The organism is Agrobacterium vitis (assembly GCF_014926405.1).
GTDB lineage: Bacteria > Pseudomonadota > Alphaproteobacteria > Rhizobiales > Rhizobiaceae > Allorhizobium > Allorhizobium vitis_H.
On record NZ_JACXXJ020000005.1, the window covers coordinates 466374 to 697059 of the forward strand.

210 protein-coding genes, 1 tRNA gene and 3 pseudogenes (2 of these 214 only partly in view) are annotated in these 230686 nt (G+C 57.7%); 90 read left to right on the forward strand and 124 right to left on the reverse strand.

What is annotated here, in order from left to right; translation table 11 throughout:
- Positions 1 to 1109 carry the start of a hybrid sensor histidine kinase/response regulator gene (locus IEI95_RS13215; RefSeq protein WP_156537041.1) on the reverse strand. Its footprint begins 2269 nt before the window's first position, so only the first 1109 of its 3378 coding nucleotides appear in the window; it begins with the start codon at positions 1107 to 1109; its stop codon lies beyond the left edge, outside the window.
- A gap of 297 nt (positions 1110 to 1406) precedes the next feature.
- Between IEI95_RS13215 and olsC the strand changes: the two genes are divergently transcribed.
- On the forward strand, positions 1407 to 2237 hold the full coding sequence (olsC, locus tag IEI95_RS13220) for an ornithine lipid ester-linked acyl 2-hydroxylase OlsC (RefSeq protein WP_156537040.1): 831 nt from the start codon (positions 1407 to 1409) through the stop codon (positions 2235 to 2237).
- A 93-nt stretch (positions 2238 to 2330) separates the two neighbouring features.
- Here olsC and IEI95_RS13225 read toward each other — a convergent pair whose 3' ends face one another.
- Together IEI95_RS13225 and IEI95_RS13230 are read right to left on the reverse strand one after the other, a co-directional pair.
- Positions 2331 to 4889: an HWE histidine kinase domain-containing protein gene (locus tag IEI95_RS13225; protein WP_194416551.1), complete on the reverse strand. Its 2559-nt coding sequence runs from the start codon at positions 4887 to 4889 to the stop codon at positions 2331 to 2333.
- Positions 4867 to 5448 carry a biliverdin-producing heme oxygenase gene (locus tag IEI95_RS13230; RefSeq protein WP_156537038.1) on the reverse strand — a complete coding sequence of 194 codons (582 nt, stop codon included), beginning with the start codon at positions 5446 to 5448 and terminating at the stop codon, positions 4867 to 4869. Before IEI95_RS13230 ends, IEI95_RS13225 begins: the two co-directional genes overlap by 23 nt.
- Positions 5449 to 5730: 282 nt before the next feature.
- Here IEI95_RS13230 and urtA point away from each other — a divergent pair, with 282 nt between their 5' ends.
- The 15 genes from urtA to IEI95_RS13305 all read left to right on the forward strand — a co-directional run bounded on the left by urtA (position 5731) and on the right by IEI95_RS13305 (position 19624).
- Positions 5731 to 7020: an urea ABC transporter substrate-binding protein gene (gene urtA, locus IEI95_RS13235; protein WP_156537037.1), complete on the forward strand. Its 1290-nt coding sequence runs from the start codon at positions 5731 to 5733 to the stop codon at positions 7018 to 7020.
- 240 nt (positions 7021 to 7260) lie between these two features.
- Complete coding sequence (urtB, locus tag IEI95_RS13240) at positions 7261 to 8979, forward strand: urea ABC transporter permease subunit UrtB (protein WP_420360050.1); 1719 nt, start codon at positions 7261 to 7263, stop codon at positions 8977 to 8979.
- Positions 8976 to 10127, forward strand: a complete 1152-nt coding sequence (gene urtC, locus IEI95_RS13245; RefSeq protein ID WP_156535386.1) for an urea ABC transporter permease subunit UrtC — start codon at positions 8976 to 8978, stop codon at positions 10125 to 10127. The genes urtB and urtC overlap by 4 nt, the downstream gene beginning before the upstream one ends.
- 4 nt (positions 10128 to 10131) lie before the next feature.
- The gene (urtD, locus tag IEI95_RS13250; RefSeq protein ID WP_060718133.1) at positions 10132 to 10887 is read left to right on the forward strand and encodes an urea ABC transporter ATP-binding protein UrtD; all 756 of its coding nucleotides are present in this window, start codon (positions 10132 to 10134) and stop codon (positions 10885 to 10887) included.
- A gap of 10 nt (positions 10888 to 10897) precedes the next feature.
- Positions 10898 to 11593, forward strand: coding sequence for an urea ABC transporter ATP-binding subunit UrtE (gene urtE, locus IEI95_RS13255; RefSeq protein WP_015916914.1), 696 nt, complete (start codon positions 10898 to 10900; stop codon positions 11591 to 11593).
- Positions 11594 to 11794: 201 nt separating this feature from the next.
- Positions 11795 to 13174: a CE1 family esterase gene (locus IEI95_RS13260; RefSeq protein WP_156535389.1), complete on the forward strand. Its 1380-nt coding sequence runs from the start codon at positions 11795 to 11797 to the stop codon at positions 13172 to 13174.
- Between the two features lie 150 nt (positions 13175 to 13324).
- Positions 13325 to 14323: a CE1 family esterase gene (locus tag IEI95_RS13265; protein WP_174089702.1), complete on the forward strand. Its 999-nt coding sequence runs from the start codon at positions 13325 to 13327 to the stop codon at positions 14321 to 14323.
- Positions 14324 to 14327: 4 nt separating this feature from the next.
- Positions 14328 to 15164 carry an urease accessory protein UreD gene (locus tag IEI95_RS13270; RefSeq protein WP_194416552.1) on the forward strand — a complete coding sequence of 279 codons (837 nt, stop codon included), beginning with the start codon at positions 14328 to 14330 and terminating at the stop codon, positions 15162 to 15164.
- Between the two features lie 23 nt (positions 15165 to 15187).
- A complete protein-coding gene (locus IEI95_RS13275) occupies positions 15188 to 15490 on the forward strand; it encodes an urease subunit gamma (RefSeq protein WP_015916910.1) in 303 nt (100 codons plus the stop codon).
- Positions 15491 to 15494: 4 nt separating this feature from the next.
- Complete coding sequence (locus IEI95_RS13280) at positions 15495 to 15749, forward strand: DUF1272 domain-containing protein (protein WP_194416553.1); 255 nt, start codon at positions 15495 to 15497, stop codon at positions 15747 to 15749.
- Positions 15750 to 15843: 94 nt separating this feature from the next.
- Entirely contained in the window at positions 15844 to 16149 is a 306-nt protein-coding gene (locus tag IEI95_RS13285; protein WP_015916908.1) for an urease subunit beta, read from the forward strand.
- Positions 16146 to 16556 carry a lysozyme inhibitor LprI family protein gene (locus IEI95_RS13290; protein WP_156535395.1) on the forward strand — a complete coding sequence of 137 codons (411 nt, stop codon included), beginning with the start codon at positions 16146 to 16148 and terminating at the stop codon, positions 16554 to 16556. Before IEI95_RS13285 ends, IEI95_RS13290 begins: the two co-directional genes overlap by 4 nt.
- A gap of 15 nt (positions 16557 to 16571) precedes the next feature.
- Entirely contained in the window at positions 16572 to 17216 is a 645-nt protein-coding gene (locus tag IEI95_RS13295) for a Urease operon accessory protein (RefSeq protein ID WP_156535397.1), read from the forward strand.
- 2 nt (positions 17217 to 17218) lie between these two features.
- Entirely contained in the window at positions 17219 to 18931 is a 1713-nt protein-coding gene (gene ureC, locus IEI95_RS13300) for an urease subunit alpha (RefSeq protein WP_194416554.1), read from the forward strand.
- Positions 18932 to 19081: 150 nt separating this feature from the next.
- Positions 19082 to 19624 carry a hypothetical protein gene (locus IEI95_RS13305; protein WP_041697003.1) on the forward strand — a complete coding sequence of 181 codons (543 nt, stop codon included), beginning with the start codon at positions 19082 to 19084 and terminating at the stop codon, positions 19622 to 19624.
- A gap of 113 nt (positions 19625 to 19737) precedes the next feature.
- Here IEI95_RS13305 and IEI95_RS13310 read toward each other — a convergent pair whose 3' ends face one another.
- On the reverse strand, positions 19738 to 21021 hold the full coding sequence (locus IEI95_RS13310; protein ID WP_194416555.1) for a glycosyltransferase family 4 protein: 1284 nt from the start codon (positions 21019 to 21021) through the stop codon (positions 19738 to 19740).
- Positions 21022 to 21616: 595 nt separating this feature from the next.
- Between IEI95_RS13310 and IEI95_RS13315 the strand changes: the two genes are divergently transcribed.
- From IEI95_RS13315 to aidB, 6 genes are all read left to right on the forward strand, one after another.
- Positions 21617 to 22156, forward strand: a complete 540-nt coding sequence (locus IEI95_RS13315) for a peroxiredoxin (RefSeq protein WP_156638016.1) — start codon at positions 21617 to 21619, stop codon at positions 22154 to 22156.
- A 338-nt stretch (positions 22157 to 22494) separates the two neighbouring features.
- Positions 22495 to 23313 carry a GGDEF domain-containing protein gene (locus IEI95_RS13320; RefSeq protein WP_139191449.1) on the forward strand — a complete coding sequence of 273 codons (819 nt, stop codon included), beginning with the start codon at positions 22495 to 22497 and terminating at the stop codon, positions 23311 to 23313.
- Positions 23314 to 23510: 197 nt separating this feature from the next.
- The gene (ureE, locus tag IEI95_RS13325; RefSeq protein WP_174111523.1) at positions 23511 to 23972 is read left to right on the forward strand and encodes an urease accessory protein UreE; all 462 of its coding nucleotides are present in this window, start codon (positions 23511 to 23513) and stop codon (positions 23970 to 23972) included.
- A gap of 6 nt (positions 23973 to 23978) precedes the next feature.
- The gene (locus IEI95_RS13330) at positions 23979 to 24671 is read left to right on the forward strand and encodes an urease accessory protein UreF (RefSeq protein ID WP_156537031.1); all 693 of its coding nucleotides are present in this window, start codon (positions 23979 to 23981) and stop codon (positions 24669 to 24671) included.
- 54 nt (positions 24672 to 24725) lie between these two features.
- Positions 24726 to 25337: an urease accessory protein UreG gene (ureG, locus tag IEI95_RS13335; protein ID WP_070149734.1), complete on the forward strand. Its 612-nt coding sequence runs from the start codon at positions 24726 to 24728 to the stop codon at positions 25335 to 25337.
- Position 25338: 1 nt separating this feature from the next.
- Positions 25339 to 26157 carry an AidB family quorum-quenching N-acyl homoserine lactonase gene (gene aidB / locus IEI95_RS13340; protein WP_156537030.1) on the forward strand — a complete coding sequence of 273 codons (819 nt, stop codon included), beginning with the start codon at positions 25339 to 25341 and terminating at the stop codon, positions 26155 to 26157.
- Between the two features lie 171 nt (positions 26158 to 26328).
- On the opposite strand, the gene IEI95_RS13345 is transcribed toward aidB, so the two are convergent.
- The 10 genes from IEI95_RS13345 to IEI95_RS13390 form a co-directional block, all read right to left on the reverse strand.
- Positions 26329 to 27018 (reverse strand): Crp/Fnr family transcriptional regulator, encoded by a 690-nt coding sequence (locus IEI95_RS13345; RefSeq protein WP_041696996.1) that lies wholly within the window; start codon positions 27016 to 27018, stop codon positions 26329 to 26331.
- Between the two features lie 368 nt (positions 27019 to 27386).
- Entirely contained in the window at positions 27387 to 30692 is a 3306-nt protein-coding gene (locus tag IEI95_RS13350) for an efflux RND transporter permease subunit (RefSeq protein ID WP_156537029.1), read from the reverse strand.
- A 12-nt stretch (positions 30693 to 30704) separates the two neighbouring features.
- Positions 30705 to 31937 (reverse strand): efflux RND transporter periplasmic adaptor subunit, encoded by a 1233-nt coding sequence (locus tag IEI95_RS13355; protein WP_234934223.1) that lies wholly within the window; start codon positions 31935 to 31937, stop codon positions 30705 to 30707.
- A 551-nt stretch (positions 31938 to 32488) separates the two neighbouring features.
- Positions 32489 to 33481, reverse strand: coding sequence for an ABC transporter substrate-binding protein (locus tag IEI95_RS13360; protein ID WP_156537028.1), 993 nt, complete (start codon positions 33479 to 33481; stop codon positions 32489 to 32491).
- 29 nt (positions 33482 to 33510) lie between these two features.
- On the reverse strand, positions 33511 to 34380 hold the full coding sequence (locus IEI95_RS13365) for an ABC transporter permease (RefSeq protein ID WP_156535410.1): 870 nt from the start codon (positions 34378 to 34380) through the stop codon (positions 33511 to 33513).
- The gene (locus IEI95_RS13370) at positions 34377 to 35243 is read right to left on the reverse strand and encodes an ABC transporter permease (protein WP_156535412.1); all 867 of its coding nucleotides are present in this window, start codon (positions 35241 to 35243) and stop codon (positions 34377 to 34379) included. The genes IEI95_RS13365 and IEI95_RS13370 overlap by 4 nt, the downstream gene beginning before the upstream one ends.
- The gene (locus IEI95_RS13375; protein WP_156535414.1) at positions 35233 to 36024 is read right to left on the reverse strand and encodes an ABC transporter ATP-binding protein; all 792 of its coding nucleotides are present in this window, start codon (positions 36022 to 36024) and stop codon (positions 35233 to 35235) included. The genes IEI95_RS13370 and IEI95_RS13375 overlap by 11 nt, the downstream gene beginning before the upstream one ends.
- 20 nt (positions 36025 to 36044) lie before the next feature.
- Positions 36045 to 36590 carry a hypothetical protein gene (locus tag IEI95_RS13380; RefSeq protein ID WP_156535416.1) on the reverse strand — a complete coding sequence of 182 codons (546 nt, stop codon included), beginning with the start codon at positions 36588 to 36590 and terminating at the stop codon, positions 36045 to 36047.
- Position 36591: 1 nt separating this feature from the next.
- Positions 36592 to 38046: a dihydropyrimidinase gene (gene hydA / locus IEI95_RS13385; RefSeq protein ID WP_156535417.1), complete on the reverse strand. Its 1455-nt coding sequence runs from the start codon at positions 38044 to 38046 to the stop codon at positions 36592 to 36594.
- 239 nt (positions 38047 to 38285) lie between these two features.
- Complete coding sequence (locus tag IEI95_RS13390) at positions 38286 to 39539, reverse strand: Zn-dependent hydrolase (RefSeq protein ID WP_156535419.1); 1254 nt, start codon at positions 39537 to 39539, stop codon at positions 38286 to 38288.
- Positions 39540 to 39839: 300 nt separating this feature from the next.
- Between IEI95_RS13390 and IEI95_RS13395 the strand changes: the two genes are divergently transcribed.
- Positions 39840 to 40481 (forward strand): TetR family transcriptional regulator C-terminal domain-containing protein, encoded by a 642-nt coding sequence (locus tag IEI95_RS13395; RefSeq protein WP_156535421.1) that lies wholly within the window; start codon positions 39840 to 39842, stop codon positions 40479 to 40481.
- Between the two features lie 13 nt (positions 40482 to 40494).
- On the opposite strand, the gene IEI95_RS13400 is transcribed toward IEI95_RS13395, so the two are convergent.
- From IEI95_RS13400 to IEI95_RS13415, 4 genes are all read right to left on the reverse strand, one after another.
- Complete coding sequence (locus tag IEI95_RS13400; RefSeq protein WP_194416556.1) at positions 40495 to 41460, reverse strand: DMT family transporter; 966 nt, start codon at positions 41458 to 41460, stop codon at positions 40495 to 40497.
- A 126-nt stretch (positions 41461 to 41586) separates the two neighbouring features.
- The gene (locus tag IEI95_RS13405) at positions 41587 to 44319 is read right to left on the reverse strand and encodes a putative bifunctional diguanylate cyclase/phosphodiesterase (protein WP_156535425.1); all 2733 of its coding nucleotides are present in this window, start codon (positions 44317 to 44319) and stop codon (positions 41587 to 41589) included.
- Positions 44320 to 45273: 954 nt separating this feature from the next.
- A complete protein-coding gene (gene preA, locus IEI95_RS13410) occupies positions 45274 to 46587 on the reverse strand; it encodes an NAD-dependent dihydropyrimidine dehydrogenase subunit PreA (protein ID WP_156535427.1) in 1314 nt (437 codons plus the stop codon).
- Between the two features lie 17 nt (positions 46588 to 46604).
- Positions 46605 to 47966, reverse strand: coding sequence for an NAD(P)-dependent oxidoreductase (locus IEI95_RS13415; protein WP_194416557.1), 1362 nt, complete (start codon positions 47964 to 47966; stop codon positions 46605 to 46607).
- Between the two features lie 286 nt (positions 47967 to 48252).
- Between IEI95_RS13415 and IEI95_RS13420 the strand changes: the two genes are divergently transcribed.
- Positions 48253 to 48657, forward strand: a complete 405-nt coding sequence (locus IEI95_RS13420) for a DUF2325 domain-containing protein (RefSeq protein WP_015916881.1) — start codon at positions 48253 to 48255, stop codon at positions 48655 to 48657.
- A gap of 12 nt (positions 48658 to 48669) precedes the next feature.
- Positions 48670 to 48948: a hypothetical protein gene (locus IEI95_RS13425; protein WP_194416558.1), complete on the forward strand. Its 279-nt coding sequence runs from the start codon at positions 48670 to 48672 to the stop codon at positions 48946 to 48948.
- Here the strand turns inward: IEI95_RS13425 and IEI95_RS13430 are convergent, their stop codons facing one another.
- The 4 genes from IEI95_RS13430 to IEI95_RS13445 all read right to left on the reverse strand — a co-directional run bounded on the left by IEI95_RS13430 (position 48949) and on the right by IEI95_RS13445 (position 51186).
- Complete coding sequence (locus IEI95_RS13430) at positions 48949 to 49314, reverse strand: DUF423 domain-containing protein (protein ID WP_156535434.1); 366 nt, start codon at positions 49312 to 49314, stop codon at positions 48949 to 48951.
- 4 nt (positions 49315 to 49318) lie between these two features.
- A complete protein-coding gene (locus IEI95_RS13435) occupies positions 49319 to 49711 on the reverse strand; it encodes a globin domain-containing protein (protein WP_194416559.1) in 393 nt (130 codons plus the stop codon).
- Between the two features lie 397 nt (positions 49712 to 50108).
- Positions 50109 to 50351, reverse strand: a complete 243-nt coding sequence (locus IEI95_RS13440; RefSeq protein ID WP_071204907.1) for a hypothetical protein — start codon at positions 50349 to 50351, stop codon at positions 50109 to 50111.
- Positions 50352 to 50544: 193 nt separating this feature from the next.
- Positions 50545 to 51186, reverse strand: a complete 642-nt coding sequence (locus IEI95_RS13445; protein WP_071204906.1) for a hypothetical protein — start codon at positions 51184 to 51186, stop codon at positions 50545 to 50547.
- A 337-nt stretch (positions 51187 to 51523) separates the two neighbouring features.
- On the opposite strand from IEI95_RS13445, the gene IEI95_RS13450 reads away from it, so the two are divergent.
- Positions 51524 to 52090 carry a recombinase family protein gene (locus IEI95_RS13450; protein ID WP_015916876.1) on the forward strand — a complete coding sequence of 189 codons (567 nt, stop codon included), beginning with the start codon at positions 51524 to 51526 and terminating at the stop codon, positions 52088 to 52090.
- A gap of 78 nt (positions 52091 to 52168) precedes the next feature.
- Here IEI95_RS13450 and IEI95_RS13455 read toward each other — a convergent pair whose 3' ends face one another.
- On the reverse strand, positions 52169 to 53098 hold the full coding sequence (locus tag IEI95_RS13455; RefSeq protein ID WP_194416560.1) for an alpha/beta hydrolase family protein: 930 nt from the start codon (positions 53096 to 53098) through the stop codon (positions 52169 to 52171).
- 272 nt (positions 53099 to 53370) lie between these two features.
- On the opposite strand from IEI95_RS13455, the gene IEI95_RS13460 reads away from it, so the two are divergent.
- From IEI95_RS13460 to IEI95_RS13475, 4 genes are all read left to right on the forward strand, one after another.
- On the forward strand, positions 53371 to 53742 hold the full coding sequence (locus IEI95_RS13460; RefSeq protein ID WP_071204904.1) for a hypothetical protein: 372 nt from the start codon (positions 53371 to 53373) through the stop codon (positions 53740 to 53742).
- Positions 53743 to 53825: 83 nt separating this feature from the next.
- Positions 53826 to 55235, forward strand: a complete 1410-nt coding sequence (locus IEI95_RS13465) for a circularly permuted type 2 ATP-grasp protein (protein WP_060718098.1) — start codon at positions 53826 to 53828, stop codon at positions 55233 to 55235.
- 5 nt (positions 55236 to 55240) lie between these two features.
- Positions 55241 to 56182 carry an alpha-E domain-containing protein gene (locus IEI95_RS13470; protein ID WP_041698170.1) on the forward strand — a complete coding sequence of 314 codons (942 nt, stop codon included), beginning with the start codon at positions 55241 to 55243 and terminating at the stop codon, positions 56180 to 56182.
- 14 nt (positions 56183 to 56196) lie between these two features.
- Positions 56197 to 57021, forward strand: a complete 825-nt coding sequence (locus tag IEI95_RS13475) for a transglutaminase family protein (protein ID WP_015916872.1) — start codon at positions 56197 to 56199, stop codon at positions 57019 to 57021.
- A gap of 121 nt (positions 57022 to 57142) precedes the next feature.
- Here IEI95_RS13475 and IEI95_RS13480 read toward each other — a convergent pair whose 3' ends face one another.
- The gene (locus IEI95_RS13480) at positions 57143 to 58018 is read right to left on the reverse strand and encodes a LysR family transcriptional regulator (protein ID WP_194416561.1); all 876 of its coding nucleotides are present in this window, start codon (positions 58016 to 58018) and stop codon (positions 57143 to 57145) included.
- A gap of 182 nt (positions 58019 to 58200) precedes the next feature.
- On the opposite strand from IEI95_RS13480, the gene IEI95_RS13485 reads away from it, so the two are divergent.
- Entirely contained in the window at positions 58201 to 59163 is a 963-nt protein-coding gene (locus IEI95_RS13485) for a quinone oxidoreductase family protein (RefSeq protein WP_156535442.1), read from the forward strand.
- Positions 59164 to 59254: 91 nt separating this feature from the next.
- Positions 59255 to 59722, forward strand: coding sequence for a hypothetical protein (locus tag IEI95_RS13490; RefSeq protein WP_156535444.1), 468 nt, complete (start codon positions 59255 to 59257; stop codon positions 59720 to 59722).
- Between the two features lie 155 nt (positions 59723 to 59877).
- On the opposite strand, the gene IEI95_RS13495 is transcribed toward IEI95_RS13490, so the two are convergent.
- Entirely contained in the window at positions 59878 to 60351 is a 474-nt protein-coding gene (locus tag IEI95_RS13495) for a MarR family winged helix-turn-helix transcriptional regulator (protein WP_015916868.1), read from the reverse strand.
- Positions 60352 to 60645: 294 nt separating this feature from the next.
- Here IEI95_RS13495 and IEI95_RS13500 point away from each other — a divergent pair.
- Together IEI95_RS13500 and IEI95_RS13505 are read left to right on the forward strand one after the other, a co-directional pair.
- Positions 60646 to 60722, forward strand: a tRNA-Arg gene (locus IEI95_RS13500).
- Between the two features lie 143 nt (positions 60723 to 60865).
- Entirely contained in the window at positions 60866 to 62188 is a 1323-nt protein-coding gene (locus tag IEI95_RS13505; protein WP_194416562.1) for a tyrosine-type recombinase/integrase, read from the forward strand.
- Here the strand turns inward: IEI95_RS13505 and IEI95_RS13510 are convergent.
- Complete coding sequence (locus IEI95_RS13510) at positions 62152 to 62376, reverse strand: hypothetical protein (protein ID WP_156535449.1); 225 nt, start codon at positions 62374 to 62376, stop codon at positions 62152 to 62154. The genes IEI95_RS13505 and IEI95_RS13510 overlap by 37 nt on opposite strands.
- Before the next feature lie 258 nt (positions 62377 to 62634).
- On the opposite strand from IEI95_RS13510, the pseudogene istA reads away from it, so the two are divergent.
- Positions 62635 to 64201, forward strand: a pseudogene (gene istA / locus IEI95_RS13515) (IS21 family transposase).
- On the forward strand, positions 64134 to 64868 hold the full coding sequence (gene istB, locus IEI95_RS13520; protein WP_156543945.1) for an IS21-like element helper ATPase IstB: 735 nt from the start codon (positions 64134 to 64136) through the stop codon (positions 64866 to 64868). The pseudogene istA and the gene istB overlap by 68 nt, the downstream one beginning before the upstream one ends.
- A gap of 475 nt (positions 64869 to 65343) precedes the next feature.
- Here the strand turns inward: istB and IEI95_RS13525 are convergent.
- The 3 genes and pseudogenes from IEI95_RS13525 to IEI95_RS13535 form a co-directional block, all read right to left on the reverse strand.
- Positions 65344 to 66504: pseudogene (locus IEI95_RS13525) on the reverse strand (IS110 family RNA-guided transposase).
- Between the two features lie 383 nt (positions 66505 to 66887).
- Positions 66888 to 67448, reverse strand: coding sequence for a GNAT family N-acetyltransferase (locus IEI95_RS13530; RefSeq protein WP_041698156.1), 561 nt, complete (start codon positions 67446 to 67448; stop codon positions 66888 to 66890).
- Positions 67449 to 67470: 22 nt separating this feature from the next.
- The gene (locus IEI95_RS13535) at positions 67471 to 69828 is read right to left on the reverse strand and encodes an Orn/Lys/Arg family decarboxylase (RefSeq protein WP_015916838.1); all 2358 of its coding nucleotides are present in this window, start codon (positions 69826 to 69828) and stop codon (positions 67471 to 67473) included.
- Positions 69829 to 70171: 343 nt separating this feature from the next.
- On the opposite strand from IEI95_RS13535, the gene IEI95_RS13540 reads away from it, so the two are divergent.
- Together IEI95_RS13540 and IEI95_RS13545 are read left to right on the forward strand one after the other, a co-directional pair.
- Positions 70172 to 71152 (forward strand): 3'-5' exonuclease, encoded by a 981-nt coding sequence (locus tag IEI95_RS13540; RefSeq protein ID WP_194416563.1) that lies wholly within the window; start codon positions 70172 to 70174, stop codon positions 71150 to 71152.
- Positions 71153 to 71323: 171 nt separating this feature from the next.
- Complete coding sequence (locus IEI95_RS13545; protein ID WP_194416564.1) at positions 71324 to 71470, forward strand: DUF1127 domain-containing protein; 147 nt, start codon at positions 71324 to 71326, stop codon at positions 71468 to 71470.
- 361 nt (positions 71471 to 71831) lie between these two features.
- Here the strand turns inward: IEI95_RS13545 and dinB are convergent, their stop codons facing one another.
- The 3 genes from dinB to IEI95_RS13560 all read right to left on the reverse strand — a co-directional run bounded on the left by dinB (position 71832) and on the right by IEI95_RS13560 (position 74675).
- A complete protein-coding gene (gene dinB / locus IEI95_RS13550) occupies positions 71832 to 72956 on the reverse strand; it encodes a DNA polymerase IV (RefSeq protein WP_420481792.1) in 1125 nt (374 codons plus the stop codon).
- A 697-nt stretch (positions 72957 to 73653) separates the two neighbouring features.
- Positions 73654 to 74055 carry an ester cyclase gene (locus IEI95_RS13555; RefSeq protein WP_156537016.1) on the reverse strand — a complete coding sequence of 134 codons (402 nt, stop codon included), beginning with the start codon at positions 74053 to 74055 and terminating at the stop codon, positions 73654 to 73656.
- Positions 74056 to 74075: 20 nt separating this feature from the next.
- Positions 74076 to 74675 carry a nitroreductase family protein gene (locus tag IEI95_RS13560; protein ID WP_194416566.1) on the reverse strand — a complete coding sequence of 200 codons (600 nt, stop codon included), beginning with the start codon at positions 74673 to 74675 and terminating at the stop codon, positions 74076 to 74078.
- Between the two features lie 123 nt (positions 74676 to 74798).
- Here IEI95_RS13560 and IEI95_RS13565 point away from each other — a divergent pair, with 123 nt between their 5' ends.
- From IEI95_RS13565 to IEI95_RS13575, 3 genes are all read left to right on the forward strand, one after another.
- Positions 74799 to 75155, forward strand: a complete 357-nt coding sequence (locus IEI95_RS13565) for a winged helix-turn-helix transcriptional regulator (protein WP_194417297.1) — start codon at positions 74799 to 74801, stop codon at positions 75153 to 75155.
- Between the two features lie 468 nt (positions 75156 to 75623).
- On the forward strand, positions 75624 to 76799 hold the full coding sequence (locus IEI95_RS13570) for an aminotransferase class V-fold PLP-dependent enzyme (protein ID WP_015916831.1): 1176 nt from the start codon (positions 75624 to 75626) through the stop codon (positions 76797 to 76799).
- 163 nt (positions 76800 to 76962) lie between these two features.
- The gene (locus IEI95_RS13575) at positions 76963 to 79134 is read left to right on the forward strand and encodes a hypothetical protein (RefSeq protein WP_156537014.1); all 2172 of its coding nucleotides are present in this window, start codon (positions 76963 to 76965) and stop codon (positions 79132 to 79134) included.
- Positions 79135 to 79304: 170 nt separating this feature from the next.
- On the opposite strand, the gene IEI95_RS13580 is transcribed toward IEI95_RS13575, so the two are convergent.
- Together IEI95_RS13580 and IEI95_RS13585 are read right to left on the reverse strand one after the other, a co-directional pair.
- Complete coding sequence (locus IEI95_RS13580; RefSeq protein WP_475378254.1) at positions 79305 to 80711, reverse strand: DEAD/DEAH box helicase; 1407 nt, start codon at positions 80709 to 80711, stop codon at positions 79305 to 79307.
- Between the two features lie 356 nt (positions 80712 to 81067).
- The gene (locus tag IEI95_RS13585) at positions 81068 to 81391 is read right to left on the reverse strand and encodes a hypothetical protein (protein ID WP_015916828.1); all 324 of its coding nucleotides are present in this window, start codon (positions 81389 to 81391) and stop codon (positions 81068 to 81070) included.
- Between the two features lie 407 nt (positions 81392 to 81798).
- Here IEI95_RS13585 and IEI95_RS13590 point away from each other — a divergent pair, with 407 nt between their 5' ends.
- Positions 81799 to 85629: a PAS-domain containing protein gene (locus tag IEI95_RS13590; RefSeq protein WP_194416567.1), complete on the forward strand. Its 3831-nt coding sequence runs from the start codon at positions 81799 to 81801 to the stop codon at positions 85627 to 85629.
- Positions 85630 to 85667: 38 nt separating this feature from the next.
- On the opposite strand, the gene mnmC2 is transcribed toward IEI95_RS13590, so the two are convergent.
- Complete coding sequence (gene mnmC2 / locus IEI95_RS13595; RefSeq protein WP_156535682.1) at positions 85668 to 86411, reverse strand: tRNA (5-methylaminomethyl-2-thiouridine)(34)-methyltransferase MnmC2; 744 nt, start codon at positions 86409 to 86411, stop codon at positions 85668 to 85670.
- Here mnmC2 and IEI95_RS13600 point away from each other — a divergent pair.
- From IEI95_RS13600 to puuE, 3 genes are all read left to right on the forward strand, one after another.
- The gene (locus IEI95_RS13600; protein WP_194416568.1) at positions 86410 to 87663 is read left to right on the forward strand and encodes an NAD(P)/FAD-dependent oxidoreductase; all 1254 of its coding nucleotides are present in this window, start codon (positions 86410 to 86412) and stop codon (positions 87661 to 87663) included. The two genes, mnmC2 and IEI95_RS13600, sit on opposite strands and share 2 nt — an antisense overlap.
- A 401-nt stretch (positions 87664 to 88064) precedes the next feature.
- Positions 88065 to 88772, forward strand: coding sequence for a DUF1045 domain-containing protein (locus IEI95_RS13605; protein ID WP_087728883.1), 708 nt, complete (start codon positions 88065 to 88067; stop codon positions 88770 to 88772).
- A gap of 81 nt (positions 88773 to 88853) precedes the next feature.
- Complete coding sequence (gene puuE, locus IEI95_RS13610) at positions 88854 to 89774, forward strand: allantoinase PuuE (RefSeq protein WP_156535681.1); 921 nt, start codon at positions 88854 to 88856, stop codon at positions 89772 to 89774.
- Positions 89775 to 89879: 105 nt separating this feature from the next.
- Here puuE and IEI95_RS13615 read toward each other — a convergent pair whose 3' ends face one another.
- Complete coding sequence (locus IEI95_RS13615; protein ID WP_156535680.1) at positions 89880 to 91760, reverse strand: diguanylate cyclase; 1881 nt, start codon at positions 91758 to 91760, stop codon at positions 89880 to 89882.
- Positions 91761 to 92350: 590 nt separating this feature from the next.
- Between IEI95_RS13615 and IEI95_RS13620 the strand changes: the two genes are divergently transcribed.
- Together IEI95_RS13620 and IEI95_RS13625 are read left to right on the forward strand one after the other, a co-directional pair.
- Positions 92351 to 92518: a CsbD family protein gene (locus tag IEI95_RS13620; protein WP_015916821.1), complete on the forward strand. Its 168-nt coding sequence runs from the start codon at positions 92351 to 92353 to the stop codon at positions 92516 to 92518.
- 183 nt (positions 92519 to 92701) lie between these two features.
- Positions 92702 to 93226 (forward strand): DUF992 domain-containing protein, encoded by a 525-nt coding sequence (locus IEI95_RS13625; protein ID WP_015916820.1) that lies wholly within the window; start codon positions 92702 to 92704, stop codon positions 93224 to 93226.
- Between the two features lie 133 nt (positions 93227 to 93359).
- Here IEI95_RS13625 and IEI95_RS13630 read toward each other — a convergent pair whose 3' ends face one another.
- Positions 93360 to 94406 carry an NAD(P)-dependent alcohol dehydrogenase gene (locus tag IEI95_RS13630; RefSeq protein WP_156535679.1) on the reverse strand — a complete coding sequence of 349 codons (1047 nt, stop codon included), beginning with the start codon at positions 94404 to 94406 and terminating at the stop codon, positions 93360 to 93362.
- A gap of 213 nt (positions 94407 to 94619) precedes the next feature.
- Between IEI95_RS13630 and uraD the strand changes: the two genes are divergently transcribed.
- Positions 94620 to 95129, forward strand: a complete 510-nt coding sequence (gene uraD, locus IEI95_RS13635) for a 2-oxo-4-hydroxy-4-carboxy-5-ureidoimidazoline decarboxylase (protein WP_156535678.1) — start codon at positions 94620 to 94622, stop codon at positions 95127 to 95129.
- 221 nt (positions 95130 to 95350) lie between these two features.
- On the opposite strand, the gene IEI95_RS13640 is transcribed toward uraD, so the two are convergent.
- The gene (locus IEI95_RS13640) at positions 95351 to 95530 is read right to left on the reverse strand and encodes a DUF2735 domain-containing protein (RefSeq protein WP_041698155.1); all 180 of its coding nucleotides are present in this window, start codon (positions 95528 to 95530) and stop codon (positions 95351 to 95353) included.
- 398 nt (positions 95531 to 95928) lie between these two features.
- Here IEI95_RS13640 and IEI95_RS13645 point away from each other — a divergent pair, with 398 nt between their 5' ends.
- The 7 genes from IEI95_RS13645 to IEI95_RS13675 all read left to right on the forward strand — a co-directional run bounded on the left by IEI95_RS13645 (position 95929) and on the right by IEI95_RS13675 (position 106167).
- A complete protein-coding gene (locus tag IEI95_RS13645) occupies positions 95929 to 96963 on the forward strand; it encodes a glutamine synthetase beta-grasp domain-containing protein (RefSeq protein WP_015916816.1) in 1035 nt (344 codons plus the stop codon).
- Between the two features lie 1192 nt (positions 96964 to 98155).
- Positions 98156 to 102160: a non-ribosomal peptide synthetase gene (locus tag IEI95_RS13650; RefSeq protein WP_194416569.1), complete on the forward strand. Its 4005-nt coding sequence runs from the start codon at positions 98156 to 98158 to the stop codon at positions 102158 to 102160.
- Between the two features lie 189 nt (positions 102161 to 102349).
- Entirely contained in the window at positions 102350 to 102859 is a 510-nt protein-coding gene (locus IEI95_RS13655) for an ureidoglycolate lyase (RefSeq protein WP_194416570.1), read from the forward strand.
- Positions 102856 to 103212, forward strand: coding sequence for a hydroxyisourate hydrolase (gene uraH / locus IEI95_RS13660; protein ID WP_070166501.1), 357 nt, complete (start codon positions 102856 to 102858; stop codon positions 103210 to 103212). Before IEI95_RS13655 ends, uraH begins: the two co-directional genes overlap by 4 nt.
- A gap of 3 nt (positions 103213 to 103215) precedes the next feature.
- Positions 103216 to 103962, forward strand: a complete 747-nt coding sequence (locus tag IEI95_RS13665; RefSeq protein ID WP_156535675.1) for a metallophosphoesterase family protein — start codon at positions 103216 to 103218, stop codon at positions 103960 to 103962.
- 99 nt (positions 103963 to 104061) lie between these two features.
- Positions 104062 to 104727, forward strand: a complete 666-nt coding sequence (locus IEI95_RS13670; RefSeq protein WP_060717790.1) for a response regulator — start codon at positions 104062 to 104064, stop codon at positions 104725 to 104727.
- A 33-nt stretch (positions 104728 to 104760) separates the two neighbouring features.
- Positions 104761 to 106167, forward strand: a complete 1407-nt coding sequence (locus IEI95_RS13675; protein WP_234934224.1) for a sensor histidine kinase — start codon at positions 104761 to 104763, stop codon at positions 106165 to 106167.
- A gap of 18 nt (positions 106168 to 106185) precedes the next feature.
- On the opposite strand, the gene IEI95_RS13680 is transcribed toward IEI95_RS13675, so the two are convergent.
- The 3 genes from IEI95_RS13680 to IEI95_RS13690 form a co-directional block, all read right to left on the reverse strand.
- Entirely contained in the window at positions 106186 to 106509 is a 324-nt protein-coding gene (locus IEI95_RS13680) for a type II toxin-antitoxin system PemK/MazF family toxin (RefSeq protein WP_194416572.1), read from the reverse strand.
- On the reverse strand, positions 106506 to 106730 hold the full coding sequence (locus tag IEI95_RS13685) for an antitoxin MazE family protein (protein WP_156537009.1): 225 nt from the start codon (positions 106728 to 106730) through the stop codon (positions 106506 to 106508). Before IEI95_RS13685 ends, IEI95_RS13680 begins: the two co-directional genes overlap by 4 nt.
- 113 nt (positions 106731 to 106843) lie before the next feature.
- Positions 106844 to 107311: an Lrp/AsnC family transcriptional regulator gene (locus IEI95_RS13690; RefSeq protein ID WP_156537008.1), complete on the reverse strand. Its 468-nt coding sequence runs from the start codon at positions 107309 to 107311 to the stop codon at positions 106844 to 106846.
- 126 nt (positions 107312 to 107437) lie between these two features.
- Between IEI95_RS13690 and IEI95_RS13695 the strand changes: the two genes are divergently transcribed.
- Positions 107438 to 108667 carry an argininosuccinate synthase gene (locus IEI95_RS13695; RefSeq protein WP_156537007.1) on the forward strand — a complete coding sequence of 410 codons (1230 nt, stop codon included), beginning with the start codon at positions 107438 to 107440 and terminating at the stop codon, positions 108665 to 108667.
- A 254-nt stretch (positions 108668 to 108921) separates the two neighbouring features.
- On the opposite strand, the gene IEI95_RS13700 is transcribed toward IEI95_RS13695, so the two are convergent.
- The 11 genes from IEI95_RS13700 to IEI95_RS13750 all read right to left on the reverse strand — a co-directional run bounded on the left by IEI95_RS13700 (position 108922) and on the right by IEI95_RS13750 (position 123301).
- The gene (locus tag IEI95_RS13700; protein WP_194416573.1) at positions 108922 to 109809 is read right to left on the reverse strand and encodes an ABC transporter permease; all 888 of its coding nucleotides are present in this window, start codon (positions 109807 to 109809) and stop codon (positions 108922 to 108924) included.
- A gap of 13 nt (positions 109810 to 109822) precedes the next feature.
- A complete protein-coding gene (locus tag IEI95_RS13705; RefSeq protein ID WP_015916803.1) occupies positions 109823 to 110641 on the reverse strand; it encodes an ABC transporter ATP-binding protein in 819 nt (272 codons plus the stop codon).
- A 93-nt stretch (positions 110642 to 110734) separates the two neighbouring features.
- Positions 110735 to 111754, reverse strand: a complete 1020-nt coding sequence (locus tag IEI95_RS13710) for an ABC transporter substrate-binding protein (protein WP_156537005.1) — start codon at positions 111752 to 111754, stop codon at positions 110735 to 110737.
- 128 nt (positions 111755 to 111882) lie between these two features.
- Positions 111883 to 113190 (reverse strand): guanine deaminase, encoded by a 1308-nt coding sequence (gene guaD / locus IEI95_RS13715; RefSeq protein ID WP_156537004.1) that lies wholly within the window; start codon positions 113188 to 113190, stop codon positions 111883 to 111885.
- Positions 113190 to 114422 (reverse strand): urate hydroxylase PuuD, encoded by a 1233-nt coding sequence (gene puuD, locus IEI95_RS13720; protein ID WP_156537003.1) that lies wholly within the window; start codon positions 114420 to 114422, stop codon positions 113190 to 113192. Before puuD ends, guaD begins: the two co-directional genes overlap by 1 nt.
- 104 nt (positions 114423 to 114526) lie before the next feature.
- Positions 114527 to 115462, reverse strand: a complete 936-nt coding sequence (locus IEI95_RS13725; RefSeq protein ID WP_156537002.1) for a LysR substrate-binding domain-containing protein — start codon at positions 115460 to 115462, stop codon at positions 114527 to 114529.
- Between the two features lie 344 nt (positions 115463 to 115806).
- Positions 115807 to 117543, reverse strand: a complete 1737-nt coding sequence (locus IEI95_RS13730) for a tetratricopeptide repeat-containing sulfotransferase family protein (protein ID WP_194416574.1) — start codon at positions 117541 to 117543, stop codon at positions 115807 to 115809.
- 64 nt (positions 117544 to 117607) lie between these two features.
- On the reverse strand, positions 117608 to 118411 hold the full coding sequence (gene xdhC, locus IEI95_RS13735) for a xanthine dehydrogenase accessory protein XdhC (RefSeq protein ID WP_194416575.1): 804 nt from the start codon (positions 118409 to 118411) through the stop codon (positions 117608 to 117610).
- Entirely contained in the window at positions 118408 to 120753 is a 2346-nt protein-coding gene (xdhB, locus tag IEI95_RS13740; protein ID WP_156535664.1) for a xanthine dehydrogenase molybdopterin binding subunit, read from the reverse strand. The genes xdhC and xdhB overlap by 4 nt, the downstream gene beginning before the upstream one ends.
- 273 nt (positions 120754 to 121026) lie before the next feature.
- On the reverse strand, positions 121027 to 122499 hold the full coding sequence (xdhA, locus tag IEI95_RS13745) for a xanthine dehydrogenase small subunit (RefSeq protein ID WP_194416576.1): 1473 nt from the start codon (positions 122497 to 122499) through the stop codon (positions 121027 to 121029).
- Positions 122500 to 122530: 31 nt separating this feature from the next.
- Positions 122531 to 123301, reverse strand: a complete 771-nt coding sequence (locus IEI95_RS13750) for a 3-hydroxybutyrate dehydrogenase (RefSeq protein WP_015916794.1) — start codon at positions 123299 to 123301, stop codon at positions 122531 to 122533.
- Positions 123302 to 123568: 267 nt separating this feature from the next.
- Here IEI95_RS13750 and glpK point away from each other — a divergent pair, with 267 nt between their 5' ends.
- The 3 genes from glpK (at position 123569) to map (ending at position 127553) form a co-directional block, all read left to right on the forward strand.
- Entirely contained in the window at positions 123569 to 125062 is a 1494-nt protein-coding gene (glpK, locus tag IEI95_RS13755; protein ID WP_194416577.1) for a glycerol kinase GlpK, read from the forward strand.
- Positions 125063 to 125372: 310 nt separating this feature from the next.
- Complete coding sequence (locus tag IEI95_RS13760) at positions 125373 to 126398, forward strand: LLM class flavin-dependent oxidoreductase (RefSeq protein ID WP_156535661.1); 1026 nt, start codon at positions 125373 to 125375, stop codon at positions 126396 to 126398.
- Between the two features lie 405 nt (positions 126399 to 126803).
- Positions 126804 to 127553, forward strand: coding sequence for a type I methionyl aminopeptidase (gene map / locus IEI95_RS13765; RefSeq protein ID WP_156535660.1), 750 nt, complete (start codon positions 126804 to 126806; stop codon positions 127551 to 127553).
- 64 nt (positions 127554 to 127617) lie between these two features.
- Here map and IEI95_RS13770 read toward each other — a convergent pair whose 3' ends face one another.
- Positions 127618 to 127848: a hypothetical protein gene (locus IEI95_RS13770; RefSeq protein ID WP_060719926.1), complete on the reverse strand. Its 231-nt coding sequence runs from the start codon at positions 127846 to 127848 to the stop codon at positions 127618 to 127620.
- Positions 127849 to 128046: 198 nt separating this feature from the next.
- Between IEI95_RS13770 and IEI95_RS13775 the strand changes: the two genes are divergently transcribed.
- Together IEI95_RS13775 and sbmA are read left to right on the forward strand one after the other, a co-directional pair.
- Positions 128047 to 129252 carry a YbfB/YjiJ family MFS transporter gene (locus IEI95_RS13775; protein WP_194416578.1) on the forward strand — a complete coding sequence of 402 codons (1206 nt, stop codon included), beginning with the start codon at positions 128047 to 128049 and terminating at the stop codon, positions 129250 to 129252.
- 224 nt (positions 129253 to 129476) lie between these two features.
- Positions 129477 to 130754 carry a peptide antibiotic transporter SbmA gene (sbmA, locus tag IEI95_RS13780; RefSeq protein WP_194416579.1) on the forward strand — a complete coding sequence of 426 codons (1278 nt, stop codon included), beginning with the start codon at positions 129477 to 129479 and terminating at the stop codon, positions 130752 to 130754.
- A 37-nt stretch (positions 130755 to 130791) separates the two neighbouring features.
- On the opposite strand, the gene IEI95_RS13785 is transcribed toward sbmA, so the two are convergent.
- Positions 130792 to 131763, reverse strand: coding sequence for a polysaccharide deacetylase family protein (locus tag IEI95_RS13785; protein ID WP_194417298.1), 972 nt, complete (start codon positions 131761 to 131763; stop codon positions 130792 to 130794).
- A gap of 275 nt (positions 131764 to 132038) precedes the next feature.
- Between IEI95_RS13785 and IEI95_RS13790 the strand changes: the two genes are divergently transcribed.
- From IEI95_RS13790 to der, 3 genes are all read left to right on the forward strand, one after another.
- Positions 132039 to 132617, forward strand: a complete 579-nt coding sequence (locus tag IEI95_RS13790) for an NnrU family protein (RefSeq protein ID WP_180606463.1) — start codon at positions 132039 to 132041, stop codon at positions 132615 to 132617.
- Between the two features lie 244 nt (positions 132618 to 132861).
- Entirely contained in the window at positions 132862 to 133533 is a 672-nt protein-coding gene (locus IEI95_RS13795) for a tetratricopeptide repeat protein (RefSeq protein WP_070149034.1), read from the forward strand.
- Positions 133534 to 133688: 155 nt separating this feature from the next.
- On the forward strand, positions 133689 to 135113 hold the full coding sequence (der, locus tag IEI95_RS13800) for a ribosome biogenesis GTPase Der (protein WP_156535656.1): 1425 nt from the start codon (positions 133689 to 133691) through the stop codon (positions 135111 to 135113).
- A 19-nt stretch (positions 135114 to 135132) separates the two neighbouring features.
- Here der and IEI95_RS13805 read toward each other — a convergent pair whose 3' ends face one another.
- The gene (locus IEI95_RS13805) at positions 135133 to 136200 is read right to left on the reverse strand and encodes a glycosyltransferase family 4 protein (RefSeq protein ID WP_156535655.1); all 1068 of its coding nucleotides are present in this window, start codon (positions 136198 to 136200) and stop codon (positions 135133 to 135135) included.
- A gap of 276 nt (positions 136201 to 136476) precedes the next feature.
- Here IEI95_RS13805 and bglA point away from each other — a divergent pair, with 276 nt between their 5' ends.
- On the forward strand, positions 136477 to 138144 hold the full coding sequence (gene bglA, locus IEI95_RS13810; protein WP_156535693.1) for a beta-galactosidase BglA: 1668 nt from the start codon (positions 136477 to 136479) through the stop codon (positions 138142 to 138144).
- Positions 138145 to 138151: 7 nt separating this feature from the next.
- Here the strand turns inward: bglA and IEI95_RS13815 are convergent, their stop codons facing one another.
- The 10 genes from IEI95_RS13815 to aptA form a co-directional block, all read right to left on the reverse strand.
- Positions 138152 to 138418 carry a Txe/YoeB family addiction module toxin gene (locus tag IEI95_RS13815; RefSeq protein WP_015916781.1) on the reverse strand — a complete coding sequence of 89 codons (267 nt, stop codon included), beginning with the start codon at positions 138416 to 138418 and terminating at the stop codon, positions 138152 to 138154.
- A 3-nt stretch (positions 138419 to 138421) separates the two neighbouring features.
- Entirely contained in the window at positions 138422 to 138685 is a 264-nt protein-coding gene (locus IEI95_RS13820; RefSeq protein ID WP_015916780.1) for a type II toxin-antitoxin system Phd/YefM family antitoxin, read from the reverse strand.
- Between the two features lie 54 nt (positions 138686 to 138739).
- The gene (gene ade / locus IEI95_RS13825) at positions 138740 to 140434 is read right to left on the reverse strand and encodes an adenine deaminase (RefSeq protein ID WP_156535654.1); all 1695 of its coding nucleotides are present in this window, start codon (positions 140432 to 140434) and stop codon (positions 138740 to 138742) included.
- A gap of 19 nt (positions 140435 to 140453) precedes the next feature.
- Positions 140454 to 141116: a chloramphenicol phosphotransferase CPT family protein gene (locus IEI95_RS13830; protein ID WP_194416580.1), complete on the reverse strand. Its 663-nt coding sequence runs from the start codon at positions 141114 to 141116 to the stop codon at positions 140454 to 140456.
- Positions 141113 to 141982 (reverse strand): aldose 1-epimerase family protein, encoded by an 870-nt coding sequence (locus IEI95_RS13835; protein ID WP_194416581.1) that lies wholly within the window; start codon positions 141980 to 141982, stop codon positions 141113 to 141115. The genes IEI95_RS13830 and IEI95_RS13835 overlap by 4 nt, the downstream gene beginning before the upstream one ends.
- Positions 141983 to 142265: 283 nt before the next feature.
- On the reverse strand, positions 142266 to 143372 hold the full coding sequence (locus IEI95_RS13840; protein WP_156535652.1) for a branched-chain amino acid ABC transporter substrate-binding protein: 1107 nt from the start codon (positions 143370 to 143372) through the stop codon (positions 142266 to 142268).
- Positions 143373 to 143601: 229 nt separating this feature from the next.
- Positions 143602 to 143868, reverse strand: coding sequence for a hypothetical protein (locus tag IEI95_RS13845; RefSeq protein WP_156535651.1), 267 nt, complete (start codon positions 143866 to 143868; stop codon positions 143602 to 143604).
- Between the two features lie 41 nt (positions 143869 to 143909).
- A complete protein-coding gene (locus tag IEI95_RS13850; protein WP_041696936.1) occupies positions 143910 to 144176 on the reverse strand; it encodes a hypothetical protein in 267 nt (88 codons plus the stop codon).
- Positions 144166 to 145125 (reverse strand): hypothetical protein, encoded by a 960-nt coding sequence (locus IEI95_RS13855; RefSeq protein ID WP_156535650.1) that lies wholly within the window; start codon positions 145123 to 145125, stop codon positions 144166 to 144168. Before IEI95_RS13855 ends, IEI95_RS13850 begins: the two co-directional genes overlap by 11 nt.
- 300 nt (positions 145126 to 145425) lie before the next feature.
- Positions 145426 to 146751, reverse strand: coding sequence for an omega-aminotransferase AptA (gene aptA / locus IEI95_RS13860; protein ID WP_087729123.1), 1326 nt, complete (start codon positions 146749 to 146751; stop codon positions 145426 to 145428).
- Between the two features lie 329 nt (positions 146752 to 147080).
- Between aptA and IEI95_RS13865 the strand changes: the two genes are divergently transcribed.
- Positions 147081 to 147257 (forward strand): hypothetical protein, encoded by a 177-nt coding sequence (locus IEI95_RS13865; RefSeq protein WP_156535649.1) that lies wholly within the window; start codon positions 147081 to 147083, stop codon positions 147255 to 147257.
- A 364-nt stretch (positions 147258 to 147621) separates the two neighbouring features.
- On the opposite strand, the gene IEI95_RS13870 is transcribed toward IEI95_RS13865, so the two are convergent.
- The 5 genes from IEI95_RS13870 to choX form a co-directional block, all read right to left on the reverse strand.
- The gene (locus IEI95_RS13870; RefSeq protein ID WP_015916773.1) at positions 147622 to 147939 is read right to left on the reverse strand and encodes an ArsR/SmtB family transcription factor; all 318 of its coding nucleotides are present in this window, start codon (positions 147937 to 147939) and stop codon (positions 147622 to 147624) included.
- A gap of 137 nt (positions 147940 to 148076) precedes the next feature.
- Positions 148077 to 148808 carry a HugZ family pyridoxamine 5'-phosphate oxidase gene (locus IEI95_RS13875; protein ID WP_156535648.1) on the reverse strand — a complete coding sequence of 244 codons (732 nt, stop codon included), beginning with the start codon at positions 148806 to 148808 and terminating at the stop codon, positions 148077 to 148079.
- A gap of 191 nt (positions 148809 to 148999) precedes the next feature.
- The gene (gene choV, locus IEI95_RS13880) at positions 149000 to 150043 is read right to left on the reverse strand and encodes a choline ABC transporter ATP-binding protein (RefSeq protein WP_156535647.1); all 1044 of its coding nucleotides are present in this window, start codon (positions 150041 to 150043) and stop codon (positions 149000 to 149002) included.
- Positions 150040 to 150885, reverse strand: a complete 846-nt coding sequence (gene choW, locus IEI95_RS13885) for a choline ABC transporter permease subunit (protein ID WP_060719909.1) — start codon at positions 150883 to 150885, stop codon at positions 150040 to 150042. Before choW ends, choV begins: the two co-directional genes overlap by 4 nt.
- Before the next feature lie 107 nt (positions 150886 to 150992).
- Positions 150993 to 151958, reverse strand: coding sequence for a choline ABC transporter substrate-binding protein (choX, locus tag IEI95_RS13890; protein ID WP_420481800.1), 966 nt, complete (start codon positions 151956 to 151958; stop codon positions 150993 to 150995).
- A gap of 179 nt (positions 151959 to 152137) precedes the next feature.
- On the opposite strand from choX, the gene IEI95_RS13895 reads away from it, so the two are divergent.
- The 3 genes from IEI95_RS13895 to IEI95_RS13905 all read left to right on the forward strand — a co-directional run bounded on the left by IEI95_RS13895 (position 152138) and on the right by IEI95_RS13905 (position 154320).
- Positions 152138 to 152347, forward strand: coding sequence for a hypothetical protein (locus IEI95_RS13895; protein WP_194416583.1), 210 nt, complete (start codon positions 152138 to 152140; stop codon positions 152345 to 152347).
- 93 nt (positions 152348 to 152440) lie between these two features.
- Entirely contained in the window at positions 152441 to 153019 is a 579-nt protein-coding gene (locus IEI95_RS13900) for a thymidine kinase (RefSeq protein WP_194417300.1), read from the forward strand.
- Between the two features lie 191 nt (positions 153020 to 153210).
- Positions 153211 to 154320 (forward strand): DUF2333 family protein, encoded by a 1110-nt coding sequence (locus IEI95_RS13905; RefSeq protein WP_071205174.1) that lies wholly within the window; start codon positions 153211 to 153213, stop codon positions 154318 to 154320.
- A 38-nt stretch (positions 154321 to 154358) separates the two neighbouring features.
- Here the strand turns inward: IEI95_RS13905 and IEI95_RS13910 are convergent, their stop codons facing one another.
- From IEI95_RS13910 to IEI95_RS13920, 3 genes are all read right to left on the reverse strand, one after another.
- Positions 154359 to 154808, reverse strand: coding sequence for a PAS domain-containing protein (locus IEI95_RS13910; protein WP_194416584.1), 450 nt, complete (start codon positions 154806 to 154808; stop codon positions 154359 to 154361).
- A 39-nt stretch (positions 154809 to 154847) separates the two neighbouring features.
- A complete protein-coding gene (locus IEI95_RS13915; RefSeq protein ID WP_194416585.1) occupies positions 154848 to 155525 on the reverse strand; it encodes a helix-turn-helix transcriptional regulator in 678 nt (225 codons plus the stop codon).
- 462 nt (positions 155526 to 155987) lie between these two features.
- Positions 155988 to 156275, reverse strand: coding sequence for a hypothetical protein (locus tag IEI95_RS13920; RefSeq protein ID WP_194416586.1), 288 nt, complete (start codon positions 156273 to 156275; stop codon positions 155988 to 155990).
- 123 nt (positions 156276 to 156398) lie between these two features.
- Between IEI95_RS13920 and IEI95_RS13925 the strand changes: the two genes are divergently transcribed.
- Positions 156399 to 158066, forward strand: a complete 1668-nt coding sequence (locus tag IEI95_RS13925) for a formate--tetrahydrofolate ligase (protein WP_194416587.1) — start codon at positions 156399 to 156401, stop codon at positions 158064 to 158066.
- A 223-nt stretch (positions 158067 to 158289) separates the two neighbouring features.
- The gene (locus IEI95_RS13930; RefSeq protein ID WP_156535640.1) at positions 158290 to 160476 is read left to right on the forward strand and encodes a TonB-dependent hemoglobin/transferrin/lactoferrin family receptor; all 2187 of its coding nucleotides are present in this window, start codon (positions 158290 to 158292) and stop codon (positions 160474 to 160476) included.
- Between the two features lie 15 nt (positions 160477 to 160491).
- On the opposite strand, the gene IEI95_RS13935 is transcribed toward IEI95_RS13930, so the two are convergent.
- Both IEI95_RS13935 and IEI95_RS13940 read right to left on the reverse strand, forming a co-directional pair.
- The gene (locus IEI95_RS13935) at positions 160492 to 161454 is read right to left on the reverse strand and encodes an extensin family protein (protein WP_156535639.1); all 963 of its coding nucleotides are present in this window, start codon (positions 161452 to 161454) and stop codon (positions 160492 to 160494) included.
- 144 nt (positions 161455 to 161598) lie between these two features.
- Positions 161599 to 163050 (reverse strand): protein adenylyltransferase SelO, encoded by a 1452-nt coding sequence (locus IEI95_RS13940; protein ID WP_156535638.1) that lies wholly within the window; start codon positions 163048 to 163050, stop codon positions 161599 to 161601.
- A 207-nt stretch (positions 163051 to 163257) separates the two neighbouring features.
- On the opposite strand from IEI95_RS13940, the gene IEI95_RS13945 reads away from it, so the two are divergent.
- A complete protein-coding gene (locus IEI95_RS13945; protein WP_071205168.1) occupies positions 163258 to 163830 on the forward strand; it encodes a HupE/UreJ family protein in 573 nt (190 codons plus the stop codon).
- Between the two features lie 156 nt (positions 163831 to 163986).
- Complete coding sequence (locus tag IEI95_RS13950) at positions 163987 to 164805, forward strand: DUF2076 domain-containing protein (protein WP_156535637.1); 819 nt, start codon at positions 163987 to 163989, stop codon at positions 164803 to 164805.
- Between the two features lie 610 nt (positions 164806 to 165415).
- Here the strand turns inward: IEI95_RS13950 and IEI95_RS13955 are convergent.
- The 12 genes from IEI95_RS13955 to IEI95_RS14010 all read right to left on the reverse strand — a co-directional run bounded on the left by IEI95_RS13955 (position 165416) and on the right by IEI95_RS14010 (position 177879).
- Complete coding sequence (locus IEI95_RS13955; protein WP_156536992.1) at positions 165416 to 165859, reverse strand: hypothetical protein; 444 nt, start codon at positions 165857 to 165859, stop codon at positions 165416 to 165418.
- 127 nt (positions 165860 to 165986) lie between these two features.
- Positions 165987 to 166451, reverse strand: coding sequence for a preQ(1) synthase (queF, locus tag IEI95_RS13960; RefSeq protein ID WP_156535635.1), 465 nt, complete (start codon positions 166449 to 166451; stop codon positions 165987 to 165989).
- Positions 166448 to 167362 carry a cation diffusion facilitator family transporter gene (locus IEI95_RS13965; RefSeq protein WP_156535634.1) on the reverse strand — a complete coding sequence of 305 codons (915 nt, stop codon included), beginning with the start codon at positions 167360 to 167362 and terminating at the stop codon, positions 166448 to 166450. Before IEI95_RS13965 ends, queF begins: the two co-directional genes overlap by 4 nt.
- A 199-nt stretch (positions 167363 to 167561) precedes the next feature.
- On the reverse strand, positions 167562 to 168068 hold the full coding sequence (locus IEI95_RS13970) for a GNAT family N-acetyltransferase (protein WP_194416588.1): 507 nt from the start codon (positions 168066 to 168068) through the stop codon (positions 167562 to 167564).
- Positions 168065 to 170254: an anthranilate synthase gene (locus tag IEI95_RS13975; protein WP_194416589.1), complete on the reverse strand. Its 2190-nt coding sequence runs from the start codon at positions 170252 to 170254 to the stop codon at positions 168065 to 168067. Before IEI95_RS13975 ends, IEI95_RS13970 begins: the two co-directional genes overlap by 4 nt.
- Positions 170255 to 170475: 221 nt before the next feature.
- Complete coding sequence (locus IEI95_RS13980; RefSeq protein WP_156536990.1) at positions 170476 to 171246, reverse strand: Stf0 family sulfotransferase; 771 nt, start codon at positions 171244 to 171246, stop codon at positions 170476 to 170478.
- 152 nt (positions 171247 to 171398) lie between these two features.
- A complete protein-coding gene (locus IEI95_RS13985) occupies positions 171399 to 171704 on the reverse strand; it encodes a PAAR domain-containing protein (protein WP_156536989.1) in 306 nt (101 codons plus the stop codon).
- 31 nt (positions 171705 to 171735) lie between these two features.
- Positions 171736 to 172278, reverse strand: a complete 543-nt coding sequence (locus IEI95_RS13990) for a cupredoxin domain-containing protein (RefSeq protein ID WP_156536988.1) — start codon at positions 172276 to 172278, stop codon at positions 171736 to 171738.
- 715 nt (positions 172279 to 172993) lie between these two features.
- Complete coding sequence (locus IEI95_RS13995) at positions 172994 to 173818, reverse strand: hypothetical protein (RefSeq protein ID WP_156536987.1); 825 nt, start codon at positions 173816 to 173818, stop codon at positions 172994 to 172996.
- Entirely contained in the window at positions 173818 to 175983 is a 2166-nt protein-coding gene (tssI, locus tag IEI95_RS14000; RefSeq protein WP_156537159.1) for a type VI secretion system tip protein TssI/VgrG, read from the reverse strand. Before tssI ends, IEI95_RS13995 begins: the two co-directional genes overlap by 1 nt.
- A 205-nt stretch (positions 175984 to 176188) precedes the next feature.
- On the reverse strand, positions 176189 to 176629 hold the full coding sequence (locus IEI95_RS14005) for a hypothetical protein (protein WP_156534696.1): 441 nt from the start codon (positions 176627 to 176629) through the stop codon (positions 176189 to 176191).
- 113 nt (positions 176630 to 176742) lie between these two features.
- Positions 176743 to 177879 (reverse strand): saccharopine dehydrogenase family protein, encoded by a 1137-nt coding sequence (locus IEI95_RS14010; protein ID WP_337739764.1) that lies wholly within the window; start codon positions 177877 to 177879, stop codon positions 176743 to 176745.
- A gap of 106 nt (positions 177880 to 177985) precedes the next feature.
- On the opposite strand from IEI95_RS14010, the gene IEI95_RS14015 reads away from it, so the two are divergent.
- A complete protein-coding gene (locus IEI95_RS14015; RefSeq protein ID WP_156534691.1) occupies positions 177986 to 178417 on the forward strand; it encodes an Lrp/AsnC family transcriptional regulator in 432 nt (143 codons plus the stop codon).
- 15 nt (positions 178418 to 178432) lie between these two features.
- On the opposite strand, the gene IEI95_RS14020 is transcribed toward IEI95_RS14015, so the two are convergent.
- The 6 genes from IEI95_RS14020 to IEI95_RS14045 all read right to left on the reverse strand — a co-directional run bounded on the left by IEI95_RS14020 (position 178433) and on the right by IEI95_RS14045 (position 184256).
- The gene (locus tag IEI95_RS14020; protein ID WP_060719886.1) at positions 178433 to 178705 is read right to left on the reverse strand and encodes a Txe/YoeB family addiction module toxin; all 273 of its coding nucleotides are present in this window, start codon (positions 178703 to 178705) and stop codon (positions 178433 to 178435) included.
- A gap of 3 nt (positions 178706 to 178708) precedes the next feature.
- Positions 178709 to 178981, reverse strand: coding sequence for a type II toxin-antitoxin system Phd/YefM family antitoxin (locus IEI95_RS14025; RefSeq protein WP_156534689.1), 273 nt, complete (start codon positions 178979 to 178981; stop codon positions 178709 to 178711).
- Positions 178982 to 179121: 140 nt separating this feature from the next.
- Positions 179122 to 180828 (reverse strand): 2-isopropylmalate synthase, encoded by a 1707-nt coding sequence (leuA, locus tag IEI95_RS14030; protein ID WP_156536985.1) that lies wholly within the window; start codon positions 180826 to 180828, stop codon positions 179122 to 179124.
- Positions 180829 to 181176: 348 nt separating this feature from the next.
- Positions 181177 to 182361 (reverse strand): benzoate/H(+) symporter BenE family transporter, encoded by a 1185-nt coding sequence (locus IEI95_RS14035; protein WP_156536984.1) that lies wholly within the window; start codon positions 182359 to 182361, stop codon positions 181177 to 181179.
- A 173-nt stretch (positions 182362 to 182534) separates the two neighbouring features.
- Positions 182535 to 183116, reverse strand: coding sequence for an ATP-dependent Clp protease proteolytic subunit (locus IEI95_RS14040; RefSeq protein WP_070164160.1), 582 nt, complete (start codon positions 183114 to 183116; stop codon positions 182535 to 182537).
- A gap of 231 nt (positions 183117 to 183347) precedes the next feature.
- Complete coding sequence (locus tag IEI95_RS14045; RefSeq protein WP_194416590.1) at positions 183348 to 184256, reverse strand: metallophosphoesterase family protein; 909 nt, start codon at positions 184254 to 184256, stop codon at positions 183348 to 183350.
- 39 nt (positions 184257 to 184295) lie between these two features.
- Between IEI95_RS14045 and IEI95_RS14050 the strand changes: the two genes are divergently transcribed.
- Positions 184296 to 184799 (forward strand): NUDIX domain-containing protein, encoded by a 504-nt coding sequence (locus IEI95_RS14050; RefSeq protein ID WP_420360047.1) that lies wholly within the window; start codon positions 184296 to 184298, stop codon positions 184797 to 184799.
- Here IEI95_RS14050 and IEI95_RS14055 read toward each other — a convergent pair.
- A complete protein-coding gene (locus IEI95_RS14055; protein WP_156534681.1) occupies positions 184781 to 185749 on the reverse strand; it encodes a glutathione S-transferase family protein in 969 nt (322 codons plus the stop codon). The two genes, IEI95_RS14050 and IEI95_RS14055, sit on opposite strands and share 19 nt — an antisense overlap.
- Positions 185750 to 186053: 304 nt before the next feature.
- Here IEI95_RS14055 and IEI95_RS14060 point away from each other — a divergent pair, with 304 nt between their 5' ends.
- On the forward strand, positions 186054 to 186626 hold the full coding sequence (locus IEI95_RS14060) for a GNAT family N-acetyltransferase (protein ID WP_156534679.1): 573 nt from the start codon (positions 186054 to 186056) through the stop codon (positions 186624 to 186626).
- A gap of 209 nt (positions 186627 to 186835) precedes the next feature.
- On the opposite strand, the gene IEI95_RS14065 is transcribed toward IEI95_RS14060, so the two are convergent.
- The 9 genes from IEI95_RS14065 to IEI95_RS14105 form a co-directional block, all read right to left on the reverse strand.
- The gene (locus tag IEI95_RS14065) at positions 186836 to 187102 is read right to left on the reverse strand and encodes a hypothetical protein (protein ID WP_156534677.1); all 267 of its coding nucleotides are present in this window, start codon (positions 187100 to 187102) and stop codon (positions 186836 to 186838) included.
- A complete protein-coding gene (locus IEI95_RS14070; RefSeq protein WP_156534675.1) occupies positions 187099 to 187950 on the reverse strand; it encodes an MBL fold metallo-hydrolase in 852 nt (283 codons plus the stop codon). The genes IEI95_RS14065 and IEI95_RS14070 overlap by 4 nt, the downstream gene beginning before the upstream one ends.
- 122 nt (positions 187951 to 188072) lie before the next feature.
- The gene (locus tag IEI95_RS14075; protein ID WP_234894687.1) at positions 188073 to 188414 is read right to left on the reverse strand and encodes a hypothetical protein; all 342 of its coding nucleotides are present in this window, start codon (positions 188412 to 188414) and stop codon (positions 188073 to 188075) included.
- A 31-nt stretch (positions 188415 to 188445) separates the two neighbouring features.
- Positions 188446 to 188874: a GNAT family N-acetyltransferase gene (locus IEI95_RS14080; RefSeq protein ID WP_156534671.1), complete on the reverse strand. Its 429-nt coding sequence runs from the start codon at positions 188872 to 188874 to the stop codon at positions 188446 to 188448.
- An 8-nt stretch (positions 188875 to 188882) separates the two neighbouring features.
- Positions 188883 to 189389 carry an HXXEE domain-containing protein gene (locus tag IEI95_RS14085; RefSeq protein WP_156534669.1) on the reverse strand — a complete coding sequence of 169 codons (507 nt, stop codon included), beginning with the start codon at positions 189387 to 189389 and terminating at the stop codon, positions 188883 to 188885.
- Entirely contained in the window at positions 189389 to 191458 is a 2070-nt protein-coding gene (locus tag IEI95_RS14090) for a hypothetical protein (protein WP_156536982.1), read from the reverse strand. Before IEI95_RS14090 ends, IEI95_RS14085 begins: the two co-directional genes overlap by 1 nt.
- Position 191459: 1 nt before the next feature.
- Positions 191460 to 194288: a DUF4159 domain-containing protein gene (locus tag IEI95_RS14095; protein ID WP_194416592.1), complete on the reverse strand. Its 2829-nt coding sequence runs from the start codon at positions 194286 to 194288 to the stop codon at positions 191460 to 191462.
- Complete coding sequence (locus tag IEI95_RS14100; RefSeq protein ID WP_156534663.1) at positions 194288 to 195250, reverse strand: DUF58 domain-containing protein; 963 nt, start codon at positions 195248 to 195250, stop codon at positions 194288 to 194290. The genes IEI95_RS14095 and IEI95_RS14100 overlap by 1 nt, the downstream gene beginning before the upstream one ends.
- A 15-nt stretch (positions 195251 to 195265) precedes the next feature.
- Positions 195266 to 196279 (reverse strand): AAA family ATPase, encoded by a 1014-nt coding sequence (locus tag IEI95_RS14105; protein ID WP_156534661.1) that lies wholly within the window; start codon positions 196277 to 196279, stop codon positions 195266 to 195268.
- A 200-nt stretch (positions 196280 to 196479) separates the two neighbouring features.
- Between IEI95_RS14105 and IEI95_RS14110 the strand changes: the two genes are divergently transcribed.
- From IEI95_RS14110 to IEI95_RS14120, 3 genes are read left to right on the forward strand one after another with little or no spacing between them, the layout of a single operon-like run.
- A complete protein-coding gene (locus IEI95_RS14110) occupies positions 196480 to 197103 on the forward strand; it encodes a DUF1285 domain-containing protein (protein ID WP_156534659.1) in 624 nt (207 codons plus the stop codon).
- On the forward strand, positions 197100 to 197756 hold the full coding sequence (locus IEI95_RS14115; protein ID WP_070164172.1) for a CoA pyrophosphatase: 657 nt from the start codon (positions 197100 to 197102) through the stop codon (positions 197754 to 197756). Before IEI95_RS14110 ends, IEI95_RS14115 begins: the two co-directional genes overlap by 4 nt.
- Positions 197753 to 199015 (forward strand): CCA tRNA nucleotidyltransferase, encoded by a 1263-nt coding sequence (locus tag IEI95_RS14120; RefSeq protein ID WP_156536981.1) that lies wholly within the window; start codon positions 197753 to 197755, stop codon positions 199013 to 199015. The genes IEI95_RS14115 and IEI95_RS14120 overlap by 4 nt, the downstream gene beginning before the upstream one ends.
- Before the next feature lie 6 nt (positions 199016 to 199021).
- Here the strand turns inward: IEI95_RS14120 and IEI95_RS14125 are convergent, their stop codons facing one another.
- The 3 genes from IEI95_RS14125 to hemF form a co-directional block, all read right to left on the reverse strand.
- Complete coding sequence (locus tag IEI95_RS14125) at positions 199022 to 199255, reverse strand: DUF1059 domain-containing protein (RefSeq protein ID WP_156536980.1); 234 nt, start codon at positions 199253 to 199255, stop codon at positions 199022 to 199024.
- A 193-nt stretch (positions 199256 to 199448) separates the two neighbouring features.
- Positions 199449 to 199736, reverse strand: a complete 288-nt coding sequence (locus IEI95_RS14130; RefSeq protein ID WP_049777216.1) for a hypothetical protein — start codon at positions 199734 to 199736, stop codon at positions 199449 to 199451.
- A 197-nt stretch (positions 199737 to 199933) separates the two neighbouring features.
- Positions 199934 to 200848 carry an oxygen-dependent coproporphyrinogen oxidase gene (gene hemF, locus IEI95_RS14135; protein WP_156536979.1) on the reverse strand — a complete coding sequence of 305 codons (915 nt, stop codon included), beginning with the start codon at positions 200846 to 200848 and terminating at the stop codon, positions 199934 to 199936.
- A 172-nt stretch (positions 200849 to 201020) separates the two neighbouring features.
- Here hemF and IEI95_RS14140 point away from each other — a divergent pair, with 172 nt between their 5' ends.
- A complete protein-coding gene (locus IEI95_RS14140) occupies positions 201021 to 201299 on the forward strand; it encodes a hypothetical protein (RefSeq protein WP_015916725.1) in 279 nt (92 codons plus the stop codon).
- Positions 201300 to 201485: 186 nt separating this feature from the next.
- Positions 201486 to 202445, forward strand: a complete 960-nt coding sequence (locus IEI95_RS14145; protein WP_156534649.1) for a flagellin N-terminal helical domain-containing protein — start codon at positions 201486 to 201488, stop codon at positions 202443 to 202445.
- A 36-nt stretch (positions 202446 to 202481) separates the two neighbouring features.
- Here the strand turns inward: IEI95_RS14145 and IEI95_RS14150 are convergent, their stop codons facing one another.
- Together IEI95_RS14150 and IEI95_RS14155 are read right to left on the reverse strand one after the other, a co-directional pair.
- On the reverse strand, positions 202482 to 203924 hold the full coding sequence (locus tag IEI95_RS14150; RefSeq protein ID WP_194416593.1) for a ribonuclease E domain-containing protein: 1443 nt from the start codon (positions 203922 to 203924) through the stop codon (positions 202482 to 202484).
- A 239-nt stretch (positions 203925 to 204163) separates the two neighbouring features.
- The gene (locus tag IEI95_RS14155; RefSeq protein ID WP_156534644.1) at positions 204164 to 204649 is read right to left on the reverse strand and encodes a tRNA (cytidine(34)-2'-O)-methyltransferase; all 486 of its coding nucleotides are present in this window, start codon (positions 204647 to 204649) and stop codon (positions 204164 to 204166) included.
- Between the two features lie 449 nt (positions 204650 to 205098).
- Between IEI95_RS14155 and IEI95_RS14160 the strand changes: the two genes are divergently transcribed.
- A complete protein-coding gene (locus IEI95_RS14160; protein ID WP_156536977.1) occupies positions 205099 to 206958 on the forward strand; it encodes an ABC transporter ATP-binding protein in 1860 nt (619 codons plus the stop codon).
- A gap of 144 nt (positions 206959 to 207102) precedes the next feature.
- Here IEI95_RS14160 and aac(6') read toward each other — a convergent pair.
- A pseudogene (aac(6'), locus tag IEI95_RS14165) lies at positions 207103 to 207557 on the reverse strand (aminoglycoside 6'-N-acetyltransferase).
- A 184-nt stretch (positions 207558 to 207741) separates the two neighbouring features.
- Between aac(6') and IEI95_RS14170 the strand changes: the two are divergent.
- The gene (locus IEI95_RS14170; protein WP_156534638.1) at positions 207742 to 209619 is read left to right on the forward strand and encodes an ABC transporter ATP-binding protein; all 1878 of its coding nucleotides are present in this window, start codon (positions 207742 to 207744) and stop codon (positions 209617 to 209619) included.
- A 393-nt stretch (positions 209620 to 210012) separates the two neighbouring features.
- Here IEI95_RS14170 and IEI95_RS14175 read toward each other — a convergent pair whose 3' ends face one another.
- The 3 genes from IEI95_RS14175 to IEI95_RS14185 form a co-directional block, all read right to left on the reverse strand.
- On the reverse strand, positions 210013 to 210972 hold the full coding sequence (locus tag IEI95_RS14175; protein WP_197435617.1) for an alpha/beta hydrolase: 960 nt from the start codon (positions 210970 to 210972) through the stop codon (positions 210013 to 210015).
- Between the two features lie 155 nt (positions 210973 to 211127).
- Complete coding sequence (locus IEI95_RS14180; protein ID WP_156534635.1) at positions 211128 to 212060, reverse strand: endonuclease/exonuclease/phosphatase family protein; 933 nt, start codon at positions 212058 to 212060, stop codon at positions 211128 to 211130.
- Between the two features lie 288 nt (positions 212061 to 212348).
- Positions 212349 to 212606, reverse strand: a complete 258-nt coding sequence (locus IEI95_RS14185; protein WP_156534633.1) for a hypothetical protein — start codon at positions 212604 to 212606, stop codon at positions 212349 to 212351.
- Between the two features lie 150 nt (positions 212607 to 212756).
- Here IEI95_RS14185 and petA point away from each other — a divergent pair, with 150 nt between their 5' ends.
- The 4 genes from petA (at position 212757) to IEI95_RS14205 (ending at position 216254) form a co-directional block, all read left to right on the forward strand.
- Positions 212757 to 213353: a ubiquinol-cytochrome c reductase iron-sulfur subunit gene (petA, locus tag IEI95_RS14190; protein ID WP_070164203.1), complete on the forward strand. Its 597-nt coding sequence runs from the start codon at positions 212757 to 212759 to the stop codon at positions 213351 to 213353.
- Between the two features lie 13 nt (positions 213354 to 213366).
- The gene (locus tag IEI95_RS14195; RefSeq protein WP_015916716.1) at positions 213367 to 214635 is read left to right on the forward strand and encodes a cytochrome b; all 1269 of its coding nucleotides are present in this window, start codon (positions 213367 to 213369) and stop codon (positions 214633 to 214635) included.
- 25 nt (positions 214636 to 214660) lie between these two features.
- A complete protein-coding gene (locus IEI95_RS14200; RefSeq protein WP_015916715.1) occupies positions 214661 to 215515 on the forward strand; it encodes a cytochrome c1 in 855 nt (284 codons plus the stop codon).
- A 196-nt stretch (positions 215516 to 215711) separates the two neighbouring features.
- The gene (locus IEI95_RS14205) at positions 215712 to 216254 is read left to right on the forward strand and encodes an adenine phosphoribosyltransferase (protein ID WP_041696913.1); all 543 of its coding nucleotides are present in this window, start codon (positions 215712 to 215714) and stop codon (positions 216252 to 216254) included.
- Between the two features lie 17 nt (positions 216255 to 216271).
- Here IEI95_RS14205 and IEI95_RS14210 read toward each other — a convergent pair whose 3' ends face one another.
- The 7 genes from IEI95_RS14210 to ychF form a co-directional block, all read right to left on the reverse strand.
- On the reverse strand, positions 216272 to 216883 hold the full coding sequence (locus IEI95_RS14210) for a LysE family translocator (protein ID WP_156534631.1): 612 nt from the start codon (positions 216881 to 216883) through the stop codon (positions 216272 to 216274).
- 85 nt (positions 216884 to 216968) lie between these two features.
- Positions 216969 to 217760, reverse strand: coding sequence for an AraC family transcriptional regulator (locus IEI95_RS14215; RefSeq protein WP_156534629.1), 792 nt, complete (start codon positions 217758 to 217760; stop codon positions 216969 to 216971).
- A gap of 14 nt (positions 217761 to 217774) precedes the next feature.
- Complete coding sequence (locus IEI95_RS14220) at positions 217775 to 218254, reverse strand: glutathione peroxidase (protein WP_071205130.1); 480 nt, start codon at positions 218252 to 218254, stop codon at positions 217775 to 217777.
- Positions 218241 to 218726 (reverse strand): MaoC family dehydratase, encoded by a 486-nt coding sequence (locus tag IEI95_RS14225; protein ID WP_194416594.1) that lies wholly within the window; start codon positions 218724 to 218726, stop codon positions 218241 to 218243. The genes IEI95_RS14220 and IEI95_RS14225 overlap by 14 nt, the downstream gene beginning before the upstream one ends.
- A complete protein-coding gene (locus tag IEI95_RS14230; protein ID WP_156534626.1) occupies positions 218723 to 219193 on the reverse strand; it encodes a MaoC family dehydratase in 471 nt (156 codons plus the stop codon). Before IEI95_RS14230 ends, IEI95_RS14225 begins: the two co-directional genes overlap by 4 nt.
- Before the next feature lie 48 nt (positions 219194 to 219241).
- Positions 219242 to 220726 carry a hypothetical protein gene (locus IEI95_RS14235; RefSeq protein ID WP_156534624.1) on the reverse strand — a complete coding sequence of 495 codons (1485 nt, stop codon included), beginning with the start codon at positions 220724 to 220726 and terminating at the stop codon, positions 219242 to 219244.
- Between the two features lie 154 nt (positions 220727 to 220880).
- Positions 220881 to 221984 (reverse strand): redox-regulated ATPase YchF, encoded by a 1104-nt coding sequence (gene ychF, locus IEI95_RS14240; RefSeq protein WP_156534622.1) that lies wholly within the window; start codon positions 221982 to 221984, stop codon positions 220881 to 220883.
- 154 nt (positions 221985 to 222138) lie between these two features.
- Between ychF and clpS the strand changes: the two genes are divergently transcribed.
- On the forward strand, positions 222139 to 222450 hold the full coding sequence (clpS, locus tag IEI95_RS14245) for an ATP-dependent Clp protease adapter ClpS (protein WP_015916707.1): 312 nt from the start codon (positions 222139 to 222141) through the stop codon (positions 222448 to 222450).
- Positions 222451 to 222453: 3 nt separating this feature from the next.
- On the opposite strand, the gene IEI95_RS14250 is transcribed toward clpS, so the two are convergent.
- The 5 genes from IEI95_RS14250 to IEI95_RS14270 all read right to left on the reverse strand — a co-directional run bounded on the left by IEI95_RS14250 (position 222454) and on the right by IEI95_RS14270 (position 227906).
- The gene (locus IEI95_RS14250; protein WP_087728801.1) at positions 222454 to 222906 is read right to left on the reverse strand and encodes a GNAT family N-acetyltransferase; all 453 of its coding nucleotides are present in this window, start codon (positions 222904 to 222906) and stop codon (positions 222454 to 222456) included.
- A gap of 1 nt (position 222907) precedes the next feature.
- Positions 222908 to 223621, reverse strand: a complete 714-nt coding sequence (pth, locus tag IEI95_RS14255) for an aminoacyl-tRNA hydrolase (RefSeq protein ID WP_156534618.1) — start codon at positions 223619 to 223621, stop codon at positions 222908 to 222910.
- 76 nt (positions 223622 to 223697) lie between these two features.
- Positions 223698 to 224438, reverse strand: a complete 741-nt coding sequence (locus tag IEI95_RS14260) for a substrate-binding periplasmic protein (RefSeq protein ID WP_234891078.1) — start codon at positions 224436 to 224438, stop codon at positions 223698 to 223700.
- Positions 224439 to 224507: 69 nt separating this feature from the next.
- The gene (locus tag IEI95_RS14265; RefSeq protein WP_156536974.1) at positions 224508 to 226910 is read right to left on the reverse strand and encodes a putative bifunctional diguanylate cyclase/phosphodiesterase; all 2403 of its coding nucleotides are present in this window, start codon (positions 226908 to 226910) and stop codon (positions 224508 to 224510) included.
- Positions 226911 to 227303: 393 nt separating this feature from the next.
- Positions 227304 to 227906 carry a 50S ribosomal protein L25/general stress protein Ctc gene (locus IEI95_RS14270; protein ID WP_015916701.1) on the reverse strand — a complete coding sequence of 201 codons (603 nt, stop codon included), beginning with the start codon at positions 227904 to 227906 and terminating at the stop codon, positions 227304 to 227306.
- A gap of 367 nt (positions 227907 to 228273) precedes the next feature.
- Between IEI95_RS14270 and IEI95_RS14275 the strand changes: the two genes are divergently transcribed.
- Positions 228274 to 229230, forward strand: a complete 957-nt coding sequence (locus tag IEI95_RS14275) for a helix-turn-helix domain-containing protein (protein WP_156534614.1) — start codon at positions 228274 to 228276, stop codon at positions 229228 to 229230.
- A 185-nt stretch (positions 229231 to 229415) separates the two neighbouring features.
- Positions 229416 to 230686 carry the 5' portion of an aldehyde dehydrogenase gene (gene adh / locus IEI95_RS14280; RefSeq protein WP_156534612.1) on the forward strand. It continues 244 nt past the right edge of the window, so only the first 1271 of its 1515 coding nucleotides appear in the window; it begins with the start codon at positions 229416 to 229418; the stop codon falls past the right edge of the window.

Here is a 230686-nt window from a genome sequence, read left to right on the forward strand (position 1 = left end):
TTGAACACCAGCCAGACCACCCGGCCCGGATGGCTGTGGGTGAGGCGGGAAAAGAAATTCGACCAGGCAAGCGAGCCTGCATAGGCGTTCATCACGTTGATCTTCAGCTGTGACACCACCACGAAGGCGACCATCAGCAGCATGGCCAGCGTCTGGTTGGGCAGGATATAGCCAAAGGCGGCTAGGTACATATGGGCGGGATCGGCGGCCTCGCTCAAGGTGACGCCGGTCGATAGCGTCAGCACTGCGAGGAAGGAACCAGCCAGCAGCTTTGGCACGCCCAGCACCACCCAGCCGGCACCGGCCAGAAACACCATGAAACGGTGGTGCAGCTTGCGCCCGCCTTCCGGCGGCAGGAAGCGCAGAAAATCCACCTGTTCGCCAATCTGTGGCATCAACGCCAGGATGACGGCGGAGGCGGCACCAAAATCGGCGAGACGAAACGGCGCTACGCTCTGCGTTCCGGCATTGGATTGGTGAATGCCGGCAAAGGCCCGCCAAAGGTCGAATTTTTCCCAGTCCTGAAAGGCGATGAACACGAAAGGCGCGATATTCAGCACGATCCAGATCGGCTGGGTGATGAGCTGGAATTTCGAGATCAGCTGGATGCCGTAGGTGACCAGCGGAATGACGACAACAGCCGAAATAATGTAGCCGATTGAGGGCGGAATGCCGAAGGCCAGCGCCAAGGCCCCCGTCATGATCGAGGCTTCGATGGCAAACAGCATGAAGGTGAAGCTGGCATAGATCAGCGAGGTCAGCGTCGAGCCGATATAGCCGAAGCCAGCACCACGGGTCAGAAGATCGATATCGACGCCTTCGCGGATCGCATAACGGCTGATCGGCAGGCCAACCAGCAACATCAGGACGGCAGCGACCAGAATGGCGAAAAACGCATTGGTGGTGCCATAGGATAGCGTGATCGTGCCGCCAATCGCCTCCAGCGCCAGAAAGGAAATCGCGCCGATGGCGGTCTGGGAAATCCGGCTGGAGGAAAACCGGCGCGCACTTTTGGCGGTAAAGCGCAGCGCATAATCTTCCAGCGTCTGGTCGGCCACCCAGCGATTATATTGGCGTCGGACGGGAATGATGCGTTGGCGTGCGGCCATGCCGGAAATCGGATGCTTTCTGATGGGAAACAGGATGGATGGATACTGTCACGGCAAGCCGGGGGTTTTGCAAGGGCGCTTGGCGATGTTCGCGCCGCTTCCTGCTGTTTTTCCATTGCGCAGGAAACTGGAATTGTGACAGTGCTTCGAGAAGATGCGGGGTGACAGGGTTGTGGCGGCTGGACGAAATCCGGTTTGCCTCTATTTTTCCATTTTTCGGGCGTTTGGGTTTTTCAACGCCTGCGCCGGTGTGATCGGCACCGCGATACGCAATTGTTGCATCAGAAAGTGATACCGATGGATATGCCAGCCTCTCAGCCTTCGACCGGTGTGGACAATGAACAGACCTTCGGCACATCAGGCATTCAGCCGATGGACCGGCCAAGCCGCATTACCCGGTTTTTCATGGGCATCGTCGCCTGGGCGGAAAAGCTGAATTACAAATATGCCAAGCTTGGCAATCCACCGGTCTATGACAATGCCACTTTTCCCTGGGTGGCGGAGGTGGAAAAGGCCTATCCGGCCATTCGCGCCGAGCTGGACCAGATCCTGCTTCGTCAGAGCGAGCTGCCGAGCTTTCAGGATATTTCCACCGATGTGAAGACGATTTCCACGGACAACCGCTGGAAGACCTTCTTCCTGCTTGGTTTCGGTGTGAAGTCCGGGGCCAATATCAAGGCCTGCCCGCAAACCTGGAAGGCCATGCAGGCCATTCCCGGCCTGACCACGGTGATGTTTTCTATTTTCGAACCCGGCAAGCATCTACCCGCCCATCGCGGTCCCTATAACGGCGTGCTGCGCCTGCATCTGGGGATGATCGTACCGGAACCGCGCGACCAGATCGCCATCCGCGTCAAGGACCAGATCTGCCATTGGGAAGAGGGCAAGGTGCTGATCTTCGACGATGCCTATGAGCACGAAGCCTGGAACCACACCGACAAGACCCGCGTCGTGCTGTTCGTCGATTTCGCCAAACCGCTGAAATTCCCGGCTCGTCTGGTCAATTGGGCGCTGATGAATATGGCGATCTTCACGCCTTTCATCCGCGAGGGGCTCGACAACCACAATGAGTGGGAAAAGAAATTCTACGCCGAGGCGGAAAAGCTGCGCAACAGCACGGCTGGCTGACAGGCATCGTTTCGATACGCACGATAGTCCTGGATATCCGCGAAAGCCTGTCAGGTTCTGATTGAACCAGACAGGCTTTCGCTTCTCTCTATTTTAGCTGGTGGTGGCGTCCGGTTGGCGCAACAGGCTCAGCACCGCATCGGCCAGCGCCTCTCCATCATAAGGCTTGTTGATGATCGTAACGTCGCCGAAGGCTTCCGGAATGATCGACCGCTCGGCATAGCCGGTGGCAAACAGAAAGGGAATGCCCCGCTGGTGCAGCTCCTGGGCCACCGGCACGGAGGTATGATTGCCAAGGTTGATGTCGAGCACGGCCACGGCAGGGGCTGTGACCTTGATTTGCGCCAGGGCTTCCGGCACGGAGCCTGCTGTCATGACAGTGGTAAAGCCGGCATCGCCCAGCATCATTTCGGCATCCATCGCAATCAGCATCTGGTCTTCAACCAGCAGGATCGGCAGGGTTTTGTCGATATTGGCCATGGATCTGGTCTCTGTCTCCGGGGGCGGGGCGTGTGTGGTTTCCGGCTCGTGTCCGGAACCGGACAGGAAACGGGCAGGAAGCAAAAGATACGCATTCAGGCCGTGTGGGTTATAATTCACGGTGCTCTTACCACCGAGATCATAGGGAATGCTACGGTCTATCAAGGCGGAGCCAAAGCCCCGGCGTGTCGGCGCGGTCACCGTTGGCCCGCCGCTTTCCGTCCACAGAATTTCACAATCTCCCTCTTGCGTCCAGCGCCAAGTCAAGTCAAGCGTGCCACCGATGCGCGAAAGTGCTCCGTATTTCGCCGCATTGGTCGCAAGCTCGTGGACAACCAGGGCCGTGACGGCATAGGCGCGACTATCGAGCACGACCATCGGGCCACCAAGCGAGAGTGTGGTGCCCTCAGTGCGGTAAGGACCAAGCTCGGCCTGTAGCAGCTCGCTCAGCTGGCCGCTGCCGCTGCCGCGGATCACCTGGTCATGGGCATGGGACAGGGCGTGGACGCGGCCCTTCAGCGAGGTGACATAATCCCTCAGCTGATGTTCCGGCCGGGTGGGAACACCGATCAGCGACTTGATCACCGCCAGGATATTCTTGACCCGGTGGTTCAATTCCTCATTCAGCACGCGCTGACGGATGTCGGCCTTGTTGCGCTCTTCCTGCATCAATTCGTTATGCCGGAGCACCACCTTGACGGTGACGGCGCGAATGGCTTCCGCGACCTCCCTGTCGCTTTCGCTCCAATGGTCCGATTGCTTTGTGACGGCTTCCTTCCAGATGGCGAAGCTCTTGCGTGGCGTCAGCCGGTCGCCCAGCGGTCCGATCTCATAGGATTTATCGGGATTGCCAGCCCAATTGAGGGTTTGCAGCCGTTCCTTGCGGAAAAACAACAGGTAATCGCGGGGAATTTCCGAGAGCGGCACGACCATGGCGCCGGAGACCGTCTCATAATAGCTTTCGGCTCTGGGCAGAAATTGGGACAAGGCGTGACTGGCCCAGGTCTGTCCATCGGCAATGCCGTTGACGAAGCGTATCAGCGGTTCGATTTCGGCAGGCGGCGGACAGGTGCCAATGGCCGTCCAGGTCCCGTTCATCCAAAGGCCCGCACCATCGCAGGGCACGAGGCTGCTGAATTCCGGCAGGCATTCGCCAAACAGCGCCTCAAGATTTTCGTGGTGGGAGGCAAGGTGCAGAAAGCGGTCCAGCGATTGGCGTGTGCCAGTGGCCAGGTCAAGCTTGTGTTTCTGCTTCAGGGCAAGCAGTGTCAGGGAGAAAAACTCGCCAAACAATTCAGCGGCGACCCGTTGCGCCATGGACAGGGTCTTTGCGCGGTAATGATGACAGGCGATCAGGCCCCACAGCTCGCCATTCAACAGGATCGAGATGGACATCGACGCGCCGACCCCCATATTGCGCAGGTATTCCAGATGAATGGGCGAAACGCTGCGCAAATGTGCAAAGGACAGGTCAAGCGGCTCACCGGAGGCATCCAGTTCCGGCTCGATCGCCACCTTGTGGCCGCTTGCATCGGAAATCACCCGGATGGAATTTTGCATATAGAGCTTGCGGGCCTGCTGTGGAATGTCGGATGCCGGGAAATATTGGCCAAGGAAGCTTTCCAGCTCCATCGACTTGGCCTCGCTCACCACCTTGCCGGAGCCGTCATTGTCGAAGCGGTAGATCATCACCCGGTCATAGCCGAGCACCGCTCGCACCAGCCTGGCGGAGGTGCGGATCAGCTTGTCGATATGGTCGACATCCTTGATCCGCCCGATCATTTCCCGCGCCAACTGCAAGGGATCGCGCTCGCCCTTGGCTGGTTCCAGTTCAATGATCACAGTGGCGCGCTGGCGGTGGACGCTCACGTTGAAAACCTGGCCGCAGCTGAGGCGCAGATTGGGCAACAGGGCGGGGCGTGAGGCTTCAGGTGCCGTCGCCAGAGCATTGCGCATGTCATGGGTGGCGTCGTCACCTAAAAGCACATGCACCTGTTCACCATTCATCGCGCCTTTGACGCCGAGCATCTCTCCGGCATTGGCGGAGTGGCGCAGAACAACGGCCATTTCCGCGTCGCAGGCCAGCAGGCAGCCATGCGGCTGGATACTGCCGGGAATATGGATCGGTTCGCGGTCGCAATTGGTGAGATCAACGGTCTGCGTAGCAGGCATGCATGGGGCTTTCGAAGGCAGCGTAGGCATAAGCAAAGGTTGCATTGGCAAAGGCCACGAGCTTCCCTTCATCGAGATCCCGCAGTTCCTCCATAAGATGTAAAAACGTGGGCCAGCTCGAAAAGTTCCCGGCCTGGGCAAAAAGATGCGCCCCGCCATGGGTGGGACCGTAACCAAGCAGGGCGGCCCGTTTTGCCAGAAGCTTTGCGCCAAGTGCGGAGCCTTCCAGCACATAGAATAGGCCCAGCCAGTCTTCGGTCTTTTGTGGCTGGGGAACCGGTGCCTGCCAGCGCTCGTCCTCCAGCTCAAGTGTCTTCAGATCGGCCCGCAGGCCATTGCCGATCATCACTGGCCGCCAAGTCCCGGGCCAGGTGGTGAAGGATGCCCGCTGGGCCTGTTGGGCAATCATCTCTTCCAATGGCAGCCGAAAACGGGCCATTCCGAGCAAATAAGCGCGGTAGGCGGCAGGAGAGGAAAAATCGCCGATCACTGCATCGAGTTCGGCATGAGCATCGGCGGTCGCTTCCTTCAGAAGCCGTCGCCGGGGTGAAAAAGGCATGAATGACTTTCGAAACAGATTGCCGCCGCTCTATTCTACATCAGCTATATGAGCGGTCTATGAGGATGCTCTCCATGAGATCCTTGTCAGGTAATAAGGTTCAAATTCGACGGAAATCAAGTATCATAAACCCATGGCGGCAATTTTAGACGGCTAATCCCCTATTTTTGTGGGGGACAGCGCTGCCTTAGACTGTGACCTACGTCAATTGACGTATACGATTTTGCAGCGCAGCAGCCGATAGTCCCCTCACTCCAGAATTCAAAAAGAGGGGAACCTGAAATGAACTTCAAGTCCAAACTGGCGAGCGCACTTGTCGGTGCCATGCTGTCCACCACCGCCTTCCACGGTGCGTTTGCCGCCGAAGACATGATCAAGGTCGGCATTCTGCATTCTCTCTCCGGCACGATGGCGATTTCGGAAACGACGTTGAAGGACGCCATGCTGATGCTCATCGACGAGCAGAACAAGAAGGGCGGCGTTCTCGGCAAGAAGCTTGAGCCTGTCGTGGTCGATCCGGCCTCCAACTGGCCGCTATTTGCTGAAAAGGCCCGCGAGCTGATTTCCAAGGACAAGGTTTCGGCGGTGTTCGGTTGCTGGACCTCGGTGTCGCGCAAGTCGGTTCTGCCCGTGTTCAAGGAGCTGGATTCGGTGCTGTTCTACCCCGTGCAGTTCGAGGGTGAAGAAAGCGAGCGCAACGTATTCTATACCGGTGCTGCGCCCAACCAGCAGGCCATTCCCGCCGTCGATTACCTGATGGAAAACGAAGGCGTGCAGCGCTGGGTGCTTGAGGGCACCGACTATGTCTATCCGCGCACGACCAACAAGATTCTCGAAGCCTATCTTCTGTCCAAGGGCGTGAAGAAGGAAGACATCATGGTCAACTACACGCCGTTCGGCTTCTCCGACTGGCAGACCGAAGTCGCCGCCATCAAGAAATTCGGCTCGGCCGGCAAGAAAGCCGCTGTTATCTCGACCGTCAATGGCGATGCCAACGTGCCGTTCTACAAGGAACTCGGCAACCAGGGCGTCAAGGCGGAAGACATTCCGGTCATGGCCTTCTCGGTTGGCGAAGAAGAGCTGGCCGGTATCGACACCAAGCCGCTGGTTGGCCATCTCGCCGCCTGGAACTACTTCGAATCCGTCGATACGCCCATCAATGCCGAATTCATCAAGACCTGGCATGCCTTTACCAAGAACGACAAGCGCGTCACCAACGACCCGATGGAAGCCGCCTATATTGGCTTCAACATGTGGGTGAAGGCCGTCGAAAAGGCAGGCTCTGCCGAACCCGACAAGGTCATCGACGCGCTGGTCGGCGTTTCCGTACCGAACCTCACTGGTGGCTATGCCACGATGATGCCGAGCCATTACATCACCAAGCCGGTGCTGATTGGCGAAGTCCAGGAAAATGGCCAGTTCGACATCGTGTCCCAGACGCCGGAAGTGGTTGGCGATGAATGGTCGGATTTCCTCCCCGACAGCAAGGACCTGATCGCCGATTGGCGCCTGCCGATGAACTGCGGCAATTTCAACGTCAAGTCCGGCAAGTGCGGCGGCAAGGGCTCCTAAGCTTCCCAGCCTGAAACTTGCTGCGGGTGCATAAAGCATCCGCAGCTTTTTCTCCCGGTGTATCTTTTTATCGTTTTGATACGTGGCTTACCCCCCTCTGGCTTGCCAGCCATCTCCCCCTCAAGGGGGGAGATCGGCCCGGAGTTGGCCTTTAACATCTGTCTGAGCCCTGCGCCTGAATTGACGGTTCAAAAGGAAATTGGGCCGATACCTCATCCAATCTCCCCCCTTGAGGGGGAGATGCCCGGCAGGGCAGAGGGGGTAAGCGTCAGATCAAAACAAAAATGGCATGCACAGCGAACGACGCCACCAAATAAAAGGGGCCGAAAATTGCGATCCTGTTTGAACCATCTGTCCTCTGTGCTGGTTGCCGGGCTTTTGCTGATCCTGGCTTTTGGCCTTTGCGTGGCCCGCGCCGAGGAAGACCCCGCTAGCCTGATCAAGGCGCTGGGCACGGCCAATTTCACCGATGCCGAAAAGATCGTCGGCGATCTCGGACGCACTGGCGATCTCAAAGTGGTTCCGGCCCTGGAAGCCCTGAGCGGTGGCGATCTCTATCTGCGCAAGGCCGATGGCAATGTGTTTATCGCCAAGCCCGCGGGCAGCCAGCTGACGTTGGTCGATCCTTTGAGCGGTGCCGAAGTCGGCAAGGAAGCCAAGGGCGGGCTGGTGAAGATCAAGATCAACAATGGTTTGCGCCGCGCCATCCGCGCTGCACAAGGCGGCTTGACCCTGCTTAGCCCTGACCGCACGGTGCGGCTTGCCGCTGCCGATGCGCTGTTGAAGGCGCCCTCAGAAGACAATCTCGAATTGCTCGACACCGCCCTTGCCAAGGAGCAGGATGGCGCGGTGAAAACCCTGCTGGCTCAGGCCCGCGCCGTTTCGGTCATCACCTCCAACCATTCGCTTGAGGAAAAACGTGCCGCCATTGCGCTTATTCGCGCGGTGGGCGGCCAGGATGCGATTTCCATTCTCGGCAATGCCGCGCCAACAGTCGATCCGGCCCTCAAGGGCGATATCGATGCGGCCATCGCCAAGATCCAGAGCGATGTGGCGCTGTGGAATACGGCGCAGAACATCACCTATGGCATCTCGCTCGGCTCGGTGTTGCTGCTGGCGGCCATTGGTCTGGCCATCACCTTTGGCGTCATGGGCATCATCAATATGGCGCATGGCGAAATGGTCATGCTCGGCGCCTATTCCACTTTCATCGTCCAGCAGGCAATCCGGGCGAACGCGCCTGAGCTGTTTGACTGGTCGCTGGCCATTGCCCTGCCGGTCGCCTTCGCCGTCACCGGCATCTTTGGCCTGGTGATCGAGCGCTGCGTCATCCGCTTTCTCTATGGCCGTCCGCTGGAAACCCTGCTCGCCACCTGGGGCATTTCGCTGATGTTGCAGCAGTTGGTGCGCACGCTGTTCGGCCCCACCAATCAGGAAGTCGCCAATCCGTCGTGGATGTCCGGCTCGTTTGGGCTTGGCGGCTTGACCATCACCTGGAACCGGCTGTGGATCCTGGTGTTTTCGCTGTCGGTGTTCTTCGCGCTGCTGATGCTGTTGAAGCGCTCCGCCTTCGGTTTGCAGATGCGCGCCGTCACCCAAAACCGGCGCATGGCGTCTTCGATGGGCATTCGCACACCCTGGGTCGATGCCTTCACATTTGCTTTGGGGTCGGGCATTGCCGGCATGGCGGGTGTGGCGCTGTCCCAGATCGACAATGTTTCGCCCAATCTCGGCCAGACCTACATTATCGACAGTTTCATGGTCGTGGTGTTCGGCGGGGTCGGTAATCTCTGGGGCACGCTGGTGGGAGCGTTTTCGCTTGGCATTCTGAACAAGTTCCTTGAGCCCTATGCCGGTGCGGTATTGGGCAAGATCCTGGTTCTGGTTCTCATCATCCTGTTCATCCAGAAGCGGCCTCGCGGTCTCTTCGCACTCAAGGGAAGGGCGGTGGAAGCATGATCACGGCATTTCTTCTGCGCTCGCTGGACGCCAAGATCCTCGTCGCCATCGCCATTCTCATCGCGCTCGCCATTCTGGTGCCGATCCTCAGCCTTGCCACGTCGCCCGACAGCGCGCTGCATATGCCGACCTATCTGGTGGCGCTGTTTGGTAAATACCTGACCTATGCCATGCTGGCCTTGGCGCTCGATCTGGTCTGGGGCTTTTGCGGCATTCTTTCGCTTGGCCATGGGGCGTTTTTCGCGCTCGGCGGCTATGCGATGGGCATGTATCTGATGCGCCAGATTGGCCCGCGCGGCACCTATGGCGATCCTATCCTGCCCGACTTCATGGTGTTTTTGAACTGGAAGGAACTGCCCTGGTTCTGGCACGGCTTCGACATGTTCTGGTTTGCCGCACTGATGGTGCTGGTGGCGCCCGGCTTGCTCGCCTTCGTATTCGGCTGGTTTGCGTTTCGCTCGCGGGTCAACGGCGTCTATCTGTCGATCATCACCCAGGCGATGACCTATGCGCTGCTACTGGCCTTCTTCCGCAACGATATGGGCTTTGGCGGCAATAACGGCCTGACTGACTTCAAAGACATCCTCGGCTTCAATATCCAGGCCGATGGCACACGTGCGGCGCTGTTTTCGCTCTCGGCACTGTTTCTGGCTGGCTCCTTGTTGCTAGTCTCGGCCATCGTTCGCTCCAAATACGGCAAGGTGCTGGTTGGCATCCGCGATGCGGAAAGCCGCACCCGCTTTCTCGGCTACCGGGTGGAAAACATGAAGCTGTTTGCCTTCGTGGTCTCGGCAATGATGGCGGGCGTGGCGGGTGCGCTCTATGTGCCGCAGGTTGGCATCATCAATCCCGGTGAGTTTTCACCGGCCAATTCCATCGAGGTGGTGATCTGGACCGCTGTTGGCGGGCGCGCCACGCTGATCGGCCCGATCATTGGCGCGGTGCTGGTCAATGGCGGCAAGACGGTGTTTACCGGCCTGTTTCCCAATGCCTGGCTGTTTGCGCTGGGCGGGCTGTTCGTGGCCGTCACGCTGTTTCTGCCCAAGGGCATTGTCGGCACAGTCACCCAAGGCCTTCTCCGGCGCAGGCAGGACAAGGCAGTGACGGAGGCCGAGGCATTGAACCGCAAACCTCAGGCGGCGGAGTGAGACCATGGCTGATAAAACCACCAATTCGCTTCTCTATCTCAACGGGGTCAGTGTCTCCTTTGACGGGTTCCGGGCCTTGAACTCCCTGTCCTTCGTGGTTGAGCCGGGGGAGCTGCGCGCCATTATCGGCCCGAATGGCGCGGGCAAGACGACGATGATGGATATCATCACCGGCAAGACACGGCCTGACAGCGGCGAGGTGTTTTTCGACGGCGGCAAGGTGGATCTCACCAAGCGTGACGAGGCCGAAATCGCCCAGCTCGGCATTGGCCGCAAATTCCAGAAGCCGACGGTGTTTGAAAGCCATACGGTCTGGGACAATCTGGAACTGGCGCTGAACAAGCCGCGCGGGGTATTTTCAACGCTGTTTTACCGGCTGACGCCCAAGGACCGTGAGCGGATCGATACCATTCTCGAAACCGTCCGGCTCACCGCCCGCAAAAACGATCTTGCCGCCAACCTGTCCCACGGCCAGAAGCAATGGCTGGAAATTGGTATGTTGCTGGCGCAGGAGCCGAAACTGCTGCTGGTCGATGAGCCGGTGGCGGGCATGACCGATGCCGAAACCGCCGAGACCGCCATTCTGCTGCGCGAAATTTCCAAGACCCGCTCGGTCGTGGTGGTGGAACACGACATGGGTTTCATCCGCGATCTCGGCGTCAAGGTGACATGCCTGGCCGAAGGCTCGGTGCTGGCCGAAGGTTCGATCGATTTTGTTTCGAACGATCCACGAGTGATCGAGAATTATCTGGGGCGGTGAGGGTAAGAAGATGCTGACAGTTGAAAATCTCAATCTTCACTATGGTGCCGCCCAGGCGCTGCGCGGCGTGAATATCACCGCGCCGATGGGCAAGATTACCTGCGTGCTGGGTCGCAACGGGGTGGGTAAAAGCTCGCTTTTACGCGCCGTGACCGGCCAGCATCCGGTGTCCGGCGGCACGATTGCCTTTGAAGGCACGGTGTTGAACGGCATGGCGCCATTCAATCGGGCGCGGCACGGGGTCGGCTATGTCCCGCAGGGGCGCGAGATCTTTCCGCTGCTGTCGGTCAAGGAAAATCTGGAAACCGGCTTTGCGCCGCTGAAGCGCAAGGATCGGACGATCCCGGACGATATTTTCGCGCTGTTTCCTATTTTGCAGACCATGTTGTCGCGGCGCGGCGGCGACCTGTCGGGTGGCCAGCAGCAGCAGTTGGCGATTGGCCGAGCCATGGTAACCCGCCCGAAAATCCTGGTGCTGGACGAGCCGACCGAGGGCATCCAGCCATCGATCATCAAGGATATCGGTCGGGCGATCCGCTACTTGCGGGATTCAACCGGCATGGCGATCCTGCTGGTCGAGCAATATCTCGACTTCTGCCGGGAGCTTGCCGACCATGTCTACATCATGGATCGCGGCGAAATCGTCCATGAAGGCGGTGCAGAAACGCTGGATACGGTCGAGGCTCGCCGCCACCTTACGGTATAATGTCGCATTCAGGCATGGGATGCTGTGTCCGAGTTTGGAGCGTAATCTCTTGTTTTTAATGTGAAATTACCGGGTATATTCATAGTATATTCACGCTTTGTGTTTGACGCATGTCAGCCTTGATCATTTGTTATCAGGTTTCAGTTGAAGCCTGCGGAACATGTGGTATTTTCCGCCGAGTGCTAATAACAAGGCGACCTCATGACATTCGATGAACTGACTGGCCTGCGGCGGCCGGGTTTTTTCGCGCGCACATCTGCCCAGACTTTGTTGTGCCTGTTCACACTCGGCGTTTCCATGATGGTGCCGGGTGGCCTTGCTTACGCGGCGGGCGGCTGCGGCGTGACCGTCCGGGCCGGGTTACAGGACCTGACATTCACGTCCGGTGGCATTGAGCGTACGGCGGTCGCCTACATTCCTCAAGGCTATACCGGCAAGGCCAAGGTGCCTGTGGTGTTCGATCTGCACGGGTCAAACAGCTTTCCCCGCGATCAGCTGGGTCGCAGCCAATGGTCCGACGTGGCGCGGGAAAACGGCTTCATCGTCATTGCCCCACAGGGCGGTTTGAATGGCAAGGCGGAAGGCACCCATGCCTGGAACGTACCGGGTGTGGTCCCCGTGCCTGGTGTGACCGTACCGAATGCCACAGTTTCGCCAAATGCCACAGTTTCGAATGGGACCGTAACCAACGCGAGCCTGACAAGCCCGACCGCGCCAGGTGCGGCTGTTTCGCCCAGTGCATCTGTTTCGCCAAGCGCATCTTTCTCTACAGTAACCGAAGCCAAAGGGCCGGATGATGCCGCTTATCTCAGCGACACCGTGGCGCTGGTCAAGGCCAAGTTCTGTGTCGATCCCGACCGGATCTACGCGTCCGGCTATTCGGGTGGCGGGCGGATGCTGTCGCAATATATCTGCAACGGCAATACCGATTTCTCGGCTGCCGGTTTCGTCATGAGCCTGCGGGCGGGCACGCCGCGCCAGGGCGTTGGACCCGATCAGGGAAAATGGCTGCCCGATCCGCAAAGCTGCCGTCCGGGCCGTCCGGTGTCGATCATCGCGTTCTGGGGACTGAAGGACAATACCAATCCCTATGCAGGCGGCGGAAGACCCTATTGGCAATATGGCGGCGAAGCGGCACTTAACCGCTGGGCCGAGCTGGATGGCTGCCAGGGCGAACGCAAGATCGTCAAGGGGACGAAAATTTCCTCGGCGGAATTCGAGCGCTGCAAGGGCGGCGCCCGCATCCTGTCCTATACGATTGCCGATCAGACGCATGACTGGCCCGCTCAGACTATCGGCTTCTCATTGGCTGCTGCCAATTCCAAGGCAAAGGCCGTTGATGGCAAGAGCGTCGATGGCAAGAGCCAGGAAGACATGTATGCGGCCAAGCGGATGTGGGCTTTCTTCGACAGTGGCGATGGCCGTCTGATCGCCGACAATATCGCCAAAAATGCCTGTGCCGATGGCGCAAAACCGGCTGCTGGCGCAACGGCCTCTGTAAACCCTGCCTGCTCGGTGACAATGAAGGCCAAGGTCAAGCCGCAGGCGGTGGAAAGCCCGATGTCGGCGGACGCGCTGTAGTGCGCTGATCCAGACAGATGCCTTAGGTTCTGTCTGTCAGGTTCGATCTGACCCTGACAGACACTCGTCTGCGCATCCAGTATGTGCCAGATTTTTTCATTTTGCATAGTATCGGTCTTTTGCTACCGTGGCCCCGCTGCGGAGGACTATATGCAAAATATTGAAAATCAATGCGAAAAGCCCGTTCTGCGAAGAGTTGGTACTCTGTCCGTTGTGGCGATTGCGACACTCGTTTCCCTTCTGACGCTTTCGACCGGCTCCGCATCGGCAGCTGGCTGCGGTCAGCCCAGGGATGTGGGCCGTTATGATATGACACTGACCTCTGGCGGACATGAGAGGGTGTTTTCCTATTTCATTCCCTCCAGCTATAGCGGCCAGGACAAGGTGCCGGTCGTGTTCGATTTCCACGGTTCCGACAGCAATGCCAATGAGCAACTGGACCGGAGCGAATGGGAGCGGGTGGCTGAGCGCGAAGGCTTTATCGCTGTCGCGCCGCAAGGGTCGATGCCCACCAAGCGGGCGGGCTATTTCGCCTGGAACGTGCCGGGCGTCGCCAAAGGCGAGGCCGATGAGGAAGCCTATATCCGCGATGTGATCAAGGCTGTCGAAGACAATTTATGTGTTGATCCGGCGCGCTTCTACGCCACCGGCTATTCCGGCGGCGGACGGATGGTGTCGCAATATCTTTGCGATGGAAACACCGATTTTGCCGCTGCCGGTCTGGTCGTCGGCCTGCGGGCGGGAACGCCGAAGCGTGAAGGCGATGGTTTCGTGCCGGATGCTGCGACCTGCAAACCGGCCAAACCGATGTCGCTGATCGCCTTTGCCGGGCTGGACGACAAGATCAACCCGATTGCCGGGCCGGGCCTGCCCTATTGGGGCTACGGCGCCGATGCCGCACTGCATCGCTGGGCGGAGTTGGATGGGTGCAAATCTCCCACCGTGAAAACCGAGGGCCGGGTCGAGACCACCGAGTATGCTCAATGCTCGGACGGTGCGCGCATTGCCTCCTACCGTTTGGCGGGGGCGGGCCATACATGGCCGGGCAGCACTGCATCACTGAAGATCCAGAAGGTGATCGGCAAGGTCTCCTTTGACCTGAATGCCACTGATATGATGTGGGATTTCTTCTCGAAATCGAAGCGTTGAAGGCATGACCATACAGCCCGCCATACTGATCAAGCCGCAACGCGCCAAAGGAAGCGGGCGGCTGGACACCAAGCTGTTTCAAGGCCGCAGCCGGTTGGAAACCTTCTTCCAGGAGGGCTGTGCGAAGATCCGTATCCCCGAAAGTTTCGATGGCCGGATGGAGGCTGTGCTGATCAATTCCTCCGGCGGGCTGACCGGCGGCGACCAGCTCGATTGGGACTTTACCGTCGGTGATGGCACCCATCTGACTCTGACCACCCAGGCCTGCGAGAAAATCTACAAGGCTGCCGCCGATACGGCGTCGATCAGCAGCCGCATCACGGTCGGCGAGGGGGCGGCGGTCCATTGGCTGCCGCAGGAATCCATCCTGTTTGATCAGGCTTCCCTGACTCGCAGGCTGGAGGTTGATCTGCATGAGACAGCGGAATTTCTCAGTGTCGAGGCCGTTCTGCTGGGTCGCAAGGCGATGGGTGAAGCGATGCGTCAGGGTCTGGTGCGCGACCGCTGGCGCATCCGCCGCTCAGGGCGGCTCATTCATGCCGAAGACCTGGCGCTAACAGGCGCTATTGCCGATCTCACCGCTGAAAAAGCGGTGCTGGGCGGCAGGGTCGCTTTTGCTACATTGCTGTATACGGGACGGCAGGCGGAGGCACATATGGCGGCGCTGCAACGGTTGACGGACCGCCCGTCGGGGCTTGGTGACGTCGGCATAAGCCTGTGGAATGACAAGCTGGTTGCCCGTTTTATCAGCAGCGATGGATTTTCCCTTAGAAAATTATTGGTTCCGGTGATTTCGGCCTTGCGCGACGGCGCGTCTGTGCCGAAAGTCTGGACCTTGTAACCGGCATCATTTTCGGAGCACCCATGAATCTCAGCCCAAGAGAAAAAGACAAGCTTCTGATTTCCATGGCGGCCATGGTCGCCCGGCGCAGGCTGGAGCGCGGCGTCAAGCTGAACTATCCTGAGGCGATTGCGCTGATTTCCGATTTCGTCGTCGAGGGCGCCCGCGATGGCCGTGCCGTGTCCGAGTTGATGGAGGCGGGCGCCCATGTGATCACCCGCGATCAGGTGATGGATGGCATTGCCGAAATGATCCATGACGTGCAGGTCGAAGCGACGTTTCCCGATGGCACCAAGCTGGTGACCGTCCACGAACCGATCCGCTGACGCCATGCTGGAGCTTCGCCCGAACTGTGAATGCTGCGACTGCGATCTGCGGCCTGAAAGCCGCGAGGCGATGATCTGTAGCTTCGAATGCACCTATTGCGCTGCCTGTGCTGAGGGCGTGCTGGCCGGGATCTGCCCCAATTGCGGCGGCGAACTGGTGCGCAGACCCATCCGCCCGGCGGGCAAGCTCGCCAACAATCCGCCATCCACCACGCGGGTTCTGAAGGCGGAAGGCTGCAAGCCCGGCCGAGCGGTTTGATCGGTGATCCATCCGGTCGTTGCGGATGTATTATTTCATGCATGAACAATGTGGTTTTCCGGCCTGCCGGGAACCGATGACGGGAGAGACAGTGATGAAACCGGGTGAAATCATTGCCGCGAGTGGCGAGATCGAGCTGAATGCCGGTCAGCCGACCGTGACGATTGAAGTGTCCAATACCGGCGATCGTCCGGTGCAGGTGGGCAGTCATTATCATTTCTTCGAGACCAATGCGGGACTGTCCTTCGACCGGGATAAGGTGCGCGGCATGCGGCTGGACATTCCGGCGGGGACTGCGGTGCGCTTTGAGCCGGGCCAGACGCGGGAAGTGACGCTGATCCCGCTGGCCGGTAAGCGCGAGGTCTATGGCTTTCGCCAGAAGGTCATGGGGCCGCTATGACGCCTGTTTCGCGGCTGATCATGCTGGCAGGGTTTGGGGTAATGTGGTCTGGCCATGGTGTTCTGGCGCAAGCGCTTGATTGCAAGGACCCGAAAACCCAGAGCGATATGACGGCCTGTGCGATCAAGGATTTCGACGCGGCGGACAAGGCCATGAATGCCCAATGGAAAATCACCCGCAAGGTCTTCGTCGAGCAGGATGCAACGCTGGACGATGACCTCAAGGGGGCTGAAAAGGCCTTGCTGAAAGCCCAGCGTGCCTGGATCGATTACCGTGACGGTCAATGTGAGGCGCAGGGATTTTATGTCCGGGGTGGCACGATGGAGCCCATGGAGGTTGCCGCCTGCAAGGCGGAGATGACGAAAACGCGAACCAAGGAATTGAAATCCTTGGCTGAAACTCGATAAGCGGATTGGACAGGCATGGATCGCAAGATCATGATCATTGGCAATGGTGAGGTTCCTCAGGAGGTTGCGGACGCCATTGATGCTGCCGATATGGTCATCCGCTTCAATGGTGCGCGCAATTTCGGCCTGGCCGGACACCGCACCGATGTGATGGCGGTGTGCAATACCGGACGTCCCGCCAAGGCCATGCTGGCCGATTGCGCCTGGCGCAACAGCCCGCCGGTCGATACCAGCGGCGCGATCTGGTCGGTGCGCGATCCCGCGAAATTCGAGGCGATGAAGCCGGATATTCTGGTCAATTTTCCCGAACTTGACGATCTGTTTGAGGATCAAACCGACAATTTTGCCGAATTTGCCCGCAGCAATGGCAAGGATCACGTCGTTTTGCCCGCCTTGGCCCATGAGGCCGCAGTGGCGGCATTGGACCCCTACGATCCCGGTCTCTATGTCACGCCGAGCAGCGGCCTGGTAGTGATGAGCCATGTTCTTCGCGATCCGGCTTTTGCCGGAGATCGGATTTTCGTTGCAGGCTTTTCGCACCAGGGTTGGGATGGCCATCCTTTCGCTGCGGAACGGCAAGTGATCGACGCACATATCGAGGCCGGGCGGCTGACGCGCCTTGGGCCTTCACCCTTACCTGTCCTGTCCCAAGGAGCCTGACCATGCCTTTCAAAATGTCCCGCGCCGCCTATGCCAGCATGTTCGGCCCCACGACCGGGGATAAAGTGCGGTTGGCCGATACCGAGCTGTTCATTGAGGTGGAAAAGGATTTCACCCATTATGGCGACGAAGTGAAATTCGGTGGTGGCAAAGTGATCCGCGATGGCATGGGGCAAAGCCAGGCGACGCGCGTGGACGGCGCGGTCGATACCGTCATCACCAATGCGCTGATCGTTGATCACTGGGGCATCGTCAAGGCGGATATCGGCTTGAAGGACGGTCGTATCGTTGCCATCGGCAAGGCGGGCAATCCCGATACCCAGCCGGGCGTCAATATCATTGTCGGCCCCGGCACGGAAGCGATTGCCGGGGAAGGCAAGATCGTCACGGCGGGCGGCATGGACAGCCATATCCATTTCATTTGCCCGCAGCAGATCGAGGAAGCGCTGATGAGCGGCTTGACCTGCATGTTGGGCGGCGGCACCGGCCCAGCGCATGGCACGCTTGCCACCACTTGCACACCCGGTCCCTGGCATATTGCCCGGATGATCGAGGCGGCGGATGCTTTCCCGATGAACCTTGCTTTTGCAGGCAAGGGCAATGCCTCGCTGCCGGGTGCGTTGGAAGAAATGGTGCTGGGCGGTGCCTGCGCCCTGAAACTGCATGAGGATTGGGGTACGACCCCCGGTGCCGTCGATTGCTGCCTGTCGGTGGCCGACGACTACGATGTGCAGGTGATGATCCATACCGATACGCTGAACGAAAGCGGTTTCGTCGAGGATTCCATCAGCGCGATCAAGGGCCGCACCATCCATGCCTTCCACACCGAAGGGGCAGGCGGCGGCCATGCGCCTGACATCATCAAGATCTGCGGCCAGCCGAATGTGATCCCGTCTTCCACCAATCCGACGCGGCCCTATACGATCAATACGCTGGCCGAGCATTTGGACATGCTGATGGTCTGCCATCACTTGAGCCCGTCGATCCCGGAAGACATCGCCTTTGCCGAAAGCCGGATCCGCAAGGAAACCATTGCGGCGGAAGACATTCTCCACGATATCGGCGCGTTTTCGATCATTTCGTCGGACAGCCAGGCCATGGGCCGGGTCGGCGAAGTTGCGATCCGCACCTGGCAGACGGCCGACAAGATGAAGCGGCAGCGCGGACGGCTGCCATCGGAAACCGGCGAGAACGACAATATGCGCGTCAAGCGCTACATCGCCAAATACACCATCAACCCGGCCATTGCCCATGGTCTCTCCCATGAAATCGGCTCGATTGAAATCGGCAAGCGCGCCGATCTGGTGATCTGGAACCCGGCCTTTTTCGGCGTCAAACCGGATATGGTGCTGCTTGGAGGCTCGATTGCCGCCGCCCCGATGGGTGATCCCAACGCCTCGATCCCGACGCCGCAGCCGGTGCATTACCGGCATATGTTCGGCGCCTATGGCAAGGCCCGCACCAACTCCTCCGTCACCTTCGTGTCTCAGGCCTCGTTGGACGTAGGTCTGGCGGCGCGGCTCGGCGTTTCCAAGCAATTGCTGGCGGTAAAAAACACCCGCGGCGGCATTTCCAAGGCGTCGATGATCCACAACAGCCTGACACCGCATATCGAGGTCGACCCTGAAACCTATGAAGTGCGCGCTGATGGCGAATTGCTGACCTGCGAACCGGCCACTGTTTTGCCGATGGCACAGCGGTATTTCTTGTTTTGATGGGAGTTATACGATGAGTCATTGAAAATGGTTCATCGTATTCCTTTTGCAAATATCTCAAGCCGTGCAAGCATTTGAGATATTTGCAATCTCTTCAAGGCGAGGATGCATGCGCATGTCAGAGCCTTGGTATTATTGCGATTAGTGGTGATGTCTGAATCTGAAAATCAAGCCTTCTTGCAGGACAGTCTGCAAGTTCTTGTCGGTCTGCCTTTAAGCATTGCCCGCAATGCGGCAGATATGAAAGTTTTCCATTTTGGCTCCATTCGCCCCCATCATTCAACACGGGGAAGACCAGGAACGACGGGATCTCATGCGCTCCATATCCAATGCTCCTGGCGGATTGTCACGGAGAATGGGATCGTGACAGGGTCCTCAGATCGTTTCATGGAGCCTGAGGAGGGTGCTCCTGTAAACGTCGAGGATCCTCAATTTGGTACGTTGCAATTCGTGCGGATTGCGGCCTTGCTGCAAGGTTACGACGAAGCCACTAAGTCCTTTGTAAATGCCACGGATCATCTCATTGTCCAGTCCGTAACATGCGACAGATATTGTGGAGCTGATCTCCAATTGTCAGGTGGTTATCGCCTGCAAATTTTCCCGGATGGTTCGCAGGCCGAGGACTGGCGTTTTATGGAGAATGAAGGACGGCACATCGTTATCGAAGGCGGAAAAGCGAATGTGGTGGGCTGATAGCCCACCTCTACCTTCCCTTAAATCTATTAGAATTGAAGAGGCGGCGACGCTTTAACGTCCACTCCCGTCGCCCTCTTTCAAAGGCAGACAGCATCGCCACTGAAACGGGTTCAGCCTGAAAACGGCTTTTGCATCAGCCCGGAGGAATTGTGGCCCGTCCGGTACTCATTCAAAGCTTCCACATAAAAATCGTCCCAGAATTCATTGGCATCCTTCGCCGAAAACATCGTCTTTGCAGTGCGATAGGCGGCTTGGCGCATGGCTTTGTAAGCATTCTGGTCGGCCATGGCGGCGACGACTTCGTTCAGGCTTTCTTCGGCCAGTCGCTCGATCTCGCGGGCATGGATCTCGGCAAATTCCGGCGTGCTGCGGTCGTCGGCAATGTGTTTCCACTCACCGATATCATTGGTCTCCATGTCGAGCAGGATGCCATTTTGCCGGTGCTTGATGAATTCCGGCAGGGCGCCCTGTTTCGTGGCGATCACCGGCACGTAATTGGCCTCGGATTCAATGGCGCTGAAGCCGAATGTGTCGCAGAATGTGGTCAGCAGCGAGAAATGCGCATTGCGCAGGATTTTCAGCACTTCGCTATTGGGAATGTTCTGGACATGGCGAACATTCGGCAGGCTCAACAATTTGCGGTAACGGTCGAAGTAACCGGGCGCCAACGGGTCAGTCCAGGACATCGGTCCGACTTCCACCGTGGAGACGATATCGACTTCCAGCGGAATGCCGCGCTCCATGGCGAGTTCGGCCATGCGCACGCCAACGCAACCGCCCTTGCGGGCAAAGTGATTTCCGACGAAGACGACGCGGATCGGCCCCTGGTTTTCGTCGTTGAACGTATCCGGTCGCTCTTCGATTTCCATATTTGGATAGCGCATGAACAGCTTCCTGTTCAGCGCCTCATAGGCAGGGTTATTTCTATGGGTCTTTTGAAAGATCCGGCGCGCATGTTCGGAAATCGCGCCGATCCCGAGACAGCGGTCGGAAATCAGACGCCGGGTCATGAAGGCATAAAGTGCTGAGGTCTCAATGCCGAAGCCGCGCGGCATATGGGATTCAAAAGAGATCATGAAGGGCGTCGCGCTCATCGGTATCCGGTTGAACGCATGGATGAGGTCGAACCGGCGCGGCGGAAATGGCGACAGGACCGTGATGCCTTCCAGCTTCGGCGATACGTAGTTCATCGGCACAAAATTGCGATTTTCGATCATGTGCCGGCTGTGGCGCGGTGAATTGAAGCGCCAGGGGTAACGGGTCGGTGCTAGCACCGACAAACGGGTATTTCTGACGGAGGGGTCCCGGTCAATGGCTCTGCCCACCGGACCATTGGTGTCTTCTACGACCGGCAATACATGCCGGGTCATAGGCTGCTTTTTCGCATTCAACATCGTTTCCGTCTCCAACCCTACCCAATACCAAAAAAGATCTTCTGTCGGCGATTGGCATTCGAAAGCCTGTTTCGATGCCGAATTTTGTGCAAATTCTTAACAAATCGTTAAGGTCGAATATTTCCGGATTAAAATACGCAACAAAGTTTTTTGCAATGCTTCAAGATCTGTTTTGTCTGTTTTTTTATGTGATAATCGCCCTCTGCATCAACCATTAAAGGTATAGATCTTAAATTAGGGCAATAATGTGCTATTATGAAGCTTTGTTAAAGTTGTGATCGATTGCATACGTTGCTGTCGAGGCAGCAGTGGCCAAGGCATCGCGGTTGGTCTTCTATACAGCGCGCGCAATAGGCCGGTTTGCCCGGTTTGAGCTTTTGCCGCGTTAAAAGCGAAACTGGTCATCATTATGCAATGCCGAATGGGGTCCGCCATGCACTATGCGCATGTCAGGCATGCTGCGGCGTCCAGCATGCTGTTTTATGCTGCGCCGCACATGGTTATGCGGTAATCGAAAGGCTGATCCCGGTGGCCCGGTAAAAGGCCGCTTTTCATCATTTTTACGCTTCATCATGTCTATCAAAGGAGATCAGCGATGCTTATTGGCAGAAAAGTGCCCAGCGTCACGTTTCGTACCCGCGTTCGCGATGAAGAGGTCGGTGGCCCAAACCCCTTCCGTTGGCAAGATATGACCTCGGATGATTACTTCAAGGGCAAGAAAGTCGTGCTCTTTTCGCTTCCGGGTGCTTTCACTCCCACCTGCTCGACCTTCCAACTGCCGGATTTCGAAAAGCTTTATAGCGAGTTCCAGTCTGCCAGCATTGACGACATCTACTGCATTTCGGTCAATGATGCTTTCGTTATGAATGCCTGGGGCAAGCAGCAGGGCCTGGCCAATGTCAAGCTCATTCCCGATGGCTCCGGCGAGTTCACCCGCAAGATGGGCATGCTGGTGTCCAAGGACAATCTCGGCTTCGGCATGCGCTCCTGGCGCTATGCGGCTATCATCAACGATGGCGTAGTGGAGCAGTGGTTCGAAGAAGAAGGCTATTCCGACAATTGCGATAGCGACCCTTATGGTGTGTCTTCGCCGCAGAATATCCTGGAAAAGCTGAAGGAAAAGCAGGCGGCCTAAGACGACGACTGATTTTCAACAAACCTTCGTAGGCGCGATTAAACACGTCTGCGAGATCAGAAAAACCCGGCTGCGTGCCGGGTTTTTTCGTTTCGGTGATGCGCGGGCCGCTGGTATTTCCGCTACAGCGCCGTCCACCCAACATGGTGCACTAAAGTTCGCTGTATCGCTTTATGCACTCGCGCCCCTGCCTTTGCCCGGATGATCTGTTTTGGCTGTTCGTGTATTGAAATGATGCGATGGCCCATACAATCAATCGTTAAAATTCTAGGTATTGATTTAGGAAACGACACACAAAACAGGCCTATCCCAGAGAAAAGCAGAGAAGGGGGCGGCAATTGATTCGAATATTGAACTGGCTTTCGCTGCGCCGAGGATTTGAAGATCTCTCGCAAAGGGGAAACATTTTCAGCTTTGTCATGCATCTGATGTTTTCGTCCGTTTCCCTGGCACTTGGCTTTCAGATCGTTGCCCTGCCGTTCTGTTGGGTGCTGGGTCTGGTGCCGATGCCGATCATTGATGCGGTCAAGCTCAGCGTGGCGATGAGCTGGTTGTTGGGCAGTTTCGTGGCCACATTCACCGGCGTCTTTGTGGCGCGTGAAATCCGTAGTCTCGCCATCGCCAAGGCAAAATACGAGCATCTGAGCAGGATTGACGGTCTGTCCGGCCTGCTGAACCGGCGTGCCTTTTCGGAAGCGCTGGACCAGACGGAGGGGAACGCTTCGCTGGCCATCGCCGATCTCGATTGGTTCAAGTCGATCAACGATGCTTACGGCCACAGCGCCGGCGATTTCGTCATTCGGGCCGTGGCAGACATTCTGTGCCATTTCGCCAATGATCCGCATGTCACGGCCAGGCTTGGCGGCGAGGAATTCGGTTTGATCATCCAGGGCGACACGATCCAGCAGCGGTTTGAGCGGATCGACATGATCCGCCGCAGCATTTCCGACCTTCGGCTGCATTTCGACGGTCGGTTGATCTCGACATCCATCTCGATCGGCGTTGCGGAAATTTCGCCGGAAAGGCGGCCGGAAGTGGTCTATGCGGCGGCCGACCGCGCGCTTTACCGTGCCAAGGCCAATGGCCGCAACTGTATCGTGCATGAAATGACCCATGGCCCGCAACCGTTGAAACAGGCTATCCAGGCCGTCTCCTAAACTGCCCGATCATTGCTTTGATATTTGCGATAACAACGGCACAGGCCCATTTGCCTGTTGCGCCCGGCCTTTGTTTTGCGCAAACTCGGCGCCTGTCAAGGCTGTCGCTTTATCCAAGGCTGTCGGCCAAATCCGGTTTAGTGAATCGATATAAGCGTTGCGGAGCCATTGGCGATCCGCAGGGTCATGGAGTGCCGATGCTGCGTGTGATCTCTTATCTTCCGGCCTCAGATGCCCTTGATCCGGCGGTGTCGACGGTTGTTCTGGCCCATGACATGCGCCATTTGCGTCGTAAGCTGCTGCATCTAGCCGATGGCGAGATGGTGATGCTGGACCTTAAGGAAGCGGTGCTGTTTGCCGATGGCGACCGTCTGGTGCTTGATAACGGCGACCAGATCGCGGTGAAGGCCGCCGATGAGCGGCTCTACGCGATTGAGCCGCGCGACGGGCAGCATCTGCTGGAACTGGCCTGGCATCTTGGCAACCGTCATCTCCCTGCCCAAATCGAGCTGGACCGCATCCTGATCGGCCGTGATCCGGTGATCCGCGCCATGCTGGAGGGGCTGGGCGCGACGGTCAGCGAGGTGGTGGAGCCGTTTCAGCCGGTGCGTGGCGCTTATCACAGCCATGGGTCACATGCCCATCACGCCCATTCCTGATCGACCATGACCATTGCTCTCGATACGCTCGGCCTGATCCGGCTGATGACATGGCTCTCGCCGGCCTTTCCCGTGGGCGGCTTTGCCTATTCCGGTGGACTGGAAAAGGCGGTCGAGGATGGGTTGATCGATGGTGACGGGACCGCGACCGGGCGGCAAGAGGCGTTGCTGGCCTGGCTGACATCGCTGCTGGACCATGGCGCAATTTGGAACGATGCGGTGCTTCTGGCTGAGGCCTGGCGGGTCTGGAATATGCCGCAGTCCCTAACCGAGGTGTCGGATCTGGCGCTGGCGCTGGCCGGCTCTCGGGAGCGCTATCAGGAAACGACGGCGCTCGGCGCCGCGTTTCGCGATGCGGCTCGCCGCTGGGCGGACCCGCTTTCGGCTCTGTCGCCCAATCCAGTCGCCTATCCGGTGGCGGTTGGGGCGGTTGGCGCCAGTCAGGGGATAGGTTGCGAGGCCGCGCTTGCCGCCTATTTGCATGCGGCCCTGTCGCAGCAGGTCTCGGCGGGTATTCGCCTCAGCCTGATCGGCCAGACCGGTGGCCTCGCCATTCTATCGCGGCTCGAGGCGCTTGTGGCAAGCCTAGCTGCCCGGGCCGTTCAGTCGGGGTTGGACGATCTTGGCAGCGCGACGATTGCCGCAGACATCGTTTCGGCGCGCCATGAAGGTCAAGCTGTGCGACTGTTCCGGTCGTGATATCGCCAGCTGTAGAAGCTTGGCGAAGAACAAGAGAATAACAAGGGGAAAAGCATGAAATCGGCAAATGGTCCGTTGCGGGTCGGAATTGGTGGCCCGGTCGGTTCGGGCAAGACGGCGCTGACGGAAAAGCTGTGCAAGGCGATGCGTGACCGCTATTCGGTGGCCGTCGTCACCAATGATATCTACACCCGTGAGGATGCCGACGCTTTGATCCGCATGCAAGCGCTGTCTTCTGACCGGGTGGTGGGCGTGGAGACCGGCGGCTGTCCGCATACGGCGATCCGGGAGGATGCGTCAATCAATCTCCAGGCGATTGCCGGACTGAACGAGCGCATTCCCGATCTCGACGTGATTTTCATCGAATCCGGTGGCGACAACCTGGCCGCGACCTTTTCGCCCGATCTGGCTGATGTGACGATCTATGTAATCTCGGTCTGTCAGGGCGAGGAAATTCCCCGCAAAGGCGGGCCGGGCATTACCCGCTCGGATCTACTGGTCATCAACAAGAAGGATCTGGCACCCTATGTCGAGGTGGATCTTGATGTGATGGATCGCGATGCGGCGCGTATGCGCGAGGCCCGTCCGCATGTGTTTTCCGACCTGAAGCGTGGCGAGGGCGTGGCCGACATCGTTCGGTTCCTTGAAAGCCATGGGGGCCTTTGACATGACGGATATATGTCGTTTCGGGTGCTATGATGTGACGATCATGGTCGATGGTGTTTTTAGAGCGCCGATTGAACATCTGGATCACGCCAGCAGTGACGTGGTGCGAAATGCGGCGGTCGCGGCGTGGCCGGCACCCACCATTGATATGGACGTCAATTTCTTCGTGCTGTCGGGCGCTGACGGCATTACCCTGGTCGATGCGGGAACAGGCCCTTATTGGGGTCCTGAACTGGGGCTTGGAAGGGCTGCGCTGGAAAGGGCTGGAATAAGCCGCGCTGATGTGCGCCGGGTTCTCCTCACCCATTTGCATGGCGACCATGCGCTGGGCCTTTTTGACGACGCTGGACAATATTTTGCCGACGCGGAAATCGTCGTCCCGCAAGCGGATCTGGCCTTTTTTACCAATGTCGCGCTGAAGGAGACCATCCCCGTCTATCGGCGTGGTGGCTTCGACATCGCTGCCCGCCTGCTGGAAATCTACCCAGATCGTGTGCGCCCTGTCCCGGAAGGGCCCCTGCTTCCTGAAATAGAGATGGTTTCCATGCCCGGCCACACGCCTGGTCACTCCGGCTATCTGATTGGTGAGGGGGCGGAAAAGCTCGTGCTTTGGGGCGATCTTGTGCATGCGCCCAAACTTCAGCTTGATGATCCCGATTTCTGCTTCATCTATGACGCGGATGCCAGACAGGGCGCCGACAGCCGCCGGACCATCTTCACCCATGCAAGCGAAAAAGGCTGGACTGCCTCAGGCGGCCATGTTTCCGGTTTCGTGCGGGTGGAAAAGGCAGATACAGGCTGGGATTTCGTCGCGGCCTGATCTTTGAGGAAGGCGGGAAAAGCGAAAGCGAGAAAAGCGGATATATGCCCCGTTTTCCACTTGTCCCTTTCACCATTTTCGATCTTCAAAACCTGACATTATATCGGAAAGGCGACAGGAACAGATCATTTGGAAAATCTCTCGCGACCCTTTTGAGTGATGCGATGCCTGTCAAATCTGTCGGAGTGTGTTGACATCGTTGATCTGGACCATCCGGCCGCGCACAGTGACGCCGCTGTGCCGCAGGGTGGAAAAGGCGCGTGACAGGGCTTCGGGCGCAAGGCCCAGCTTGCCGGCCAGCAGGCTTTTCTGGAAGGGCAGGCGGATCGATACGGCACCGCCGCTATTGGGGCAATTGTCGATCAGATATTGCGCCACGCGTTGCGGAGCGGTTTGCAGTCGGTCATTGGCGATGCAATCCATGGTGCTGCGCAGATAATTGGACAGGCAGCGGATCACTGAACGGGCGATGTCGTTTTCCTGCTCTGCAAGCTGGCGTACTTTGGCGAGATCAAATCGCGCCACGGTCACATGCTCCGCCGCCTGGGCGTTATAGTGATAGGTATCGCCCATGGCCAACAGGCTTTCGGCAAAGGTATCACCACCGCCGCTGATGCGGATGTCGGCTTCGCGTCCGTCCTTGTTCAGGCGATAGAGGCGGACATAGCCGGTCAGCACGCAATAGAAATAATCGGCAGGGTCGCCCTCGCGAAACAGAATATCGCGCGCCTCGAAGCTCAACACTGTCGCCAGTTCCAGCATCCGGTTTAAAGAGCCCGGGCCGAGCGTGGCCATCAGGGGTGATTTTACCAGAATATTGCGATCGCGACTGTTCAAATTCAAAACCTTGTTCACGGCCAGACCGTCCTTTTCCTTCAGCCCTTGCGCAGCAGCGCCCGCCTGATAGCGGTATGGTTCATAAGGGGAATGGGTGGTCGCAACGGCTCGGTCTTGCGTGGGACATCATAGCTGTTCCCATTGGTGCAAGACGGCGCCCTCTTTCCCACCATCGGCCCCCGCCACTGGTCGATGGGGGTAATCTAATGGGAAAATCGGGCCAATGGTTTGATTTCGATCAATAGCCAATTACAATCACAGGTTTGCGTGATTGCAGCTCCGTTCAACGGATTAAGCAGGGGCTTCGGGTGGAAAACCGAACCCGGCACAAGGCGATACGCTATGGCTGCCGTATCGCCTTGTGGGATCTGTCATTTTCAATGGTTTTCGTATCAATCCCGTCCGAACGGTCCCGCTGAGAGGCGTCTTGGCGGATGGGCAGCACCGGCTTCCAGGCCATCCATGCGGGCTTCGAGCGTGGAGATCTGGGCCGCGGTCTGGTCGTGTAAATCGGTGAGTGTTGCGGTGTCGAGCGGCTCTCGTTCCTGTTCCTTGGCGCCGACCAGCCTGCCGAAGACGACGCCCAGCAGGCGTGACAGATCGTCCATGACAAGGAAGAAGGAGGGGACGACGACAAGGCTCATCACCGTCGAGACGATGATGCCGCCGATCACGGCGATGGCCATGGGGGAGCGGAACGAGCCGCCTTCGCCGACGCCCAGCGCCGAGGGCAGCATGCCCGCCGACATGGCAATCGAGGTCATGATGATCGGTCTGGCGCGTTTGCGGCCCGCCTCGACCATCGCTTCGACACGTTCCATGCCGTGGCGGCGCATTTCGATGGCAAAATCGATCAGCAGGATGGCGTTCTTGGTGACAATCCCCATCAGCATCAGGATACCGATCAGCACGGGCATTGACAGTGCATTATGGGTGATGATCAACGCCACGGCCACGCCGCCGACGGCCAGCGGCAGCGACAAAAGGATGGTGAAGGGCTGGATGATGTCCTTGAACAGCAGGATCAGCACGATCAGCACCAGCAGCAGGCCAAGGATCATCGCATTGACGAAGCTCGCCAGCATTTCCTTCTGGACCTTGGTGTCGCCGGTTTCCTTCAGATAGACGCTGGCGGGAATCTTGGCGGAGGCAACGGCCTGCTTGAAGGCTGCCGTCGCCGTATCGAGCGCCACGCCTTGCGGCAGGTCGGCGCCGATCGAGACCACACGGTCACGGTGATTGCGTTTGATCGAACTGATGCCTTGCGTGTAGTCAATATCGACCACGGTGGAGAGCGGCACCATGGAACCGGCGGCAGACTTGATTTTCAACGCCCTTATGGCGCCAAGGTCGCGACGCTGGCCAAGCGCCGCCTGAACCCGGATCGGGATCAACCGACCGTCCAGCGAGATTTTCGGCAATTGCGCATCGATATCGCCGATGGTTGCGACTCGAAGAGTTTCGGAAACCTGCTGGGCGGTAATGCCCAATCTTGCCATTTCATCGGTTTTCGGACGGATCTGCAATTCCGGGCGCGGCAGCGAGCCATCGGCGCTGACATTGGCCAGCACTGGCACGGTGCGCAGCTTTGCTTCCAGAATGCTGACCGCCTCGGTCAGATCCTCTTCGTTCTTGGAGAGGAAGTAGAATGCCATGTCGCGGGCACCGCGATCGTTCATCTTCTGGACGCGCATATCGGGAATGTCGTGCAGTTTGGCAAAGACCTGTTTTTCGATCTGCCATTGCGGGATCGTGCGACCGTCGACGGTCATTTTCGGCAGGTGAGGGCCGATCAGCGGCAGGCCACCGATCAGTTTGTTGACCACGGTTTTGACCAGCGAATGCTCGATGCGGAAGAGTTGCAGGGTTACGGACGCCCGCCGCAGTTCCAGATCGCCACTGGGCGAGGTGCCGCCCTGGACAAATACCGATTGCACGCCAGCAAGCGGCTTCAGGGTCTCGGTGATCTGCCTGGCCCGGCTTTCGGTTTCATCAAGCGTGGCATTGGGCGGCAGTTCTATTGAAAGCGTGATACGCCCGGCATCTTCGGGCGGCAGGAAGCTGGTCGGAACCTGCATCAGCAGGCCGACCGATACCACCAGAAACACCAGCGCTGCCGCCAGTGTCAGATAGCGGCGATACCATGTGCTGGTGGTCGTCAGGACAAGCCGCGTATAGAGCCGCATGAAGCGGCCTTCCTGCCCTTCGTCCTCGTCATGGCCGTCTTCCGGCCGCATCAGATAGGCGGCCATCATCGGGGTGATCAGCCGGGCGACCAGCAGCGAAAACAGCACGGAAAAGGCCACCGTCAGGCCGAACTGGATGAAATATTGACCGGGAATGCCGCCCATGAAGGACACGGGCACAAACACCGCCACGATTGTGAAGGTGGTGGCGATCACCGCAAGACCGATTTCATCGGCAGCTTCGATGGCGGCCCGATAGGGCGTCTTGCCCATCTTGATATGACGGGCGATGTTTTCGATTTCGACGATGGCGTCGTCCACCAGAATGCCGGTCGCCAGTGTCAGGGCGAGGAAGCTGACGAGATTGAGCGAAAAGCCCATCATCTCGAGGATCCAGAAGGTCGGTATGGCGGAAAGCGGCAGGGCAATGGCCGAAATAAGCGTTGCCCGCCAGTTTTTCAGGAACAGGAACACCACGATGACCGCCAGGATCGCCCCTTCCAGCAGGGTATCGATAGCGGCGGTGTAATTGCCATAGGTGAAATAGACAAAATCGCTGATCAGGTTGATGCCGACATCAGGATTTTTGGCCCGCACCTCATCGAGGCTCTTGGCCACCAGTTCGGCGACGGCCACATCGGAGGCCCCCTTGGAGCGGAACACCGAGAAGGACACCACCGGCTGGTTGTCGAACAGGGCGAAACTTTTTGGCTCCGTATAGCTGTCGATGATCCGGCCAAGATCGGCAAGTTTGACGAAGCGGTCCGAGGAAATGGCAATGGTGGTGCTGGCGAGCGCCTGGACATTACGGGTATCGCCCAGCACGCGGATCGCCTGTTCGGCGCCAGCCACCTGGCCCCGTCCCGAGCCGATATCGACATTGGTGCCGCGCAATTGCTTGTTGACGTCGGCGGCGGTAATACCCAGCGCGTTCAGCCGATCCGGGTCCAGCTCAATACGGATCTCGCGGTCGGCACCGCCAATCCGGTCGATGCGGCCAATGCCTTTCTGGCCCTGGAGGGCGCGTTTGATCGTGTCATCGACGAACCACGACAATTCTTCGAGCGTCATGTTCGGGGCGGAGACGGCAAAGGTCTGGATTGCCTGACCTTCGACATCGACCTTGTTGACAATCGGCTCATCGACGCCAGCGGGCAGATCGTTGCGGATCCGATCCACCGCGTCCTTGACATCCTGAACGGCCTGCTGGGTGGGAATTTCGATGCGGAACACCACCGAAGTGACCGACACGCCGTCATTGACCTTGGAGGAAATCTCGTCGACGCCGTTGATCGAGGCGACCGCATCCTCGATTTCCTTGGTCACCTGCATTTCCAGTTCCGACGGCGACGCCCCACTCTGGGTGACGCTGATCGACACGACAGCCACATCGATATTCGGAAAGCGGGTAATGGGCAGGCTGTTGAAGGACTGGATGCCCAGCACCATCAGCAGGAAGAAGCCCAACAGGGGTGCTATCGGATTGCGGATTGACCAGGCGGAGAAATTCATCGTCTTGCCTCGTCAGTTGGATATTGCGCCGGTCTGGTTCACGGTTTCAAGCACCGGCCTGACCTTGTCGCCATCGCGCACGAAAGCGCCTGCTTTCAGCACCACCAGATCGCCCGGCTTGACGCCAGATGTCACCAGAATAAAGCCGTTTTCGATAATGCCGGTCTCGATTTTCACCTGCCGGACCACGCCATTATCAACGATGCGGGTAAAGCTGCCGGCCTTGCCGCTGTCGATTGCCGATAAGGGCAGGGCAATGCCCGAGGCGGAGGTGATGGTGATCAAGGCGCTGGCATACATGCCCTGACGGGCCGCATCGCTATCATCAAGCAGAACATGCACCTCACCGAGCCTCGTCGTGGGGCTGACGGCGGGAGAGATCAGCCGCACATGGCCGCTGATCGGCGTTGCCTGTCCAGCAATGGCAATTTCGGCCGGTTGGCCTATTCGCATTTTTTGCATATCGCTTTCGGACACTTCGGCCACCAGCTCGATCTTGCTGTCGCGGATAATGGTGAACAGCGGCTGGCCGGAGCCGGCAGCAATGGCGCCGATGCGGGCATTGCGGGCGGTGATCAACCCGCCGAACGGCGCCTTGATATCGGTGCGGGCCAGTTTCAGGTTGAGATCGGCGACCTGGCTGATCACCACTTTCAATTCGGCCTCGGCAATGGCGATGGACTGGCGGGCGCTGTCCACCTTGTTGCGGGCATTGATGGCAGAGGTCTCATATTGCTGGACCTGGGCGGTGGAAATCGTGCCGCCGGAGACCAGCGACTGGCCTCGCGCCAATTGCCGCTCCGCTTCTGCTGCACTGGCCTGCGCATCGATCAACTGGATCTTGTACTGGGCAAGCGAGGCCTCGGCCTTGGCCTGGTTGGCGGCATACTGCGCCTTTTGCAGGATCAGGCTGTCGCCATCCAGCGTTGCCAGAACCTGACCGGCCTTCACCTTGTCGCCGACATCGGCCAGGAGATTGCGAATGGCTATTCCATCCACTTCAGGCTGGACGTAAATTTCCTCCACCGCCTTGATGCTTCCGGTGCCGATCACCTTGTCGGTCAGGCTCTGGGTGCTGGCTTTCGCAACGACGATGGCCGGGAGCTGGGCATCGGTGCTGGCTGCGGGCTCAGGAGATTGCGCTTTCACGGCAGGTATAAAACCGCCCTGGCTAACCGATAGCAGCAGCGTCAGAACGAGGATGATTGGCCTGACGCGCGAAGTTCCAACCCGACTGTCTGTCACTCCTGGTATCCTCCCAATGTCTGATTTATCACGCCGGATCGCGGCCTTGCGGATGAAGGCAGGGTGGGCGCGAGCCTTTTTCCCGGGGCGCGCTGTGACCAGGGACGATACGATTTCAAACATGTCTATTCAAATCCCTGGGGATCTATGGAAAACCCATAATACGCTAATATTGTCGAAATGGTTTTAAATACAATGTCAGGTTTGCCGATCAACGGAAAACCCGGGTTTTTAATAGGGTTACGTTACGACAGGGCCGGTTGCAGCGCAATCCCGCCGCAGACAGAGCCGGTGCAGCGAAGAGGTTGCATTGCAATAATAGTTAAAGGAAAGCGCGTGGCTTCGACCTGATCGCGGATCGGCTTGTGTGGTAAACCCGGTTTTGCCCGCACGCGGTAGTCGGGCCTGTGCCAATATGAAAATCCCATGAAATAAAAGGGTTAGGGCAAGCTCAGCGGGGCCGCTCAGTCAGCCTCTGGGAACCCCGCCGCCAGGGAACGGTATGAGAACCCTGGCGGCGAATACACGATAAAATTGAAAGTTTGATCTGACTATTTCAGCGCTGCATCGGTGATTTCATGGGTATAAGCACCCACGGGTTCTTTGGATATGACAGGATCGGAACCGCCGCCGAGCAGGGTGGCCACGGTGCGCTTGTAATCGGCCTCGTCCAGCGCGCCCTTGGAGCCTTCCGTCAGCTTGGCAACTTCACTCATCATCCGCTTCTGATGCTTTTCGGTCTGGGCTCCGGAGGCGTCGTTGTCCAGCACGATACCAGCGGCCTCGTCCGGGTTCTTTTCAGCCCATTTCCAGCCCTTCATCGAGGCGCGGACGAACTTGACCATCTTTTCCTTGAAGGCCGGATCTTTCAGCTTTGGCTCCAGCACATAAAGGCCGTCTTCCAGCGTGGCAACGCCTTCCTTCTCATAGGGGAAGGTGATCAGTTGATCCGCTTTGATACCGGCATCGATGACCTGCCAGTATTCATTATAGGTCATGGTGGAAATGCAGGCGGCCTGCTTTTGCAACAGCGGATCAACGTTGAAGCCCTGCTTCAGCACTTTCACGCCATCAGCGCTGCCATCGGTTTTGATGCCAAGATGCGCCATCCACGACAGGAACGGATATTCATTGCCGAAGAACCACACGCCCAGCGTCTTGCCCTTGAAATCGGCAGGTGTCTTGACGCCGCTTTCCTTCAGACAGGTCAGCATCATGCCCGAATGCTTGAACGGCTGGGCGATATTGACCAGCGGAACACCTTTTTCGCGGGTGGCCAAGGCGGATGGCAACCAATCGACAATCACATCGGCACCGCCACCAGCCAGCACTTGCGCAGGCGCAATATCCGGGCCGCCGGGCTTGATGTCCACATCGAGGCCTTCTTCTTTGTAATAGCCCTTGTCTTTGGCGACGTAATAGCCAGCGAACTGCGCCTGTGTGACCCATTTCAATTGCAGGGTCAGCTTGTCTGCCGCATGGGCCTGCATAGCCAGCATGGAAATGCCAGCAGCCATAAGCAGTGTGGTGATTTTGCTTTTCATGATCGTTCCCTCTCTTGTTATCTCATGTTTTATCTTACCTGCCCACCACGGACAGACGGATGCCAGAAGGTGACGGCTTTTTCAGCCAGCGCCACCAAACCATAGAAAACCGAACCCGCCAGTGCCGCCACCGCAATTTCGGCCCAGACCATATCCACATTGCTGCGGCCAACCTCGGTGGAAATGCGAAAGCCCATGCCAACAATGGGGGTGCCGAAAAACTCCGCCACAATGGCACCAATCAGCGCCAGCGTTGAATTGATTTTCAAGGCGTTGAAGATAAACGGCCATGCGGCGGGAAGCCGGAGCTTGATCAACGTCTGCCACCAGCTGGCGGCATAGGTGCGCATCAAATCGCGCTCCATCGGGCTTGCCGCAGATAGGCCCTGCACGGTGTTTACCAGCATGGGAAAGAAGGTCATGATCACCACGACCGCCACCTTTGACGGCCAATCAAACCCGAACCACATCACCATGATTGGGGCCACGCCGACCACCGGAAGGGCCGAGACGAAATTGCCAATCGGCAACAGGCCTTGTTTCAGGAAGGGTGAACGATCAATCAACACCGCAACGATAAAGCCAAGGCCACAGCCTGCGACATAGCCTGATAGCACCGATTTCAAAAACGTTTGCTGGAAATCAGCCCAGAGGATGGGCAGCGAATGGATCAGCCGGGTCCAGATCATGCTGGGGGCGGGCAGCAGAATGGAGGGGATGTCAAACCCGCGCACCACGCATTCCCAGATGACCAGCAGCGTGATGCCAAACAGCAGCGGCACTGCGATATTGGCGGCACGCTGGGCTGGCAGGGCGGCGAAATGCTGGCGCACCAGCCATTCATTTATGCCCCATGCCACCAGCCAGAAGATCAGCGCAAACAGCAGATACCCACTCATGCCCGCTCTCCCATGCGTTTCAGAACCGCCGTGTGGGCAAGCCCGACGATGGCCACCAGCAGCGCCGCCAACCCCGCCGCCATAAACAGTGCTGCCCAGATTTGCACTGTCTGGCCATAGTAAGAGCCAGACAGCAGCCGCGCGCCGAGGCCAGCGACGGCCCCGGTTGGCAATTCCCCCACAATGGCTCCCACCAGCGAAATCGCAATGGCCACTTTCAGCGAGGTAAACAGATAGGGCATGGCGGCTGGCATGCGCAGTTTCCAAAATGTCTGGGTGTTGCTGGCGTAATAGGTGCGCATCAGATCAATCAGAATGGCATCCGGGCTACGCAGGCCTTTGACCATGCCGACCACCACCGGAAAGAAGGAGAGATAGGTGGAAATCAGCGCCTTGGGCATCAGGCCGGAAATACCAATGGCGTTCAGCACCACAATGATCATCGGGGCCACGGCAATGATGGGAATGGTCTGGCTGGCAATCACCCATGGCATCAGCGATTTATCCACCGCCCGGTTATGCACAATGGCAATGGCCAGCAAAATGCCAAGGGCTGTGCCCATGCCAAAGCCCATCAGTGTGGCGGAGAGGGTTATCCATGCGTGATAAACAAGGCTGCGCTTGGAGGTGATGGGCTTGTCGATGGTTGTATCCCACAGCTCGGCAATAATCTGGTGCGGAGCGGGAAGGACGGGGCGTTCCTGATTGAAGGTTTGCTCAATCACTTGCGCTGTGGTGATTGTCTCACCCGCCCGCGCCGCCTGATCGCGCACGAAGGGCGCGTTGAGAATGACCACGAAGACATGCCAGATGATCAGGATGGCGAGGATGACGGTGAGGATGGGGAGCAGTCTATTCCTCATAACTATGCCCCGCCCGCAAACCTTCGCGCACCCGATGGGCAATGGCCAAAAACTCCGGGCTTTCACGAATATCCAGCGGTCGCTCCCGTGGCAGGGTCGATTCAATCACATCGGTCACGCGACCGGGCCGGGGGCTCATCACCACGATTTTGGTAGAGAGATAAACGGCCTCCGGAATCGAGTGGGTGACAAAACAAATGGTCTTGTTGGTGCTATCCCAGAGTTTCAGCAATTGCTCGTTCAAATGGTCGCGGACAATTTCATCCAGTGCGCCAAAGGGTTCGTCCATCAACAGCAGGTCGGCATCAAAGGCAAGCGCGCGGGCAATGGAGGCGCGCTGCTGCATGCCGCCGGAGAGCTGCCAGGGGAATTTCTTGCCAAAGCCTGCAAGATTGACCAGTTCCAGCGTCTGCTCAATCCGCTTTTTCTTCTCATCCGGGCTATAGGCCATGATCTCCAGCGGCAGGGCAATATTTTGCTCAATCGTGCGCCACGGATAAAGCGCTGCCGCCTGAAACACATAGCCGTAGGAGCGCTCCTTGCGCGCATTCTCCGGCGTCATGCCATTGACGGTAATGGTGCCGGATGTGTGCTTTTCCAGATCGGCAATGACACGCAAAAACGTGGTCTTGCCACAGCCGGATGGGCCGATGAAGGAAACAAAATCACCCTTTTTCACCTCCAGATCCACGTTGGACAGCGCGTGTACTGGTCCATCATTGGTCTGGAAGGTGAGACAGAGGTCTTTGGCGGAGACGACGGAGTAGGGGGATGTTGTCATGTTTTCACATTCATCTTTTGTTAGTTCACGGGGTCATTACGAAATCCCATTCGCCAAAAGACATACCCGGCAAAGGCACCACTCGGCATGGCCAAAATAATGAAGTTCAACATGGATAAAGTATAATCCATGAAAGATTTTATTGGCTGATTACTGAATGGCCAATAATCTATTGGCCAAATTCCTGTAGGATTTATCGTTGTTATCGGTGGGGGTATGAAAATAGCTAGAAGAATTAATATACTAAAACCGGGAATAATACTTCCATAAATTACAAAGCTCTTTTGTGATGTTGGCCAAAATTTACCTGCCGCGGCCAAGAATAATCCCGTGAAAGGTAATGCACCAAAAAGGGCCAACGGAAATCCGATAATCAAGGCAACTGGAAGTATGTGCATCATGGATGCTATCGAATGCCTGAGAGATGACCATGAAAACTCGGTCTTTCCTGAGACAACGGGACCTGCTGCTTTTGCTAGAATGACTGTGATTTCTAAAAGGATCAACCCTGCCAGAATTGCACAGCAATAAGCCGCGAGAAGGACTATGGCTTGACGATTTTCCAACTTAAACCCCGCTGGCCGGAATGCCCGTACGCTCGACTTTGCGCGGCGACACCAGTTCCTTCCACGTAGACAGCGCCTTGCTCACCGCCGGATAAGGCTCGCGCTTGACAAACTTGCCGTGGCCTTCCTGCGTTTTCACAGTGCTTTCCTCAATCGCCACCACACCACGGGTCAGGGTAAAGCGCGGCAAGCCGGTGACGGTTTTGCCCTCGAACACGTTGTAATCAATGGCCGATTGCTGGTTACTGGCCGAGATGGTTTTGGAGCGCTTCGGGTCCCACACCACAATATCGGCATCGGCCCCCACAAGGATCGCGCCCTTCTTCGGATAGATATTGAGGATTTTGGCGATGTTGGTGGAAGTGACGGCCACGAACTCATTCATGGTCAGGCGGCCCGTGGTGACGCCATAGGTCCACAGCATCGGCAGGCGATCTTCCAACCCGCCGGTGCCATTGGGGATTTTGGTGAAATTGCCAACGCCAAACCGTTTTTGCTCTGTGGTAAAGGCGCAATGGTCGGTGGCAACGCAAGACAGCGAGCCGGATTGCAGGCCCGCCCAGAGACTATCCTGATGCTGCTTGTTGCGGAACGGCGGCGACATCACCCGGCGGGCGGCGTGGTCCCAATCCTTGTCGAAATATTCGCTCTCATCCAGTGTCAGATGCTGAATCAGCGGCTCGCCATAGACGCGCATGCCCTTTTGCCGGGCGCGGCGGATGGCCTCATGCGCCTGTTCGCAAGAGGTATGCACCACATAGAGCGGCACACCTGCCATATCGGCCAGCATGATGGCGCGGTTGGTGGCTTCGCCCTCCACTTCAGCCGGGCGGGAATAGGCGTGCGCTTCCGGCCCGTCATTGCCCTCAGCCAGCAGCTTGGCCGACATGGCCGCGACCACATCGCCATTTTCAGCATGCACCAGCGGCAGCGCGCCCAGTTCGGCGCAGCGCGAGAAGGAGGCGAACATCTCGTCATCATTCACCATCAAGGCCCCCTTATAGGCCATAAAGTGCTTGAAAGTGTTGATGCCCTTGTCTTGCACAATGGTCTGCATCTCGTTGAAAATGCGCTCATCCCAAGAGGTGATGGCCATGTGGAAGGAGTAATCGCAATTGGCGCGGGTGGATTTATTGTCCCAGCGGGTCAGCGCTTCCAGCAGCGATTGGCCGGGATCGGGCAGACAGAAATCCACCACCATGGTGGTGCCACCAGCCAGACCCGCACGGGTACCGCTTTCAAAATCATCGGCGGAATAGGTGCCCATAAACGGCATTTCCAGATGCACATGCGGATCAATACCGCCCGGCATGATGTAACAGCCGGAGGCATCCAGCACGGTATCGGCGGAGAGGTCGGGGCCAATTTCGGTGATGATCCCGCCGTCGATTTTTACATCGGCTTTATAGGTGAGATCGGCGGTGACGATAGTGCCGCCTTTGATGACTGTGCTCATGTGTGTTCACCCGTGTTTGTTTTTGGTTGTCATTCAAGCGTTTATATTTCCGGCTCACCCCCCTCTGGCTTGCCAGCCATCTCCCCCTCATGGGGAGAGATAGATCTGCGGTTTGCCTCGCATCCCTATTTTATGTCGTAGGATTGGGCGTGTCGTCTATCTGATCTCCCCCCTTGAGGGGGAGATGCCCGGCAGGGCAGAGGGGGGTAAGCGGCAGATCAAAACGATCCTGCTGCCCATCACCCCACAACCTCCGCCGTCTCCAACACCGCATGCAACAACACATCACACCCAGCACTCGCCCAGTCCTTGGAAATCTCCTCGGCCTCATTATGCGAAAGCCCGCCGACGCAAGGGCACATAATCATCGTCGATGGCGCAACCCGCGCTGCCCAGCAGGCGTCGTGGCCAGCGCCGGAAATGATGTTCATGTGGCTGTAACCCAGTCGCTCGGCAGCATCGCGCACGCGGCCCACCAGTGTGGGGTCAAAGGTGACGGGGTCAAAATGGCCGACGGCTTCCACCGCGCAGCCAACGCCCAGAGCTTCGCAAATTGTTGCGGCTTCGGCTTCAATCTTCGCCCGCATCCGGTCGAGTTTGTCTTGGGAGGGCGTGCGAATATCCACCGTAAACACCACCTTGCCCGGCAGCACATTGCGCGAATTGGGCGAGAAGAACACTTGGCCAACGCCGCCAACAGCACCCGGCTGTTCGCTCATCGCCACATCCTGCACCATCTTGATGATGCGGCTCATGGCCAGACCAGCGTTGACGCGAAGGTTCATGGGGGTCGAGCCAGTGTGCGCTTCACGGCCCGTCAACGTAAATTCCAGCCACCACAGGCCCTGACAGTGGGTAACAACGCCAATCTGTTTATTTTCAGCTTCGAGAATAGGCCCTTGCTCGATGTGATATTCGAAATAGGCGTGCATTTTGCGCGCACCCACTTCTTCCTCGCCCAGCCAGCCAATGCGTTTCAGCTCATCGCCGTATGTCTTGCCGTCCGGGTCTTTGCGCGAATAGGCGTAATCCAGCGTATGCATGCCCGCAAAAACGCCAGACGCCAACATGGCCGGGGCAAAGCGTGCGCCTTCCTCATTGGCCCAGTTGGTCACAACAATCGGATGCTTGGTTTTAACGCCAAGATCGTTCATGGAGCGCACCACTTCCAGCGCGGCCAGCACACCCAGCACGCCATCATACTTGCCGCCGGTGGGCTGGGTGTCGAGGTGGGAGCCGACATAGACGGGCAGGGCATCCGGGTCGGTGCCGGGGCGGGTGGCGAACATCGTGCCCATCTGGTCCACGCCCATGGTCATGCCTGCCGCTTCGCACCAGCTCTGGAACAGCGCGCGACCTTCGGCGTCTTCGTCGGTCAAGGTCTGGCGGTTGTTGCCGCCTGCCACACCGGGGCCAATCTTGGCCATGTCCATCAGGCTGTCCCACAGCCGGTCAGCATTTACGCGCAGGTTCGCACCGGGGTGAGCCGTCATCTTATCAATCCTAATTTGTGCAGGGATTTCGATGCCCATCGAAAACCGCTGTTCCCATCATTGTTAGCTCTTGTTATTTTTGAGCCTTTGTTTCGGTCTCAACCATTGCCTTTCTGAGGGCAGTGATTGATATTTGACCGATTGGTAAACATTACAACTTCCGGCGTCGCACTCAAGCCGAAAAACGCGAAAAATTCGGTCAAAGCTTTCGCCTATTTTTTTGAGGCGCGTCTGGTTGCTTCCGGGGCAGGGTTGGAAGCAGCAAGGCGCAGGCAGGCATGGGGAAGACAGGGAGAGAGCATGGCGATTGCCAGGGCATCAAGGACGCAGAGGCGGACGCGGATTCAGGAGGAAAAGGAGGAGGTCATCCTGCAGGCGGCGCTGGACGTGTTTTCCATGCGCGGCTTTCGCGGCTCGACCATCGACCAGATCGCCGAGGTGGCGGGCATGTCGAAACCCAACCTGCTCTATTATTTCCGCACCAAGGAGGCGATGCACCGGCTGCTGATGGACCGGCTGCTGGAGACGTGGCTGGAGCCGCTGCGCGCCTTTGATGCCGAGGGCGATCCGCAGGAGGAAATCCGCAGCTATCTCCGCCGCAAGCTGGAAATGGCCCGTGATTTTCCGCGCGAAAGCCGGTTGTTTGCCAATGAAGTGCTCCAGGGTGCACCCATTATCGAGGATGTGCTGAAAGGGCCGTTGAAAGATCTGGTCGATGAGAAGGCCGGGGTCATTCGCAGCTGGATCATGGCGGGCAAGCTTGTCGCCTGCGACCCCTATCACCTGATTTTTTCGATCTGGTCCACCACCCAGCATTATGCCGATTTCGACGTGCAGGTGCGCGCCGTGCTGGGCGCGGGGTCGGCGGAAGACGAGCGGTTCGAGAATGCCGCAAGGTTTCTGGAAGGGCTTTTCCTGCGCGGTCTACAGCCGGGAATTTGAAGGTAGGACGGTATCAGTCTGGCAAAATGGCCATGGCGAGAAGTCCGGCGGCGGTGATTAGCGCCCCGGCAAATACGGCCATCGGTGCCCAGCCATGGCCCATGGCGCCTTCCAGCAGAATGATGAAGCTCGGCGTCAGGTAGCTATAGGCCAGCACTTTGGGGGCGGGCAGGCGTTGCGAGGCATATTGCAGCAGAAGGAAGGTAATCAGCGTCGTCACGACAGCCAGATAGAGCACCAGACCCCAGCCAAGCCAGGAGATCGAGGCATAATCGAGGGCGATCAGCCGGGGCAGGCCCGGCACCAGAATGAAGGCCAGCGTCCCCACCGCCGACCAGAACATGAAGATCAGCGCCGGTTCGTTCTCGTTGAATTTGCGCAGTAGCGGCACGTAAATCGCATGCGCGGTGACGCCGACGAGGTAGATCAGCTCGCCCTTACCGATGTCGAAATGGATCAGCGCCTGCACATCGCCGCGAAAGATCACCCAGATCGCGCCGATGGCGGCAATCACCAGGCTGACCATCACCCGGCCACGGGTTTTCTGGCGCATCAATAGCCAGGCGAAGCCTGCGCTCATCAGCGGCATCATCGTGAAGATCGCCCCGGTCGCCACAGGGGCGGTAAATTGCAGGGCGATGAACATGCTGATCATATAGGTGGCCATCAGCGCGCCGATAATCACGAAGCGCACCGGGCGACGTGGCGCTTTGAGCGGATAGCGCTTAATGCGGAAGCACAGGAAAGCTGTGATGGCGATGGTGACGATATAGCGTAGCGCCTGGACCGCAATCGGATCGATCATGTGGGTCGCCATGCCACCGAAGGAAAAGGAGGTGGCGAGCAACACGGCAAACAGCAGAACGGCCAGATGGGCCTTCAGTTTCTCACGGCCACGGGCATGGCTGTTGTGCCTGTCTTTTGCAGTGTCTCTTGCATTGTCTTTTTCAGGCACAGGGGAAATCGTCGATGCTGTCACGGAATGGTCTTTGTGCAATTATAGGTGGATGGCGGCCACGCATGTCACGCCAAGGCTTTCTATACGATGCAGGGCAAAGCGAGGCGACCCCTTTTTCGTTCAAAAGTAAGGCATTTCAAAAAAGCATCAGAGCGCGATGGCATCTTGTTTGCGGTCGAGAGATCGGCGCTTCAAAAGCGCGAACAGGTCGTCGCCGTTCATGGGGCGTGCCAGGCCATAGCCCTGCAAGGTATGACAGCCGAGATCCCGCAGAATGTCGGCGTGCTGCATGGTTTCCACACCTTCGGCAATGATTTCGATGCCAAGCGATCGGCCGATTTCAACAATCGAGCCGATCAGCCGTCGCTGTTGCTTGCTCTCGATGATCGGCAGGGTCAATTGCCTGTCGATTTTCAGCCGTCGGGGTGAGAGTTTCAAAAGGCTGAGGATCGAGGAATATCCGGTGCCGAAATCGTCGATCTCGATATCGATGCCGAGGATTTTGATCTGGCTGATGGCGGTTGCCGCGGCTTCCGCCTTGTCGTCGAAGGAGATCGATTCCAGCAATTCGAAGGCAAGGCCGCCGGCGGGAAGCGGTGTATCGCGTAGATGGGCGACAAGCCCATCGTCGAACAATCTTTGGGCAGAGATATTAACGGAGACATGCGGCGTATCCAGTCCGTGCTCCTGCCAGCGCCGGGCCTCGGCAAGCGATTGTTCGAGAATGCTGTTGTCGATGGCGGCCACGACATTCAGGCTTTCGGCCACCGACAGGAAGGCAATCGGCGGCAACAGGCCAAGCTGCGGATGTTGCCAGCGCGCGAGCGCCTCGACGCCAGTAATCTGCATGGTGTGCGCGTCAAATTGCGGCTGGAAATAGGGAATGAAATCGTGATCGGCCAGCGAGCGCAGAATGGCGTCGGCGGTGCGCTTGGTGGAAAGGGTCGCTTCCTTCAACGTGTCGGAAAAGAATTCCAGCCGGTTCTTTCCGCGCCGTTTTGCCTCGTAAAGCGCGATATCGGCATTGATCAATGCCTGTTCCAGATGCGGGTGGTTATTGCAGGACTGGGCGATGCCGATGCTGGCGCTAACACGGCATTCCTGGCCCTCCCAATGGATCGGCTGGTTGATGGCGTCGATCAGGGTTTCGCCAAGGATGCGGGCTGCGGCCTGGCTGCTCTCATCGTGCTTGACCACCACGAATTCGTCGCCGCCGATGCGCGCGGCAAAATCGCCCGGCGACATATGGGCGTTGATCTGGCTGGCAGCATGGCGCAGCATGGCATCACCCGCCGCGTGGCCCAGCGTGTCGTTGATCTCCTTGAACCTGTCGAGATCGATATGCAGCAGAGCGACAGATTTGCCGTTACCCCTGAGGTCTTCGATCTCTGCCAGATGCCGGTCGAGGAAGCGTCGGTTTGCAAGTCCGGTCAGGGGATCGTGCAGGGACGTATGTTCCATGATCTGCCGGGCGTTTTCCAGTTCCTGGTTCTGGGCCTCGAGCGCGGTTTTGGCATCGTGCAAGGCTTCATGCAGTTTGACATCCGCGGTGATGTTCCAGTTCACGCCAACGATCTTCTTGCGAAAATCGGCATCGCGATAGATCGAGCCGAAGGAGCGGATATGGCGTATCTGGCCGCTGCGATCCAGAATACGGAACTCGGTCGAGTAATTGGAGCCGGTGCGGATGGCCGAGGCCAGAGCGTGAGTGGCACTTTCCCGATCCTCCGGATGGAGACAGTTGCTCCAATCCTCGCGGATTTCAATCGGACGGGACGGATCACAATCGTAGAGCTGGCGCATGCGATTGTCCCAGGTCAGGGCGAGGCTGCCGATATCCATTTCCCACACACCGATTTGCGAGGCATCGAGCGCGATTTGCAATCGTTGTGACAGAGTGCGCAGTTCCCGTTCCTGCTCGTTGAGTTCGGCAATATTGGCCTGCCGTTCCATCAGCAGATGCGCGACCCACAGGAAAGGCGTGATGATTGCCAGCGCCAGGATGAACATTACCAGCTGGCGGAACCAGATTTCGTTGGCAGGTTGTTGCCAGCCACCCTTGGGCGCTGCCGCCAATATCCAGGTCTGTGCGCCGATACTGACCTCCATGCGCACCGCGCTGGCGCCGATCAGTGCGGGATCGCCGAAAAACGCCGTGCTGACTGCGTTCTGCGTATCGGAACCGGCGTAAAGCGCGACATTCAGATCGAGGTCGTAGAGGCCACTTTCGCGAAACAGCCGCTCCACATCGACGGTGCCACGCAGCAGGCCATGGCTGAAGGGCTTATCCTGAGGGGACGTCTGGTCCGGCAAGTCTGGTGACGTGCTGGCCGGTTCGTTCAGGCTCGATGATGCGATGGGGTAAAAGATAACGAGACTATTGCCTGTTGTCGGCAGGTTCATCGGCTCTGTGATGACATAGATATTGCTGTTCTCGGCCTGGACGGCGGCTTTTTGCTCTTGCGGGTTGGCGGTAAAGTCATGCCCAACCTGGTTGAGAATGAACGGATAGGTCAGTCTTGTCCGCATGTCGTAGGAAAGACTGATCGAGCGCAACCGGACAGGCCTGGAGAAAAATCGCCGGCCAATGGCGGAAAACCGGGCCTGACTCATGTCCGGCTCGGTTTCAAGCACGGCAAGCAGGCCCTGAAGCATCTTGATGTCAGCCTTGATATTGCCTTCCAGCCGGGCGCGGACGGGGCTGAGCTTGTCGGAAATCGCGGCCTTCCTGTCTTCCAGATAGGCTTTGCGATTTTGACTTTCGATTGCAAAAATAGTGACGAAAACCGCAGCGCAAACAATCAAAGCGGGCCAGTAGAAGCTGGCAAGCTTCCTGACACTTCCCACAATGTTACCGGCCCAGGCAGAAATGATCATCATCAAACTCTTCAACGTGCAGATATATCGATGTTTCGGTCCTGCTCTTTAGAGTCTGCCAGGCTCCTATGTCACCTGACGGACTTTCGATCTTGTTGTCTTCGCCTCGGATTTTTCCGAGAATCGATCCAAATTCCCGGTCAAATCCTGTCGCCCTTGGTAGAGCGTAAGATTCAGTATTCATTTCGAAGGTTGAACCTAATCGCTTCACCCATTTTGGATGATCTGGATAGACCTCTCTTCTTATTCAAATATACTTATGCAGGCTTGGTCATTTCATTGCAAAGTAATTCTCTAAAATTTCATTTTTGGTGTAAAAAAATGCATTGCAGAAATTTATCTAATTTCCAATTGATCTCATTGATATTTTTTGGATAAAAGAAAATTGCCGAAGAATTTAAATTTATGACTTTATTGAATTTCCTCTCAAATATTCTGGAGTTTTTGAGAGAAATTCTCCAATGATCCATAGATAAAAATAGGTTTGCATGCGGTATAGTCGACGCATTGTGTTGTCATGTTATCTGGATGAAGCGCGCTCCACGATAGGGGTGCAAGGCGCTGTACGGATATTGTCGTCAAGCACGCGATGAAATAATGACTGCATCAGTTCATGAAAAAATTGAGAATTCCTGAATTTTCTCGCCAAGTTTCGCAGTTTGTTTTTAGTTGTATATTTCTAATATTTAAAAAAAGAATGCAATTCACGCCGATCCCTATCATTTTTGTTCGCAACGCTTGGAATGCCCTCACGGTGAGGATGGGTAATCATCTTCGAGCCTTGGTCTTAAAATTTGCCAAGGGAAAAGTGGTCACCGGTTTTCCCGAAATGACAAACCAAAAAACTGAGAATCTGTCTGGTTCAATCTGAACCCGAAAGACTCTCAGTTGCTGCCAATTTAAGGCTTTGAGATACTCACAAACGGAAATCCAACATCACTGCAATGACGGTTGGGCTTATTCCGCTGCCTGCACCGCCATCGGATTATTGGGATGGGTCGTCCAGTTGGCGTATTTGGCATCGACCGGCTTGCCGGTGCGCTGGTCCAGCGTGCCGGGTTCCAGCCCGACCATGGTGATGCAGTTTTCGACCGGACAGACATTGACGCAGAGATTGCAGCCGACGCATTCGTCCTCCATCACCTCGAACTTGCGTGCGCCATCGACAATGCTGGTGATTGCCTGGTGGGACGTGTCCTCGCAGGCGATATGACAGCGGCCACATTTGATACAGGCATCCTGATCGATCTGCGCCTTGGCGATATAGTTGAGGTTGAGATATTGCCAGTCGGTGACATTGGGAACGGCACGCCCGCAGATGTCATCCAGCGTTGCGTGCCCCTTGGCATCCATCCAGTCGGACAGGCCGGTGATCATTTCCTCAACGATCTTGAAGCCGTAAGTCATGGCGGCGGTGCAGACCTGTACATTGCCCGCGCCGAGTGCCAAAAACTCGGCGGCATCCCGCCAGGTGGTGATGCCGCCGATGCCGGAGATCGGCAGGCCGTAGGTTTCCGGGTCGCGGGCGATTTCCGCCACCATGTTCAGCGCAATCGGCTTAACCGCCGGGCCGCAATAGCCGCCATGGCTGCCCTTGCCGCCAACGCTGGGGTTGGGGGCAAAGCTGTCGAGATCGACCGAGACGATGGAATTGATGGTGTTGATCAGCGACACCGCGTCAGTGCCGCCCGCTTTCGCGGCGCGGGCCGGTTTGCGGATGTCGGTGATATTAGGCGTCAGCTTGGTAATGACGGGCATGCGGCTATATTGCTTGCACCAGCGCACCACCATTTCGATATATTCCGGCACCTGACCGACGGCGGCCCCCATGCCGCGTTCCGACATGCCGTGCGGACAGCCGAAATTCAGCTCGATGCCGTCAGCGCCGGTTTCTTCGACCAGCGGCAGGATCGCCCTCCACTCTTCCTCCTCGCAGGGCACCATGATTGAGGCGATCAGGGCGCGGTCCGGCCAGTTCATCTTGACCATCTTCATTTCCTGAAGATTGACCTGCAAGGGCCGGTCAGTGATCAGCTCGATATTATTGAGACCCAGCAGGCGGCGGTCTGCCCCCCAGATGGCACCGTAGCGGGGGCCATTGACATTGACGACCGGCGGGCCTTCCGAGCCGAGGGTTTTCCACACCACGCCGCCCCAGCCCGCCTTGAAGGCGCGCTCGACATTATAGGCCTTGTCGGTTGGCGGCGCAGAGGCCAGCCAGAAAGGGTTGGGTGATTTGATGCCGACGAAATTATTTCTGATATCAGCCATGGTTCAATCCCTCCGGCTCAGGCGACGGCGCTGACGCCGGAGGCGTCCGCAGCAAGCGTCAGGTTGATGCTTTCAGCCGCGTCGCGGCCCATGGCAACGGCAGAGACCGTCAGGTCCTGGCCGCCGAAGGCGCAGTCACCGCCCGCCCAGACACCGGCAAGCGAGGTGCGCCCTTCTGCATCCACGGCGATCTTGCCGCCTTGCATGGCAAGGCTGTCCTGGCCTTCCGGGTCAAGCTTCTGGCCGATGGCGACGAGGATCTGGTCGGCCTTGATCTCGGTGATGTGGCCGGTGCCTTTCATCAGCCCGTTTTCCAGATGGGTATATTCGAAGCTGATCGAGGCGACATGGCCGCCGTGATGCGCGACCTCTTTCGGCTGGAGCCAATGGCGGATCTGCACGCCCTTGGAGGCGGCAAGATCCTGCTCATAATCCGAGGCATTCATATGTTCCTTGCCCCGGCGGTAGCAGATGGTGACGTTTTCCGCACCCAGCAGCTTGGCCTGCACGCCCGCATCGATGGCGGTCATGCCGCCGCCGATCACGACGACATCGCGTCCGACAGGTACATCGCTCTTGGCGTCTGCCTGGCGCAGATGAGCAATGAACTCCACCGCATCCATGACGCCATTGGTATCGGCACCGGGAATGGTCAGCATGTTGACATTGCCAAGGCCGGTGCCGAGAAACACCGCATCGAACTTGGCCTTGAGGTCGGCGAGGGTAAAGTCGCGGCCCAGCATCTGGCCATGCAGCACGTCGATATTGCCGATGGACAGGATGTAATCCACTTCTGCCTGGGCATAGTCATCGGGGGTCTTGTAGGCGGCGATGCCATATTCGTTCAGCCCGCCTGCCTTGGGGCGGGTGTCGTAGATGGTGACGGAATGGCCATGCATGGCAAGCCGATGCGCGCAGGCCAGACCGGCTGGACCGGCACCGACCACGGCAATGGTCTTTCCGGTTGAGGCAGCGGCTGTGTAGAACTGGTGGCCATTCTCTATGGCCAGATCTGTCGCATAACGCTGCAAGCGACCGATTTCCACCGGGCGCTCTTCGGCGGTGTTGCGCACGCAGGCCTCTTCGCAGAGCTGTTCGGTGGGACAGACGCGGGCGCACATGCCGCCAAGGATGTTCTGATCGAAAATCGTCTTGGCCGAGCCGGTTGGATTACCGGTCGAGATCTGCCGGATGAACAGCGGTATGTCGATTGAGGTCGGACAGGCCGTCATGCAGGGCGCGTCATAACAGAAATAGCAGCGGTCAGACGCGACAAGCGCTTCATGGTCGCCCAGGCGCGGATGCAGATCTGAGAAGTTTTTTACATAATCGGCAGCGTCAAGCCGCCCGGCCTTCAGGCCCGGTTCCAGTTTTCGCATCGCAGTTCCCTCTTTTTTGTTCGAAGCGATTGGAAAAATCGTAACGCAAGATAAAAAATTTATCAAACGGTAAAAATTGGAATATCCCGCATTGCGGAAAATCTTTCAAATAATTGATATTTAACGATTTTATCCAGATTTTGATGCCGAACCTCGACCGTCATGCCCTTCGATAAAACATGAGGAAAATCCTCCACTATATACTTTACTCTTTTACTCATGTTTTGTAGGGTGGTTACACATACAAGGATGGCAAGACGCCGCCGCCACACACAGGAGACGGTCCATGGCAAAACACAATGCGCCGAAAAAGAAGAAGCAGACGGATAAGCGGGCTGTAACGGCTGCCCCGGTTGATGACAAAGGCGGTCAGGCAGATATCAAGAGCTTCCTCTATGTCGGCGGACGCGATTGCCAGGTGGCGCATCTGCGCCAGATCGCCACGAATTTCGGTGCCGAGCTGATCCATCACGATGGCGGATTGCGGGAAGCCGTTTCGCGCATCGACACTGTGCTGCCTTCGGTGGACTGCGTGTTCTGCCCGATCGACTGTATCAGCCATGATGCGTGTCTGCGGGTGAAGAGTGGCTGCAAGAAATTCGGCAAGACCTTCATTCCGCTGCGCAACGGCTCGAAATCCAGCCTGGAACGGGCGCTTCAGACGCTGAACGACCGCTCTGACAGCAATTGAGGAACATATTTCATGCATGACGGCAATGACGGCACCCTGATGATCGAGCTGCACAAGCTTGGCGATCAGGCGGGGGAGGGACTGATCGGCGCTCTCTTTGAGCGGCAGCAGGATGGCCGGGAGCGGCAGGCGGCGATGGCAGAGATCATCCGGCTGCCGGGCCTGCATGAGCGACCCGTTTCGCGCACCCAGCATTTGGCTCAAGGGTTGCGGCGGGACGCGGTTTCAGCCGAGGTCATCGATTTTCCACCGCCGCAATGGCACCGCAACGCGGCACGGCGCAACAGCTGATCAGGTGCGCGGCAAAAATGCGCCGAGCGCCAACAGCGCCCAACCGACCATCATCGCAATACCACCGGTCGGGGCCGCCATGGGAAACAGGCTCTGGCCAGTCCATTGCTTGACCGCGAGATCACCGGCAAATAGCAGCACGCCAAGGCCGATCACCAGGCCGGATAGCGTGGCGGTGCGAATCCTGTCACCGGCCAGATAAAGCCCCAGCAAGGCGGGAGCATGGGTGAGCGCAATCGAGGAGGCGGGGCCAAGCAGATTGCCAGCCCCCGTCACATGCGCCGCCGCTGCCGCCAGCCCGACGCCACAGGCGCCGAACAGGCCGGACAAGATCAGCAGGAGAGGTCTCAATGCGCGCAGGCTCATGCTGCTATTCCTTGTTCTGCATGTGATGGGCAAGCTTTTCGATGGGTGTCCAGATGATCTCGCGCAGCTTCTCATGGGCAATGGTCTCGTCCATGGCGCGGCGAAAACACAATAGCCACTCATCCCGCTCCAACGGTCCGATTTCCGCGACAAAGTGCCGACGCCGCAGCATGGGATGACCACGTTTTTGCATATAAACCGGCGGCCCGCCGAGATAGCCGGTGATGTAATCGTAAAACTTCTCTTCGCTCTCGGTGAGATCAGCCGGATGGATCGCCCGGCACCGCGCCGCCTCTGGTAGCGTGTCCATCAACTGGTAAAACCGCGCCACCAAAGCCTTCACCGTGGCATCACCGCCGATGGCTTCATAGAGTGTGATGGTTTTTTCGTCGCTCACGTCCTGCCCTCGACTATTCCTCACGTCTTTTGCCGGGTTTGGCGGCGGGAGGCAACGGGTGAGGGGAGGATGTGGCGATGAGGCGCAGGGCTTGGCCGTTATCTGCTCGGGTGATAGAAATGGCGGCGTGTGTGCGTGGGTGATCGACGTTTGCAGAAAGCCGCCGCAAATATGGAGCGTCAGCACGGCGTTGGTCATAAAAAGGCATTTTCAGATTGGCATGATCCAATCTTTCTTCCGCATACCGGTGGTGGATGGCAAACGGTCGTTCTGTTACAGGCGGGGTTGTGTGGTTCGGCGGCTATTACCGCCGAACCTTGCTCGGCCGGCACATCTACGAATGAGCGACTGGTTCGTCCGTACGCCTGTGGATCAGGCGCGGGCTGGTCCTCCTCGGCTATCCGACGATTGGGACATTGGTGATTTCCAAGCCGGCCCCATTAGCCGAAACGACATACAAGATATTGTCCTGCGGGTTTTGGATGGTGGTCGGCCTGAAGCCATTGGCCGTGATCGTGACGGATTCGGGAGAGATACCCGTTGCGTCAGGCTCGAGGGCAACGGCTGCCGGTGGCGCGGCAGTTGCAACGGCATTGACGATGACATTGGCGAGACTCTCGTCTCTTTGGACATGGATCATAATGACTCCTGAGGAATGAGTGGCGGAGTGCGGACGCTTGCGTCCGGCGGCTTCCGGAATGCGTTGAAGCAGGGCAGTGAATATTGTGATCAACCGGCGGCCAGCACTCTAGGGTGGGGATGCTGACCGCCGACGCTCAGCCGCAAAGGAGAGCCTTGGTGGGGAAGGCGGCCTTTGCGGAGCGTGTCTGGGATCACACCTGACCGAAGATGCCGTGGATCGGATCGTATTTCAGGGCGATGTCGGTGACGCTGCCGCCGAACTTGGCGACGCTTGGGGTGCCAGCGATTTCGGTGATGATCGTCTGGCTTTCGAACTCGGCCTGCAACCAGACGTAGACATAGGTGAAGGGCGTCATGCGGATCGACTGGGTGGCAAGCACGGTCTGGGCCGATATCGGCTTGCGCTCATGCAGCTTCTTGTTAACCAGGGCGTCCTGAGCGAGACCGAAGGTCAGGGACGAATAGCGGTCGTAGTCCATGTTGTTGATCGCGGCAAAAGTGCCGGTGTTGACAGCAAGCGCGCTGTTGTTTTTCCGGAATGGGCCGAAGATGTTGTTGTTGGTGAATTCGTAATAGCCGCCATCCAGCGCCGGGCCTGGCGATACTTCGCTCAGTTTATTGATAGAAACGCCATGTTCAACGCTGTCGGTCGAAGCATAAATCCAGTAGTTTTCTTCCCATTCGATGGTTGTGACCTGAAAGGGGTCGATATCGACCCAGATCACGTTTGGAGCGCCATTGCCGACCGGCTTGGCAATCGCCACCCGCTGCCCTGCGTCCTTGATCAGGCTCAAAACATCGGTATCGAATTCGAGAGACAGAGAATATTGCATATTTTCTAAATCCTTGGTTGGTGGTCATGTGATGCTCTCGGACGTTTTCTCCGTCTCGAAAGCGTTCCCATTTGCAATCCGATACATAAAAAATACAACCCAGGGATATTTTAACATTATATACAACCAAATAGAGAATTGTTTGCGTTCTACTTGTAATGCTCAATTCTCCGCTGTTGCTTGCCAGAAAAAAAACACCAAAAATGAGCACCTTAAGGTCGTTTTTTGTGTTGAACGCGCCCATTAGTTGTGCTTAAAAGGGAACCGTTATGATACACTTATTGTTGATCTGAACTTTGAGACTTTAAAAATCATCTTTTATGAGTGTTTTTGCCTGATGCGTATTGGTTATGCTCGCGTCTCCACCAGTGATCAAAATCTTGATCTTCAACTCCAGGCGTTGGCGCAGGTGGGATGTGAGAGGATTTTTTCGGATCAGGGGCTCTCCGGCGCCACGCGGCAAAGGCCGGGTTTGATGGAGGCGCTTGCTGCGCTCAAGTCAGGCGATACGCTGGTGATCTGGCGCCTTGACCGATTGGGGCGCTCTTTGTCGCATCTGATCGAGATGGTCACGGAACTTGGAGAGCGGAAAATTGGCCTCTATTCCGTCAACGAATGTATCGATACGGCTTCAGCTGGCGGCGTTCTGATTTTCCACATCATGGGCGCCCTCGCACAGTTCGAGCGCAGTTTGATTTCCGAGCGGACGCGGGCGGGCATGTCGGCGGCGCGGCAGCGCGGCAGCGCCATAGGGCGGCCCGTCAAGCTGACGACGCAGGATGTGGAGGTGGCGCGTGGTGCCATTCACGGTGGATCTGTCACCGTCCAGGGAGCGGCGCGCGACATGGGCATCAGCCGCGCCACGCTCTATCGCGCACTTAGACGCAAGAGCGCCTTTCAGTGAAGGCGGATGTTGCGGGATGAGCCCGCGGCACAATTTCCTCTTACACCGCTTCCGGTCTATAGACTTGCGCAACAGGCGTCACGCCGCGACCTGGTGGAAGAACTGCATGCTGGCGTCCACCGCATGCGGGATTTCGCTGGTGTGATTGCCTTCCACCTCTTGCGACGAGATGATGGCGTTGGCGGCCCGGGCACGCTTTATCAACAGGGCGGCATTGTCCTCGAAGCTGGTTTCGGTTTCGGCATGCAGCAGTTTCACCGGGCATTTGAAGCTATGGGCATAGCAGACGGCACTGCGCACCTCGAATTCATGCGGGCGGCTGTCGTCAAAGCGAATGTCTTCTGGATAGCGATTGAAAAAACGGAAGGCATTCGGATTGCCTGATATCGGCACGCTGGCGCGGAAGCGATGGGTGCTCATTGCGGCCAGCATGGCCAGCGTGCCGCCAATGCTGTGACCGGCCAGAAATACCCGCTCGCGGTCTACACCGGGCAGATGCGCCAGCCGGTCGGCTGCCGCCAGCACGTCATCCACTTCATCGTAGAAACCGGAGAAAATCCCCATCTGGCCGTTTTCACCGCGCATGGAGGGCATCATCACCACATAGCCAGCGTCCGCATAGCCTTTCAGTGGCTCCCACTGGCCAGCTCCCATGGCATTGCCGCCATGCAGGAACAACACGGCAGGCTTCAGCTTGCGCTCGCGCTTATAGGTGGACACCCAGGCGGCCAGGGTCAGTTCACCGCCACGCCCTGAGCGGTAGAAAATCCGGTTGGCGCCCGCAGGTGCGGTCAAGGGCTCATATTTGTCGGGGGCGGGGCCTTTTTGCAGCAGCCGGGTGCGAAAGCGCTCGCGCATTTTCATATAGTCATGATGCAGTAGGCGCGGCTCAGCGGGAACGTCAAAAGCATGTGCGAAAGACGGTGCGGCCAGTGTGGCTGCAATGCCGCCAAGCAGTCCGCGCCGCGTCAGTATTGCTTGTTTGCCTGACGCGTCGTCATATCCCATGCCGAATTCCTTCATACCATTTATGCCCCTGCCGTTTTCATCCATGCAATGCGCACCTGTCTTTTATATGCCGGACCCGTTACGCAAGTCTTCAAATTCCGCAGCGGCTATGACCTTCACAACCGTTTCTGAATACATCCTGTCTGCGACATGCGCGGGATAGCGTATCGATGTTTCCAGAACACGATTGGTCGTGATTCGAATATTCCTGACGCTAGCGCATAAACGGTCAAACCGGAATCGGTTCAACACGACAATTATGTGCATCTACAATGGCAAATCAGCAGTCCGGCTCTCTGGCTTGGTGGCGATGGCTTATCGTGTCTGTATACAGCTTTTTCGCCAAGACAACTTTTGTTGACCTGAAGATAGAGCAGCCGTTAGCCCGGAAAAGGGGCGGCATCACGACTTTCATCAGGCCTGATTTGAGGCGAGGGCAGCGCGCCGGTCCTTCTATCGTTTTCTCTGTTGCCGGTGGTTTCAACATTCAGACATGGTTGTGGGGAAACCTGAAGAGACTGCTTATAAATCTCGCAGTTGCATCGAATTTATGCGTGCTGTTGCCAGCGCCTGAAGCGAGGTTGGTCACGGCGCTGGCGAACGCCCAGTTTTTTGGCTGTTTTCGCAGGATTTTGGCGGATTGAAATATTTCATTCAAATTGAGCACGCTTCTTGCATTGTAAAAGGCACTGTATTCATATGGCTAAAACAAACGGGGATAGCGCCATTGGCATTTGATGAAATGATTACGGCGGACGGCAGCCCGCGCGGACCGTACCAGAAATATTTCGACTGGTATTCGAGCCAGGACCCCAAGCATCTGATCGCAAAATCGCGGGATGCGGAAACCATCTTCAGAAAGACCGGCATTACATTCGCCGTTTATGGTCACGAGGATTCCTCGGAAAAATTGATTCCCTTCGATCTCATTCCCCGGATCATTTCCGGCCAGGAATGGCGAAAGCTTGCCCAGGGTATCGAGCAGCGCGTTCTGGCGCTGAATGCCTTTCTGGACGACATTTACCATAAGCAGGAAATCATCAAGGCTGGCCGCATCCCCCGCGAGCTGATCGAGAACAATGTCGCCTTCCTGCCGGAAATGATCGGTTTCCGTCCGCCGGGCGGTGTCTATACCCATATCGTCGGCACCGACATCGTGCGTACCGGCGAGGGCGAATTCTATGTGCTGGAGGACAATGCCCGCACGCCGTCCGGTGTCAGCTATATGCTGGAAAACCGCGAAACCATGATGCAGATGTTTCCCGAACTGTTCCAGCTCAACAAGGTACAGCGGGTCGAGGACTATCCTTATCTGCTGCGCCAGTCGCTGGCTTCGCTGGCACCTCCCGGCTGCAAAGGTAAGCCGCGCGTTGCGGTGCTTACGCCGGGCATCTACAATTCCGCCTATTACGAACATTCCTTCCTGGCCGACATGATGGGCGTGGAACTGGTGGAAGGCTCGGACCTGCGCGTCATCGACGGCAAGGTGAAGATGCGCACCACCCGTGGCTATGAAGCGATCGACGTGCTTTATCGCCGCGTCGATGACGATTTCCTCGATCCGCTGACCTTCCGCCCGGATTCGGCACTGGGCGTGCCTGGTATTATGGATGTTTACCGCGCCGGCAATATCACTATCGCCAATGCGCCGGGCACCGGCATTTCCGACGACAAGGCGATCTATTCCTACATGCCTGAAATCGTCGAGTTCTATACCGGCCGCAAGGCGATCCTTGAAAACGTGCCGACCTGGCGCTGTTCGGAGGCCGACAGTCTCGCCTATGTGCTGGAGCATCTGGAAGAACTGGTGGTCAAGGAAGTGCATGGCTCCGGCGGCTACGGCATGTTGGTCGGCCCCACCGCCAGCAAGAAGGAGCGGGCGCTGTTTGCTGAAAAGCTGAAGACCCGCCCCAGCAACTACATTGCCCAGCCGACCCTGTCGCTTTCGACCGTGCCGATTCTGGTCAACAAGGGCATCGCTCCCCGGCATGTCGATCTTCGTCCCTATGTGCTTGTCTCCGACAAGGTGCAGATCATTCCCGGCGGTTTGACCCGCGTGGCCTTGAAGCAGGGTTCGCTGGTGGTCAATTCCAGCCAGGGCGGCGGCACCAAGGATACATGGGTATTGGAGGACTGATGGTCATGCTGGGAAGAACTGCAAACGGCCTCTTCTGGATGTTCCGGTATATCGAGCGGGCTGAAAACATTGCGCGTCTGGTGGATGCGGGGCTGCGCGTCTCGCTGACCCGGTCCGGTGCCACCGACGACGACTGGACTGGCGTGCTGCAAAGTGCCGATGTTCTGGATATTTTCCTGGAAGCGCATCCGAAAGTAACGGCGGCTGATGCCATCGACTTTCTGCTGCGCGACACGGCCAATCCGTCCAGCGTGATGTCGTGCATCGACAGCGCCCGCAACAATGCCCGCATGGTGCGCACCGCGCTGACCCGGGAAACCTGGGAAGCCACCAACGAATGCTGGATCGAGCTGAAACAGCTTCTGGCGCGCAAGCTGAAATCCGCCGACCTGCCGGAAACCATCGATACGGTGAAGCGGCGGGCCGGGCTGATCCGCGGTGCGTTCCACGGTTCCATGCTGCGCAATGAGATCTATAATTTTGCCCGGATCGGTACATTCATCGAGCGGGCGGACAATACCAGCCGCATTCTCGATGTGAAATATTACGTGCTGCTGCCATCGATAAACCAGGTCGGTTCATCGCTGGACAATATCCAGTGGGAATCGATCCTACGCTCGGTGTCTGCGCATCGGTCTTATCGCTGGGTCTATGACGGCGATTATCTTGCCGCCAATATTGCCGATTTCCTGATCCTCAATGGACAGATGCCACGGTCTCTGGCCTATTGCTATGAGAAGATCGTCAGTAATCTTGCCTATATCGGCAAGGAATATGGCGAGCGGCTGCCCGCCCATGAAACAGCCGATAGCATTCGTGCGTCGTTGCGCTCCAGTAACATCACCCGGATCATGGATCAGGGCCTGCACGAGTTTCTCGATAATTTCATTTCCCGCAACAACCGGTTGGGGCATGAGATTAACGAGGGCTACCGATTCTACAGTTGAGCGGGGCACAAGCGATGCGTCTGAAAATCAATCATGTGACGGAATATAGCTATGACGAGCCGGTGCAGTTCTCGCTCCAGCGGCTCAGGCTGACCCCGATCGAAAACCCTGGCCTGCACGTGCTGTCCTGGACGATCGTGGTGGATGGTGCCAATGTCGAGGCCGGGTTCAACGACCAGTTTGGCAATCACACTCATCTGGTGTCCTTTGAAGGGGAAGCCAAGTCCGTGCGAATTGTCGCCTCGGGCGAGGTGAAAACCGAGGATCGCGCTGGCGTGTTTGGCGTTCATACCGGCTATGTGCCGCTTTGGCTTTATCTGCGCGATACGCCGCGCACCAAGGCCGGAAAGCTGGTGCGCGATCTGGTCAAAAGCCTGGCGGGCGATAATGAACTGGCCAGGATGCACGACCTGATGGCCCGTGTGCATGAACAGGTGCGCTATGAGACGGGGACGACCACCACCGAGACGAACGCCGAACAGGCGCTGGAGGCGGGGATCGGCGTGTGCCAGGATCATGCGCATATCATGATCTCGGCCGCCCGGCTGATGAACATGCCAGCCCGTTATATTTCCGGCTATCTGATGATGGAAGGGATCGAAGAGCAGACGGCAACCCATGCCTGGGCCGAAATACACCTTCCATCGCTCGGCTGGGTCGGCTTCGATGCCGCCAATAATGTCTGCCCGGATGCCCGCTATGTGCGGCTTGCCTCTGGCCTGTCCTACGCTGACGCAGCACCGGTTTCCGGCATGCGCATCGGCCTGGCGGGGGAGGACATGTCCGTAACGGTGAGCGTCGCGGAGACCGGTCAAAGCCAGTCGCAGAGCCAGGGGTGAAGGTAGGAGTTGCCGCCGCTTGCGGTGGGAGGCTCTCTTTTCAGCGCCGTGCGTTTTATAAACGTGCGGCGCTGTAATACTTTAAGTTTGCTTGATAATTACCATTCCGGTTTCGAATGTCTCAAGCCTCTGATGCATGTGGCAATTCGAGATCTTGCGTGGCGGTAAGTATGCCGATCAGGAAATCCAGCACGACCCGCACCCGTGGTGCGTGGCGAATATCGTCATGTACCACCATCCATAATTCGCGCCGTGGCGGCGTGAGCTGGCTGGGGCATTTCCTGAGACGGGTATCATTATATCCGAGATAGTCCGGCAACAGCGCCACGCCGAGGCCGGACGCGGCGGCCTGAACCTGGCTCGCGGCATCACTGCATCGCAGCGCAATGGTTCTCGACCCGATATGCTGCATCAACCAGCTCTGTTGCGGCAAAATATCATCCGCCTGAAGATAGGTGATAAATTCCCAGTCATCCTCCGCGATGTCATAGGTGTGGCTTGCGAAAAAGAAGAATGGGATATCGCGGAGTTTGCGGGCGACAAGTCCGTTCGAGAGTGGGCGCGACAATCGTAGTGCAATATCCGCTTCGCGCCGATTGAGATTTGCAAAATCCTTGTCACTCGACATCGTGATTTTGATGTCGGGATACTGGCGATGCAGGGAAACCAGTTTCGGTGCCAGCAAGAGCGATGCCAGACCGGGTGGCGCGGAAATATGCACAGGTCCCGCCAATGCTGCACCGCCGCCTGCCGCCGCCCGTTCGACGCTGGCCATTGCTTCTTCGACGGGTAGTCCCAGGGTCGCCAGCTCATGACCCTCTGCCGTCAGCCTGACTTCTCTCGCCAGCCGCTCCACCAGCTTTATACCGAGATCCACCTCCAATGCCGCAACCCTCCGGCCAACAGTTGTGTGATCGACGTGAAGCAGGCGTGCTGCCCGTGAGAAGCTACCGGTCTTGGCGAGGGTCAGGAAGCATCGATAATCATCCCAGTTCACTTGTGCGTTTCTCCACATGTACTGTGCGTAAGTATGCACTATCGCACATGAGCCTACCAGAGATACCAATGCACAAAGATGCAAATGCACCTCGCCTTGAGATGTCTGAAAATGGAATACCAAAATCCTTGGCAAGAAGCCTTGGTATGACAGCGAGGGTGCGACACACAGGGAGTGAGCCGATGACTTTGGTCATGGAATTTAAATATCCTGGCGCAGCGGATGTTTTGCAGCCAGTTTCTCGTGACATAGTTGCTCTCAAGCCAGGTGAAATTCGCCTGCGGCAGACGGTGGTCGGCGTCAATTATATCGACATCTATCACCGCAGCGGCGCCTATCCTTTGCCCTTGCCGGCGGTGCCGGGCGTGGAAGCCTTGGGCGTGGTTGAAGAGGTGGCCGATGACGTTGCCGATTTCCAGGTTGGCGACCGGGTGGTCTATGCGGGATTGCCAGCTGGCAGCTATGCGGCCAGCAGGATCATTCCGGCCTCCATCGCCGTAAAGCCGCCTGCGGAGCTTGATGACGAGATTCTCGGCGGATCGTTTCTGCGTGGATTGACCGCGTATATGCTGCTTGAAACCGTTGGGCACGTATTGCCGGGGCAGGTGGTTCTGGTTCATGCTGCGGCAGGCGGGCTTGGCCTGATCCTGACGCAATGGGCGAAGAAGAAGGGCGCAAAAGTCATCGGTACCGTTGGATCGCAGGCAAAGGCCGATCTCGCGACACAACACGGCCTCGACCATGCTATCCTTTACAAACAAAGCGATTTTGTCGATGTGACGTTGGGACTGACGAAGGGCCGGGGCGTTGATCTGGTCATCGATGGTGTGGGTGGCGATACCCTTGCAGGAAGCCTGCGCGCCGTGCGTGTTTTCGGACTGGTGGCATCGATCGGGCAAACCGCAGGCGCCTTGCCGCTCATCGATCCCATGAGCCTTGTCAATCGATCGCTCATTCGGGCAAGCATTGTTTCTCTCCTTGCCGATCGGGATGCATACCGGCGAGCAGCTGAAGCGTGGTTCGAGGTGCTGAAAGCTGGCTTCAGCCTGCCGGAAGGCGCGCGCTATTCCTTGGCGCAAGCGGTGCAGGCCCATGCCGACCTGGAGGAAGGACGAACCTCTGGCTCCGTCAGGCTGATCGTTTAGCTTTTACCGCTGTTGTCGTGCCGGCTCTTGGAAACTAATTCCGGTTCTGTCCGTTGTGCTGTAGAGTTCTTGGCAAATAAGGACAGGCGCGATGTTGTTTGGACAATCGATCTTTCAATCCGTCGTCGAGAGGCTTTCCAACGAAGAGGCGGAAAAGGCCGAACGTGAGCGTGGGGCCAATCACTACCGCGTCTCTGGATTGAATACCGGCTTCGTTCAGGAAAACAGCCACGTGCCACAAGCCGCCGCGGCGTGGGCGCAAGAGCAATATCTCGAGCTGATGCCTGATGAGGAAGCTGTTTCCGAGGCAGAACTGGCCGAGGAAGAGGTGGCTCCCCCTGAAATGCCCGCCTACCTCGCGCGTCTTGCGCCGGAGGAAGTCGCGGAGGATCTGGGTATTGCTGATAATGACGAGGCTTCAAGCTTGAAAGCGAAGCGGAGAGCGTTTGCGCAGCTCAATCACCCGGACCTGGTTCATCCGTTATTTGCGGATGCGGCTCATACACGGATGACCATTGCCAATCAACTGATAGACCAGGCCCTGAAGACAAGATCTTGAAAACTCAAGTGCTTGAAAACCCAAGTGTCAGGGAAAAGCTCTTGTTCGTCGGGCCAGGCAGGCGATAGCCGAAATTTTCATGGAAAAAATGAAGCCGCATTTCAATGCGATAACTCAGGTCCGGATATGACACCGGACCTGAGTCTGATTGACCATTACTCAGAAATCGACTTCAGCAATTCAATTAGCTGATCGCGTTTTTCCGATCCGCCAAGCCGACCAATGAATTTTTCCTCATGCTCGCGCCACTTGGGCAAAAGCTCTTCGAGAAATGCCGAACCCTTGGACGTCAGGTGAAGAAAATAGACGCGGCGGTCCGTATCCGAGCGACGTCGCTCGATAAGGCCCTTGTCTTCCAGTCCGTCGACGATCGCGACGAAATTGGCCCGCTGGATCGCCAGCGTCGAGGCGACGTCGCTTTGTTTCATTCCGGAATTACCGGCAATGATCGACAGAACGGAAAAATCAGCTGGCCGGATATCATGACCGCCGAGAACATCCTGAAAGTCCTGCAAAATGGCCAGTTGTGCGCGCCTAACGCGAAAGCCGAGTGAATAGGCTAGCCCGGAATAATCGACAACCCCTTGTCGAACACCGGCGCCCTCACCAATAAAATGTTGATTGCTCATGCCCCTAGACTACAAACCTCCCGTGACCAATGCCCGATCCCACAATCCGGCATGTTCTGACTCTCAATAACAGTTCATCTTTACCCTTCTTAACATATAGGTACAAGATAATTCTTTAATTGAATGATTTCCCCCTGAAACAATATAGGGGTAAAACAGCTGTATCCACAATCTCTTATTTTAGAGGTGTCTTTTTCGGCAGACAGGCTTCTGTGGATCGAACACAAATTCACCATTGATGCCGCCGTCAGACTAGGCTATGTACCGCTTCGCACCACAAGTGCTCATCTGAACGCACCCGTAGCTCAGCTGGATAGAGTGTTGGATTCCGATTCCAAAGGTCACAGGTTCGAATCCTGTCGGGTGCGCCACAAAATCTCATTTTAAATGATTGTCGTGGAAATTTTAATAAGTGAAATCAATCGCTTATGTGATGAGGCGCCGTTAGTCGTTGTCGATTGATCGGATTTTGCGTAACAAACTGCGTAACAATCTGGGAGGCAATGGGTCTTGAATGGCGCGGAACAAATCAGCCTCTGATCGCATCACGCAGCGCGACGGAATTTTTTATTATGTTCGACGTGTGCCGATTGCTCTGGCTCACCTCGATGAAAGAGGAATTGTCCGGCTCAGTCTGCGCACTGATAGCTGGGTGGCGGCTGTGAATGCAGCGGTCGACGCGGAGCGGAACCTTGAGGCTCTTTGGGCGGCGCTGGCGAAGGGTGAAAGCCAGTCGGCCTGGGATCGATACAAGGCGGCGATCAGTCGAGCACAGCTTGAGGGTTTCGTTTATCGCTCGGCCGCAGAGCTGCACGACGGGCCGCTTGTGGATCTGGTAAAGCAATCAAAGGCGGCCGTCGGTCGCGGATCGGATAAGAGTGCGCGTCGAGCGCTGCTTGGGGCTGAGACGCCGCCGGCCGTAACGCTGTCTGATTTGTTCGCTGCCTATGAGCAGGTGACCGTGCCTGGTCAGGTGCAAAAACGAGAAGATCAGAAGAGGCGGTGGAAGGTTGCGCGGGAACAGGCGTGGCGAGAGTTTATCGATTGCGTCGGAGGGGAGGTCGAATTTGCCGATCTAACTCGCAGTCACTCGCGGAAATACAGGGATTGGCTCGCCGCTCGGGTCGTCGGTGGTCACATCACACCCGAAACCGCCAATAAGCACATGATGCTGGTGAGCAGCATCACTTCGACCATGGCGACGGAATACAGCCTGGATCTGCCATCACTTTTTTCCAAGCTGAAGTTGCAATCAATTCAGCGCCGCCGGCCGTCGTTTACGCGCGAACATGTCGAAAAGGTCCTGCTAGGGGCGGGCGCGCTGTCGGGGCTGAATAAGACGGCTCGTATGGCTGTTTATCTTGCCGTGGAAACAGGCATGGGCGCGGAAGAGCTATGCGCCTTGCGGCAAGAAGATATCCGCCTGGATAGCCTTGTGCCGCACGTGCGTCTTACCCCGCGCACCGGGGCGACTTTGAAGACTGAATTTCGTGAGAGAACAATTCCGCTGGTTGGTGTGTCGTTACTGGCGGCAAAGCAGGTTCCGGCCGGGCTCGAACGGTACTTCGACAAAGCCGCCTCGATGTCGACCGCGATCAACAAATATCTGCGGAGCAAAGGGCTTTTGCCGACTGATAAGCACAGCTTGTATTCGCTGCGCCACAGCTTTCAGGACCGGTTAAATGAGGAGAAAGCGCCTGAGCGGATGCAGGCCGACTTGATGGGCCATGCGTTCAGCCGTGAGACCTATGGAGACGGGCATCCCGTCGCGCAGGTGCGCGATGTCCTCGCAGCCATGGCTTATCGTTTCGACCTGGCCGCAATTGACTTATGCTGATTGGCGATCAATTGCCGCGCGCGGCTGATCGTGTCGCGGCGATTGATCCGCGCGGTGATTTCGTTGTCCAGGCGCTCGAAAAGCGGCGCGTAGATTGCCGCTTCTTCATGTTCGCCCTCGTCTTCGCAGGCGGCAATTGCCTCGGCAACGCCTTGGCGTGCGAGCAACAGATCCTCCATTGTGATCATGGAATAATCCCGCTTTGTGCGCGCTCGTTGATAGCATGTTTGAACTTAGCGCGGCTCATTTTCCAAGCTCGCTAAATTCTTCGGCATCTTGCAAGGCTTGTGATCGTCTCCTGCAACCGCTCGTTTTCGGCTTTGAGCGCGGCAACGCTGTGTTCCGGCGTGCAAAATTGACCCCATTAGCGGGGTAATCGGCGTCCAATTTTGACCCCCTTCGGATTTATCTGACCATCCGTCTTTTGACGGCGGATGGAGAGGGAGTTGAAGCGAGTGGATACGATTGCGCGCGTCCGGCGGGCCTTTCATGTTCAAGGTTGGTCGATGAAGAAGATCGCCCGTGAACTGCATGTTTCCCGCAACACGGTCCGCAAGATATTGCGCAGCGACGAGACCGACTTCTCCTACGAGCGCGAGCGGCAGCCTTTGCCAAAGACGGGGGCCTGGCAGGCGGAGATCGAGCGGTTTCTTGCGACGAACGAAGGCAGGCCATCGCGCGAACGGCTAACGCTGATCCGGATTTACGAGGAGCTTCGAGCGCTCGGATATGACGGCAGCTATGATGCGATCCGCCGTTACGCCAAGGGTTGGGCGAAGAACCGGGGATCAGCGACGGCGCAGGCCTATGTGCCGCTCTACTATGCACCCGGCGAAGCCTACCAGTTCGACTGGAGCCACGAGATCGTGCTGATCAACGGCACGACGACGACCGTGAAGGTTGCTCATGTCCGGCTCTGCCACAGCCGCATGATGTTTGCACGTGCCTATATGCGCGAGAGCCAGGAGATGGTGTTTGACGCCCACGACAAGGCGTTTGCCTTCTTCCGTGGTACCTGCACGCGTGGCATCTACGATAACATGAAGACGGCGGTGGAGGCGGTGTTCGTGGGCAAGGAGCGGCTATACAATCGCCGCTTTCTGCAGATGTGCAGCCACTACCTTGTTCAGCCTGTCGCCTGCACCCCGGCGTCTGGTTGGGAGAAGGGCCAGGTCGAGAACCAGGTTGGCCTGGTGCGCGAACGCTTCTTCACGCCGCGCCTGAGGGTTAAGAGCCTTGAGGAATTGAACGTTTGGCTGCTCGACAAATGCGTCGCCTATGCCAAAGCGCATAACCATCCGGAACAGGCCGACCAGACGATCTGGCAGATGTTCGAAGCCGAACGCAGCAGCCTCGTCCCCTATGTCGGTCCGTTCGACGGCTTTCACTGCGTTCCGGCCTCGGTCTCGAAGACCTGCACGGTCCGTTTCGACAATAACAAATACTCGGTCCTCTCAACGGCTGTCGGCCGCCCGGTCGAAGTCCACGCCTATGCCGACCGGATTGTGGTCAAGCAGGATGGCACGGTCATCGCCGAACATCGGCGCAGCTTCGGCCGCGGCGAGACGGTCTATGATCCCTGGCATTATGTGCCTGTCCTGGCCCGTAAACCCGGCGCTCTTCGCAATGGCGCGCCGTTCCGCGACTGGGTAATGCCGGCGGCGATGGAGAAGGTCCGCAAGCGATTGAAGACAGTCGATGACGGCGATCGGCAAATGGTCACCATTCTCGGATGCGTACCGGGCGACGGTATCACGACCGTTGAGGCCGCCTGCCAGGAGGCGCTTGATCAGGGCGTCTGCTCGGCTGCCGTCATCCTCAACATACTGGCGCGGCGTCGTGATCCTGCTCCGGCTGCGCCCCTGCAAATCCCCGATGCACTGCGGCTGACCCATGAGCCGGTCGCCGATTGCGCTCGCTATGACAGCCTCAGGAGGGCAAGCTGATGGAACGCACACAGGTTCTGGAATTGATGAGCACCTTGAAGCTCTACGGCATGCGCAGCGCCTATGACGAGGTCATGGGCAACGGCATCAAGCGCCAGCATGAGCCGCCGCGTATCGTTGGCGATCTTCTGCAGTCCGAGATCGCCGAGAAGCAGGCCCGCTCCATCCGCTACCAGCTCAGCATCGCCAAGCTGCCGCTCGCCAAGGATATCGACGACTTCGACTTCACCAACACGCCCGTCAATGAAGGCCTTGTCCGCGACCTGGCCACCGGAGCCTTTGTTGCCGATCAGCGCAATGTTGTTCTCGTCGGAGGCACGGGCACCGGCAAGAGCCACCTGGCCATCGCGATCGCCCGCGCGCTCATCCGCAACGGCACACGCGGGCGCTTCTACAATGTCGTCGACTTGGTCAATCGGCTGGAGACGGAGACGCGCAGCGGCAAGCAGGGCCGGACGGCGGACTATCTCAACCGCCTCGACTTCATCATCCTCGACGAACTCGGATACCTGCCATTCGCCCAGGCCGGCGGCCAGCTTCTGTTCCACCTGATCAGCAGGCTCTACGAGCGCACATCCATCATAGTCACCACCAACCTGGCATTCGGCGAATGGCCAACCGTCTTCGGCGACGCCAAGATGACCACCGCGCTCCTCGACAGGCTCACCCATCACTGCGAGATCGTCGAAACCGGCAACGAGTCCTGGCGCTTCAAAAACCGCTCTCAAAGCTAAAGCCGAAGAGCCCCATCACCCGCACCTGTTTCGCCCTCTGCAACCCCGGCCAGCGCCGGGCGATCCAGGTGCTGATCGTCAACACGGGGGTCAACATTGGACGCCGATATGGGGTCAACTTTCCGCGCCGATTGACATTCTGATAAATGGGCCGCAGGTTCAGATCCCTCACATCAGGATTTTTGTCAATTGTTCATTCGAGTGGCATCGAATTTCTCCTTCGTAGGCGGGATCCACGGTCTGAGCCCATAGCAATTACCGGCCCGGTTCTCGGGTCTATACAACGTCACATCCGGTCGCCGCTCTCACGCGGCTGCACCATTATCCCGCTTTCGACGAGCACGGGCTCAGGAGAACGGGACCAAACTCAAGGTCGGCGTTGAAGGCCAAAAGGATCCCCGGTCCGTTCACTTGGATCCGTCAGGGCTGATCAGGCCCTGAGGATTAGAAACTGTGTTTCGCAGCAGTTTGTGTTTCAGGCGGTTTTCATGATCGCACCTTCGATGACGACGCCGGAGCTCACGTACTTCCAGAGGGCCACGAGCAGCTTACGCGCGAGCGCAACGATCATCGGCGTCTTTAAGCGGCCGGCGTTCCGAGCGATGCGCTCTTTGAACCATAATGTTAATGTCGATTTCGGTTGATGCCGCAACCATAGCCAGGCGAGCTCGACCATGGTGGCTCGCAAACGCGGATTTCCCGCCTTAGACACGCCCTGTTCGCGATTGACGTTACCGCTTTGCCAGAGGGGCAAGACCTGCGTAAGATGCAATTTGGCGTCGATTGTCGAAGTGTCTGAACAGGCCCTCCGTGTAGAGTATCGTAGCGAATTCCGGCCCTATTCCTTTGATGCCTAAAAGAGCGGTCGCTTCTTTCGGCGTTTCCGGCGTCTCTTGAACGATCAAGGCATCTCGCTCGGCCTCAACAGCCTTGATTTGTGTGAGCAACAATTCGAGGCGATCGAGTTCTCTGCATATTTCTGCTTTCAAATGTTTTGAGAGCGGTCGACCATCGCCAGTCCGAAGTTCTTCCAGACGTTGGCGGCGATCTCGATTGACAGGTTGGTAATCCCGAATTCCTTGCGTGAAGAGCAGGCCCTTTATGCGATTGACGTGGAAGACACGTTCCGCAATCAGAGTTTTCCGTTCCCGTCCAATCCGTCGATTGTCGTCTTCCTCGGGTGTAAGAAGTTTGACCATCGAGCACGCACGAGGCTCGCCACGTTTCCATGCCATCAAAGCGCGGATCAGCGTTTCGACGTCGATACGGTCAGTCTTCGCCCGGCGATGCCGGCGCGGCATGGCAATTGATGCGGCTTCTACAATGTGGCTCTCGATCCAGGCCTCTTTGCTAAGCATTCGCCCCAGCCAGAAGCCATCCAACCCGGCCTTTTGGATCACTACCAGTGGCAAAGTATGTTCTTTCGCCGAGTGGCTTTCTGACGAAGCGCTGCAAAGCATGCGAACAAGCCGGCAATATCCCCTCCAGTAACGGTGTGGCGGGACATCTTCTCGCTGCCAGGTGACAAAGCTGTCACCAGCAACGTCGATTTACTCAATTCCAACGAGACGAATACTGCGCCAAGATCGACGGGGGTAGCGGTCTGCGCTTGAGTTTGATCTGCTGTTATCGGCATGATTGGCCTCCAGAGAGTTTTCTAGCGACCTCACTCTGCCACGGTGCAGGCCGCTACTCACCCCTGATGGGATCTCAAGGCGGGCGTTGCGAGGAGCACTCTTCGTCAAGGTGCTCTTATCAAGGTGTTTGGAAACCTTGAAACTGCGCACTTGAGCTGCAAACGCTACATCTTAGCTCCTCCGAATAATAGGAAGCCGGGCGGATGATCTGAAAAATTGCCCGACCCCGTAAGCCCAGGATCTACCATTGGTCTTCCAACAGGCTGCATGACGGTGTCGAGCTCCATCAAGCAGGCTATTGCAGTGGTCGCGCTGCTCTTAGGATGCGTACGGAGCCCAGCAGGTCTGCGGTCCTACCACCGCATAAAGCCGCGGTGGGGCGTTAGCGTGTGGATAACGGCGGCGGGGGAGGTGGCGTGGTTGCACCCGTCCCTAGCGAACGTTGCACCATGACGCTGTCCGCCCAGCGGCCATAGCGATAGGCTACGGCTGGCAACAGGCCGACGCGCACGAAATTGAAACGATCGTGCAGGGCAAGCGAAGCCGCATTGTCGGCGTCGATGTAGCCGATGATCTGCCGGAATCCCGCTGCAGCACAGGCGTCGATCAGACCGCGCAGCAACTGGCTTCCGACCCGCTTGCCGATATGGTCGTGATGCACATAGATCGAGTGTTTGACCGTATAGCGATAGGCCGGTCGCTTGCGAAACAGAACCACATAGGCGTAGCCCACGACCGTGCCGTCGATGGTTGCGACAATATGGGGAAAGCGTTTGCTCTTGAGGTTCTTGCGCCGCTCCCGCAGGTCGTCCGGCTCGGGCGTGTCGCTGTCGTCCACGCCCTCATCGAGGCCGCGGCGGATATGCCGGCGATAAATCGCTAGCATCGCTTCCACGTCTGCGTCGCGCGACGGCCGGATGACCATCCGGTTGTCCTGGTCCATCATTTGTTCCGACATGGCCAGACTACTCCGCAACGACGTAGGTATAGAGCCGCACGCGCCCGGCGGCATCCGTTTCGCGATAGACGCCCTGGATTTCCACTTCGAACCCGGGGAAGGTGTTGAAGCAGGATTCGAACATCTTGAGATAGTCGATCATCGGCTGCGCCAGATCGGTGAGGCGCTCACCCGGAACGATGGTGGCGATGCCCGGCGGATAGACCACGAAGGGGGTCGTCGCGATGCGTCCAGTAATCTCGTCGATCGGCAGGTAATCGACGTCGTTGCGCACCAGACTGCGTGCCGCGTCATGCGGCGACATCGCCATTGGTGGCAGGTGCGCAGCAGAAAACTGCTTTGCCTGCAACGCGCTGACGTTGGCATCCCGGAAGAAGCGGTGCAGATCGCCGCAGAGATCGCGCAGGCGCACGCCGGCATAGCGGCCCGGGCGCCGACGGTAGAATTCCGGGATCACTTCTTCCAGTAATGCATTGTCGTCATGCAGCTTCTTGAAGGCCACGAGGCCGCTTATCAGGGTGCCGGCCTTGCTTGCCTCGACCCCAGGCGTCAGCAGGAAGAGCAAGGAGTTGAGGTCGTTTTTCTCGGCAACAATGCGGTTTTCGCGAAGATATTGCGCTACGATCGGGGCAGGAATGCCATGTTCGGCATAGAGACCAGTCTTGCGGTCGAAGCCCGGCGTCAGCACCGTCAACTTGTTGGGATCCGTCATGGCGAACCCCTGTTCCATGCCGCTGAACCCATGCCAGGATGCATCGGGGGTGAGGTGCCAGAAAGCCGGGTTTGTCGCCAGCTGGTCGGTGGCAATGCTCTCCCATGGCACGTCGTGCGAGGCACCGGGGCTTGCAACATCAGGGATCAAGACGCGATCCGGCACGAAGGGCTCGAAGAACCAACGGCGCTCTGCACGCGGCTCCTTGTCCTCGAATTCCCTGCGCACGGCGCGCATCTTTTTTCTGAGCTCGATGCCGAGGCGGATCGTATCGTCCCACAGCACCTCGCCGGAACGACCCTTCATCATCTGCGCGCCCACATCGAGCGAGGCGAACAGGGGATAGAAGGGCGAAGTGGAGGCATGCTGCATGAAGCTCTCATTGAAGCGCCGGTGCTCTACGCGCCGCTTCTGGCCGGTAATATGGCGATCCTTCATGTGGATCTGCGACGCCTGCGAAAAGCTGGCGAGCTGCTTGTGCGTAGACTGGGTGGCGATGATGCCGGGGGAATCCGGGCCGAGATTAGCGAGCCCCATGGCGAACCGCCCCGCATAGAGCGGGTGAAACTTCATGAACCCGGCCCAGGCCTCGTCGAAGAGGATATAGTCACAGAGATGACCGATCGATTTCAGGATCATCTCGGCATTGTGGATCGTGCCGTCGTAGGTGCACTGCTCGACCACGGCAACGCGGAATGGCCGCGGTTTCTGCCAGGCGTCGGGATCCTTCACGAGGGGATTGGCGCGAATGCGGGCGCGCAGCGCGGTCTCGTCCAGCGACGCGTAGTCGATTGGGCCAATGAGACCATGCGCGTTGCGCGTGGTCGGGAGGTAAATGGGAATGCCCCCCGATATCATAAGGGCCCCATGATGCGCAGCCTTGTGATTGTTTCGGTCGAACAGCACGAGGTCGCCATCCGTGACAAGGGCGGAAAGCGCGACCTTGTTGGAGGTAGATGTTCCGTTCAACACGAAATAGGTCTTCTCGGCGCCGAAAATCTTCGCCGCTTCCTTCTGTGCCGCAAGCGCCGGTCCCTCATGGGTCAGGAGGTCACCGAGGTCGAGCACGGAATTGTCAAGGTCGTCGCGGAAGACCGCTTCGCCGAGGTGCTCCATGAACACGCGGCCGATCGGGCTGCGGCTGTAGAACACGCCGCCATTGTGTCCGGGGCAAGTCCAGAGATGGTTACCTTCCTCGGCGTAATCCACGAGGGCGCCGAAGAACGGCGTTTTCAGCGTTTCGGCATATTGCTTCAGACGGCTAATCAGATTCTTCGCGATGAAAGCGGGCGTTTCCTCCGAAAGGAAAACGTAACCATCGATGAAGTCGAGCACCTCAACCGGCACGTCCTCGAAACGCTTTCCACGGATCAGGAGGATGATGGGGAAATCCAGCCCGCGGCGGCGCATCAAGTTTATGAGGTGAGAGGTCTTGCCTTCGAGCCCCTTTTTGCCCCAATCGACCATCATACAGCCGATGGCGGCATCAGTCTGAACAACGATCTCTGCGTCGTCCAGATTGCGGGCACGCACCACTTCAAAACCGGAACGCTCGATCTCCTGAATGATCTGTTTGTAACGAACGCCTTCCAAATCCTCGCTGTCGAACGAGGGTGTGGCGAACAAGAAGTTGAAGCGTCTGAAATAATCCATGCCAGCATCCAAAGTTGATCGAGCGAAAGCTGTCGCCTTATTTTATGACGGGGCTGTGACAACGGCGATGCGCTACCACTGGCGTTCGTTCAAAAGGTCAATGGAGCGCAAAGCCTGAACACGGGAATGCATGAATAGTCTGCCGAGAGGGCTACTGGATCTCACGAAGACCGGAGACTGATCAGGCCGTCGCGGCAGGGAAGGGAGGACTCTGTCGCGATCGGCATGCAGTTGCACGTTAGGCGTTCTTAACTTAACGACCCAAAATGCTCCATTATGATTGAACTGCCGGTCCCACCGTGTTTGAACGGCGGCAACCGGCGACGAAGTGATGGCGATAGAAATGACAGAACAGTTTGACATGTTTTCGGGAGAGGTTTCGCGCGATCGGCTCGTTGTTCGTGCCAAATCAAGACCCGTGAAGCCTGAGCAACCGGTCGCTTCCATGAGTGAAGAGGAGATGGTTCGCCATTTGTCGGAGACGGGCCGCTACCGCATCCTCACAAAACTCGTGCCGCGCACAATCGAGCGGTTCCCTCGTCCGGAATTCCCCCTCAAGGGCATCATTCTTGACACCGAGACCACGGGCTTGAATTGGCGCAAGGATGAGATCATCGAGATCGGGCTGATCGCGTTCACTTTCGATTCCAATGGAAACATCGGTGACGTGACCGGGGTCTATGGCGGGCTTCAGCAGCCAAGCATGTCCATTCCCGCTGACGTCACAAAGCTCACCGGCATCACTGATGCGTTGGTCGCCGGTCAATCGATCGATATGGAGGCCGTCCAGGCCCTGATCGAACCCGCGGATTTGGTGATCGCCCACAATGCCGGTTTCGACCGTCCATTCTGCGAGATGTTGTCTCAGATGTTTGCGGGCAAGGCCTGGGCCTGCTCAAACGCCGAGATTGACTGGGCGTCACGAGGATATGAAGGCACCAAGCTTGGTTATTTGATCGGGCAGGCGGGCTTCTTCCACGAGGGGCACCGCGCCGTCGACGATTGTTTCGCGCTCTTGGAGGTTCTCGCAAGGGACAATGATGGAACGGCCTCCACCGCTTTTGCTGAACTCTATCAAGCAAGCCAGCGATCGCGTGTCCGGATCCTTGCCGAGAATAGCCCCTTTGACATGAAGGACCACCTGAAAGCGAGAGGCTATCGCTGGTCTGACGGAAGCGACGGCCGTCCGAAATCCTGGTGGGTCGAAGTCGATGAGCAGGCGCTAGACGAGGAGCTCTCTTACCTGCGAACCGAAATCTACCGCTATCCCGATGCAGATCCACCGATCACGCGGCTGACGGCCTTCGATCGGTTCCGAGCGTGATGCCATCGTTTTGATCAATTTTCGAGAAGACCAATGCTTTGAGTGCATGGCTGACCTCAGACCTTGTGTCTTATCGACGGGCGGGCAAGGGCCTATATTCCAATTATCGAAACGACGTTGGAACCAAGGCAAGGTTGCTGGCGTCAAGAGACCTCACGAAAGGGGATCATCATGAACGTAGCACGCTCTTTCAACAAATGGCGCAAGTATCGTCAGACCGTTACAGAACTGGGCCGCATGACCACCCGTGAGCTGCAGGATCTGGGCATCAATCGGGCTGACATCCACAGCGTTGCCCGCCAGTCGGTTTCTCGCTAAGCGGCTTTTTCTCAAGCGATCGAATTGATACTACGCCCGCTGATGACGCGGGCGTTTTTGTATGTGGCCCACCACGGAGCCTCAGCTCGATACTTCTGACGCCGCAAAAGGGCCTTGCGCTTCTCGCATAGCTGCACTGCAGCAATGTCTGTTTCGTGTGCGGCGGAAACTGGTATCTTAATTTTCATCGAAGCGATGCACCTCCTCCCGCAGAGCTTCGAATTCAGGCGGCCCACTCCTCCTCCCAGGGCACGTCTGTCGGAACTGCGGCACTCCTCCTCCCAGCCGTTGTTCGGTTCTTTTCGGAAAGCCTGCCGCACCTCCTCCCGCGGCAGGCTTTTTCGTTTTCAGGGCCGTCGCATCAGAGTTCGAGCGCGAGCTGCGGTGTCTTCTCGCTTTCTTCGGTGTTCAGCGATGACAGGGTGATCCCAAGCAGCCGCACCGGATGTTTGAACGGGAATACTGAGGCGAGCAGGGGCTCCGCTATCCCCATGATCATGTCGATGTCCGATACGTATCCTGCCACGGTCTTGCTGCGTGTCGCTTGGCTGAAATCCGAATATTTGATTTTGACGGTGATGGTCTTTCCCTTGATGTCGTGAGCCTCGCAATAGCGCCAGACCTTTTCGGCCAGGGGCCGCAGTTCCGCCCTGGCCGGATCGAGATCATCGATGTCCTCGACAAACGTATCCTCAGCACCAACAGATTTGCGGATGCGATCTGCTCTGACCTGCCGTTCGTCGATGCCCCGCGCGATGCCATAGAAGTAGGACCCTGACTTGCCGAAATGCGTCTGAAGAAACTGAAGCGACTTCGATTTCAGATCGAGCCCGGTTTCGATTCCATGGCGTTGCATGCGCTCGGCCGTGGCAGGTCCAACACCATGGAATTTCTTGACGGGGAGGGCCTCGACAAACCCTGGTCCGTTTTTGGGGGTGATCACAGCCTGGCCATTCGGCTTGTTCAGGTCGCTTGCCATCTTTGCCAGAAACTTGTTGTAGGAAATGCCGGCTGAGGCGTTGAGACCAGTGGCTGCCTTGATCTTCGCCCGGATTTCCAGCGCGATCTCAGTGGCGATCTCCATGCCCTTCAGATTTTCTGTGACATCGAGATAGGCTTCGTCCAATGACAACGGCTCGATCAGCAGCGTGTATTCAGCGAAGATTTCGCGGATCTGGTGGGAGACCTGCCGGTAGACATCGAAGCGGGGTGGTACGAAGATCAAATCCGGGCACTTGCGCTTGGCGGTTACGGAGGGCATCGCCGAGTGCACGCCAAAGGCCCGCGCCTCATAACTTGCAGCCGCCACCACGCCACGGGCAGCGGACCCGCCAACGGCGACGGGCTTGCCGCGCAGCTGCGGATTGTCGCGTTGTTCAACAGAGGCATAAAAGGCGTCCATATCGACATGGATGATCTTGCGCGCAGAGACGCCGGTCGAACGATCTGGGCTCATGGCCGTCTCAGGCCCTTCCGAACTCGTCATGGCGTGATCCCTCGGATGTGTTTTATCGCGCATGAATAAAACTGCCTGACCTCCCGACTGCCGCATAAAAGCATTTGGAACAAATAATGAACATAGCATCGGCAAAGAGAGCTGCAAAGCCCTGAAAGGAGAAGTTCATGAAACGCCCGAGATTGCCGTGAATCCCGTCATGCGGGAAAGCTTGTTGTCGTCGGCCAACACCATAAAAGAAACAAGGAAGAACTCCGCATTTTGTTCTCTACGTGTGGCTTCTGGAAACGCCTCAGGGCGCAAGCATTCCCGGCGGCGTGCGGCTAATATTTACCCCTGTTATTCGATGGATTTCAGTCGTAAGAAGTCCATTTTTTGCGATACAAAGTGAGATATAAACTGCGATACAAAATGAGAATTTTGACTGACAAAAATGGAATTTTTCTGATATAAATCATGTATTTATGATTTTTCATGCCTAATCCTGTCGGATGCGCCATATCATTAAATTTGCAAATTCCCACCGCGCTGTAAAGCTTTGTACCTGCTGTATAATTCCTTGAATCGATTCTGGTCTAAGGAATTATGCAGAAGGGTGCCAGATCACGGTGGCGACAAAGATTTGGAGCTTTTTGGTTTCGATCCCTTGATTCGGACCTTTTCCTCTACCCCCTCGTTCCGACAGGCGCAGGCGCGCAGATAATCCCGCGCGCCGGTATTTCTTGGGTCAGCTTATCTGCGCGACGATCTTCATGAGGTTCAGAATGCCCCAATGCGCGGTAATGAACTCTCCTTCGACCTTCAGCACATCGATAACGTCGAATGTTATGCGCCGTCCGGTTGGTGGAATGCCGTTAAAGGCGCCAGTGTGGATAACGGAATAGACCTTGCGGGTGGTGACGAGGTCGCCTTCGGCGGTCTGAAAATCGATCTCGCAGACCGGTTCGGAGAAGGAGGCGTGGAAGGCACGGTAGAATGCCCGCACGCTGTCGCGATCCGGTGCGAAGCCGGGCGTGGGCGTGTGGTCGATGAAATCAGGATGCATCAGGGCATCGAAGACGGCGTAATTGCCGCCGACTTGAACCTCTTCGATGAGTTTTCTGACGATCGCCTTTTTATGCTCGCTCATGATTTTCGTCTCTATTCAGTTCAAAGGGGAAATGTGCCGTGGAAAGCGGAGGTGTCGACAGGGCGGCGCGGGCTTGGTGTTTCACGTCCACGCAGCGCCTCTGGAAGCTGGTCGGCGCTTGCGCGTCTTCCGATCGCAATGACCACCTGCATGGCATATCCCTCGGGCATATTGACCGCTTCGGCGGTCTTTACCGGGTCAATGCCGCCCATGGCATGAGTGGACCAGCCCTTCAGATGGGCTTGTAGCGCGAGATAGCCCCAGGCTGTTCCCGCATCGAAGGCGTGGCCGGGATTGGGGACCTCCGCATCGCTGCCCGGCGGAACGAGTGTTGTCTTTGTGGTGATGACGATCAGCGCCGCCGCATGTTGCGCCCAGACCCGGTTTCCTTCCCAGAGCGCCGCGATGACTCCATCAAATTGGGATTCTCCGCGAAAGCTGTAAATAAAGCGCCAGGGCTGGGCGTTCAGGCCCGAGGGTGCCCAGCGCGCCGCCTCCAGCACGCCAAGCAGATCCTGTTCGGAAATCGTCTCTTCGGTGAAGGCGCGGGGAGACCAGCGATCCACGAAGAAATCTTCGATTGGGTGATCCGCTGTGCGGGAGACTGTCTTTACATCCATTATTGAACCTGCTCTCTTCTCGTTACCAGTCGCGCCAGGCTATGGCGCGGCGGTAAGCGGCGCAAGAAAGGGAGCGAGAAATTACCTGGTAACCCCGAGGTAACCGGGTAATCGTTTAACGTGATGGAAACTCTGGAAAACAACCTGGAAAATTGCCCCATACGCGATGTGCTTCACCGCGTCTCCGACCGCTGGAGCATGCTGATCGCTCTGCACCTCGAAGGGGGAACGCTGCGGTTTTCAGAGCTGAAGCGATGCATCCCCGATATTTCGCAGCGGATGCTGTCGCAGACGCTTCGGCGACTGGAGCTGGATGGCCTTGTCGAACGCCGGGTCTATCCGGTTGTCCCGCAGCGGGTGGAATATGATCTCACTCCGCTTGGGCGTTCCTTGTTGGTACCGTTTCATCTGATGAAAAATTGGGCCGAGGCCAATCATGCAACGATCCGCAAATCCAGATCGTTGGGGCTTGATCGTTAAAAAGCATCGGCTTTTGGCGAATAGATCGATTAAGCGATGGGTGCCGTTCTCTAGGTTTCATGCGCCGTATGACCTGTTGAATACGCCGCTAAAAGCTTGGGACCATCGCTCATCAAGGGCTGCTCGGTATGGGCGCGGTTGGATCTGAAGCCGATTGCGAAAACGGGTCGATTGCGGTGCGGCGCCTCGCGCTGCCTTGCCGCCTGCTGTTGCAGCTTCTTCTAAGAAATCACATAACATATTGTTCTTGCTTATGTATCACCAAGGCTAGCTCTTGGAAATCATGAAGCTTGCTCCGCGTGCGCCGGCAAAATCCTGACGTCTCCGTCCTTACGGCCCCGAATGACTTTTTTTGGGTTGAAAAAAACAATCAAAAATTACAGTTACAATTTAGGGTAGTTTTAAAATTTACTGACTGCTAATTCTCGCGCGCAGTCCTTAAACCTCCCAGGATTAACGAGGCGAATTATGAATGAAATTGTAAAACTTATTAGCAAGCATAATGATGTGAGAACGGGTGCTATCAACCTGATCGTCAGTGAAAACCGTATGTCTCCGGCCGCGTTGGCGGCCCTGAGTTCCGACCTTGCGTCCCGCTATGCGGCGCCATTTTATGCCGGTACTGATATTTCCCAGGAAATCGTCGCGATCACCGAGCAGAAGGCCAAAAAACTTTTCAACGCCGAGTATGTGAATATTTCCCCGATTTCCGGCAGTGCGAGCCTGATGGCCGTTGTGTTCGCGCTGACCTCACCGGGCGACAAGGTCGGGCGTGTCCCGCCTTTCTTTCCAGGTGGCGGATATCCCTTCAATTACGAAGTGTTTGACCGGGTTTCCTTGCCGCTTCCGTTCGATGACGAAGAGTGGCAGCTCGATCTCGAAGCCACTCTGGAGCTGCTGGAACGGGAAAAGCCGAAGCTGGTCATTCTTGGCGCGTCGATCTTCACCGTTCCCATGCCTGTGCGCGAAGTGGCCGATCTTGTGCATAGCTATGGCGGCATCGTCGCCTATGATGGCTCCCATAGTCTGGGCCTGATCGTTGGCAAGCAGTATCAGGACCCGCTCAACGAGGGCGCCGATATTCTGTTTGGCTCGACCCACAAGACATTCCCCGGTCCGCAGGGCGGCATTATCGTTACCAACAGCAAGGAATTGAACGATCGCATCGACATCGTCTCCAATTTCACGCCGTTGAACGGGCCGACGATGATCTGCAATCCGCATCTGGCGCGCATTGCCTCGCTGGGCATCGTCATCGATGAAGTGCCGTGGGAGCGTTATGCCGAGCAGGTGGTGAAGAATTCGCGCGCCTTCGCCAACACGCTGCAAGCCAAGGGCTATGAGATGCGGGGCCAATCCACCAAGAAATTCTCTGAATTATCCTATTGCCACCAGGTGCTGCCCAAGCTCGATCGGCAGATGGGGCAGGGATATCGCGATAAGCTGAAGCAGCATAACATTCATGTGGATGGCTTCATGCGGGTCGGCACGGCGGAAATCACCCGTCTTGGCTATGTCGAAGCCGATTGCACGCGCATTTCGGAAATCATGGCGGAGATCGTCTCCAGCAATCAGGATGTCATTCCCTCTCTTCGCCATGAAGTCGTCGAGATGAATGCCAACCACCAGCACATTGTCATGTGAGTTTGATTTCCCTTCCGGTTGAACGGAGGGGAAGCCAGTTTTCCCAAAAAGACAAGCAAAACCAAGAGAATGAACAGGCCTGTCCGGTGCGATCCGGACCGGACAGGCCTGCTTTGAACCTCGTATTCCTTTCGAACCCAATATTTCCTAGGGGGTCTTTATCGTGTCTTCGAAAAAAGTTTCGGCGTCAGCCAAAGAAATTGTCATTCCCGAAAATGGCGGTCCGCCGGTTTATGAAACGATCATTATCGGCTCCGGCTTCGGCGGCAGCGTCGCCGCGCTCAGGCTGTGCGAAGCCTTCCAGAAAGCCAATTATTCGGCTACCGCGGGCAAACCCGTACTGCTTTTGGAGCGCGGCAAGGACTGGTGGGGCAATCTGACAGGCCAGCCCACCACCGCGCCGCCGTTTAGCAACTATCGCCAGCCGGATGGCCGCGCTGGCTGGATGACGAATGTCGAGCCGTTCGGCACGCCGCAATCCCCACCGGATACCTATGGCCAGCCCGAGGATTTGGATGATGCAACCGGCAACTTCAATACGATGACCACCTATGCGCAGCGTCCGATTCCGGTCTATCCCGGCCTGGTCGAGATGATCCCTGCTTTTGATAATGGAGGCTCGCCGACCATGACCACCATTGTTGGCGCGGCGCTGGGCGGCACGTCACAGGTCTATAACACCTTCTTCCAGAAGCCGTCACAACTGGCCTTCACCCTGGCCTTCCGCGATCCAGAGCATTTGGATTCCTACAAGGATGTGCTGCTATCCTACGGCGAACTGGCGAAGCATTACGACACCGTTGAGCAGATGATGGGGCCGAAAACCATCGATGCCAAGGAAAACAAGGTGTCTGTGACGGTGCCGGTGAGCAGCGATGCGGACCTGACGGTCACCTATCCGCTCAAGGACAGCCCGCCCTATCTCTCTACCCGCAGCTTCAGGGAGCAGGTCGCGAAGATCGATGAGGTTGTCAAGTCCGGGGCGGTCGAAACGCCGATCCAGTCAATCAAGCTGGAATATACCAAGCTGGCGCTCGACTGGAGCGTGGTGTGCAAGGAAGTCAATGTCGAAATGCTGCCGTCTGCCATCATCGGCGAAATGTGGTATGGCATGAACAGCTATTCGATTTCGACCACGCCATTGGGAGGCACGGAATTGCTGGGCGTCAAGAAGGCGCTGGACCAGAACTACCTGAAACAGGCCAAGGGAACCGGCCTGCTTGACATTCAATGCCTGAGCAATGTCACCAATGTCTACCAGGATCTGAGCTCCAACAGCGTGAACCCGGTCTATGTCGTCACTGTCGAGAAGATCTCGCCAACCGATGTCGCCAATCCGACATCGGTGACCTATCGGGCGAAGAACGTGATCTTCTCGGCTGGCTCCATGCATACGGCATCGATGCTGCTGGAATATTCCAACAATCCCAATCCGCAAGCGCCTGACACCAATGGCCTGCCAGCGCTGAGCAAATATGTCGGCCAGTTCTGGGGCCAGAATGGCGATGTCACCGGCACCCAGGACATGAGCTGCAGGACGCGGCCTTCGGATGGCGGTCCCGGCTCGACCGATGCCTCCTTCTACTTCGTCAAGGACGAAAGCCTGGATGGCATCACCCTTCCGGACGACAAGCTGGAGGCGGCCTTCAATCAGTCGATCGACTACATGAAGAGCAATAATTCGGCGTCTTTCATTCGCCTCATGCTCTATCCGGCCTGGTTTGACGAAGCCGACAATCTGCAAAACACCTATAATATGTCGGTCTGCTACCAGCCGGCGCCTGGCAAGTTCATCCAGAATAGTTCTTCGGGCCGAAAGGTCTATAGTCTCTATTATCCCAATACGCCGAAAGCCGGTACGAAGCCTTCCGAAGATGGCGACACAAATGTCGGCGTACTGGATTCGATCACAGCGCTGGCAACAGTTCTGACCGAATGGGGTGAGATCAATGCCAGCACGGAGGGTGAAAGCCTGATCCTGCGCGATGGTTCGATTTCCTATCGTGGTGCACTGCCGGCACTGGCATCGACCCGGCTGCTTCACGCCGAGAGCGTGCCTGACTGGAAAAGCAACACCGTACCGGAGGAGTTCGTGGTGGCCTATGGCGTCACGGCCCATCCGCTCGGCGGCTGCGTGCTCCGCAAGGCCTGCAACGAATTCGGCCAGGTCTTGGCGGCCGACGAGAACACGCCGGTACCAGGCCTCTATGTGGTTGATGGTTCTCTGATTCCCGGCTCCACCGGTGCCGCTACCCCGGCATGGACCATTGCCGCCGTGGCCGAATATTGCATGACGGAAATCACCAAGAAGATCGTCGGCACCAAGCAGCAGTGAGCCGCTTCGTCAACACTGAAAGCTGACGGGTAAGCAATCCCAATGAGATGATAAGGGCCGTGTGTTTGATGAAACACACGGCCCTTTTGCCATTTTCAGCCGTGTTTCATCTCTTCTGGTCAAAGAAAAAGGCCGGAAAAACCGGCCTTTCGCAAATTCACAGAAGACGTTTAACGCTCGCGGCGCTGGCCGCCTGCACCGGCGCGGGCCGGGCCGTCCTGGCGTGGACGGTCTGGGCGGCGGGCCGGGCGACCGTTGGCTGGCTTGTTGCGGTTGGCTGGGCGGGTCGAACGCTGTTCACCACCATCGCCTTCTTCGCGTGGGCCACGGCCTTGCGGACGGCCATCCTTGCGGGCCGGGTTGCCATGGTTGCGGTTGCCGGCACCGGCGCCTGCACCACCGCCACCTGCGCGGCGGGTTGGACGGGCAGGGCGGCCACGGTCAGCCGGAGCTTCACCGCTGGCAACAGAAATTTCAATCCCCATCAGGCGCTCGATGTCGCGCAGCAGGCGGGCTTCATCAGGACCGCAGAAGGCAATGGCAATGCCGTCGCGGCCAGCACGGGCAGTACGGCCGATGCGATGGACATAGGCGTCCGGCACTTCCGGCAGGTCATAGTTGAACACATGGCTGACAGCCGGAATATCGATGCCGCGGGCGGCAACGTCGGTGGCGATCAGCGTGCGGATAGACCCATCGCGGAAACCCTTCAAGGCGCGCTCGCGCTGGCCCTGGCTCTTGTTGCCGTGAATGGAGGCAACCGAGAAACCGGTGATTTCCAGATGCTTCATCAGCTTTTCAGCGCCATGCTTGGTGCGCAGGAAAACGATGGAACGGCCATCGGGATGATCGGCAAGGGTCTTCTTCAGCAGTTCGGTCTTGTGGTTCTGGCCGTTGACGAAGTGAACATACTGTTCGACCTTGTCGGCGGCCTTGCCCGGAGGCGACACTTCGACGGTGACCGGATTGTTGAGGAAGCTACCGGCCAGATCAGCAATCGCCTTCGGCATGGTGGCCGAAAACAGCAGGGTCTGGCGCTTGGCCGGAACCATCTTAGCAATCTTGCGCAGGTCGTGGATGAAGCCCAGGTCCAGCATCTGGTCGGCTTCGTCCAGCACCAGATGGGTGACGGCGCGCAGCGAAATCGCATTGCGGGAAATCAGGTCCAGCAACCGGCCCGGAGTGGCGACCAGAATGTCGGTGCCACGTTCCAGCTGAAGCTGCTGCTTGTTGATCGATGCGCCACCAACCACCTGGTTGATCTTGATCGGGGTCTTGCGAATGAAGGACCGCAGATTGTCGCCGATCTGGTTGACGAGTTCGCGGGTTGGGGCAAGAATCAGCGTGCGGGTGGTGCGATTGTCGGGACGGCGTTCGTCCTTCATCAGCAACTCGATGATCGGCAGGCCAAAGGCAGCGGTCTTGCCGGTGCCGGTCTGGGCAAGGCCAATCAGGTCGCGACCGGCCATCACCACTGGAATGCCCTGCGCCTGGATGGGGGTAGGGGTTTCGAAGCCAAGCTGGGTCAGCGTGGCGACAACAGTCGGCGAGAGGCCAAGTTCGTTAAAACTGGTCAATTCATAAACCTTTCGGGGCGCCAAGACACTGAGCCACGATCGCCTCATTGCGATTATAGCGGTCTTTGGCGTCAAGAACCCCGCGTGAATTGGGAACTTGTAAGTTGGAAACGACTTTCGGTGCGTTTGACCGCTGATGCGGTCATATATGAAGCACCCATACCTTTTTTGCATGACAGTGCCGAAATAGGCAAAGCCGGAATGCAGTGGCGCGCTCACGCGGCGGCCGGAAGGCTGAAAGCTTGCGCCGCTTTTGCGCGTTTTGCGGCCAAATGTCAAGCGCCCGCCCATCATGGACGGGCGGGCGCTGAATATTTCTACTATATACCCCGTCTGGGTGACGGGCGGCAGATCATTTACCGGGGGCAGACCTGAACGCGGTAGCTGTCGCCCCATTCATCATAGCGCCGCTCGAAATGGCAGGGCGCCGCATAGACCGGACGATAATAGGTCCGATAAACCGGTGGGGGCGGTGGTGGTGGGTCATAGGACCGGTAATAGCGCGGTCCCCCATCCATTCCGTTGACGATGGCGCTGCCGACGATACCACCGACGGCACCGGCTGCGACGCCACCCCAGAACGGGTCATGGGCCTCTGCGGCAGGGGCCGTCGCCATCAGCGAGGCACCTACGAGAGTGGCGACAAGGCCCGCAGACATACTCATGCGAAATACGGACATGGTTTGATCCTTTCAGAACTTTTTCTCCGAAGAGAATGGTATGAAGATGATCCTGAAAACGGGCAGATTAATGATGGAATTGTGGAGCCAAGATTAAATTATCGTCATTTAAAGCGACGGACGTCACAAGAGTAAATGCCATAAGATATTGAATTTAAAAAATATTTTATAAGATTGCCGGTTGGTGTGCCGCGTCTCCGCCACAAAGACTGGGCGTTCGGCCCTGTCTTGCGCACGGTGCTGCCCGTGCTGGTAAAAAGCTTTGTGAAACAGGAGATTGACAGGATTTTTTCAGTCAGGCGCTTTGTTTTGTGTTTTGCCTGGTGATAGGGTTGTTTCCACGGCGGAAAAGGGCACAGAGAGGTTCATCCGTGATGCAGGCGGCTCGGGCAACAAAGGGGATTCCATTGCCGATAGAAGGCGGATTGCTCACCATAGCGTGCGAGAAAATCGCCAGGCTTGATGTGCCCGCTTTCATCAAGGATAGCGAGCTTCGTTTCGTTGCCGTCAATCCCGCCTTTGTCGCATTTTTTGGAGCGGATCTCGATGATCTTCTCGGACAGCGGGCGGGGGAACTGACGGACCGTCCGGAAGATCTGGCCTGGGAGGATGTCGAGCGCCGGGCGCTGGTGTTTGCGGAAGAACATCTGGCTCTGTGTTTCGATCACAGCGGCCGCCAGCATTGCCGGGTGCAGATCGAGCGCTTCATCACCGAAGACGAAATGCCCTATGTCTTCGGGGTGTTTCGCGAGCGGCCTGGCCGGGTCAAGAGCCGGGGCTGGAAGAAAGAGCCGCCGCTGTCAGGCGCCCAGATGCCTTCTGCCATGGCTGAAATCTCAAGAGAGGTCGCTTCTCAAGGTGGGAGCGCTGGTGTTGGTAATGGGGCGCCTGGTGCCTGCCTGCCAGCCGATTATGCGATGCTTCTCGATCTCATTCCGCTTGGTGTGCTGCTTCTCGATCCGCAGCTCGATATTGTCTATTTCAACACCAGTTTCTCCAGAATGTTGGGTGAGACAACGGTTGAGCTGAAGTTCGGCATGAATTTTCAGGCGGTTCTCGACGTTATCGGAGGTGCGGGGTGGGATGGGAGTGGTGAGGATACATCCGGCCAATTCCTTGCCGCGTCGATAGACGAACCAGAGCCATGCCAGATCGCCATGCCGAACGGACGGGTGATTTCGGCCCGGGGCAACCGCCTGGAAAACGGTCAGTTTCTGCTGCTTTATACCGATGTTACCGAGGCGCAGACCTATGAGCGCGAAAGTACTCTTTACCGTGCAGCGTTGGAAAATGTACCGGAGCCGGTTTTTCTGCGCGATGGCGACCGGCGGCTGGTGTTTGCCAATGCCGCTTATGAACAAATGCTGGGTGGCGACCGGACCCGCTTTTATGGCTTGCGCGAAGACGAGATGTTTCCTGCCGAAGGCGAGGCCCTGCGCCAGGAGAATATCGAGGTCCTGGAAACTGGATGCGCGACGGAGCGCGAACAGCTGATCATCATGCCCAATGGCGACACCGTGCCCTTGCTGACCAGCCTGAAGCGGATCGAGACCAAGGATGGCGCGCCTTATATCGTCGGGACTTTGGCGGATGTTTCGCTGCTGAAGATCGGCGAACGACAATTGCGCGAAGCCAAGGCGCATGCCGAAAAGCTCTACGACGATATAGAGGCCATTCTGCGCACCATGCCGGTCGGGGTGATCATCCTCGATGCCGATCAGAGTTTAAGTTTTTCCAACCTCATGGCACGCAATATGGTGTGCTGGCCTGAAGACCAGGCCATGACTGGCACAAGTTTCGCGGATTATCTGCGCCACGCCCATGCCAATGGCTGGCCACTCGAGACTGGCGATGACGCCAGCCCCAATCCTGATAGCCCCAGTCCTGATAGCATCGACCCGGAAAGCCGGATCGCCGCCTATAGTCTTGAATTGCGGACATTGACGGCGGCGCGGCAAACCGAGGTGACGCTTTCGGATCGCCGGCATATCGTGATTACGGCATCGCCGCTGGACGATGGCCAGATCATGCTGACTTTCTCTGACTATACCGAGCAGCGCTTGCGTGAGCGCGAGATAGACGAGGCCCGTGCCCGGCTGCAGGATGTCGGCAAGCTGCTGGAAGAGGCGACCCAGCACATGGCCCAGGGGCTGTGTGTCATCCAGACGGACCGTATCCTTTACCGCAACGATAAATTGGCGGAAATATTGAACGTGTCGCCGCATCTGGTGCGCACAGGTGCGGATTGGCGCCAGCTTTTCGATTACTGCGCCGAACGGGGCGATTTCGGCGACAATCCAAAGGGGTTCCTCGACCGGATGCGATCAAGGATGTCCGCTGACACCTCCGCCAGCGTCGTGGTGCAACGGCGCGATGGTGCCTGGCGCAGTATCGAGGCGATTGTCAGCGCCGAGGACCGCTGGCTGTTCGTGATCAGCGATGCCAGCGAGGCCAAGCAGCGTGAGGCGGAGCTGACAACGCTTGCGGCGCAGGCCGAGGCGGCGGATAAGGCCAAATCGCGGTTTCTGGCCAATATGAGCCATGAGATCCGCACGCCGATGAGCGGCGTGCTGGGTATGACGGAATTGCTGCTGTCTTCCAATCTTGATGCCCGGCAAAAGACCTTTGTCGATGTGATCGTCAAATCCGGGCGCTCGCTGCTGACCATTATCAATGACATCATCGATTTCTCGAAGATCGATGACGGGAGCCTGTCCTTGCGCTCGGCCCCCTTCGATCCGCTGGCGGCGGTGGAGGATGTGGTGACCTTGATGGCCGGGCGCGCCGCGGAAAAGGATGTGGACATCCTGGTGCGCGGTCAGGGCAGGCTGACCCATATGCTGGCGGGCGATGCGGGTCGGTTCCGCCAGATTCTCACCAATCTGTTGGGGGAGGCAATCCGGGCCACCGACAGGGGGCATGTGTTGGTCGATCTCGGTTTGCGCCAGGAAGAGCCGGATCTGGACGTCACGCTCCAAAGCCACGGAGATCCTATTTCTGAAACGAATGCCGAGGTGAGTGACCGCGCCCGTGCATGGCTGGTTCTGCGGATCGAGGATACTGGCCATGGCATGACGCCGGAGCAATGCCTGATGGCCTTTACCAAGTTTTCGCAGATGAATGACGGGGCTTTGCATCACCGGGATGGGGCGGGTCTCGGATTTTCGATTGCCGGTGGGCTTGTCGATCTGTTTGGCGGGACGATCGGGGTGGAAAGCGCGCCCGGTCGAGGTGCCACCGTGACTGTCAATCTGCCCTTTGCAATGGCGGCTGAAAAACTACCGAGCCTTGCTGGCTTTCATCTGCGCGGTGCCCGGGTCCTGGGTTTTGAAAGCAATGATATCAGCTGCGGCATTCTCAATGACCAGCTTTGCCGTTGGGGCTTCGATGGCGTGGCGGTTAACGATCCGGCGCTGGCGCTGGCCGTGCTGGAACAGGCCGAGAGCCAGAAAAGCCCGATTGAGGTGGTTGTGATCGATTGCTGCCGGCGCAGCGGCGGCGGGCTGGATCTGGTGCGCAAGATCCGCGGTGATCGACGGTTCGATCCGCTGTCGATCATCCTGCTGGCGGCGGATGCGCCCTTCAATCTCGATAGAATGGCCGATGGGCTGAATATTCAAGCGCAGCTCACCAAGCCTGTGGGTGAAAACCTGCTGCGCAATGTTGTCATCGATGTGTTGCGCGGCACGCGGCGCGGCGCTATCTCCGGGTTGAGGGCGGAACCGGAGGCTGAGGCGCCTGTGATCTCGGACGGAGAGCAAGTGGCTCTGATGTCGTCGGGTGTGATGCAGCAGGAGCAGATCGATCTGCTGGTGCTGGATGCCGGTGAAGCGGAGCGTCATTTTTTCCATCAGGCCTTGCAGGCGCTGGGGGTTGGCCATGCCTGCGTGGATGGGGAAAGCGAGGCGCTTGCCCTCTGGCGCCAATGGCAGCCTGGCATGATGCTGATCGATCTCGTTGAGGATCGGGCGCGAGTGCTCGATATGGTCAGGCAGATCCGCGCTGAGGAAAGCCAACAGCCACAGACCGCGCCGACCGTGCTGATCGGTCTTGCGGGCGATCTTTCCACCTATGACAAGGCGGCCTGCCATAAAGCCGGTCTTGATGATCTCGTCCTCAAGCCTGTCAGTCCCGACCGTCTGCAGGACTGCATTGCCTATTGGTTAGGGGGCGCCGCAGCGCAGACGCAGCCACAGACCCTGGCAGAGGATCTCGGTGCGAGGCTGACGGCACTGTGACCGTGGGGCCGATCCGGTCGATGACAGCGTATCTGAGATCACGACGGCTTCGTCTTCGTCCCGCATAGCATTTCTCGTTTGCCCGCAAAGCCCGGGCGGCGCTCCACGGTAAAGCCTGCGGCGATAAGGTTGCGGCGTACGAAACCGGCGGCGGCATAGGTGGCGAAGCGGCCACCGGGCGTTGTCAGCTGATAGAGCCGCGTCATCAGCTCCAGCGACCACATGGCGCTGTTGCGGGATGGGGCAAAACCATCGAGATACCAGGCGTCGAAGGTGTCGCTCCAGGCTTGCAGGGAGGCCAGCGCGTCGCCGCAGACCACGATCAACCGGGTCTGGGCGTCGAGATCGAGCTGGACTTGACCTTGCGGATCATCCGGCCACAGCGCCAGCAAGCCTTGCCGCTCTGCATCGATTTGCGGCCAGCGCGTCAGGGCGCGGTCGATATCGGCGCGCGCCATCGGATAAAGCTCAAAGGATATGAAGGTCAGATGCCCGCTGGGAGGGCGCGTTGCCTGCCACTGGCGCCAGGTTTCCATGGCGTTCAGCCCGGTGCCGAAACCCAGCTCGCCGATGCGGAAAGAAGACGCGCCGATCCAGCGCTGCGGCAATTCATTGCCTTCGAGGAAAACATGGCCGCATTCCAGGCGGCCATCGGTCTGGCAGTAAAAATGGTCGCCAAAGGCGGTGGAATAGGGCATATCGCCGTCCTGCCAGCTGAGAGGCTGGGTGTCCGCCATTTCGGCGTCAGGCATCGGATCGGGATTGGAAGTGGAGTGTGTCATGAAGACAGGCGATAGGACGGCTTCGGTCTCCGGTCAACACTTGTCCCTCAAAGGCGCGTCCCATAGCCTCGCGGCAGATCTGCTGGTGGTCGGCGGCGGCATCATGGGCCTGTGGGCGGCGCGTTTTGCGGTTCTGGCCGGGCTGGATGTGGTTCTTGTCGATGGCGGTCGGGTGGCGAATGGTGCCAGTGGCGGGCTGCTGGGCGCGCTCATGCCCTATATGCCGGACAAATGGGATCGCAAGAAGCAGTTTCAGTTCGATGCGCTGCTAGCGCTGGAGACGGAAGCAGCGCAGCTTGAGGCAGAGACCGGCATTGCTGTGGGCTATCGGCGGTCCGGGCGGCTGATGCCCTTGCCCAAGCCACATCTGCGGGTGATTGCCCAGCGGCACGAAAAAGACGCCGAAACCGCCTGGAAAACTGGCGACCGGCAATTTGCCTGGAAGGTTATTGACCACTCCCCGGCTGGCGATGGCTGGCCGGATATGGCTGTCACGCAAGCCGGTCTGGTGCATGACACGCTGGCAGCGCGGGTGTCGCCGCGCGGCTTGACGGCGGCGCTGAAGGCGGCCCTTGTCGCATCGCCGCGCTGCCGGATCATTGAGGGTTCGGCGGTCAGGGCGATCGATCCGGCCCGGCAATGGGCGGAATTGGCGGATGCAAGCCAGATTGCCTTCGGCCATGTGATCGTTGCAGCCGGCGTGGGGAGTTTTCCACTGCTTGACGGGTTTAGCCCGACCGGTGTGCTGCCGCTCGGCATGGCGGTCAAGGGGCAGGCGGCATTGCTGAAGGCCGATGTCGATCCGGCCCTGCCGCTGGTCTATCTGGACGGTATCTATGCCGTGCCGCATGAAGGTGGGCATGTGGCGATTGGCAGCACCAGCGAAAATCGCTGGGATGTACCCTTGACCACCGACGACCAGCTGGAAACCCTGATTGCCAAGGCCCGCCGATTGGTGCCGATGCTGGGGGATGCCCCGGTGGTGGAGCGCTGGGCCGGACTGCGGCCCAAGTCGATAGACCGCGATCCCATGGTGGGGCCACATCCCGATCATCCCAGGTTGATTGCGCTGACCGGCGGCTTCAAGATCAGCTTCGGGCTGGCGCATAGCCTGGCGCAGCAGGCATTACGGCCGATTTTTGGTGGAGAGCTTGATATGCCTGATGGTTTTACGCTTGCCCATCATCTGCTGATCGCCTCCCGTATTGCTGATAAAGCCGTGGAACCGCCGTTGGAAAACCCGGTCGGTTGATAAACCGGCCTTGATGTTCCCTTTAAAAATATTTCAAACGTCGAGCCTTGCGTAATCCGAGGTCGCTTCTCATCACCCTCCTGTGATCTCGCGTAAAAAGTGAACCTGATGCTCGGTCACTTTCGTCATAGTGTCATGCAAATCCCCTATCTGACTGCGCATGCGGGCTGTCGGTCATGGTCGATTCGATTGTTTTGCATGACAGCGCCATGCGTTTGGCAGAATGCAGGCCAGGCGTTGTACCGATTTGAATGCGTTGCATAAATCTACAAATCCATCGGGTTTAAGGATGCGTGTGACAGGATCAGTTTGGTCGAGCATGCCGTAATGCAGTCATTATAAGATTTGCAGCGTTCCTGGCGCGTCTTTGCAGACGCTCGTCGCTGCCGGAGGTCACCCGCATGCGATATTCAATTTGCTATACACCCTCTGCGCGTGACCCGCTGTCGCTTGCAGCCGCCAGCTGGCTGGGACGCAATGTCTATTCCGATGAGCCGGTCGAACATCCGGGGCTGGCAGGGCTTGGCCTGCACGAGATTGCCTTTCATACGGCCTTGCCGCGTCGAAATGGGTTCCATGGCTGCCTGAAAGCGCCATTTGCCCTACATCCTGAGGTCAGTGAAGCCCAGTTGTTGCGTGAGTTGATGCATTTTGCTGGCATTGTTGAGCCTTTCACGCTGCCGGGGCTGGAAGTGGCGAAGCTCGGTGATTTTTGCGGTCTGACTTTGACACATCCGTCCAACCAGTTAGACCGGGTGGCGGCGCTGGTGGTACAGAATTTCGACCGGTTCCGCGCGCCGCTCAGCGATGCCGAAATTGAGCGCATGGCGCCCGAACGTCTCAGCGCGCCGCAATTTGCCAATCTTTACCGCTGGGGCGATCCGCATGTGCTGGACGAATACCGTTTCTACATGCCCTTGACCGGGCCTTTGCCGCTCAGCCACCGCGATCGCCTGCATCAGGCGGCGACTCACTATTTCGCGCCGCTGCTGCAAAACCCTGTCGTGTTTGCCAATCTGGCGCTGTTTATCGAGCGTGAGCCGGGTGCGCCACTGGTGGTGCATTCACTGCATCCGATGGGGCGGGTCTCGGCGCGCAAGATCGCCTGATCTCACGATGCTGTATGCCCTCTCGACAAAAAGGGCAGGGTTGCTTACCGTTTCTTGTCACAAGACGAGAAGGTAGCAGCTATGAAGACTGAAACTTACCCCCGCGATCTCATCGGCTATGGTCGCCGTACCCCCGATCCACGCTGGCCGGGAGAGGCGCGTGTGGCGGTGCAGTTCGTCATCAATTATGAGGAAGGTGGGGAGAGTTGTATTCTCGACGGTGACCCGGCCTCCGAAAATCTGCTGTCGGAAATCGTTGGTGCGGCGGCATGGCCCGGCCAGCGCAACCTGAACATGGAATCCATCTATGAATATGGGTCGCGTGCTGGCTTCTGGCGTCTGCACCGGATGTTTACGGCCCTCAATATACCGGTGACGGTGTATGGCGTCACGCTGGCCATGGCCCGCAACCCGGACGCGGTAGTGGCGATGAAGGAGGCGGGCTGGGAAATCGCCAGCCATGGTTATCGCTGGCTGGAATATAAGGATTTCCCTGAGGAGATTGAACGCCAGCACATTCTGGAAGCGGTGCGCCTGCATACGGAGGTGGCGGGGGAGCGCCCCTATGGCATGTATCAGGGCAAGCCTTCCGACAACACGCTGCGGCTGGTGATGGAGGAGGGCGGTTTTCTCTATTCCTCCGACAATTACTCCGATGACCTGCCTTTCTGGGTGCCGGATCTGAATGGCAAACCGTTTCTGATCATTCCCTATACGCTGGAAACCAATGACATGCGGTTTGCCACGCCGCAGGGCTTCAACTCTGGCGACCAGTTTTTCACCTATCTGAAGGATGCCTTCGATACGCTCTATCAGGAAGGCGCAGAGGGCGCGCCGAAAATGATGTCCGTCGGCCTGCATTGCCGGCTGGTTGGCCGTCCTGGCCGGGCGGCGGCGCTGAAGCGTTTTCTGGATTACGTCCTGTCCCATGACAAGGTCTGGACGCCGACCCGCCTTGATATTGCCAAGCACTGGCACGCCCACCACAAGCCTGAATGGTAGCAGGGACAATAACAGAACAAGTTATGGAGGATGCCCATGCATCCTCGACTTGAATGCCCCACATGCATCAAAGGCCCAAGATATTCAAAATGAGTCGCGACAGCCTCAGGCCGCCGCGGCTGACAAATTCTCATCAAAAGAGACGACTTTATTGCGACCGGAGTTTTTGGCCGTGTAGAGGCATTTATCGGCTTTCACAAACAGAGCTTCATCTGTTTCATCATGCGCAGGTGATTGTTCTGCCACGCCGATGCTGACGGTCACATACCCCCAGGGCAGGTTTTTCTGGTGGATTATCTCCAGGGCGGCGATCCGTTGGCGGATCTCCTCGCCCACTTTGTGTGCCTGGCTCGCGGTTTTTCCCGGCAGCAGGATGACGATTTCCTCTCCACCGTAGCGCGCGGCAAGATCCGTTTCGGGACGGATTGCAGCGGCGATTTCGGTCGAAATTTTCCGCAGGCAATTATCACCCGGCAGATGACCATAGGTATCGTTGAACAGCTTGAATTTATCGACATCAACGACAAGCAGTGACAGTGGAGTGCCCACCATCCGTGCCTCGGCGGAAAGACTTTTCAGCTGCCTGTTGAAGTGACGTTTGTTGGAAAGCTGCGTCAATTCATCCGTGTTGGCAAGCCGATCCAGCTCTTCCTGCAAAAGCCTTTGACTTGTAACGTCCCTGGTTACGGCAACCATGCCGCTGCTGATATCGAAGCTGCGAACCCGGGTTATCACGGTTTCCAGCCAGGCGATCTCACCGGTTTTTTTAATCCTCGGGAACACAAGCCGTTCGATTGATGAACCGGCGGCAATGTTGGCGAGCGCCTCTGACCAGTATTGCCGGGCCTCGGCATCGTATTCGTCCAACACGCTGCGTCCGACAATCGTATCGGCCTCCACGCCGAGAACAGATTTGGCGGCTGCGGAAACATATTCGCGGATACCGTTGTCATCCAGTTTTTCGATCAAGTCGGATGAGGCATTGGCAATCAGGCGAAACTCCGCTTCCCGTGCGGCAATAATCATCTCGTCGCGGCGCTTCAATGCCCATTGCCGTCTCAAGCGGATGCCCAACGCGCATGCGACCATCAATGCGACGATAAAACAGATCCATCGGGGTTTGCTGATGTCTATCCAATACCAAAGAATAGCTTTTTTGGAGACAGCGACAAGTACGGTGATCTGTGTATTGCTGCTTTTATAATAGCCAGAGGTTCTCAATATGCCGTCAAATCGCGATGTATATTGAAAATTTCCAATGTTGCTTGTCGAAATAGCGTTTCGGTACAAAGCTGAATCGGCAATGCTGGTGCCCATGGCCGTCGCATCCAGGGGCGCACGGACCAGAACCCGCCCGGCGCCATCCATCATCGCGAAGGCACCGTTGTCCAGCATGTTGAAACTCCGGAAAAACCGGATGAAGCTTTCGACATCAATGGTCGCCACCATGATGCCGGCAAATTGCCCCCGATCATCGTTCATCCGCTGGGACAGGGTAATGAACCAGTCTTTGACCGACGGACTTTGATAGGGTCCATCGACAAATGGTTGCAACTCCGTGGATGTTTGATGGATCTTGAAATAGCTGCGGCTGGAAAGATCGAGACCCGATGAAAACGGATCGGAGGTCGACTCAATCAGCCGACCATCCGGGCCGATATAGGCCAAACTGCGCAAATAGGGTGACGTCTTGATAAGCTCACGCATCCTGCGAACCAGGTCCAGGCTCTGCAAAACGCTTTTGCTGTTGTTTTCCTGCACTTCGAAGACCAGCCCAGCCAGAGGTTGCTTGGCCACTTCGATCACATCGTCCGTATGCTGGGCAATCGCTCTTGCCGTTTGCGCGAGATAAGAATTCATCCGCGACACCTGGGCCGTCCAGTTTGCAACCTCGGACCAGATCGTCAATGCCAGAAATATTGCAAGTCCACCCGCGATAACCAGATGTTGGGCGGGATTTTTCGATGCGATATGCATGACATTCATGGTCTGGTTTTCTCTTGCAGTAGATCAATATTATATTAAGAGAGCAATTATTAAAAAAATATTTCGTATTCTTTCAAACGTATAAAATGATAAAAATTAGAAATTTACACTTGGAAAAGCATTTGAAAGCAAAAAATGTTAAAACAAGTGCAAGCAATTCCTGCCGGGAGAACCGTCCTGCGCTTATGGCCTCATACATTTTGTAAGCCCCAGAAGACGCTTTTAATCTATTGAAAATAATAGATAATTTTCTCCTTAAACCGCAATTGGGTCCGGAAATTACCCGGTATTCTGCATCTGGCCGCGATCATAGCTTTCAAGTTTTGGATTTGATCCGCAATCCTTCCTTCTTCATTCAAGATATAATCTGTAAGAGATCGCCGCTTTCCCTGTGGTTATGTTCGAACTCAACTTGTACATCGAATAGATGTGTCTGCATCCAACGGTAGGATCTGTACTATTTTACCCGCCTATAGCGAGCCAAACAATTTCAATTTCTTTTAATGACTGGTGAACAATTTTTCCGGCCGCACGTTTCACTGCCGGAACACCAACAACGGTCTTCCTTAATCAAGAGAAGGACGAAAACTATGGACAAGAATCGCATCGAAGGTGCCGCCAAGGAAGCCAAGGGCAGCGTCAAGGAAGCCGTCGGCAAGGTAACGGGCAGCAAGAAGCTCGAAGCCGAAGGCAAGATGGACAAGGCCGCTGGCAAGATTCAGTCCACCGTTGGCAAGGCCAAGGATGCCTTCAAGTAAACGAATTATCATGCTCGAAGTCTCACGGGTTTGAAGATGTGCAGCATCATCGCCCGCTGGCGTTGTACGATAATAACGGTAGCCACGCCGCGTGGCTGCCGGTGAAACACATTCGGTCAAGGTGGATTACCACCTTGCGAAAGGGGACCGGAAACGGTCCGCAACAGCGGAAAGGAACGTTCGATGAGAACAGTTTTTGCTCTGGTCGCGGTGGCGGCGATGGGGGCGGCTTCGGTCGCCAATGCAGCAAATACCCATCACAATAGCACGCGTCACCCTGCCTCCCAGATGACGGCGACCCAGCCGAAGGAGCGTTTGGGCACCTTGTCCTGCGAGGTTGCAGGCGGCATCGGCATGTTGATCGGCTCGAGCCGAACAGTGACCTGCGATTTCCAGCAGCGTTCTGGCAAAGTCGAGCGCTACAGCGGCTCTATCGGCAAGCTGGGCCTGGATGTTGGTATTACCGGCAAGAGCTACATCCGCTGGATCGTCTATAACATCAATCCAACCACCACACGCCAGGGCGCGCTGGCGGGCACCTATGTCGGCGCATCGGCGAGAGCCTCGGTGGGCATCGGCCTTGGCGCCAACGCCTTGGTTGGCGGCAGCAACAAGAATTTTGGCTTGCAGCCGCTCAGCGCGGAGGCCGGAACGGGTCTGAACGTCGCAGCCGGGATTTCACGCCTGCAACTGAAGCCTGCGCGTTGATCTGATATTCATTTTATGTGAGGTTTTGTGCATCCCCCGGTCTTGGCCGGGGGATGTTTTTGTTCGCTGTTAGAGTCTGTCAGGGAAAAGTGGCCAGTTAGGTTCCCGAAAAGACAAACTGCGACAAGGGCGCCTAGGCGGCCAGCGTTGCCATATCGATGACGAAACGATACCGCACGTCGCTTTTCAACACCCGTTCATAGGCCGTGTTGATATCCTTGATATCGATCAGCTCGATATCGGAGGTGATGCCGTGCTTGCCGCAGAAATCCAGCATGTCCTGGGTTTCCTTGATCGACCCGATCATCGAGCCGGCCAGATTGCGGCGGGCGGGGATGAGCGAGAAGGCGTGCACCGGAACTGGCTTTTCCGGTACGCCAAGCAGAACCATGGTGCCATCGACCTTCAGCAGGTTGAGATAGGCATTCCAATCGATATCGGCGCTGACGGTGCAGATGATCAGGTCGAAGGATCCGGCCAGCGTCTCGAAAGTCTTGGCGTCGCTGGTCGCATAGTAATGGCTGGCGCCGAGACGCAGGCCATCCTCTTTCTTCGACAGGGTCTGGCTGAGCACGGTGATCTCCGCGCCCATGGCCGCACCGATCTTGACGCCCATATGGCCGAGACCGCCCATGCCGACGATGGCCACCTTCTTACCCGGACCGGCCTTCCAATGGGCCAGCGGCGAATAGAGCGTGATACCGGCGCAAAGCAATGGGGCAGCCTTGTCGAGTGGCAGATTGTCCGGGATCGACAGGACATAGCCTTCCTTGACGACGATCGTGTCGGAATAGCCGCCCTGGGTGGCGGTCTTGCCGTCGCGGTCTACGCCGTTATAGGTCTGGACAAGGCCGGGCAGATATTGCTCGATATCCACATCGCGTTCCTGGCAATGGACACAGGAATCGACGAAACAGCCAACGCCGACATGATCGCCGACCTTGAATTTCGATACGCTTGCACCAACGGCGGTGACGACACCGGCAATTTCGTGACCGGGCACCATGGGGAATGCGGAATTGCCCCATTCATTGCGGGCCTGGTGGATGTCGGAATGGCAGACACCACAATATTTGATAGAAATCACCACGTCGTCATCATTGGGTTCGCGACGCTCAAAAGTGAAGGGTTCCAGCGGCTTGCTGGCGTCGGTTGCGGCATAACCTCTTGCGATTGGCATGCGGCGCTCCTTTTTTGTCATGGGGAGGAATGGGTACTGTAATTGGGAAGGGCACGGAAAAGCCGTTGGGAACGGCAGCCCGCTCCTTAGATAGGTGTCTGGCGGGTGTGTTCAACATCTACCGTGAATATTCGGCGGGCCTTCCGAAAGTCCGGCTCTTTCCAACCCGTTGCATATTGGCTATCGATTGCAGATCAAAACAGGGGTGAACCGATGCAGCGACAGGATTTCATTGAGCAATTCGGCGGGATATTCGAACATTCACCGTTCATTGCCGAGCGCGCTTTCGATGCCGGTTTTATTGACGAACCTCTGACCGCCCTTGGCGTTCATGATGGAATGAGTGCGATATTTCGCACAGCAACCCAAGCCGAGCGGCTCGATGTGCTGCGGGCGCATCCGGATCTGGCGGGAAAATTGGCTATTACAGGCGAATTGACAGAGGAAAGCCGCAGCGAACAGGCTGGCGCCGGGCTCGATCGCCTGTCCGAGTCTGAACACCAGCGTTTTACAGCGCTCAATAGTGCTTATATGGAAAAATTCGGCTTTCCGTTCATCATTGCCGTGAAGGGCCTGACGAAAGACGACATTCTGACCGCATTTGAGGCCCGGATCGACAATAGCGTCGAAACGGAGTTTTCAACCGCCTGCCTTCAAGTCGAAAAAATCGCCCGCCTTCGGCTCGAAGCAATGCTGCCAGCCGAAAGTGCCGGTCAAGAGTGAGTGCCGGGCAGGAATGAATGGGCCGCGCGTTTAAAGTTTGTCAGGGAAAAGTGGAACCCGGTTTTCCCGAAAAGACAAACGAAAACAAGACAAGCTAGAGTATGTCTGGTTCACTCTGAACCTGACATACTCTGGCGCGCAGCCGAAGCAGGGTCATGCAGCATGATCCTGCTGATTGCGTTGTTGCCAAACGTCACTGCCCAAACGTCACTGCCCAAACGTCACTGTTTGAGCGCGTCTTCCGCCTCGCGGATCGCTGCTTCGTGATACCAGCTGGCGGCTCCGCTTTCGAGGATCACCTGCTTATGGAGATTGCGCTCACGCATTTCACGCAGTCTTTGCGTATTATGTACTGGGAATTCGTAGATTTTTGCCGATTCCCGACCAAGGCCCGTTGTCATCGCTACTGCCCTTCGTTGTTCCTCGAGCTCCTCCGCCCGGATGAATCTCATAGCATTTTTTCAGCTAAAATGCACATAGAAAGTGCAATTTGCCCAAAAATAAATCATTTTTGGCTGCTTTTTCACGCTATCGCTGCTATCCACCGGGCATTGCTGCCTTTTATTTTGCAAATGCGCATTGAGAAGGCGGTGGCATGCAGGCCAATCTGACACAAAACCGTTAAAAACCCGTGGCTTTTAAGGTGTTTTGAATATGGCTCGCGTTTTTTCTGCCTGCCGCAAGGTGGTTTTTGCGGGTTTGGCATGGTTCCTGCTTGTTATTTATCGACTCCCGGACCGCCGGAGAATCACCCCAGGGTGCGCCCGATGCGAGGCGCTGGACTTATGAGAGATCGACAATGACCAAGTACAAGCTCGAGTATATCTGGTTGGACGGCTATACGCCGGTCCCGAACCTGCGCGGCAAGACGCAGATCAAGGAATTCGCTGAATTTCCGACCCTCGAACAGCTCCCCCTCTGGGGCTTCGACGGTAGCTCCACCCAGCAGGCCGAAGGCCATAGCTCGGATTGCGTGCTGAAGCCTGTTGCTGTTTACCCCGACCCGGCCCGTACCAATGGTGCACTGGTGATGTGCGAAGTGATGATGCCCGATGGCGTCACCCCGCATAGCTCCAACAGCCGCGCCACCATTCTGGAAGACGAAGGCACATGGTTCGGCTTTGAGCAGGAATATTTCCTCTATCAGGACGGCCGTCCGCTCGGCTTCCCGGAAAATGGCTATCCTGCGCCGCAGGGTCCTTATTATACCGGCGTCGGCTTCAAGAATGTCGGCGATGTCGCGCGCGAAATCGTCGAAGAGCATCTGGATCTTTGCCTGGCTGCTGGCATCAACCATGAAGGCATCAATGCTGAAGTGGCGAAGGGTCAGTGGGAATTCCAGGTTTTCGGCAAGGGCTCCAAAAAGGCCGCTGACGAAATCTGGCTGGCCCGCTACCTGCTGCTGCGTCTGTGCGAAAAATACGGCGTCGATGTCGAGTTTCATTGCAAGCCGCTTGGCGATACCGACTGGAACGGTTCCGGCATGCATTGCAACTTCTCGACCAAGTTCATGCGCGAAGTGGGCGGCAAGGACTATTTCGAAGCGCTTATGGCGGCTTTCGCCAAGAACTGGAAAGAGCATATCGACGTTTACGGTCCCGACAACCACCTGCGTCTGACCGGCAAGCACGAAACCGCTCCATGGAACAAGTTCTCCTACGGCGTTGCTGACCGTGGTGCATCGATCCGCGTTCCGCACTCCTTCGTCAACAATGGCTATCGTGGCTATCTGGAAGATCGTCGCCCCAACTCGCAGGGCTGCCCTTACCAGATCGCTTCCCAGGTCTTGAAGACGATTGCAGAAGTTCCGGCTGCAAAGTCTGAAGCCGCCTGATCCTCTCTGCTTGCGCCCAGACTTGATCCATCGGATCTGGGCGCAAGCGCTCTTGATATCGTGTACCAGGACACTGTAGGCGCCGATGCGTCCTTGTCTTGAAGATGGTGTGAATATTTCAAACCATTGATGTATTTGATTTTTTCTGAAGGAGAGGATGTGGGAGCATCTTCGGGCCTTCGTATATAGGTGAATATCGGTGTGGTCTTCTGTGACCCTCGATCATTCGGTCAAAGCGCCATTACATGCTGTCATCAGTATTCAACGCTCAAGTGAATACGGTCGGGCGATTTTAAAATGAAGACTGCATCATTCCCCGATCCAGAACAGATTTAAGTCAATCTGTATCCACTTTAGATTATAGTGTTGTCTTGGAATCTCGGATTAACCCTAGAATTTTTAAGGCTTTGGCCTCTGTTGATGCATTAATAATATCAATCCTGTCTATATTGTTCGCGTATCCATTGAATATCATGCTTGGTCTTTATTTTAAAATATCGTAATTTGATATATGCCAATAACGGATGAATTAGTTTTTGTGAAAATTGGCGGAGAAAATTATTTTACTATCTAATATGAGGGGTTTTTATGTATAAAAATTATCTTATGTCAAAAAAATGATATGCTAACGCATTTAATTTCTGCCTATGTTTGTTTATGTATATTTTGTATTATTTATCTCTTTTTGGAGCACTATATCTATTCGTTAGAGTGTCAAAATTGTTTCATCTTCGGTTTGTATACTTAATTGGATAGAAATAGAAATTTAAGCGCGCATTTGTTGAATTTTCTACTTTTGGGCGATTAATTCGGCATTAAGTGCAAAGTCCATCCCCGTTCTGTTTCGTTGATTTTTACGGGTTATTGCAAGTCGGACACTTTACAAACGTGCCGTGTGCTGTTTTCATTGTCTCACGTTTTCAGGCTTGTGTGCCTGATTTGTATATAGTTTGTGAATTTTATAGCAAAATCTGTGTTATTTTTATTCGTGATTGTATCGTTTCGCGACAATTTGGTTTTATTGTTTTGTATTTAAGTATTTCTAATTTGTGTTGAGCAGTTGAATTCATGACATGCTGATGTGCTTTATTTTGAGTGGCAGTTTTTGCGTTTCCTAGCATCGCAATCGTTTGATTGTGCTTGCTTTTTGATTGTTTTCTGGTTTTGGCCGATATTTCAGTGAGGTTTTTCAATGTCTTTTGTAGGCAGACATGAGCAGGTTTTTCCGGTTTCTCTTGCGCAGGCAGGCTTGTGGGTCAAACAAAAGGTAGCTCCCGCCGATCTGAGCTTTGTCCTTGCTGAATCCATCGAAATTCATGGTCCCGTTCATCCAGGACTGTTCTGCCAGGCGTTGCGCCGCTTGTCAGATGATGTTGCTGTCACACGGTCTCGCATCAAGGAAATCGAAGGGCAGCCGCATCAGGTTGTCATGGCGGCCTATTGCGGCGTCTTTGACGTGATCGATTTCAGCGGTGCTGACAATCCTGGCGCAAGCGCCATGGACTGGATGCGCAAGCAGATGTCTAAGCCGCTCGATCTTGCCAATGACAATCTCTGGGGGTCTTCGCTTTTGAAGCTCGGGGCCACAGAATGGGTCTGGTATCATTGGGCACATCATATCATCATGGACGGGTTCTCTGGCGGCTTGCTGGCCCGGCGGCTGGCCGATATTTATTCGGCACTGGCCCAGGGCAACCAGCCGGAGCCCTATGATTGCGGTTCTCCGCAGGAATTGCTGGAGCTTGAGCGCACCTACCGCGATTCGGTGCATTTCCAGCGCGACAAGGCCTATTGGTCGGAGCAGATGAAGGGTCTGCCGGAGCCGGTGACCTTGATGAAGAAGAAAGGCGAGCCATCCGGTGGCCTGCTGCGCCATACGACGGTCATCGATCGCCAGACGGTCAAGGCGCTTGCTGAGATCAGCCGTGGCTTTGGCGCCAGCGTGCCACAGGCCTTGATTGCCCTGGTCGCGGCCTATTACGCCAAGGCGACAGACTGCGAAGAGCTGACCATGGTCACCATGGTGACGGCCCGAATCAGCCAGACGATGCGCCGCATTCCGGGCATGACCGCCAATGCGGTTCCTCTGCGGTTTTCAATCACGCCGGACCTGTCCTGGCGCGAATTGACCGGTCAGGTTTCCCAGCAGATGAGCCGGGCGCTGCGTTATCAGCGCTATCGCTATGAGGATATTCGCCGCGATCTCGGCATGGTCCGCCAGGATGCGCAGATTGCCTGGCTGGGCGTCAATATTGAGCCTTTCGACTACGATCTGCGCTTTGATGGACAGCCAACCACCGTGCACAACCTTTCGAACGGCACGATGACGGATTTCACCATCTTCGCCTATGACCGTGGTGACAATGGCGACCTGCGCATCGATTTTGATGCCAATCCGGCGCTCTATACGCTGGAAGAGCTGGCCGATCACGAGGCGCGGTTCACCCGCATGTTGAGAGAGATCCTCGCGACGCCTGAACAGCCCCTGCGCGATTTCAGCCTGCTGTCGAAGTGGGAGCGGCAGGAAATTCTGACCGACTGGAACGATACGTCCCACAAGCTCCCGGATCAGACGTGGCCCGAATTGTTCCGGGCGCAGGCGGCACGCACGCCGGATGCGGTAGCGCTATCCTTTGGCGGTCGCCAGATGACCTATGGTGAGCTGGATGCCGCCTCCGATCATCTGGCTGGCTATCTGATGGAAAAGGGCGCGGTACCCGGTTCTCTGGTGGCTGTGGCTGTGCCGCGGTCTGAAAACATGGTTGTGGCGCTGCTAGCAGTGCTCAAAAGCGGTGCCGCCTATCTGCCGCTCGATCCGGCTGATCCAGCCTCGCGGGTGGCGATGATCCTGGAGGATGCGCAGCCAGCCTGCGTCATCACCACAGAGGAAGTGGCGGGTAACCTCCCTGATGCCACCGACAATCTGATCTTCCTCGACAAGCCTCTGGAACGGCAGGGACGCGACCTGCCGAAGGGGCCGTCGCTGAGCGACACGGCCTATATCATCTTTACGTCCGGCTCGACCGGTCGGCCCAAGGGTGTGGAAATTCCGCATCGCGGCCTGATGAACTTCCTGTTGTCGATGCAGGATCTGTTGAAACTGGACAGTGAAGACCGTTTGCTGGCCGTGACGACGATCTCCTTCGATATTGCAGCCCTTGAGCTTTATCTGCCGTTGCTGGCAGGCGCGCGCACGGTGATCGCGCTACGCTCGGAAGTGCGCGATCCGGCAGTGCTGCATGGGTTGATCCGCAGTGCGGGTATCACCATCATGCAGGCGACGCCGTCTTTGTGGCGGGCCTTGCTGGCCGATCATCATGACGGCCTGACGGGCTTGCGCAGCCTTGTCGGTGGCGAGGCTCTGCCTGCCGATCTCGCGCATAAAATGGCGCGGCTCGGTCATCCCGTTCTCAATGTCTACGGACCGACGGAAACCACGATTTGGTCCACCAACATGCCGCTTTTGGGCAGCGATCTCGACAGTGCGCCAATTGGCCGGCCAATCTGGAACACCCGCGTCTATGTCCTCGACCGGCATTGCCAGCCAGTACCGCCCGGCTTTATCGGGGAACTGTATATCGGTGGTGCGGGCGTGGCGAAGGGCTACCTGAACCGCCCGGACCTGACGGCGGAAAAATTCATGGCCGATCCGTTTGCAGGCGAAGGCGAGCGGATCTACCGGACCGGCGACCTGGTGCGCTGGCGGCGCGATGGCGTGCTGGATTATCTCGGCCGCAACGACCACCAGATCAAGATCCGCGGCTTCCGGGTGGAGCCGGGCGAAATCGAGGCAGCGCTTGCCGCCCTGCCACAGGTGCGTGAAGCCGTGGTTATTCTGCGCGATGATCCGGGCCGCGAAAAGCGACTGGTTGCTTATGTGGTTCCCAGAGAGGGTGCGGTAGGCGAGGGTGCCTCGCTGGATGCCGCGGATCTTTCGGAGCGGCTGGGCAAGGTTATTCCTGTCCATATGATCCCGGCGGCCTATGTGGTGCTGGACGCTATTCCGTTGAACTCGAATGGCAAGACCGACCGCCACGCGCTGCCGGTGCCGCAATGGACGGTAACGGAAGGCATAGCCCTGCCGGGGACCGATGCTGAAAAGCGGCTTGCCGCCTTGTGGTGTGAGATCCTCGGTCTGGAGCAGATCGGCATTCACGACAGTTTCTTCGTGCTCGGCGGCGATTCGCTGGCCGCAGCCGGAATGATCTCCGCCGTTCGCAGCCGGTTGAAAGGCGAAATTCCGCTTGGTGCCGTGTTCGAAACGCCCACCATTGCCGCCTTGGCCGTGCATCTGGATGAGGCAAGCTCTGGTTCACCGCTGATCGAGCCGGTGCTGGCCATCCGCGCCAAGGGCGAGCGTCCGCCGCTGTTCTGCATCCATCCGGTGCTGGGCCTGGGCTGGAGCTTCTTCTCGCTCGCGCAGCATTTGAGCGAGGATGTCCCGGTTTATGCCCTGCAATCGGACGGGTTGCATGATCTTGCTGCCCTGCCGCGCTCTATCGAGGACATGGCTGCGCTCTACGTGCAGCGAATTCGCAAGATCCAGCCACAGGGGCCATATCATCTGCTGGGCTGGTCGCTGGGCGGGCTGATTGCCCATGAAATGACCCGGCAATTGCAGGCAGAAGGCCAGGCTATCGCGTTCCTGGGCATGATGGATAGCTACCATTTCAAGCCTGCTGCCCAATTGCAGGACGATGCGACGCTGGCGCGGGCAGCTCTTGGGTTCCTCGGCTTTGATGAAAAGGCAGCGGGCGACAAGCCATCACTGGCCGAGCTTGGCGATTTCGTGCTGAAAATGTTTGATACGGACAACCATGTTCTGCTGGAACAGGTTCACCAGTTCGATCCGGATTTCGTTGAACGTGCCAAGGCGACCATCTTGCACAATCTGGAAATTGCCCAGCGCTTCACACCGGGCAAGATCGATGCCGATGTGCATTTCTTCCGTGCCGAACCAAGTGCGGGCAGCGATGCGCTGAACACCATCCTCAACTACGATGCGGAAACCTGGTTGCCGCATGTGGGGGGTAGGGTTTACCTGCGCGACATGACCTGCAACCATCACGACATGCTGAATATCGAACCGGCATCCCATATCAGCGCCGTCGTTCAGGCAGAACTGCTGCGGGAATTCCTGGTCCTGCGTCGGCCTCAGATTGAGGCCAAGATTGAGCGTGTGACGCGGTTCGCCTAGTCCGACAGGTTCTAGCATCGACAATTGAATTATCCCGCCCCACGCAATCGTGGGGCGGGATAAAATATCGAAATCGGGTTTGCTGATCTGCTCCAATGGGTTACTGCTATCGAGATGAGCGGCATATGTCCTTGGCTCTAATGCCAATCACGACGATACCGCTGGCCCACCTCGTTTGCGGATCTTGCCATGACCCAGCCATTCCTTCCCCTTGCCATCCGCCCGTTAACCCCTGAAGCCTTCGCTCCCTTCGGTGATGTCATCGAGGCAGATCCCGCCCGGATGCGGCTGATCAATGGCGGTACGACTGAGCGGTTTCATGCTCTGGCCAGCCCCGATGCGGTGGGTGAGGGCGCGCGCGTGGTCCTCAATATCTTTCGCGGTCAGTCGCGTCGCTTTCCCTATGAGATTGGCATGATGGAACGGCATCCGCTTGGCAGCCAAAGCTTTACGCCACTGTCCGGACGCCCGTTCCTGTTGGCGGTTTCGCTGGACGAGGGGGGTCGCCCGGGTGTGCCGCAGGTATTTCTGGCCGCGCCGCATCAGGGTGTGAACTATCACCGCAATGTCTGGCACCATCCATTGATGGCAATCGGTGAGGTTAGCGATTTTCTGGTTGCGGATCGCGACGGGCCGGGAAACAATCTGGAAGAGTTCTTCTTCGACCAGCCCTACCTGATTCTGGAGCCACGCCCATGACCGGCCTGACCACCCATGTTCTCGACACCGCCTTGGGCCGCCCGGCGTCTGGCCTGCGCATCCAGCTGATGCGGATGAACGGCGAGGAGGCGGAGCTGATCAAGACCGTGTTCACCAATGCCGATGGCCGGGTGGATGGCGGGCCGATCCTGGCTGGCGAGGACTTTCGCATCGGCCAATATGAATTGCTGTTTCATGCCGGTGACTATCTGCTTACCCAGGGGGCGGAACTAACCGATCCGCCGTTTCTGGATGTCATTCCCATTCGCTTCGGCATTGCCGATCCGCAGGCCCATTACCATGTGCCGCTGCTGCTTTCGCCCTACGGCTATTCTACCTATCGCGGGAGCTGACCCATGCGTTTTGCCGCCATCGCCGATATTCACGGCAATTGTCTGGCTCTGGAAGCGGTGCTGGCCGATATTGCCGCCCAGGGGATTGGCTATGACCATGTCGTCAATCTCGGAGATTGTTTTTCCGGGCCGCTGGAGGCGGGGCGCACCGGCGACCTGCTGCTGTTGCTGGATCTCGTCACCGTCAGGGGCAATCACGACCGCTATCTGATCGAGCAGGACAGGGCGGCGATGCATTCTTCTGATGCGGTTGCTTACGACCAGCTCTCGCCCCGGCATTTGCAATGGCTGCAACGCCTGCCAGTCACCACGGTTTGGCGCAAGGAGGTGTTTCTCTGCCATGCCACGCCTGATATTGACGATCTCTACTGGCTGGAAAGCGTCAGCCCCGAAGGCCTGGTGCATCTGAAGGCCCGCGCCGAAATTGAGGCACTGGCCGAGGGCGTCGGGCAGGAACTGATCCTCTGTGCCCACTCGCATCTGCCGCGTGCGGTGCGGCTTACCGATGGACGGCTGATCGTCAATCCCGGCAGCGTCGGCTGCCCGGCCTATGATGATGACGTACCGTTTTATCACCGGGTGGAAGCTGGAACGCCGCTCGCCTCCTATGCCATTCTGGAAAAGGGTGAGACAGGCTGGACGGTGACGTTCCGGCAAGTGCCTTACCGTCATCTCGAAATGGCCCGGCTGGCGGCGGACAGGGGCCGGGACGATTGGGCAAGCGGGCTGGAAAGCGGCTGGCTCGCCTGACGATCAATGCCAAAAATAATCTGTTGCAACACTCTTTCCCCGACCTTTCTGAGCCGCGGCGCTGTATGATGGCTCCGGGAAGAGGATGAATGAACCATCATGCGATTGCTGATCGTTGAAGACAATCATGAATTGGCCGATTGGCTGGCCAAGGCCCTGACCCAGGCCCATTACACCGTGGATGCCGCCCATGATGGTGAGGAGGCCGAGGATTTTTTGAACCTCGCCGATTATGCCGCTGTGATCCTCGATCTGTCCCTGCCGAAGATCGATGGAATGACCCTGCTGAAGCGCATTCGTCGCAGTGGCCGTAAGGTGCCGGTGATTATCCTGACCGCCAATGCCTCGCTGGACGGACGGGTGGCGGGGCTGGATTCCGGTGCCGACGACTATCTCGCCAAGCCTTTCGAAATGGCCGAGCTGGAAGCCCGGCTGCGGGCGCTGATCCGGCGCGGCCATGATCTGGCCAGCCCGGAAATTGCCGTGGCCGATCTGGTGCTGAATAGCGCGACACGGCAGTTTTCCCTGAAGGGCGAGGTCTTGTCGCTGACGCCACGCGAACATTCGGTGCTGGAATATTTGATACTGAAGGCGGGCAGCACCGTGACCAAGGCGGCGCTGTCGCAAAGCGTGTTCGGCTTTGATGCCGAGACCGATCCGAGTGCCATTGAGATTTACGTGCATCGGGTCCGCAAAAAGCTGGAAGGCGGGGCGGTGCAGATCGCCACCCTGCGCGGCCTCGGCTATATGCTGCGGGCCGCCTGAGATGGGCGAGGGCATAAGATGGGCGGGCGCGGCATGAATTTTGGTCGTGTCCGGCCCTTGCTGCGGCTGCGCCACAGCCTGCGGGCCCAGCTTCTGGCCTGGGTGATGGTGACGCTGGTCGGCGTGATCGGCTTCAATCTCTATTTCGGGCTGGTGATGGCCCGCAGCACTGCCAATCTGGTGACGGATAATATGCTGCTCGGCTCTGCGCGGATGATTGCCGAGGCGGTGCGGGTCGACCAGGGCGGCAATGTCGAAGTGGATATTCCACCGGCAGCGTTGGAAATCTTCGATACCGGCTTTGGCGACCGGGTCTATTACCGGGTGACGACCGCCTGGGGCAATCTGCTGTCCGGCTATGCCGACCTGCAAACCCCGGCCCATGAACGCCAGGGCGAAGACATGGTGTTTCGCAATCTCAATGTCCGTGCCTTGATGCTGAACCATCCGGTGGTCGGGTTTGATTCTGGTGCAGGGACGGATGGCGGTGGCGTCACGGTGACGGTGGCGGTGACACGTTATAGCCAGCAGGCGATGCGCACCCATCTGTGGTTCTCGAATTTTAACGGGCAGGTTCTGCTGGTTCTGGTCGCTGGGGTGGTGACGGTGCTGGGGCTCCAGCGCGGTCTTGGCCCCGTCTTGCGGCTGCGCGATGCGGTGCGCGCCCGCCGCCGTGACCAGTTGGAACCTTTTGATGAGACAATCGTCCATACCGAGCTTCGTCCGCTGGTGCGGGCGCTGAATGATTACATGAACCGCGTGCAGCGCCAGATGGCGGCGCAAAAGCGCTTCGTTGCCAATGCCGCGCATCAATTGCGCACGCCGCTAACGCTGATTTCGACGCAAGCCAGCTTTGCCGCCCGCGAGACCGATCCGTCGCGCCGGGAAGAAGCACTGCACGCGCTGATCCGCAGCACACGGCAAGTCACCCGGCTGGCCGAACAGTTGCTGACCCTGACCCGCGCCGAGCCCGGCAGCCGCGCACCCCGCGCTGACCGCGTCGATATGGCCGACATCGCCAGACAAGTGCTGGAAGCCCAGGCCGAAGACGCGCTGCGGCGCGGCATTGATCTCGGCCTGGAGGCGGAAGGGGCGGCCCCCGTCACCGGCGATGGCACCATGCTGCGCGAAATGACCGTCAACCTGGTCGATAACGCCCTGCGCTACACGCCGTCCCCCGGCGTGGTGACAGTAACAGTGGAGACGCTTGCCGACACCGTGCAACTCACCGTCGAAGACAGCGGCCCCGGCATCGCGCCCGCAGAACACGAACAGGTCTTCGAACGCTTCTACCGCATCATCGGCACCCAACCCGAAGGCAGCGGCCTCGGCCTCGCCATCGTCCGCGAAGTGGTGGAAGGCGCAGGCGGCAAGGTCACGCTGGGCAGTGCTGATGAGGGCGGGCTGAAGGTGGTGGTGCGGCTGCCGAGGGCGGGGTGAGGTTCAAGGGGGGGCGGTTCAGCCAAAGCCGAAAAACACAGCCAGCGAACGGGTCACGGACAGCATGGCGTCATCATCCAACCGACCGAAGGCGGGGCCAAGCCGCTCCCGCCTGATCGACATGGCTTTGTCCACCATGATCTGTGACGGTTTTTTCAAGCCATTGGCGGGCGACGGTTGCACGGTCACCCGCAGCAGCGGCGCATCGACGAGCGTGGAGGAGATCAGCAACACGGTTGCGGTGCCGGTTTCAGAGAAAAAATCCGATTGAATGATGAGGGCAGGGCGCGGCGTACCAAAATCGTCGGGCACGGCGACTGTCACCAGATCGCCCCGCTTCACTCGGGATACTCGTTATCGAGATCGACCAGAGCATCATCCATGAAAGCCAGAACATCACCATCAGCCCCATCGACAGCCGCGACCGCCATGGATTGACGATGGCATTCCTCGATAAAACCAGGCCGACGCGTATCCGGCACCCAGATTTGCACAGGTCGCAATCCCGCAGCACGCAAGGCATCGCGCCGTTTTTGCACACGGTGATTGACGGGTGTCGGCATGAGGGGTCCTTTCGTTACATGTAACGTAGGGGATTATGAGTGTTTGTCAAGTTTGTGAATTGGAGCGACTTAAACAAACCAGCCGCGATCATTCGCCATGCGTTCGACTATTCTCATCTTAATGGCAATTCGAAGCTCTGTTTCAGTGTCTCCATCGGCACGTCAGTTTTCACGCTGAGGACGCTTGGTATTCGGGTGAGGTGGTCGGCCTGGAAGCGCCAATAGCTGTGTAGATCGGCGGTGACGATGCGCAGAATGGCGTCGCATTCGCCTGTCGTCAGATAGCATTCGATAACTTCCGGAAATTTCCTGATCGCCTCCGCAAATTGCAGAGTGAGCTGCGCGTCCTGTGTCTTGAACCACACCCGCGCAAACACAGTCAGCCCGGCACCAACCTTTGCCGGGTTCAGCACCGCAACATAGCGGTCGATAATACCCGCCTCTTCCAGCAATCGCACGCGCCGCAGGCAGGGAGAAGGAGACAGCCCGACCTGCTGGGCCAGATCGACATTGGAAATACGTCCGTTTTTTTGAAGTGCCCGCAAAATGCGGCGATCTATATCGTCCAAAGTGTGAGACATTTTCTATCTTCCAGTCGTATGATATTGAAATTATATGCCAATATATTGGATTCTGATAGTCTTTTCGCAACCTCATTGCGCGGGGATTGACCTATTCTTTCAGTTATCAATCTGGAGACTGGAACGATGGCAAGGGAAATCAAAAAACTGGTACTGGCTTATTCCGGCGGCCTGGATACGTCCGTGGTCCTGAAATGGCTACAGGTGACCTATGGCTGCGAGATCATCACCTTTACCGCTGATCTTGGGCAGGGCGAAGAGCTTGAACCGGCGCGTCAGAATGCGCAAAGGCTGGGCATTGAAGATATTCGCATTGTGGATCTTCGAGAAGAATTCGTTCGCGATTTCGTCTTCCCGATGATGCGCGCCAATGCGCTCTATGAAGGCCAGTATCTTCTGGGCAGTTCGATTGCCCGGCCTTTGATCGCCAAACATCTCATCAGCATTGCTCAGGACGTCGGGGCTGATGCCATTGCCCATGGCGCGACCGGCAAGGGCAACGATCAGGTCCGGTTCGAACTGGCCGCCAATGCACTTGATCCGTCAATCAGTGTCATCGCTCCTTGGCGCGTTTGGAGTATCCAGTCACGCACGCAATTGATTGAATACGCGCAGACGCATCAGATTACGATCCCTCACGACAAGCTCGGAGAGGCGCCTTTCTCCACCGATGCGAACCTGCTGCACACCTCCACCGAAGGCAAGGCTTTGGAAGATCCGTCCGTGGTTGCTCCCGCTCATGTCTATCAGCGGACGGTTGATCCTATTCATGCTCCCGATGTGCCTGACATCATCACAATCGGCTTTGAAAAGGGTGATGCCATCTCTCTAAACGGCGAGAATTTATCTCCAGCCGCCTTACTGACGAAATTAAACAGTTTGGGTGGGCGGCATGGAATTGGCAGGCTCGATCTTGTTGAAAATCGCTTCATCGGCATGAAATCCCGTGGGATCTACGAGACGCCAGGTGGCACGATCTTGCTTGCTGCGCATCGCGGCATCGAGTCCATCACGCTTGACCGGGCAGCGGCACATTTGAAGGATGAGATCATGCCCCGGTATGCCGAACTGGTTTACAATGGCTTCTGGTTTGCGCCGGAACGGGAGATGTTGCAGGCCTTGATCGACCGAAGCCAGGATTATGTTGCCGGGGAGGTGACAGTGAGCCTCTACAAAGGTCAGGCGCGCGTCATCGCCCGCACGTCACCCTATTCCCTCTATTCAATGGATCTGGTGACCTTTGAAGAGGGATCGGGCAGCTACGATCACCATGATGCCGAAGGCTTTATCCGGTTGAACGGACTACGCTTGAAAAGTTGGGGTGCGCGCAACAGAAGCGTTATGCGGTCGAAATGAGGTTTGCGCCAATCGCAGGTGTATCCTGTGGTGAAAGATCGCGTCCTCTTCCGTCACCCTTGGGCTTGTCCCAAGGGTCTGCTGCCGCCAGCCCATGGTTGACTCTACAGGATACCCCACTGTGGTTAGATGCCCGGCACAGGGCCGAGCATGACGAAGACGCGCAATGACGCGTTATCAAAATATCAAAAACCGCCCGCAACATCAGTTGCGAGCGGCTTTCCAGGAGGAGTATTTGCTTTCGTAAACTCACCTCAATGCGTGTCGAGGCTCTGCTGCGGGCGCCATTTGGCCAGGCGGTTTTCGATCAGCGTCATCACATATTCGGCGGCGAGTGTGATGATCATGACGAGGACGATGGCGGCGAACATGCCGGCGGCGTCGAAGGTGCCTTTGGCAATCGAGATCAGCTGGCCGATGCCGTAGCGGGCGCCGACGAATTCGCCGACGATGGCACCGATGATAGCAAAGCCGAAGGAGACGTGCAGGCTGGCGAAGATCCAGCTCATCGCCGAGGGCACGATCACCGCCTTGGTTACCTGCCAGTCATTGGCGCCGAGAATGCGGGCATTGGCGATCATGTCCTGGTCGGCTTCGCGCACGCCCTGGAAGGCATTGGCGAACACCACGAAGAACACCATGATGAAGGCCAGCGCCACTTTGGAGGCAAGGCCGAGGCCCATGATCATGATGAAGATTGGCGCCAGAACCACGCGGGGAATGGAGTTGATCGCCTTGATATAGACGGAGAAAATGTCGGACAGCAGCTTGTTGCGGCCAAGGCCGATACCAACCACCACACCGGCGATCGAGCCGGAGAAGAAGCCGATCAGCGCCTCTTCCATGGTAATGCCGAGATTGTACCAGAGCGACCCTTCCGTGGTGCCATTGACGGCCCAGTCATAGATCCGCTCCACCACCGCATAGGGGCTGGCATAGAAGAACGGGTCAATCCAGGTCTGGTCTGATGCCACTTGCCACAGCGTCAACACGCCAACCAGAATGGCGAGCTGCCAGAACAGCACGATCTGCTTGCGGCGTTTGACGGATTTTAGTGCCGCGGCCTCGATTTCCTTGTCCGATGTGCCAGCGCGAAAGGTGGCCGTAGGGGTGGCCGGGCTTTGCATAGTAATATCTGCCATAATTCTATCCTCCTCAGGCGGCTTCGCTGGCGCGGCGGTAGCTGGTTTCGACTTCCTGGCGCATGTCTTCCCAGATCGTCTTGCAATATTCGACGAATTCCGGCTCGTAGCGGATCTCGGAGACAACGCGCGGGCGCGGCAGCGCGATGGGGTAGACGGATTTGACCGTGGCCGGACCGGCGGTCAGCACATAGACCTTGTCGGCCAGCGCCACGGCTTCTTCCAAATCGTGGGTGACGAAAATCACCGAGGCCTTGCGCTCGGCCCAAAGCTTCAGCAATTCTTCATGCATCACGGTGCGGGTCTGCACGTCCAGCGCCGAGAACGGCTCGTCCATCAGCAGGATTTCCGGCTCGTTGATGAAGGTTTGGGCCAGGGCCACGCGCTTCCTCATGCCGCCCGACAGCTGGTGGGGATAGTGATGCAGAAACTTGCCAAGGCCGACGCGGGCCAGCCAGTCTTTCGCCAGCTTTTCTGCTTCGGTTTTGGATTTGCCGCGAAACAGCGGGCCAGCCATGACATTATCGATGACGTTCTTCCACGGAAACAGCGCATCCTTCTGGAAGGCGAAGCCGACGCGCGGGTCGATGCCGTTGACCGGCCCGCCCATCAGCCGCACTTCGCCAGCGCTGGGCTTGGCAAGGCCGGTGACGAGGTTGAGCGTGGTGGATTTGCCGCAGCCGGTCGGGCCGACGACGGCGACGAATTCGCCGCGCTCCACCGCCATATTGAAATCTTTCAGCGCGGTCAGCGTCTTGCCGGTGGGGGAGACGAAACGGCGCGTCACATTGATGAGTTCGATAGCCGGGGTCCGGCTCTGATCTTTGGCCATGGGACATCCTTCCGGCGAGCGTCAGGCCCGCAGAGTGTGATCGTTAAAGGAGAGGGAAGGGCCGCCCGGCCAAGTGACTGGCGACCCTGAAAATCAGAACTTGGCGTTCTTGACGAATTCGGTCGTGTAGGTCTTGGACAGGTCGATCTTCTTGCCCTTGACGTTCTTGGAAAATTCCGAGAGCACGGCCAATACGGTCGGCGGGCCATCTTCCGGCATTACGCCATCGGGGGTGAACATGCCCTTGCCGGCTTCGAGAGCCTTGATATAGCCCTCCTTGTCGCCAACGTAGAAATCCTTCGGCATCTTTTCGGCGATTTCGGCCGCCGAATGGGTGTTGATGAATTTCAGCGTCTTTACGAAGGCGTTGGCAAGCTTCTGCACGTCTTCCTTATGTTCCTTGACCCAGGCGGTTTCCATGTAGAGCGAGGCGGCCGGATAGGTGCCGCCCAGTGCTTCGCGGGTCTTGTCCACGGTGCGCAGATCGACCAGAATCGAGGCTTCGCCGGTCTTCACCATGCGCGAAATCGTCGGCTCCGTTGTCATGCCGCCCTGGATGCTGGCCTGCTGCATGGCGGCAATGAATGTGCCGCCCGCGCCAACCGGAATGGTGACGATCTCGCCTGGCTTCAAGCCTGCCTTGGAGGCCATGTAGAGGGTGAGGAAATTGGTGGAAGAGCCAAGCCCGGTCACACCCAGCGTCTTGCCCTTGAAATCGGCAAAGCTCTTGATTTCGGGGTTCTTGGTCGAGACCAGCTGGACTTCGCCCGGTGCCTGGCTGAATTGTACGACGGATTCAACGAACTTGCCCTTGGCTTGCAGATCGACGCAATGGTCGTAGAAACCGACCACGCCGTGCACGGCACCAGCCAGAAGCTGGTTTTCCGCATCGACGCCAGCCGCTTCGTTCAGAAGCTCGACATCAAGACCTTCTTCCTTGAAATAGCCAAGGCTCTCGGTCAGCTTGGCGGGCAGATAGATCTGCTTTTCAAAACCACCAACCATAATGGTGATCTTTTCGGCAGCCTGCGACAGCGCGGTACTGGCCGTCAGGCTGGCGGCAGCGAGTGCGCACAGGGAAAGGGCGCGGAAAAATTGGCGTGTGGAACGCATGGATATTATCCTCCTCTGGGTCAGTCCCGTGGCGCGCTCCCCGGCGCGTCTCCTCCACGGGATGGTGGAGCGTTTGTAGCAGCGCTAGCTTTCAGTCAGCTTTCAGAGGCGAAAAAATCAACGGATTGTTAAATCCGCGGTTTCGACGCCACGCCCGCCACATAGGTTTCCACCACCACCCGGTCGTCGCCCAGCGTCTGCATCAGGAACAGTTCTTCGGTCAGCGAGGTCACGGCTTCCATTTTCAGCGCCATGGCCGGGGTGGCATGGGCGTTGAGCACCACCAGATCGGCCTCGGTGCCGGGGTCTAGCGTGCCAATCTTGTCGGAGAGCGACAGGGCCTCAGCATTGCCGAGCGTCATATGGTAGAAACTGTCCAGCGGGTTCAGCCGCTCGCCCAGCAATTGCTGGATCTTGTAGGCCTCATCCAGAGTGCGCAGCATGGAATAGCTGGTGCCGCCGCCGATATCGGTGGCAAGGGCAACGCGCACCGGCTTGTTCCGGCGCTGAATGGCTTTCAGCGGAAACAGGCCGGAGCCGAGGAACAGGTTTGACGTTGGGCAATGCACCGCGACAGAGCCTGACTCTGCGAGAGCGTCCGCCTCACGCTCCGAGAGATGGATGGCGTGACCGAACAGGGTTTTACGCCCGAGCAGGCCGTAGCGGGCATAGATATCCGTATAGTCAGTTGACTCAGGGTAAAGGCTGGCGGTGAACTCGATTTCCTCGCGGTTCTCGGAGAGATGCGTTTGGATATGCAGATCCGGGAATTCATGGGCCAGCGCCTGAGTGCGCTCCATCTGCTGCGGTGTCGAGGTGATGGCAAAGCGCGGGGTGATGGCAACAAGGTTGCGTCCGCGACCGTGCCAGCTTTCAATCAGTTCCTTGGTCTCGTCATAGCCGCTCTGTGGCGTGTCCAGCAGGCCCTGTGGCGCATTGCGGTCCATCATCACCTTGCCGGCGATCATCCGTGTGCCGCGACGGGCGCTCTCGGCAAAGAAGGCATCCGCCGAGGTTTTATGCACCGAGCAATAGGCCACCGCCGTCGTCGTGCCCTGGCGCAGGAACTCATCGAAGAAATGCGTGGCGATCCGCGCTGCATGCGCAGTTTCAACGAAGCGGCATTCCTCGGGGAAGGTATAGGTGTTCAGCCATTCCAGCAGGTTGGCGGCGTAGGAGCCGATCACCTGCATTTGCGGAAAATGTACATGGCAGTCGATAAAACCGGGCAGGATCAGATGCGGGCGGTGGTCAATCTCCACGGTCTGCGCGTCGGCCTCTGCCTTGACACTGTCATAGGCGCCGGAGGCGAGGATCAGGCCGTTTTCCACCAGAACGGCGCCATCGCTTTCATAGAGGTAGCTGGCGGTATCGGTGATGTCGCGGGGCTGGCTGCGGAAGGAGAGCAGGCGTCCACGGATCAGGGTCTTTGTCATTACGGGCTTTTGCCTTTCACAGCACTTTCATACCAGGCGACCAGCAGGGCGCGTTCCTGAGGGGTGACCTCCGAAACATTGCCGGGCGGCATGGCGTGGCTTCGTCCGGCCTGGATATAGATCTCCCGGGCATGCGCGGCAATCTCGGCATCGGTTTCGAATTTGACGTTCTTGGGCGCAAATGTCAGCCCGTCCCAGACCGGTTCCGCCGCATGGCACATGGAACAGCGCGCCTGGACGATATCGCGTGCCGTGCCAAAATGCGCGTCGGCCAGGAACTGCTGCTGCATGGGCGACAGTGCGGCATGCTCGCCTGAACCAGGTTTCTGCACGGTGGAAAGCCACATGATGATAATGAAGATCACCGTGGTCAGCATCCAGGTCCAGATCGGGCGGCCTTTGCGGGCGTGGGTGGTATTGAACCAGTGGCGGATGGTGACGCCCATCAGGAAGACCAGCGCGGCAATGATCCAATTATAGGCGGTGGCAAAGGCCAGCGGATAATGGTTGGACAGCATGAAAAACACGACGGGCAATGTCAGGTAATTGTTGTGCAGCGAGCGCTGCTTGGCAATCATGCCGTATTTCGGATCGGGTTTACGCCCCGCAATCAGATCGGCCACCACGACGCGCTGGTTGGGCATGATGATGAAGAACACATTGGCGGTCATGATCGTCGCGGTAAACGCGCCCAGATGCAGAAAGGCGGCACGCCCGGTAAACACCTGCGTATAGCCCCAGGCCATCGCGACCAGCAGGATATAGAGCAGGACCATCAGGCCCCAGGTATTCTTGCCGATCGGGGATTTGCACAACAGGTCGTAACAGATCCAGCCGATGGCAAGCGAAGCCATCGACAGGCCGATGGCCTGCGGCTGGGTGAGGTTGAGCACGCTGCGGTCGATCAAAAACAGATCGGCACCGCCGTAATAGACTACGCAGAGCATGGCAAAGCCGGAGAGCCATGTGGCATAGCTTTCCCATTTGAACCAGGTCAGATGCTGCGGCATCGAGGCGGGTGCCACCAGATATTTCTGCACGTGGTAAAAACCGCCGCCATGCACCTGCCATTCCTCGCCATAGACGCCCTCCGGCATGCCTGGGCGTTTGACGAGACCCAGATCCAGCGCGATGAAATAGAAGGAAGAACCGATCCATGCGATGGCGGTGACGACATGCAGCCAGCGGACCGCAAAAGCCAGCCATTCCCAGGCGATGGCGAATTCATACATGGTTGACCTCTTTGACTCTCCCGACCTGAGACATTGCAAAATACTGGCGGCCAAGGGAAGGGCACATTTTCGCAGATGTGCAAAAATATGTGCATGCGTATGTTTTAGGCAGATTGAGCGGGGCAGGACGTATGGACACCGTTCCGTTCGAAGGGTGGCAGGCTTGCGATCAGCCATTGGTGAAAGGCTTTGACCTTCGGCATGGTCCGGCGCGATGGCGGGTAAACCAGCCAATAGATCTGGTCATCACCTAGCAGCAGGTCGAAGGGCTGGATCAGACGACCGGATGCGAGTTCTTCCTCGACATAGAAGGGGCTGAGAATGGCGACACCATGCCCGGCCAAGGCCGCACCGGCTTGAAGGTCGAGGGCGCCCTGCGCGTCTAGGCCGATGGAGGCTGGCAGAGAGGATGCAATGCCTGCACTGTTAAACCAGTCCGCCCACCAATCCTCGCAACTGCTCACGCGCGGCAGTTTGAGGAGATCTGCGGGCTCGCGGATGCCACCAATGCTGTCGGCCAGCGCCGGACTGAGCATGGGGGTATAATCCAGTTTCAAAATCGGATGACAGATCAATCCGGGCACCGGCTCCTTGCCAATATGGATGCCGACATCGCCACCGTCACGGGCAAAATCCCGCTGCTTGCCATCGCTTCGCAGCAACCGCACGGCAATACCCGGATGCTGGAGTTGAAAGCTGCCGAGATGGCGCGCTAGCCAGTGGGAGGCGAAGGTCGGCGTGGAATGGATTTCCAGAACTTCGCTCGCCTCATGCCGCGCCAGTGCCACGGCCTCGCGCAGCAGCTCGAAGCCTTCCCGCGTTTTCGGCAGGAGCCGTTCTCCGGCCTCGGTCAGGCTGATCTGCCTCGATGCGCGCAAGAACAACAGCGCGCCGAGATTATCCTCCAGCAGTTTGATCTGGTAGCTCACCGCCGTCTGCGTCATGCCCAGTTCTTCGGCGGCGCGGGTAAAGCCATTGTGGCGGGCAACGGCCTCGAACACCCGCAGGGCATTGATGGGAAACTGTTTCGACAATTTCATTGGATAAGCTCTCTTTATGGATGAGCATAGTAATCCGATTGGATTGTTGAGGCAATTGCCGCCAATATCCAGATATCAATCTGGGTGCCGTGGCTGAATTCACGCCGCTGCCCGCCCGGTTTTACACATCAATAGATTTTAGGGAGCGCGGAGCATCATGCCATCTGCGAAAGCATTATCATGCCTTGTTGCGAGGCTTTTTAGCAGGATGATGAGTGGTCTTTTTGGTCGGAAAATCAGTCGTCTAAACCAAAACTTGCCAGAGGATCTGAGGCAGGATGTCGGCCTTGACGATAGGCTGCCTGAACAGGCCGCCGATGCTATCTGGTTGCCCGGCAGCAGGCTCAGGCATTTGCTGCAAGGCGTTCTTCGTTGAGCAATCCTGCCAGCGTCAACCCGGCGATCATCTCGCCTAGACGATGACGATAATGGGCGGTCTTTTTATCAACGCCGCTGTAAAGCCCCTGGCGGACCTGGGCGCTGCTGAGTGTCATCACCGCCCTGTCGGCCTTGTGGAAGTCGAGGCAGTTTGCGTCCCAGGGCAGGCCGCAAAAGGCCAGCAGGCGGCGGGTTTCGCCTTCCTGGTCGAGCGTCAATTGCTCATAGCCAAGCTCCAGCACATCGTCAGGAAATAGCGCTTGCCAATGGGCGCAGAGCCGCCGCTGGGCGGCGATATAGCGGGCGGTCTCGGCCTGATCGTAGCTATATTGCATGCCGTCACTGGGAAAATAGCTGGAATAAAGCGCAAAGCCGCTGGCCAGCGGATCGCGTTTCATGATGACGATCCTGGCGTCAGGAAACATCAGCTTGATAAAGCCGACCCAGAGGAAATTGACCGGCATCTTGTCAACAATCCGGGCATCTTCCGCCTTTTCCCGGACCGGAGTGATATAGCGCCGGGCCGCATCGTTCAGGGCCTTGGGAGTCACACTATCGGGGCCGCGCAGTGTCTGGCGGTCTGGCTCGAAGAAAGCGTCGGTGATCGCGTAGCTTAGCGTTTCCAACTCACCGGCGCCGTAGACATCGGCGTGGCTGGCAAGGATCTGTTCGGTCAGGCTGGTGCCGGAGCGGGGCAGGCCAACCACGAAGACCGGCCGGTCTGGTTGGAGATATCCCGCCTTGGCGATGCTGTCCTGCGTTGAGCGGACGAAATCGGCGGTGAACCGGGCCTCCAACGCATGCATCAGGTCAAGGTCCTGATCAATGGTATAGGCCGTGAATTGGCGTCGTCGTTCACGGTTGGCGTCTTCGAGATAGGTGAAGGCGTCGTCGTATCGGCTGACATCGTTCAGTGCCTTGTAAAGCGCAAAGCCGAGTTTCAGCCGTCGGGCAGGCTCATCTGCCAGCGTTGCATGCAGGGCCTGCATGACGGCGATATCTGGATCGTCTGGCCGGGCGCGGCTCAGCATGCCCAGCAGCAGATAGCTATCGACATGGGTGGGATCGAGGTCCAGTACCTTGCGATAGGCGGCTTTTGCCTGATCCATCCGCCCGACGCCCTGCAACGCCTGTCCCAGGTAAAAATGCGCCGTGAGGTCGCCGGGATGGGTGCTCACCGCTCTCTCCGCCAGCGCCAGTCCCTGCTCGAAATCACCTGCAATCAGGCTGCGGAAACTTTTGTCGTTCAGCGCCGCTAACTGGTTTGGGTCGTGGTTGAGGGTTAGATCATAGACCTCATTGGCCTCCAGATGGCGGCCAGCCTGTTTCAGGCAATGGGCAAGGGCGCTGTAGAGCGTGGCATTCGGGCCGCCTGCTGATAACGCGGCCTGATATTGGGTGATTGCGTCCGGCCAGCGCCCGTTGATCTGGGCCAGATCGGCAAGTCGGCTATGGGCGGATGGGTCGGCGTGGATCAATAGGACCGCTTGTAGAAGCTCTGTTGCCCCGGCATGGTCGTGAAGGCGGATCGAAATCTCGGCCAGATCGCGTGCGGCCTTGCAGGCCATTTGTTGCAGATCCTCGGCCTTGCGGCGGTCTTCTGGTGGCAATTTGGCCAGATCGGCAGGCTTATACTGGCGCGCCATGGCCAGCAGCGGTTCCAGTCTCTGACGCTGGGCCTGTAGCTTTTCCAGGGCGCTCATCGTGTCCGTTCTTTCATGTCCATTTCGGACCATGAATCGCAGATCAGCCCTGTGTGAGGCTGGTTTACAGCAGGCGGTTGACCAGTTCGGCGGCGACCAGCGCGGCGATGACAGGCGGGCGCTTGTCCTTGATAGCGCTTGCCCCGATCGGCAGGATCAGGCGGTCGAGTCTTGCCGGACTGTCGCCCTCGCGTTCCAGCCAATGGGCGAAGGTGGCGCGTTTGGTGGCAGAGCCGATCATGCCGATATAGGCGAGATCATCGCGGGCCAAGGCTTCGCGGGCAATCAGGAAATCCAGCGCATGGTCATGGGTGACGATGACAACGCCGCCGCCGGGGGCAATTTGCGCCACATGGCTTTCCGGCATCGCCGTGCGGTCGAGCGGAATGCCGCTTGGCACCTCGCCATCAATCGCGTCGCGCGCATCGATCAGCCGGGTGCGAAACGGCAGTGGCGCCAAGGCAGCGGCCAGCGCCAACCCGACATGGCCAGCGCCAAAAATGAAGACCTGGGGGAACGCCTGCCACGTCTGTTGCGCCAAGGTCAGCAGCTCTTGCCGCCGCTGCGGTGTCAGGAGAGAGAGCGTTAGTTTCACCCAGCCGCCGCAGCATTGGCCAATCGCCGGGCCAAGTGGCACATCCATCTCCGCCTGATCTTCGCGGGCCTCCAGCATGGCGCGGGCTTTTTCAATCGCCAGATATTCCAGCTGTCCGCCGCCGATTGTGCCAAGCACCTGATGGCGTGCCACCACCATCAGCGCACCAGCCTCGCGGGGTGTTGAGCCTTTGGCTTCAGTAACAGTCACCGCCACACAGTCAGCGTGGCGCGAGAGGAAGGCGGCAAGCACTGCGCCGGAAAGATCAGTCACGCGCGCTGTGCCTCTTTCAACCGCTCCACCGCCATCAATACCCGCTCCGGCGTGGCGGGCGTATCGAGGCGCGGGCAGGAGCGGTAATCGGCCACGCTTGCCACCGCCATGGAGATCGCTTCCAGCACCGAATTGGCCAGCATGAAGGGCGGCTCGCCAACCGCCTTGGAGCGGCCAATGGTGAGTTCGGTATTTTCCGCCCAGTCCGCCAGCTTGACGTTGAAGATTTTCGGCCGGTCGGAGGCGAGTGGGATCTTGTAGGTGGAGGGCGCGTGGGTGCGCAGCCGCCCTTTGCCGTCCCACCACAATTCCTCCGTCGTCAGCCAGCCCATGCCCTGCACGAAACCGCCTTCGATCTGGCCGATATCGATGGCCGGATTGAGCGATTTGCCGACATCGTGGAGAATATCTGTACGGTCGATAAGATATTCGCCGGTCAGCGTATCGATTGAGACCTCGGTGCAGGACGCGCCATAGGCATAATAATAGAACGGCGTGCCGCGCCCGGTCTCGCGGTTCCAGTGGATTTTCGGTGTCTTGTAAAAACCGGCAGCCGAGAGCTGGACGCGGGCAAAATAGGCCTGGCGGATGAAATCGGGGAAAGCAATTTCTTCACCGCCGACCCTGACACGATTGGGCAGAAACACCACGTCGGCCTGCGACACGCCCCATTTTTCCGCGGCAAACGCCACCAGCCGCTCCTTGATCTGGCGCACGGCGTCATAGGCGGCCATGCCGTTCAGGTCGGAGCCGGAGGAGGCGGCGGTGGCCGAGGTATTCGGCACCTTGCCTGTCGTGGTGGCTGTTATCTTCACCCTGTCGATATCAACCTGGAAGCCATCGGCAATCACCTGGGCCACCTTGGTATAAAGGCCCTGGCCCATTTCGGTGCCGCCATGGTTGAGATGGATGGAGCCATCCTGATAGACATGCACCAGCGCGCCTGCCTGGTTAAAGGCGGTCATGGTGAAGGAAATGCCGAACTTGACCGGGGTGAGCGCAATGCCCTTTTTGATCACCGGGCTTGTCTTGTTGAAGTCGAGGATCGCCGCGCGCCGTGCCTGATAATCGCAGGAGGTCTCCAGCTCTTCCACCACGCGGGCGATGATATTGTCTTCCACCTGCTGGTGATAGGGCGTCAGGTCGCGGCCAGAGCCGATCTCGCCATAGAAATTGGCTTTGCGAACCTCCAGCGGGTCCTTGCCCAGGCTATAGGCGATTTCCTCGATCACCCGTTCGGCCCCCAGCATGCCCTGCGGTCCGCCGAAACCGCGATAGGCGGTGTTGGAGACCGTATGGGTTTTCAGCGGCTGCGAGGTCAGCTTCACATGCGGGTAGAAATAACTGCTATCGGCATGAAACAGCGCCCGGTCGGTGACGGGGCCGGAGAGGTCTGACGAATAGCCGCAGCGGGCGGCGAAATTGGCATCGATGGCGTGTATACGGCCATCACCGTTGAAGGCGACGTCGAAATCCATTTTAAAATCATGGCGTTTGCCGGTAACGCTCATGTCTTCGTCGCGGTCCGGACGAAACTTCACAGCCCGGTTGAGCTTCTTGGCGGCCAAGGCCGCGAGCGCCGCAAATTGATTGCCCTGGGTTTCCTTGCCACCGAAGCCGCCGCCCATGCGCCGCACATTGACGGTGATCGCATGCGAGGAAATATCCAGCACATGGCCGACGATATGCTGGATTTCCGACGGATGCTGGGTCGAGGACCAGACGGTGACATCATCGTCTTCGCCGGGAATGGCCAGCGCGATATGGCTTTCCAGGTAGAAATGCTCCTGTCCGCCGATCCGCATCGCGCCTTGCAGCCGGTGCTCGGCCTTGTCCAGCTCAGTTTCCGGCGTGCCACGTTTCAGCACCATGCCTGGGGTGACGAGCGGCGCGCCGTTTTCCAGTGCGGCATCGATATCGGTCCAGAAGGGCAGGTCGCGGTATTCGATTTTGGCCAGCCGTGCTGCCTTGCGGGCTGCGTCGCGGGTCTCAGCGATCACCGCAAAAATGGTCTGGCCGTGAAACTCGACCCTGTCGGTGGCGATCAACGGCTCGTCATGGCGTCCACCGGAGGAGACATCGTTGGTGCCGGGAATGTCGCTTGCCGTCAGCACCGCGACGACGCCGGGATAGGCTTTGACGCCGGACAGATCGATAGAGAGAATGTCGGCATGGGCGCGATCCGCCATACCGAGCGCGCCGTGCAACAGACCGGCGGGTTCGGGAATATCATCGATATATTCAGCACTTCCAGCCACATGCTTATGGGCTGAATCATGGCGCAGCGATTGATGCATCGGCCCCTGGATGGCGGCAGTGGTGGTGAAAAGGGCCTTATCCATGGGGTTGGTTCCTTGCGTCAGCGTTTGAAACCGCTGCTGTTTTCATTCGGTCACGTGGCTTCGCCCCCCTCATCCCCCTGCCGGGACCTTCTCCCCGCCGGGGAGAAGAGACGAGTGGTGATGCCTTGCTCCAAGTGAAATGCCGCACTTGCCGTGTTCGAAAAGGTTGCGATATCAACGAGGCGCTGGCAGCTCGCGTCTTCTCCCCAGCGGGGAGAAGGTGGCGGCAGCCGGATGAGGGGGGCGAAGCCAATTGCCAGATGTTCATACCCATCAAACCCTCTCCACCGCAAAGCGTTCCAGTTCTTGCTTCTCGCCGGATGTTTCCAAAAAGAACCGCGTCAGCAGATTTTTCGCCGTCAATTGCCGGTAATCGGCGCTGGCCCGCCAGTCAGAGAGCGGCTGATAATCGGCATCAAAGGCGGCGCGGGCAGCCTCGATGCTCTCTTGGCTCCAGACTTTCCCCATCATAGCCGCTTCCACGGCCCGCGCCCGTTTCGGCGTTCCGGCCATGCCGCCAAAGGCGATGCGCAAGGTGGTGACGCGGGCTTGGCTGTCTTTTTCGAGATAAAAGGCCCCGCAAAGCGCCGAGATATCCTCATCGCGGCGCTTGGAGATCTTGTAGATGGCAAAGTCGCTTCCGGCCTTGGGGCGGGGCAGAAAAATACGCTCGACAAATTCGCCCGGCTGCCGATTCTGGCGGCCGTATTCAATGAAGAAGTCTTCCAGCAGCAAGGTCCGCGTTCCCGAAGCCGAGCGCAGGGTCACCGTCGCGCCAAGCGCGATCAGCGCCGGAGGCGTATCGCCAATCGGCGAACCATTGGCGATATTGCCGCCAATCGTGCCCATATTGCGCACCTGCTGGCCGCCGATCCGCTCGATCAACCGGCCAAAGGCGGGGATTTCCGCCCGCAGACAGTCGAAGGCGGCGCTGTAGCTGACGCCTGCGCCAAGGGTAATGCCGGTCTCATCGACAGTGATTTCCTGCAAGGCTTCCAGATGGTTGATGAACACCACGGGGCTTAACGTCCGCATCTGCTTCGTCACCCACAGACCGACATCGGTTGCACCTGCAACAATCGTTGCCTTGGGGTGAGCCGCCAGCACATTGACCAGCGCCTCGACGCTGTTGGGGACGATCAGGCTGCGACCATCATCTCCTTCAAGGGTGATGGTATCGGTGCTGGTCATGGCGTCCAGCGTGGCGATGATCTGCTCCCGTTCCCGTGCCAAAGGATCGAACAGCGCTGAGGGCCTTGTCCGGCCCATCTGTTCGGCGGCTTTGACGATGGGCTCATAGCCAGTGCAACGACAGAGATTGCCTTGCAAGGCCCGCTCGATTTCGGCCCGGCTGGGCGCTTCGCTGGTCAGCCATAGGCCGTAGAGCGACATGACGAAGCCGGGGGTGCAGAAACCGCATTGCGAACCATGGTAATCCACCATGGCCTGCTGCACCGGATGCAAGGTGCCATCCTTGGCGGCCAGATGCTCGACCGTCACCACATGGCTGGCGTTGAGCGAACCGATGAAGCGGATGCAGGCATTGACCGCCTCATAGCGCAGCACGCCCTTCACCAGCCGCCCGACCAACACCGTGCAGGCTCCGCAATCGCCTTCCGCGCAGCCTTCTTTTGACCCGGTTAGCCGCTTTGCCAGACGCAGATAATCCAGTAGCGTGCCGGTCGGGTCGGCGCTATCAAGCGTCACGGGCTGGTCGTTGAGCAGAAAGCGGATGCGGTTGGTCATGATGGCCTTTCGAAGCAATGCGTTGGAAAGATTACTGCGCCGTCCAGCCGCCGTCGATGGATAGGCTCGTGCCGGTGATCTGCTTTGCCGCATCGCTGGCAAGATAGAGTGTCATGGCGGCAATGTCCTCGACGGTGACGAATTCCTTGGTGGCCTGCAAATGCAGCATCACATCCTTGACCTCGCTTTCGGCAATGCCGCGCGCCTTGGCGGTATCGGGGATCTGCTTTTCCACCAGTGGCGTCAGCACATAGCCGGGGCAGATGGCGTTGACGGTAATGCCGCTTTGCGCCACTTCCAGCGCTACTGACTTGGTCATGCCGAGAATGCCGTGCTTGGCAGTGACATAGGCGGATTTGAACGGCGAGGCGACCAGGCCATGAGCCGAGGCGATATTGATGATCCGCCCATATTTTTTCGCCTTCATCGCCGGGATGGCGGCGCGCATGGTGTGGAAGGCGCTGGACATGTTGATGGCGATGATCTGGTCCCATTTGTCGATGGGAAATTCCTCGACGGGGGCGACATGCTGAATGCCGGCATTGTTGACGAGAACATCGATGCCACCGAATTCGGCGATGGCGGTTTCCACCAGTTCGGCGATTTCCTTGGGCTTGGTCATGTCGGCAGGGTGGTAGAGCGCCTTGCCGCCGCCCGCTTCCAGCTCCTTGCGGATCGACTCGATTTCACCGAGCGGGCCGAAACCGTTGATCAGCACATTGGCGCCTTCAGCCGCAAAGGCGCGGGCAATGCCAAGCCCGATGCCGCTGGTGGAACCGGTAATAACGACAGTTCTGGTCATGGCGTAACTCCCTGTGCGATGATTTTTCTGGTCTGGCCGTGTAGCGAAGCGGTCGGTTGCGCCGCAGCAAGGTTAAACCTATGCCCAAACCCCTGTCCTATGCAATTGTCCTGTGTCATCACATAGCGATGAAACCCAACAACAGATGGGGATGCGGAAACAGAGGCTTTGGGCCTTCGTTTGTTTTTCATTTTCGGTTTTGACTTGGCTTAAAACTTTCGTATCTTGATATAAGCGAAAGAAAGCGAAAACTCTGGGAGGAGTATCATGGGCGGTTTTGTGCTGGCGATTGACCAGGGAACGACGTCGAGCCGTGCCATCGTGTTTGATGGGGCGATGCGCATCGTTGGAACCGGCCAAAAGGAATTTTCGCAGATCTTCCCGCAATCGGGTTGGGTGGAGCACGACCCGGAAGCGATCTGGGACAGTGTCGTCAGCTCCATCCACGATGCGCTGGCCCGCGCCCGGATCACGGCAGGTGACCTTGCCGCCATTGGTATTACCAACCAGCGGGAAACTGTTGTGGTCTGGGATAAGGATACGGGCAAGCCGATCCACAATGCCATCGTCTGGCAGGATCGCCGCACATCGGCATTTTGCGAAACGCTGAAGCGCGACGGACTGGAGGCAACGTTCACCACCAAGACCGGCCTGCTGCTGGACCCGTATTTCTCCGGCACCAAACTGTCCTGGCTGCTCGACCATGTCGAAGGCGCTCGCGCCCGGGCAGAGCAAGGCGGCCTGTGCTTCGGCACCGTCGATACCTATTTGATCTGGCGGCTGACGGGCGGCAAAAGCTTCGTCACCGACGCCACCAATGCCTCGCGCACACTGATTTTCAACATTGCCGACCATGGCTGGGATGAGGAACTGCTGGCGCTGTTAAACATCCCCGCCGCCATGCTGCCGGACGTGAAGGATTGCGCCGCCGATTTCGGTGTGACCGACAAGGCGGTGTTCGGCGCGGCGGTGCCGATCCTTGGTGTGGCGGGCGACCAGCAGGCGGCCACCATCGGACAGGCCTGCTTTGCTCCGGGCATGGTCAAATCCACCTATGGCACCGGCTGTTTCGCGCTGCTCAATACCGGCGCGGACCGGGTGGTTTCGAAAAGCCGGTTGCTGACCACCATCGCCTACCGGATGGACGGCAAGACCACCTATGCGCTGGAAGGCTCGATTTTCATTGCCGGTGCCGCCGTGCAATGGCTGCGTGATGGATTGAAGGTGATTGGCGATGCGGCGGAAACCGGGCGGCTGGCGGCTGAAGCCGATCCCGGCCAGCCGGTCTATCTGGTGCCAGCCTTCACAGGTCTTGGCGCCCCCTGGTGGGACCCGGATGCACGTGGCGCGCTGTTCGGCCTGACCCGCAATACCGGACCGGCAGAACTGGCCCGCGCCGCGCTGGAAGCCGTCTGCTACCAGACCCGCGACTTGCTGGATGCCATGCACAAGGACTGGCAGAACGGCGAGGACGACATGGTGCTGCGCGTCGATGGCGGCATGGCAGCCTCCGACTGGACGATGCAGCGGCTGGCCGATCTGCTGGACGCGCCGGTGGATCGCCCCTCCGTTATTGAGACGACAGCACTTGGTGCTGCCTTCCTTGCGGCCAGCCGTGTCGGTCTGTGGTCCGGCATGGATGCGTTTGCCCGCGCCTGGGCGCGCGACCATCGGTTTGAGCCGGTCATGGATGCCGAGACCCGCACGGAAAAGCTCAGAGGCTGGCGGGATGCGGTCAGACGGACGCTGACGGCGGGTTGAGAAAATGATTCAGGTTGATTTCGCAATGAATCAAAAACCTATGGAAAGCCATTGATATTTATAGGTATTTATTGAAGCCTTGACCTGCTCCGAGGCTTGTTCTTGCTTCAAACTCCCATTCATTGAACGCTGCGTTCTCATCCCAGGGTTTGCCAAGCGGCTCATTTGCACTTACCTGCCTACTGCATAATTCTTTAAACCGGAATCGGTTTGAAGAGAAAATTATGCAGCAGATATAAGGAGCTACAGCGAACCTTTGTGCGCCATGTATGGCGCACGGCGCTGTAGTGAACAACTGAGGATGCGACTCATGGAACTTGGCCTTTACACCTTCGCGGATGTGGACCCTGCGGCACCCAACAAAGGGCTGGAGGCCAAGCGGCGGGTGGATGATCTGCTGGAGGAAATCCGGCTGGCGGACGAGGTTGGGCTGGATGTCTTCGGTCTTGGCGAACACCACCGGCCCGATTACATGGCCTCTTCGCCTGCGACCATTCTGGCGGCGGCGGCTGTGCAGACCAAAAATATTCGCCTGACCAGCGCGGTATCGGTGCTGAGTTCCGATGATCCGGTGCGGGTGTTCCAGCAATTTGCCACCGTCGATCTGCTGTCCAACGGGCGGGTGGAGATGATGGCCGGGCGCGGCTCCTTCATCGAAAGCTTTCCATTGTTCGGCTATGATCTTGATGATTATGATCTTTTGTTTGCCGAAAAGCTGCAATTGCTGATGGAGATCCGCGACAACGAGATCGTCACCTGGGAAGGCGAGACCCGCAAGCCGATCCAAGGTCGCGGCGTCTATCCGCGCCCCTTGCAGGACCCGCTGCCGTTGTGGATCGCGGTCGGTGGCACGCCGCAATCGGTGGCGAGGGCTGGCTATCTCGGCCTGCCGCTGGCCATCGCCATCATCGGCGGTGAACCGCGCCGCTTTGCGCCGCTGGTCGATCTCTACCGGCAGAGCGGGGCGAAGGCCGGGGTCGATCCGTCCGCCTTGAAAACCTCGATCAATGTGCACGGGTTCATCCATGACACCACGCAATCGGCTGCCGATATCTTCTACGCACCGCAGGCCGAAGTCATGGACCGGATTGGCCGGGAGCGCGGTTGGGGGCCGGGCAATCGTGCCCAGTATGACGCAATGCGCGGGCCGCATGGGGCGCTGTTTGTCGGTGATCCCGAGGCGGTGGCCGAAAAGATCGTCGCCCATCACGCTCTTTTCAAAAACGACCGCTTCCTGCTGCAAATGGCCATCGGCCCGATGCCGCACAAGGATATCATGCGCGGCATCGAGCTTTATGGAACGAAGGTTGCGCCATTGGTGCGCAAGGCGCTGTAATATCGTACAGAAAACTGGAATCCACAGTACACGACTCAAGCGTTTGTTATGCTGGCCCACCCTTACCCCCTGCCGGGAGCTTCTCCCCGCCGGTGTGACGAGATGTGATGCAAGGTTTTGTTCTTTCAACGTTCACTTGAGGTTCAGTGCTATCAGCGTGGCCTCTTCTCCCCTGCGGGGAGAAGGTGGCGGCAGCCGGATGAGGGGGTGGCGAAGCCCCGAAATGTTTGCGTCGTGTCCTGTGAACTGGAATCTGCACAATGCTATAGCTTTTTGTTTTTGCATCGGATTTATCCGAAAACCGGTTCTTAACTTTCGGTCCGATGCTGTGGCCATGGCTTGACGCCGGTCGGCGCGGGGGCGTAAGCAGCGGCAAAATCCGCAAACGCTCATGAAAGTCCAACAATGATCATCTCCAGCGACGAGGAACTCCAGCACTTGAAGGAGATCGGGTATCTCTGCGCGTTGGCCATGAAAACCATGGGTGCGGCGCTGGAGCCGGGCATTACCACCCGCGAGCTGGACCTGATCGGACGCAAGATACTGGAAGACAATGGCGCGCAATCGGCCCCGGAATTCTGCTATCAGTTTCCCGGTGCCACCTGCATCAGTGTCAACGAGGAAGTGGCCCATGGCATTCCGGGTGATCGGGTGATTGCCCGCGGCGATCTGGTCAATATCGACGTTTCCGGCGTTAAGAACGGGTTTTTCGGCGATACCGGCTCATCCTTCATCGTGCCGCCGGGCAAGCCGAAGATCGAAAAATTGCTGCGGGATGGCAAGCGGGCGCTATTTCTCGGTGTCACCCAGGTCAAGACCGGCGCGCCCTTTGCCAGTATCGGCCAGGCCATCGGCGCTTTTGCCGCCAAGAACCGCTACACGCTGATTGCCAACCTTGCCAGCCACGGCATTGGCCGCGAGCTGCATGAGGAACCGCGCGAGCTGTCCACCTGGGCCGACCCGGACGAAACAAGGATCATGGAAGAAGGCCAGGTCTTCACCATCGAGCCTTTCCTGTCGCTTGGCGGTCAATGGGCCGAGGATGGCGATGACCCCTGGACGCTCTACAGCGACCCGAAAGCGCCGACCGTGCAATTCGAGCATACGGTGGTGGCAACTCGCAATGGGCCGCTGATTTTGACGATGGCGGAGTGATAGGACGGCGGAGTGATACCAAAAGTCATTTCAATGACTTTTGGTCGTTCATTCAAATATGGCGTCAGCTCGCAAAGCTGACCGCAACGCCCTTTTTCTTGAAATAGGCCTGCATGATCTTGCGGCCCTGACGATTCGGCTGCGCAAGCTTTGCCGCCTCAAACACCGCTTCCTTGGCGCCTTCGCGGGCCATGGCGGCCTTGAGAGCGGCGATATGCACATCGATCTCCTCGTTATCGTTGTTGATCGAGGTGTAGATATTGTCGATGGCCTGTTGCAGGCTGAGGTCGCTCATAATGCACTCCTTGGAATTTTCTCCCTCCACTAGCGATTTTTGCGATTTCAGCAAGCTTTAGCGATAAGAAACTGTCGGCTTGAAGCACGACCGGGCGTTTTTTAGGATGGTGGGGAACCCGGGAGTCCCTATTTCCTTTGATGGCTCAATCAGTATTTTTGGTTTGTGGGGCCAAAGCGGCGATGCGATAAGCAGCCCATGACGATCACGCCCTCCCGACATGCCCATCTTATCTTCACTGCGCTTGCCGGTGCGCTGGCCATGGCGGCGGCCATGGGCTTTGGCCGGTTTTCCTTCACCCCCATTCTGCCGGGGATGATGACCGATCTTCATCTTCTGCCCGCCGATGCGGGCCTGATCGCGGCGGCAAATTTCCTCGGCTATCTCTTGGGAGCCGTGCTGGCCGGTCAGGGTTGGGCGGCGGGGCGTGAAAGGTTGATTGCGTTGTCTTCGCTTCTGGCAACCAGCCTGCTTTTAGCCGCCATGGCGCTGACACAGCATGTTGGCTTGTTCATGGTGATCCGCTTTCTGTCAGGCGTGGCAAGTGCCTTCGCGATGATCTTCACGAGTTCGATTGTGCTTGCATATATCGGTGCCCATGCCAGCGTCCAGGGTGGCGAATATGCGCAATCCACACATTTTGGCGGGGTGGGCCTGGGGATCGCCGCGTCGTCCCTCATGGTCTACGCATTGCCGCACCTGTTTGGGCCGCATCTGTTTGGCGCCTCCGCCGGGTGGCGGCTGGACTGGCTGGCCGGGGCGGGACTGACCTTTGTTGTCTTCCTTGTCGTCAGCCTGCTTTTGCCACGGGTGCGCAAAACTGAGGTGAGGGCCGAGCAGGAGCCGCCGCTTTCCTGGGGCAGGCCATTTCTTTTGTTGTTTGCCTCCTACGGCCTGTTCGGCTTCGGCTATGTGGTGACGGCCACGTTCATCGTCACCATGGCTCGTATGGCCAATGCGGGGCCGGTGGCGGAATTTCTGGCGTGGTTTCTGGCGGGCATCATGGCGACGGCCTCGCTGTTTGTCTGGCGCCCGGTGCTGGACAGGGTCGGCCTGGCGGGTGCCTACAGCCTTGCCCTGCTTCTGGCAGCCATTGGGGTTTTTGCCTCGGTTGGATTGCCGGGCATGGCTGCCCCGCTGGTGGGCGCAATGCTTCTCGGCTTTACCTTCATGACGATTACCGCCTATGGCCTGCGGCTGGCCAGAACCCTTGCGCCAGCCAGTCCCCGCAAGGCCCTGTCGATCATGACGGCGGCTTTCGGCGTCGGGCAGACAATCGGGCCGCTGGTCGCCGGTTGGCTTGCTGCCATCAGCGGCAGCTTCGCGCTGCCAAGCCTTGTTGCAGGCGCTGTATTGCTGGTCAGCCTCATTCTGGCCGCAAGCCTGTGGAGAAAGACGGTCTGAAGACCTTTGCAGCGATTACAAATCGTTAAGGTGGTATTCCCACCATTGCTGCACTGCGGCTTCTGGCATAGTTTGCCGCGCTACAGCATCGGACCGAAAAGTGGAAACCGGTTTTCGGGTCAATCCGATGCAAAAACAAAAACCTATAGCATCGTACTGATTCCGGTTTTCTGCACGATGCTATAAGGCCGGCCACGACCATATCTTCAGGAAAGCGAGACCCCGTGTTTCACTCATTCTTCCCCAAGCCGAAATTGTTCTTCACTTCGGCTCTCGTCTGGACGCTTGTTGCGATCTTCGGCTGGTATCTATTCGCTGAGGGACTGGGAGGCAGTCTCGGTTTTGTGTCGCCGGAAGGCACGGCGGAACCCTATGACCTGACCTATTTTCTGATGCCGGAAAACCTGTGGTTCTACTTCTATTTTCTGCTGTGTCTCGGCGTGTTCGGCGCGGTCTGGAGCGTGATTGCCAGAGATCACGAATGGAAGCTCTGGTCGATATGGGGTTCCATGCTGATCATCGTTGTTACCTATTTCGGCGTGCAGATTTCCGTGGTTATCAATAATTATCGCCGCCCTTTCGGCGACTTGCTGCAAAATGCGCTCGCGCAAAAGCCGGGCATAACAATATGGGATTTCTACAATCTGCAGATCATTTTCGTGCAGATTGCCTTTCTCAGCATGTTCGTGTCGATCCTGTCGGACTTCTTCACTAGCCATTATATTTTCCGCTGGCGCACGGCGATGAACAATTTCTACATGTCGAAGTGGGAGAAGCTGCGCCATATCGAGGGTGCTTCGCAGCGTGTTCAGGAAGATACCATGCGGTTTTCCTCGACACTCGAAGGCCTTGGCATAAGCCTTGTCAATTCGGTCATGACGTTGGTTGTTTTCCTGCCAATCCTGTTTTCTTTGTCGTCATACGTGGGCGAACTGCCTGTCATAGGCGAAATTCCGCATGCGCTCTTTTGGCTTGCTTTGTTCTGGTCGGCCTTCGGTACCGTTTTGCTAGCCGTCGTTGGCATCAAGCTTCCAGGGCTAAATTTCCGCAATCAGCGCGTCGAAGCCGCCTATCGTAAAGAACTTGTTTATGGTGAAGACCATGAAGATCGCGCTCAGCCTATAACCGTGAAAGAACTGTTCGGAAATGTTCGGAAGAATTATTTCAGAATGTATTTCCATTATCTCTATTTCAACGTTGCTAGATATTTCTATCTTCAGGCGGATGCGTTGTTTTTGACTTTCATATTGGTGCCGACCATCGTCGCCGGCAAGATTACCTACGGCATCTTTCAGCAGATCCTCACAGCCTTTGGTCAGGTTAGCAATTCCTTCCAATATCTCGTGACCTCCTGGACCACGATCATCGAACTGCTCTCCATCCACAAGCGCTTGAAAGCCTTTGAGGCGGCCATCGACGATCAGCCGTTGCCTGACATCGACCAGCGCTATCTGGCGCGGGAAGAAATCGACGGCGAGATTGCGGCTGATAAGCCCTACTGATCAAGGGTGGCTTTCACCTAAAACGAAGACTCGGCACCTAAAACGAAGACCCGGCCGGATTTTTCCGGCCGTTCTGTTTTTCCAATATCGCCACAGCTTGCGAATAGCTGACGCAAGCGACATCCTCGCGGTGGCAGACATCCGTCACCAGTCGCTCCACTGCCCGCCAATAGGCGCCGCCGTTCATCAACACGAAGTGGAAGCCGAACTGCACAGGTTTGCGGTCGCCACTATATTGCGCCTCGAAGGCGGTTTTGAAGGCTTGATAGGTGCGCTCCTCAAATTCGGCGCTTTTCGACGGGTTGTCGAAGCCTGCAGAATGACGCACAAACATGTTGTAATCCATGCCGATGATCGGGCGGTTGCCCGGTCCTTCCGCAATCAGCGGCAGGCCAAAGCGGGTGAGAGTGCCGTCCTGTTCGGGCGCTTGTGGGCCTTTGGTGACGAGACTGGCGTCATAGAGAAAGCCAGCCTGCTTTTCGGCCTCCACCATGCCCTTGCTGGTCGAGAGATACGGTGCGCGAAACCCCTTGATGCCGGTCTTGACAAACTCCTGCCAGCCTTCCGGTTCCTTGTCAGCCACGCCATTCTGTTTCCAGGCCCCGGCCATCACGGTCTTTGCAGTCGAAAATTCGCTCAGCCAGTCCGCCTTGCTCCAGTCCTTGCCGTCGAAATGGCCGCAGGCATGGCTGGAAATGTCGTGACCGGCGAGGTGGGCGGCCCAGATGTGCTGAAGCCTTGCCGCAGCATCGGCCTCGTCAGGGGCAAAACCGACATTGGATTTGCCGGGCTTCTGGCCGGGCGCTTGATAGGCTTTCGAGGCTGGCCCTCGGGCAATCAGCGTCGTGCAGGACAGAAAATAGGTGAAATGCGCATTGGCTCGGCTGGCGATCTCGCCGCTGCGCTCCCACAGCCGGTTATCGGCAGCACCATCGAAGGAAATCAGCAGCAATTGCTTGGGCTTTTGCGGCGCGTCCGCCGCGTTCTGGGCAATGGCGATGCCCGGCATGCAGAGCGCGGCCAGGATGGTTCGAAGCGATGAGGAGAAAAGCGGGCGAAACGGTGCCAAGCGAACAACCTTGTTGTGAACATTTGCCGCTTCCTGGCGGGCAAATGCGGCGAAGCTTTGATCGACCGTGTGGCTCATCGGGTTCGGTTTTCTTCCATCCGGTCGCACGCCTCCGGCATTTTCGGGAGTTTATCGCTATCCCCCCAGATTATGCAGGCTGGTCAAGACGAAGCCGAGCGGCTATCTCTATGCTCTCTCATTCGCGGGGATTTTTTATGCTTATTCTTGTTCTCGGTCTGTTGTTTTTCACATTGGTGCATCTCACCCGGACGATTGCGCCGGGCTTTCGCGATTCCATGGTGGCCCGCCTCAGCCTGAACGGCTGGAAGTCGCTGTTTTCAGTCCTGTCGCTGCTGGGCATTGCCATTATTGCCTATGGCTACAGTATCGCGCCAGTCGTCAATGTCTGGTTTCCACCCGCAGGCATGACCCATCTGACGCTGACCCTGATGGTCATCGCGATGATCTGTCTGGTGGCCAGCCTGCTCCCGGCTGGCCATATCGCGGCAAAAACCAAGCATCCCATGGTTCTCTCTGTGAAAATCTGGGCGCTGGCGCATCTTCTGTCCAACGGAGACCTGCGCTCGATCCTGCTGTTCGGCTGGTTGCTGGCTTGGGGCGTCATCCTGCGGATTTCGCTGAAGCGCCGGGAGCGGGCAGGCCTGCTGGTGCGCGCACCGTTCGTGTCGGCCAAATACGATATCTATGCCGTGGTTATCGGCCTGGTCGCCTATGTCGCTATCCTTCTCAAGCTGCATGAAGTGCTGATTGGCGTGTCGCCATTGCCGATGTAATCGCGCTTTTTGATGGGGAGATGGGTGTTTTGCCCTTCTCCCCCTTACATCGGCGCAAAAATCGGGTAGAAGGCCACATCGTCCATCCCAGAATAGTCACTGGCGGGCTGCAAATGGCAATTTCTGCGCTCCCGGTGCTCACGTACGTCAAGTACGTTCCGCTCCGGTTCTCGAAATCGCCAATTCTGGACCGGACGATGGCAAGCGTAAACGATGATACAGGCCCAGATATCCGGACAATGTAATGGCAAATCAGAACGACAGCTTTATCCGCGAAGTTAATGACGAGCTTCGCTCCGAACAGATGCGCCGTTTCTGGCGGCGTCTGGGGCCAGTGTTCATTGGCATTGCCGTGTTGATCGTGGTTGGCACCGCCGGATACCGGCTTTATGATTATTATACGGATGACCGTGCCTCCAAGTCCGGCGACCGCTTTCTGGCGGCGACCAAGCTGGCGACAGATGGCAAGAATGATCAAGCACTGAGCGATCTGCAAGCCCTGGAAAAAGACGGGTTCGGCGCCTATCCGGTGCTGGCGAAGCTGCGGGCGGCCTCTCTTATGGCTGAAAAGGGCGATGCCAAGGCGGCGATCGATGCCTTTACCGCCATCGGCAAGGATAACAGCGTTCCGCAGGTGATCCGCGATGTCGCCCATATCCGCGCCGCCTGGCTGCTGATCGACAACGGCACCTATGAACAGGTGTCCGCGGAGGTCGAAGCGCTGGCGGTTCCCGGCCAGGGCCTTCGCCATTCCGCCCGTGAGGCGCTTGGTCTAGCCGCCTATAAGGCCGGACAGATGGAACGCGCCCGCGAATGGTTCCAGCAGATTACCGAGGACAGCGAAGCGCCGCGCAACGTGGCCAACCGCGCCCAGATCATGCTGGACAATATCGCTGCCGCCGGCAAGGCGTCCTGACACTTTCAACGGGCTGCTACGCAACGCTGTTGCGCCGCCGCCCGACATGCCATCACGCATCGGATCGAAAACCGCTTCACAGGTTTCGCTCCGATGCGCTACTGTTTTAAAGTCCGCTTGAAGACGGGCTGGATATAACCGGATACCAGATTATCATGAGCTTTACCGTCGCCATCGTCGGACGTCCCAATGTCGGCAAATCCACCTTGTTCAACCGTCTGGTCGGCAAGAAACTGGCGCTTGTCGATGACACGCCGGGCGTAACCCGCGACCGGCGGCCCGGTGAGGCCAAGCTGGTGGACCTGCGCTTCCACATCGTCGATACCGCCGGTCTGGAAGAGGCGGGTGCTGACACGCTGGAAGGCCGGATGCGCGCCCAGACCGAAATCGCTATCGACGAGGCTGATCTGTCGCTGTTCGTGGTCGATGCGAAAATGGGCCTGACCCATGTGGACAAGGCGCTGGCCGATATGCTGCGCAAGCGCGGCAAGCCGGTGGTGCTGGTTGCCAACAAGTCTGAAGCCCGTGGTTCGGATGGCGGTTTTTACGACGCCTTCACGCTTGGGCTTGGCGAACCGGTGCCGATTTCCGCCGAACATGGCCAGGGGATGATCGACCTGCGCGACGCCATTGTCGAGGCTATCGGCGTGGATCGCGCTTTTCCCGAAGACGATGACGACGTGGCCGAGACAGATATTATCCTCAAGCCCACCGTCGAGGGTGAGGATGACGAAGAAGATCTGGCCTATGACGACACCAAGCCTTTGCGCGTTGCCATTGTCGGGCGCCCGAATGCCGGTAAATCAACGCTGATCAATCGCTTCCTGGGCGAGGACCGGCTGCTGACCGGCCCGGAAGCCGGGATTACCCGCGATTCGATTTCGGTCGAATGGGACTGGCGTGGCCGCACCATCAAGATGTTCGACACAGCGGGGATGCGCCGCAAGGCGCGGGTGATCGAGAAGCTGGAGAAGCTGTCGGTGGCCGATACATTGCGCGCCATTCGCTTTGCCGAAACCGTTGTCATCGTTTTCGATGCCACCATTCCCTTTGAAAAGCAGGATATCCAGATCGTCGATCTGGTGCTGCGCGAAGGCCGTGCCGCGGTTCTCGCCTTCAACAAGTGGGATTTGGTGGAAGATCCCCAGGCGGTGCTGGCCGAGTTGCGGGAAAAGACTGAGCGGCTGCTGCCGCAGGCGCGCGGTATCCGTGCCGTTCCGATGGCTGGCCAGACCGGTTACGGTCTTGAAAAGCTGATGCAGTCGATCATCGATACCGATATGGTGTGGAACAAGCGGATCTCGACCGCCAAGCTCAATCGCTGGCTGGACAGTGTCCAGACCCAGCATCCGCCACCGGCGGTTTCCGGTCGCCGGTTGAAGCTGAAATACATGACCCAGGTCAAAGCCCGGCCGCCCGCCTTCATGATTTCCTGTACCAGACCCGATTCAGTGCCGGAAAGCTATATCCGCTATCTTACCAACGGCTTGCGCGCCGATTTCAACATGCCGGGCGTGCCGATCCGCATTCATCTGAAGGCGTCGGAAAACCCGTTCGAGAATAAGCGCAAAAGGCGCTGATTCAACTTTCCCGGACGGATCAATTTTCCAAGGCTTGGTTGATTGCCTTCTTCCGCCGCATCAACATCCGCCAGCGCCCCTGCGTTTTGGCCTCGATGACATTGTCGAGAAACTGGCGGGTGGCGGAGGCCCAGGAATAGGTTTCGGCCAAGGCTCTGGCATGGCTGCGAGAACAGTTCAGTGCTTCAAGGCAGGCGGCTTTCAGGTCGTCGTTGAGAGCACCAGCCTTTGGATCAGAGATGATGTCGATCGGTCCGGTCACAGGAAAGCCCGCAACGGGTACGCCGCAGGCCAGTGCTTCCAAGATCGTATTGCCAAACGTGTCGGTTTTCGACGGAAACACGAAAACATCGGCCTGCGCATAGGCACTCGCCAGCTCGGCGCCGAATTTGACGCCGGTAAACAGCACATCAGGATAGCGTTCCGTCAATTCGGCGCGGGCGGGGCCGTCGCCCACCACCACTTTCGAACCCGGCAGGTCGAGATCGAGAAAGGCCGGCAGGTTTTTCTCCACCGCGACCCGGCCAACCGTCATGAAGATCGGGCGGGGTAGGTCGAAGGGATTTGCCTCAAGCGGCTGCGGGTGGAACAGTTCGGTATCGATGCCTCGGCTCCAGAGCCGTAAATTGCCGATCTTGCGTTCTTCCAGCTCTCGTTTCAGGCTTTCGGTCGCCACCATGCAGGCACCACCGGCGCGGTGAAACCAGCGCACATAGGCATAGAGCAGCGAAAGCGGCAATGGCAGCCGGGCCGCGACATATTCGGGAAACCGGGTGTGATAGCTGGTGGAAAAGGCGAGGCCCTGGCTCAGGCACCAGCGCCGCGCCAATAGGCCCAGCGGCCCTTCGGTGGCGATATGGATCAGGTCCGGGCGGCTTTGCTTGATCGCGGCGGCAATGCGCCACGGACTGGCCAGCGACAGGCGGATTTCCGGGTAGGTCGGCATCGGCAGGCTGCGATAGTCCGCAGGCGTCACCATGGTGACGGTAACGCCCATCCTGGTCAGTTCGGCATTGGTATTTTCAATGGAGCGCACCACGCCATTCACCTGCGGATGCCAGGCATCGGTCACGATTGTCAATCTCATCGCGCGTGCTCCTCGATCCGATGCGGTGCTCAACGCACAGGTAGCGTTATCCCGCTTGAAATGCTCCCCCGGCGAAACGGGAGCCTGCTATCGGGTGCCATTTCGCCGGGGAATCACGCAGAAGCCCCCGCCACTGTCCTTGGGCTTATGGGCCAGCATTGTAACAAAGGAATGAAGGTGGATTGATCGCTGGACTTGACCATTGCCACTGGTCATAGCCGCATCGAACCCTATAGTCTTGAAGATGCCGAATTTTTTGAGCAGAGGATGGGCCAGATGCCGACTAAGACCGATCGAGCCAGCAAAACCGCAGTGAAAGCAGGGGGTGATTGGTGGCGCGGCGCGGTTATCTATCAGGTCTATCCACGCTCGTTTCAGGACACGACAGGCGATGGCATCGGCGACATCAAGGGCATAACCCAGCGCTTGCCCTATATCGCCTCGCTCGGTGTCGATGCCATCTGGCTGTCGCCGTTCTTCACCTCGCCCATGGCTGACATGGGCTATGACGTCTCGGACTATTGCGATGTCGATCCGATGTTCGGCACACTTGCCGATTTCGACGCGATGATGACCAAGGCGCATGATCTCGGCCTGAAAGTGATTATCGACCAGGTAATTTCCCATACGTCCGATCAGCACCCCTGGTTCATTGAGAGCCGCGCCAGCCGCAACAATCCCAAGGCTGACTGGTATGTCTGGGCCAATGCCAAGCCGGATGGCACCGCGCCGAGCAATTGGCTATCGGTGTTCGGCGGCCCGGCCTGGGAATGGGATGGGGTGCGCAAGCAATATTACATGCATAATTTCCTGGGCTCGCAGCCGGATCTGAATTTCCACAATCCGCAGGTGCAGCAGGCGGTGCTGGACGCCACCCATTTCTGGCTGGAGCGCGGCGTGGACGGTTTCCGGCTGGATACCGTGAACTATTATTTTCACGACAAGGAATTGCGCAACAACCCGCCACATGCGCCAGATAGCGGCGATGCCGGACTCGATGCGCCGGATGTCAATCCCTACGGCATGCAGGAGCATCTGCACGACAAGACCCAGCCGGAAAATATCGGTTTCCTGCAAAAACTGCGGGCGCTTCTGGATGAATATCAAGACCGCACCACGGTGGGTGAGGTGGGCGATGGTGCGCGGTCGTTGAAAACCGTGGCCGCCTATACCAGCGGCGGCGACAAGCTGCATATGTGCTACACATTCGATCTGCTGGGGCCGCATTTCACGCCGTCTCATATTCGCGATTGCGTCACCTCTTTCCAGTCCATGGTTAGGGATGGCTGGGTGTGCTGGGCCTTTTCCAACCATGACGTGGTGCGCCATGTGTCGCGCTTTGCCCAGGGGCCGGAGGAAATGCCGCAGGTGGCCAAGCTCGCTATCGGCATTCTCGCCAGCCTGCGCGGCTCGATCTGCCTTTATCAGGGCGAGGAACTCGGCCTGCCGGAGGCGGATATCGCCTTTGAAGACCTGCGCGATCCCTATGGCATCCGCTTCTGGCCGTCTTTCAAGGGCCGCGACGGATGCCGCACGCCGATGGTCTGGGAAAAAGCCAAGGCTCAGGCCGGTTTTACCAGTGGCAAACCATGGCTGCCGGTACAGCCGGACCAGCAGGCTCTGTCGGTGGACGCCCAGGACAAGGACAAAAGCTCGGTGCTTAACCATTACCGCAGCATGCTTGCCTTGCGCAAAGCCCATCCGGCCCTGCGCGATGGATCAATGTCCTTCCTAGATATCAACGAGGATGTGCTGGCTTTCCTGCGCGGGGAGAACAGCGAAAGATTGCTGTTCGTCTTCAACATGCGGCGCGGACCGCAGGAGGTTCGCCTGCCGGAGCATATGACGGTGAAGGAGATCATCGCTTTGCCGGATGCCCGCAGTACGTTCGAAAAGGGCGTTATTACGCTCGATGCGCTGGACGGTTTTTGCGCGCGGGTGTGACAGTTTTTCAATAATGATAGCGGCATTGCGCTACGATCAGCACTTGATCGCTATCCTGACCTTTCACCGCATAAACCAGTCGGTGTTCCTGGCTGATGCGGCGTGACCAGAAGCCTTTGAACTGGCCTTTCAGTGGCTCTGGCTTGCCAATGCCGGAAAAGGGATGGCGTTTGGTGTCCTTTAGCAGGGCATTGATCCGCTGCGCCGTTTTGGGATCGGTTTCCTGCCAGAAGCAGTAATCTTCCCAGCCTTCATCTGTAAAGGCGACCAGCATGGATCAGGCGTCATCCAGATCAGGGAGGTGGCGCGGGGAAAAGCGGCCTGCTTCTATCGCCTGTTTCGCCTTCAGCAGACGGCTGGCATTGGCGGGCGAGGAGAGGAGATGCAGAGTTTCCACCATGCTCTCATATTCTTCCTTGCTCATCAGCACGGCAGAGGGCTTGTCCCGGCGCACGATCTCCACCGCCGATGCATCCTCGTTTACCTTGTCGAGCAGCCCGGCCAGTTCGGCCCGCGCTTTGGAAAAAAACACCGTGTCCATCAGGATCTCCCACTTGTACTGAATATAGTACAAGTCGAAGGTCGGTGCAATCACTCACCCAATCAGCATGAATTTATCGACATCCACCATGCCCTTGTCGGAAATCTTCAAATGCGGGATGACCGGCAACGGCAGGAAGGCGACCTGCAAAAACGGCTCCTGCAAGGTGGTGCCAAGCGCGTAAGCCGCTTTTCGCAGTTCATGGAGAGTGTCGCGAACGCTCTCGAACGGCTCAAGGCTCATCAGGCCCGCGACGGGCAGGGGGATTTCGCCTGTCACCTTGCCGTCTTCCACCACCACGAAGCCGCCCTTGATGTCGGAGAGGCGGTTGGCGGCTATGGTCATATCGTCTTCGGAGACCCCGACCACGCAGATATTGTGGCTGTCATGGCCGACGGTGGAGGCGATGGCACCCTTTTTCAGGCCGAAGCCCTGCACGAAGCCATTGGCGTGGTTGCCGTTCTTGCCATGACGCTCGATGACGGCAACCTTGATGATGTCGCGGTCGAGATCGACGCTGGTTTGGTTGCCGGAGGCGGGCAGGCGGTAGCGGCGGTATTCGGTAATGATCTTGCCCGGCAACACGCCCATGACAGGCACTTCGCCGTCACTGACAGGCACGGCAAAATCGGCTGACTTGACGATCCGGGCCTTGACGCTGTCGAGGCCCACCGGGGCCACCGGCTTGCGGGTGGCAAACAGCGCATCGGTGACGCTGCGACCGGCCGCAAAAACGGTCTCGGCCTTGCAGTTTTCCAGACTGTCCACCACCACCAGATCGGCCCGCCAGCCGGGGGCGACCAGGCCGCGATCCCGCAGGCCAAAGGCGCGGGCCGCTGAGATGGAGGCGGCACGGTAGATAGCCAGCGGCTCCACACCATGGGCAATGGCCGTGCGGATCATATAATCCAGATGGCCTTGCTCAGCGATATCAAGCGGGTTGCGGTCATCGGTGCAGAGCGCCAGAAAGGGCGACAGCCGTTCGGTTATGATTGGCATCAGCGCCAGCAAATCCTTGGAAACCGAGCCTTCGCGCACCAGAATATGCATGCCTTTGCGGATCTTCTCCAGGGCTTCTTCCGCCGTGGTGCATTCATGCTCGGTGCGAATACCCGCCGAGAGATAGCCGTTCAAATCGTTACCGCGCAGCAGCGGCGCATGACCATCGATATGGCCGCCCTGAAAGGCTTCCAGCTTGGCCATGCAGATCGGGTCTTTATGGATCACGCCGGGAAAATTCATGAATTCGGCAAGGCCGATCACCTTCGGGTGGTCGCGGAACGGCAAAAGCCGCTCAATGGGCAGGTCCGCGCCCGAGGTTTCCAGATGGGTCGCGGGCACGCAGGAGGACAGCTGCACACGGATATCCATGATGGTTTCCAGTGCCGATTCCAGGAAGAACTCGATGCCTTCGGTGCCCAGCACATTGGCGATTTCATGGGGATCGCAGATCGCCGTGGTGACGCCGTAAGGCAGCACGCAGCGGTCGAATTCATGCGGTGTGACCAGCGAGCTTTCAATATGCAGATGCGTGTCGATAAAACCCGGCACGACGATCTTGCCGGATATGTCGATTTCCTCGCGGCCCTGGTAGGTTCCGCAGGTGCCGACAATGGTATCGCCGCAGATGGCAATATCGCTTTCCACCAGATCACCGGTGACGAGATCGAAAAACCGGCCGCCTTTCAGCACGATATCAGCGGTTTCGCGGCCGACGCCCTGGTCGATACGGCGTTCCAATGGGCTCATGGATGTGGCTCCTTCGGTCTCAGGTCTGGATGAGCGACAAACGCCGCTCGAAAAAACTGGGGCTTGGGCGATCTTTACCCAGCACCGTCAGAATCTCTCTAGCACAATCTTCCGGTGTCTTGTCTGTGGTATCGACGTCCAGATCATAGGGGCCATGCTCATGCACAGCCATTTGCCAGCGTTGTACGGGTTCTGGCGCTGGATCGTTTGTTGAGCCTTGCAAATAATTTATTGCGCCATTCGACGGTGAGGCGGCGCGGCGGACCATGATCGTCGTCAACGAGCAACGGACACCGATGAACAGCAACGGTAGGCCAGCCAGCCGCCTCGCACAATCATCCAGGATATGCAGAGGTCTCGAATAGCCATCATGATAACCCGTATCGACCACCACATTGATTCCCAGACGGCTATGGGCGGCTATCGTTTCGTGCAGGGCGGCATACAGCTGCTGCACGACTGCTTCTTTTTCCGGGTGCTCGCCGCCGGGCCGCAAGCCGATGCCGGGCCTGTGCCTTTCGCTGATCGTGGCCATCTGTGCATCAACGCCGAGATTGACCCAGAGGCCCGGAAAGCTGTCCAGCACCACCTTTGCAATGCTGGATTTGCCGGACCGCGGGGCGCCGTTCAGGATCAGGATCTGTCCCGCAGGCTCCACCTCTCCGTTTGTGTCCAGCCTCACGCCTCGACGGTCACGGTAAAGCCGTGACGGGTGCTTTCGCCGGGGGCAAGCGTAACCGTATAGGGCCGCTCCACCAGTTCGCTGCTCTTGCCATGCAGGGCGGCCATGCCGTGCCATGGCTCGATGCAGATGAAGGGCGCGCCGGGCTTTTGCCAGAGTGCCAGATTGGGCAGGTTTTCAAAGTGGAAATGCAGGCTGGCCGCATCCTCGGCGCGATAGGTCAACTCCGTTCCCGCACCTTCGGGAAAGATCATCGCGTCTTCCTCGAACTGGCTCTTGTCCAGCACCAGCCGTCCGGCATGAAAAGGCGAGGGGCGAGCTTCCTCGGCCAGCAGGCCACCGCCTAGCCGTAGCAGGGGCGGTTCTGCGCCATTGTCCAGCGTGATCGTATGCGGCGTGCCCTCTGCCCCCGGCAAGGGCCAGAGAAAAGCCGGATGGAAACCGAGGCCATAGGGCATGGGCGTGTCGCCGCGATTGGTGACCGTGGCGGCAACCGTCAGGGCCGCGCCATGTAGCCGGTATTCCAGCACCAGCGAAAAATCGAAAGGATAAGCGGCTTTGGTTTCATCATCGGCGGTCAGTTCGTGGCGACAGACATCGGCTCCGGCCTCCAGCAGCGTAAACTCGCGGCGTCGGGCAATGCCGTGCTGGGCCATGGCATAGGGCTTGCCATCGATCAGCAGCGTATCGTCCTTGGCCTTGCCAACAATCGGAAACAGAATGGGCGAGCGCCCGCCCCAATAGGCCGCATCGCCATGCCAGAGCAGCGATTGGCCGTCTTTTGTGCGAAGGGACTGCATCTCCGCGCCAAGCGAGGAGATCTGCACGGTAAGCTGGTCATTGCCGATCTCGGTCAGTGTGGGCATGGGCATGTCTCTCTTGGGCTGGGTGTGGGCTGGAATAGTCATGCGTGGTGATGTCGGGAAAACTTATGCAATGCAGAAACGTATACGAAGAGATACGGAGAGAAGTTTACCCGCTTTTCATGGCACATAAACGGCAAAAGACGCGGATGGTGACATCCGCGTCTAGAGCATGTCGCGCAAAAGTGTGCAGCGGTTTTGCGGTAACGACATGCGTAAAAACAAAAACTTAAAGCGTGTTGCTTGAGGCTGCTAAGCCGCAACACGCTTTAATGTTACAACTGAATTACTCAGCCGCGACGGTCTTGCCGCCTTCCCATTTGTACATGGAGAAGCTCTGCGAGGTGAGGTCGCCGGTTTCGCCATAGGTCAGCTTGCCAATGGCGGTCGGGATCGGTTCGCCGGATTTGATTGCGGTGGCGACGGCCTCGGCATCCTCGGCACTGCCGACCTTTTCGATACCAGCGGCAATGACCTGCACGGCGGCGTAGGCGTTGAGCGTGAAGGCTTCCGCCGGAATGCCCTTGGCGGTCAGCGCATCGGCGGCAACCTTGGAATCCGGGTTTTTCAGCGCATCGGCAGCATTGGTGAACAGCGTGCCATTGGCAGCGTCACCGCCGACGGTGGTATATTCGCTGTTGGATAGGCCATCGCCCGCCACCACCACGGCTTTCAGCCCGGCATCCTGCATCTGGCGCACCAGCAGTCCTGCTTCTGGATGATAGCCGCCAAAATACAGCACTTCGACATTGGCCGACTTTAACCGGGTGACGAGCGCGCTGAAATCCTTTTCGCCTGCGGTCAGTGAATCGTTGAACACTTCCTTGACACCATCGGCGTTCAGCGCGGCCTTGAAGGCATCCGCCAGACCCTTGCCATACTGGCCCTTGTCATTGAGGATGGCGATTTTCTTGTCCTTGAAATGGGCCAGCACATATTTGGCCGCCACATCGGCCTGCTGGTCGTCACGCCCGCAGGTGCGCAGCACGGTCGGCAATCCGCGCTTGGTCAGGCTTGGGGCGGTCGCGGTCGGGGTCACCATCAGCGCGCCGTTTTCCGCCAGCACGTCGGAGGCCGGAACGGCGACGCCTGACGTCACCGGGCCGACGACGAAACGCACGCCTTCGCCAACCAACTGGTTGGCGGCGGACACGCCTTGCTTCGGCTCGCCCGCATCGTCAGCGGTCTTCAGCACCAGCTTTTCGCCCTTGATGCCACCCTTGGCATTGATATCGGCAATTGCGGTTTCCGTGCCATTCTTGATCTGCGCACCAATGGCCGCCAACGGCCCGGTCAGCGGCGCCATCAGACCGATGGTAATATCGGCATGGGCTGCGGGGGCAGCGGCGAGAAGGGCGGCAAAGGCAGCGCTCGCCAAAAGATGAAGTTTCATTGTCGTCTCCTTGGGTCAGCGTTCCGATCTATGCCGGTTTGCACGCCTTTCGGGTTGTTCTGTTTCGTTCCCCGCATTGACTGTGGATGTAACGGAAAACCCTGAAGACCGGAAGGCCGTCTATCTAAGGCCATCGATCAATATGTCTCGTTGAGCGGGGCCAGATACTGGAAAATTTCATCTATCGGCGACCGTTGGAAGAGGCGCAATCAAGCCAAACTAAAATTCTTCACTTGAAGATCGTGCGGCTGCTTCCGGCTTGGTAGCCAAACACGCTGCCTGTTGCGGCATCGACGAAATAAAGTGTCGGCTGAATGAGAAAATACATCCAGTCTTCGTCGGCAGGAGAATCTTCTGACACCCCACTGATCACCCAGGCATCGCGGTCTTCGATCACTTGTCGCTCAGCCGTCGTCAGGCTCTCCCGCAAGGGCGCGTGATGCCTTTGCGCCAGGAATTGGCGCACCGCCTCTCGTGCTTCTTCCTCAGCGAGCATCTTCGATCAAGCCATAGTATGGTCGGCGCTCGCGCAGGAGATCAACCGAACACCGTGCGTCCACGCTCGGTTTCAACGCCGTATACGATGCCGCCGATGGCATCGACGAGATAGGCGACAGGCACCGGCGGTGGCTGCATCCACTCTTCTTCCCCGGGCGGAACGGCGTCGTAGGCAGAGACCACGAATGTCGAGCGGTTCTCAATTTCGGAAAATGTCACCCGGACCGAGGTCTCGTCCCAAGGCGTGTATTTTCGTTGCGTCAAGAAACGCTCGGCAGCCTCGATCGCTTGCTGCTCAGTGATCATTGTGTGCTGCCCCGTAAAAGGCGTTGTATGTGGCACCCCCCACCGTGATTGGACCGAGCAAAACCCCTTTGGCTTCCTCGCCCATCTTGGCGACGGTGATGCCGTAATTGCCGTTCAGCGGGAACTGGATTGCCGAAAGTTCGCCTGGGCGCGCACCGCCAGTGCGGGCCAGTCCGTAGGCCTCGGCGGCGGCTTCCTCTATATAGCGCAGGATATAGGAGCGCTTGTAAGCGCCCATCTTCATATAAAGACCGGGACGACCGAGCAGGGAAAAGGCTTGTGTCAGCCGCTGATGGATACGCTCGTGATAGACCGTCTGGCGAACGGACCGGATAACCTCTGGAAAAGGTTTCGCTCCCGGAAAGAAGTCGCGGCCGATGGTCGCGACATTGTCCGGCCGGGTGCCGCCCTGTCCGGCGAATTTGCTGCGCGAGAACACCAGTTTTGCCTCGTAGATCCGCATTGGTCCGGCTTTAGGCATGGCTCGAGTGAACTGATTATAGCTTGGCATCGTGCCTTGGACGCTCTTGAACGTTCCTTTCGGCTTGCCCTTGAGCAGCAGCCCAAGCACGACATCGACACCGAGAATGGTGATGGCATCCGCCAGATCCTTCGCTGCCTTATCGAGATCAGCCGTGGTCTTGGCGGAATGTGTGCCAACGGCGAAATCCAAAAGCTTTTCACCGCCTTGCACCGCTGCCGTTCCGATCATCAGCCAGCCAGCGGCTAGAAGGATCACATCGGCAATTTCACCGACGCCGACAAAATGCGATCCCGCCCAGATCAGTACGACCCCCGCCATGATGGCAAGCGACGTGGGGGTGACAAGCGCCAGCAGCCGGTTGCCGATATCGGCAGGGAGGAGGGCGGCTGCCTTGCGCAGGACAATTTCAAGCTTTGCTTGCAGCGACAAGCCGGAGACGGATGCAGCAGATGCGGTGATATCCATGCACAATTCCCCCCATTTTCGAAAGCCTCGGCAGGATATGTCTCTATTCCCGGCGGAGCGCTACAAAATATCGATCATGACGCAATTAGATCATTTTAGGGAGAAGTTCGCAACGAGATTCCATCCAAAATTGCTTGAAAATAAGGGCGTGTGTCGCAAGTTGAAGTGACTGGATGCCTTCTGAAAGCGACATATAGCAAGCGTATGAACTGCTTCAACACTTTGTTCAGAGGCGCGAACTTTTATTAAAAAGGCGGCAGGAAACCCGCCGCCTTTATCGTGCCTAACGCGCAGCCGCCGTCAGATATTGCTCATCAGCACCTTGCGCAGCTTGTCGAACAATTGGTCGATTTCGGCCTTGGAAATGATCAGCGGGGGTGACAGCGCGATGATGTCGCCGGTGGTGCGGATCAGCAATCCGTCTTCGTAGGCCTTGAGGAAGGCGTTGAAGGCGCGTTTGGTGGGTTCGCCGTCGATGGGTTTCAGCTCCACGGCGCCGATCAGGCCGATATTTCTGATATCGATGACATTGGGGCAATCGGCCAGGCTGTGCAGCTGCTCTTCCCAATAGGGGGCAAGCTCGCTGGCGCGGGTCAGCAGGCCTTCGTCCCGGTAGGTATCGAGTGTGCCGAGGGCGGCGGCTGATGCAATCGGGTTGCCGGAATAGGTATAGCCGTGGAAGAACTCGATCATATGTTCCGGGCCGGACATGAAGGCATCGTGGATTTCTGATGTCACGAATACCGCGCCCATCGGGATGACGCCATTGGTCAGGCCCTTGGCGGTGACGATGATGTCAGGCGTCACATCAAAATACTGGGCGGCGAACGGCGCGCCGAGACGGCCATAGCCGGTGATGACTTCATCAAAAATCAGCAGAATGCCGTGCTTGGTGCAGATGTCGCGCAGCTTTTGCAGATAGCCCTTCGGCGGGATCAGCACGCCGGTCGAGCCTGCGACCGGCTCCACGATGACAGCAGCGACCGTGGAGGCGTCATGCAGGGTGACGATGCGCTCCAGTTCAGTGGCCAGATCACCGCCATGCTCCGGCTGTCCCTTGGTGAAGGCGTTCTTTTCCGGCAGATGGGTGTGGGGCATGTGGTCTACGCCGGTCAAAAGCGTGCCGAACATCTTACGGTTGGAGACGATGCCGCCGACCGAAATGCCGCCGAAATTGACGCCGTGATAGCCGCGCTCGCGGCCGATCAGGCGGAAGCGCGAGCCATTGCCTTTGACCCGGTGATAGGCCAGCGCCACTTTAAGCGCGGTCTCGACCGATTCAGAGCCGGAATTGGTGTAAAGCACATGCTCCATGCCGGCAGGGGCGATATCCACCAGGCGGTTGGCCAGCTCGAAGGCCTTCGGATGGCCGAGTTGGAAGGCGGGGGCGTAATCCAGTTCGCCCGCCTGCTGGCGGATCGCCTCGGTGATCAGCGGGCGGCAATGGCCAGCATTGACGCACCATAGACCCGCCGTGCCATCCAGAACCTGACGGCCATCATGGGTGGTATAATACATGTCCTTGGCGCCGACGAACAGGCGCGGCTCCTGCTTGTATTGGCGGTTGGCGGTAAACGGCATCCAGAAGGCGCGCAGGTCGTTTGGAATAGTGGTGCGATTGGACATGATACTCTCCATGGCCCTTTTCGCGGGCCCTGTCAGTGGTTTCGGGGCCATATCCGGTGGTTCAATCGGCTGCGGGTTCGCGTCTTCACATATTGAAGGTCACGCCGCAGTGACATGGACATATGGCGCTGTAACTGGCAAATCAGCCGTCCTCTAGGCCAGCCGCTCCGCATAAATTTACCGCGCGGTCAAAGTAGCAGCCGGCCTTGTGCCGTCAAGCGGCCAGAGGGCGGCTATCCTGAATAATCAGCGAAGTCAGTGTTTATCCTGATGCATAATGTCCTCCTCAAACCGGAATGGGAAAAAGAAGGAAATGGAGTTGAAACGCGATGACGGCGCAGCGTTTTTCTGCATTTGATAAAACGCAAAATACGGAAGCATCGCGGATTGCACGTTCAGCGGGCAAGGTCGGCGCAAGCTCGCCATGGGTATATGCCAGCATGATCAGATGCAGGATCGAAGGGCAGTTCGACAGCATCGATCGACCGGCGGCCACTGCTGCATAACTCTCTCAATCCCACGGGATTTGAAGTGTGCAGAAGTAGGAATAGACGCTTTTTTGAAGAGACCGGGCTCCGAACTGCATTGGTGGTTCGGGGTCTGTCATCTGCTGGCCGGACAGGCCTGCTTGCGTCATCAGACGAGCGCCAGAATATAGGTCGCCAACGGATTTTGAAAATCTGAAATTTTATGAAGCAGATTGCCTGTTCAGCTTGCTGTCAGGAATAGCCATTAATGCAGATGCGCGCTGGCTGATGTCCTGCTGATCTGTTTCCCGCGGTTCAGTCAAGAATAGTCTAGGCGGCCGATGTATTTTTAACATCAAGCCGCCTTTTATTTTAGATTAAGCTGTTATGTCAGCGTTATCATTCAAGCAGCGTTTCTGCTGCTTTCCTGATGGCAGAATATATCCTCGAGCGTGCCGAGCACTTTCATGACGGCATCCGACGTGCTGGAATAATAGATGGTCTGGGCATCGCGGCGGGTCTTGACCAGCTTCTGGGCGCGAAGCTTGGACAGGTGCTGGGACAGCGCTGACTGGCTCAAGCCAACCTGCGAGGCCAAGACGCCAACCGGCACCTCACCTTGAACCAGGCTGCAGAGAATCATCAGTCGCTTAGGATTGGCCATGGCCGTGAGGAGGCCGGCAGCCGCATTCGAGTGATCAGACAAGTCATTGGCTTTCATCTCTCAATCTTCCTTTGAAGCGATTGGCCTGCACACATGGCAGGCCCTGGTTGTTGCATCCCACAAGAAACCCTACGCCTTGAGTCTAGCAATATGAGGAGGATTGTATATGCCTAAATTTAAGGTATCGTTTCATCTTAATTAGTTTGGAGTGAAGGGTGTGTGTCCAAAGACACAATTTCACGCTCAAATTCGCATCGAAACAGCCTTTTACCCCAAAAAAAGTCGATTCCCGACGCATCCAACCCGCAGATTTTGACTTTTCCCTTCGGCTTTTGCCCCTTATGATAAGGGGGATTTTTTATGATTTGCAGAAGTCCATACCCTAAATCTTGTATGGTTTGAGCCTCGGTTTTACCGTCGGCGAACGTAAGCTTTGTTCGAATCAACAAATCCTCTCCATCCAGCAGGAAGGCTTTTCCGAACCCGCCGTTCATGGTGGCACGTTGCGGCATGAGCTGGAAAAACAGAAAATCCGGAAAATCGATATAGAGCTTTGCCTTTGGATGACGGGCCAGAAAGCGGCGGCGCATCGCCTGATGAATGTCGCTATCGGGGTCCACCGGGCTTGCCAGGCATTGAACGGTGAGACGCGGATAGGCGAGGGGATCACCCTTGCCGGGTTCGCCGGCCAGCAGCGATACGCGTGGATCGGCCAGCATCGCCCGGGTATGAGCCGAGAGGCGTGAGACCAGAACGGTTAGCGTTCCATCCGGCATGGTGCCCATCAGCACGCGGCTGACAAAAGGCCCGCCGGTTTGCGGATCGAGCACGCCCAAGGGAACATGGGTGGCGCTGCGCAACAGGGTCCGCGCCTGGCGCCGCGCCTCGTCATCAGTTGGACGGATGGGAGAGGGGCGGTCGATCATCGGGCTGTCTCATGGTTTGCGGCTGGGTGCGTGCTGCTTGTGGGCAGAGCGGAGCTTCAACCATATCCCAGCGTTCCCTAGCGGGAAAGCGTCAAGGGCCGCCGCTCATGGCATCACGGGTTTTAATAAACGCGTGATACCGTAAGCAACGGCCCTTGGTTAAATGGAGTCGTTCTGCGCCTCTTTCTACGTCAGGTCTGGCGGTGCCGGGTCAGGGCCGAGACCACATCCTGCGCGCCGATCGCGCCGATCACCGTGCCGTTCTCCACCACGCCGACCAGGCCGGGCTGGCGGGCCATGGCGTCAAGAATATCGATCAGCGGCGTTTCCGGCGCGGCGGTGGCGGTGACGCCGAGACCCGGCGTGTGACTGGTGCCGGCAGTCATGACATCTCTCGCCGTCAACATGCTGATCGGGTTCATGTTGCGCACGAAATCGGCGACATATTGATCCGCCGGGTTCTGGACGATCTGCTGCGGCGTGCCGCATTGGATGATCCTGCCGCTTTCCATGATGGCGATGCGGTTGCCAATCCGGAATGCCTCGTCCAGATCGTGGCTGACGAACAGGATGGTCTTTTTCAGCCGGTGTTGGAATTCCAGCAATTCATCCTGCAAGCGTGTGCGGATCAGCGGATCGAGCGCCGAGAACGGTTCGTCCATCAACAAGATCGGCGCGCCGGTGGCAAAGGCGCGGGCCAGGCCGACCCGCTGCTGCATGCCGCCGGACAATTCGTCCACCTTGCGGTCGGCCCATTGCGTCAGGTTGACCAGTTCCAGCTGTTCGGCAACGATTTTTCGGCGTTCTTTTTCGCCAACGCCCGCCAATTCCAGCCCGAAGCCGATATTGTCGGCAACGCTGCGCCAAGGCAGCAGGCCGAATTGCTGGAACACCATCGAGACGCTGTGCATGCGCAGGTCGCGCAACGCCTTGCGGCTGGCCTGGTATGGATCGACGAAGCCATTGCGCGACTTGACTGACACCGAGCCGCGCACCACGGGCGCCAAGCCGTTGACGGCCCGCAGCAGTGTCGATTTGCCGGAGCCGGACAGGCCCATCAGCACCAGGATCTCGCCTTCCTTCAAGGTCAGCGAGGCATTGGCCACGCCGAGGATCAGGCCGGTTTCCTTGTTGATCTCGTCGCGTGTCCGGCCCTGATCCAACAGGGCAAGTGCCTTTTGTGGCCGATCGCCGAAGATGATGTCGACATTTCCGAAGATGACTGCATCGCTCATTGGTCATCTCCCGCCGACGGAATGCGGAACATCCGGTCCAGAATGATTGCCAGGATGACGATACAAAGGCCCGCTTCGAAACCTCTGGCAATATTGACGGTATTCAGCGCCCGCACCACCGGAACGCCGAGACCGGCAGCGCCGACCAGCGCGGCAATCACCACCATGGACAGCGACAGCATGATGGTCTGGGTCAGGCCCGCCATGATCTGTGGCAGCGCATAGGGCAGTTCCACCTTGCGCAGGACCTGGGTGGGCGTGGCGCCGAAGGCAACGGCCGCTTCCACCAGGGAGGAAGGGGTGGAGACGATGCCAAGCCGGGTCAGGCGGATGGGTGAGGGGACGGCAAAGATCACCGTGGCGATCAGACCGGGCACCATGCCGAGCCCGAACAGGATCAGCGCCGGGATGAGATAGACGAAGGTCGGGATGGTCTGCATCAGGTCCAGGACCGGGCGCATCAGCGCGTAGATCCATGTCCGGCGCGCAGCCAGGATGCCGAGCGGCACGCCGATCACCATGCAGACCGCGGTGGAGGCCAGAACAAGCGCCAGCGTCTCGGTGGTTTCCTTGAAATAGCCCTGGTTGATGATCAGCGCCAAGCCGAGAAAGGTGAAGATCGCCACGAGAAGGGAGCGGCGCAGGAGCCAGGCGATAATGCTGATGGCAAGTGCTGTCACCAGCGGGTGGGGATATTGCAGTACGAACAGCACGCCATCGATACTGCTTGAAATGAGGTGGGAGAGCCAGTCGAAAAACCAGGCTCCATTGGCCGTCAGCCAGTCGACAACGACTTTGGCGGTGGGGCCGATGGGAATTTTGAAATCAGTCAGCCAATCCACTGAAACGCATCCTTTCGAGCATTTGCAGGAAATGCGTAAAAAAAGAGAATAAGGAATAGCGGTGCCAGGGCGCAATGTTTCGCCCCGGCGCTATCTTTCAGTGGTGCTTAGAGGCCAAGCTTGGTCTTAACAGCCGCCAGTCCGTCCTTGCCATCCTTGGTGGTGACGCCAGCCAGCCAGGGCTCGATCACGGTTGGGTTGGCCTTCAGCCAGGTCTTGGCAGCCTTGTCGGCGTCTTCGCTATCATCGAGGATCTTGCCCATGATGGCATTTTCCATGTCGAGCGAAAACTTCATGTTGGTCAGCAGCTTGCCGACATTTGGACATTCCTTGGCATAACCGCCGCGCGCCACCGTATAGACTGTCGCGCCACCGTAATTGGGGCCGAACACCGTGTCGTCGCCATCGGCGAGATAGGTGATCTGGTGGGCGGTGTTCATCGGATGCGGTGCCCAGGCGAGGAAGATCACCGGCTTGTTTTCCTTGTCGGCACGGGTCACCTGGCTCAACATGCCCTGTTCCGAGCTTTCAACGACGTTAAAGCCCTTGAGGCCGAATTTGTCGCCGTCGATCAGCGACACGATCATGCCATTGCCTTCATTGCCCGGCTCGATCCCGTAGATCTTGCCATCGAGTTCGGCCTTATGGGCAGCGACATCCTTGAAGCTCTTGATGCCAAGCTTGGCGCCAGCGGCGTTGGTGGCCAGCGTGTATTTTGCGCCTTCGAGATTGACGGCGACACTGTCGATCGACTTGTCATCGAGATATTGCTGGATGGCTTCCTTCTGGGCTGGCATCCAATTGCCGAGGAAGACGTCGATATCCTTGTTCTTCATTGAGGAATAGGTCACGGGCACGCCGAGCGTCTTGACGTCGGCCTTGTAACCCAGTGCCTCCAGAACGGTGACGAAGGAGGCATTGGTGGAGGCCAAGTCCGTCCAGCCGACATCCGAGATGCGAACGGTGCCGCAACTGGCGGCTTCTGCCGCAAAGGCAGCCGGGCTGAATGCTGCGACGCATCCGGCCAAGGCCAGAGCGTATTTCGGCAGTGCAAATTTCAGTGTCTTGGCAATCGGCATATTCTGCTCCTTTTTTAGTTCCCGGCATTATGAATACATAAACAGCCGAGGCAAGCCTGCGTGTTCGCGCCGGTCCATAGGGGGTATTTGCGACATTTTGTCATCCCGACCTGAAAATGTGCTGTATCGCCGCAAATCCGGGCTGCTTGGGTGCAGAGCGGGAAGGCATCCGTATGGTTGATTTTTTTTATGACGATGCCTTCCGGGATAGGATTTTGTGGCGCGGTCTTGTCTACACTCTTGTCGAAATCCCGACAGAAATCGTGGGATTTTCGATTTTGCGGGTTAAAACCGCCTCGTTTTTGTGCTGCATGGCGGCGCGAATGCGAACTGTCATTGAAATGGTGGATCGTATGCCGTTTTCGGATAGCTCAAGCCTCTGATGTATTTGAGGTATTCGAAATTTTTGTCCGTCGAGGATGCGTCAGCATCGTCGTGACTTTGTATAAAAGATGAACCGCAGGGAGCTGGTGCCAGTGGCCAAGCTGTATTTCAATTATGCCGCCATGAATGCCGGTAAATCCACCATGCTGTTGCAGGCCTCCTACAATTATCAGGAGCGCGGCATGCGCACGGTGATTTTTGTCGCCGCATTGGATGATCGAGCCGGGCGTGGGCGGGTCGCTTCCCGCATTGGGCTGTCCAGCCCGGCCGAAACCTTCGAGCCGGGAACCGATCTGTTTGCCGTGGTCGAGGCCATGCATGCAAGCGAGCCGATTGCCTGCGTTTTTGTCGACGAGGCCAATTTTTTGAGCGATCACCATGTCTGGCAATTGGCGCGGATTGCCGACCGCCTGCATATTCCGGTCATGGCCTATGGCCTGCGCACGGATTTTCAGGGCCAGCTGTTTCCCGCCTCCCGGTTGCTGCTGGGGATTGCCGATGAATTGCGCGAAATCCGCACGATCTGCCATTGCGGCCGCAAGGCGACGATGAATGCCCGCTTCGATGCGAGCGGCCAGGTGATGCGCGAGGGTGCGCAGATCGAAGTTGGCGGCAACGAGAAATATGTGTCCTTCTGCCGCCTGCATTGGGATGAACTGTTCAATGGATGAAGCGTGCGCTGATATTTGACAGTCGACAAGTCCAACCGGTTGTTTTTCAAAAATATCGCCACCTGAAAACCTTGTGTCGTTAAAAACGCGGTTTGTCGTTGTTATTGTTGATGGGCAGACATATCTGTTGAGCAGTGACCGGACGCCGAGCGTCCGCCGTTGCCATGACCACAGGACGGGAGACAGGGCAGATGCTGAATGCGCTAACGGGGTTTTTCCGAGGGCTCTGGGGAGCGCTTCGGCGCAGCGGTAATCTTCTCTATACGGCGGTGGCCTGGCCCTTCCGCGCCCGCCATAGCGAAGCGGGCAAGCGCGCCTATATTTTTCGCGGTTCCGTCGCGCTGATCGTCTTGGTGCTGATTGCGGCCTATGGGCAGTTTTTGTGGCGCACCCAGGTCTGGTATGGCTTTGATCCGGCCTTTGCCAAGGCCTATGGCTTTGCCGACCGCAAGGTCGCTGCCGGACAGCAGATCGCCGACAAGCCCGGCACCTGCCAGAATTCCGCTATCGTCACCACGGTTGCCGATCTGACGGATTCCAATGTCAACCAGAATGTCTGGGTATCTTCGACGCTGCTCTACAAGCTTGGCCTGTTCGGGATGAGCTGGGATGACACGCCGTTCTTTGACAACAAGGCCTCGTTCCAGCGCGGTATCAATCAGGTGGCGCGCCGGGTTGGCATCGTATTGGCCGACGATCTTGGCCGGGTGAGGGGTACTTCCGGTATCAACACCGATCTGCAGGATGCGCGTGGCAATATCCAGTTCAACGAAGGCACTTGGTATTTCGGCTCCAATCCGTTCGGGTTTAAGACGCCTACGCCAAGCTATTATCGCGCCGCGATCACCAGCTGGCGCGGGTTTAATTCCGATCTCGAGACCTGCAAGGCGGTGTTCGATGCCCGGGCTGACAATCTCGTCAAACTGCTCGATGGACTGGCCAGCGACCTCGGCAACACATCCGACATTTTGCGCCGCCGCTCTGAAGAGCATAATGGCGGCTGGTTCGACACACGGGCCGACGACCGTTTCTGGTTCGCCTATGGTCAGCTCTATGGTCAATATGCCCTGTTTCAGGCGGCAAAGGCCGATTTTATCGACGTAGTGCGCGAACGTAACCTGACAGCGATCTGGGCAGAGCTGGAAAAGCAGTTCGAAGCTGCACTCAAGGTGCAGCCGATGATTGTCTCCAACGGCAGCGAGGACGGCCTGTTCATGCCGAACCATCTGTCAACCATGGGCTTCTACACGTTGCGCGTGCGCGCCAATATGGTGGAATTGCGAGCCGTTCTGCAACGTTGACGGTCAATGGCCCGGCGGGTAGCCCGCCGGGCCTTGTCCTATAATTCGATGAAGCTTGCCGTGGGCTCCAGTTGAAACAATTCATGCAGCATGCCGCGATATTCGCCGGATACTCCCTCGACGGGATAATAGAGACCGACGGTACGAATATATTTCAAGGTACCGCTTGTGGTGATGATCCGGTGGATATTATGGAAAACACCGCGACTGCTGGCGGCGCGATAATAGCTGTCCATAACCTGGTCCACGTCCTGCGGGTGCATGCGGTCGCAAAAATCCTTTATATTCAGTGGACCTTCAGAATGGTCTAGCTCGTAGAGCCTCGACACATGCGGCGTGCCATATAAATGACCCTGATCTATATCCAGTCGCCAGAAGCCGCAGATATTCATGGCGTGGGTTAGATTGACGACATCACATTCCTGCAATCCAATTGAATGAAAATCTTGAAGCGGACAATGCCGCGTTTTGTTCGAGCGCCAAGCCAAGTGAAAAGCCTCCCTTTTGGCTTGGCTGAAGCAAATGAATTATTGAATGAGCTTCAGCCTAATGGCCTTTGCTACCAATTGCGTCCGGTTGACGCAATCCAGCTTTTTCATAGCTGTTGTCATATACGCGTTTATGGTGTGGTCGGAGAGGCTGAGGATCTGGCCAATTTCTACCGAGGTTTTGCCCTGCGCCGTCCAGCGAAGCACTTCCAACTCGCGTGCTGAGAGAACATCGACATTCATCAATTCCGTGCGGCGGAGGCGGTCATAGGTGTCGAAAACCGCCATTGCCAGCATGCCCAGTTCATTAACCTCGCATTGGGCAAGAGGCGAGCGGTCCCCATCGAACCGCATGAAATACAGCCGGGAATCAAGGGAGGGGAAAATGAAGACAACGCCGACGATCAGTTTGAACCGCACCATCAGGTCGCGCATGGCAGGCGGCCATTCCTCCGCCATGTCATTCGGTTCCCTGAATTTCATGTCCCAGGTTCGCGGCAGGATCGAGCCGGCAAATTTCTTGACCACCGGGCAGAATTTAACGAACTGGTGGCGGTCGAATTCATGGCCGAATTCCATCGGCAAGGTGGTTTCCATGACCAGTGGCATGAGGTGCACATCGGTCGCACATGGTGCGATCAGGATACTGCCATGCGACAGGCCAAACGCCCGGGCAACAGTGCGCAGGATCTCCGCACAATGCTCACGGCTTTCCATTGCGGTTATTTCTGTACTGAGCAGTGTCTGGCGCTCGGCGATCAACATGTGGGGCGACTGAATTTGAGGTAAGGGCGGTGTGTTTGGCGACGAAGCGGATATAGGGGGATTTTATATATTAAATCCTAGAGCTTTCGAAAGTTCTTATCGATTAATTTCAAAAAATGTCTTTCAAAGCACTGTGAACTCATTAGCGAAAAAATATATATCATTCGCTTTAATTGAACTGGTTGTGCCGATGCTTGTCTTCGGTTGCATTTCTTCCGCTCTGGCGCTTCCGCGTCCATGCGGTCGGAAATGCATTGAAGTGAGTGTTAAATGAGCGCCAGTCCCCCTAAAAGTCAAGGTAATAACGTGTCTTGCGAAAATAAGCGCCTTCTGTTGGGCTTGCCCCGCTTAATGCCTGCATAACTCCTTATCCGTAAAATCCTACCTTAAAATGGGATGGATCATGCAGGGTTTTCATGATGATTTAGCCTGTTCTTTTGCCCCTGCCGATGAGTTCGTCGGGGTGGGCTGTTTCATGGATTGACCGAGATTTTCCGCAAGCACGAGAATTTTTGTGTCGCGCTCTACCGGGCGCGCTGAATTATGCGGTAATACGATGTGCCATGGAAGATGGACAATCGTATTGCCTTTGCAAATATCCCAAGCAGCTGATGCCTTTGCGATATTTTCAATGCTTTCGCGGTAGGGATGCGTGAGCATCTTGAAGACTTCATATAAAGGGTAAATGCGCGGCCGCTGCATAATTTTCTCCTTAAATCGGAATCGAGTTAAGGAGAAAATTATGCAGCAGATTTAAAGCGCTGTAGCGCGAGCTGCCTGAAGGAAAAGTGCCGGAAACGGTGTAGAGACAGGGTTAAGAGGCTGATGTCGGATATTGAAATTGCACGTGCAGCATCGAAGCTTGCGATCACGCAGATTGGCGAGCGTCTGGGAATCAGCCCCAGTGATTTGCAGCCCTATGGCCATGACAAGGCCAAGATCAGCGCTTCATTCCTGCATTCGCTTGAAGATCGCCAGGATGGCAAGCTCATCCTGGTGACGGCAATCAATCCGACACCAGCAGGCGAAGGCAAGACCACGACCACGGTCGGTCTGGTGGACGGGCTGAACCGTATCGGTGCCAAGGCCATGGTCTGCGTGCGTGAGCCGTCGCTTGGTCCCTGTTTCGGGGTCAAGGGCGGCGCTGCCGGGGGCGGGCGGGCGCAGGTCGTGCCGATGGAAGACATTAACCTGCATTTCACCGGCGATTTCCACGCCATCACCTCCGCGCATAACCTGCTGGCGGCGATGATCGATAACCATATTTACTGGGGCAATGAACAGGATCTCGATACGCGCCGTATCGCCTGGCGCCGGGTGGTGGACATGAACGACCGGGCGTTGCGGGAGATGGTCGGCGCTTTGGGCGGCGTTCGCAACGGCTTTCCGCGCGAAACCGGCTTCGATATCACGGTTGCCTCCGAAGTGATGGCCATCCTCTGTCTGGCCCGCGATCTGGCCGATCTGGAAGAGCGGTTGGGGCAGATCGTCATCGGCTACCGGCGTGACAAGACGCCCGTGCATGCCCGCGATATCAAAGCCCATCAAGCCATGACAGTGCTGCTGAAAGAGGCGATGCAGCCCAATCTGGTGCAGACGCTGGAAAACAATCCGGCGCTGGTGCATGGCGGTCCGTTTGCCAATATCGCCCATGGCTGCAATTCGGTGGTGGCGACCAGGGCCGCCCTGAAGCTTGCCGATTATGTGGTGACGGAAGCGGGCTTTGGCGCCGATCTGGGTGCTGAGAAATTCTTCGATATCAAATGCCGCAAGGCCGGTCTTCGCCCGGCGGCTGCCGTAATCGTTGCCACGGTACGGGCGCTGAAGATGAATGGCGGTGTTGCTAAAACGGAGCTTGGCCACGAGGATGTGGCCGCCCTGGTCCGGGGTGCTGTCAACCTTGGGCGGCATGTGGAAAATGTCCGGGGCTTTGGTGTGCCTGTCATTGTCGCTATCAACCATTTCCTGTCGGATACGCCGGCGGAAATCGCAGCCTTGCAGGACTATGCCGCCAGTATCGGCGTCGAAGCCGTGCTCTGCCGTCATTGGGCCGAGGGTGGTGCGGGCATTGAGGAACTGGCGAGGAAGGTATCGGCCATGGCCGATAGTGGCATTGCCGATTTCCAGCCTCTTTATCCGGACGACATGCCGCTGTTTGCCAAGATCGAGACGGTCGCCAAGCGGATTTACCGCGCGGGGAGTGTGACGGCGGACCGTGCTGTCATCGATCAGCTCGCCCAGTTCGAGGCTATGGGCTATGGCGACCTGCCGGTCTGCATCGCCAAAACCCAGTATTCCTTCTCCACCGACCCGTCGCTGCTCGGCGCTCCCGATGGCCATGAAGTGCATGTGCGTGACGTGCGGCTATCAGCGGGTGCCGGTTTCGTGGTGGCCATCACTGGCGATATCATGACCATGCCCGGCCTGCCGAGAAAGCCGGCAGCCGAAACCATCCGGCTCGATGACAAGGGACTGGTCGAAGGCCTGTTTTAAAGAATAGTGCTGCGTTGCTTTACATCACTAAAGTGCAAAATATAACATGATTTATTTAATCATGTTTTTAATCTTGACATAAAAAATCATGTTTAATAAGTGTCCGAATTAAGGCGCGTCTTTTCTGACGGCGGCTTGTTTCGGGGACGACCAATTGCGTGCGAAGCCGGCTGCACTGCCCTGCGGCCGAGGGGTTTCGTGCGCCGTATTGAAAGTTTGCACCATGTCTTTTCGGGGAATTCGGCCTATTCTGCTTGCCTGCACGGCACTTTGCACATTCACTGCGGCCGTGCCTGTCATCGCGCAGGAAGCGGCAAAAACGGCGGAAAACAGCGGCTCTAATGGTCAGACCGAACTTTCGACCATTACCGTCAAGGGCCAGAAGGTTGTAAAGGGTTCCGTGGAAGACACGCCGGTGGCGACCCATACCTCGGCCGAGCAATTGCAGAAGAAGCAGATCGATGATGTCGATGACCTCGGCAATACGGTCGAGCCGAGTGTGACCTATGTGAAGAATTCCAAGAGCGTCAACATTCGCGGCCTGGAGGCCGACCGGGTACTGACGACCATCGATGGCATTCCGGTGCCCTATTTCTTCGACAGCGTTTATAGCTATGGCGGCGGTGCCGACACCTATGATTTCAATTCGCTGTCGTCGGTGGACGTGCTGCACAGCGCCGATTCCAGCCGCGCCGGGTCCGGTGCGCTCGGGGGCGCGTTGCTCCTGCATACCTATGAGCCGGAGGACCTGATTGGCGATGGCAAGAGCTTTGGCGGTATCGCCAAGCTTGGCTATGATGGCTCGGACCGCTCGCTGACGGCCTCAGGCGCGATTGCCAAGAAATTCGACAATACCTCGGTACTGTTCCAGTCCTCCTACAAATACGGCCATGAGACCGAAACAACAGGCGATGTCGGCGGCACCAGGGGAACCCGGACCGAAGCCGATCCGATGAGCTATAACGACCGCAATTTCCTGTTCAAGATCCGCCAGGAGCTGGAAGGCGGTCATACGATCGGCCTGACGGCGGAGCATTACGACTATAATTCCAAGAAGGATTACAAGTCCAATACCAGCTACGGCACCACCTATCGCGCCGGTGATTACGATTATATCCAGGACAAGGGCCGCGACCGGGTTTCGCTTGACTACGTCTATGACAGCACCTCTGCCGACAGCTGGATCGACAGCGCCTTTGCCACCCTCTATTGGCAGCGCGCAACCCGCGTGGAAGGCACATCCAGCTACCGTCTGACGGCTCCAATCGGCATTTACGACCGGTCCATGGAAAGCGAGCAGCGTGATTACGGGTTCAATGGCTATGCCAATTCCGATTTCAGCACTGGCGCTTTGAACCACAAGCTGACCTTCGGCACCGATCTCCGCTTCAGCCAAAGCAGCTATTATCTCGCCGGTCAGGACACCTGCTCAGTCACCTACGTATCCGGTTGCGCCTATTACCACACCAACCAATCCTATTCGCCTGATGTTAATTCCTACAAGCTCGGCGCTTTTGTCGAGGACAAGATTTCGCTGGGCAACAGCCCCGTTTCGCTGACGCCTGGCCTGCGCGTCGATTGGTACAAGGAAGACCCGCAGGAGACCGACACTTATAAGGGAACCATGCCTGAGGGGCAGGATGGCGCCCACCTTTCGCCCAAGCTGCGTGCCGCCTGGCAGGCGACGCCGGATGCCGAGCTTTACGCCCAGTTCTCCACGGCGTTTAAATCACCCAACGCCTACCAACTCTATGTGGATTATGACAATTCGCCGCTCTACCGCTCAATCGGTAATCCCGATCTGAAGCCGGAAACCAGCTGGGGCTTCGATGTCGGTGCCAATCTTGGCAACGAGGATTTCGGTGGCCGGATCAGCGCCTTTACCACCCGCTACAAGAATTTCATCGATACCTCGGACATCATCCGCACGACGGGCTATGTGCTTGGGACCTATGAATATATCAACCGCGCCAATGTCCGCATCAGCGGCGTCGAGATCGAGGGCCACAAGACCTTCACCAACGGCATCAACCTACATGGCTCGATGTTCTATGCGCGTGGCGTGGATCTGGATACCGACGAGTTGTTGAGCACGGTAGCGCCGCTGAAAGCCATTGTCGGTGTCGGCTATGAACGGCAGACCTGGGGCGCGGATGTCAGTCTGGTGGCCGCCGCTGCCGTCTCCGACGACTCCAGCGCCTCCACCAAGCCAGCTGGATACGGCGTCGTCAATCTGACGGGCTGGTGGGAGCCGGAACAGGCCAAGGGCCTGCGCCTTCAGGCTGGTGTCTACAATCTGTTCGACAAGCAATATTACGACGCGCTTGAAGTGAAGGACGTCGCTAACGCCAATGCGCTTTACTCCGAGGCCGGTCGTTATTTCAAAATCGCCATCTCTCAGAAGTTCTGAGAGAGCCGGTTTCGATCAATTCGGCTCCTGACAGACGCGGTAATCGTTGCGGCGTTTGATGAGATCCAGATGCAAGTGATCCTTATGGGTCTCATCGGCTCCGGGTGCCAGAACGGTGGTGAAATACAGGCAGGCTGAGGAATTGATGGTGCGCTGGAAGGCGCCGGGCAGGGTTGGTTCGCTGTCCGGCACGATCTTCATCGGCACATCGCCTTTTTCAAATTCGAAACCGGCAATATCCAGCGCATTGCCCTTGGCATGTTCGGACATCTTGCCATCGCTGCGGCTATTGCGGTTACGGCAGATATAGGAGGAGGCCTGGTCCACGGCCTTCAGCCGACCTTTGTCGGGAAGCGCCTGATCGGCGGCGGGAATAACCAGAGTGCGCATCCATTCCGAAAGTTCCAGTGCCGCCGCGCAGCGCAGCGTCGCCTTCGGCTTCAGGCTGACACCCGGCAGGATTTCCGTCACCTCCAGCGGCTTGTCGATGCCACAACCATCGCCGTCATCGATCCGGGGCCGTTCGGTAAATTGCGCGCCTGCCGCCTTCAGATCCTTAAGGCACTGCCCATAGGCCTGCGGGTCCTCCGTCATGATCGGCGGTGGTGGAGGCGGTGCCGGAGCTGGGGCCGGTGCCGGTTCTGCCGATGCGGGTGGCGTTTGGGAGGATGGAGCAGGTGAGGCCGGGGTAGGGGCCGGGACAGGGGTTGGCGCGGCGGGCGAGGGCGTCGGCACGGGAACAGTGTCCGGTGCCGGAACCAGGGCGGATTTGTCGCCGGGCTTGCTGACATCATCTTTTGTGTCTGGATCTTTTGTATCTGGGATTTTAACGCCGGAGGAAGCATCTGGCGTATCGGTTGCGGTTTTCGGTTTGCTATCGGGTATGGGGCCCTGCTCGGGAAGGGCGTCTTTTGGAGGGAGAGATGCGCCGCTCAGGCATATCAGGCTTAAGGCCAGCAGCAGCGTTTTGCATCTCATCGAGTCGTCCCCCAAGGTTTGTCGCTGGAGGGAACGTTTGAGCCTGCAATTGGTTTCAGTGTCTTAAGCCCGCTGCTGCATATGGTTGATTGCTACTGGACGAGACCTCGCCTCGAATAGAGGTTTGGGTATAGCGCGGAACTGTCACGTCCCGCAAAATGTTCGCGTCACTCTCTCTTCCGCTTTCGGCGGCACTCTGAGATCCGCGGTGTCTTCCAATTCTTCAAATGGTTGTTCCAGGGCCTGCGTCAGCCGTTCAAAGAACGAATAATCGTCATAGACCGCCGCCGAGATTGCCTCTTCGATGCGGTGGTTGCGGGGGATGAGGGCAGGATTGATGGTTTGCATTTCCGCTTCAATCATCTCTGCCGGGCGCTCTGTGCCAAGCCTTGCGCGCCAACGGATCAGCCAGGCGATCAGCGCGTCGGTTTCCGGGATCAGATCCTGTGCCACGCCGCCTCCGGCAATCCTGCCGAGCTGGCGGAAGGTCAAGGTGAAATCGGCCTCATGGGTCTCCATCAAGCCAAGGAGATCGTTGATCAGCGCCAGATCGGCTTCATCAGTACCGGTCACGCCCAGCTTGGCGCGGAAGGCGGCGAGCCAATAGGTCTGGAACACTTCGCCGAAGCGGGCCAGCGCCGCATTGGCGTCTTCCACGGCCTTGTCTTCGCCGCCGTCAAACAGCGGCAGCAGGCATTCGGCCAGCCGCGCCATGTTCCATTGGCCAATGCCGGGCTGGTTGGCATAGGCATAGCGGCCGCGTTGGTCGATGGAGGAAAACACCTTTTTCGGATTATACTCATCCAGAAAAGCGCAGGGGCCAAAATCGATGGTTTCGCCTGATACGGCGACATTGTCGGTATTCATCACCCCATGGATGAAGCCGATCGATAGCCAGCGGGCAATCAGCGCGGCCTGCCGGTCGGCAATGGCGTTCAGCAGTGCCAGATAGCGGTTGTCTGCATCTTTCAGGATTGGATAGTGCCGGTCGATGACGTGATCGGCCAATGCCTTCAAGCTGTCATTATCCTGCCGTGCGGCAAAGAACTGGAAGGTGCCGACGCGGATATGGCTGGCGGCAACTCGCGTCAACACAGCACCGGGCAGCGCCACTTCGCGTCTGACCGGCTGGCCGGTCGCAACGGCGGCCAGCGCCCGTGTGGTGGGAAGGCCGAGCGCATGCATGGCTTCGGAGACGATATATTCGCGGATCACAGGGCCAAGTGCTGCGCGCCCGTCGCCATTGCGGGAAAAGGGCGTCGGGCCTGCGCCTTTCAGCTGGATATCACGTCGTCTGCCATGACGGTCCAGCACCTCGCCAAGCAGAATGGCGCGGCCATCGCCCAATTGCGGCACGAAATTGCCGAATTGATGCCCGGCATAGGCCATGGCCAATGGGCTGGCACCCTGAGCGATACGGTTGCCGGAAAAGATCTCCGCCAGCGAAGCGTCATCCTTGCCCTGCATGTCCAGGCCCAGGTCCTGCGCAAGCGCATGATTGAACCGGATCAGCTTCGGCTGCGCCACGGGTTGCGGCAGAACAGCGGCGTGAAACGGCTCCGGCAGACGGGCGTAGCTATTGTCAAAGGCAAACATCTGAGTTTCTCCGGGCAACGTTCATTCGTGTATATGTGGCGCAGGGACATGGGAGTGCAAGGCAAGACCCGCGCGACGAAGCCGCATCCCCGGCAAATTGCGCATGGACAATTGAAAATTGCTTACGTTACATTTGCGGCTGACATAAAGAGAAAATCGGCGGGACCGAATCCCGGACGCCAGGTTGACCAAAAAGAGGGACTGTTGATGTTCAAACGCATTTCATTCACCGCTGCCATTTTCGCCAGCGCCGCCGCTCCGGCCTTCGCCCATCTTAATCCTGCCGAACACGGCTCGGTTCTGGCCGGGATTTCCCATCCGCTGACCGGACCCGACCATATCATGGCGATGGTTGCCGTCGGTCTTTGGGCCTCGCAGCAGGGTGGCAAGGCGCTCTATGCCGTGCCCGCCGCTTTTGTCGGCACAATGGCCATCGGCTTTCTTCTGGCGCTGGCAGGGGTCCATCTTCCCTTCGTTGAGCCGGCCATCCTGGCCTCCGTCATGGCTCTCGGTCTGCTGGTGGCAACTGCCGTGCGCATGCCCGCCGCTGGCGCGTCTGCTGTCGTTGCTCTTTTCGCGCTGTTCCATGGCTATGCGCATGGCACCGAACTGGCTGGCGCCGGTGCGTTGGAATTCGGCCTCGGCTTCCTGATCGCTACCGCCGCCCTGCATGCAGTCGGTATTGGCCTTGGCGTCGGCCTCAACCGCTTCGGCCCGCGCATCACCCGTCTGCTCGGCGTGGCCACGGCTCTCGGTGGCGCGGCCCTGATGCTGGGCTGATAAGTCATTCAAGGTAAAACCAGCAACGGCGGGAGAAATCCCGCCGTTTTTCGTCGTAGACCAGAACAGGTTACATATTTGTAATTCACAAGGGCTTGGAACAGCCATGATTGCCACCCTAGATCATGGTCAGTCATGTCATCGGAGATGAGAGCCATGTCACCGGAAGAGCGCCAGTTACTAACCCAATTGTTTGACCGTGTGCGCCAGGCGTCTGCAACGCCGCGCGACCGTGAAGCGGAAAGCCTGATCGAAGGCGAATTGCGCAGCCAGCCCTATGCCACCTATTATCTGGCCCAGGCCGTGATTATTCAGGAAAAAGGCCTGGAGGCCGCGACCGCCAAGATCCGCGATCTCGAAGACCAGATCGCCCATTTGCAGGATGAATTGTCCCGCAGTCAGGCCCAACCGCCCGCTCCGCAACAAAGCGGTGGTTTCCTCGGTGGGATCAGCTCGATTTTTGGAGGTGGCAGCCCCGCGCCTGCTCCATCCCGCAATGCAGGGCCTTGGGGTGCGGCACCAGCGGCGCAGCGTGGCTATGACGATTACAGCCGCAGCGCTCCGCCGCAATCCGGCCCATGGGGAGGCGCACCTACAGGCGGTCAATGGCAGCAACCGGGGCAACAACCAGCAGCAGCGCCAGCAGGCGGCGGTTTCTTGCGCGGCGCCCTGACAACGGCGGCGGGCGTTGCCGGTGGCGTGCTGGTGGCCGATGCGGTGCGCGATATTTTCACCACCCACGGCGGCGGTTTCGGCAATATGCTGGGAGCTGGCGGCATGGCTCAAGCGCCGGTCGAGGAAACCATCATCAACAACAATACCTACAACATCACCGAGAATGGCCGCGACGATACGCCCGCTCAAAGCGATGACAGCGGCGTCCAGCAGGCCAGCCTGGACAATGACAATGACAGCTATGACAATAGCAGCTTTGATGACAGTGATTTCGGTGGCGATGACAGCATGAATGCGTGACCCAAGCGGTCATCAGGAGCCGCGCAGGGTTATGCGCGGCTTATACCAAGAGTCATTGAAAATGACTCTTGGTATTCCTTTTTCGAATAGTTCAAGCCTTTGATGCATTTGAGATATTCGAAACATCTTCAAGGTGAGGATGCGTTAGCATCTTCGAGCCTTGGTATTAACGTGTCGGCTCGAAACCAAACTGAACAGAGCATTTGACCGGAAAGTGAAACCGGGTCCGCTTTTCTCCGGTGAATGCCAGAGAATGTCTGCTTTCACAGAAGCACAGTACACGACGCAAACGTTTTTATGTGCCGCTTACCCCCCTCTGCCTTGCCAGGCATCTCCCCCTCAAGGGGGGAGATCGGCTCGGAATGAGCGTGTCGCTTCACATTTGCCGTTCAAAATGTCGGAAATCACGACGGTATCCGATAAAATGCGGGGCAAAGTCTATCTGATCTCCCTCCGTGAGGGGGAGATGTCCGGCAGGACAGAGGGGGGTAAGCCACGGATGCAAACGACAGCGTCGTGTCCTGCATCATGGACTCGCATTAACGATCTGGCTTTTTGTTTTACCCATTTCCAATTGGCAAAACCGGTTTCCACTTCTCCTGGAAATGCTCTAGCGCCCCATTTGGTTCGACGGCCCAAACGTGTCTATCCGTCGGTGCTCGCTATCAGGATCGTGAGGCCGTGCCGTCACACTATAGTCGCTGCGGTAGGTTTTACCGAGATCCGAGACGATTTTAATTTCACACGACGCTGTGGTTGAACCAATGATAGAAACCCGGATGGTCGCGCCAGCCAACCACGTTCCGGGCATCGTATTCGCCGCCATCATGCGATGGATCGCCGCCCGATAATAGAGAGCGGACAAAGTGAAATCAGCATTGTCAGGAACGACTGTCCCGCGCTCCAGATCAAATTCGATGTGGTGCTTGCCCAGACCATGGATGAAGGCGACATATTGGCCCAAGGCCCAGTAACCATTGAGGTCATTATATCGGCTGGCGAAGGTCCGAAGAATGTCGTGGCCAATAGCCTTGAACTGCTTTCTCCTTGGCATATGCTGCTCACTCTGGCGTCAGATTTCACAAGGGATATCGGAAAAGATCACCGTAGACACGACGATAATTTTTTGGGCAAAGCACGATCTATTCGAGGTGGGAAGAGGCTAAATCTTCCCATTCCACTCACCCCCGTCCACGATAGGTCGGCACACCTTGATCCGGCAACCAGACCCCCTTCGGCACTTCTCCGGTCTGCCAGAACACATCAATGGGAATGCCGCCGCGTGGATACCAATAGGCGCCGATCCGCAGCCATTTCGGGTCGAGCAGTTCCACCAGCCGCTTGGCGATGTAGATCGAGCAATCCTCGTGGAAGGAACCGTGATTGCGGAACGAGGTCATGAACAATTTCAGCGACTTGGATTCCACCAGGAAATCGCCTGGAATATAATCGATGACGATATGGGCGAAATCCGGCTGGCCGGTCATCGGGCAGAGCGAGGTGAATTCCGGCGCGGTGAAGCGCACGACGTAATCGGTTCCGGCATTGGTATTGGGAACCCGTTCCAGCACCGCGATCTCAGGGCTGGTCGGCGCATCCACCTGGCGGCCCAATTGCGACAGGCCGGAAACATCGGTCTTGCTCATGCATGTTCTCCTTCAAATTTGACACGGACGCCATGGGCCTCTTCGCTTTCCGGCTCCACATGGATCGTCACCCGCGCGCCCGGCTGCACGGCTTGCACCGCCGCTTCCAGCCTGTCGCAAATCTCATGGGCCTCGCCCACCGGCATCACGGCTGGCACGACGAGATCGAAACCAACAAAGGTTGCTGCCCCAGCCCGGCGGGTGCGCAGGTAATGCACCCCGAGCGAGCCACTGGCGTGATCGGCAATCGCCTTCTTGATCGCGTCTTCTTCCGCTGGTTCGACTGCTTTGTCCATCAAGCCATCGACCGAATGGCTGATCACTTTCCAGCCCTGATAGATGATGTTGCAGGCCACCAGAATGGCCAGCAGCGGATCGAGAATGGCATAACCGGTGATCACCACCAGAACAAGGCCGATCAGCACGCCCACCGACGTCACCACATCCGACATGATATGCTGCCCATCCGCCGTCAGGGCAGGGGACCGGTTGGCCTTGCCGACCCGGATCAGGATTGTCGCCCAGACCGCATTGACGACACCGGCGGCAAAATTGATCGCCAGGCCAAGCGCCGGGGCATCCAGCATGGCCGGTGCTTCAAGGGCGGCCACCGCCTCCTTCATGATCAGCAGCGCGGCAATGACGATCAGCACGCCCTCTATAACTGCTGAAATATATTCCGCCTTGTGATGCCCATAGGGGTGGTCATGGTCGGCAGGCTTCTGGGCATAGCCGATCACGAAATAGGCGATGAAAGCCGCCACCACATTGACGGTGGATTCCAACCCATCCGACAAAAGCGCCACGGACCCCGTGACCCACCAGGCCAGGAGCTTCAGGCCCAGCACGCCGAAAGATAGCGGAATGCCCCAGAAGGCAAGACGCTTGACGATAGGATTATGCTCGGACATCACGCCCACTCCTGCATTTGCGAACCAGTTGCAAAATTCATGCCCTTAAGACGGCAAAACCGCCCAAGCCTGCAAAGGCTGGACGGTTTATGATGGGTCTCATATCCTTGATATCTGCTAATCTGTCAAACCCGAAGGATGGATAATCCAAAGCGGCGTTAACAAATAGTAGATATTGCTAATTAATGTGCGGTGAAGATCATGCTGTGTTTGCGCGAATGATCGCCATATGGATGACATCGACAAACCGCCCATCGATCCGCACCGCATCGCGGGCAACCCCTTCGCGGACAAAGCCGACGCTTTCGTAAAGACGAATGGCGCGGTCGTTATCGGCGTGAGCATCGAGTTCCACCCGATGGAGACCGATTTCCCATGATGCCGCAAGGGTGGTTTTGATCAGCCGTTTGCCGAGTCCAGCCCCCCTGTAGCCATCGATAATGCCCATGCCCAGCACGCCGCGATGGGCGTGGATTTCTCTGTCGTGGCGACGAATGTCGCACCAACCGACGACGCGCGCACCATCAAGTGCCACGAATTGCGGATTGTTGCCGTGCTTAAGGTCAGCCACGAAATCCCGCAGACGGTCCAATGGCGGCGCTTCCAGCATGCTCAGATAGCGGCGTTCGCGTGCGACGGCGTCGAGAGCCTGATGAAAGCTCTCGACATTGCTCGCTTCTATTGGCTGAATGATTAGCGCACTCACGCCGCCTTCACCTTCGCCCGTTTGGCCAGCTTTTCCACTACATTCTCGATCATCCGCATCCCGGCATCGTTGCCGAGCGTCATGATTGATTCCGGGTGGAACTGCACGGCGGCCACCGGCTCTTTGGCATGCTCGATGCCCATGATCGTTCCATCCTCGCTTTCGGCGGTGATGATGAAATCCTTGGGTAAGCTCGCCGGATCGGCATGGATTGAGTGATAGCGCCCGACCGTGACTTCCTTGTTTAAGCCGGAAAACACGATGCCGGGTTCCAGCACGCGAATGCGCGACGGCTTGCCATGCATCGGCACGTCCAGTTGACGCAGCACGCCGCCATAGGCTTCCGTCAGCGCCTGGAGGCCTAGGCAGACGCCGAAAATCGGCAGGTTGCGGTCACGCGCTTTCTTGATCGTCGCCGTGCAATCGAAATCCGACGGAGAGCCCGGTCCGGGCGACAAGACGACGAGATCGGGGTTCAGGCGATCAAACACCTCTTCCGGCACCGGGCTACGCACCGTGCTGACGGTAGCGCCGGTCTGGCGGAAGTAATTGGCCAGCGTGTGGACGAATGAGTCCTCATGATCGACCAACAGGATTTTCACGCCGTGGCCGACAGCCGCCACGCCGCGCTGGGCCTTGGCATTATGGCCGGTCTTGGCGTCACGGATCGCAGCAATCATCGCCGATGCCTTCAATTCTGTTTCAGCTTCTTCTTCCTGCGGATCGCTGTCATTGAGCAGCGTTGCACCGGCCCGCACTTCGGCAATGCCGTCCTTGATGCGCACGGTGCGCAGCGTCAGCCCGGTATTCATATCGCCATTGAAGCCAACCATACCGACCGCGCCGCCATACCAGGCGCGCGCGCTCTTCTCATGGGCTTCGACAAAGCGCATCGCCCAGAGTTTTGGCGCGCCAGTGACGGTGACCGCCCAGGCATGGGAGAGGAAGCCGTCGAACGCATCCATATCGTCGCGCAACCGGCCCTCGATATGGTCCACGGTGTGGATCAGCCGGGAATACATTTCGATCTGGCGGCGGCCGATCACCTTGACCGAACCCGGTTCGCAGACCCGGCTTTTGTCATTGCGATCAACATCCGAACACATGGTCAGTTCGGATTCGTCCTTCTTGGAATTCAACAGCTTGAGGATCTGTTCGCTATCGGCAATCGGGTCGTCGCCGCGTTTGATCGTGCCAGAAATCGGGCAGGTCTCGATGCGCCGTCCGTTGACGCGCACGAACATTTCCGGCGAAGCGCCGACCAGATATTCCTGATTGCCGAGATTGATGAAGAAGGAATAGGGCGACGGATTGATGTCCTTCAACCGCTTGGAAATATCCGAGGGCTTGCTATCGCAACGCTCCATGAATTTCTGGCCGGGAACCACTTCGAACAGGTCGCCCTTGCGGAAGCTTTCCTTGGCCTTCACCACCAGCTCGGCAAATTCGCCGGGCCGATGATCGCCGCGCGGCGGAATGGTATCGGTGTGGCGGAAAGGCTCCGGGGCAATGGTCTCGGCCTTGCCCGCCGTGGTCACGCCATCCTTTTCGAAATCATAGCGGTCAATCCAGGCCTTGGCGGAATAATGGTCAACCACCAGAATTTCATCGGGCAGGAACAGCACCATGTCGCGCTGATCGTCCGGCCGCTTCAGTTTCAGATCGATGGCATCGAACTGGAAGGCCAGATCATAGCCGAAAGCCCCGAACAGGCCAATGCTGCTATCGGCAGACGAATAGAACAGGTCGGTAATGGCGCGCAGCACGGTAAACACCGTCGGTGCCTTGGAGCGCTCCTCCTCGGTAAATACCCGGTCGGGGGTCTTTACTGTCAGGTCGAGCCGCTGCGCGGTCAGCGCACCCAGCACCAGTTCCGGCACAGTCTTCAGCTTTTCGGCGATCATCGACAGCAGCACTTCGCCCCGGCCATTGTAAGCTTCGATCCACACAGCGCGACCAAAGCTGGAAATACCCAGCGGCGGATCGACAATGGCCGTATCCCAGCGGGTATAGCGGCCCGGATATTCGTAGTTGGAGGAAAACACCGCGCCGCGCCGCTCATCCAGCTTTTCGACATAGCTGGAGACTGCATCGGTATAGGGTGTGGCACGACGCTGGCGCGTTACCGTAATCCCGCCCCGGGTCTGGTAGACATCGCTATTGTCATCGCGAATAATGGTTGCCATGGCGCTTCTTCCTCATCGTAAAGCCCGTCAGAGAGGGGCCATGAACACAAAAAAGCCGCCTCAGGAAATCCGGGCGGCTTTGGGTCAATCGTCTTTAGACATGACTGGTCAAGGCCGCGTTAGCGAACCCACCACCAAGCATTCATGGACAAAACGATCTTCATGGCGGAATTCATAACCCGGTCCGCCACGCCGCGCAAGAGTGATTTTCAGCCCCCCAATCATAGGGGATCACCGTGCAAATGCTCCGTGCGAAACCGTGTCTCCCAGCTTTGGTTGATCCCGTCTGCCAGCTTGGCGGTGCCGGGCACGACGCTGCTTGCAGCCTCACCATTCACTCCCAGTTGCCCCAGCAAATCCTTCAGGCTGCCAATGGGGTCGGCGCAAAGCGCTTCATAGGTGATTGGCAAGGGTTGGATGCCTTGCATGTCGAACCAGCTTTGCCAGGCGCGATCATACTGGATGAATTCGTCGTAGCTGGCGCGGATTTTGGCGGCGTCGTAAATTGGATCGCGTGGCGCAGACAACCGTTCCAACTCCGCACCATCTGGTGCGCGATGCCATAATCCAGTTTGTTGGGCTTTCACATAGGAGACGGCCTGTTGCACCTTATCGAGGCGTGTCAGGTGAATGAACAGCGTGTTTCCGAACGCAGCCTCGATCCGCTGCCGGTCGCTGGCCAGCACCGGGTAAAGAACGGCAAGCTTTTCGACAAACAGATCAAAACTGTGCCGTTGCAGCCGCAGGCCAAACAGCCCCGTGCCATTGCGGCCCTTCTCGACAGCAGCTTCAAAGATCGCCGCCAGAAGGTCGCTTTCCGGCAAAGAGGGGTTGATGTCCAGATTGAGATAGGACAGCCAATCGGTAATCGGTCCGTGATGAAAATAGGATTTCGGCTTACCGGCCACTCCGGTTGCTGCCAGCATATTGCACAACAAGGTGCTGCCGCTGCGTGGCGAGGTGCAGATCACATAGGAATGGAATTTCGCCATCGTCTTTTGAGCCGAGCAATCATGGAAGATGCCCAGCCCTATAGTAACGAGGTATGACAAGGCGGTGACCGTAAGCAATAAAACCGGATATTACAGGCGGTGAAACAACGCTTGTTGAGGGCCTTTAAAGAAACGAATGCTTATGAATCGGCTCAAGCGCCATCATCCAAAAACACGTCGCCTGATCCTTCCGCAGCAGTCCCGCCGCAATCGATCGCATCGCCAATCCGCCCCGCAGGCTGACCATTGATGAAGACCGTTGGCGACCCTGCTGCCAAAGCCCGGCCATGGCTTGGCTCCGGGCAGGACGAACAGGCATGCGCCCCATAAGCATCTCCAACCCGGACGGCCCCGCGGCCGTTGATGAACACATTACCGCTGGCCTCGATGGAGGGTGTCGGCGGGAAATGGCAGGGATGGCCGGAGCCGATATCGCCGAGGCGGGTGATGGCGGGCATTTGAACGTCCTCCTGTTCTATAACTGTAGCGTCAGTCAATCATCTTGCAATCTTGCTTCACCGCCTTACGCTCCCACTCGGCATATGCCGTGGGCTGAAGAATATCGACGCGAATGTCGGCATTGATGTTGTCTTTTTTTGGCATCGGGAGTTTGTCCGTGGGTGGTCTCCGTGTAACGTCAACGAAGATTTCGCCCATTCTGCCGGGAATAGCTGTTTCGTGAATGTCCAATTCGGGGATATCGAAATCGAGCATGTCATCGTATGATGTATATAATAGACGGGTGATGAGGTCTCGCCTAATTATCAGATGGTTCGCCAAAACCGTGCAAAGTGGCTCCCCTTCAGACATTTGCGTTATTTGATAGCGGAACAGCCACTTTTCAGAGGTTGCTTTTATGAAGACGCTTGGTTCGTGAGGCTGAGGCCCACCGATCATCAGAAGCTCCAATGCAGCCTTACAATTCGTTCGATCAACTTGTGCCATTGCGTCGCAAAGTTCATGTTTTCTATCAGCCGACTGGGCCTGCGAGCAAAGAACCATAGTTATTAAAAAAGAGAATATCGCCTTCATATTGCGATGTTACCTCGCCTAGTCGATCTGTGGGCCGCTTCACGACTCAAGGTCGATCATTCAAGCCATGTTATCCAGAAGCACATTTCCGTATTACTCCTCCACCTTGCCGCAACCGATAGTGTCACCCGGCAGGACAAACGTGCTTGCCGTTAGTGAAGGCCAATGCGGATGCCTGTGTTAAGGACATTTATTAATCTCCTAGAAAAGTACCCATCATACCTTGATGACGCGCTCATCTTTTAAATTGGGCCTGTTTCACGCCACAAGTATCCGTAGCTTAAGATCGCGCCAGACTTTCCGGAGCACTGTATCGATCCGTAAAACGCCGCGAGCGATGATGAATCTGTCTCCGCAAGGTCCAAGAATTTCAAAGCACTATCATCTTCGTCCTTGCATATTGAAATTTGTGCGATGCGCAAAGCTCCATAATACAAGTCGCCTTTTAGGGCTCCAGCTACATTGAAGGCTACATGAATCCCAAGTATAGCGCTTATTAATACAGAAAAAAATCTCACCAAAAGTCTGTTGAATTGAAAATTCAATAAAATTATAAAAATTATAAAAATAAATTTTATCGAAAACGGAATGCTAAATCCTTCTATATCTGCAAGTATAACGTCTTTTTCTGCGAGCGAAAATAGAAATGAATTAAATAAAAAAATAATACACAAAATTAAAACTAAAGAATAGTTTATTATTTTTAAAAAATTTTTCATGAAATTTTGAATCCTATTTCAATAGAATTGTTTTTTCTTTTGTCTGGCTCCGCATAATATTTTAACTTGGTGCGACATGTAATAGATGTGGATCCATCTAGGAATACGGCATTATCACATTGTAATTGTCTAAAGTGCTCAATAGCGCTTCGCGTTTCACTACCGTAGGAAACGCCTTCCTCTCTTATCAGGACATGCAAAAGACCAGTAGCAGAACTAGTCCCTATAGCCATGATACCTTGACCTGCTGAATACGAAGAGATCGTCGCACTACTTCGCCGGAGGAGATTATCTTCTTGCTCTGGATAAGGATCCCCGGTCTGTTTGGGCGGCGGAGACGATTCCACGTTTTTGTCATAAACATTTACGTCATTAAAAATCACTGGTCGTGGAAATTTTGTACTCGGGCGGTAATCCTTCACGATTAGTGGACCAAGTCCGCCGAAGGCATTGAATGGTGTAGGCGGATTTCCTTCCCCAAAATGATATTGGCCATCGAAGTTGATGTAAAACCCTAGCTTTGACTCTATTCCATCTACTTTCTTGCCGCCAATGTAGACCAAGCCTCGAGTGTTTATGTCCTTTGGATCGATCGGTAATCCAGCGTAATATGATATGGTGCTTGAAGTGTCATATATAGGGCCATTCCCGACGATATCGGCCGAAGTGATTTCTCTATCACAAAGATCGGTGAACTTTTCAGTAACGGTCTTCTGAATTGGCCGAAATACTGCTTTTGACATTTCTTTTGTAAATACATATGTTCCGTCTGAGTGCCTGAATAAATACTGTTCGCCGGGAACTTGATCGTAGCCTTGCATCAGTTGATCTCAACTCTTTTTGCTTTGATTGTAACTGTTTCCTCTCCATTAATGGAGACGTTTTTCCCGCTAATGGTGATATTACCGTCTGCGGTCATGACGATGAACGATTTTCCTGCAATTATTTTAACCAGTTCATTGCTTAAAATACTTTTTCTGCCAGCGATGTTGTCAACGCTGTCTCCTCCGATTGTTGATCGTTTGTCTCCGGCAACTTGTAAAATGCTGTCCCCGCTGACATTGATGCTAAGATCTTGCCCTATATTGGCGTACTGAAAGCCAATTATGCTTTCACTTTTGTTTCCGCCGACGGCCATGTATGCGCTGGATGAACACTCCACGACATAATTCCCTCCAGTCATGGAGGTTTCGAAGGTCGAATTTAGATAATATCCCATTTCCCGTACACCAAAGTGGCCGGTAAGTTGCCCTGGAAGAAGGGCTTCGGTTGTAAAACCTCCTCCTACCGTCAGATGGTAATTCCCGCCGGCAACTTGTTCGTAGTTATTACGGACGGAAACCATTGCGTTCCGTCCCACGCTCGAGAAATAGTTATTGTCCGTTCTAGATGTGAAGTTGTTGCGAGTTTTCTCCGTCCTATCGCGCTGTGCGTGGATAAAAAGTTCTTCGTTATTGGTCGCGTCATCGAAGGTGATTTCGTTAAATTGATTCCACGCTTTCGATTTATGTGTATTGGTCCGAAACACGCTCTTGGTCTTATTGGCCGGCAAATCATACGGTACCGGATTGTTCGTGTTCGGCACGACGCCTGTCACCAGCGGTCTATCCGGGTCGCCGTCGATATAGGCGATCATGACTTCCATGCCGATGCGGGGGATGACCTGGGAGCCCCAGAGGCCGCCGGCCCAGCTTTGGGAGACGCGGATCCAGCAGGTGTCGGAGCCGTCCTTTTTGGCGCGTCTGTCCCAGGGGAACCAGGCTTTGATCCGGCCGTATTTGTCAGGATGAATTTCTTCCCCCGAGGGGCCTGCGACAATGGCCACCTGCGCGCCTTCGATGCGCGGGCGTTTGGTGGTGCGATGCGGGGTTAAGGGGATACGGGACGGTATGGCCTCGAATTGGTTGATATATTCCGGCTGGTTTTCCGTGGTTTCATAGGAGCGATCCACCACCCAATGGGTGATACGGGTTATCACATGCTCTTCGTATTTGTGTTCCGGGTGGGGTTCTTCATAGGGGTTGAAGCGTCGTCCTGGTTCCAGCACACGCACGGTCGACTGGCCTTTGATCCGCTCGTGATCCGCCTGTGTCGCCTGCGCGCGCAATTTACCGACGCGCTCCATTTCGGTGTAATCGGCGGCGCGGGCGGGATAGTTGTAAAGCTCGCGCTTGGCATTGCCCGACAACTCCACGAGAGAAGGGGTCTGCGAGCGTGGAATGAAGTTCGGCGTTTCAAAATTCCAGTCGGCATCGACCCGTTGGCCGGGAACATAGCTGAAACGCCGCATCCATTCGGTGATGTGGTTGCGGTCGGAAGAGCCTTGGGCGATCCGCACGGTGTCATCGCCTTCCGCGCTGGCCGAGGCCTTTGACCAGGCAATCTGGTGGTCCGTTACTCTCAGGCGATGAATGCCCTTATCATGTTGAAACCAATAGAAGATTCCATCTTCTTCCAACCGGCGAAGCAGGTAGTCGAGGTCATTTTCCTGCCATTGGACAGAATAGCCTTGCGCCGGTGGCTTGTTCTGTAGAAAGCCGATATCCGGCTGCGGCAGGCCATGTTCGGAAAACAGCGTTTCCAGCACCTGGATCGATGTCATATCCAGCCAGATCCGGCAATCGGAGCGGCGCGACAGCAGCCACATCTGCGGACGGATGGTGAGCGTGTAGGAGCGTAACCCGCGTGTGACCGGCGGGCCTTCCTCAAGATCGGTCACCAAGCCATTGAACGGGCGGCGCAGGCCATCCTCGCCCAACTCGCCCTGGCGGATTTCCAGGGAAATATCGACCAGCTTGCCGATAAGCTCTTCCGGTTTGACCGCTTCACGCTTGGCGCGGACATGTAGAGTGATTTCAAACAGACGATTGACGCCCTCATCCACCTTCATCCGCTCCGGCAGCAATTGATCCTCACCCAGCGGAGAGGAGACTTTCAAAACGCGGCTGGCCTGAATGAAATCGGCAGTCAATATATCGTCGAACATCGTAAGGCCCCCGGGATTGCGTCTTAAAATATCAAATGCAATATCGATGGCCCGCCCGAACTGTTTCAAACACGCCATCCTTATGGCGAAATTAGACTAGCTTTCCGAAAGGTCAAGGTTTTGGTTGTGTTGCCGGATATGTTTGTTTTTTCGGTTGCGAATGATCATTAGTGAACGGAAAGGGCGATGAGGCATTGTGCAAAGTCTAACCGGCCAGCGTCTTGCCAGCATCGATCTTGACCACATCTTCGCCGACAAAAACGATGACATAACCTCCGGTCGTTTCCGCGTCGGCTGCCCAGCGGCGCATCGCGCTGGCATAGGGTTCGTTACGCCACACCTGCGGAAAGGCCGGGTCGACCAGGACCGTGACTTGCGGGCCCTGGGTGTAGACCATCATATTTGCCGTGGCCGGTTCCCATTCCGGGCCAAGACTGTCGCTTGTCATCCAGAGACAGAGAAAGTCTCGGCAGAGCTGCGGTCTCTCGGGGTAGATCGTGCAGCCTTTCCCGGCAGTGCAATGGGTGCACCAGATGTTTGCGGGCTTTGCCAAGGCGTCGATATCCGGCAGGCGGCAACAAAGCGTGCAGGTGCCGCAAGTGCGATCAGGCAGAGCTGTCGGGGCTGATGGAATTTCGACGGACATGGAGCGGTTTTTGCAGCTTGGAAACGGAAAACCTGCCGTAGCATAAGGCGACCGCTCACGCCATGCGCCTCACCCTGAAATGGTTGTCCGGGTGAGGCGGGGCGAGTCTTCGCTTATGCCGCTGCGTATTCGTGGCTTTTGCGGGTGATCGGGGCGGCTGCCGATTGATAGAGCTGGCCGAAGCGATTGGCGAGAAAGGCGTCGAGGCTGATTTCCTCCTGGCGCACGAAGCCGGATTGCGGCAACGTGCCCTCTGCCAACAGGTCCAGCACGGCGCAGATGCCAGCGGCGGTGGTGATCTGGATGGCGCTCATTTTCTTGTCCGCGACAGTGCCGGCATAGACCTTGTTGGCATAGGTCTCCTGCATATAGCGCCCTTCGCGCCAGCCGCAGACGGTGACGAAAATCACCACCACATCCTGCATGGTGGCAGGCAGGGCGTTTTCAAACAGGTCTTTCAGCACGTCGCGGCGGTTCTTCAGGTTAAAGTCGTTGAGCAGCGCCTTGATGATTGCCTGATGGCCGGGATAGCGGATAGTGCGATAGTTCATCGTTCTTACCCGGCCTTCCAGGGTTTTCGCCAATGTGCCGAGGCCGCCTGACGTGTTGAAGGCTTCATAGGTCACGCCATCAAGCGAAAATTCCTCGCGCTCTTCCATGGCCGGTACGCTGATCATCCGTCCCTCGACAATGGCTTCGCAAGGCTCGATATATTCGTTGATCAGCCCGTCCGTGCTCCAGGTAAGGTTATAGTTCAGCGCATTGGACGGGTATTGCGGCAGCGCGCCGACCCGCATTCGCACGCTATCAAGCGTCTCGAAGCGCTGCGCCAGATCATGGGCGACGATGGAAATAAAGCCGGGTGCAAGGCCGCATTGCGGGATGAAGGCGGTTCGCGCACCCTCCGCCAATGCCTCGACCTTTTTCGTGGTCGCCACGTCTTCGGTCAGGTCGAGGTAATGGCAGCCGCTGCGCGCCGCACTTTCGGCAATGGTGCCGGTCAGGTGAAAAGGGGCGGCGGAGAGAACGGCGAACTGGCCGTGAAGATGGGCATCCAAGGCGTTGCTATCGGTAATGTCGACCAAAGCCGTGGCGATACCGGGGTGAGTGGCAAGCTTTGCCAATTGCTCGGCGCTGCGGTCGGCGACTGTCACCCGGTAATCGCCGGTCTCTGCCAGAAGATGGGCAATTGCCCCGCCAATCTTGCCTGCGCCAATGATGGAAATGTTTTTCATGACCGTTCCCCTAATGCTTTTGACGAGCCTTCAGTGTGGAGCCGATCCCTGTCGATTCACAGTGGCAAATTGAGCGTTTTCGCTTACAATAATGGACGATTTGCCGAAAGGATTGAACAAAATGCAGGTCTCCGACAAGGACCGGGAACTTCTGGCGCTGCTGGGTGAAAATGCCCGTATGCCGGTCGCCACGCTGGCGCGGCGGCTTGGCCTGTCGCGCACCACGGTGCAGGCGCGGTTGGAACGGCTGGAGCGGGAAGGAGTGATTGCCGGCTACGGGCTTCGGCTATCGGACGCCTATCAGAGCGGGCTGATCCGCGCCCATGTGATGATTACCATGGCACCCAAGGCATTGACCAACGTCACGGCAGAGCTGGCCGCCATCCCGCAGGTCACGGCGCTGCATTCTGTCAACGGTCCCTATGACCTGATCGCCATGCTGGCAGCGCCCTCAATCCTGGAGCTGGACCGGCTGATTGACCGGATTGGGGAGCTGTCGGGGGTGGAGCGGACGCTGTCGTCGATCATCCTATCGACGCGGATCGCTCGGTAAGCGTCTTTGTTGTGATCATTTTCTATAATGGTAGCGGCATTGCACGATATCCAACCGCTGTTCCTGGCCTGACCCCGAAACGCAATAGACCAGCCGATGATCGCCAGCGATACGCCGAGACCAGAAGCCAGCGAGATCGCCTTTCAGCGGTTCGGGCTTTCCAAGGCCGGTAAACGGCGTTCTTTTGGCATTGCGGATCAGGTCGTTGATTTTCGAGACCATTTTCAGGTCGGTTTGGAGCCAAAATTCGTAATCGTCCCAGGCATTCTCGGTCCAGCCCAGCTTCATCGTTCAAGCGTCCTGGTGGTCATCCGGCTCGGTTGGATCGCGATCAGTGACTTTGCCTTGGCGCAATTGTTCGATGCTGTCGCGCAGGCGTTCGGCGTTGGCCGGGTTGGACAGGAGATGCAAGGTTTCCTGCATGCTCTCATATTCTCCCTCGGCAATCACCACCACGGCTTCCTTGCCTTGGCGTGTCACCAGCAAGGGCGCGCGTGACTCCAGCACGCTGTCAAAATGATGAGCGAAATTCTGGCGAAATTCAGTGAAGCGAACATTGGTCATGGTCTATGCCTCAATAATCTGTACGTATTTCTGTACATTAATTGCCGCATCGAAGTCAACAGGATTGCCGACATGCAAATCCACCCGCAAGAGTTTTGCGGGTGGCTTTGGTTCTTTCGGGTTGCTGTGAAGCCGTCCCCTTACTTCGCCCTTGCGTCCAGCACCCGGTTGGCGGCCGAGACGATGGCTTCCAGCGAGGCGGTGACGATGTTCTGGTTGATACCGGCACCGAACAGCCGTCCGCCGGGATGGTCCATTTCCACATAGGCAATGGCTGCTGCGTTGGAGCCGTGTTGCAGGGAGTGCTCGGAATAATCGCGCACCGAAATCTCGATGCCCAGATAGGTGGAGAGCGCGTTAACGAAACCGTCGATCGGGCCATTGCCCTTGCCCTCGATGCGCTTGACCTCGCCGCCATCGGCGATTTCGGCAGCGACGATCCGCACGCCCTTGGTGGCCGTGTCGGGATAGGTGTGGTGATCGACGAATTTCAGCCGGGCATTGGGCTGGTCGATATAGCGGCTGATGAAGCTGTCATAGATCCGCTTGGAGGGCAGTTCCACCCCTTCTTCATCGGTAATGCGCTGGATTTCCTCGCGGAACTCCACCTGCAAGTTGCGCGGCAGGTTGATGCCGTAATCCTGTTGCAGGATATAAGCGATACCGCCCTTGCCCGATTGGGAATTGATGCGGATGATCGCCTCATAGGAGCGGCCGACATCCTGCGGATCGATTGGCAGATAGGGGACTTCCCAGACCGGGGAATTGGCCTTTTTCACGGCCTTCATCCCCTTGTTGATCGCATCCTGGTGTGAGCCGGAAAAGGCGGTATAGACCAGCTCGCCAACATAGGGATGGCGTTCTGGGATGGTCATTTCATTGGCATATTCATAAACATCCTTGATGCGCTCGATCTGCGAGCAGTCCAGTTCGGGATCGATGCCCTGGGTGTACATGTTCAGCGCCAGCGTCACCACATCGACATTGCCGGTGCGCTCGCCATTGCCAAACAGCGTGCCTTCCACCCGGTCGGCACCCGCCATCAGGGCCAGTTCGGTGGCGGCAATGCCGGTGCCGCGGTCGTTGTGGGGATGCAGCGAGATGATGACGTTTTCGCGGTTGTCGATATTGCGGCACATCCACTCGATCTGGTCGGCATAGATGTTCGGCGTCGCCATTTCCACGGTCGAGGGCAGGTTGAGGATCAGCTTGTTGTCAGCGGTCGGCTTGATCTCGGCAATCACAGCGTTGCAGATTTCCAGCGCCACCTCCAGTTCCGTGCCGGTAAAGCTTTCCGGCGAATATTCAAACCGGTAGCCGCCACCAGCCTTGGTGGCCATGTCGATGATCATTTTCGCCGCATCGACGGCGATCTGCTTGATACCGGGCACGTCCTTGGCAAACACCACGCGGCGCTGCAATTCCGAGGTCGAATTGTAGAAATGGATGATCGGCTTATGCGCGCCTTCCAAAGCCTCGAAGGTGCGGCTGATCAGTTCCGGGCGGCATTGCACCAGCACTTGGAGGGAGACATTATCAGGCACATTGCCTTGCTCGACGCACCAGCGGGCAAAGTCGAAATCGGTCTGTGAGGCCGAGGGAAAGCCGATCTCGATTTCCTTGAAGCCCATTTCCAGCAGCAACTGGAACATCCGGGCCTTACGGTCGTGGCCCATCGGGTTGACCAGCGACTGGTTGCCGTCGCGCAGATCGACCGAACACCAGATCGGCGCTTGGGTGATGGTTTTGCCCGGCCAGGTGCGGTCGGAAATGTCGATCTGGGGGTAGGGCCGGTATTTGCTTGCCGCGTCGGGCATGCCCTTGTGCACGGAATTGCTCTTCAACATGTTCGCTCTCTTCTCATCCCGAATATGCCCGGCTTATAGCGGTTCGAGTGCCGCATGCGAATGCAAAATTCGGCCCCTTCAGGGGTCAATAGTCAAAATTGTGGAGTGGTGAGGAGCAATCGCCTGCGACGGCTAACCCGGCCGCCGGGCGCTCCTCAATGGACCCGGCAACCGCGGATAAGGTCGAGAAGAAGAAGCGAGGATAGGGCGCGCAAAGCTGCGGCGCGGCTAACATTGCCTCGCTGTGCAGTCTTCGTCATGGAATGGCCCAATGTCTTCATACTTCAATCTATAATCAGCGGTTTCCGGGCTGGCAAGGGCAATTTTCATCAAGGCTGCGGATGATGGTCAGCGCCGTAGCCGGACGGCGAACTGCGTCAGCCCCAGCATGGCCAGACCGCCGATCAATCCCCAGAAGGCGGCGGAAATGCCGAGAAGCGAGATACCCGAGGCGGTGACCAAAAAGGTGACGGCGGCAGCCTCGCGGGTCGTGGGTTCGCGGAAAGCCGAAACGATTGACCCGGAAAAGGCGCCAATCAGCGCAAGGCCCGCGACCGATTCGATCAGGATGGCGGGTGCCAAGCCTACAAAGGAGGTGACGACGCCGGCCAAAAGCCCAAGCACCAGATAGCCAACGCTGCCGATCATCGCCGCCCAATAGCGCCGCTGCGGATCGGCATGGGCATCATGGCCCGCCGCCATGGCGGCTGTGACAGCGGCGAGATTGATGGCATGGGCGCCGAAGGGCGCGGCAAGGGCGGTGAAAAGGCCGGTAATGGTGAAAAGTGGACCCGGCCTTGGGTGGTAATCATGCACTTTCAGCACGGCGATGCCTGGAATGTTCTGTGAAGCCATGGTGACGATAAACAGGGGCAATGCGATGGAAACCATCGACGCGAATGTGAACGTCGGCATCACGAATGCAACCGGCGGCACGAGGGAGGCACCCAATGCCGAGAATGCGCCGTCGGGCAGGGGAACGGCGAACACCAGGACCAGAACGAAGGCAGCAAGAGCGGCGGGAACGGCAAAGAGCCGGTTGATGGTGCCGACAATCGCCCAGGCGAGCAGGATTGGCAGGCCGAGCAGCGGGCTTTCTTCGATGGCTTTGAACGGGGCAAAGCAAAGGCCGACGATCACCCCTGATAGCATAGCATTGGCCAGCGGCGCGGGAATGGCGCCAATGGCCCGGCCAAGCGGCTTGAACAGCCCGGCAATGACGATCAGCGCGGCGCAGCCCAGAAACGCCCCGACCGCTGCTGAAAAACCGCCTTGCGGCACACCGGCGGTGACCAGCAGGGCGGCACCCGGCGTCGACCAGGCAATGGAAATCGGCATCCGCGTCTTGAGACAGACGATAAGGCCGCAAATGCCCATGGAGACCGACAGCGCCATCAGGCCGGAAGCCGCCTGCAGATCGCTGGCCCCAACCCCTTTCAGCCCTTGCAGAATAACAGCAAAGGAACTGGCAAAGCCGACAAAGGCGACCAGAAGGCCCATGAACAGGCTTTGCGGAGAAAATTGTTTCAGCATGCGGATGGTCCCGGCACCAGTATCGATCTGGCTGGAACATCAGGTTCTAATGAAACACGCAAGGCTGAGATCGGGCAAACGGGTACGTATCGAAACACATTTGCGATGGCAGGCACATAAAACAAAACCCCGCCGGATTGCTCCGACGGGGTTGTATCGTCATGGTTGTAAAATCAGATTTCCGACTGGCTTTCGACGATCTTCGACACCAGGCCGTAGTCCTTGGCTTGTTCAGCCGACAGCCAGTAATCGCGGTCGATGTCCTTGGCGATCTTTTCTTCTGTCTGGCCGGTGGCCTTGGAGAAGATCTTGATCAGGCGCTCGTTCATCTTGATGATTTCGCGGGCCTGGATTTCGATATCCGAGGCCATGCCGCGTGTGCCGCCCGAGGGTTGGTGCAGCAGGAAGCGGGTATTGGGCAGGCAAAGACGCTGCTCCTTCGGAACCGAAACATAGATCAGCGCGCCAGCGGATGCGACCCAGCCGGTGCCGATAATCCAGACCTTCGGCTTGATGAACTTGATCATGTCATGGATCGAATCGCCGGATTCGACATGGCCGCCGGGAGAATTGACGTAGACGCGAATGTCGTCGTCGCTGGCGGCAGCCAGAGCCACCAGCTGTGTGCAGACCTTCTGCGCCAGTTCCTGGGTGATCCCGCCATAGATGAAGATTGATCGCGACTTGAAAAGATTCGCTTCCGTTTCCTTGCCGAGCGGCAGTTCCTTGCTCTTGTCGTCGTCTTCTTCGTTCATTCGGCAATTCCTCATTTGCGTTTTGCTCACCCGAACCGACCGCGTCTTGGGCCATCACAATGACCCATAGGCTGCGGACGGGACGCTTACCACTTCCTATGCAAATAGTGCTTATCAAGGCTTAAAACAATGCCGGAAAAAGGCAAGCGTGGACGCAGTGAACAGGAAGTTGATCCTGTATATCGATTTTTCAGGGACTTGTTCGGCGAGGGGATTGCCGATTTAGCAGGATCAACCCGACAATCTCTGGTTATGGGTCAGGGATACCTCGCTGGTATCACCCGTCAGCGCATAGCGTTCCCAGTCCAGCACCCACGCCCCTGACGCGCCGGAAATTGAAAACAGGTTATAGGCAGCCTGCGGCTTCTTGCTGCCCGGCCCCTGGCTGGCCGAGGCAATACCCACCACCGGCACGCGGCCATGGCGATTGTGCAGCCAGTTCAACGTGTTGAGATGGGTATGGCCATGCAGCACCAGTTCGGCCCCGCCCAGCGAGATCGCGGCGGCAAAGCGGCGGATGCCGATCATCCGCTTGTGCTGCGAGGCGGCACCCCGAACGGGTGGATGATGGATCAGCACCACCCGGAACAAGCCCTCTTCGCCAGCCTGACGCAGCAATTGGGCGGTTTCACGGGCCTGGCGCGAGCTGAAATAGCCACTGGCGGAAAAGGGCGGGGTGGCGATGGAGGTGGAACAACCGATCAGCCCGACCGGTCCCCGGCGGCGAAAGGTCGGCCAAAGCTTGAAATCCTTGCGCCAGATGTCCGGGTCCGTGTCGCCGCGGACATAATCATACCAGGCATGCATTGCCTTTTCGTGGGCGCCGGGCACATAGGCATCGTGATTGCCCGGCACGACCGATGTCGTGGCCGGTGGGCCGACCGTGCTCAGCCATTCGGCGGCCTTGTTGATTTCCAGCCCTGATGCCAGGTTGACGAGATCGCCGGTCACGGTCAAATGGTCGGGCGCTTTGGCGTGAATATCGGCCACCAAGGCCTCCAGCGTGCCGGAGACCATATGCTTTGCCCGGTTGCGGTGCCAGTTGACATAACCTGTGATGCGCTTCGATGCCAATTCTCGAAACGTGAGATGCGGCATAGGCCCCAGATGAATATCGGATATATGGGCGAGTTTGAACATGAACCTTATCTATACATTCGGGGAAGCGAGGCAAGCGCGATGACAGTGTATTCATCAGGGTCTCAACCGGATGACAGCCGGTTGAGTTCCGTGAAAAAATGTGTGGTGCGGCTGTTGCACATTTATTTTGCCATCACACGCGGCATGACGCTTGGGGTGCGGGCCGCCTGTTTTGATGATCAGGGCCGGATTTTTCTGGTGCGGCACACCTATCTTCCCGGCTGGTACATGCCCGGCGGCGGGGTGGAGCGCGGCGAAACGGCGAGCCAAGCGCTGCAAAAGGAATTGCGCGAAGAGGGCAATCTGGTTATGACCGCGCCGCCCGTTCTGTTGCAATCCTACCTGAACCGCACCGCCAGCCGCCGCGATCATGTGTTGTTTTACCGCACCCTGGTGCGCCAGACCGCGCCGCGCCTGCCGGACCGGGAAATCGCCGAATCGGGCTTTTTTGCCCTCGATGCTCTCCCGGAAGGAATCACACCCGCTACCCGGCGCCGCCTGGCGGAGCTTGTCACGGATGGGCCTTACGCCGATCTCTGGTGAAGAAAGGCGAGTTCCGGTCCGACCGGTATGATTCCCGTCGGGTTGATGGTCTTGTGGCTGCCATAGTAATGGCGCTTGATATGGTCGATATTGACGGTCTCAGCCACGCCCGTCCAATGGTAGAGCGCCGAGAGACAGGCAGATAGCGCCGGATAATCGGCAATGCGGCGGATGTTGCATTTGAAATGGCCGACATAGACCGCATCAAACCGCACCAGCGTGGTGAACAGCCGCCAGTCCGCCTCGGTCAACGTGTCACCGATCAGGAACTGACTGGAGGAAAGCCGTTGCTCGAGCATGTCCAGCGTTTCAAACAGCGGCGTGACTGCTTCTTCGTAAGCCTCTTGCGTGGTGGCGAAACCCGCCTTGTAGACGCCGTTATTAACGGTGTCGTAGATGCGGTCGTTTAGCGTATCGATCTCGCCCCGCAGCGGTTCGGGATAGAAATCCTTGCTATCGCCTGTGAGCGTATTGAAGGCGGAGTTGAACATGCGGATGATGTCGGCGGATTCGTTGGAGACCACCATATTCAAATGCTTATCCCAAAGGACAGGCACCGTGACCCGGCCGCTATACTGCGGATCGGCCTTCAGATAGACCTGCCAGAGATAATCCGCACCGAACAGATGATCGCCGGTGGCCGCGCCGTCCTGCTGAAACGTCCAGCCATTTTCCAGCATCAGCGGATGGACGACGGACACTGAGATTAACGCTTCAAGCTTTTTCAATTGGCGGAAAATCAGTGTGCGATGCGCCCAGGGGCAGGCCAGCGACACATAGAGATGGTAGCGCCCGGCCTCAGCCTTGAAACCGCCATCACCGGTCGGCCCCGGTGCGCCATCAGCGGTCAACCAATTGCGAAACCGGCTGGCCGAGCGCTGGAAATGCCCTTTGGTGGCTTTCGTATCGTACCAGATGTCGCTCCAGACGCCATCAACCAGCATGCCCATCGGCTCTTCCTTCCATCGCTGTTTCAAATTTCCGTTGTTCTTATATGCGATGCTGGCGAGGAATTGCGATGATTTGGCTGATGAACAGTGTGTTTTGGGATAAAGCATCGTACCGAAACGTGGAAACCGTTTTTCTGCACGATGCTATAGACGGTCGGAAAATTTGTTGTTATGCAAATTCCCATCGAAATTGGATAGTGATCCCATGACCTTCTGCCGGAACCTGCGACGACGCTGATGCTCTCGACCATCCCTGTGATGGTGTGAACACTCCTGCGCAATTCGCTATACGGTTCCGGTCTTCATGCAAAAGCACGATCTCGTCTACCTCACCGAGGATGCGTCTCACGACGCCATTATCGAACTCATCAACGCGGAAGCTTTCGGTCCTGGCCGGTTCACACGAGCTGCTGCCCGTATCCGGGAGCAGGGCCCGCATGATCGCACGCTGTCCTTCGTCTGCGCCGATCAGGGCGAAACCATTGCCTCGGTGCGCATGACCCCGGTGCTGGCCGGAACAGTCAAAGGCCATATGCTCGGCCCGCTTGCCGTGCGCCCCTCCCATAAATGCCTGGGCATTGGCCGGGAACTGGTGCGCATTGCCATTGAAGCCGCTCGGCGGAGCGGTTCCGAAGCGGTGATCCTGATCGGCGATCCGCCATACTATATGCCGCTCGGCTTTGAAAAAATCGCTTACAATGCCCTGGCATTCCCCGGTCCGGTCGATCCCGGTCGCGTGCTGGTCGTGCCACTGGCTGAGAATGTGCATGCCCGGCTGAAGGGCGTGATTGGCTGGCGAAAGGATGAGGCAGGGAGCACCGACGGCGCGGCCGATGACGCGGATTACGAACCGTTGCTGTTGGTCGCTAACGGTTGAAGTGGCTCAGTCTCTGTTGCCAAGCTTAGCGGATAAGATCTGCAGGATTCGGTGCGAATGGAATATCGGCCGGGCCGATATGCTGGAACGAATCCTTCAGTTTTTTCAACACGGCTTCATCGGCTGTGGTGATTTCATAATAGCTGCTGTCTATGGCGCGGATCGTCAGCCAGTTGTCATGGGTTGCGTTTGGAAAATACCCGCTGAACTCATCCCCAGATGACCTGTGTCGTTTGTTTGGCAAGGGCTAGCAGCTCCTGGCCTGTAATCACTGCGTCCCGGTTTGCTAGCAGTTCCAGTTTTTCGCCGCCGTCCCCGGTGGCGTCAAACCACTCAAGCTCAGGCAAACCGGATTTGACTGTTGAAACCCGCCAGACTGCTTGCAGCGATCGAGGTGCCAGAAGACGCAGAAGATCGCGCAGATCAAAGGGCAGCACGCCATTCTTCATCACGTCATGGATTCTGATGGTTTTCACGGCATCTCGTCTTTCTTCTGTAGGGTTTCAAACCGATAGGCGGCACCTTCTTTCGTGATGGAACCGACACCCGGAAAGGGCAGGTGCGCGGCGGCAATCAGATAGCCATCGTTCGCGGCCTGCTCGAAAACCTGCGCGCGCGCCTTGGCGGCACTCGGCTGATCATAATCGAAATCGATGGTGATGGCGGGATCGCGAAACTGCACGTTTTCGCCATGGACGATATCGCCGACGAACAGCATGGCCGTCCCCTCGCTCTCAAACTGGATCGCCAAATGGCCGGGCGTATGACCGGCACGCAATGTTGCGCTGAAACCGGGAAGGATCGGCCCGTTGTCGTCAAAAATCGTCAGCCGTCCCTCGGCCTCATACGGGTCAAGGCAAAGATGCGCCCGGCCGATCTGGCCCTTGACCCGTTCCGTCGCATCAGGCGCATCGGCAGCACCCGGCGACAGCCAGAAACCCGCTTCAGTGCGGCCGGCGAGGACCATGGCGTTGGGGAAAATCGGCGCACCATCGCGTATCAGTCCGCCGGTGTGGTCGGCATGGATATGGGTGAGAATGATGTCGTCAATATCGGCTGGGCTGAGGCCGAGTGCGTTCAGCCCGGCAGAAAGCTTGCCATGGTCCGGCCCGAAGAGTTGGCCGGAACCAGCGTCAATCAGCACGATCCTTTCAGGTGTCTTGATGAGGAAGCAGTTGACGGACAGCGAGGTCGCTGCATCTGCAAACCCCTCCGCGACAGGCGCACCATTGCGGCGATAAAGCTTGCTGACATCGGCGGTCAGAACGCCATCCTGAATGGCGAAGATCTGCGCCGCTCCAAGTGTGAAGTGATAGGGGGGCATGGGGAGTTCCTTGGACGGGGGGACAAGCGAATATCGAGGCTTACAGCTGTTTTCTCATCCAGGTGACGCTGTAACTCTCTGCCGGGTCTGCCAGACTGCCAAATGTTTCATACCCCAGTTTTTCATAGAGCCGTCGGGCAGTTGGATTCATGGTATCCACTATAGAAGCTTTGCATCCTCGCCTTCTGCCTTCTGCCTTCGCCTTCGGCCAGCATAAGCAACTGACTGGCAAGCCCCTGACCGCGACGATATTCGGGGACAAACAACAATTCAGTATAAAGCCAGGCTCTACCTGTGTATCCGATTAAACCGCCATCAACGATTCCATCCCGGTCTTTAAGCGGGATGAAAAGTTTTCGTCGTAGACTGAGATGTTCTCTGTTAAAATCGAGTATTGCCGTTTCAATGGTTTCAAGGGCGTCTTCGGGCACGTCATCAAAAATCTCAAGCACCAATTTGTCCATCGCCGTCCCTCATGCCGCCACAGAGCTGCAATCACCACCGCTTCACCATCATCGTAAGCGCAAAGTTGTCGATAAAATGCTCAATTGTCCCGAAAACCTCATAGCCATATTTTTGATAGGCCTTTGTCGCAACCGGATTGGCGGTTTGAATATGCGCGCCTTTGCAACCACGCTTGCACGCCTCATTCTCTGCCAAAGCCAGCAATTTTCCTGCAAGGCCTTGGCCACGAAGCGCTTCTGGAATGAATATAATGTCGATATCCAGCCAGCCTCTGGCGGTGCGCCCAATCAATCCGCCCAAAATCTCCCCATCATGATGTTCAATGGGGATAAACAGGCTTTTATGACCACCCGTTTTACCAAACATCACATCATTATGAGCTGTCAGCCAGCCGGAGATCAGGGTTTGGGTGTCGGACGGCACCTCATCCAAAACTGCAAGCGAAATATCGTTCGTCATCGCAAATCTCATTTATGTTTATAAAATAACCAAATTATCCCATGAGCTAACAAAAGAGCAACAAGAGCGAGAGGAACTTGCAGAACTGCTCCAGCACTGAGGAGCAGTAACAGATCATAGCCAGAGAAAATCACCTTCTCAATGACATAGTGAGCAAACCAGACACCTGAAGGAAAAATCAAAAATGCAGCAGTCCAGCCGCCGGGCAGCGGATTTTTCGTGAAAATCACGTTTGCGATGTGACTGATGGCATTCGCGAAAATGGCAGCATAGCTCAATGTGAACAGCGTGAATGCAAGATGGCTTCCCGTCCATAGCAGCCAAGCGGCGAGCATCAAAAATGCAATCGATAATAGTGTTACAGCAACACAAAACGGATATGTTTTGTACCACCGTACAAGCCGGGTTGACCGGCTTTTTTCAGCCCAAATCGCAATACCACGCGCCTCTTCAACATTATGCAGAACAAATATCAAAACCGCAGCCCACACAAAAAACGGCGGTATTGAACTCATCACCGTCCCTCGCGCCACCACATCGCCGAAACCGCAAACAGCAGCAGAGCCAATCCGCCGAATCCGGCAAACAAGGGCAGGGTGTCCACGCCTTTCAGCAGGGTTTCGCTGGTCATGCGGATCGCCATGCGCTCGCCGTCGCTGCTGCGGACCGGGCCGCTGACGGGCAGGATGTCGGGAACGGATACACCGCTGGCCCCGTTGTCCAGCCGCTTGATCAGGCCGTGGGTGGTGTCCGACACTGGCTTCATGATGTCAGGGGTGGAGATCATCGCCTTGAATTCCGGCGCATCCACCGCGCCGATATGGACGAGGGTGGAAAATTCGCCATTGGCGATGGTGAACAGGCCGGTTTCCGCCATCCGCTGTTCCGCCGTGAAGCGGCCCGGTTCGGTCTGGGTCAGGGTCACGTCCTGCACCTTGCCGGAGGGGCTGGTGATGGTGGCGGGGCCGGGGTCATTGCCGATGGTCTGGCGGGTAATGGTCAGCATCCGGCCGCTGGCACGTGCCGTCAGGGCTTCTTCCTCCAGCTCCGGTTCCTTCATCAGCCAATGGGCGATGCGGCGGTAAAGCGCCACATGCGGGCCGCCGCCTTCAAAGCCGCGCGCCCAGAGCCAGCCCTGGTCGGACAACAGCATGGCGACGCGGCCTTGGCCGGCGCGGTTCAGCACCAGCAGCGGCTTGTCATTGGCGGTCATGACCGTTTCGCCTTGCGGCGGATCGACATCGACGCTGCGGAACCAGCGGCCCCAATGCGGCGGCTCGGATGCGGCGCCATCGAGATCGCGGGTCACGGGGTGTTTCTTGCCAATCTCCGACAAACGCGGATAAAAGCCACCCTCCTGCATATTGCCGGTCGGCGCTGCGGGCAGAACCGAGGCGAGCGGGGTCATGGCAATCGAATCCTGACCGGCATGTTCGGGGCCAGCCGCAATCAGCAGCGCGCCGCCCTTGCGGACATATTCGGCGATATAATCATAGTAGAGGATCGGCAGCACACCGCGGTGCTGGTAGCGGTCGAAGATGATCAGGTCGAAATCACTGATCTTTTCGACAAATAGCTCGCGGGTCGGAAAGGCAATCAGTGACAACTCGTTGATCGGGGTGCCATCCTGCTTTTCCGGGGGCCGCAGAATGGTGAAATGCACCAGATCCACGGAGGCATCGGATTTCAGCAGGTTGCGCCAGGCGCGCTCACCAGCATGCGGTTCACCTGACACCAGCAGCACCCGCAGGTTCTGACGGATGCCGTCGATCAGATGCACGGTCTTGTTATTGGTTTCCGTCACTTCGCCGGGCAGGCCGGAGACGGAAAATTCCAGCACATTGCTACCGGCGCGTGGCACGGCAAAGGAATAGGGCGTTTCCGCACCCGGCACGGCGGTAAACGAACCGCCATCCTGGCCATTGATCCGCACGGTTACGGTAGCGGGCTGGCTGCCCTTCACTCCTTCATCGATTACCCGAAGCGACATGTCCTGGTTCTGGCCGACAATGCCAAAACGGGGGGCGCGCACCACTTCAATGCGCCGGTCGAATTCATTGGCTTTGCCGGTCAACAGCGTATGGACCGGCGCATCCATGCCCAGCGTTTTCAGATTGGATGGCACATCATGCACTTGTCCATCGGTGATGAAAATCGCCGCCCCAACCCGGGCTGGCGGCACGTCGGATATCGCCGAGGACAGGGCTTCGAACAGCCGGGTCGATGGCGTGTCGGCGTTTTCCGGCGTCGAGGCTTCGACAATACGCGGCTCTATGCCGGGGAAGCGGGCCAACTTATCCTTGACGCCCTGCAAGGCCTGATCGGTCATCGCCTTGCGGCTGGCGATATCGGTCTGGCTCTGGCTGCGGTCAACGATCACAGGCACCACGGTTGAGAGCTTGTCGCGGTTCTCAGACAGAAGCTGCGGATTGGCGAGGGCGGCGATCAAGGCGGCAAAGGCGATCAGCCGGATCGTTGCGCCGCGTATGCCACGGCGAAAGCCGATAGCCGCGACGGCCAGCGCCAGCAAGGCCAGCGCGGCCAGCGCCCAGAGAGGCAGGAAGGGGGAGAAGGACAGGCTCATCTTATTGACCCAGCCTTTCCAGCAGGGCCGGAACATGGACCTGATCGGCTTTGTAATTGCCGGTCAGCATATACATCATGATATTGACCCCGACGCGGTAGGAGATTTCCCGCTGATTTTCATCGGGCGGCACGGTCGGCAGCATGGGGACACCATTGGCGTCGATGGCCCAGGCGGAAAGAAAATCATTGCCGGTGATGATGATCGGTGACACGCCATCACCGCCCGAGGTCAGGCCGTTCTGGCTGGCGCGGGCCTCCTGCCTGGCCTCGACCCAGAGTGGGCTGCCCGTATAGCGGCCCGGATAGGTATGCAGCAGATAGAAGGACCGGTTGATCACATGGTCCTTCGGCACCGGCTCCAGCGGCGGAATATCGATATTGGCAAGAATTTCGCGCAGGCGCTCGCCATTGGCGCTGGCCCCGGCATCTCCTTGCCCACCCATACTGCCCAATTGGTCGCGGGTGTCGAACAGCACCGTGCCGCCGGAGCGCATATAGGCGTCGATCCGGCTGATGGCCTCGGCGCTTGGCATCGGGGCGCTGGCCGAAATCGGCCAGAAGATGATCGGGTAGAGCGATAGTTCGTCCTTGGCAATGTCCAGCCCGACCGGCGCGCCCGGCTCCAGCGTGGTGCGATAGGTGAGAAATTCGGTGAGCCCGCTCAGGCCCCGTTCCGAAATGCTATCGACGTCCTGCTCCCCGGTCTTCACATAGGCAAGATGGGTCGTATCCAGCCGTTGCAGTAACACGTCATCGCCCGGCTTGGTGTCATTGGCAAAGCTACGGTCCGCAGGCAGCAGGGCCAGTGCTGCGGCCAGGACCACGAGAGCACCAGCGCTTTTGGCGATCCGGGCTTTCGGCATCCGGGCAAAGGCTCCGCCCATGAGAAGGACGACCAGACTGTCGATGATGAACAGAGCCAATGCGATACCCAGCAGCGGCGGCTTCAGCGGTGTAGCACTTGCCCCGGCCAGCGGCTCGCGCACCACCGGAACCGTCACGTCCTCGAGGTTTATCGGTTTCAGTTCGGCACCTGCTGGCAGAAGGTTCAGGGCAGAAAATCCATCTTCGGAGCCGTAAAGGCCGGGTGGATTGTCAAACGTTGCGGCAGGTGGGCGTTTAGCTCCCAGCTCCAGCGGCTTGGCATTGCTGGCCTCGGCGGTCAGTCCGCCATGCTCGGTCAGCAGCCGGTACGGCGGCAGGCTGGCGGCTGCGGCGGTCGCATTGCTACCGGTATTGGCCCCGCTAGCATGGGCCATCTGCACGACCCGGCGCAGCATTTCCACGAAATCGCCTGAGATCGGTAGATTGGACCAGCTGGCCTCGGCGCTGACATGGAACAGCACGATGCGCCCGGCACCGCTATCCCTGGCGGTGACCAGTGGCGTGCCATCGGCAAGGCTTGCCCAGGTGCGGCTGGCGAGATCAGGGGTCGGTTCAGCCAGAACCTGCCGCTTGACCAGCACGCCATCGGGTGGCGCAAGCCCGGCAAACGGGCTGGTGGGCGGGAAGGGGGCCAGCGGTTGCGGCTCCGACCAGGAGAGTGCGCCGCCCAATTGGCGTTCGCCCTGGCGCAGAATGACCGGCACCAGCGGATCATCGGCAGGGGCAGCGGCAAGCCTTGGCCCGGCAAAACGGATCAGCGTGCCGCTGCGTTGCAGCCAGCGTTGTAGCTGTTGCTGCACATCCGGCGGCAGGCGGCCGATATCGGCCATGATCAGGGCCGAGGGGTTCTGCTGCAACAGTTCGGGAATGGCTCTGGCCAGATCCTTGTCATTGGATTTGATCAGATCGGCATAGGGTTGCAGCGCCCGCTGAATGTAATAGAGCGGCGATAGCAGCGGCTGGAATTCGTCATTGGCGTCACCGGCGAGAAGCGCGACCTTGCGGCGGCGAAAGCCGTCATCCAGCAGCTGGACGGCACCGGCTGTGCCATAACCAGCAAGGCTCAACCGGGCAAAATCATTGCGCAACTCGAAAGGGGCGGCAATCTCAGCCGTGGCGACGCTTTGCCCGGCGGCAAAACTGGCGGTGCCTGACGCAATCGGCCGGCCCTGCTGGTCCTGCGCATCGACGATGATCTGTTGGGGATCGGCAGGCGACAGACGTGTCACCTTTGCGACAAGCTGATCGACGCCATTGGTGGCACCGGTCAGGGCGATACTCGCCTTGCCGTCATCGGTGATTACGCGCAATTCGGCAGGGGCAAGGGCAGAGAACTGGCTGCCGATCTGTTCGCTTTCGCTGGCCGCAAGACCATCGCTCAGGAAGGCCAGCGTGCCGGGCTTGGTTCCCTTCAGCCCTGCCGTCAGCGCGGTGAGGGCGCGGTTGCGGTCCGGCGTCAAAGGCCGGGGCCGTGCGGCGCTCAGCCTTTCGCGGGCGGTGGCGGCATTGACGGGGACGGCATCCTGGGTCAGGTCGGCGGTCAGCACCAGGGAAATCGGTAGATTGCTGCTTTCGGCCTCATCGATCAGGCCGTTTGCCGTCTCGACGCGGCGCTCCCAATCGGTGACGCTGGCCCAGCTGTTGTCGATGACAAGAACCAGCGGACCGCCACCGGCAACCGATGTGCCGCGCGGGTTGAGCACCGGCTCGGCCAAGGCCAGAATGACCAGGGTTGCCATCGCCATGCGCAGCAGCGTCAGCCACCAGGGGCTTCGGGCCGGGGTTTCCTCGCGCTTCAGCACGCGGGCCAGAATGCGCAGCGGTGGAAACACTTCCATCTGCGGGCGCGGCGGTGTCAGTTTCAGCAGAAACCAGATGGCTGGCAGCACGACGAGCGCGCCGAGCAGCGCAGGAGTGACAAAAGCAAGCGGAAGGCCACCCATTACGCGCCTCCACGGTGGGAAAGCTGCGGCGCCCCGGAGAGATGCATATGCACCTTGACCAGCGCTTCGGAGGCCAGTCGGTCGGTGAGATGCGCGGTAAAGCTCCAGCCCAGCCGCCGCAATTCCTCGCTCAAGGCTTCACGGCGCAGGAAATAGGCGCGGCGATAGTCTTCCCGGATGTTTTCGGCGCGGCCCGATACCAGCTTTTCGCCGGTTTCCGGGTCGGTAAATTCGGTGCGGCCCGCATAGGGAAACAGTTCTTCCGCCGGATCGGCAACTTCGATGACATGACCGCGCAACCCGCGCCGGGCCAGCGGTGCAATGCCCGCCATAATCGCATCGGGATCATCAAGAAAATCACCGATCAGCACGATATCGCTGGCATTGCGGATCATCGCCGTATCGGGAAAGCCCTGATTGGGCAGGCCGCTCAGGTCCGGCGCATGGATCAGCGCTGCCGCCAGCCGCTCGGAGGCGTTGCGGGCGGACATCGGTTCCATGATGCCGGGGCAGCCGATACGCTCGCCGGAGCGCGCCAGCACTTCGGCCAGCGCCAGCATCAGCACCAGCGCCCGGCTTTCCTTGGAAACACTGCCGAAGCGGGATTTATACATCATTGAGGGCGACAGATCGGCCCAGAGCCAGATCGTGTGGGCCGCTTCCCATTCGCGGTCGCGGATATAGAGATGATCGTCGCGGGCCGAGCGGCGCCAATCGATTCCGGCCAGGCTTTCGCCCTCCGCATAGGGGCGGAACTGCCAGAAATTTTCGCCAATGCCGCGTTTTCTGCGGCCATGCCAGCCGGAAATGACGGTATTGGCGATGCGCTTGGCTTCCACCATGCAATCGGGAATGAGGGCAGCGCGTTGGCGGGCGCGGGCCAGAACATCCCCGGTCGGGGTTTTCTCGACGATCCGTCCGTCAACAGGCCCTCTGATCGCTTCCGGTGCAAATCCTGCCAAAACGCTACCGCTCCCTCACGCTTTGCTGTGCTTGATCAAGCCAGCGATCACGTCACGCACCGCCATGCCTTCGGCACGGGCCGCAAAGGTCAACGCCATCCGGTGCTGAAGCACCGGTTCGGCCAGCGCATGCACATCGTCAATCGATGGGGCAAGGCGTCCTTCGTAAAGTGCACGGGCGCGGGCGCACAGCATCAAAGCCTGTCCGGCGCGTGGACCGGGACCCCAGGCCACATGCTTGTCGGTTTCCGTATGACCTTGGCCGGGCCGGGCGGCACGCACCAGCGACAGGATGGCATCGACCACGCTGTCGGGCACCGGCATCTGGCGGACCAGCTTCTGGATGTCGAGCAGGCGGGGCGCATCCAGCACGGCGCTGGCATGGCTATCACTGATACCGGTCGTGTCGAGCAGGATCTGCCGTTCTGCCGCCAGATCCGGATAGCCGACATCGACCTGCAACAGGAAACGGTCGAGCTGGGCTTCCGGCAGCGGATAGGTGCCTTCCTGTTCCAGCGGGTTCTGAGTGGCCAGCACATGGAAAGGGGCGGGCAGATCATAACGCTGACCGGCAATGGTAATGTGATATTCCTGCATGGATTGCAGCAGGGCGGATTGGGTGCGCGGGCTGGCCCGGTTGATTTCATCGGCCATCAGCAATTGCGCAAACACCGGCCCCTTGACGAAGCGGAAGGAGCGACGGCCATGCTCGTCCTGGTCCATCACTTCGGTGCCGAGAATGTCCGACGGCATCAGGTCGGGGGTGAACTGGATGCGGTTGGCGTCCAGCCCCAGCACGGTGCCGAGCGTCGTCACCAGCTTGGTTTTGGCCAGGCCCGGCACGCCGACCAGCAGCGCATGGCCGCCGGAGAGAATGGCGAGCAGGGTGTTTTCCACGACCTTTTCCTGGCCGAAAATAACCTTGGAGACCTCGGCGCGCACGCTGGCAATCTCGGCCAGGGCCTGTTCAGCCAGAGCGACGATGGCTTTTTCATCGAGCGCGGTGTCCGTGGTGTTGATCATGCCCATGGCGGTCTCCGTTGGCTCATATCGTCATTGGTAGGTAAGGCAGGCCTGTGCCGATTGCCAGAAGAATCGATCATTACGTGTATCGGCACAGTTTATCTAACTTATTCCCCGTGAGGCGGCTGACAAGCGGGTTTCAAATGACTATCTCGTGTCCCATGTCTCACTTCGATGTCTAATAAGGTTAAAACCGGGACGCAAACATGGCAGGCGACGAAAACAATGACGCGGGCGATGCGGCTGGATTGGCTGCAATGATTGCCCGCGCCGCCGACCAGACGGCAGGGGGCAAGCCCGGCCTTCCACCGGTCGAGCGCTGGAATCCGCCGTTTTGCGGCGATATCGACATGGAAATCCTGGCCGATGGAAGCTGGCTCTATCTCGGCACGCCGATTGGCCGTGTGCCCTTGGTGCGGTTGTTTTCAACCGTGCTGCGCAAGGACGAGGATGGGCGGACCTATCTGGTCACGCCTGTGGAAAAACTGGGAATCAAGGTCGCAGACGCCCATTTCGTCGCCGTGGAAATGATGGTTAGTGCAAGGGATGGCGAAGCTGTTTTGACCTTTCGCACCAATGTCGGCGATCTGGTCGAGGCTGGGCCTGAGTATCCACTGCGGTTTGTGATCGAGGGCGAACACCAGCAATTGAAGCCCTATCTTGCCGTGCGCGGACGGCTGGAGGCGTTGGTATCGCGCGCCGTGACCTATGAGCTGATGGCGCTGGGTGAGGTAGTGGATATCGATGGGCAGGCGATGTTTGCCATCCGCTCTGGCGGCGAGACATTTGCCGTGATGCCTGCCGCTGACCTGAATGGATTGGCCTCATGACGGAAACCGACCGCAACGATCTTGTCCTGCCAAGCTTCACCGCCGATGAATTTCGCAGCCGGGCGCAGAGCCAAAGCGGTGCGCCACTGGAAACCGCTTGGCGCGACCATGGCGATCATGTGTTGAATGCCGAGATATTGCTGAAGCTGGAAGGCCTGCGGCTAAAGGATGCCGCCGTGCTGGTGCCGGTGGTGGATGACGGCAATGATACGCGGATCATCCTGACCCAGCGCACCACAACGCTGCGCAAGCATTCCGGCCAGATTGCCTTTCCCGGCGGCGGTATCGATGATGCCGATGCAAGCCCGGAAGCGGCGGCGCTGCGCGAGGCGGAAGAGGAAATCGGCCTTGATCCGCGCTTTGTCGAGACTGTCGGACGGCTGCCCCATTATCTCGCTGGCACCGGCTTTCGCATCACGCCGGTGCTGGCGGTGGTGCAGCCGGGATTTCAACTGACCATCAACCCGGATGAAGTGGCCGATGTGTTCGAAGTGCCGCTATCCTTCCTGATGAACCCGGACAATCACCGCCGCGACAGCAAAGTCTTTAATGGAACGACCAGGCATTTTTATGTGATGCCCTATGGCGAACGCCAGATTTGGGGCATTACCGCAGGCATTCTGCGCACGCTTTATGAAAGGCTTTATGCATGACGACGGTTGCGGATCGGCCCTGGTTTCAGGATGCGGCGCTGGCCAAGGTCTTTGCCCTGTTGAACGCCGATGGCGGCGAGGTGCGGGTAGTGGGCGGCGCGGTGCGCAACAGCCTGCTGGGTGAACCGGTTGGCGATATCGATCTCGCCACCACGCTTGTTCCCTCCGAAGTGACGGCTCGGGCCGAGGCGGCAGGCATCAAGGCAGTGCCAACAGGCATCGAGCATGGCACAGTGACGCTGGTGATCGGCGGCAAGCCGTTTGAAGTGACGACGCTGCGGCGCGACATGGAAACCGATGGCCGCCACGCCGAGGTCGCGTTCGGCACCGACTGGCAGGTGGATGCCGAGCGACGGGATTTCACCATCAATGCGCTCTATGCCACGGCGTCCGGCGAGGTGATCGATCCGGTCGGCGGGTTGGCGGATCTTCAAACTGGCACGCTGCGGTTCATTGGCGAAGCCCGCCTGCGGATTGCCGAGGATTATCTGCGGGTGCTGCGCTTCTTCCGGTTTTTTGCCTGGTATGGGCGCGGACGCCCGGATGCGGACGGCCTGCGGGCCTGTGCGGCGGCGCGTGATGAATTACACCGGTTGTCTGCCGAGCGGGTCTGGTCGGAGACGAAAAAGCTGCTCTCGGCAAAAGATCCTGGCCGGGCGCTGCTGTGGATGCGCCAATCCGGCGTGTTGACGGCGATCCTGCCGGAAACCGAAAAATGGGGGATCGATGCCATTCCGGGCCTGATTGCTGCGGAAACGGCCCTGAATTGGCAGCAGGAGCCGCTGTTGCGGCTGGTGGCAATGGTGCCTGATAACCCTGAGCGGATGAAGGGATTGGCCGAGCGGCTGAAACTATCGCGAGCCGAGGCGGAGTTTTTGCAGCGCTTTGCCACCGCGCCGAAGATCAAGGACGACATGGTCGATCTTGCTCTCGACCGGTTGCTTTATCGGCACGACAAGCCCGGAATTATCGCGCAATTAAAGCTTTCGCTGGCTTCAGCCCGTGCCAAGGCAGAAGGGGATACCACCAGCATGGCGGCGTCAGCCCGCTGGTTTAGGCTGCTGCAACGGGCGCAGGCTTTCGAAAAGCCGGTCTTTCCCATAACCGGCAGCGATGCCATTGCCGCCGGTCTTGCGCCCGGACCAGAGATTGGTCGGGTGTTATCGACACTGGAAGACAACTGGGTTCAAGCCAATTTCACCTTCAGCCGGGAAAAGCTTCTTTCCCGGCTTAAAGAGGCGGTCACGCCGTCAGGTTAATTGCACTCAGGCGGCGTGGTTGGCGGAATTGTCATCCGCTTGGCGGTTTGCCTTCATGGAGCTGCCGCCGGTTTCGATAATCCGCGCCCGGACCGTCGGGACGATATTGTCTCGGATCACGCTGTCTCCATGTACCATGCGGATATGGTCAACCGCACGATGCACCACCTCGGCTTCTTCCTTGGCATGCGTATGCCATTCGCAACCGGGTACGAGACGTCCACATTCGAATTGTTTCATGGCTCTTTCCTCCCGAAGCATTGCTGCGGCGAGGGGGCGTTGGCAACGACCCCTCAAAGGTCAGTGCTTCCTGTTATTTAGGAATTATCGCATGAAGCTTGCTAAACGCCGCGCCTGGCGGCTTTTCGCTCTCTTCCCATTGCTATGAAGGGACATGTCCATCCCTTCATAAGCTATTGTTTCGCCAGACCATTTATTCCGGCATCGCCCAGGCGTAAAACACCGAGCTTGATCCGTTGACCGTGTTTTTGCTGACCATTTTATGGGCGTCGTTGGCGCGATGTTCGCGACCATGCAGGCCGGCAAGCCGCAATTTTGCCTGTTCGACAAAGTAGCAATGCGGCAGGTTGGCATCGCTGGACGCCTTCAGGTCATGCGCCATGCGATCGATGAGTTCCGCCGTGTCGATCAGTCGGTCGCGACCGGTCCGATCTGCTGAATTCGTCATGTCCGTGGGAATAGTCATGCTGTGCGTAGCCATTGCAATCCTCCTCCTCATTCCATAGGCGACAGGATAACACGGGAACGCGACATGCCAATGTTAATTTTCGATTAACGGGGCTGTAATGCAGTTTTTGTTAATCAAGATAATATGAATTGAACGTTATCGCAGCGAAAGCCTCCTACAATTATGGGGTTTCTGCTGCGATCAGACCCATTCTGAAGCAGATTTCCGCCTCAAGGCCAGCCGACGAGGGGCGGCAGCGACGACAAAATCGATTCGACATTGCCGCCGGTCTTCAGGCCGAAAATCGTGCCGCGATCATAGAGCAGGTTGAACTCCACATATCGGCCACGGCGCACCAGCTGCTCTTCCCGGTCTTCATCTGTCCATGGCGTGTTGAAGTTGCGACGAACCAGATCGGGATAGACGGCAGCGAACTGGCGTCCGACATCCTGCACGAAGGCGAAATTGGCGGCCCAGAGGTCGAATTTTTCCCCGGCATGCAGCCAGTCGAAGAAAATGCCGCCGATGCCACGCGGTTCCTGGCGGTGCGGCAGAAAGAAATACTCCTCGCACCACGCTTTGTAATGGGGATAATCGGCGACGTCAGGATGGGCCGCACAGGCGGCTTCGAGAGCGGCATGAAAGGCAACGGTATCGGCATCGTCCTGCGTTCTGCGTCGATCCAGCACCGGGGTCAGATCCGCCCCGCCACCGAACCATTGGCTGGTGGTGACCACTATGCGCGTGTTCATATGCACCGCCGGAACATGCGGATTGCAGGGATGGGCGATGAGTGAAATGCCCGAGGCCCAGAACCGGGGGTCTTCCTCGGCACCCGGCATCTGCTTGCGAAATTCCGGCGAAAATTCGCCATGCACCGTGGAGGTATGAACGCCGACCTTCTCGAACACCCGGCCGTTCATCATCGACATGCGTCCGCCACCGCCAAGCCCTTCTTCACGCTGCCAATCCTTAGGCGTGAAGCGTCCGGGGGGGCGATCGCTCAAGGGGCCGGTCAATTCGTCTTCCAGCGCCTCAAAGGACCGGCAGATCTGGTCACGAAGGCTTTCGAACCAGGCGCGGGCGGTGGCCTTCTTTACCTCGATATCCTCAGGCAAGCCTTTGGGCAGAATGGGCCGTTGCATATGCTCTCCCTGTCGCCGCTTTCATCAGATCCCGGCGTGTTGATCGAAGCACGGTGACTATCAGATCCAGCGCGGTTGTGCCATCGCCGCCGAGCCACCTGATACTGGAAAAACCATCGCGCATGGCTTATCATCGGGTCTCGACAGGCCGGGTCTAGAAAGGATTGTCACCATGACAGGAAAGCGTCCTCTTCCGCCGCTCGACGGCCTGAAACGGCAGATTGCCCGCCATCGTGATCGACAGACAAAAGAACGGGGGCAGGCGATACGCGATGCCTCGCCCTTCATTCGGGAAACCTTTCGCCTCAACCGGGAAGAGGCCCGGGCCAAGGCACGGGAATGGTTCGATGCCTTTCCCAAAGCCGCCTACTGGACCGAAGTGGAAAGCTGGCGGCAATTGGAGGGTGATGCCATCGAGTTCACCATGCGGCGCTTGTCGTCTGCGGATTGAAGTGGGGTACGATGCCGCACATCTTTCAGCAGCCTGGCGTTGAATATTTCCTAATCGTTAAAATTGCATCCTTTGCCGAAAGGTGATGGAAATAACTCGTAGATTATAAATCCCTTACATTGTGGGGTATTTTTCTTCAAAGCGCCAGTCATGCGGTTTGAAACCCACGACGTTGAAGGGGGCAGCATGGATTCCGTATCGATTAATTCCACGTCTGCATCGGCCCTGTCTCTCCTGAGCGGGTCTTCGAAGGCGCTTGAAGCGACCCAGACCAAGGTTGCAACAGGCAAGAAGGTCGATGACGCCTCTGATAATGCTGCCTATTGGTCGATTGCCACGACGATGAAATCCGACAGCCTGTCGCTGTCGAGCGCCGAGGATGCCACGGCCCTGTCGGCTGCCGTCTCCGATACCGCCGCACTTGGGCTGGAGCAGGCGACGGGGCTGGTTTCCGACATTCAGGCCAAGCTGATTGCATCCAAAGCTGCTGGTGCCAACAAGGGGGCGATCAATGACGAGATCAGCCAGCTCAAGGACCAGCTTTCAACCGTGGCGGACTCCTCCAGCTTCAACGGCCAGAACTGGCTGGCGCTCGACAGCAACCAGTCACCGAAAGTGACCTCGATGGTGTCTTCGGTCGGCTCGGACGGCAGCGGCAATCTGGCCGTCAACGTCACCAATTTCGACACGGCGCAAAGCGTGCTGACCAGCAAAAACGATGCGAGCGATGGTATTCTGACGCGCTCGACGCTGACCATTGGCGCCAATGGAAGTGCTAACGAATATTATCTGCTGAATGTCGGTTCCCAGACGCCAGCCGCGCCGACGGCGGCGGAAATTGCCATTTCTGATGATACGTCGAATGCGCAGATCGACGCGATGATCGGCGCCACCCAATCGATTCTTTCCAGCATCACCGATGCAAGCGCCGCCGTGGGCGCCACCCAGAACCGGATTTCCAACAGCTCCGATTTGATGAAGGATCTACAGGATACCGCCACGGTCAGCATTGGTCGCTTGACCGATGCCGATATGGAAGAGGAAGCCACCAAGCTTTCGGCGCAAAGCGTCCAATCCCAGTTGCAGACCGCTAGCCTCAGCATTGCCAACAGCCAGCAGAAGAGCCTCGCACAGCTGTTCATGTGACAGCTGTGCCAAGGTGATGGGTCTTGCAAACACGCCTTACCGCTTGCGCGATCTGTTGCGCTTGCTGGTATTGCCTGGTTGATTGCTGGCTTGCTTAACGGGCGCGGGCGTATTGGCGACAGCGACAGGCTCGGAAATCGTTTGGACAGGCGCTTCGGGAACCAATTCGTCAGGAGCCAGCATCTGCGCAGTGTCTGTATTGTCTTCAGGGGTGACCGGCTCGGAGAGCGGGGCATCGGCTGACTGCGGCGGGATGGCGTCGTGGGTGTTGTCGGCTGCCACCGCGTCGATGGGTTCGGCAGATGGCTCCAGCTCCGGTTCCAATGAAACCGGCTCATCAACGATAACTTTCTCATCATCGTTTCTGTCATTGTCGTTCATGGCGCTGGCCTGGGGGGCGTTGGCATGGGGCGCGCTGGCTTGCGTGGGCATGTCATTGGCTTCCGCCACGACAGGCGGAACGACCAGAGCCAGAAGCGGCGGAATTGCATTTTCAACCAGTGCGTCTGTGCTCGCTGTCTCCGAGACATTGGCGGGTGACGCGGACAACGTCTGCGCCAAAAGATCCGTGATTTTCAGCGCTCCCGGCAGGGATGTGTTGGTCGAATGGCCGGCGCGTGCGACGCGGACGATATTGGTCACCGGAGCTGTGGCATTCAATTCGCCGTACCAGTCGAGTTCGCCGATGATCGCCAAGGGGGGCGAAAACGGCGCGGGCAGTGCGACCCGGGTGCTGAACGTGATGATCTGCAACCGCTCGGCCAAGATGGAAAGCCGTTCGGGTGCTTCTTTTTCAATGGCGTTCAGCGCTTCAGCAACGATCAGGTTGCCTTTGGAATGGCCGGTGACGAGGTTGAACCGCAGATCCGGGTGGCACAGCAGCGCCTGGACCGTATCGGCATCGAGACTGGTGCGACGCGGCGGTTGCGATGGTTTCGGGCGGCGCTGGTAGGCACCGAATTGTGGGCGTCCGACCAGATCGTCGATCATCTCGAAATTGCGGCGCAGAAAGCCCAGCGGGCCAAAGAAGAAAGCCCCGCCCAATGCTTCCGCGACGACATCGCCAAGTCCATAGCCGGACACCACCGCGCAGACCGGTGCCTCGATGGCGTCTGCGACATTGCGGGCAAAGGCGGCGGCCCCGGCAGCCGAGCCACCAATGCCCGCCACCGCCATGGCCCGCACCTCGCGGCCACCGCGCAGCAGATATTCATCCACCGTTTCGCACAGCGTCAACATGCCCTGTCCGGTGGGTGGCACGATCATGATCAGCCCTTCGGCGGCCAGCGCGTCGCTGATATAGAAGGCCTCATCAGAGGTCAGCGCTCTGATGTCGTAATAGAGGGCGTCGAGGCTGCTGTTGCGCAAACGCCAGGGCTCCAGCGCGGCATTGCGCAAGGGCCGCTTTTGCAGCCTTTCTGGCAGCGATAGCGATCGGGCAAATTGGGTCAAGCCAAAGGTGAAGGCTGTCTCGAACATTGGTCTTCTCCCATGTGTTTTGTTGCGTTGCAACTTATGGGCGCGCAATTCGATTAGCAACTGTTACTTTATTTTTTTTGCACTAACGGAAAAGCTGTATTGGCTCATGATTGCAAATCCAGCTTCAATGATAGCACGGCCTAAACCGGCTGGCTTTGCGCAAAGCCAAATGTCCATGCATAAGCCACTCTGGCGCTTATCGTGATAGAAGCATTTGTAAAATCAGGCAATTTTGGGGATCAGCCCCGTGTTTGGCGCAGCGCCTCACCGGCGATCATCGCTGCCGACATGGCGACATTGATGGAGCGCTGGCCCTCGACCATCGGGATCAGGATGCGGGCATCGGCGCCGTCATGGACATGATCAGGCACACCGGCGCTTTCGCGGCCAAACAGCAGGATGTCGTCGGGCTGAAAGGCAAGTTCGGTATAGGGCATGGCCGCCTTGGTGGAGGCCAGAACCAGCCGGCGTCCGCTGTTCTTGCGCCAATCCTCAAATTGCGCCCAGTTGACATGCCGGGTGAGGGTGACGGCGGCGAGATAGTCCATTCCCGCCCGCTTCAGATTACGGTCTGACAGGTCAAAACCGGCAGGCTCGATAATATCGACGCCGAGGCCAAGGCAGGCGGCGAGCCGCAGGATCGTGCCGGTATTGCCGGGAATATCCGGCTGGTAAAGGGCGATGCGGAGCGTGGAGGGGGAGACGCCGGGGATGCTATTGGTCATGGCGTTTGAATATCGGCTTCGCTGCGGCCTGTCTGTTGTCGATGGGCAACAGTGCGACCGCAAAACAGGGTGCCGTTCCGATTGCGACTTTTCAATTTCCCGCTGCGTCTTTATTGAGAGTGCATCTTCACTCGAGACAGGGAGGCACGCATGACCGATATCCACTGGATGCGCCACCCCGCTGCACGAATTCTCCGGCAGCGCTGAGCCCTCTCGACTTTTCCTTGAACGCATCGAAACGCCATCGCCTGAACTGCGCTTTTGCAAAAGGCGATGTCTTTCTCAATCCCATGGCTGATTTCGCCTGAATCTTTGCGGTCAGGCGGTCATGCCGCCAATCGGCTGGCCCTTTCGCGGTTGGCCGCCGTTTACCGATTGAGCTTGCCATATCCCGGTTGCTTTGCCGCGATACGCGCTATATCGGTCCGGCAAGCTGATGGAGACTGAAGATGTTTACCTGGTTCGAACGCCAACTCAATCCCTATCCGGCCGAGCAACCCAGCCTGCCGCCCAAGGGCCTGTTCCGCTTCATCTGGCATTATACCAGGCCCGCTGCCGGTTGGCTGGCGCTGATGGCCGTGCTGGTCATGCTGATTGCGGTGGGCGAGGTGATGCTCTTCCAGTTCCTCGGCGATATCGTCACCTGGCTCTCGCATGCCAACCGCGATACGTTCCTGCAAACCGAGGGCTGGCGGCTGGTGGGCATGGGGGCCTTGGTCCTGGTGTTTCTGCCGGGCATTGCCACGATCAATTCGCTGATCGTGCATCAGACACTGCTGGGCAATTTCCCGATGATTGCCCGCTGGCAGATGCATCGCTTCCTGCTCAACCATTCCATGACGTTTTTCGCCAATGAGTTTTCGGGCCGGGTCTCGACCAAGGTCATGCAGACCTCGCTGGCCGTGCGCGAAACCGTGGTCAAGGTGCTGGACGTTTTCGTCTATGTCATCACCTATTTCATCTCGATGCTGGTGGTGATTGCCTCCGCCGACCTGCGCCTGCTGGTGCCGATGCTGATCTGGCTTGGCATCTATATCTCGATCGTCACCTATTACGTGCCGCGGCTGCGCAAGATTGCAGCGCTCCAGGCCGATACCCGCTCGACCATGACCGGACGGATTGTCGATAGCTATACCAATATCGCCACGGTCAAGCTGTTCTCCCATACACGGCGGGAGGAGGACTATGCCAAGGGCGCGATGGACGAATTCCTGCAATCCGTCCATGCGCAGATGCGTAAGGTGACGCTGTTTCAGGTCCTGGTCTATCTCAACAATTGCACGGTCATCTTCCTGATCGGTGCGCTGTCCGTCTGGCTGTGGTTGACGGCCTCGATCCAGGTCGGTGCTATCGCCATTGCTATCGGGCTTGCCATGCGGGTCAACAGCATGTCGCAATGGGTGATGTGGGAAGTGTCGGCGCTGTTTGAAAATATCGGCACGGTCTATGACGGCATGGAGATGATGACCAAGCCGCATGACATTACCGACAAGCCCGATGCCAAGCCGCTGACCGTGCCGAAGGGTGAGATTGTCTATGACAAGGTCCGCTTCCACTATGGAAAGACGCGCGGCGTGATCGACGATTTCTCGCTGACGATAAAGGCTGGCGAAAAGGTTGGGCTGGTTGGCCGCTCCGGGGCTGGCAAGACGACGCTGATGAACCTGCTGCTGCGGTTCTACGATGTCGAAAAGGGCCACGTCACCATCGACGGGCAGGATATCGGGGCGGTGACCCAGGATAGCCTGCGCGGCCAGATCGGCGTCGTCACGCAGGATACCTCGCTGCTGCACCGCTCGATCCGCGACAACATTGCCTATGGCCGCCCGGATGCCAGCGATGCCGAAGTGGTCGAGGCTGCAAAACGCGCCAATGCCTGGGACTTTATCGAGAACCTCGTCGATATGCAGGGCAGGGTCGGACTGGATGCGCAGGTGGGTGAGCGCGGCGTGAAACTATCCGGCGGCCAGCGCCAGCGGATTGCCATCGCCCGGGTCTTCCTGAAAAACGCACCGATCTTGGTGCTGGACGAGGCGACCTCGGCGCTTGACTCAGAGGTAGAGGCCGCCATTCAGGAGAGCCTGTTTGCCCTGATGGAGGGCAAGACGGTGATCGCCATCGCCCATCGGTTATCGACACTGACCGAAATGGACCGTCTGGTGGTGCTGGACAACGGCCGGATCATCGAGACCGGCACCCATCACCAGCTCGCCAGCCAGAGCGGCGTCTATGCCGATCTGTGGAACCGCCAGTCGGGCGGGTTTTTGGCCGACGAGGCCAACGAGGCGCAGGAAACGGCGGCGGAGTAATCCGTTGCCATTGTTTGCTGGCGCACGTTCCCATTTTCGTCGTCATGCTCGGCCTTGTGCCGAGCATCTGATACGGCTGACTGTCTTGAATGAAGGTGATGACATGGATCTGGCGGCAGATCCTGGTTGAAAAGCTATACGGGCCTATAACGGCTTTCGGAAGAAGACGACGCGCTGTGTCTCCTCAAAGCCCAAAGCGGTATGGAGCGCATGGCTGGCTGAATTGTCTAGCGGCGGGTCAGAGCCAAATTCAACACATCCAAGCGACTTTCCCCATTCGGCAACGGCATTGCAAAGCAATCCTGCAATCCCTTGTCGCCTGTCAGCGGGCCGGACGTAAATCCCTTCGAGGAATAGAACGGGCGAACTGCTCTGCATCCATTCACATAATCATGTCGCAAGCTGGCCTCAGCAAAGCCGACCGCTTCATTCGCGCTGTTTCGGGCGATGAACGCGATGGCCTTTCCACTTTCCGAGAGAAACGTTCGGACCAGTTCAGCGCGATGATCTTCAATCATGTGATGCGGCCAGAGCGCGGCACGAAGCTGCACCCACGGCTCTACGTCTTTTATCGTCCCAATCTCAACAATCGATTTCATATTGGGGTTCCCTTCAGGGCGCTTTCAGCTCGGCGTTCGGGTGACACGGCAATCAGGGTGTTACCATCCTGATCACGCAAATATAACCAGCCAATCGACATCAGCACCTTTGTCCCGGTCGGCAATAGCCCTAGTTTGAGAGAGAACCGACTCGTCCCGTTCGGCTCATCCGAGGTCCCGCTCCATGCTGATTTCCGCCATCATCCGCCTGTTCGAACGCTGGGTCGATCCTTTTACCGAGCGTGCGGATCTTTGCCCGCCGGGGGGCACCACGGCTTTCGTGTGGTTTTACGTGCGCCAGGCCAAGTGGGCATTTTTTGCCATGGCGCTGTTTGGCGGCGCGGTGGCGGTGATGGAAGCCAGCATGTTCTGGTTTGTCGGGCGGCTGGTGGATCTGATCGATACCGTTCCCAAGGCTGCGGGCTGGCAGGGGCTGTTGGGTGCGCATGGGCTTGAATTGCTGGGCATTGCCGCCGTTGTCGTCTTCGTTCGGTTTGCGGTGATCACGCTGAGCGCGTTGGTCGAAGAACAGGTCGTGGTGTTGAATTTCCTCAATCTGGTGCGCTGGCAAAGCCATGTGCATGTTGCGCGCCAATCGCTGAGCTTCTTCCATAATGATTTTGCCGGGCGGATTGCCACCAAGGTCTGGGCAGGCGGCCAGGCGACGGGCGATCTCCTGACCTCGCTGTTGCAGGTCGCCTGGTTCATGGTGATTTACACGATTTCCACCATGGCGCTTTTGGCGCAACTGGACTGGGTGCTGGCGGCAATCATTGCCGTCTGGGTGCTGGTTTTCGCGGTGCTGGCCCGCTATTTCGTGCCGCGCATCCGCCGCCATGCCCGTGACACAGCCGAAGCTGGCTCGGCGCTAACCGGCAGGCTGGTGGATAGCTATGCCAATATCCAGACCCTGAAACTGTTTGCCCGCGAGCGGCAGAACGACCATTACATCCGCGCCGGTTTTGAGCGTTTCCAGGCAGCGCAAGCGCCCTTTACCCGGCTGATCACAGGCGTGCGTGCCTCGCTGGCACTGCTGTCAGGCGGTATGATCCTGATGATTGCCGCCGTCTGCATCGACCGCTGGTTTTCAGGCGCGATGACGGCGGGTGGCATGGCGTTTACGCTTGGCCTCGTGCTGCGCCTCAGCATGCTGCTAAACCGGATGATGACCCAGTTGAACGGCATGATGCGCAATATCGGCACGATCCAGAACGCCGCGGAGATGATTTCCCAGCCTATCGGTCTGAAGGACCGACCCGATGCCAAGGTACTCACTGTCACCGGCCCGGAAATCCGCTTCGACGATGTGTCCTTCCACTATGGCAAGCAGAAGGGGGCCATCGATCATCTGTCGCTGACCATCAAGCCTGGCGAGAAGGTCGGCATTGTTGGGCGCTCCGGGGCTGGCAAGACGACGCTGGTCAACCTTCTGTTGCGGTTCTACGATGTCGAGGGCGGGGGCATCCGGATTGACGGACAGGATTTGCGCGAAGTGACGCAGGAAAGCCTGCGAGGCAAGATCGGCATGGTGACGCAGGATACCGCCCTGCTGCACCGCTCGATCCGTGACAACATCCTGTTTGGCCGCGATGAGGCGAGCGAAGAGCAGTTGCGCGCTGCCGCCGACCAGGCCGAGGCGCTGGGCTTTATCGAAAAACTGGTCGATCAGCGCGGACGAACCGGCTTTGACGTGCATGTCGGCGAACGCGGCGTGAAGCTTTCCGGCGGCCAGCGCCAGCGGATCGCCATCGCCCGGGTGATGCTGAAAGACGCGCCAATTCTGGTGCTGGACGAGGCAACCTCGGCGCTCGATTCGGAAGTGGAAGCGGCCATCCAGTCCAATCTGGAACAGCTGATGACCGGGAAAACCGTGCTGGCCATCGCCCACCGCCTCTCCACCATCGCCAGCCTCGACCGCCTCGTGGTGATCGACCAGGGCCGTATCATCGAAGAGGGCAGCCACGACGAACTGGTGGAGCGGGGCGGGCTCTACGCCGAGCTTTGGGCGCGCCAATCGGGGGGATTTATTGGCGGTGAGGAGGCGGATCGGGCGGCGGAATAATGATCATAAGCGTTGCATGCGAGCGGAATAATGAACTCCGACCCGGAAGGACGGCTCAGATTTTAGGTTCAGTAAATGGATTAGCAATGAACTTGCCGATCAGCATGCTCGCTGAGTGATTGTCCAGATGATAAGCGAATTCGAGAGCCCGCACGCAGAAGAGATCACTCATTCCAAGCGCCTTGAGAGAATAGATTAGTCTTTCTTCCTTTCGGAAAACGATCTTTAAAAAGGTAATCGCCAGCCTCCAGCGAAGCGTCCTCATTTTCGTGAAAGACCCCTTCGTTTTCGTTATCTCATACATGGACCAGCCTGATTCATTCGAGGTAATTTTTGTATTACGAACCCGCTATCTAACGCCCCCTGGACCTTCTTCCAGTGGCAATTCCCTTATCACAACATGCCCACTTTCTTTAGCCAGACGATTGCGAGATTAGGCCATTGTCCTACCGGTAAATCAGGCTTTCGCAGCGCAAACGCATGACCTCCCCTATCAAAAATATGGAGTTCGGTGGGCACGCCAGCTTTCTTGAGGCCATCCGCATAAACCTTGCTATTGCAGGGGTTATCGACGTCGTCGTCGCTTGCTTGAACGAGAAATGTCGGCGGCGCCGCTTTCGTGATCGCGAAATTTAAATGCCTAGGTTGGCCGGAATCGTAACACATATGCCCCGGATATGCAGCGATAGCAAAGTCCGGGTGGCTGCTCAACTTGTCTGCTTCATCCACGGACACGTAGTTGGGCTTCGAAATATTGCTTATTTCAGCAACCAAAAACCCGCCGGATGAAAATCCAATCACCCCAACTTTGTGAGGATCGACATTCAATGCCTGCGAGCGCGCTCTGACGAGGCGAACCGTGCGCTGTGCGTCTTGAAGGGCTCGGCGTATTTTTGGGATAACCCGGCAATGGCAGTCAGTGTCCCAATAATCGTCACTTCCTGGCACTCGATATTTGAGAAGAATACAGGTTATGCCGTTGCCTGTTATCCAATCGCAGATCTCGGTACCCTCCAGGTCCATTGCCAGAACACGGAACCCGCCGCCGGGAAACACCACGATTGCAGTGCCGCTGTTCTTACCTTTAGGCGGGTAAATAGTCATTGTTGGATGGGTTACGTTAAGGATCGTCTGTTTTCCCGGTTTCAAACTCTCTGGTGGGAGTGAAATAGTCTCCATGTCTGGCGCTTCATGGGGCCAGATTGGAATTTGCTGAATGCCGCCCGAAGGTTGCCAAACTTGATTGTCTTCTGCTTCAGCTTGCCAACTAGTGGCAAACACACCAATCAAAGTGAATATTACAAAGAAAAATATTTGCGCCATTTGGATAAGGCCTTTTTTGTCGGCGGCCAATTCTCTATGTCGATAATTAGGATTGAAAATGTCTGACTTTGGGCATTGGGTGCAAAATTATGGACGTGCAAGATAAATGCGGAAGAGTGCGGGTGCAATGTCTTCTGTGGCTGTCGTCCTTTCGATAATCTGGATGCGGACGGACGTGAGCTTCATCACCCCTTCGGCAGCAGCAGATCGGTGATCAGTCCATAATGGTTGGAGCCGAAATTCGAGGGAATGCGTGACAGCTTCGCCGCCATCAGCGGGCTGCGGATGAAAATATGGTCGATCGGCACGCCGAAGGCGCCGCCGATGATGGGCCAGGTGGCGGGTTCTAACCCGGTCGTGGTCATGCCGGTGATTTTCAGCAGTTTCTGCATGTCGGGTGCCAGCGTCGAGGCATTGAAATCACCGGCCAGCAGGAGAGGGCCATCGATGCCGCTCAAGACGTCGCCCAGCTCTCCCAGTTCCTCCATGTGGTAGCCGTCGAAATAGGGCTTGCTCAAATGGGCGGCTGCCAGATGCAAGGCGGTGCCGCCGACTTGGATTTTCGCCATGGCGAACCGGTCGCGCCTGAGGTCGCTGAGATTGCCGACATAGACCATGTCGAGCGGATATTTCGAGAGGATCATCAGGTCGCAGGTCGGCGTGTGCTCGCCGCAGCCGATTCGGTAGGGATAGGTCTTGGCGAGCCGGTCGAGATGCAGGGAAACGGGGGCAGCCTCCATCACATAGGCGACATCCGCCCCCGATTCGAGAATGTAATCGGTGATCGCACCGCCGTTTTCCAGGTTGTCACCCAGCACGTTGAAGGACAGAACCCTGAACGGCTGCATACGCGCCAGATCGATCGGGGGTGTTGGCGGCAGGGTGGCCCAGATCATCCAGACGGCATGACCAGCAATAAAAACTGTGGCGGCCAGAAGGGTCATGGTGAACAGGCCCGGGCGTAGCGCCAGGCAGAACAGCGCCATGAGCAGCATGGCCAGCCCGGCGTGAAGCTGGAGACTATAGATCACTCCCGCACCCCAGAAATTGGTGGCGTAACGCAGGGCAAACAGGCCAAGGGCAAGCACGAGCAGGGTTGCCATAATGTGCAGCAGCATCGATTTCATCTTCTTGCCTTTTGCGGAATTGCAGTGTCATGCAGCCTATAGGGTGTCGACTGCGTTTCTATAACGCTTTCTAATTGTTGCATGATTTATCTTTAAGCCGATTCTGGTTGCCAGCACCATGCATACGGCCTGTCAGATGGCTCAGAACGTGATTTCTGAAAAAGACGATATCCGGCAATCAAGCTTGCACCCTTGGGCTTTATAACGAGACTGCCAAAATCCCGAGGTCAACTCACAACGATTACACATGCAGATCACGAAAATTTTGCAGCGCAACAGTCATTTGCGCATTGCACAAGTCTTGACTTTTTTCAAATCAGGTTGGCAGCCAAAAGCGTGAAAAACAGGGCTCTTCTCGTGTCCTGGCTCTTGATAAAGCGCAAATCCCTGCAATTGCAGGGGAATTTTTATCCCTGGTTTTCCTAAAGTTTTCCGCGACATGTTGCCTCTCATGCGGTTGAACACTGGACAGATTTCACCAGCGCGCATAGAAATTGACTTGGAGGCGGAGAATCCATGGCGATTTTGTGGCGTCATGGATGCCGTCAGGGGGACCGCTGCCGTAGGACCTGCTCGTCGAACGGGTATTGCGGTGGATGAAAAGTGATCGAGCGTCCTTTGCGGGTGAGAGTGACCCATGGCGCTCCAACGGTTTGTCGCAGGCGATGCGAAGAGGATGGTTTGACCGTGAGCGAACACAATACACAGACTGAAACTGCGGGCGGAGGCATGGGCGCGGGCGAGCCGACGCGCCGCGACTTCCTTTATCTCGCCACCGGCATGGCGGGCGCAGTTGGCGTTGCGGCTGTGGCCTGGCCCTTTATCGACCAGATGCGGCCCGATGCCTCGACCCTGGCTTTGGCCTCTATCGAGGTGGATGTCTCGGCGCTTCAGCCGGGCATGTCGCTGACGGTCAAGTGGCGCGGCAAGCCGGTCTTCATCCGCAACCGCACCGACAAGGAAGTGGAAGAGGCCAAGGGCGTGCCGATTGCCCAGCTGAAGGACCCGGTGGCGCGCAACGCCAATGCCGGCGACGACGCCCAGGCGACGGATCTTGCCCGCTCGGCGGGGCAGGGCAAGGAAAACTGGATCGTGATGATCGGCTCCTGCACCCATCTCGGCTGCGTACCGCTCGGTCAGGCCGGGGAATATGGCGGGTGGTTCTGTCCCTGCCATGGCTCGGTCTACGATACGGCCGGCCGTATCCGCAAAGGTCCGGCGCCGGAAAACCTGCATATTCCAAATTATGGGTTCGTATCCAATACCGTGATCAAGATCGGCTGAGGGGGAGAGATTGATGAGTGGGCATTCCAGTTACCAGCCTTCGAGCGGGCTGACACGGTGGATCGATCAGCGGCTACCCTTGCCGCGCTTGGTCTATGACAGTTTCATTGCTTTTCCCGTGCCGCGCAATCTGAACTACGCCTATACATTCGGCGCCATGCTGGCGGTGATGCTGATCGTGCAGATCCTGACCGGCGTCGTGCTGGCCATGCATTATACCGCTGAAACCACGGTCGCCTTCAATTCCGTCGAAAAGATCATGCGCGACGTCAATCATGGTTGGCTGCTGCGCTATATGCATGCCAATGGCGCGTCCTTCTTCTTCATCGCCGTCTATCTGCATATCGCCCGTGGCCTTTACTACGGCTCCTACAAGGCACCTCGCGAAATCCTCTGGATTCTCGGCGTGGTGATCTTCCTTTTGATGATGGCAACTGCCTTCATGGGTTACGTTCTGCCCTGGGGCCAGATGTCCTTCTGGGGGGCGACTGTTATCACCGGCTTCTTCTCGGCCTTTCCTTATGTGGGCGAGTGGATCCAGACCTTCCTGCTTGGCGGCTTCGCCGTCGATCAGCCAACGCTGAACCGCTTCTTCTCGCTGCATTACCTGCTGCCCTTCATGATCGCAGGCGTGGTTATCCTGCATATCTGGGCACTGCATGTCACCGGACAGACCAATCCGACCGGGGTTGAGGTGAAGTCAAAGACCGACACGGTGCCGTTTACGCCCTATGCGACGCTGAAGGACGCCTTCGGCGTGTCGATCTTCCTGATCGCCTATGCCTGGTTCATCTTCTACATGCCGAACTTCCTTGGCCATCCCGACAACTACATTATGGCCGATCCGCTGAAGACCCCAGCGCATATCGTTCCTGAATGGTACTTCCTGCCATTCTACGCCATGCTGCGCGCCATCACCTTCAACGTGCTGTTCATCGATTCCAAGCTGGGTGGCGTGCTTGTCATGTTCGGGGCGATCATCGTCTTGTTCTTCCTGCCCTGGCTGGACACATCCAAGGTGCGTTCTGCCGTTTACCGGCCCTGGTACAAGCTGTTCTTCTGGATCTTTGTCGCTGATTGCATTCTGCTCGGCTGGCTCGGTTCACGTCAGCCGACGGATACATTCACCACCATGGCGCAGTTCGGTACGCTGTATTACTTCGGCTTTTTCCTGGTGATCATGCCTCTGCTTGGTCTGCTGGAAACGCCACGGCGGGTTCCGAACTCGATTACCGAGGCTGTTCTGGCCAAGAACGGCAAAACAGCCGAAGCGCATGTCTGAGACAGGCAGGGAGAGGATAAACTCAATGAAGAAGCTTGCCACAAGCCTCCTGTCGCTGGCATTCGCCACCGGTCTCGGCTTTTCCGCAGCGCTTGCGCAGGAACATGCGGAAGGCGAAACGCCCCATTACCCCATTCATAAGCCAGCCCCGGTGGAATGGAGTTTTTCCGGGCCTTTCGGCAAATATGACAAGGGGCAATTGCAGCGCGGACTGAAGATCTACAAGGAAGTCTGTTCCGCCTGCCATTCCATGAACCTGGTTTCCTTCCGCACGCTGGAAGACCTGGGCTATTCGGAAGCGCAGGTGAAGACCTTTGCCGCCGAATACGAAGTGCAGGACGGGCCGAACGCATCCGGCGAAATGTATACCCGCAAGGCCGTGCCTTCGGATCATTTCCCGTCGCCCTTCCCCAACCATGAAGCCGCCGCTGCCGCCAATAATGGCGCGGCTCCGCCCGACATGTCGCTGCTTGCCAAGGCACGCGGCATCGAGCGTGGTTTCCCGACCTTCATCTTCGACATCTTCACGCAATATCAGGAGGGCGGGCCGGATTATATCCACGCGCTGCTGACCGGCTATCAGGACCCACCAGCTGGCGTGACGGTGGCCGAAGGCACCCATTATAACCCGTATTTCTCTGCCGCCTCGGCACTTGCCATGGCGCCGCCGCTCAGCGAGGGGCAGGTGACCTATGACGATGGCGCGCCGCAGACGGTTGACCAATATGCCAAGGACGTCTCGGCTTTCCTGATGTGGGCTGCCGAACCGCATCTGGAAGAACGCAAGCGCACTGGCTTCATGGTCATGGTCTTCCTGCTGATCTTCTCCGGCCTGGTCTACCTCACCAAGAAATCGGTTTATGCCAACAAGGAACATTGATTTCTCCTTGGTATGACGCAAATTCGCACAAGGCGGCCTTCGGGCCGCCTTGTGCTGTTTTTGTGAATGTGTTGATCAAGATAGAGGGCTTGTCTGCGATCACATTGCCTCTGGACAGCGTCTTAAATCCATTTCGATTTCAGGAAGAATGCAGTAGGGTCCGGCGCAACTAGAAATTCCGTCAGCCGGGCAGACCATGACACAGATTTCCCAGGAACTTTCCGCCGCCATCCGCTCCATTCCGGACTATCCCAAGCCTGGCATCGTGTTTCGCGATATCACCACGCTGCTCGGCAATCCGCGCGCTTTTCGCCGCGCCGTCGATGAGCTGGTGCAACCCTATGCCGGGTTGAAGATCGACAAGATCGCCGGCATGGAGGCTCGCGGCTTCATTCTGGGCGGGGCGGTGGCGCATCAGCTGTCTGCTGGTTTCGTGCCGATCCGCAAGAAGGGCAAGCTGCCGCACACGACGGTGCGGATCGCCTATAGCCTGGAATATGGCGTGGACGAGATGGAAATGCATGTCGATGCCGTGCAGCCCGGCGAGAAGGTCATTCTGGTCGATGACCTGATCGCCACCGGTGGCACCGCCGTCGGCGCGGTGCAGCTACTGCGTCAGATCGGCGCCGACGTCGTCTCCGCCTGTTTCGTCATCGACCTGCCGGATCTCGGCGGCCGCAAGAAGCTGGAAGCGCTAGGCGTCGAGGTGCGCACGCTGGTGGAATTTTCCGGGCATTGATCGCTGAGCGGGCTTTGTTATCGCTCGGCGAGTGCCAGTCTAATACTCATCAACAGGAATGCAGCGGAAAAGCTCCTGTAGAGGCCCTTTACCGCTCTGGGCTTTGAGATGATGTGATCGCGCAGTCTGCTTGCCAGGCCGCCATAGATGGCGAAGACGACGAATGTCATCGCCATGAAAATGCTTGAGCAGAGGGCAAACTGCCTGACGGCGAACGGGTCGTTGCCGTGAACGAATTGCGGCAGAAATGCCAGGAAGAACAGAGATAGTTTTGGGTTCAGCAAGTTGATCAGGACTGCTTTTCCTATAATCCGCCCGGCACGGTCATGCCGGCGCGGCTCCTGGCTCATATTGATCTCGCTTACGCGCCAAAGGCCAATCGCCATGTACAGCAGATAGGCGACACCGGCGATCTTGACGGACTGGAATAGGGTTTCATTGGTCGCAAGGATTGCTGCGAGCCCAAGGCTGGCTGCTGCCATATGGGGCAGAATGCCGAGCGTGCAGCCGAAGGCGGCAATGGTTGCATCTCGCCATCCGCCGGACAGCGCCACACTCAGGGTGTAAAGCGCCCCGGTGCCGGGTGTTGCGACGATGATGAAGGATGTCAGATAAAAATCCAGGGGCATGATGGACGAGACCGGGTTGTGTTGATCCTTCCGCTTTTTTAGCTGTCGCCTGGGCTTTTGGTCTTGAATGGAATTGCAGAGGTTCTCAGGCGCGAAATGCGGCAGGCGTCAGCCCGTAGCGGCGTTTGAATTCCCGCGTCATGTGGCTTTGATCAGCATAGCCGCAGGCTGCGGCGATATCGGCCAGGCTGTTCCTGCTCGACAGGATCAGGCGGCGAGCCTGGTTGGCGCGCTGTTGTAGAATGAAGGCATGGGGAGTCAGGCCAGTCATTGCCTGGAATGCCCGTAGAGTTTGAAAACGGCTGGCATCGGCAACCTTGGCCAGATCATGCAGCGACGGGTTTGCCGTTGGATCGTCGAAGATCATTTGCCGTACCCGCTGCATCGAGGGGTGGTCTTTCGGTCGAGGCTGGTTGCTTCGCCAAGCGATCAGCGGTGCAAGCAAACACAGCAACGATTCTTCAAGGATCATTTCCGCCACGGGATCACTACCTACGCTCATGGCTTGAAAGGCGCGCTGAAAACGAACGGCCAAACCCGGATTGTCGAAGACGGGTTTCTCGAATTCGACCTGTCCGGTCTCCTGTAAATCCGCCTGCATCTCTTTGAGATACTCTGGCTCCATATAGATCATCAACCATTGCCTGCCATGCTCTCCGATCGGAGCGCCGTCATGCACTTCGCCAGGATTGACGGTGATGATATTCCCGGGTTCAGCCATGACCTGCCCCCGGCCTGAGGCCGAAACTTGTGCGCCCTTGACGATCAGCCCGATGCCGAATTCGTCATGCGTATGGCGGGGAAATTTGTGGCTACTATGGGCGCAAACGGCGCGAAGCCGTGGATTGGTGGGCCGGAATGCCTGAAAGTCCTGCATCCGGCCCATCCTTGTTAACCCTTCACCGCCTTAGCGATATCATCAGCAATTTCCTCCGGTTTGGTGATCGGCGCATAGCGGGCAATCGGCATGCCGTCGCGGCCGACCAGAAATTTGGTGAAATTCCATTTGATCGCTTCGGTGCCGAGAATGCCGCGCACTTCGTGGGTCAGGTATTTGTAGAGAGGATGGGCCTCGTTGCCTTTGACATCAATCTTGGCGAACATCGGGAAGCTGACATTGAAATTCAGGTCGCAGAAGCTGGCGATTTCGGCTTCTGATCCCGGTTCCTGACCACCAAACTGGTTGCAGGGAAAGCCGATGATGACGAGATCGTCCTTGAAACGCTTTTGCAGGGTCTCCAGGCCTTCATATTGCGGTGTGAAGCCGCATTTGCTGGCGGTGTTGACGATCAGGAGCAGTTTTCCGGCAAATTCGGCAAGCTTGCGCTCCCGACCGGTAATATCCTTGGCTGAAAAATCATGAACGTTCATTGTCATTCTCCTGTTCGAGCACGGTGCTGACGAAGCGCAGCACCGGCTCGCCCTGTTGGTTCATACCTTCGGCAACGCTGGCGTGGAGGTGCCAGCCGGGACGCGATCTGAGCGCGCGGCTGTTTTGTGCCGTCAGGCTATAGGTAATATCGTCCCCGGCATAGACCGGTTTCAGCCATTTCAGGTCTGTAAAGCCGGGCGAGGGGCCAAGCCGTGGCGGTGCCACGCCTTCGGCAATCGCTTTGGTATTGGCTTCGCCCATGAAGTCGAGAAAGGTTCGCATCCAGACTGAGCAGGTATGCCAGCCAGAGGCGCAGAGACCGCCGAAGACGTAGGACTTCGCCGCTTCCGCATCGACGTGGAAGGGTTGCGGATCGAATTTTGTGGCAAAGCGGATGATATCCTCCGCGTTGAAATGGCGGGTGCCGAGCACGACTTTTTGCTCGAAGGGGAACAGGTCAACCATTCTCATGCCACGTCTCCTGCCGCTTGGCGCTGGCGCATCATGGCCGCATTGCGCGCGACGATGACGGTTTCGCCCTTTTGGTTGACCAGTTCATGGCGGCTGGTGATGACACCGATTCCCGGGCGCGAGCGCAATGGCCGGGCCTCTTCAACCAGGGAAAAGCCACTCAGGGTATCACCCGCTAGGACCGGCGTTTTCCACTGCACGAAGTCGATGCCCGGCGCTCCCTCGGAATAGGAGCGCAGGATATAGCTGTCGATCATCATCCGCATCAAAAGTCCGCAGGTATGCCAGCCGGAGGCCGCCAAGCCGCCGAGAATGCTGGCCTCACCAGCTTCCGCATCGAGATGCATCGGCTGCGGATCGAACTCTGTGGCAAACTCGATAATGTCGTTTAAATCCACCGTAACGGGGCCAAGCGGCAGGCGTGTACCAACCGGAAAATCTTCAAAATATAATTTATCTGTCTGCATAATATCCTCTCTGGGCGTATCCGAACCCTAATAGCACAGATACAAGAATTACGGTGCCGGAGGCGTGCCTGGAGCGGTGCCCGGAATACTGAAAGCATTGCCGTTGACCTTGATCTGGCCGGTGCGATCCGTTTCCACGTGCCAAAGCAGTTGGCCGTCCTCCTGTGTCTTGGCAAAGCCTTTCGCCATCAGCAGGAAAAATGATGTCTGGCCCAACTCCGGCGTTTGCTTGGCATTGGCCTGGAGATAGGCAATGGTCTTGTCGAAATCGCGTGCTGTTACGGTCACGTCGACCAGCGGCTTATCGTTGCCGGTCAGGGCAAAGGTGGTTTTGCCGGTAACCGCGACGTCATAGAGCGAAGATGTCAGACGGGTGCCGTCATAGGTGATGGTGGCGATGCCATCAGGAAAGAAGCGACGGCTGATTTCGCTCTTCTGCGGCGGTGTCAGCGAATGGGTTGGATCGTAATCGACATTGTCCATCAGGTAATTGATACCATCCGCCGCGTTGACGGTGGGCACCTTCACTTTGATAGTCGAGGTCTGCGGAATGAGCGGCACATAGGCCGCTGGCACAAGGCCCGCTACCATCTGCGGCTCGACGAGATCAAGGCCGAAGCCGAACCGGGCCCCATTGCTGATGCCGTCGATCATGGTCTCTATGCCGAAACGCTTGGCGGTGAATGGGCCTTGCGGGGTCTCGACCTGCATATCGTGATAGACAACGGTCTGGGACATGGTTTTGAAAAGGGGAAAATTCGAGCGGAACAGCTGGATCAATATGCGCTTTTCAGCCTCATCCATTGGCGACTTGTCCCAGTTCTTGACCAGGATCGCGATCATTTTCTGAAGCGGCTGGAAGGCAACGCCTTCGATTTTCACGGAGCTTTCGCCTGAACCGGCGCGGAAACCGGCAGGGTCCGCTTTCGAAGCCCTGATGGCTTCAACGAGGTTGGTAAATGTGCTAGTGCTGGCAACAGTAATCGTCTTATCACCGTCCTTCGTCCCCTGGACTGTGGAATTGACCGTGTCCAGGCGTATGTCCGTCGAACTTTCACCCGTCTGCAATCGCAGCCGCATGTCCTCGGCCTTGTAGGTGCCGGACTGTAGATAGGTGATGGTCGGATCGTAGATCCCCGTCATGCTGTAGGAATCGACCGAAAAGAGAAAGTCGGTCTTGGTGTCTTTCTCTTTAGTCTGCCCTTTGACATCGATCCCACCGGCCTGGTCGAATTGCCACAGGCCACCGTCCAGCGGCCGAATGAGGGATACGATAGGGTTGAGACCCACGGCCTTGGTGAATTTGATCGCCTCCAGTCCGAAGAGCGCAATGGTATTGACCCGGACCTCATAGGCGCTGTTGCGCGCCCGCACAGTCATGGCGCTCGCGTCCTTGACCATGCCGTCTGGCAGGGTGGACAAAAGCTGCTGCTTGAGGTCCTTGGCACCTTTCGAGGTAATATCAGCGGCGTTTGCCTGCCCATGCATCAGGACAGCGGATAGAAACAACATAGGCACGGACATCGAACGCATGCTTACTCCCCTCGTTTCAGGAGGCGGTAACCCACACCGCTCCAATGCATTGATATTGCCCAGTTGACCGGCGTTTTAAAGGGCAAAATAAAAGCGGGATGCTTTTGAATGAGCATCCCGCTTGTGATTGACTGTTCGACCGTCGCAATATGGATCAGGTGTTGAAGCGGAAGTGGATGACGTCGCCGTCATTCACGACATATTCCTTACCTTCGTCGCGGCCCTTGCCAGCTTCCTTGGCGCCGACTTCGCCCTTGTAGGTGATGTAATCATCATAGGCGATGGTGAAGGCGCGGATGAAGCCGCGTTCGAAATCGGTATGGATCACGCCTGCGGCGGCGGGCGCCTTGGTGCCGCGCGGAATGGTCCAGGCGCGGGTTTCCTTGGGGCCAACGGTGAAATAGGTGATCAGGTCGAGCAGGTGATAGCCAGCGCGGATCAGCCGGTCCAGACCTGCTTCTTCCAGCCCGAGCGCCGACAGAAATTCGGCAGCTTCCTCGTCCGGCAATTGCGCCACTTCGGCTTCGATGGCCGCCGAAATGATTACGGTTTCCGCCCCTTGTGCCTTGGCCATGTCCTCGACGGCTTTGGTATGGGCATTGCCGGTTACGGCATCGGCTTCGGCGACATTGCAGACGTAGAGGACCGGATGCGAGGTCAGCAGGTTCAGGCTTTTCAGCACCTCGCGCTCTTCGGCATCAAGGCTTGCCAACAGCAGGCGGGCGGGCTTGCCCTCTTGCAGCAGCTTCAGAGCACCATCCATGACAGGCAGCAGTGTCATCGATTCCTTGTCCTTGGAGGCGGCGCGCTTGCGGGTCTGCTCGGTGCGGCGCTCCAGGCTTTCCAGATCGGCCAGCATCAGCTCGGTTTCGATGGTTTCGGCGTCGCCAACCGGATCGATCCGGCCTTCGACATGGGTGATGTCGTCATCTTCGAAGCAGCGCAGCACATGCACGACTGCATCGACTTCACGGATATTGGCAAGAAACTTGTTGCCCAGGCCTTCACCCTTGGAAGCGCCGCGCACCAGACCGGCAATGTCCACGAAGGAAATGCGGGTCGGGATGATTTCCTTGGAGCCGGCAACGGTTGCCAGCGTCTGCATGCGCGGATCGGGCACGGCCACTTCGCCGGTATTCGGCTCGATGGTGCAGAACGGATAGTTGGCCGCCTGGGCCGCCGCCGTCCTGGTCAGCGCGTTGAAAAGGGTGGACTTGCCGACATTCGGCAGTCCCACGATACCGCATTTGAAGCCCATGGGTGTTTTCCGTGCTCAGTAAAGGTTTTGTTGCCTTGCCTATGGGGGAATGGAGCGGCCCGGTCAAGGCTTTGCCGCTTCTTGGCGCCAATTGCTTGAAGCCGGAAGCTGTTCGCATTATGGTAACGCGAGCGTGTGCCGATGGGAGTTGCCAATGCCTCAAAAAGTCATTGTCGGGCAGCCAAAGGTGAAAACCAGGCCAAAGCTGGAGCAGCCCAGGCTCTACAAGGTCATCCTGACCAATGATGATTACACTCCGCGCGAATTCGTGACCATCGTGCTGAAAGCCGTGTTCCGGATGAGCGAGGAAACCGGCAACCGCGTGATGATGACCGCTCACCGTTTTGGCTCGGCGGTGGTGGTGGTCTGCACCCGCGACATCGCCGAGACCAAATCCACCGAGGCCAATGATCTCGCCAAGGAAGCAGGGTTTCCGCTGCTGTTTACCATTGAGCCGGAAGAATAGGCATCACGTACGGCGGATCTGATAGCCGGTCTTGTTCTGGAGAAAGCCGCAGGAACCGTAGAAGCGGTGGATGGCTTCGTCCGTTCGGCCTGTGAGCAGCATGGCTTTGTAGCAGCCTGCCTGCCAGGCTGCGTCAATGGCGTGAAGCACCACCGCCTTGCCATAGCCTTGGCCGCGATGACTGATGGCGCTGGCAACGTTTTCAATCAGGGCATAAGGTCTTCCACCACGGGTGAGGTTGGGGATGACGACAAGAGAGGTCGTCGCCACGGGCGTTTCCATATCGAGCGCCAAAAAAATTGTCAGACCGGGATGGGCGAGAATTGCCGCATATTTTTCGCGCACGAGATCGGGCTGCAACAGATCGTCATCGCTGTTCAATTCCTGATACAGCGACAGCAGGCTTTCCAAATCGTCTGGCTGGGCGGCGCGAATCTTGATGGCTGACTTGCTCATCTCAATCCTTCTTCGGACCAAACATCTTCTTCAACATCTCAGCCATCGGGCCGGTTTCCGGCAGTTTTTTCGGCTGCACGCCATTGCGAGCCTGATGAATGTGGGATTTGGCCGGTTTGGCGGGCTTGGGCTTTTCCTCGTCCGCTTTCGTCCCTGTCGCAAGCGCCAGTTTGTTCATCAACTGGCTGTCTTCACCGCGCACCAGCATGTCGGCGTTTTCGGCCAGCGTTTCCAGCAGAGGATCGAGCCATTCAGCGTCGAGCTTGCCGAAATCGCCCAGCACATGCGCCTGGACCCGGGATTTATCGCCGGGATGGCCGATACCGAGCCGCAGGCGGCGGTAGTTCAGGCCGCAATGGGCATCCAGCGATTTGATGCCATTATGGCCGCCATGGCCGCCGCCCAGCTTGATGCGGGCCTTGCCGGGCAGAAGATCCAGCTCGTCATAGATCGCCACCAGCTGTTCGGGGCCAAGCTTGTAGAAGCGCAGCGCCTCGCCGACCGATTCGCCTGACAGGTTCATGAAGGTCTGCGGCTTGATCAGCAGCACTTTTTCGCCCGCCAGCGTGCCATCGGCAATCTCGGCCTTGAATTTCTTCGACCAGGGCGAAAAGCTGTGGCGGCGATGGATGGCGTCGAGCACCATGAAGCCGATATTGTGGCGGTTGCCGGCATATTGGGAGCCGGGATTGCCAAGCCCTGCAAGAACGATCATCGCATTTTCCACGAACGTATTTCGGTTGGTCTTCACGACAGCGAAATGCGGGCCATGTCAACCCCGATTGCGCGTGCTATTGAGGCTGTAACAGGCCATATTCTCGCGAAATCCTGGCTTGCGTGCCGTCGGCAATCAGTCGATCAAGCGCTTGTTGCATTTGCACGATCAGGTCATCGGGCAGGGACTTGTTGCAGGCAATGGCGAATTTCTGCTCGGTCAGCACGAATTGCTGTTCCAGAGGATGACCTTCGGCCACCAGCTTGTGATAGAATTTCTCCGAGACCGGCATGAGATCGATCCGGTCGCTTTCCAGTTTCTTGATGGTTAGATCGAGGTTGGAGGCGAGGTCGATTCTGGGAAAACCATGCCGTTCCAGAAGGGCCTGAGTGTAGTCGTCGCGCTGGGTGCCGACAATATACTTGCGGGCGTCCTCGACATTGCGCACCTGAATGCCGGAGCCCTTGCGGCTCATGATGATATTCCGATCGATGGCCAGCGGCTCGACCCATTTGAAGCGGCCTTCGCGCTCAGGGATATGGGCTGCGGTAAACACGCAGGTCATCGGTTCGGTTTCGGCCATCGCGATGGCACGAGCCCAGGGCATCATCTCGATGGTATAGGGGATCGACAGATCCTTCATGATCATGACGACCTGCTCGTAGCCGACGCCCTTGTCCACCCCGTTTTCCCTGAAATTGTAAGGTGGGTAATCTTCCGTGGTAAAGACTATGCTGTTTTGCGCCATGGCTGTGGCGGTCATGAACACCAAGGAGGACAGGACGACAAGGCGGAATGCACTTCTTCGACAGCTCATCTTCGGCCTCCTTTAGATTGTGTTTGGTTGTGCTTGTCCTGCTGAAATGGCAGCCTGGGTTGTCTCGTCCTAAGCCGTTGTCCGATGTCCAATCCTGGCAATGGGCGTGGATTTCGGCGGTGTCGCGCTATTGTCTCCGAACCGGGCTTGCAGATCTTCGAAGGACAATGGCCGGTCGAACAGATAGCCCTGGCCGTAATCCACACCGATTGCCTGTAGCGCCCGCCATTGTTCCTTGGTCTCGATGCCCTCGGCCACCACGGTGCATTTCATCTTGTGCGAAATAGCGGCAATGCCTTCGATCAACATGCGGCTGCGCTCGCGCAGGTCCAGGGTATCGCCGGTCATGGAGCGGATGAAGGACTGGTCGATCTTGATGATATTGACCGGGAAGCGGCTGAGATAGCTGAGCGAGGAATATCCGGTGCCGAAATCGTCCAGCGCAATGCGGCAGCCAAAATCGCCGATTTTTTGGAGCACGGTCTGGATATGTGGGCTGTCGTGCAGCAACGTCGCTTCGGTGATCTCGATGATGATCCGCGATGGGTCGATGTTGAAAAGATGCACCGCGCTGGCCAGCCAGACCAGAAGGCTGGCATCGATCTGCGTTGGCGAGACATTCAGCGCCAGATAGGAGGTGGTGTCGCCACTGAGGGCGGAAAGCCTGGTGAAGTGATCGAGAGCCTTATCGAAAACCTGCTTGCCGATATCGTGAATGGTACCGGTTTCCTCGGCCAGACTGATGATTTCGGTCGGCGCCATGATGCCGTGGACGGGGTGGCGCAGACGCATCAAGGCCTCGTAGCCGACCGTCTTGCCGCTTTGCAGGTCGATGATTGGTTGCAAAAACGCATCGAGCCAGTCGTTGCTCAATGCCTGCTCGATCATCTGCTCGATCTCGGCGCGCCGGCGGGTGGTAGTGCCAATGCTGTCGTCGAAGATCTGGAAACCGTTCTTTCCGTCGCGCTTGCGATTATACATTGCCATGTCGGCCTTTTGCAGCAGTTCCGTGGCTGTCTCGGCGTGTTGCGGATACAGCGCGATGCCGATGCTGGCGCTCAGTCTTGTGGCGGTCCCCTTGACGATGAAGGGAGTTTCGAAAATCCCGCAGATATCGTTGGCCACGGCGCGGGCGGCTGTTTCGCAATCGTTGGCACGCAGCAGGATGGCGAATTCGTCGCCGCCAATGCGGGCGGCCACCGAGTTTTCCGGCAGCAGGTGGACGATCATGTCCACCAGAATTTTCAGGGTCGTGTCGCCGGCATGATGGCCGAGATTGTCATTGATCCATTTGAACCGGTCGAGATCGACGAACAGGCAGGCAAGGGAACCGCCCTGGCGGTCGGTTGCCTCGATCTGCACATCCAGTTCGTTCTCGAAACCCTGACGGTTGAGAAGCCCGGTCAGATGATCGGTCATTGCCTGGCGCCGGTTGCGTGCCTCCGATTGTTTGAGGGCGGTGATGTCAGTCATGACGCTCAGCGAAAGGTTGGACTGCGCCATCGGTGTGGCATTGCCGGATTCGACGACCAGGACATCCATGATCCGTCCATCGGCACAGACGAATTTGGTGGTATATTGCTGTTGCAGGCCAGCCTCACCATTCTGTTTGACTTGGCGGTAGGCCTGACGGGCCTCAATTGTAATCAGGCTTTCAAAACTGAGACCGATGATATCTTCGCGGTGATAGCCTGTCACCGATGTCCAGTAGTCGCTGATGCCGGTAATCCGGTCATCGGCATCGACAGAAAACAGCATGGCGGGCGTCGCATGGTAGATGTCGGTTGCCAGCCGGTGCGCCTGTTTTAGCTCGATTTCTTCCTGCTGAAGCTTTGATTGCATGGCGTTGAAGCTCTGCGCCAGCCGGCCCATTTCATCGTTTGAATGCCAGTCGACCGAACGTCGCGAACCCAGACGTCGCGTGGCTTCGATGGCGGCGGTCAGCTGCGTCAGCGGTCTCATGACCATCATCCGGTTGCCGACGATGGCGGCCAGAATCACCACCAGCATGGACAGGATGAAGATGGCGATAAACACGCCTTCGGTCCGGCGAATGCTGGCAAACAGGCCATGCTTTTGAAAGGAAAGCGTAATGGTGCCAACGGTTTTCGGTCCGTCCTGATGCTGGTAGATGATGGTTTGCGATAGGGAGGAAAATGTCTTTGCCGGGACAAATGTTTGCGGCATGTCAATGCGTATATTGCCGGTCGGGTCGGAAACTTCGACCCTGATGACCTCGCCACCGGAGACCAGCGCTGCACTGATCTGGCGTACACTCTCAGCATCGAAATCCCAAAGTGGCTTGGCGAGTGCCTGGGCATTGGCAGCCAACAGGACAGCTATACTATTTTGCTGATCGGTTTCGGCCCGTTGTGACGACAGCCACAGAAACAGCAGAAACAGCGGCACAACGCAGACGAACACTGTTCCAGCCACCAGCGCAAGGAAACGCTGTTCCACGGACCGGGTCATGGATCGCATCCGACAGTGTGCAAACTCAGATAGCAACCAATAGATGTAATATTAAACATTTTTCCATCGTATTTGGTGAGCGGTGCTGAAAAATGAATAGGGATGAAACAATACAACCCCACGGCCCCTGGTTCTTCTCTTATTTGGGGGCAGGATTCCATGCGATACGTTAACGATGACTGAAGTCGTAAAGGAGATTTGCAACTTTACGCAAAGTTATTTGCGACTTTCGTGCAATGCTACCCGCTATGGACGAAAAGAACACGGTTCGATGGGCCGTCCCGATGTCATAGCTTTTGCCGTAAAGTTTTATCATGAGCCGGATATCTGAAGCCACAAAAAACCCGCCCGGTAAGGGGCGGGTTTATCGATCGCTCCAACGGAATGGAGCAATTATTCTTCGGTTGCTTCTTCTTCGTCAGCAACGTCAACGTCTGGAGCGACGAGAGTTGCAATCGTGAAGTCGCGGTCGGTGATCACAGGGGTCACACCAGAAGGCAGCTTCACGGCAGAGATATGCACGCTGTCGCCGATCTTCAGGCCTTCCAGATCGAAGGTGATGGCTTCTGGAATGTTGTTGGCCGGAACCTGCAACTCGACGTCGTGGCGTACGATGTTGAGGACAGCACCGGTCTTGACGGCGGACTTGTCTTCATTGACGAAACGGACAGGCACGGCAACCGTGACCTGGCTGTTTGCCGAAACGCGCAGGAAGTCGATATGCATGGTGAAGTCGCGGACTGGATCCAGCTGGTAGTCCTTGGGCAGGACGCGGATCTTTTCGCCGTTGACTTCAATGGTCGCCACCGTGGTCATGAAACCGCCAGCGTGAATACGCTTGGTGACTTCATTGGTGTTCAGGGTGATGGCAATGGGAGCCTGCTTGTCACCATAGATGACAGCGGGAATGAGACCGTTGCGGCGAAGTTCACGGGAGGACCCCTTACCAACCCGTTCGCGCGTTTCGGCCTTGAGCTCGTAAGATGCGTGGCTCATGGCATTTCCTTTCGATGTTACTGGAGAGTTTCAGCCGGTTTTTCTTGACATCATCCGGGCATGAAACTGGAAACGGTGCCGGTTTTTAAATCTGCCGCATCATTTCACTCCAACCTTTCAGGATTGAAGGAAACATATAGCAGCCGTCACAATTTCATCCGCATTGCCTCCAAGGGTGTCTGCGCGGACGGGGGCGCTATAGTATGAAAGTGCCGTGGATGCAAGCTTTCTCGGGCTTTTTTCGAGCATGGGATGGAACGGGGCCACCGGTTTTTGCGGCAAGGCGCGTCAATCCTGTCGATTGCCATCCTGCCCGCAAAGGTTCATGATAGTCCAGAGAGATGTGAATTTGCTTTGGGAGGAGCATATGAGCGTCGGTTATAGACATGCCGATACGGTCTATTCGACAGCGTTGCAGGGATCGAAGGCGGCCAGTTCACCGATTGCTGCTTCCTGGCGGCGTTGCCTCGATGTCCATGGGCTAGACCCTGAACAGGCAGGCACCCCGCGGATTTTGGACGAAACGGCCTTCCGTGAAGCGCGTGGCCGCATGGACCACCTGATCGCCGCCAGCGCCGAGGAACTGGACCGGCTGTTTTCGACAGTCGGGCGCTCCGGTTGCTGCCTGGTGCTGGCCGATAGCCATGGCGTGGTGCTTGAGCGGCGCAGTGCTGCGGGCGATGACGGTGATTTTCGCAGGCTTGGCCTTTGGCAGCAGACGGAATGGAGCGAGGCCAGCGTTGGCACCAATGGTATCGGCACGGCGCTGGCCGATGAGCGCCCGGTCATCATCCACCGCGACCAGCATTTTCTCTCCGCCAATATCGCACTGAGTTGCACCACGGCGCCAATCCGCGACCATCGCGGCCAGATTGCTGCCGCACTCGACATCTCCACCTGCCGCCATGATGTGACGGATCTGTCGATGACCATTCTCGCCCAGGCGGTGCGTGATGCAGCACTCCGCGTCGAGGTCAACCTGTTTCGCATGGCCTTTGCGGGCGCGCGCATCGTCATGATCCCCACGGTGGCCAATCCCACCGCACTTTTGGCCGTGGACGGTGACGATCTGGTGTTGGGCGCAACGCGGGCAGCGCGGTTGGCGTTGCAGATCGACGATCAGGCCATCGCCGCCGGTCTGCCCGCTGCCGATGCCTTGAAGGAAAAGCGCGGGGAAGAGGGGGATGATCTGCATGAAGCAGAGCGGGCTGCACTGCGTCGGGTTCTGTCTCGTACCAAAGGCAATGTCTCCCAGGCGGCACAATTGCTGGGCATCAGTCGCGCAACCCTGCATCGCAAGATGAAGCGTTTTAATATTCACTAATGCACGCAGCAGTGTCGCAGGGATGCGACACTGTGCGCTGCGGCATTGCGAAGCTTGGCTGGTATCCGGCCGCAGCGGGGTGCATCTTTCAACTACGGTTCTGGAGTTTGTCAGGGAAAAGTGGAGGACCGGTTTTCCCCAAAGACAAACATCACCAAGGGAACCTTCATCAGGGAGGATGAGAGATGAACATTCAGGTTCAAACCACGGCAAGCACCCCGTTCAAGCTGAAATACGGCAATTTCATCGGTGGCGACTGGCGTGAGCCGGTGGGTGGCCGGTATTTTGAAAACACCACCCCGGTCACCGGTGGGAAGTTGTGCGATATCGCCCGCTCCGACGAGCGCGACATCAATCTGGCGCTGGATGCCGCCCATGCCGCCAAGGACAAATGGGGCAAGACCCCCGTTGCCGAGCGCGCCAATATGCTCAACCGAATTGCTGACCGGATGGAAAGCAATCTGGAGCTCCTGGCCCGAGCCGAAACCTGGGACAACGGCAAGCCGCTGCGTGAAACCATGGCTGCCGATATTCCGCTGGCCGTCGATCATTTCCGCTATTTTGCCGCCTGCGTACGCGCTCAGGAAGGCTCGATCGGCGAAATCGACCACGATACGGTCGCCTATCATTTCCACGAGCCGCTTGGCGTCGTCGGCCAGATCATTCCCTGGAACTTCCCGATCCTGATGGCCGCCTGGAAGCTGGCGCCCGCTCTTGCCGCTGGCAATTGCGTTGTGCTGAAGCCAGCCGAGCAGACCCCCGCCTCGATTCTCGTCTGGGCCGAATTGATTGGCGACATCCTGCCACCCGGCGTGCTCAATATCGTCAACGGCTTTGGCCTGGAAGCCGGCAAGCCGCTGGCCTCCAGTCCGCGCATCGCCAAGATCGCCTTTACCGGTGAAACCTCGACGGGTCGGCTGATCATGCAATATGCCAGCCAGAACCTCATTCCGGTGACGCTGGAACTGGGCGGAAAATCGCCGAACATCTTCTTCGAGGACGTGCTGCGCGAAGATGACGATTATCTCGACAAGGCCCTGGAAGGCTTTGCAATGTTTGCTCTTAACCAGGGCGAAGTCTGCACCTGCCCAAGCCGGGCGCTCGTCCATGAAAAGATCTATGACCGTTTCATGGAAAAGGCCATCAAGCGCGTCGAGGCCATCGTTCAGGGCGATCCCTTGGACATGGGTACGATGATCGGGGCGCAGGCCTCCAGCGAGCAGCTTGAAAAAATCCTGTCCTATATGGATATCGGTCGTCAAGAAGGCGCCGAAATTCTGACCGGTGGCCATCGCAATACCCTGTCCGGCGATCTCTCCGGCGGCTATTACGTCAAGCCGACCGTGTTCAAGGGTCATAACAAGATGCGGGTATTCCAGGAGGAAATCTTCGGCCCGGTCGTCTCCGTCACCACCTTCAAGGACGAGGCCGAGGCGCTGGAAATCGCCAATGACAC

Excerpts from the sequence above, each read along its gene's own strand:
- IEI95_RS13625 (WP_015916820.1), top strand. The coding sequence starts at position 92,702 with ATGAGAACAGTTTTTGCTCTGGTCGCGGTGGCGGCGATGGGGGCGGCT.
- IEI95_RS13790 (WP_180606463.1), top strand. The coding sequence starts at position 132,039 with ATGCTTATTCTTGTTCTCGGTCTGTTGTTTTTCACATTGGTGCATCTC.
- preA (WP_156535427.1), bottom strand. The coding sequence starts at position 46,587 with ATGGCTGATATCAGAAATAATTTCGTCGGCATCAAATCACCCAACCCT.
- dinB (WP_420481792.1), bottom strand. The coding sequence starts at position 72,956 with ATGACGAGTTCGGAAGGGCCTGAGACGGCCATGAGCCCAGATCGTTCG.
- IEI95_RS13850 (WP_041696936.1), bottom strand. The coding sequence starts at position 144,176 with ATGATCACTGAGCAGCAAGCGATCGAGGCTGCCGAGCGTTTCTTGACG.
- IEI95_RS13425 (WP_194416558.1), top strand. The coding sequence starts at position 48,670 with ATGCATGACGGCAATGACGGCACCCTGATGATCGAGCTGCACAAGCTT.
- IEI95_RS14130 (WP_049777216.1), bottom strand. The coding sequence starts at position 199,736 with ATGGCTACGCACAGCATGACTATTCCCACGGACATGACGAATTCAGCA.
- uraD (WP_156535678.1), top strand. The coding sequence starts at position 94,620 with ATGCAGCGACAGGATTTCATTGAGCAATTCGGCGGGATATTCGAACAT.
- urtC (WP_156535386.1), top strand. The coding sequence starts at position 8,976 with ATGATCACGGCATTTCTTCTGCGCTCGCTGGACGCCAAGATCCTCGTC.
- IEI95_RS13475 (WP_015916872.1), top strand. The coding sequence starts at position 56,197 with ATGCGTCTGAAAATCAATCATGTGACGGAATATAGCTATGACGAGCCG.
- uraH (WP_070166501.1), top strand. The coding sequence starts at position 102,856 with ATGACCGGCCTGACCACCCATGTTCTCGACACCGCCTTGGGCCGCCCG.
- IEI95_RS14215 (WP_156534629.1), bottom strand. The coding sequence starts at position 217,760 with ATGCAGGACTTTCAGGCATTCCGGCCCACCAATCCACGGCTTCGCGCC.
- IEI95_RS13545 (WP_194416564.1), top strand. The coding sequence starts at position 71,324 with ATGAACGTAGCACGCTCTTTCAACAAATGGCGCAAGTATCGTCAGACC.
- IEI95_RS13695 (WP_156537007.1), top strand. The coding sequence starts at position 107,438 with ATGGCAAGGGAAATCAAAAAACTGGTACTGGCTTATTCCGGCGGCCTG.
- der (WP_156535656.1), top strand. The coding sequence starts at position 133,689 with ATGAGCTTTACCGTCGCCATCGTCGGACGTCCCAATGTCGGCAAATCC.
- puuD (WP_156537003.1), bottom strand. The coding sequence starts at position 114,422 with ATGTATGAATTCGCCATCGCCTGGGAATGGCTGGCTTTTGCGGTCCGC.
- IEI95_RS13285 (WP_015916908.1), top strand. The coding sequence starts at position 15,844 with ATGAAACCGGGTGAAATCATTGCCGCGAGTGGCGAGATCGAGCTGAAT.
- IEI95_RS13445 (WP_071204906.1), bottom strand. The coding sequence starts at position 51,186 with ATGCAATATTCTCTGTCTCTCGAATTCGATACCGATGTTTTGAGCCTG.
- IEI95_RS13555 (WP_156537016.1), bottom strand. The coding sequence starts at position 74,055 with ATGAGCGAGCATAAAAAGGCGATCGTCAGAAAACTCATCGAAGAGGTT.
- IEI95_RS13230 (WP_156537038.1), bottom strand. The coding sequence starts at position 5,448 with ATGCCTTTTTCACCCCGGCGACGGCTTCTGAAGGAAGCGACCGCCGAT.
- IEI95_RS13585 (WP_015916828.1), bottom strand. The coding sequence starts at position 81,391 with ATGTCCGTATTTCGCATGAGTATGTCTGCGGGCCTTGTCGCCACTCTC.
- IEI95_RS13665 (WP_156535675.1), top strand. The coding sequence starts at position 103,216 with ATGCGTTTTGCCGCCATCGCCGATATTCACGGCAATTGTCTGGCTCTG.
- IEI95_RS14275 (WP_156534614.1), top strand. The coding sequence starts at position 228,274 with ATGAGCGTCGGTTATAGACATGCCGATACGGTCTATTCGACAGCGTTG.
- IEI95_RS13505 (WP_194416562.1), top strand. The coding sequence starts at position 60,866 with ATGGCGCGGAACAAATCAGCCTCTGATCGCATCACGCAGCGCGACGGA.
- IEI95_RS13905 (WP_071205174.1), top strand. The coding sequence starts at position 153,211 with ATGCTGAATGCGCTAACGGGGTTTTTCCGAGGGCTCTGGGGAGCGCTT.
- ureC (WP_194416554.1), top strand. The coding sequence starts at position 17,219 with ATGCCTTTCAAAATGTCCCGCGCCGCCTATGCCAGCATGTTCGGCCCC.
- queF (WP_156535635.1), bottom strand. The coding sequence starts at position 166,451 with ATGAGCAAGACCGATGTTTCCGGCCTGTCGCAATTGGGCCGCCAGGTG.
- IEI95_RS13615 (WP_156535680.1), bottom strand. The coding sequence starts at position 91,760 with ATGAATGTCATGCATATCGCATCGAAAAATCCCGCCCAACATCTGGTT.
- IEI95_RS13875 (WP_156535648.1), bottom strand. The coding sequence starts at position 148,808 with ATGATCGACCGCCCCTCTCCCATCCGTCCAACTGATGACGAGGCGCGG.
- leuA (WP_156536985.1), bottom strand. The coding sequence starts at position 180,828 with ATGTTGAAGAGCAATTCCGTGCACAAGGGCATGCCCGACGCGGCAAGC.
- ade (WP_156535654.1), bottom strand. The coding sequence starts at position 140,434 with ATGAGCCCATTGGAACGCCGTATCGACCAGGGCGTCGGCCGCGAAACC.
- IEI95_RS13290 (WP_156535395.1), top strand. The coding sequence starts at position 16,146 with ATGACGCCTGTTTCGCGGCTGATCATGCTGGCAGGGTTTGGGGTAATG.
- istB (WP_156543945.1), top strand. The coding sequence starts at position 64,134 with ATGGAACGCACACAGGTTCTGGAATTGATGAGCACCTTGAAGCTCTAC.
- IEI95_RS13675 (WP_234934224.1), top strand. The coding sequence starts at position 104,761 with ATGAATTTTGGTCGTGTCCGGCCCTTGCTGCGGCTGCGCCACAGCCTG.
- IEI95_RS14040 (WP_070164160.1), bottom strand. The coding sequence starts at position 183,116 with ATGAACGAAGAAGACGACGACAAGAGCAAGGAACTGCCGCTCGGCAAG.
- IEI95_RS13785 (WP_194417298.1), bottom strand. The coding sequence starts at position 131,763 with ATGCCGGGCATCGCCATTGCCCAGAACGCGGCGGACGCGCCGCAAAAG.
- IEI95_RS14265 (WP_156536974.1), bottom strand. The coding sequence starts at position 226,910 with ATGACCCGGTCCGTGGAACAGCGTTTCCTTGCGCTGGTGGCTGGAACA.
- IEI95_RS14250 (WP_087728801.1), bottom strand. The coding sequence starts at position 222,906 with ATGAGCAAGTCAGCCATCAAGATTCGCGCCGCCCAGCCAGACGATTTG.
- IEI95_RS13865 (WP_156535649.1), top strand. The coding sequence starts at position 147,081 with ATGACGGCGCAGCGTTTTTCTGCATTTGATAAAACGCAAAATACGGAA.
- IEI95_RS14170 (WP_156534638.1), top strand. The coding sequence starts at position 207,742 with ATGCTGATTTCCGCCATCATCCGCCTGTTCGAACGCTGGGTCGATCCT.
- urtD (WP_060718133.1), top strand. The coding sequence starts at position 10,132 with ATGGCTGATAAAACCACCAATTCGCTTCTCTATCTCAACGGGGTCAGT.
- IEI95_RS14270 (WP_015916701.1), bottom strand. The coding sequence starts at position 227,906 with ATGAGCCACGCATCTTACGAGCTCAAGGCCGAAACGCGCGAACGGGTT.
- IEI95_RS13630 (WP_156535679.1), bottom strand. The coding sequence starts at position 94,406 with ATGCCAATCGCAAGAGGTTATGCCGCAACCGACGCCAGCAAGCCGCTG.
- IEI95_RS13570 (WP_015916831.1), top strand. The coding sequence starts at position 75,624 with ATGAATGAAATTGTAAAACTTATTAGCAAGCATAATGATGTGAGAACG.
- olsC (WP_156537040.1), top strand. The coding sequence starts at position 1,407 with ATGGATATGCCAGCCTCTCAGCCTTCGACCGGTGTGGACAATGAACAG.
- IEI95_RS13225 (WP_194416551.1), bottom strand. The coding sequence starts at position 4,889 with ATGCCTGCTACGCAGACCGTTGATCTCACCAATTGCGACCGCGAACCG.
- IEI95_RS13915 (WP_194416585.1), bottom strand. The coding sequence starts at position 155,525 with ATGGAAAGCCGTGAGCATTGTGCGGAGATCCTGCGCACTGTTGCCCGG.
- IEI95_RS13710 (WP_156537005.1), bottom strand. The coding sequence starts at position 111,754 with ATGCGTTCCACACGCCAATTTTTCCGCGCCCTTTCCCTGTGCGCACTC.
- IEI95_RS13365 (WP_156535410.1), bottom strand. The coding sequence starts at position 34,380 with ATGAGTGGGTATCTGCTGTTTGCGCTGATCTTCTGGCTGGTGGCATGG.
- hemF (WP_156536979.1), bottom strand. The coding sequence starts at position 200,848 with ATGCAACGGCCCATTCTGCCCAAAGGCTTGCCTGAGGATATCGAGGTA.
- IEI95_RS14185 (WP_156534633.1), bottom strand. The coding sequence starts at position 212,606 with ATGACGCCACAAAATCGCCATGGATTCTCCGCCTCCAAGTCAATTTCT.
- IEI95_RS13260 (WP_156535389.1), top strand. The coding sequence starts at position 11,795 with ATGACATTCGATGAACTGACTGGCCTGCGGCGGCCGGGTTTTTTCGCG.
- IEI95_RS13655 (WP_194416570.1), top strand. The coding sequence starts at position 102,350 with ATGACCCAGCCATTCCTTCCCCTTGCCATCCGCCCGTTAACCCCTGAA.
- IEI95_RS13925 (WP_194416587.1), top strand. The coding sequence starts at position 156,399 with ATGTCGGATATTGAAATTGCACGTGCAGCATCGAAGCTTGCGATCACG.
- IEI95_RS13705 (WP_015916803.1), bottom strand. The coding sequence starts at position 110,641 with ATGGCCAAAGATCAGAGCCGGACCCCGGCTATCGAACTCATCAATGTG.
- IEI95_RS13770 (WP_060719926.1), bottom strand. The coding sequence starts at position 127,848 with ATGAGCGACCTCAGCCTGCAACAGGCCATCGACAATATCTACACCTCG.
- IEI95_RS13990 (WP_156536988.1), bottom strand. The coding sequence starts at position 172,278 with ATGAAGGCGATATTCTCTTTTTTAATAACTATGGTTCTTTGCTCGCAG.
- IEI95_RS13855 (WP_156535650.1), bottom strand. The coding sequence starts at position 145,125 with ATGGATATCACCGCATCTGCTGCATCCGTCTCCGGCTTGTCGCTGCAA.
- IEI95_RS13935 (WP_156535639.1), bottom strand. The coding sequence starts at position 161,454 with ATGAGATGCAAAACGCTGCTGCTGGCCTTAAGCCTGATATGCCTGAGC.
- IEI95_RS14225 (WP_194416594.1), bottom strand. The coding sequence starts at position 218,726 with ATGAGAATGGTTGACCTGTTCCCCTTCGAGCAAAAAGTCGTGCTCGGC.
- IEI95_RS13870 (WP_015916773.1), bottom strand. The coding sequence starts at position 147,939 with ATGAAAGCCAATGACTTGTCTGATCACTCGAATGCGGCTGCCGGCCTC.
- IEI95_RS13805 (WP_156535655.1), bottom strand. The coding sequence starts at position 136,200 with ATGAGATTGACAATCGTGACCGATGCCTGGCATCCGCAGGTGAATGGC.
- IEI95_RS14110 (WP_156534659.1), top strand. The coding sequence starts at position 196,480 with ATGGCAGGCGACGAAAACAATGACGCGGGCGATGCGGCTGGATTGGCT.
- IEI95_RS14005 (WP_156534696.1), bottom strand. The coding sequence starts at position 176,629 with ATGTCCGTCGAAATTCCATCAGCCCCGACAGCTCTGCCTGATCGCACT.
- IEI95_RS13955 (WP_156536992.1), bottom strand. The coding sequence starts at position 165,859 with ATGCCAAGGAGAAAGCAGTTCAAGGCTATTGGCCACGACATTCTTCGG.
- IEI95_RS14155 (WP_156534644.1), bottom strand. The coding sequence starts at position 204,649 with ATGACCAATAGCATCCCCGGCGTCTCCCCCTCCACGCTCCGCATCGCC.
- IEI95_RS13510 (WP_156535449.1), bottom strand. The coding sequence starts at position 62,376 with ATGATCACAATGGAGGATCTGTTGCTCGCACGCCAAGGCGTTGCCGAG.
- IEI95_RS13690 (WP_156537008.1), bottom strand. The coding sequence starts at position 107,311 with ATGTCTCACACTTTGGACGATATAGATCGCCGCATTTTGCGGGCACTT.
- IEI95_RS13560 (WP_194416566.1), bottom strand. The coding sequence starts at position 74,675 with ATGGATGTAAAGACAGTCTCCCGCACAGCGGATCACCCAATCGAAGAT.
- mnmC2 (WP_156535682.1), bottom strand. The coding sequence starts at position 86,411 with ATGACACACTCCACTTCCAATCCCGATCCGATGCCTGACGCCGAAATG.
- IEI95_RS13315 (WP_156638016.1), top strand. The coding sequence starts at position 21,617 with ATGCTTATTGGCAGAAAAGTGCCCAGCGTCACGTTTCGTACCCGCGTT.
- IEI95_RS14105 (WP_156534661.1), bottom strand. The coding sequence starts at position 196,279 with ATGGGCATGATCAACACCACGGACACCGCGCTCGATGAAAAAGCCATC.
- IEI95_RS14070 (WP_156534675.1), bottom strand. The coding sequence starts at position 187,950 with ATGCCCCCCTATCACTTCACACTTGGAGCGGCGCAGATCTTCGCCATT.
- IEI95_RS13540 (WP_194416563.1), top strand. The coding sequence starts at position 70,172 with ATGACAGAACAGTTTGACATGTTTTCGGGAGAGGTTTCGCGCGATCGG.
- IEI95_RS13295 (WP_156535397.1), top strand. The coding sequence starts at position 16,572 with ATGGATCGCAAGATCATGATCATTGGCAATGGTGAGGTTCCTCAGGAG.
- IEI95_RS13975 (WP_194416589.1), bottom strand. The coding sequence starts at position 170,254 with ATGGCAACCATTATTCGCGATGACAATAGCGATGTCTACCAGACCCGG.
- IEI95_RS14260 (WP_234891078.1), bottom strand. The coding sequence starts at position 224,438 with ATGAGCTGTCGAAGAAGTGCATTCCGCCTTGTCGTCCTGTCCTCCTTG.
- IEI95_RS13835 (WP_194416581.1), bottom strand. The coding sequence starts at position 141,982 with ATGCCCACACTGACCGAGATCGGCAATGACCAGCTTACCGTGCAGATC.
- IEI95_RS13455 (WP_194416560.1), bottom strand. The coding sequence starts at position 53,098 with ATGGGATATGACGACGCGTCAGGCAAACAAGCAATACTGACGCGGCGC.
- IEI95_RS13430 (WP_156535434.1), bottom strand. The coding sequence starts at position 49,314 with ATGAGCCTGCGCGCATTGAGACCTCTCCTGCTGATCTTGTCCGGCCTG.
- IEI95_RS13980 (WP_156536990.1), bottom strand. The coding sequence starts at position 171,246 with ATGGCGAAATTCCATTCCTATGTGATCTGCACCTCGCCACGCAGCGGC.
- IEI95_RS13405 (WP_156535425.1), bottom strand. The coding sequence starts at position 44,319 with ATGATGATCATTTCTGCCTGGGCCGGTAACATTGTGGGAAGTGTCAGG.
- IEI95_RS13390 (WP_156535419.1), bottom strand. The coding sequence starts at position 39,539 with ATGACGGCTCACCCCGGTGCGAACCTGCGCGTAAATGCTGACCGGCTG.
- IEI95_RS13645 (WP_015916816.1), top strand. The coding sequence starts at position 95,929 with ATGACCAAGTACAAGCTCGAGTATATCTGGTTGGACGGCTATACGCCG.
- IEI95_RS13640 (WP_041698155.1), bottom strand. The coding sequence starts at position 95,530 with ATGACAACGGGCCTTGGTCGGGAATCGGCAAAAATCTACGAATTCCCA.
- IEI95_RS13275 (WP_015916910.1), top strand. The coding sequence starts at position 15,188 with ATGAATCTCAGCCCAAGAGAAAAAGACAAGCTTCTGATTTCCATGGCG.
- urtA (WP_156537037.1), top strand. The coding sequence starts at position 5,731 with ATGAACTTCAAGTCCAAACTGGCGAGCGCACTTGTCGGTGCCATGCTG.
- IEI95_RS13845 (WP_156535651.1), bottom strand. The coding sequence starts at position 143,868 with ATGCTCGCTGAGGAAGAAGCACGAGAGGCGGTGCGCCAATTCCTGGCG.
- IEI95_RS13650 (WP_194416569.1), top strand. The coding sequence starts at position 98,156 with ATGTCTTTTGTAGGCAGACATGAGCAGGTTTTTCCGGTTTCTCTTGCG.
- IEI95_RS14140 (WP_015916725.1), top strand. The coding sequence starts at position 201,021 with ATGACAGGAAAGCGTCCTCTTCCGCCGCTCGACGGCCTGAAACGGCAG.
- IEI95_RS14235 (WP_156534624.1), bottom strand. The coding sequence starts at position 220,726 with ATGCGTTCGATGTCCGTGCCTATGTTGTTTCTATCCGCTGTCCTGATG.
- IEI95_RS14015 (WP_156534691.1), top strand. The coding sequence starts at position 177,986 with ATGCAGGTCTCCGACAAGGACCGGGAACTTCTGGCGCTGCTGGGTGAA.
- ureE (WP_174111523.1), top strand. The coding sequence starts at position 23,511 with ATGCTGCGTGTGATCTCTTATCTTCCGGCCTCAGATGCCCTTGATCCG.
- IEI95_RS14145 (WP_156534649.1), top strand. The coding sequence starts at position 201,486 with ATGGATTCCGTATCGATTAATTCCACGTCTGCATCGGCCCTGTCTCTC.
- IEI95_RS13470 (WP_041698170.1), top strand. The coding sequence starts at position 55,241 with ATGCTGGGAAGAACTGCAAACGGCCTCTTCTGGATGTTCCGGTATATC.
- IEI95_RS13415 (WP_194416557.1), bottom strand. The coding sequence starts at position 47,966 with ATGCGAAAACTGGAACCGGGCCTGAAGGCCGGGCGGCTTGACGCTGCC.
- ychF (WP_156534622.1), bottom strand. The coding sequence starts at position 221,984 with ATGGGCTTCAAATGCGGTATCGTGGGACTGCCGAATGTCGGCAAGTCC.
- IEI95_RS14090 (WP_156536982.1), bottom strand. The coding sequence starts at position 191,458 with ATGAGCCTGTCCTTCTCCCCCTTCCTGCCTCTCTGGGCGCTGGCCGCG.
- IEI95_RS13535 (WP_015916838.1), bottom strand. The coding sequence starts at position 69,828 with ATGGATTATTTCAGACGCTTCAACTTCTTGTTCGCCACACCCTCGTTC.
- IEI95_RS13760 (WP_156535661.1), top strand. The coding sequence starts at position 125,373 with ATGGAACTTGGCCTTTACACCTTCGCGGATGTGGACCCTGCGGCACCC.
- IEI95_RS13490 (WP_156535444.1), top strand. The coding sequence starts at position 59,255 with ATGTTGTTTGGACAATCGATCTTTCAATCCGTCGTCGAGAGGCTTTCC.
- IEI95_RS13310 (WP_194416555.1), bottom strand. The coding sequence starts at position 21,021 with ATGTTGAATGCGAAAAAGCAGCCTATGACCCGGCATGTATTGCCGGTC.
- IEI95_RS13605 (WP_087728883.1), top strand. The coding sequence starts at position 88,065 with ATGCGATATTCAATTTGCTATACACCCTCTGCGCGTGACCCGCTGTCG.
- IEI95_RS14085 (WP_156534669.1), bottom strand. The coding sequence starts at position 189,389 with ATGAGTTCAATACCGCCGTTTTTTGTGTGGGCTGCGGTTTTGATATTT.
- IEI95_RS13795 (WP_070149034.1), top strand. The coding sequence starts at position 132,862 with ATGGCAAATCAGAACGACAGCTTTATCCGCGAAGTTAATGACGAGCTT.
- IEI95_RS14055 (WP_156534681.1), bottom strand. The coding sequence starts at position 185,749 with ATGGGCATGCTGGTTGATGGCGTCTGGAGCGACATCTGGTACGATACG.
- IEI95_RS13265 (WP_174089702.1), top strand. The coding sequence starts at position 13,325 with ATGCAAAATATTGAAAATCAATGCGAAAAGCCCGTTCTGCGAAGAGTT.
- bglA (WP_156535693.1), top strand. The coding sequence starts at position 136,477 with ATGCCGACTAAGACCGATCGAGCCAGCAAAACCGCAGTGAAAGCAGGG.
- IEI95_RS13930 (WP_156535640.1), top strand. The coding sequence starts at position 158,290 with ATGTCTTTTCGGGGAATTCGGCCTATTCTGCTTGCCTGCACGGCACTT.
- IEI95_RS13600 (WP_194416568.1), top strand. The coding sequence starts at position 86,410 with ATGAAGACAGGCGATAGGACGGCTTCGGTCTCCGGTCAACACTTGTCC.
- IEI95_RS14180 (WP_156534635.1), bottom strand. The coding sequence starts at position 212,060 with ATGCTGCTGCACATTATGGCAACCCTGCTCGTGCTTGCCCTTGGCCTG.
- IEI95_RS13450 (WP_015916876.1), top strand. The coding sequence starts at position 51,524 with ATGCGTATTGGTTATGCTCGCGTCTCCACCAGTGATCAAAATCTTGAT.
- IEI95_RS14210 (WP_156534631.1), bottom strand. The coding sequence starts at position 216,883 with ATGCCCCTGGATTTTTATCTGACATCCTTCATCATCGTCGCAACACCC.
- IEI95_RS13270 (WP_194416552.1), top strand. The coding sequence starts at position 14,328 with ATGACCATACAGCCCGCCATACTGATCAAGCCGCAACGCGCCAAAGGA.
- IEI95_RS14045 (WP_194416590.1), bottom strand. The coding sequence starts at position 184,256 with ATGTTCAAACTCGCCCATATATCCGATATTCATCTGGGGCCTATGCCG.
- IEI95_RS14050 (WP_420360047.1), top strand. The coding sequence starts at position 184,296 with ATGACAGTGTATTCATCAGGGTCTCAACCGGATGACAGCCGGTTGAGT.
- IEI95_RS14200 (WP_015916715.1), top strand. The coding sequence starts at position 214,661 with ATGAAGAAGCTTGCCACAAGCCTCCTGTCGCTGGCATTCGCCACCGGT.
- tssI (WP_156537159.1), bottom strand. The coding sequence starts at position 175,983 with ATGTTCGACGATATATTGACTGCCGATTTCATTCAGGCCAGCCGCGTT.
- IEI95_RS14080 (WP_156534671.1), bottom strand. The coding sequence starts at position 188,874 with ATGACGAACGATATTTCGCTTGCAGTTTTGGATGAGGTGCCGTCCGAC.
- IEI95_RS13750 (WP_015916794.1), bottom strand. The coding sequence starts at position 123,301 with ATGACCAGAACTGTCGTTATTACCGGTTCCACCAGCGGCATCGGGCTT.
- IEI95_RS14025 (WP_156534689.1), bottom strand. The coding sequence starts at position 178,981 with ATGACCAATGTTCGCTTCACTGAATTTCGCCAGAATTTCGCTCATCAT.
- IEI95_RS13950 (WP_156535637.1), top strand. The coding sequence starts at position 163,987 with ATGTCACCGGAAGAGCGCCAGTTACTAACCCAATTGTTTGACCGTGTG.
- ureG (WP_070149734.1), top strand. The coding sequence starts at position 24,726 with ATGAAATCGGCAAATGGTCCGTTGCGGGTCGGAATTGGTGGCCCGGTC.
- IEI95_RS13670 (WP_060717790.1), top strand. The coding sequence starts at position 104,062 with ATGCGATTGCTGATCGTTGAAGACAATCATGAATTGGCCGATTGGCTG.
- IEI95_RS13985 (WP_156536989.1), bottom strand. The coding sequence starts at position 171,704 with ATGCCCGCCATCACCCGCCTCGGCGATATCGGCTCCGGCCATCCCTGC.
- IEI95_RS13420 (WP_015916881.1), top strand. The coding sequence starts at position 48,253 with ATGGCAAAACACAATGCGCCGAAAAAGAAGAAGCAGACGGATAAGCGG.
- IEI95_RS13330 (WP_156537031.1), top strand. The coding sequence starts at position 23,979 with ATGACCATTGCTCTCGATACGCTCGGCCTGATCCGGCTGATGACATGG.
- puuE (WP_156535681.1), top strand. The coding sequence starts at position 88,854 with ATGAAGACTGAAACTTACCCCCGCGATCTCATCGGCTATGGTCGCCGT.
- IEI95_RS13995 (WP_156536987.1), bottom strand. The coding sequence starts at position 173,818 with ATGCAAGGCTACGATCAAGTTCCCGGCGAACAGTATTTATTCAGGCAC.
- glpK (WP_194416577.1), top strand. The coding sequence starts at position 123,569 with ATGGGCGGTTTTGTGCTGGCGATTGACCAGGGAACGACGTCGAGCCGT.
- IEI95_RS14115 (WP_070164172.1), top strand. The coding sequence starts at position 197,100 with ATGACGGAAACCGACCGCAACGATCTTGTCCTGCCAAGCTTCACCGCC.
- IEI95_RS13440 (WP_071204907.1), bottom strand. The coding sequence starts at position 50,351 with ATGATCCATGTCCAAAGAGACGAGAGTCTCGCCAATGTCATCGTCAAT.
- IEI95_RS13940 (WP_156535638.1), bottom strand. The coding sequence starts at position 163,050 with ATGTTTGCCTTTGACAATAGCTACGCCCGTCTGCCGGAGCCGTTTCAC.
- IEI95_RS13725 (WP_156537002.1), bottom strand. The coding sequence starts at position 115,462 with ATGAAATTGTCGAAACAGTTTCCCATCAATGCCCTGCGGGTGTTCGAG.
- IEI95_RS14230 (WP_156534626.1), bottom strand. The coding sequence starts at position 219,193 with ATGCAGACAGATAAATTATATTTTGAAGATTTTCCGGTTGGTACACGC.
- IEI95_RS13565 (WP_194417297.1), top strand. The coding sequence starts at position 74,799 with ATGGAAACTCTGGAAAACAACCTGGAAAATTGCCCCATACGCGATGTG.
- IEI95_RS13775 (WP_194416578.1), top strand. The coding sequence starts at position 128,047 with ATGACGATCACGCCCTCCCGACATGCCCATCTTATCTTCACTGCGCTT.
- IEI95_RS14205 (WP_041696913.1), top strand. The coding sequence starts at position 215,712 with ATGACACAGATTTCCCAGGAACTTTCCGCCGCCATCCGCTCCATTCCG.
- IEI95_RS13280 (WP_194416553.1), top strand. The coding sequence starts at position 15,495 with ATGCTGGAGCTTCGCCCGAACTGTGAATGCTGCGACTGCGATCTGCGG.
- IEI95_RS14195 (WP_015916716.1), top strand. The coding sequence starts at position 213,367 with ATGAGTGGGCATTCCAGTTACCAGCCTTCGAGCGGGCTGACACGGTGG.
- guaD (WP_156537004.1), bottom strand. The coding sequence starts at position 113,190 with ATGACAAAGACCCTGATCCGTGGACGCCTGCTCTCCTTCCGCAGCCAG.
- IEI95_RS13945 (WP_071205168.1), top strand. The coding sequence starts at position 163,258 with ATGTTCAAACGCATTTCATTCACCGCTGCCATTTTCGCCAGCGCCGCC.
- IEI95_RS13730 (WP_194416574.1), bottom strand. The coding sequence starts at position 117,543 with ATGAGCGCCCTGGAAAAGCTACAGGCCCAGCGTCAGAGACTGGAACCG.
- IEI95_RS13700 (WP_194416573.1), bottom strand. The coding sequence starts at position 109,809 with ATGGCAGATATTACTATGCAAAGCCCGGCCACCCCTACGGCCACCTTT.
- IEI95_RS14160 (WP_156536977.1), top strand. The coding sequence starts at position 205,099 with ATGTTTACCTGGTTCGAACGCCAACTCAATCCCTATCCGGCCGAGCAA.
- IEI95_RS14150 (WP_194416593.1), bottom strand. The coding sequence starts at position 203,924 with ATGTTCGAGACAGCCTTCACCTTTGGCTTGACCCAATTTGCCCGATCG.
- urtE (WP_015916914.1), top strand. The coding sequence starts at position 10,898 with ATGCTGACAGTTGAAAATCTCAATCTTCACTATGGTGCCGCCCAGGCG.
- xdhA (WP_194416576.1), bottom strand. The coding sequence starts at position 122,499 with ATGACCAACCGCATCCGCTTTCTGCTCAACGACCAGCCCGTGACGCTT.
- aidB (WP_156537030.1), top strand. The coding sequence starts at position 25,339 with ATGACGGATATATGTCGTTTCGGGTGCTATGATGTGACGATCATGGTC.
- IEI95_RS13965 (WP_156535634.1), bottom strand. The coding sequence starts at position 167,362 with ATGTCCGAGCATAATCCTATCGTCAAGCGTCTTGCCTTCTGGGGCATT.
- IEI95_RS13620 (WP_015916821.1), top strand. The coding sequence starts at position 92,351 with ATGGACAAGAATCGCATCGAAGGTGCCGCCAAGGAAGCCAAGGGCAGC.
- IEI95_RS14125 (WP_156536980.1), bottom strand. The coding sequence starts at position 199,255 with ATGAAACAATTCGAATGTGGACGTCTCGTACCCGGTTGCGAATGGCAT.
- IEI95_RS13305 (WP_041697003.1), top strand. The coding sequence starts at position 19,082 with ATGTCTGAATCTGAAAATCAAGCCTTCTTGCAGGACAGTCTGCAAGTT.
- IEI95_RS14095 (WP_194416592.1), bottom strand. The coding sequence starts at position 194,288 with ATGGGTGGCCTTCCGCTTGCTTTTGTCACTCCTGCGCTGCTCGGCGCG.
- IEI95_RS14060 (WP_156534679.1), top strand. The coding sequence starts at position 186,054 with ATGCAAAAGCACGATCTCGTCTACCTCACCGAGGATGCGTCTCACGAC.
- IEI95_RS14075 (WP_234894687.1), bottom strand. The coding sequence starts at position 188,414 with ATGGACAAATTGGTGCTTGAGATTTTTGATGACGTGCCCGAAGACGCC.
- IEI95_RS13360 (WP_156537028.1), bottom strand. The coding sequence starts at position 33,481 with ATGAAAAGCAAAATCACCACACTGCTTATGGCTGCTGGCATTTCCATG.
- IEI95_RS13530 (WP_041698156.1), bottom strand. The coding sequence starts at position 67,448 with ATGGACCAGGACAACCGGATGGTCATCCGGCCGTCGCGCGACGCAGAC.
- xdhB (WP_156535664.1), bottom strand. The coding sequence starts at position 120,753 with ATGGATAAGGCCCTTTTCACCACCACTGCCGCCATCCAGGGGCCGATG.
- choV (WP_156535647.1), bottom strand. The coding sequence starts at position 150,043 with ATGAGCGATGCAGTCATCTTCGGAAATGTCGACATCATCTTCGGCGAT.
- IEI95_RS13350 (WP_156537029.1), bottom strand. The coding sequence starts at position 30,692 with ATGAATTTCTCCGCCTGGTCAATCCGCAATCCGATAGCACCCCTGTTG.
- map (WP_156535660.1), top strand. The coding sequence starts at position 126,804 with ATGATCATCTCCAGCGACGAGGAACTCCAGCACTTGAAGGAGATCGGG.
- IEI95_RS14220 (WP_071205130.1), bottom strand. The coding sequence starts at position 218,254 with ATGAACGTTCATGATTTTTCAGCCAAGGATATTACCGGTCGGGAGCGC.
- IEI95_RS13460 (WP_071204904.1), top strand. The coding sequence starts at position 53,371 with ATGGCAAATCAGCAGTCCGGCTCTCTGGCTTGGTGGCGATGGCTTATC.
- IEI95_RS14035 (WP_156536984.1), bottom strand. The coding sequence starts at position 182,361 with ATGCTGAAACAATTTTCTCCGCAAAGCCTGTTCATGGGCCTTCTGGTC.
- aptA (WP_087729123.1), bottom strand. The coding sequence starts at position 146,751 with ATGTCCAATCGCACCACTATTCCAAACGACCTGCGCGCCTTCTGGATG.
- IEI95_RS13920 (WP_194416586.1), bottom strand. The coding sequence starts at position 156,275 with ATGCAGCGGCCGCGCATTTACCCTTTATATGAAGTCTTCAAGATGCTC.
- urtB (WP_420360050.1), top strand. The coding sequence starts at position 7,261 with ATGCCCGGCAGGGCAGAGGGGGTAAGCGTCAGATCAAAACAAAAATGG.
- IEI95_RS13370 (WP_156535412.1), bottom strand. The coding sequence starts at position 35,243 with ATGAGGAATAGACTGCTCCCCATCCTCACCGTCATCCTCGCCATCCTG.
- IEI95_RS13495 (WP_015916868.1), bottom strand. The coding sequence starts at position 60,351 with ATGAGCAATCAACATTTTATTGGTGAGGGCGCCGGTGTTCGACAAGGG.
- IEI95_RS13375 (WP_156535414.1), bottom strand. The coding sequence starts at position 36,024 with ATGACAACATCCCCCTACTCCGTCGTCTCCGCCAAAGACCTCTGTCTC.
- hydA (WP_156535417.1), bottom strand. The coding sequence starts at position 38,046 with ATGAGCACAGTCATCAAAGGCGGCACTATCGTCACCGCCGATCTCACC.
- IEI95_RS13820 (WP_015916780.1), bottom strand. The coding sequence starts at position 138,685 with ATGGACACGGTGTTTTTTTCCAAAGCGCGGGCCGAACTGGCCGGGCTG.
- clpS (WP_015916707.1), top strand. The coding sequence starts at position 222,139 with ATGCCTCAAAAAGTCATTGTCGGGCAGCCAAAGGTGAAAACCAGGCCA.
- IEI95_RS13485 (WP_156535442.1), top strand. The coding sequence starts at position 58,201 with ATGACTTTGGTCATGGAATTTAAATATCCTGGCGCAGCGGATGTTTTG.
- IEI95_RS13395 (WP_156535421.1), top strand. The coding sequence starts at position 39,840 with ATGGCGATTGCCAGGGCATCAAGGACGCAGAGGCGGACGCGGATTCAG.
- IEI95_RS14020 (WP_060719886.1), bottom strand. The coding sequence starts at position 178,705 with ATGAAGCTGGGCTGGACCGAGAATGCCTGGGACGATTACGAATTTTGG.
- pth (WP_156534618.1), bottom strand. The coding sequence starts at position 223,621 with ATGATCGTTCTTGCAGGGCTTGGCAATCCCGGCTCCCAATATGCCGGC.
- IEI95_RS13895 (WP_194416583.1), top strand. The coding sequence starts at position 152,138 with ATGGTTGATTTTTTTTATGACGATGCCTTCCGGGATAGGATTTTGTGG.
- IEI95_RS14120 (WP_156536981.1), top strand. The coding sequence starts at position 197,753 with ATGACGACGGTTGCGGATCGGCCCTGGTTTCAGGATGCGGCGCTGGCC.
- IEI95_RS13685 (WP_156537009.1), bottom strand. The coding sequence starts at position 106,730 with ATGCCGACACCCGTCAATCACCGTGTGCAAAAACGGCGCGATGCCTTG.
- IEI95_RS13815 (WP_015916781.1), bottom strand. The coding sequence starts at position 138,418 with ATGCTGGTCGCCTTTACAGATGAAGGCTGGGAAGATTACTGCTTCTGG.
- IEI95_RS13840 (WP_156535652.1), bottom strand. The coding sequence starts at position 143,372 with ATGAAACTTCATCTTTTGGCGAGCGCTGCCTTTGCCGCCCTTCTCGCC.